Annotated in this window: 195 protein-coding genes and 12 pseudogenes (2 of these 207 running past the window's edge); 140 read left to right on the top strand and 67 right to left on the bottom strand. The window is 34.1% G+C overall.

All coding sequences use genetic code 11. The features are described 5' to 3' along the window. Positions 1–6, bottom strand: partial view of a serine-tRNA(Ala) deacylase AlaX gene (locus ACXKY9_RS17510; protein WP_000400381.1) — the beginning only. It extends 1,197 nt beyond the left edge of the window; 6 of the gene's 1,203 nt are visible here — the first part of the coding sequence; the start codon lies at positions 4–6; its stop codon lies off the left edge, out of view. 134 nt (positions 7–140) lie between these two features. Between ACXKY9_RS17510 and ACXKY9_RS17505 the strand changes: the two genes are divergently transcribed. Together ACXKY9_RS17505 and ACXKY9_RS17500 are read left to right on the top strand one after the other, a co-directional pair. Next, positions 141–548, top strand: coding sequence for a hypothetical protein (locus ACXKY9_RS17505; RefSeq protein ID WP_000965148.1), 408 nt, complete (start codon positions 141–143; stop codon positions 546–548). 68 nt (positions 549–616) lie between these two features. Continuing rightward, positions 617–1,855, top strand: coding sequence for an MDR family MFS transporter (locus ACXKY9_RS17500; protein ID WP_000676828.1), 1,239 nt, complete (start codon positions 617–619; stop codon positions 1,853–1,855). A gap of 48 nt (positions 1,856–1,903) precedes the next feature. On the opposite strand, the gene ACXKY9_RS17495 is transcribed toward ACXKY9_RS17500, so the two are convergent. Both ACXKY9_RS17495 and ACXKY9_RS17490 read right to left on the bottom strand, forming a co-directional pair. After that, positions 1,904–2,284 carry an Hsp20/alpha crystallin family protein gene (locus ACXKY9_RS17495; protein WP_000516731.1) on the bottom strand — a complete coding sequence of 127 codons (381 nt, stop codon included), beginning with the start codon at positions 2,282–2,284 and terminating at the stop codon, positions 1,904–1,906. 124 nt (positions 2,285–2,408) lie between these two features. After that, positions 2,409–2,531, bottom strand: a complete 123-nt coding sequence (locus ACXKY9_RS17490) for a small acid-soluble spore protein P (protein WP_000517649.1) — start codon at positions 2,529–2,531, stop codon at positions 2,409–2,411. A gap of 121 nt (positions 2,532–2,652) precedes the next feature. On the opposite strand from ACXKY9_RS17490, the gene ACXKY9_RS17485 reads away from it, so the two are divergent. Further along, the gene (locus ACXKY9_RS17485; RefSeq protein ID WP_001146295.1) at positions 2,653–2,916 is read left to right on the top strand and encodes a hypothetical protein; all 264 of its coding nucleotides are present in this window, start codon (positions 2,653–2,655) and stop codon (positions 2,914–2,916) included. A gap of 47 nt (positions 2,917–2,963) precedes the next feature. After that, positions 2,964–3,689 carry a polysaccharide deacetylase family sporulation protein PdaB gene (gene pdaB, locus ACXKY9_RS17480; RefSeq protein ID WP_003284976.1) on the top strand — a complete coding sequence of 242 codons (726 nt, stop codon included), beginning with the start codon at positions 2,964–2,966 and terminating at the stop codon, positions 3,687–3,689. A gap of 41 nt (positions 3,690–3,730) precedes the next feature. Here the strand turns inward: pdaB and sspO are convergent, their stop codons facing one another. Further along, positions 3,731–3,880 carry a small acid-soluble spore protein SspO gene (gene sspO, locus ACXKY9_RS17475; RefSeq protein ID WP_000518055.1) on the bottom strand — a complete coding sequence of 50 codons (150 nt, stop codon included), beginning with the start codon at positions 3,878–3,880 and terminating at the stop codon, positions 3,731–3,733. A gap of 292 nt (positions 3,881–4,172) precedes the next feature. Between sspO and acnA the strand changes: the two genes are divergently transcribed. After that, the gene (gene acnA / locus ACXKY9_RS17470) at positions 4,173–6,896 is read left to right on the top strand and encodes an aconitate hydratase AcnA (RefSeq protein WP_000238558.1); all 2,724 of its coding nucleotides are present in this window, start codon (positions 4,173–4,175) and stop codon (positions 6,894–6,896) included. A gap of 118 nt (positions 6,897–7,014) precedes the next feature. After that, on the top strand, positions 7,015–8,673 hold the full coding sequence (locus ACXKY9_RS17465; RefSeq protein WP_000666360.1) for an ABC transporter ATP-binding protein: 1,659 nt from the start codon (positions 7,015–7,017) through the stop codon (positions 8,671–8,673). A 77-nt stretch (positions 8,674–8,750) separates the two neighbouring features. On the opposite strand, the gene ACXKY9_RS17460 is transcribed toward ACXKY9_RS17465, so the two are convergent. Beyond that, positions 8,751–9,083: a YmzC family protein gene (locus ACXKY9_RS17460; protein WP_074595727.1), complete on the bottom strand. Its 333-nt coding sequence runs from the start codon at positions 9,081–9,083 to the stop codon at positions 8,751–8,753. 11 nt (positions 9,084–9,094) lie between these two features. Then, a pseudogene (locus tag ACXKY9_RS17455) lies at positions 9,095–9,309 on the bottom strand (hypothetical protein). 195 nt (positions 9,310–9,504) lie between these two features. On the opposite strand from ACXKY9_RS17455, the gene ACXKY9_RS17450 reads away from it, so the two are divergent. The 5 genes from ACXKY9_RS17450 (at position 9,505) to tlp (ending at position 11,901) form a co-directional block, all read left to right on the top strand. Further along, positions 9,505–10,080 carry a redoxin domain-containing protein gene (locus ACXKY9_RS17450; protein WP_000269087.1) on the top strand — a complete coding sequence of 192 codons (576 nt, stop codon included), beginning with the start codon at positions 9,505–9,507 and terminating at the stop codon, positions 10,078–10,080. A 115-nt stretch (positions 10,081–10,195) separates the two neighbouring features. Beyond that, positions 10,196–11,143: a 3'-5' exonuclease gene (locus tag ACXKY9_RS17445; RefSeq protein WP_000528753.1), complete on the top strand. Its 948-nt coding sequence runs from the start codon at positions 10,196–10,198 to the stop codon at positions 11,141–11,143. A gap of 139 nt (positions 11,144–11,282) precedes the next feature. Next, positions 11,283–11,426: an FbpB family small basic protein gene (locus tag ACXKY9_RS17440; protein WP_001254703.1), complete on the top strand. Its 144-nt coding sequence runs from the start codon at positions 11,283–11,285 to the stop codon at positions 11,424–11,426. A 43-nt stretch (positions 11,427–11,469) separates the two neighbouring features. Beyond that, on the top strand, positions 11,470–11,604 hold the full coding sequence (sspN, locus tag ACXKY9_RS17435) for an acid-soluble spore protein SspN (protein WP_000527987.1): 135 nt from the start codon (positions 11,470–11,472) through the stop codon (positions 11,602–11,604). Between the two features lie 99 nt (positions 11,605–11,703). Continuing rightward, positions 11,704–11,901, top strand: coding sequence for a small acid-soluble spore protein Tlp (gene tlp / locus ACXKY9_RS17430; protein ID WP_001133511.1), 198 nt, complete (start codon positions 11,704–11,706; stop codon positions 11,899–11,901). Positions 11,902–11,929: 28 nt separating this feature from the next. Here the strand turns inward: tlp and ACXKY9_RS17425 are convergent, their stop codons facing one another. Continuing rightward, positions 11,930–13,222 (bottom strand): glycoside hydrolase family 18 protein, encoded by a 1,293-nt coding sequence (locus ACXKY9_RS17425; protein WP_000614862.1) that lies wholly within the window; start codon positions 13,220–13,222, stop codon positions 11,930–11,932. A 318-nt stretch (positions 13,223–13,540) separates the two neighbouring features. On the opposite strand from ACXKY9_RS17425, the gene ACXKY9_RS17420 reads away from it, so the two are divergent. Both ACXKY9_RS17420 and ACXKY9_RS17415 read left to right on the top strand, forming a co-directional pair. Then, a complete protein-coding gene (locus tag ACXKY9_RS17420; protein WP_000978853.1) occupies positions 13,541–14,659 on the top strand; it encodes an RNA-guided endonuclease InsQ/TnpB family protein in 1,119 nt (372 codons plus the stop codon). 166 nt (positions 14,660–14,825) lie between these two features. After that, positions 14,826–15,245: an acyl-CoA thioesterase gene (locus tag ACXKY9_RS17415; RefSeq protein WP_000495812.1), complete on the top strand. Its 420-nt coding sequence runs from the start codon at positions 14,826–14,828 to the stop codon at positions 15,243–15,245. A 26-nt stretch (positions 15,246–15,271) separates the two neighbouring features. On the opposite strand, the gene ACXKY9_RS17410 is transcribed toward ACXKY9_RS17415, so the two are convergent. Together ACXKY9_RS17410 and plsY are read right to left on the bottom strand one after the other, a co-directional pair. Further along, positions 15,272–15,562 carry a HesB/YadR/YfhF family protein gene (locus ACXKY9_RS17410; RefSeq protein ID WP_001054454.1) on the bottom strand — a complete coding sequence of 97 codons (291 nt, stop codon included), beginning with the start codon at positions 15,560–15,562 and terminating at the stop codon, positions 15,272–15,274. 108 nt (positions 15,563–15,670) lie between these two features. Then, positions 15,671–16,267 carry a glycerol-3-phosphate 1-O-acyltransferase PlsY gene (gene plsY / locus ACXKY9_RS17405; RefSeq protein WP_000258974.1) on the bottom strand — a complete coding sequence of 199 codons (597 nt, stop codon included), beginning with the start codon at positions 16,265–16,267 and terminating at the stop codon, positions 15,671–15,673. 225 nt (positions 16,268–16,492) lie between these two features. On the opposite strand from plsY, the gene ACXKY9_RS17400 reads away from it, so the two are divergent. The 8 genes from ACXKY9_RS17400 (at position 16,493) to ACXKY9_RS17365 (ending at position 27,536) form a co-directional block, all read left to right on the top strand. After that, positions 16,493–18,352 carry an anaerobic ribonucleoside triphosphate reductase gene (locus ACXKY9_RS17400; RefSeq protein ID WP_000940073.1) on the top strand — a complete coding sequence of 620 codons (1,860 nt, stop codon included), beginning with the start codon at positions 16,493–16,495 and terminating at the stop codon, positions 18,350–18,352. After that, on the top strand, positions 18,349–18,801 hold the full coding sequence (gene nrdG / locus ACXKY9_RS17395; RefSeq protein ID WP_000867078.1) for an anaerobic ribonucleoside-triphosphate reductase activating protein: 453 nt from the start codon (positions 18,349–18,351) through the stop codon (positions 18,799–18,801). The genes ACXKY9_RS17400 and nrdG overlap by 4 nt, the downstream gene beginning before the upstream one ends. Before the next feature lie 18 nt (positions 18,802–18,819). Further along, positions 18,820–19,497 carry a response regulator transcription factor gene (locus ACXKY9_RS17390; protein WP_001044679.1) on the top strand — a complete coding sequence of 226 codons (678 nt, stop codon included), beginning with the start codon at positions 18,820–18,822 and terminating at the stop codon, positions 19,495–19,497. 203 nt (positions 19,498–19,700) lie between these two features. Next, positions 19,701–20,942 carry a S1C family serine protease gene (locus tag ACXKY9_RS17385; protein WP_000542647.1) on the top strand — a complete coding sequence of 414 codons (1,242 nt, stop codon included), beginning with the start codon at positions 19,701–19,703 and terminating at the stop codon, positions 20,940–20,942. Positions 20,943–21,055: 113 nt separating this feature from the next. Further along, positions 21,056–21,469, top strand: coding sequence for a CoA-binding protein (locus ACXKY9_RS17380; protein WP_000151387.1), 414 nt, complete (start codon positions 21,056–21,058; stop codon positions 21,467–21,469). Between the two features lie 375 nt (positions 21,470–21,844). Continuing rightward, positions 21,845–23,809, top strand: a complete 1,965-nt coding sequence (gene parE / locus ACXKY9_RS17375) for a DNA topoisomerase IV subunit B (RefSeq protein WP_001062202.1) — start codon at positions 21,845–21,847, stop codon at positions 23,807–23,809. Between the two features lies 1 nt (position 23,810). Beyond that, a complete protein-coding gene (gene parC, locus ACXKY9_RS17370; protein WP_001147463.1) occupies positions 23,811–26,234 on the top strand; it encodes a DNA topoisomerase IV subunit A in 2,424 nt (807 codons plus the stop codon). Positions 26,235–26,504: 270 nt separating this feature from the next. After that, complete coding sequence (locus ACXKY9_RS17365) at positions 26,505–27,536, top strand: oxidoreductase (protein ID WP_000719771.1); 1,032 nt, start codon at positions 26,505–26,507, stop codon at positions 27,534–27,536. 54 nt (positions 27,537–27,590) lie between these two features. On the opposite strand, the gene ACXKY9_RS17360 is transcribed toward ACXKY9_RS17365, so the two are convergent. Continuing rightward, the gene (locus ACXKY9_RS17360; protein WP_000171326.1) at positions 27,591–28,034 is read right to left on the bottom strand and encodes a VOC family protein; all 444 of its coding nucleotides are present in this window, start codon (positions 28,032–28,034) and stop codon (positions 27,591–27,593) included. A gap of 82 nt (positions 28,035–28,116) precedes the next feature. Between ACXKY9_RS17360 and ACXKY9_RS17355 the strand changes: the two genes are divergently transcribed. Then, positions 28,117–29,061, top strand: coding sequence for a helix-turn-helix transcriptional regulator (locus ACXKY9_RS17355; RefSeq protein WP_000750566.1), 945 nt, complete (start codon positions 28,117–28,119; stop codon positions 29,059–29,061). 92 nt (positions 29,062–29,153) lie between these two features. Here ACXKY9_RS17355 and ACXKY9_RS17350 read toward each other — a convergent pair whose 3' ends face one another. After that, entirely contained in the window at positions 29,154–29,756 is a 603-nt protein-coding gene (locus ACXKY9_RS17350; RefSeq protein WP_003285002.1) for a TetR/AcrR family transcriptional regulator, read from the bottom strand. Between the two features lie 155 nt (positions 29,757–29,911). On the opposite strand from ACXKY9_RS17350, the gene ACXKY9_RS17345 reads away from it, so the two are divergent. The 9 genes from ACXKY9_RS17345 to ACXKY9_RS17305 all read left to right on the top strand — a co-directional run bounded on the left by ACXKY9_RS17345 (position 29,912) and on the right by ACXKY9_RS17305 (position 41,396). After that, on the top strand, positions 29,912–30,805 hold the full coding sequence (locus ACXKY9_RS17345) for an ABC transporter ATP-binding protein (protein WP_000626568.1): 894 nt from the start codon (positions 29,912–29,914) through the stop codon (positions 30,803–30,805). Further along, positions 30,798–31,604, top strand: a complete 807-nt coding sequence (locus tag ACXKY9_RS17340) for an ABC transporter permease subunit (RefSeq protein WP_001041439.1) — start codon at positions 30,798–30,800, stop codon at positions 31,602–31,604. Before ACXKY9_RS17345 ends, ACXKY9_RS17340 begins: the two co-directional genes overlap by 8 nt. Before the next feature lie 200 nt (positions 31,605–31,804). Next, positions 31,805–32,338, top strand: a complete 534-nt coding sequence (locus tag ACXKY9_RS17335) for an RNA polymerase sigma factor (protein WP_000864758.1) — start codon at positions 31,805–31,807, stop codon at positions 32,336–32,338. 12 nt (positions 32,339–32,350) lie between these two features. Beyond that, positions 32,351–33,349 (top strand): hypothetical protein, encoded by a 999-nt coding sequence (locus ACXKY9_RS17330; RefSeq protein WP_000368243.1) that lies wholly within the window; start codon positions 32,351–32,353, stop codon positions 33,347–33,349. Between the two features lie 17 nt (positions 33,350–33,366). After that, positions 33,367–34,404 carry an LCP family protein gene (locus tag ACXKY9_RS17325; protein ID WP_000526729.1) on the top strand — a complete coding sequence of 346 codons (1,038 nt, stop codon included), beginning with the start codon at positions 33,367–33,369 and terminating at the stop codon, positions 34,402–34,404. Between the two features lie 348 nt (positions 34,405–34,752). Next, a complete protein-coding gene (locus tag ACXKY9_RS17320; RefSeq protein WP_000727532.1) occupies positions 34,753–36,450 on the top strand; it encodes a peptide ABC transporter substrate-binding protein in 1,698 nt (565 codons plus the stop codon). A 296-nt stretch (positions 36,451–36,746) separates the two neighbouring features. Beyond that, positions 36,747–38,462, top strand: coding sequence for a peptide ABC transporter substrate-binding protein (locus tag ACXKY9_RS17315; protein ID WP_000823473.1), 1,716 nt, complete (start codon positions 36,747–36,749; stop codon positions 38,460–38,462). Positions 38,463–38,899: 437 nt separating this feature from the next. Continuing rightward, on the top strand, positions 38,900–40,594 hold the full coding sequence (locus tag ACXKY9_RS17310) for a peptide ABC transporter substrate-binding protein (RefSeq protein ID WP_000823443.1): 1,695 nt from the start codon (positions 38,900–38,902) through the stop codon (positions 40,592–40,594). Positions 40,595–40,676: 82 nt separating this feature from the next. Next, a complete protein-coding gene (locus ACXKY9_RS17305; protein WP_000828247.1) occupies positions 40,677–41,396 on the top strand; it encodes a class I SAM-dependent methyltransferase in 720 nt (239 codons plus the stop codon). Positions 41,397–41,436: 40 nt separating this feature from the next. Here ACXKY9_RS17305 and ACXKY9_RS17300 read toward each other — a convergent pair whose 3' ends face one another. Continuing rightward, positions 41,437–41,832 carry a hypothetical protein gene (locus tag ACXKY9_RS17300; RefSeq protein ID WP_000554977.1) on the bottom strand — a complete coding sequence of 132 codons (396 nt, stop codon included), beginning with the start codon at positions 41,830–41,832 and terminating at the stop codon, positions 41,437–41,439. A 134-nt stretch (positions 41,833–41,966) separates the two neighbouring features. Here ACXKY9_RS17300 and ACXKY9_RS17295 point away from each other — a divergent pair, with 134 nt between their 5' ends. From ACXKY9_RS17295 to ACXKY9_RS17270, 6 genes are all read left to right on the top strand, one after another. Beyond that, entirely contained in the window at positions 41,967–42,302 is a 336-nt protein-coding gene (locus ACXKY9_RS17295) for a hypothetical protein (RefSeq protein WP_000842888.1), read from the top strand. Between the two features lie 71 nt (positions 42,303–42,373). Further along, positions 42,374–42,712, top strand: a complete 339-nt coding sequence (locus tag ACXKY9_RS17290; protein ID WP_000511523.1) for a VOC family protein — start codon at positions 42,374–42,376, stop codon at positions 42,710–42,712. A gap of 257 nt (positions 42,713–42,969) precedes the next feature. Further along, the gene (locus ACXKY9_RS17285) at positions 42,970–45,066 is read left to right on the top strand and encodes a vWA domain-containing protein (RefSeq protein WP_000702076.1); all 2,097 of its coding nucleotides are present in this window, start codon (positions 42,970–42,972) and stop codon (positions 45,064–45,066) included. A 79-nt stretch (positions 45,067–45,145) separates the two neighbouring features. Continuing rightward, the gene (locus ACXKY9_RS17280; protein WP_000175107.1) at positions 45,146–48,508 is read left to right on the top strand and encodes a tubulin-like doman-containing protein; all 3,363 of its coding nucleotides are present in this window, start codon (positions 45,146–45,148) and stop codon (positions 48,506–48,508) included. A 57-nt stretch (positions 48,509–48,565) separates the two neighbouring features. Then, positions 48,566–48,706 carry a hypothetical protein gene (locus ACXKY9_RS17275; protein ID WP_001116193.1) on the top strand — a complete coding sequence of 47 codons (141 nt, stop codon included), beginning with the start codon at positions 48,566–48,568 and terminating at the stop codon, positions 48,704–48,706. Positions 48,707–49,206: 500 nt separating this feature from the next. Beyond that, positions 49,207–50,589: an APC family permease gene (locus ACXKY9_RS17270; protein WP_000051665.1), complete on the top strand. Its 1,383-nt coding sequence runs from the start codon at positions 49,207–49,209 to the stop codon at positions 50,587–50,589. A gap of 74 nt (positions 50,590–50,663) precedes the next feature. Here the strand turns inward: ACXKY9_RS17270 and gerSC are convergent, their stop codons facing one another. The 3 genes and pseudogenes from gerSC to ACXKY9_RS17255 all read right to left on the bottom strand — a co-directional run bounded on the left by gerSC (position 50,664) and on the right by ACXKY9_RS17255 (position 54,414). Continuing rightward, positions 50,664–51,800: a spore germination protein GerSC gene (gene gerSC / locus ACXKY9_RS17265; RefSeq protein ID WP_001252212.1), complete on the bottom strand. Its 1,137-nt coding sequence runs from the start codon at positions 51,798–51,800 to the stop codon at positions 50,664–50,666. After that, positions 51,801–52,879 (bottom strand): annotated as a pseudogene (locus ACXKY9_RS17260) (endospore germination permease). Further along, entirely contained in the window at positions 52,876–54,414 is a 1,539-nt protein-coding gene (locus ACXKY9_RS17255; protein ID WP_000534520.1) for a spore germination protein, read from the bottom strand. Before ACXKY9_RS17255 ends, ACXKY9_RS17260 begins: the two are co-directional and overlap by 4 nt. 297 nt (positions 54,415–54,711) lie before the next feature. Between ACXKY9_RS17255 and fdhF the strand changes: the two genes are divergently transcribed. The 17 genes from fdhF to ACXKY9_RS17170 all read left to right on the top strand — a co-directional run bounded on the left by fdhF (position 54,712) and on the right by ACXKY9_RS17170 (position 70,203). Continuing rightward, entirely contained in the window at positions 54,712–57,651 is a 2,940-nt protein-coding gene (gene fdhF, locus ACXKY9_RS17250; RefSeq protein WP_000999400.1) for a formate dehydrogenase subunit alpha, read from the top strand. Positions 57,652–57,663: 12 nt separating this feature from the next. After that, entirely contained in the window at positions 57,664–58,146 is a 483-nt protein-coding gene (locus ACXKY9_RS17245; RefSeq protein WP_000729897.1) for a helical membrane plugin domain-containing protein, read from the top strand. Positions 58,147–58,261: 115 nt separating this feature from the next. Next, a complete protein-coding gene (locus ACXKY9_RS17240; protein ID WP_000039583.1) occupies positions 58,262–58,606 on the top strand; it encodes a Na-translocating system protein MpsC family protein in 345 nt (114 codons plus the stop codon). Between the two features lie 16 nt (positions 58,607–58,622). After that, positions 58,623–59,420 (top strand): formate dehydrogenase accessory sulfurtransferase FdhD, encoded by a 798-nt coding sequence (fdhD, locus tag ACXKY9_RS17235; protein ID WP_000802689.1) that lies wholly within the window; start codon positions 58,623–58,625, stop codon positions 59,418–59,420. Between the two features lie 16 nt (positions 59,421–59,436). Further along, a complete protein-coding gene (moaA, locus tag ACXKY9_RS17230) occupies positions 59,437–60,453 on the top strand; it encodes a GTP 3',8-cyclase MoaA (protein ID WP_000844124.1) in 1,017 nt (338 codons plus the stop codon). 191 nt (positions 60,454–60,644) lie between these two features. Next, positions 60,645–61,424 (top strand): formate channel, encoded by a 780-nt coding sequence (locus tag ACXKY9_RS17225; protein ID WP_000863998.1) that lies wholly within the window; start codon positions 60,645–60,647, stop codon positions 61,422–61,424. 24 nt (positions 61,425–61,448) lie between these two features. After that, positions 61,449–62,465 (top strand): molybdopterin-synthase adenylyltransferase MoeB, encoded by a 1,017-nt coding sequence (locus tag ACXKY9_RS17220; protein ID WP_000785269.1) that lies wholly within the window; start codon positions 61,449–61,451, stop codon positions 62,463–62,465. 17 nt (positions 62,466–62,482) lie between these two features. After that, positions 62,483–63,790, top strand: a complete 1,308-nt coding sequence (locus tag ACXKY9_RS17215; protein ID WP_000442196.1) for a molybdopterin molybdotransferase MoeA — start codon at positions 62,483–62,485, stop codon at positions 63,788–63,790. Further along, a complete protein-coding gene (moaE, locus tag ACXKY9_RS17210; RefSeq protein WP_000438664.1) occupies positions 63,771–64,235 on the top strand; it encodes a molybdopterin synthase catalytic subunit MoaE in 465 nt (154 codons plus the stop codon). The genes ACXKY9_RS17215 and moaE overlap by 20 nt, the downstream gene beginning before the upstream one ends. Before the next feature lie 4 nt (positions 64,236–64,239). Further along, positions 64,240–64,476 carry a molybdopterin converting factor subunit 1 gene (gene moaD / locus ACXKY9_RS17205; RefSeq protein WP_000583943.1) on the top strand — a complete coding sequence of 79 codons (237 nt, stop codon included), beginning with the start codon at positions 64,240–64,242 and terminating at the stop codon, positions 64,474–64,476. 72 nt (positions 64,477–64,548) lie between these two features. Continuing rightward, on the top strand, positions 64,549–65,598 hold the full coding sequence (locus tag ACXKY9_RS17200) for a P-loop NTPase (protein WP_000957517.1): 1,050 nt from the start codon (positions 64,549–64,551) through the stop codon (positions 65,596–65,598). A 15-nt stretch (positions 65,599–65,613) separates the two neighbouring features. Then, complete coding sequence (locus ACXKY9_RS17195) at positions 65,614–65,838, top strand: hypothetical protein (protein ID WP_000752383.1); 225 nt, start codon at positions 65,614–65,616, stop codon at positions 65,836–65,838. A gap of 42 nt (positions 65,839–65,880) precedes the next feature. After that, positions 65,881–66,279 (top strand): hypothetical protein, encoded by a 399-nt coding sequence (locus ACXKY9_RS17190; RefSeq protein ID WP_000367289.1) that lies wholly within the window; start codon positions 65,881–65,883, stop codon positions 66,277–66,279. Between the two features lie 183 nt (positions 66,280–66,462). Then, positions 66,463–66,711: a DUF1294 domain-containing protein gene (locus ACXKY9_RS17185; RefSeq protein WP_000871347.1), complete on the top strand. Its 249-nt coding sequence runs from the start codon at positions 66,463–66,465 to the stop codon at positions 66,709–66,711. A 92-nt stretch (positions 66,712–66,803) separates the two neighbouring features. Then, positions 66,804–67,745 carry an EamA family transporter RarD gene (gene rarD, locus ACXKY9_RS17180; protein ID WP_000535537.1) on the top strand — a complete coding sequence of 314 codons (942 nt, stop codon included), beginning with the start codon at positions 66,804–66,806 and terminating at the stop codon, positions 67,743–67,745. 79 nt (positions 67,746–67,824) lie between these two features. Beyond that, on the top strand, positions 67,825–68,250 hold the full coding sequence (locus ACXKY9_RS17175) for a divergent PAP2 family protein (RefSeq protein ID WP_000447820.1): 426 nt from the start codon (positions 67,825–67,827) through the stop codon (positions 68,248–68,250). A gap of 99 nt (positions 68,251–68,349) precedes the next feature. Continuing rightward, positions 68,350–70,203 carry a terpene cyclase/mutase family protein gene (locus ACXKY9_RS17170; protein ID WP_000928169.1) on the top strand — a complete coding sequence of 618 codons (1,854 nt, stop codon included), beginning with the start codon at positions 68,350–68,352 and terminating at the stop codon, positions 70,201–70,203. A gap of 73 nt (positions 70,204–70,276) precedes the next feature. On the opposite strand, the gene ACXKY9_RS17165 is transcribed toward ACXKY9_RS17170, so the two are convergent. After that, positions 70,277–70,426, bottom strand: coding sequence for a YfhD family protein (locus ACXKY9_RS17165; protein WP_001035818.1), 150 nt, complete (start codon positions 70,424–70,426; stop codon positions 70,277–70,279). Positions 70,427–70,701: 275 nt separating this feature from the next. Between ACXKY9_RS17165 and fabG the strand changes: the two genes are divergently transcribed. After that, a complete protein-coding gene (gene fabG / locus ACXKY9_RS17160) occupies positions 70,702–71,442 on the top strand; it encodes a 3-oxoacyl-ACP reductase FabG (protein WP_000395042.1) in 741 nt (246 codons plus the stop codon). Positions 71,443–71,491: 49 nt separating this feature from the next. Here fabG and dhaS read toward each other — a convergent pair whose 3' ends face one another. After that, the gene (gene dhaS, locus ACXKY9_RS17155) at positions 71,492–72,976 is read right to left on the bottom strand and encodes an aldehyde dehydrogenase DhaS (protein ID WP_000080279.1); all 1,485 of its coding nucleotides are present in this window, start codon (positions 72,974–72,976) and stop codon (positions 71,492–71,494) included. Positions 72,977–73,250: 274 nt separating this feature from the next. Here dhaS and ACXKY9_RS17150 point away from each other — a divergent pair, with 274 nt between their 5' ends. The 6 genes from ACXKY9_RS17150 to ACXKY9_RS17125 all read left to right on the top strand — a co-directional run bounded on the left by ACXKY9_RS17150 (position 73,251) and on the right by ACXKY9_RS17125 (position 79,760). After that, positions 73,251–73,529, top strand: coding sequence for a YhdT family protein (locus ACXKY9_RS17150; protein WP_000656239.1), 279 nt, complete (start codon positions 73,251–73,253; stop codon positions 73,527–73,529). 3 nt (positions 73,530–73,532) lie between these two features. Further along, positions 73,533–74,966, top strand: coding sequence for a sodium/pantothenate symporter (panF, locus tag ACXKY9_RS17145; protein WP_001104819.1), 1,434 nt, complete (start codon positions 73,533–73,535; stop codon positions 74,964–74,966). A 124-nt stretch (positions 74,967–75,090) separates the two neighbouring features. Continuing rightward, a complete protein-coding gene (locus ACXKY9_RS17140; protein ID WP_000756459.1) occupies positions 75,091–76,023 on the top strand; it encodes a nucleoside hydrolase in 933 nt (310 codons plus the stop codon). Positions 76,024–76,140: 117 nt separating this feature from the next. Next, positions 76,141–77,250, top strand: a complete 1,110-nt coding sequence (locus ACXKY9_RS17135; protein WP_000751366.1) for a serine hydrolase — start codon at positions 76,141–76,143, stop codon at positions 77,248–77,250. Between the two features lie 101 nt (positions 77,251–77,351). Beyond that, entirely contained in the window at positions 77,352–78,860 is a 1,509-nt protein-coding gene (argH, locus tag ACXKY9_RS17130; RefSeq protein ID WP_000813961.1) for an argininosuccinate lyase, read from the top strand. A gap of 66 nt (positions 78,861–78,926) precedes the next feature. Beyond that, positions 78,927–79,760 carry a GNAT family N-acetyltransferase gene (locus ACXKY9_RS17125; RefSeq protein WP_000615376.1) on the top strand — a complete coding sequence of 278 codons (834 nt, stop codon included), beginning with the start codon at positions 78,927–78,929 and terminating at the stop codon, positions 79,758–79,760. Between the two features lie 35 nt (positions 79,761–79,795). Here ACXKY9_RS17125 and ACXKY9_RS17120 read toward each other — a convergent pair whose 3' ends face one another. Next, positions 79,796–80,545 carry a (S)-benzoin forming benzil reductase gene (locus ACXKY9_RS17120; RefSeq protein ID WP_001271048.1) on the bottom strand — a complete coding sequence of 250 codons (750 nt, stop codon included), beginning with the start codon at positions 80,543–80,545 and terminating at the stop codon, positions 79,796–79,798. 116 nt (positions 80,546–80,661) lie between these two features. On the opposite strand from ACXKY9_RS17120, the gene ACXKY9_RS17115 reads away from it, so the two are divergent. Next, entirely contained in the window at positions 80,662–88,134 is a 7,473-nt protein-coding gene (locus ACXKY9_RS17115) for a DUF7507 domain-containing protein (RefSeq protein ID WP_001115915.1), read from the top strand. A gap of 45 nt (positions 88,135–88,179) precedes the next feature. On the opposite strand, the gene ACXKY9_RS17110 is transcribed toward ACXKY9_RS17115, so the two are convergent. After that, the gene (locus ACXKY9_RS17110) at positions 88,180–88,737 is read right to left on the bottom strand and encodes a CatB-related O-acetyltransferase (RefSeq protein ID WP_000966298.1); all 558 of its coding nucleotides are present in this window, start codon (positions 88,735–88,737) and stop codon (positions 88,180–88,182) included. Between the two features lie 110 nt (positions 88,738–88,847). Here ACXKY9_RS17110 and ACXKY9_RS17105 point away from each other — a divergent pair, with 110 nt between their 5' ends. From ACXKY9_RS17105 to ACXKY9_RS17095, 3 genes are all read left to right on the top strand, one after another. Beyond that, positions 88,848–89,189 (top strand): ASCH domain-containing protein, encoded by a 342-nt coding sequence (locus tag ACXKY9_RS17105; RefSeq protein WP_001268347.1) that lies wholly within the window; start codon positions 88,848–88,850, stop codon positions 89,187–89,189. Next, entirely contained in the window at positions 89,186–89,581 is a 396-nt protein-coding gene (locus ACXKY9_RS17100; protein WP_000620830.1) for an NUDIX hydrolase, read from the top strand. The genes ACXKY9_RS17105 and ACXKY9_RS17100 overlap by 4 nt, the downstream gene beginning before the upstream one ends. A gap of 85 nt (positions 89,582–89,666) precedes the next feature. Beyond that, positions 89,667–90,287: an acetate uptake transporter gene (locus tag ACXKY9_RS17095; protein ID WP_000070938.1), complete on the top strand. Its 621-nt coding sequence runs from the start codon at positions 89,667–89,669 to the stop codon at positions 90,285–90,287. A 39-nt stretch (positions 90,288–90,326) separates the two neighbouring features. Here ACXKY9_RS17095 and ACXKY9_RS17090 read toward each other — a convergent pair whose 3' ends face one another. Beyond that, entirely contained in the window at positions 90,327–91,424 is a 1,098-nt protein-coding gene (locus ACXKY9_RS17090) for a phosphodiester glycosidase family protein (protein WP_001233794.1), read from the bottom strand. Positions 91,425–91,703: 279 nt separating this feature from the next. On the opposite strand from ACXKY9_RS17090, the gene ACXKY9_RS17085 reads away from it, so the two are divergent. The 5 genes from ACXKY9_RS17085 (at position 91,704) to ACXKY9_RS17065 (ending at position 95,224) form a co-directional block, all read left to right on the top strand. Then, on the top strand, positions 91,704–92,147 hold the full coding sequence (locus ACXKY9_RS17085) for a flavodoxin (protein WP_001062753.1): 444 nt from the start codon (positions 91,704–91,706) through the stop codon (positions 92,145–92,147). Between the two features lie 16 nt (positions 92,148–92,163). Then, the gene (locus tag ACXKY9_RS17080; RefSeq protein ID WP_000449525.1) at positions 92,164–93,063 is read left to right on the top strand and encodes a WD40/YVTN/BNR-like repeat-containing protein; all 900 of its coding nucleotides are present in this window, start codon (positions 92,164–92,166) and stop codon (positions 93,061–93,063) included. Between the two features lie 214 nt (positions 93,064–93,277). Continuing rightward, positions 93,278–93,478, top strand: a complete 201-nt coding sequence (gene cspB / locus ACXKY9_RS17075; protein ID WP_001179150.1) for a cold shock-like protein CspB — start codon at positions 93,278–93,280, stop codon at positions 93,476–93,478. A 188-nt stretch (positions 93,479–93,666) separates the two neighbouring features. Continuing rightward, on the top strand, positions 93,667–94,512 hold the full coding sequence (locus ACXKY9_RS17070) for an exonuclease (RefSeq protein ID WP_000786416.1): 846 nt from the start codon (positions 93,667–93,669) through the stop codon (positions 94,510–94,512). 364 nt (positions 94,513–94,876) lie between these two features. Then, positions 94,877–95,224 (top strand): hypothetical protein, encoded by a 348-nt coding sequence (locus ACXKY9_RS17065; protein WP_000227983.1) that lies wholly within the window; start codon positions 94,877–94,879, stop codon positions 95,222–95,224. A 337-nt stretch (positions 95,225–95,561) separates the two neighbouring features. Here the strand turns inward: ACXKY9_RS17065 and ACXKY9_RS17060 are convergent, their stop codons facing one another. Then, positions 95,562–96,653 carry a DUF3900 domain-containing protein gene (locus ACXKY9_RS17060; protein WP_000345046.1) on the bottom strand — a complete coding sequence of 364 codons (1,092 nt, stop codon included), beginning with the start codon at positions 96,651–96,653 and terminating at the stop codon, positions 95,562–95,564. Between the two features lie 116 nt (positions 96,654–96,769). Further along, positions 96,770–97,099 carry a hypothetical protein gene (locus ACXKY9_RS17055; RefSeq protein WP_000283715.1) on the bottom strand — a complete coding sequence of 110 codons (330 nt, stop codon included), beginning with the start codon at positions 97,097–97,099 and terminating at the stop codon, positions 96,770–96,772. Between the two features lie 432 nt (positions 97,100–97,531). Between ACXKY9_RS17055 and ACXKY9_RS17050 the strand changes: the two genes are divergently transcribed. Further along, positions 97,532–98,443, top strand: coding sequence for a VanW family protein (locus ACXKY9_RS17050; RefSeq protein ID WP_000488968.1), 912 nt, complete (start codon positions 97,532–97,534; stop codon positions 98,441–98,443). 174 nt (positions 98,444–98,617) lie between these two features. Next, positions 98,618–99,526 carry a VOC family protein gene (locus ACXKY9_RS17045; protein ID WP_000249877.1) on the top strand — a complete coding sequence of 303 codons (909 nt, stop codon included), beginning with the start codon at positions 98,618–98,620 and terminating at the stop codon, positions 99,524–99,526. A gap of 47 nt (positions 99,527–99,573) precedes the next feature. Here the strand turns inward: ACXKY9_RS17045 and ACXKY9_RS17040 are convergent, their stop codons facing one another. Then, positions 99,574–100,092: a GNAT family N-acetyltransferase gene (locus tag ACXKY9_RS17040; protein WP_001103121.1), complete on the bottom strand. Its 519-nt coding sequence runs from the start codon at positions 100,090–100,092 to the stop codon at positions 99,574–99,576. 290 nt (positions 100,093–100,382) lie between these two features. Between ACXKY9_RS17040 and ACXKY9_RS17035 the strand changes: the two genes are divergently transcribed. Beyond that, positions 100,383–101,060 (top strand): MgtC/SapB family protein, encoded by a 678-nt coding sequence (locus ACXKY9_RS17035; RefSeq protein WP_000109717.1) that lies wholly within the window; start codon positions 100,383–100,385, stop codon positions 101,058–101,060. 202 nt (positions 101,061–101,262) lie between these two features. Then, the gene (colA, locus tag ACXKY9_RS17030) at positions 101,263–104,178 is read left to right on the top strand and encodes a collagenase ColA (RefSeq protein ID WP_000679527.1); all 2,916 of its coding nucleotides are present in this window, start codon (positions 101,263–101,265) and stop codon (positions 104,176–104,178) included. A 378-nt stretch (positions 104,179–104,556) separates the two neighbouring features. Here the strand turns inward: colA and ACXKY9_RS17025 are convergent, their stop codons facing one another. After that, the gene (locus ACXKY9_RS17025) at positions 104,557–105,810 is read right to left on the bottom strand and encodes a sensor histidine kinase (protein WP_000513017.1); all 1,254 of its coding nucleotides are present in this window, start codon (positions 105,808–105,810) and stop codon (positions 104,557–104,559) included. 633 nt (positions 105,811–106,443) lie between these two features. Between ACXKY9_RS17025 and ACXKY9_RS17020 the strand changes: the two genes are divergently transcribed. Further along, positions 106,444–106,884: a hypothetical protein gene (locus ACXKY9_RS17020; protein ID WP_000773523.1), complete on the top strand. Its 441-nt coding sequence runs from the start codon at positions 106,444–106,446 to the stop codon at positions 106,882–106,884. Between the two features lie 372 nt (positions 106,885–107,256). On the opposite strand, the gene ACXKY9_RS17015 is transcribed toward ACXKY9_RS17020, so the two are convergent. Beyond that, complete coding sequence (locus tag ACXKY9_RS17015) at positions 107,257–107,610, bottom strand: hypothetical protein (RefSeq protein WP_000473483.1); 354 nt, start codon at positions 107,608–107,610, stop codon at positions 107,257–107,259. A 571-nt stretch (positions 107,611–108,181) separates the two neighbouring features. Here ACXKY9_RS17015 and ACXKY9_RS17010 point away from each other — a divergent pair. Continuing rightward, positions 108,182–111,463: a VaFE repeat-containing surface-anchored protein gene (locus ACXKY9_RS17010; protein ID WP_000520166.1), complete on the top strand. Its 3,282-nt coding sequence runs from the start codon at positions 108,182–108,184 to the stop codon at positions 111,461–111,463. A gap of 104 nt (positions 111,464–111,567) precedes the next feature. Further along, positions 111,568–111,819 (top strand): annotated as a pseudogene (locus ACXKY9_RS17005) (TetR/AcrR family transcriptional regulator); the annotation flags it as partial. Between the two features lie 152 nt (positions 111,820–111,971). Here ACXKY9_RS17005 and ACXKY9_RS17000 read toward each other — a convergent pair. Beyond that, the gene (locus ACXKY9_RS17000) at positions 111,972–113,450 is read right to left on the bottom strand and encodes an Lsa family ABC-F type ribosomal protection protein (RefSeq protein ID WP_000061793.1); all 1,479 of its coding nucleotides are present in this window, start codon (positions 113,448–113,450) and stop codon (positions 111,972–111,974) included. A gap of 1,020 nt (positions 113,451–114,470) precedes the next feature. On the opposite strand from ACXKY9_RS17000, the pseudogene ACXKY9_RS16995 reads away from it, so the two are divergent. Beyond that, positions 114,471–115,229 (top strand): annotated as a pseudogene (locus ACXKY9_RS16995) (GGDEF domain-containing protein); the annotation flags it as partial. A 125-nt stretch (positions 115,230–115,354) separates the two neighbouring features. Here the strand turns inward: ACXKY9_RS16995 and ACXKY9_RS16990 are convergent. After that, the gene (locus ACXKY9_RS16990; RefSeq protein WP_001053969.1) at positions 115,355–116,791 is read right to left on the bottom strand and encodes an IS4-like element IS231C family transposase; all 1,437 of its coding nucleotides are present in this window, start codon (positions 116,789–116,791) and stop codon (positions 115,355–115,357) included. Positions 116,792–116,883: 92 nt separating this feature from the next. On the opposite strand from ACXKY9_RS16990, the pseudogene ACXKY9_RS16985 reads away from it, so the two are divergent. The 8 genes and pseudogenes from ACXKY9_RS16985 to ACXKY9_RS16950 form a co-directional block, all read left to right on the top strand. After that, positions 116,884–118,866 (top strand): annotated as a pseudogene (locus ACXKY9_RS16985) (putative bifunctional diguanylate cyclase/phosphodiesterase); the annotation flags it as partial. A 151-nt stretch (positions 118,867–119,017) separates the two neighbouring features. Further along, the gene (locus ACXKY9_RS16980; protein ID WP_002026151.1) at positions 119,018–119,491 is read left to right on the top strand and encodes a tetratricopeptide repeat protein; all 474 of its coding nucleotides are present in this window, start codon (positions 119,018–119,020) and stop codon (positions 119,489–119,491) included. Between the two features lie 512 nt (positions 119,492–120,003). Then, the gene (locus ACXKY9_RS16975; protein ID WP_002101176.1) at positions 120,004–121,272 is read left to right on the top strand and encodes a glycoside hydrolase family 5 protein; all 1,269 of its coding nucleotides are present in this window, start codon (positions 120,004–120,006) and stop codon (positions 121,270–121,272) included. A gap of 567 nt (positions 121,273–121,839) precedes the next feature. Then, positions 121,840–124,080 carry a M60 family metallopeptidase gene (locus tag ACXKY9_RS16970; protein ID WP_000527904.1) on the top strand — a complete coding sequence of 747 codons (2,241 nt, stop codon included), beginning with the start codon at positions 121,840–121,842 and terminating at the stop codon, positions 124,078–124,080. A 132-nt stretch (positions 124,081–124,212) separates the two neighbouring features. Next, positions 124,213–126,579 (top strand): putative mucin/carbohydrate-binding domain-containing protein, encoded by a 2,367-nt coding sequence (locus ACXKY9_RS16965; RefSeq protein WP_000625385.1) that lies wholly within the window; start codon positions 124,213–124,215, stop codon positions 126,577–126,579. 104 nt (positions 126,580–126,683) lie between these two features. Then, positions 126,684–129,005 carry a putative mucin/carbohydrate-binding domain-containing protein gene (locus tag ACXKY9_RS16960; protein ID WP_001019977.1) on the top strand — a complete coding sequence of 774 codons (2,322 nt, stop codon included), beginning with the start codon at positions 126,684–126,686 and terminating at the stop codon, positions 129,003–129,005. Between the two features lie 320 nt (positions 129,006–129,325). Further along, positions 129,326–129,874 (top strand): fascin domain-containing protein, encoded by a 549-nt coding sequence (locus ACXKY9_RS16955; protein ID WP_000819433.1) that lies wholly within the window; start codon positions 129,326–129,328, stop codon positions 129,872–129,874. A 1,536-nt stretch (positions 129,875–131,410) separates the two neighbouring features. After that, positions 131,411–131,746, top strand: a complete 336-nt coding sequence (locus tag ACXKY9_RS16950) for a hypothetical protein (RefSeq protein ID WP_000524433.1) — start codon at positions 131,411–131,413, stop codon at positions 131,744–131,746. A 260-nt stretch (positions 131,747–132,006) separates the two neighbouring features. On the opposite strand, the gene ACXKY9_RS16945 is transcribed toward ACXKY9_RS16950, so the two are convergent. After that, positions 132,007–132,381 (bottom strand): hypothetical protein, encoded by a 375-nt coding sequence (locus ACXKY9_RS16945; protein ID WP_000088957.1) that lies wholly within the window; start codon positions 132,379–132,381, stop codon positions 132,007–132,009. Positions 132,382–132,928: 547 nt separating this feature from the next. Here ACXKY9_RS16945 and ACXKY9_RS16940 point away from each other — a divergent pair. Together ACXKY9_RS16940 and ACXKY9_RS16935 are read left to right on the top strand one after the other, a co-directional pair. Next, a complete protein-coding gene (locus ACXKY9_RS16940; RefSeq protein WP_002062883.1) occupies positions 132,929–133,213 on the top strand; it encodes a hypothetical protein in 285 nt (94 codons plus the stop codon). An 808-nt stretch (positions 133,214–134,021) separates the two neighbouring features. After that, on the top strand, positions 134,022–136,004 hold the full coding sequence (locus tag ACXKY9_RS16935) for a methyl-accepting chemotaxis protein (protein ID WP_000481853.1): 1,983 nt from the start codon (positions 134,022–134,024) through the stop codon (positions 136,002–136,004). Between the two features lie 161 nt (positions 136,005–136,165). Here the strand turns inward: ACXKY9_RS16935 and ACXKY9_RS16930 are convergent, their stop codons facing one another. The 8 genes and pseudogenes from ACXKY9_RS16930 to ACXKY9_RS16895 form a co-directional block, all read right to left on the bottom strand. Beyond that, the gene (locus ACXKY9_RS16930; protein WP_000724116.1) at positions 136,166–136,327 is read right to left on the bottom strand and encodes a hypothetical protein; all 162 of its coding nucleotides are present in this window, start codon (positions 136,325–136,327) and stop codon (positions 136,166–136,168) included. Continuing rightward, complete coding sequence (locus tag ACXKY9_RS16925; RefSeq protein WP_000116962.1) at positions 136,327–137,442, bottom strand: Rap family tetratricopeptide repeat protein; 1,116 nt, start codon at positions 137,440–137,442, stop codon at positions 136,327–136,329. Before ACXKY9_RS16925 ends, ACXKY9_RS16930 begins: the two co-directional genes overlap by 1 nt. A gap of 1,121 nt (positions 137,443–138,563) precedes the next feature. Then, positions 138,564–139,652 (bottom strand): CDP-glucose 4,6-dehydratase, encoded by a 1,089-nt coding sequence (gene rfbG, locus ACXKY9_RS16920; RefSeq protein ID WP_000934341.1) that lies wholly within the window; start codon positions 139,650–139,652, stop codon positions 138,564–138,566. Between the two features lie 28 nt (positions 139,653–139,680). After that, positions 139,681–140,640, bottom strand: coding sequence for an NAD-dependent epimerase/dehydratase family protein (locus ACXKY9_RS16915; protein WP_000561953.1), 960 nt, complete (start codon positions 140,638–140,640; stop codon positions 139,681–139,683). An 82-nt stretch (positions 140,641–140,722) separates the two neighbouring features. Beyond that, complete coding sequence (locus tag ACXKY9_RS16910) at positions 140,723–142,792, bottom strand: hypothetical protein (protein ID WP_001087523.1); 2,070 nt, start codon at positions 142,790–142,792, stop codon at positions 140,723–140,725. A gap of 20 nt (positions 142,793–142,812) precedes the next feature. Continuing rightward, positions 142,813–143,562 (bottom strand): sugar phosphate nucleotidyltransferase, encoded by a 750-nt coding sequence (locus ACXKY9_RS16905; protein ID WP_000864432.1) that lies wholly within the window; start codon positions 143,560–143,562, stop codon positions 142,813–142,815. 140 nt (positions 143,563–143,702) lie between these two features. Beyond that, positions 143,703–144,455: an IS21-like element IS232 family helper ATPase IstB gene (gene istB, locus ACXKY9_RS16900; RefSeq protein ID WP_000798699.1), complete on the bottom strand. Its 753-nt coding sequence runs from the start codon at positions 144,453–144,455 to the stop codon at positions 143,703–143,705. Beyond that, a pseudogene (locus ACXKY9_RS16895) lies at positions 144,445–144,819 on the bottom strand (Mu transposase domain-containing protein); the annotation flags it as partial. The gene istB and the pseudogene ACXKY9_RS16895, both read right to left, overlap by 11 nt. A 92-nt stretch (positions 144,820–144,911) precedes the next feature. Between ACXKY9_RS16895 and ACXKY9_RS16890 the strand changes: the two are divergent. From ACXKY9_RS16890 to ACXKY9_RS16880, 3 genes and pseudogenes are all read left to right on the top strand, one after another. Continuing rightward, positions 144,912–145,961, top strand: a pseudogene (locus ACXKY9_RS16890) (IS4-like element IS231C family transposase); the annotation flags it as partial. A 513-nt stretch (positions 145,962–146,474) separates the two neighbouring features. Continuing rightward, positions 146,475–147,782, top strand: coding sequence for a group II intron reverse transcriptase/maturase (gene ltrA, locus ACXKY9_RS16885; protein ID WP_000169371.1), 1,308 nt, complete (start codon positions 146,475–146,477; stop codon positions 147,780–147,782). A 143-nt stretch (positions 147,783–147,925) separates the two neighbouring features. Beyond that, positions 147,926–148,318, top strand: a pseudogene (locus ACXKY9_RS16880) (IS4 family transposase); the annotation flags it as partial. Between the two features lie 128 nt (positions 148,319–148,446). Here the strand turns inward: ACXKY9_RS16880 and istA are convergent. The 6 genes and pseudogenes from istA to ACXKY9_RS16850 form a co-directional block, all read right to left on the bottom strand. Then, positions 148,447–149,376, bottom strand: a pseudogene (istA, locus tag ACXKY9_RS16875) (IS21-like element IS232 family transposase); the annotation flags it as partial. 680 nt (positions 149,377–150,056) lie between these two features. Further along, positions 150,057–150,731 carry a papain-like cysteine peptidase gene (locus ACXKY9_RS16870; protein ID WP_001047152.1) on the bottom strand — a complete coding sequence of 225 codons (675 nt, stop codon included), beginning with the start codon at positions 150,729–150,731 and terminating at the stop codon, positions 150,057–150,059. Positions 150,732–151,141: 410 nt separating this feature from the next. Continuing rightward, a complete protein-coding gene (locus tag ACXKY9_RS16865) occupies positions 151,142–152,269 on the bottom strand; it encodes a Ger(x)C family spore germination protein (protein ID WP_000619985.1) in 1,128 nt (375 codons plus the stop codon). Continuing rightward, a complete protein-coding gene (locus ACXKY9_RS16860) occupies positions 152,266–153,369 on the bottom strand; it encodes a GerAB/ArcD/ProY family transporter (RefSeq protein WP_000527362.1) in 1,104 nt (367 codons plus the stop codon). Before ACXKY9_RS16860 ends, ACXKY9_RS16865 begins: the two co-directional genes overlap by 4 nt. A gap of 1 nt (position 153,370) precedes the next feature. Further along, the gene (locus ACXKY9_RS16855) at positions 153,371–154,864 is read right to left on the bottom strand and encodes a spore germination protein (RefSeq protein ID WP_000055694.1); all 1,494 of its coding nucleotides are present in this window, start codon (positions 154,862–154,864) and stop codon (positions 153,371–153,373) included. A gap of 821 nt (positions 154,865–155,685) precedes the next feature. Beyond that, positions 155,686–156,729 (bottom strand): Fic family protein, encoded by a 1,044-nt coding sequence (locus ACXKY9_RS16850; protein WP_001204210.1) that lies wholly within the window; start codon positions 156,727–156,729, stop codon positions 155,686–155,688. A 1,291-nt stretch (positions 156,730–158,020) separates the two neighbouring features. Between ACXKY9_RS16850 and ACXKY9_RS16845 the strand changes: the two genes are divergently transcribed. Then, complete coding sequence (locus ACXKY9_RS16845) at positions 158,021–159,397, top strand: lytic polysaccharide monooxygenase (protein WP_000769026.1); 1,377 nt, start codon at positions 158,021–158,023, stop codon at positions 159,395–159,397. Between the two features lie 193 nt (positions 159,398–159,590). On the opposite strand, the gene ACXKY9_RS16840 is transcribed toward ACXKY9_RS16845, so the two are convergent. Together ACXKY9_RS16840 and ACXKY9_RS16835 are read right to left on the bottom strand one after the other, a co-directional pair. Further along, positions 159,591–161,006 carry a phosphatidylinositol-specific phospholipase C gene (locus ACXKY9_RS16840; protein ID WP_001033590.1) on the bottom strand — a complete coding sequence of 472 codons (1,416 nt, stop codon included), beginning with the start codon at positions 161,004–161,006 and terminating at the stop codon, positions 159,591–159,593. Between the two features lie 413 nt (positions 161,007–161,419). Next, positions 161,420–161,989, bottom strand: coding sequence for a hypothetical protein (locus ACXKY9_RS16835; RefSeq protein WP_000782792.1), 570 nt, complete (start codon positions 161,987–161,989; stop codon positions 161,420–161,422). Between the two features lie 709 nt (positions 161,990–162,698). Between ACXKY9_RS16835 and ACXKY9_RS16830 the strand changes: the two genes are divergently transcribed. Both ACXKY9_RS16830 and ACXKY9_RS16825 read left to right on the top strand, forming a co-directional pair. Continuing rightward, on the top strand, positions 162,699–163,898 hold the full coding sequence (locus ACXKY9_RS16830) for an FAD/NAD(P)-binding oxidoreductase (RefSeq protein ID WP_000857308.1): 1,200 nt from the start codon (positions 162,699–162,701) through the stop codon (positions 163,896–163,898). A 66-nt stretch (positions 163,899–163,964) separates the two neighbouring features. Further along, positions 163,965–165,401 (top strand): MBL fold metallo-hydrolase, encoded by a 1,437-nt coding sequence (locus ACXKY9_RS16825; protein WP_000925328.1) that lies wholly within the window; start codon positions 163,965–163,967, stop codon positions 165,399–165,401. Positions 165,402–166,018: 617 nt separating this feature from the next. Here the strand turns inward: ACXKY9_RS16825 and pssA are convergent. Then, positions 166,019–166,510, bottom strand: a complete 492-nt coding sequence (gene pssA, locus ACXKY9_RS16820; RefSeq protein ID WP_000483082.1) for a CDP-diacylglycerol--serine O-phosphatidyltransferase — start codon at positions 166,508–166,510, stop codon at positions 166,019–166,021. A 501-nt stretch (positions 166,511–167,011) separates the two neighbouring features. Between pssA and ACXKY9_RS16815 the strand changes: the two genes are divergently transcribed. Then, complete coding sequence (locus ACXKY9_RS16815) at positions 167,012–167,194, top strand: DUF5065 family protein (RefSeq protein WP_031303325.1); 183 nt, start codon at positions 167,012–167,014, stop codon at positions 167,192–167,194. A 204-nt stretch (positions 167,195–167,398) separates the two neighbouring features. On the opposite strand, the gene ACXKY9_RS16810 is transcribed toward ACXKY9_RS16815, so the two are convergent. Both ACXKY9_RS16810 and ACXKY9_RS16805 read right to left on the bottom strand, forming a co-directional pair. Then, positions 167,399–167,581 (bottom strand): hypothetical protein, encoded by a 183-nt coding sequence (locus tag ACXKY9_RS16810; RefSeq protein ID WP_000437514.1) that lies wholly within the window; start codon positions 167,579–167,581, stop codon positions 167,399–167,401. A gap of 201 nt (positions 167,582–167,782) precedes the next feature. Then, complete coding sequence (locus ACXKY9_RS16805; protein ID WP_000636208.1) at positions 167,783–168,286, bottom strand: GNAT family N-acetyltransferase; 504 nt, start codon at positions 168,284–168,286, stop codon at positions 167,783–167,785. A gap of 253 nt (positions 168,287–168,539) precedes the next feature. On the opposite strand from ACXKY9_RS16805, the gene ACXKY9_RS16800 reads away from it, so the two are divergent. From ACXKY9_RS16800 to ACXKY9_RS16775, 6 genes are all read left to right on the top strand, one after another. Next, the gene (locus tag ACXKY9_RS16800) at positions 168,540–168,938 is read left to right on the top strand and encodes a DUF2871 family protein (protein WP_000737896.1); all 399 of its coding nucleotides are present in this window, start codon (positions 168,540–168,542) and stop codon (positions 168,936–168,938) included. 126 nt (positions 168,939–169,064) lie between these two features. Next, positions 169,065–170,456, top strand: coding sequence for an FAD-binding oxidoreductase (locus ACXKY9_RS16795; RefSeq protein ID WP_000406572.1), 1,392 nt, complete (start codon positions 169,065–169,067; stop codon positions 170,454–170,456). A 4-nt stretch (positions 170,457–170,460) separates the two neighbouring features. Further along, on the top strand, positions 170,461–171,429 hold the full coding sequence (locus ACXKY9_RS16790; RefSeq protein WP_000865826.1) for a bile acid:sodium symporter family protein: 969 nt from the start codon (positions 170,461–170,463) through the stop codon (positions 171,427–171,429). A 12-nt stretch (positions 171,430–171,441) separates the two neighbouring features. Further along, positions 171,442–171,789, top strand: coding sequence for a DUF4260 domain-containing protein (locus ACXKY9_RS16785; RefSeq protein WP_001172063.1), 348 nt, complete (start codon positions 171,442–171,444; stop codon positions 171,787–171,789). 159 nt (positions 171,790–171,948) lie between these two features. Further along, positions 171,949–173,043 (top strand): response regulator aspartate phosphatase, encoded by a 1,095-nt coding sequence (locus tag ACXKY9_RS16780; protein ID WP_001025499.1) that lies wholly within the window; start codon positions 171,949–171,951, stop codon positions 173,041–173,043. 54 nt (positions 173,044–173,097) lie between these two features. Next, the gene (locus ACXKY9_RS16775) at positions 173,098–173,229 is read left to right on the top strand and encodes a hypothetical protein (RefSeq protein WP_000229164.1); all 132 of its coding nucleotides are present in this window, start codon (positions 173,098–173,100) and stop codon (positions 173,227–173,229) included. Positions 173,230–173,382: 153 nt separating this feature from the next. On the opposite strand, the gene ACXKY9_RS16770 is transcribed toward ACXKY9_RS16775, so the two are convergent. The 3 genes from ACXKY9_RS16770 to ACXKY9_RS16760 form a co-directional block, all read right to left on the bottom strand. After that, positions 173,383–174,849 (bottom strand): protein adenylyltransferase SelO, encoded by a 1,467-nt coding sequence (locus tag ACXKY9_RS16770; protein WP_000164926.1) that lies wholly within the window; start codon positions 174,847–174,849, stop codon positions 173,383–173,385. A 179-nt stretch (positions 174,850–175,028) separates the two neighbouring features. Continuing rightward, entirely contained in the window at positions 175,029–176,027 is a 999-nt protein-coding gene (locus ACXKY9_RS16765) for an NADP-dependent oxidoreductase (RefSeq protein ID WP_000646425.1), read from the bottom strand. A gap of 18 nt (positions 176,028–176,045) precedes the next feature. Further along, positions 176,046–176,390 carry an ArsR/SmtB family transcription factor gene (locus tag ACXKY9_RS16760; protein ID WP_000571880.1) on the bottom strand — a complete coding sequence of 115 codons (345 nt, stop codon included), beginning with the start codon at positions 176,388–176,390 and terminating at the stop codon, positions 176,046–176,048. A gap of 91 nt (positions 176,391–176,481) precedes the next feature. On the opposite strand from ACXKY9_RS16760, the gene ACXKY9_RS16755 reads away from it, so the two are divergent. The 3 genes from ACXKY9_RS16755 (at position 176,482) to ACXKY9_RS16745 (ending at position 179,856) form a co-directional block, all read left to right on the top strand. After that, entirely contained in the window at positions 176,482–176,613 is a 132-nt protein-coding gene (locus ACXKY9_RS16755) for a hypothetical protein (RefSeq protein WP_001227549.1), read from the top strand. Positions 176,614–176,900: 287 nt separating this feature from the next. Then, positions 176,901–178,520, top strand: a complete 1,620-nt coding sequence (locus tag ACXKY9_RS16750) for an FAD-dependent oxidoreductase (RefSeq protein ID WP_000839984.1) — start codon at positions 176,901–176,903, stop codon at positions 178,518–178,520. 391 nt (positions 178,521–178,911) lie between these two features. Continuing rightward, entirely contained in the window at positions 178,912–179,856 is a 945-nt protein-coding gene (locus ACXKY9_RS16745; protein ID WP_001226344.1) for a glycerophosphodiester phosphodiesterase, read from the top strand. A 38-nt stretch (positions 179,857–179,894) separates the two neighbouring features. On the opposite strand, the gene ACXKY9_RS16740 is transcribed toward ACXKY9_RS16745, so the two are convergent. Continuing rightward, entirely contained in the window at positions 179,895–180,404 is a 510-nt protein-coding gene (locus ACXKY9_RS16740) for a DUF3916 domain-containing protein (protein WP_016111438.1), read from the bottom strand. Next, complete coding sequence (locus ACXKY9_RS16735) at positions 180,397–181,248, bottom strand: LysR family transcriptional regulator (RefSeq protein WP_000351682.1); 852 nt, start codon at positions 181,246–181,248, stop codon at positions 180,397–180,399. Before ACXKY9_RS16735 ends, ACXKY9_RS16740 begins: the two co-directional genes overlap by 8 nt. Positions 181,249–181,334: 86 nt before the next feature. Between ACXKY9_RS16735 and ACXKY9_RS16730 the strand changes: the two genes are divergently transcribed. Next, positions 181,335–182,564 (top strand): MFS transporter, encoded by a 1,230-nt coding sequence (locus ACXKY9_RS16730; protein ID WP_002000388.1) that lies wholly within the window; start codon positions 181,335–181,337, stop codon positions 182,562–182,564. 110 nt (positions 182,565–182,674) lie between these two features. Here ACXKY9_RS16730 and ACXKY9_RS16725 read toward each other — a convergent pair whose 3' ends face one another. Further along, entirely contained in the window at positions 182,675–182,905 is a 231-nt protein-coding gene (locus ACXKY9_RS16725) for a hypothetical protein (RefSeq protein WP_000798790.1), read from the bottom strand. A 256-nt stretch (positions 182,906–183,161) separates the two neighbouring features. Between ACXKY9_RS16725 and ACXKY9_RS16720 the strand changes: the two genes are divergently transcribed. The 5 genes from ACXKY9_RS16720 to ACXKY9_RS16700 all read left to right on the top strand — a co-directional run bounded on the left by ACXKY9_RS16720 (position 183,162) and on the right by ACXKY9_RS16700 (position 189,481). After that, positions 183,162–184,289, top strand: coding sequence for a serine hydrolase domain-containing protein (locus ACXKY9_RS16720; protein ID WP_000915165.1), 1,128 nt, complete (start codon positions 183,162–183,164; stop codon positions 184,287–184,289). Positions 184,290–184,680: 391 nt separating this feature from the next. Further along, positions 184,681–185,838: an agmatine deiminase family protein gene (locus tag ACXKY9_RS16715; protein ID WP_000709191.1), complete on the top strand. Its 1,158-nt coding sequence runs from the start codon at positions 184,681–184,683 to the stop codon at positions 185,836–185,838. A 567-nt stretch (positions 185,839–186,405) separates the two neighbouring features. Then, positions 186,406–187,383, top strand: coding sequence for an agmatine deiminase family protein (locus ACXKY9_RS16710; protein ID WP_000435529.1), 978 nt, complete (start codon positions 186,406–186,408; stop codon positions 187,381–187,383). A gap of 42 nt (positions 187,384–187,425) precedes the next feature. Next, on the top strand, positions 187,426–188,247 hold the full coding sequence (locus ACXKY9_RS16705) for a MerR family transcriptional regulator (RefSeq protein ID WP_000287985.1): 822 nt from the start codon (positions 187,426–187,428) through the stop codon (positions 188,245–188,247). 187 nt (positions 188,248–188,434) lie between these two features. Next, positions 188,435–189,481, top strand: coding sequence for an agmatine deiminase family protein (locus ACXKY9_RS16700; protein ID WP_001244184.1), 1,047 nt, complete (start codon positions 188,435–188,437; stop codon positions 189,479–189,481). A gap of 46 nt (positions 189,482–189,527) precedes the next feature. On the opposite strand, the gene pepF is transcribed toward ACXKY9_RS16700, so the two are convergent. Both pepF and ACXKY9_RS16690 read right to left on the bottom strand, forming a co-directional pair. After that, the gene (pepF, locus tag ACXKY9_RS16695) at positions 189,528–191,315 is read right to left on the bottom strand and encodes an oligoendopeptidase F (RefSeq protein ID WP_000137545.1); all 1,788 of its coding nucleotides are present in this window, start codon (positions 191,313–191,315) and stop codon (positions 189,528–189,530) included. A gap of 117 nt (positions 191,316–191,432) precedes the next feature. Beyond that, on the bottom strand, positions 191,433–192,224 hold the full coding sequence (locus ACXKY9_RS16690; protein ID WP_000129194.1) for an arylamine N-acetyltransferase family protein: 792 nt from the start codon (positions 192,222–192,224) through the stop codon (positions 191,433–191,435). A gap of 203 nt (positions 192,225–192,427) precedes the next feature. Between ACXKY9_RS16690 and amyS the strand changes: the two genes are divergently transcribed. The 5 genes from amyS to ACXKY9_RS16665 all read left to right on the top strand — a co-directional run bounded on the left by amyS (position 192,428) and on the right by ACXKY9_RS16665 (position 198,860). Beyond that, positions 192,428–193,969, top strand: coding sequence for an alpha-amylase (gene amyS / locus ACXKY9_RS16685; RefSeq protein WP_000476401.1), 1,542 nt, complete (start codon positions 192,428–192,430; stop codon positions 193,967–193,969). Between the two features lie 525 nt (positions 193,970–194,494). Further along, positions 194,495–196,396 (top strand): endonuclease MutS2, encoded by a 1,902-nt coding sequence (locus ACXKY9_RS16680; RefSeq protein ID WP_001095188.1) that lies wholly within the window; start codon positions 194,495–194,497, stop codon positions 196,394–196,396. Positions 196,397–196,402: 6 nt separating this feature from the next. Continuing rightward, positions 196,403–196,927, top strand: a complete 525-nt coding sequence (locus ACXKY9_RS16675) for a GNAT family N-acetyltransferase (RefSeq protein WP_000256465.1) — start codon at positions 196,403–196,405, stop codon at positions 196,925–196,927. A gap of 160 nt (positions 196,928–197,087) precedes the next feature. Beyond that, positions 197,088–197,798 (top strand): histidine phosphatase family protein, encoded by a 711-nt coding sequence (locus ACXKY9_RS16670; protein WP_001042056.1) that lies wholly within the window; start codon positions 197,088–197,090, stop codon positions 197,796–197,798. A 279-nt stretch (positions 197,799–198,077) separates the two neighbouring features. Next, on the top strand, positions 198,078–198,860 hold the full coding sequence (locus ACXKY9_RS16665; RefSeq protein ID WP_002196763.1) for a putative protein N(5)-glutamine methyltransferase: 783 nt from the start codon (positions 198,078–198,080) through the stop codon (positions 198,858–198,860). Between the two features lie 263 nt (positions 198,861–199,123). Here the strand turns inward: ACXKY9_RS16665 and ACXKY9_RS16660 are convergent, their stop codons facing one another. Then, a complete protein-coding gene (locus tag ACXKY9_RS16660; protein WP_000645260.1) occupies positions 199,124–200,089 on the bottom strand; it encodes a quinone oxidoreductase family protein in 966 nt (321 codons plus the stop codon). 123 nt (positions 200,090–200,212) lie between these two features. Between ACXKY9_RS16660 and ACXKY9_RS16655 the strand changes: the two genes are divergently transcribed. The 3 genes from ACXKY9_RS16655 to ACXKY9_RS16645 all read left to right on the top strand — a co-directional run bounded on the left by ACXKY9_RS16655 (position 200,213) and on the right by ACXKY9_RS16645 (position 202,395). Beyond that, positions 200,213–201,106: a LysR family transcriptional regulator gene (locus ACXKY9_RS16655; RefSeq protein ID WP_000403876.1), complete on the top strand. Its 894-nt coding sequence runs from the start codon at positions 200,213–200,215 to the stop codon at positions 201,104–201,106. A gap of 300 nt (positions 201,107–201,406) precedes the next feature. Beyond that, positions 201,407–201,919, top strand: coding sequence for a DUF2690 domain-containing protein (locus tag ACXKY9_RS16650; RefSeq protein WP_000473748.1), 513 nt, complete (start codon positions 201,407–201,409; stop codon positions 201,917–201,919). Positions 201,920–201,936: 17 nt separating this feature from the next. After that, positions 201,937–202,395, top strand: a complete 459-nt coding sequence (locus ACXKY9_RS16645; RefSeq protein WP_000767005.1) for a DUF2690 domain-containing protein — start codon at positions 201,937–201,939, stop codon at positions 202,393–202,395. A gap of 112 nt (positions 202,396–202,507) precedes the next feature. Here ACXKY9_RS16645 and ACXKY9_RS16640 read toward each other — a convergent pair whose 3' ends face one another. Together ACXKY9_RS16640 and ACXKY9_RS16635 are read right to left on the bottom strand one after the other, a co-directional pair. Beyond that, complete coding sequence (locus tag ACXKY9_RS16640; RefSeq protein WP_001235428.1) at positions 202,508–203,044, bottom strand: GNAT family N-acetyltransferase; 537 nt, start codon at positions 203,042–203,044, stop codon at positions 202,508–202,510. Between the two features lie 228 nt (positions 203,045–203,272). Then, entirely contained in the window at positions 203,273–203,761 is a 489-nt protein-coding gene (locus ACXKY9_RS16635; RefSeq protein ID WP_000903461.1) for a DinB family protein, read from the bottom strand. Positions 203,762–203,945: 184 nt separating this feature from the next. Here ACXKY9_RS16635 and ACXKY9_RS16630 point away from each other — a divergent pair, with 184 nt between their 5' ends. Both ACXKY9_RS16630 and ACXKY9_RS16625 read left to right on the top strand, forming a co-directional pair. Continuing rightward, on the top strand, positions 203,946–204,422 hold the full coding sequence (locus tag ACXKY9_RS16630; protein ID WP_113623480.1) for a DinB family protein: 477 nt from the start codon (positions 203,946–203,948) through the stop codon (positions 204,420–204,422). Between the two features lie 192 nt (positions 204,423–204,614). Further along, positions 204,615–205,652, top strand: a complete 1,038-nt coding sequence (locus ACXKY9_RS16625; RefSeq protein WP_002101155.1) for a DUF4003 domain-containing protein — start codon at positions 204,615–204,617, stop codon at positions 205,650–205,652. 125 nt (positions 205,653–205,777) lie between these two features. On the opposite strand, the gene ACXKY9_RS16620 is transcribed toward ACXKY9_RS16625, so the two are convergent. Continuing rightward, positions 205,778–206,542, bottom strand: a complete 765-nt coding sequence (locus ACXKY9_RS16620; protein WP_000965755.1) for a DUF817 domain-containing protein — start codon at positions 206,540–206,542, stop codon at positions 205,778–205,780. A gap of 275 nt (positions 206,543–206,817) precedes the next feature. Here ACXKY9_RS16620 and ACXKY9_RS16615 point away from each other — a divergent pair, with 275 nt between their 5' ends. From ACXKY9_RS16615 to ACXKY9_RS16595, 5 genes are all read left to right on the top strand, one after another. After that, entirely contained in the window at positions 206,818–207,852 is a 1,035-nt protein-coding gene (locus ACXKY9_RS16615; RefSeq protein ID WP_000902703.1) for a FecCD family ABC transporter permease, read from the top strand. Beyond that, positions 207,853–208,869 carry a FecCD family ABC transporter permease gene (locus ACXKY9_RS16610; RefSeq protein ID WP_000722682.1) on the top strand — a complete coding sequence of 339 codons (1,017 nt, stop codon included), beginning with the start codon at positions 207,853–207,855 and terminating at the stop codon, positions 208,867–208,869. It begins immediately after the preceding gene. Between the two features lie 21 nt (positions 208,870–208,890). Continuing rightward, positions 208,891–209,799: an iron-hydroxamate ABC transporter substrate-binding protein gene (locus ACXKY9_RS16605; protein ID WP_000728198.1), complete on the top strand. Its 909-nt coding sequence runs from the start codon at positions 208,891–208,893 to the stop codon at positions 209,797–209,799. A 217-nt stretch (positions 209,800–210,016) separates the two neighbouring features. Continuing rightward, positions 210,017–210,568: a GNAT family N-acetyltransferase gene (locus tag ACXKY9_RS16600; protein WP_000178468.1), complete on the top strand. Its 552-nt coding sequence runs from the start codon at positions 210,017–210,019 to the stop codon at positions 210,566–210,568. A 99-nt stretch (positions 210,569–210,667) separates the two neighbouring features. After that, positions 210,668–210,895, top strand: coding sequence for a coiled-coil domain-containing protein (locus ACXKY9_RS16595; RefSeq protein WP_001047304.1), 228 nt, complete (start codon positions 210,668–210,670; stop codon positions 210,893–210,895). Between the two features lie 72 nt (positions 210,896–210,967). On the opposite strand, the gene ACXKY9_RS16590 is transcribed toward ACXKY9_RS16595, so the two are convergent. Continuing rightward, positions 210,968–212,293 carry an ArsB/NhaD family transporter gene (locus tag ACXKY9_RS16590; RefSeq protein WP_000437992.1) on the bottom strand — a complete coding sequence of 442 codons (1,326 nt, stop codon included), beginning with the start codon at positions 212,291–212,293 and terminating at the stop codon, positions 210,968–210,970. A gap of 253 nt (positions 212,294–212,546) precedes the next feature. Here ACXKY9_RS16590 and ACXKY9_RS16585 point away from each other — a divergent pair, with 253 nt between their 5' ends. Beyond that, on the top strand, positions 212,547–212,897 hold the full coding sequence (locus ACXKY9_RS16585; protein WP_000407045.1) for a YojF family protein: 351 nt from the start codon (positions 212,547–212,549) through the stop codon (positions 212,895–212,897). A gap of 15 nt (positions 212,898–212,912) precedes the next feature. Then, positions 212,913–213,575, top strand: coding sequence for a bacillithiol biosynthesis deacetylase BshB2 (bshB2, locus tag ACXKY9_RS16580; protein WP_000439483.1), 663 nt, complete (start codon positions 212,913–212,915; stop codon positions 213,573–213,575). 112 nt (positions 213,576–213,687) lie between these two features. On the opposite strand, the gene ACXKY9_RS16575 is transcribed toward bshB2, so the two are convergent. After that, a complete protein-coding gene (locus ACXKY9_RS16575) occupies positions 213,688–214,431 on the bottom strand; it encodes an SDR family NAD(P)-dependent oxidoreductase (RefSeq protein WP_000768017.1) in 744 nt (247 codons plus the stop codon). A gap of 931 nt (positions 214,432–215,362) precedes the next feature. On the opposite strand from ACXKY9_RS16575, the gene ACXKY9_RS16570 reads away from it, so the two are divergent. Next, the gene (locus tag ACXKY9_RS16570) at positions 215,363–215,641 is read left to right on the top strand and encodes a hypothetical protein (protein WP_000865018.1); all 279 of its coding nucleotides are present in this window, start codon (positions 215,363–215,365) and stop codon (positions 215,639–215,641) included. A gap of 318 nt (positions 215,642–215,959) precedes the next feature. Beyond that, complete coding sequence (locus ACXKY9_RS16565; protein ID WP_000390458.1) at positions 215,960–216,184, top strand: hemolysin XhlA family protein; 225 nt, start codon at positions 215,960–215,962, stop codon at positions 216,182–216,184. Positions 216,185–216,250: 66 nt separating this feature from the next. On the opposite strand, the gene ACXKY9_RS16560 is transcribed toward ACXKY9_RS16565, so the two are convergent. Next, positions 216,251–216,817 (bottom strand): DUF5823 family protein, encoded by a 567-nt coding sequence (locus ACXKY9_RS16560; protein WP_000570036.1) that lies wholly within the window; start codon positions 216,815–216,817, stop codon positions 216,251–216,253. A gap of 398 nt (positions 216,818–217,215) precedes the next feature. Here ACXKY9_RS16560 and ACXKY9_RS16555 point away from each other — a divergent pair, with 398 nt between their 5' ends. Together ACXKY9_RS16555 and ACXKY9_RS16550 are read left to right on the top strand one after the other, a co-directional pair. Continuing rightward, a complete protein-coding gene (locus ACXKY9_RS16555) occupies positions 217,216–218,415 on the top strand; it encodes a multidrug effflux MFS transporter (protein WP_000758001.1) in 1,200 nt (399 codons plus the stop codon). Between the two features lie 579 nt (positions 218,416–218,994). Next, positions 218,995–220,386, top strand: a complete 1,392-nt coding sequence (locus ACXKY9_RS16550; RefSeq protein ID WP_001284405.1) for an amino acid permease — start codon at positions 218,995–218,997, stop codon at positions 220,384–220,386. A gap of 155 nt (positions 220,387–220,541) precedes the next feature. Here the strand turns inward: ACXKY9_RS16550 and ACXKY9_RS16545 are convergent. Continuing rightward, a pseudogene (locus ACXKY9_RS16545) lies at positions 220,542–220,649 on the bottom strand (zinc-binding alcohol dehydrogenase family protein); the annotation flags it as partial. Positions 220,650–220,815: 166 nt separating this feature from the next. On the opposite strand from ACXKY9_RS16545, the gene aiiA reads away from it, so the two are divergent. Further along, positions 220,816–221,568, top strand: a complete 753-nt coding sequence (gene aiiA / locus ACXKY9_RS16540) for a quorum-quenching N-acyl homoserine lactonase AiiA (RefSeq protein ID WP_000216581.1) — start codon at positions 220,816–220,818, stop codon at positions 221,566–221,568. A 40-nt stretch (positions 221,569–221,608) separates the two neighbouring features. On the opposite strand, the gene ACXKY9_RS16535 is transcribed toward aiiA, so the two are convergent. The 3 genes from ACXKY9_RS16535 to ACXKY9_RS16525 form a co-directional block, all read right to left on the bottom strand. Further along, on the bottom strand, positions 221,609–222,103 hold the full coding sequence (locus tag ACXKY9_RS16535; RefSeq protein WP_000901695.1) for a YhfM domain-containing protein: 495 nt from the start codon (positions 222,101–222,103) through the stop codon (positions 221,609–221,611). An 89-nt stretch (positions 222,104–222,192) separates the two neighbouring features. Continuing rightward, positions 222,193–222,657 carry a DMT family transporter gene (locus ACXKY9_RS16530; protein WP_000965802.1) on the bottom strand — a complete coding sequence of 155 codons (465 nt, stop codon included), beginning with the start codon at positions 222,655–222,657 and terminating at the stop codon, positions 222,193–222,195. A 13-nt stretch (positions 222,658–222,670) separates the two neighbouring features. Then, on the bottom strand, positions 222,671–223,117 hold the full coding sequence (locus ACXKY9_RS16525) for a DMT family transporter (protein ID WP_002005482.1): 447 nt from the start codon (positions 223,115–223,117) through the stop codon (positions 222,671–222,673). A 108-nt stretch (positions 223,118–223,225) separates the two neighbouring features. On the opposite strand from ACXKY9_RS16525, the gene yeiL reads away from it, so the two are divergent. The 4 genes and pseudogenes from yeiL (at position 223,226) to ACXKY9_RS16505 (ending at position 225,432) form a co-directional block, all read left to right on the top strand. Then, complete coding sequence (gene yeiL, locus ACXKY9_RS16520) at positions 223,226–223,918, top strand: transcriptional regulator YeiL (protein WP_000754825.1); 693 nt, start codon at positions 223,226–223,228, stop codon at positions 223,916–223,918. 21 nt (positions 223,919–223,939) lie between these two features. Next, a complete protein-coding gene (locus ACXKY9_RS16515; protein WP_000684249.1) occupies positions 223,940–224,671 on the top strand; it encodes a metallophosphoesterase family protein in 732 nt (243 codons plus the stop codon). 22 nt (positions 224,672–224,693) lie between these two features. Beyond that, positions 224,694–224,903: pseudogene (locus ACXKY9_RS16510) on the top strand (oxidoreductase); the annotation flags it as partial. A gap of 280 nt (positions 224,904–225,183) precedes the next feature. Next, positions 225,184–225,432: a hypothetical protein gene (locus ACXKY9_RS16505; RefSeq protein ID WP_000666948.1), complete on the top strand. Its 249-nt coding sequence runs from the start codon at positions 225,184–225,186 to the stop codon at positions 225,430–225,432. Between the two features lie 27 nt (positions 225,433–225,459). On the opposite strand, the pseudogene ACXKY9_RS16500 reads toward ACXKY9_RS16505, so the two are convergent. Then, positions 225,460–225,780, bottom strand: a pseudogene (locus tag ACXKY9_RS16500) (penicillin-binding protein); the annotation flags it as partial. A 38-nt stretch (positions 225,781–225,818) separates the two neighbouring features. On the opposite strand from ACXKY9_RS16500, the gene ACXKY9_RS16495 reads away from it, so the two are divergent. The 4 genes from ACXKY9_RS16495 to ACXKY9_RS16480 form a co-directional block, all read left to right on the top strand. Continuing rightward, entirely contained in the window at positions 225,819–226,100 is a 282-nt protein-coding gene (locus ACXKY9_RS16495) for a hypothetical protein (RefSeq protein ID WP_000397718.1), read from the top strand. A gap of 155 nt (positions 226,101–226,255) precedes the next feature. Further along, on the top strand, positions 226,256–227,029 hold the full coding sequence (gene bla2, locus ACXKY9_RS16490) for a BcII family subclass B1 metallo-beta-lactamase (protein ID WP_000742473.1): 774 nt from the start codon (positions 226,256–226,258) through the stop codon (positions 227,027–227,029). A 738-nt stretch (positions 227,030–227,767) separates the two neighbouring features. Next, the gene (gene hcp / locus ACXKY9_RS16485; protein ID WP_002101147.1) at positions 227,768–229,054 is read left to right on the top strand and encodes a hydroxylamine reductase; all 1,287 of its coding nucleotides are present in this window, start codon (positions 227,768–227,770) and stop codon (positions 229,052–229,054) included. 873 nt (positions 229,055–229,927) lie between these two features. Further along, positions 229,928–230,686, top strand: the 5' portion of a protein-coding gene (locus ACXKY9_RS16480; RefSeq protein WP_000415484.1) for a condensation domain-containing protein. 558 nt of this gene lie beyond the right edge of the window; only the first 759 of its 1,317 coding nucleotides appear in the window; it begins with the start codon at positions 229,928–229,930; the stop codon falls past the right edge of the window.

The following is a 230,686-nucleotide window of genomic DNA, read 5'->3' as shown; positions in this document are numbered from 1 at the left end:
CTCCAATTTTCTTTCTCCTCTCGCATTAACTAGTTTCATTGTAAAGCAATTGAAATTAGTTTCCTAATATTTCAGAAGAAAGAAACTATTTTTAGAATTTTCTTGCTATAATAAGAAGAAAATGCGGGGGTGGAATAAATATGTTATATGAAAATGGCGTAGATAAACTGCTTAGTTTAAGCAAAAATATTTCTGAATTGTATCGAGAATTAAATGAAATGACCCGGATTTTAACGGAGTGTAATCGAGAAAGTGTGAAGTTTGATCGGTTATATGTAAAAGAGTTACTTTGGAAGAAAGAAGATGTAATAGAGAAATATGACCAGCTACTTGTACAACTTTGTATTAACGAATGCTTTGATCTAAAAAGTGTCATTACAGGCGAATATAAGTATACATATGAAGAAGTGGAGAACATCGTTTTACAATTTAATGAGAAGTATAATGTTGCAATATTAATTAAAGATGTTTGTAAAGAATTACAGTTTACATATGGCATAGATATGGATATAACGAGAACAGCGCGGGTATCAACAGCGCAAGTATAAAAAGGGAAAAGAAAGCAGATCCTTTGCTTTCTTTTTTTATGTAAGAACAGGGAGAGTAGGTTTTTAAGATGAAGGGGAAGTTGCAAAATATTCATCCGTTAGGAATGACAATTATAATAGGGACTTTATTTGCGAGGTTTGCCACGTCAATGAGTATTCCTTTTTTAGCAATTTATTTAACGACTGTGAAAGGTGTATCAGCTGGAATGACAGGTGCTATTATCGGAACGAGTGCACTTGTTGGAGTGTTTGCTAGTTTTATCGGAGGGAATTTATCAGATCGATTCGGTCGAAATATGATTATAATATGGTCCATGATCGTTTGGGTCTTTGTATTCATTGGTTTTTCACTTGCAGATCATGTTTTAAGTTTCTTTTTATTAAATGCTTTGAATGGATTATGTAGGTCATTTTTTGAGCCAACATCAAGAGCGTTATTATCAGATTTAACGAAACCTGAGTATCGTTTACTCGTATATAATTTGCGTTACGGTGCAATCAATGTTGGAGTAGCGATTGGCCCACTTGTCGGGTTACAGATTGGAAGCGCAAAATCAACAATTCCGTTTTTAGTAGCAGCTGGAGTATACATTTTATATACAGCTATATTAGCGTTCCAATTTAAGAAGTATCCGATTGAAAAAAAGAAAGTAAATACAGAAAAGCCTGTCACAATGTTAAAGGCAATTCGTATTTTGCGAAAGGATGTCGTATTTTTAGTTGCACTAGTTGGTATTATTTTGAGTAATTGTGGTTTTTCACATTTAACGACAACAGTATCTCAATATTTTGCAAATGCACATATATTTCAGGATGGAGTGAAATTATTTTCATATATGCTAGCTTTAAATGCGATTGTTGTAGTCGTAATTCAATACCCTGTTATTCAAATTTGTAAAAAGTATACACCGTTAACATCAATTATGGTGGGGGCTTTATTTGTGAGTGGGGGATTATTTGGCTTTGGAATAGTAGAATCCATGCTAGGTGCTGCCGTTTGTACAATTATTTTTACAATTGGAGAAGTCTTAATGTTTTCGATGACGGATGTATTTATTGATGATATTGCTGTTGCGCATCTAAAAGGAACATACTTCGGTGCGATGGGCTTTTCGGGAATTGGAGCAGTAATAGGTCCGTGGTTTGGAGGAGTACTTCTCGATTACTACGGGTACCAAAATGGGTTTGCAGTATTTTCAGCATTAGCTACATTCTCAACTGTGGCATTTCCTGTGCTTTTAGTTACAAAAGGTTTATTGAAAAAAAGGTATGATAGAAATTCTAATATAGAAATGCATGCGAAATAACATAAGCCCCAGTACCAACTGGGGCTTATGTTTGTATTATATTAACTCTTAATTTGAAAAAAGAACTTTCTTTTCATGTTTATCAGCAACTTCATTTTTGGAAATATGAATGGCCAAAAAACCATTCTCTAAGCAGGCTAGCATCTTCTTATAAATAACATTAGCGGGTAAAGGGATAGTTCGCTGCAAAGAAATGTTTTTATGAAGTATGCAAATGGTTAGGCCTGTCTCCATCTTTTTAATGACTACATTTTGTTCATTGGCATTTGGTACATCTGTTTCCAAAATGTATTCTTGTTCAGTTTCGCAAAGGTCAATATGAATTTGATTTGGGAAACTAAAGTTACTACAAGAGTCAGAACAAAACTGATCCATCCATTCTTCGAAACCATCAACATGAAAAAGACAATCCTTCTTTTTCTTGCCCATGTAAGACACCCTCCGTAAAATCTCAATTCATACTATGTTATGCATGAATGAATTAGGGGTGAAGAATAAATGGAAAAATATAAACATTGTATGTGGAAAAGATAGCTAGTGTGCACTTTTTGTTTTACATATCATGATGCGCATGATGTTTTTGGCGTGAATGGTTACGGTTTTTTACTTTATGAGATCCGCTTAATGGTTCAGGTTGTCCTTTTTTTTCTTTCGCTTCACGATTGTTTTTTCCCATTGTATGTGACACCTCCTCTTCCTTTTTAGAATGAGAGAAGTTTGCAAATTTATACGAGAATGTTTTTAGAAAAAAAGGTAAAGATAATTGGGACTAACTATTACAGAAAGGGGATTATATAATGCCATATCATAAAGATAAACAACAAGCGTTTCAAGCAGCGCAGCAAGGCGTTACACAAGCAGAAAATGCATTTAACAACATTGTGAAAAATGATCCAAACTACGGTCATGATTTAAAAGAATTACGCCAAGAGGTTCAGGAAGCATATGAACAAATTCAAAATGCACTAGAGGTAGCTTCAGAAACACAACGTCCACAACTTGAGCAATATGAAAATAATCTCCAAAATATAATGCGAAATGTAGATCAATTAGAAAAGTAAATTAGGTTGTTGTGTATTTGACAACCTAATTTACTTTAATGAACATTATGCGAAAACAGAAAATTTTTCTATTCGTTTTTTCTTTATTATGCGCAGTACATATATTTCAAGTTGAAAAAGTGGAAGCGAAAATGTTGCTCAGAAAAGAGCTAGAACCAACTGGCTATGTAACGTGGGAAGTACCTAATAATGAAAAAATTATTGCCATTACATTTGATGATGGACCAGATCCAACATATACACCACAAGTTTTACATTTATTACGTCAATATAAGGCTGAAGCGACATTTTTTATGATTGGATTTCGAGTTCAGCGCAATCCATATTTAGTGAAACAAGTGTTAAAAGAGGGACATGAGATTGGAAATCATACGATGAATCATTTATATGCAAATAGTTCATCAGATGAAAAATTAAAAAAAGATATTTTGGATGGAAAGAAATTTTTCGAAAAATGGGTGAAAGAACCGTTGCTATTCCGTCCTCCTGGTGGATATATTAACGATGCTGTATTTAAAACAGCAAAAGAAGCAGGTTATCAAACCGTTCTATGGTCGTGGCATCAAGACCCACGTGATTGGGCAAATCCAGGGGTGGAATCTATCGTAAATCATGTAGTGAAAAATGCTAAAAGTGGCGATATTGTATTGTTACATGATGGAGGAAATGATCGTAGTCAAACGGTAGCAGCACTAGCCAAAATTTTACCTGAGCTAAAAAAACAAGGCTATCGATTTGTAACGGTTTCAGAATTGTTACGTTATAAACATTAGAAAAAATCCCAAAAGGTGAATGTTCCTTTTGGGATTTTTCGTTACTGGTTCTTTTTGCGTTTCTTATTATTTTGTCTTTCTGCAGGAGTTAAGTTTTCATTTGCAAACTCTTCGTTATAACCAGTACCTTGTCCTTGTGCGGATGCTGCATTCATTCCTGAAATAGTATGATTTGCTTTTCTTTTACCCATTTTATTTCACCTCTATAACATTTTTTTGTATGTTGAATGATGAGCAGTTCATAGTGTGTATGAACTATAAGTAAAGCGCTAATAGAGCACTTTACTTTATGGTAATAGTATTCATAAGGAGCATGAACACTATTCAAATTTAGAAACATAAAGAAAACTTATGATAATCTATAAGTTTCTTATTATTTACTTATTTAGAAAGTTGTAATAAGATATTATCGTAAGGTATTGAAAAGTTTGTCTACATTTTATATTCAGACAACTTAGTCACGTTTAACAGGGGGGAAACATAATGGTCAAACATAATCCATTTCAATCACGTGCAACTTTTGAAGTAGATGGAAAAACGTATCATTATTATGATTTGAAAGCGCTTGAAAATGCAGGGGTTGGCAACGTATCTCAATTACCATATTCCGTGAAAGTTTTACTTGAATCAGTACTTCGTCAAGTAGACGGACGTGTAATTACAGAAGAGCATGTTACAAATTTAGCGAAATGGGGAACGAAAGATGTGCAAGATATCGATGTTCCATTTAAACCATCTCGTGTAATTTTACAAGATTTCACTGGTGTACCAGCTGTTGTTGATTTGGCTTCGCTTCGTAAAGCAATGGCAGACATGGGTGGAGATCCTGATAAAATCAATCCAGAAATTACTGTAGACCTTGTAATTGATCACTCTGTACAGGTTGATAGAGCGGGTACGGCAGACGCGCTTGCATTCAACATGGACTTAGAGTTTAAACGTAATGAAGAACGTTATAAATTTTTAAGCTGGGCACAAAAATCATTTGATAACTATCGTGCAGTTCCACCAGCTACAGGTATTGTACACCAAGTAAACCTTGAATATTTAGCACCAGTTGTTCATGCTGTGAAAAATGCTGAAGGTGACTTAGTTGCATACCCAGATTCATTAGTTGGAACAGACTCACATACAACAATGATTAATGGTATCGGCGTTCTTGGATGGGGTGTTGGTGGTATTGAAGCAGAAGCAGGAATGCTTGGACAGCCTTCATACTTCCCAGTACCTGAAGTAATCGGTGTGAAATTAACGGGTACACTTCCAAGTGGTACAACAGCAACTGACGTTGCCTTAAAAGTAACGCAAGTATTACGTCAAAAAGGTGTAGTTGGTAAATTCGTTGAGTTCTTCGGTAATGGACTAAAGAGCATGCCTTTAGCTGACCGTGCAACAATTTCAAATATGGCACCAGAATACGGCGCAACTTGTGGATTCTTCCCAATCGATGATATTTCATTAGAATACTTACGTTTAACAGGTAGAGATGAAGAACAAATTCGCGTTGTTGAAGAATACTGTAAAGCGAACGGTTTATTCTATACAGCAGACAGTAAAGATCCAATCTACACTGATCTTGTAGAAATTGATTTAAATACAATCGAATCTAACCTTTCTGGACCGAAACGCCCACAAGATTTAATTCCACTTTCAGATATGAAAGATGCGTTCCACAAAGCTGTTTTAGCACCAGTTGGAACACAAGGACTTGGATTTAATGAGCAAGAGTTCGATAAAGAAGTGAAGGTTACATTAGAAGATAAAGAAGTAACGATGAAAACAGGTGCAATTGCAATCGCTGCAATTACAAGCTGTACAAATACATCAAACCCATACGTATTAATTGGAGCAGGTCTAGTTGCGAAGAAAGCAATTGAAAAAGGACTTGTAGTACCTGAGTATGTAAAAACATCATTAGCACCAGGATCTAAAGTTGTTACTGAGTACTTAGATAAGTCTGGTTTAACAACATATTTAGATCAATTAGGTTTCCAAACAGTTGGTTACGGTTGTACGACTTGTATCGGTAACTCTGGTCCATTAGCGCCAGAATTAGAAGAAGCAATCGCAGCAAACGACTTATTAGTAACATCTGTTTTATCTGGTAACCGTAACTTTGAAGGGCGTATCCACCCACTTGTAAAAGCAAACTACTTAGCATCACCACCACTAGTTGTGGCATATGCACTTGCAGGTACTGTTGATATTGACCTGAAAAATGATGAAATCGGTAAAGATGCAAATGGCAATGCTGTTTACTTCAACGATATTTGGCCATCAGCTAAAGAAATTGAAGATGTAGTTCAAAGTGTTGTTACATCTGAACTGTTCAAGAAAGAATATGCACAAGTATTTAACAGCAATGAGCGTTGGAATGAAATCCAAACTTCAAACGAAGCTTTATATACTTGGGATAATGATTCAACATACATTCAAAACCCACCATTCTTTGAAGGTTTATCTAAAGAGCCAGGTGAAGTTGAAACATTATCAGGCCTACGCGTAGTTGGTAAATTTGGTGACTCTGTAACGACAGACCACATTTCACCAGCAGGTTCAATCGGTAAGCATACACCAGCTGGACGCTACTTATTAGAAAACGGCGTACAACCAGTTGACTTTAACTCTTACGGTTCTCGTCGTGGTAACCATGAAGTTATGATGCGTGGTACATTCGCGAACATCCGTATTAAAAACCAAATCGCACCAGGAACAGAAGGCGGATATACAACATATTGGCCAACTGGTGAAGTAACATCTATCTATGATGCTGCTATGAAATATAAAGAAGATGGCACAGGTCTTCTAGTTGTTGCTGGTAAAGATTACGGTATGGGAAGTTCTCGTGACTGGGCTGCGAAAGGAACAAACTTACTAGGTATTAAAGCAGTAATTGCAGAAAGCTTTGAGCGTATTCACCGCAGTAACTTAGTGTTAATGGGTGTACTACCACTTCAATTTAAAGATGGCGAAAGTGCTGAAACGTTAGGTCTTGTTGGTAACGAGTCATTTGAAATTCAAATCGACAAAACAGTTAGACCACGCGATCTTGTGAAAGTAGTTGCAACTGATGCAGATGGCAATGAAAAACAATTTGAAGTAGTAGCTCGTTTCGATAGTGAAGTAGAAATTGACTACTACCGTCACGGTGGTATTCTGCAAATGGTTCTTCGTGAGAAAATTGAAGAGTCTAAAGTGTCGAACTAAATAATTGAAATGAATAATAAGGAAGCTAACAATAGTTAGCTTCCTTATTTTATGGAAAGGGATGAAACCATATGGTTTCATCCCTTTCTTTTTTACTACGAAAAATGGAGGAAACGTCATGAAAGAATATAAAAGAATTTTGTTACCGTTACAGAAAGAAAAAATATTAGTAATAGCAGCTGTATGTAGTGGGATAATTGCTGCCATTTTAAATTTATCCCGCCCAATTTTCATGGGATTAATTGTAGACAATCTTATTCAAAGGGAGCTAAAAGGTGCGTATGTATATATAGCTTTGTTTGCGGGTAGTCACTTTTTAATGTGGGCGAACAATCTTTTATTTGATTATATAAGTTCAAAAGCGAGTCAACGTATATTACAAACGAAACGTATAGAATTATTGCGTCACTATTTCTCATTACCGTTTGAAGAGAGTGAGAAGATTAAGCAAGGAGAGTTAGAAACTTTGGTCGTGTCTGATATTCCGAACTGGGTCAGATTATATGGCTCTATATTAATAGAATATATACACGCTATTGCCCAATTTATTGGAGCTTTCATAGCACTACAACATATAGATATACAGTTTATATTGTGGGTAACTCCGTTTTTATTTTTAAGTACAATTGTTCCAATACTGATGGGAGAAAAGGTAAGAGATATTGCAAGCGTTTCTCAAAAAAATCACTCAAGTGTTGTAGAGATGGTGTCACAGTTTGTAAAGGGGATACAAGATTTGCGGAGTTTACAAAAAGAAAAATGGGCAATTCGCTTATTTAAAGAAGTAACGGCACAATCGTATAAATCAGAAGTAAAGAAGACGATGATGCAACATTGCATTGGAGTAGTTGGAACGGTGATTGAAACAGGAGCATATATTGTTGTTCTCATTATAGGTGCACAAAAAATAATGAGGGGAGAAATAGAAGTTGGTTCACTCATTGCAGTGTTAGCGACAATTGAGATGCTCTTTTTCCCTGTCCGTTATGTGGGCGATTTATTAATAATGACACAAGTTGCAGTCGCTTCGGCAAATAGAGCTTTTTGCTTTTTAAATAAACGAGCAGCAGATAGCAATGTAGAAAGAGCGATGGGGATCAGGATAACAAATGTTTCATTTCAGGAGAATGACGAAGAGAAATGCAGAATTCATAATATTGATTTGCAAATTCGTCCTGGTGAACTCGTTATGATTGTGGGAGAAAGCGGTGCAGGAAAAACAACGCTTTTAAAGTTAATAACGGGCTTGTATAAACCATCTAACGGTAGCATTGCTTATTATGGTAATGAAGCTCGTATGACTACAGTGTGGCAAGAACCACGTTTTTTCCGAACGACGGTAACAGAGAATATGTATTTCGGGGAAGAGGGTTTAGAAAATCAGTTAGAAAAAAATAGTGAACTTATAAATGCAACGCCGATTATTAGAGGGTTACCTGAAGGGAGTCAAACTGTGCTACATAAAAGCGGTGAAGAGTTTTCGGGAGGCGAAAGAAAACGTCTTGCATTATTGCGCGCGATTGTATCAAATCCAACTCTTATTATTTTAGATGAACCGACGGCTGGGTTAGATCCGGGCAATCAAGAACTGGTTTGGAATATGATTGAAGGGATAGGAAGAGATGTAACGAGAATTGTGGCAACACATGATGTAGAGAGAGCGATGATAGCAGATTGTGTTGTTGTCATAAAGAATGGGACTATTGTGGAATGTGGGAATCCTAGAGAATTATTAAATTGCAACTCATTGTACAAAGAGTTGCAAACAAAAAGATAAGAGATATGTAATGCTCTTATCTTTATTCCGCTATTTGCCGGGCAGCCCGATTGGTGAGGGCTGATTAAAGTTTCACTTTATTCGGTCTCATTAAGTTGATAAGTATAAGAATTCGAATCACTAGAATTAACTTCTTTGACGAGAGTAAGTTGATTTGTATCTGGATTATATTTGAAAATCTTAATTGTATGTTCGCTACTTAGTAATGGATTATATTCTTGAATAGCGAATGTATTTTCCGCGATTTGTGTCATATTACTGGTGGGAACATTTTCTATGGAATCATGATTTGTAGAAATTTCAACGACTTTTTCACTGTTGAAAAATAAAAGAACGATTACTAAAATAACTAAGCATATTCGTATATAGCGTAGCTCTTTGGTGATAGGGTGTTCTCCCAAAACAATCATCCTTTCTATAGCTATTCTATAGTAGTAATGGTAGTCATCGTGAAAAAAGTAATAATGCCGAGGCCTGCCAAAAGGATAAATGAGATTAATGCGATATAGAGACAAATATGTCCAACTGTTTTTTTTCAGGATCTTTACTAAATAGTGAGATAATCCATGTGATAATTCCGATTGGGGAAAATATAAAACTAAGAATATATAGAAGTATTTTTTTAAATAAATTCATGAGAGCTCCTTTCATTGTAAAATGTTCTATGTATTTCTAATTATATGATTAAAAGGTAAATATTTCATCTTAGTTATAAAAATTCTGATTATTTAGAATGTGAATATTTCCAAGCTTGTCCGTATAAGCTAAAATAAGGTATATAGTATTTTGATGAATGTGTTAAAAGAAGATAATACGTTAGGGTGATATAAAATGTGGCGGAAGCTTACGATTATTGTAGTGTTACTTTGTTTAGCGGGATATGCAGCTTATGAACAGTTTGGTTATAAAGAGCAGGCGGTAAAAGTGAAGCAAGAAAAAAGTGAAGCTGCGATGAAAGAGATTATCGCAAGGAATGGTATTGAGATAGGGAAGAGTGCACCGGACTTTACATTAACGAAGTTAGATGGGACAAATGTAAAGTTATCGGATTTAAAAGGAAAGAAAGTAATTTTAAACTTTTGGGCTACGTGGTGTGGACCATGTCAGCAAGAAATGCCTGATATGGAGGCTTTCTATAAAGAACATAAAGAGAACGTAGAAATTTTAGCGGTCAATTATACGCCTTCAGAAAAAGGTGGGGGGGAAGAGAAGGTAAGCAATTTTGCTAAAGAAAAAGGAATTACTTTTCCTATTTTATTGGACAAGAACATTGATGTGACAACAGCTTATAAAGTAATTACGATTCCAACTTCGTATTTTATAGATACAAAAGGTGTCATTCAAGATAAGTTTATTGGGCCGATGACACAAAAAGAGATGGAGAAAAGAGTTGCTAAATTAAAATAATGGTGAAAAGGTAGAGATGGAGAGTTCCCATTTCTGCCTTTTCTTTTTCAAGTAGTAATCACTTCATGATATGATGTAAGAAATATAACCGTTTAGAGATAAAGGAGTGTATGGAGTGGGGAATGTATCCTTACCGTTAGATTATGTTGTAATTGATTTTGAAACAACAGGATTTAACCCTTATAATGATAAAATTATTCAAGTTGCAGCAGTGAAATATCGTAATCATGAATTAGTAGATCAATTTGTTTCATACGTGAATCCAGAGCGGCCAATTCCGGACCGAATAACGAGTTTAACAGGTATTACTAATTATCGCGTTTCAGATGCACCGACGATTGAAGAAGTGTTACCTTTATTTTTAGCATTTTTACATACAAATGTTATTGTGGCCCATAATGCTTCTTTTGATATGCGCTTTTTGAAAAGTAATGTAAATATGCTTGGGTTGCCTGAACCTAAAAATAAAGTAATTGATACTGTATTTTTAGCAAAGAAATACATGAAGCATGCGCCTAATCATAAACTTGAAACGTTAAAACGAATGCTTGGAATTCGTTTAAGCTCTCATAATGCATTTGACGATTGCATTACGTGTGCTGCTGTTTATCAAAAGTGTGCAGCTATTGAAGAAGAAGGGAAACGAAAAGTAAATAAGGCTATGCTTGATGAAACTGCGGTATATGAAGCGGTGAAAGAAATACTTGCATGTAATAAACGTAATGTAGAATGGCTACGTTGTATGAACGTAGGAAGTTATTTAGATATAAAAGCTTTTTATCCAGTTATGAGATTAAAGGTAAAAGGGCGAAAGAAATATGTATTAACAGAGATATTAGAAGAAGATGTGAAAGAAATATGTACAAGTTTAAAATGTGAACCGGCGTTAAAAAGTGAAGCTGGTAATACGAGAATTATGCTTAATAGCTTAGAGGATGTTATGAAATTAGAAAGTTATATTTTAGAGCAGTATGATTTTGTATTACAGGCGCTTCATGATTATAAAGAAAATGAAATGAATGCAGATGAAAAGTTGAAAGAGTATTTAAATATTATGGTATAAAAAACTCCGTGTGCAATATATTGTACACGGAGTTTTTTTAGGAGTACTAAAACATAAAATTTTCTTGCAAATCTGATTAAAGAGTTTTTTGTTTGCTCATACTATGTAATAAGAAAGCGAAGGAGAGAGGGTGAACAACATGAGAAGAAGTCGCCGTAAATCGTTTGAAGAACTTGTAAATGAAAATAAACAACAATTATTAAGCGATCGTGAGGCAATTGATCGCATTGAAGAGCGCATTGAAAAACGTTATGAAATGAAACTTTTTAAGCAAGCTGAATAATTCTTAACACTAGTACGATACTAGTATTAAGGAGGCGATAGTAATGGGTAATCCGAAAAAAAATTCAAAAGATTTTGCACCGAATCATATTGGAACACAATCAAAAAAAGCTGGTGGAAATAAAGGAAAGCAAATGCAAGATCAAACAGGTAAACAACCGATTGTTGATAATGGTTAAAGAAAAGGAGAATATTACATTCTCCTTTTTTATGTATAAATTTGAGGAAAGATAGGTAATTTAAGATGGTGTGTATATACAATATTAGGAGGGAAGTACATGCCAAATCCAGATAATCGAAGTGACAACGCTGAAAAGTTACAAGAAATGGTGCAAAATACAGTTGATAACTTTAATGAAGCAAAAGAAACAGCGGAACTTTCTAATGAAAAAGATCGTGCTGCTATTGAAGCAAAAAATCAAAGACGTTTAGAAAGTATTGACTCATTAAAAAGTGAAATCAAAGATGAATCTTAACAAAATGTACAAAAAGGGCTGACTTTTGTCAGCCCTTTTTCGTAATCGTAAAGTTTTCAACAAGTAAACGCCAATTTTGTGGAAATGGCAAGCCAATCTTCCAATAACTAATACCGCCAATGCCCTGCTCTTTCATTAAATTGAATTTACTTTGAATAGACCTCGCATCTTCAAACCAAACTTCATGTTGTACGCCATTTTCGTCAAAGTAATTAAAATGTGGAGCTTGAGCTGTGAAATCATAGCGGATAGGAACATTATATTTACGAGCAAGTGCAACAGCTGCGACAGAGCTAACTGCTTTTGCTGGTGGATTCCCTTGTTTGAACGGAAGTTTCCAATCGAATCCGTATAAGTTTTGCCCCATCATAATTTTTTGGGGAGGCATTTGAGATTTTGCGTATTGAAGTACTTCTTTTACAGGACCGATAGGAGAGATTGCCATTGGTGGCCCGCCCTGCCAACCCCAGTCATATGTCATAATGACGACGAAATCAACAATTTGCCCTTGCGCTTTATAATCATGGGCTTCGAAAAATTTTCCCTTTTGATTTGAACTTGTTTTCGGTACGAGAGTTGTGCTTAATGTGTACCCGCTAGGTAAGCGTGTTTTTACATTTCGTAAAAAGCGATTATACGCCTCGCGGTCTTCGGGTGCTACACTCTCGAAATCGAAATGAATGTCTCGCATGCCATATTTTTCAGCTGTTTGCAAAATGTTAGTAATAAATTTGTTTTGAATCGTTGCGTCGCGTAAAATAACCGATGTTAGATCGGCACTGAAATTACCATTTTCAATATTTGTAATAACGAGCATAGGGATTGTTTGCCCTTGCGTTGCAATATTAGCAATTTTAGCTGTTTCAGTAGGTTCTTTTAATGTGCCATCTCTTTTTGCCTCAAAACTAAAATAAGCTAAATATGTTAAAAATGGATTGATGGCACGTGTAGCATTAACTAAACTCTCTTTAATCGGTATAGTGGAAGGTTGTAAATAAGCGATGGATTCTACAGCTCGTTTTGTGCCTTTTGGTACATATAATTGTTGTCCGACATGGAGAATAGATTTTAAAGATAAATTATTAACTTTAGCTAAACTAGCGAGGGGGACATTATATGTTTGAGAAATCCGATAGAGGCTGTCACCAGGCTGTACATAATAATTATTTCCTTTCGTATTAACGATAAGTGCCTGACCAACAACGAGCGTTTCAGCGGGATTTAGTCCATTGTCTTTTACTATTTCGTCAGGTGTTGATCCATATTTTGATGCCAAGCTATATACGCTATCACCGCTACGAACCGTTACAATTTGAATCATATGCTTGCTCCTTTCGGGAAAAGATTCACTATTTTTATTTTATTTTTGATGTCACTGTATTATGATTAAATGTATGCAAGGTAGCAGAAGTGAAAGAAGGGAAGAAACAGTTAGTGTATATCTACAAAAATATATAATTAGTGATAAAATATTTGTAGATGAAAAATTGTCGCCGGAGTAAAGTAGTTTCATGGGATGAAAAATATGAAAGTATATTCAATTGGTGATTTTGCAAAAAAAGGCAGGTAGGATAGAACAAACTAGTTGCCATCTTCAAGGGAAAATAAGCTAAGAAGATGGTTAAGGGGTTGCTGGAAAATGATGCTTGCGAAGAAAGTGAGAATCAAGCCGAATAAAGAACAAGAATTGCAACTTTGGAAATCTGTTGGTACGGCAAGATGGGCTTATAATTGGACACTGGCGAAGCAAGAAGAGAATTACAAGAATGGCGGAAAGTTCATATCAGACGTTTTTTTACGGAAAGAATTAACTGTATTAAAGCAGTCTGAAGAATATGCTTGGTTGTACGATGTTTCAAATAATATAGCCAAACAAGCGATTAAAGATGCTTGTGAAGCATATAAGCGATTTTTCAAGGGACTGGCTGATAAACCACGATTCAAAAGCAGAAGGAAAGCAAAACTCTCTTTTTACAATGATAATGTCAAGTTAAAAGTAAAAGAAAAACAAGTTTTGATTGAGAAAGTTGGTTGGGTAAAAACATCCGAAAAGTTACCTGTAGGGGTTAAGTACTCTAATCCACGCGTTAGCTTTGACGGTAAGTATTGGTATTTGTCTGTCGGTATTGAACAGGAGTTTACAAAAGAGAAATTAACGGCTGTTTCGTTAGGAATAGATATTGGAATCAAAGAATTAGCATATTGTTCTGATGGGCAGAGGAAGAACAATATCAACAAAACAAAAATGGTAAGACAGGTAGAGAAACGCCTTCGTAGGTTGCAACGTCAAGTTTCTCGTAAATATGAAATGAATAAGGAGGGAAACCGTTTTGTCAAAACAAGCAATATTATAAAAATCGAGAAAGAGATACGACAACTACATAGAAGGTTATCAAATATCAGAAAGAATCATCTTCATCAATCCACGAGCGAAATTGTGAAAACCAAGCCATTTCGCATTGTGATGGAGACGTTGCATATGAAAGGTCTGCTGAAGAATAGATACCTAGCTAAAGCGATTGCGAAGCAGTGTTTATATGAGTTCAAAAGACAAATTCAATACAAGTGTGAAAAATATGGTATTGAATTTGTAGAAGCTGATACATGGTATCCTTCTTCAAAAATGTGTTCCAGTTGTGGAAGCATTAACAAAGAACTAAAACTTTCTGACCGTGTATACAAATGCACTTGTGGTCACGAAATGGATAGGGATTTAAATGCGGCTATCAATTTGTCACGGTATGAATTAGCCAGTTAACATCTAAAAAAGTTACGGCTAATATGTAGGATTCGTTGTATCCGAATTTACGCCCTCGGAGTGTTACATCAAACGAAAGTAGCTTCTGTGAAATCGGACACGTAGAACAGGGAAATAAACAAAAATTATAGATTTTTATAAGTTTATGGCAACGGCGAATATACATATGTTTGTAGCAGAACATGAAGTTGAAATCCGTTATGCGGAAACAGATCAAATGGGTGTTGTTTACCATTCAAACTACTTAGTGTGGCTTGAGTTAGGTCGCACGAAACTTATACAAGATTTAGGTTTTTCATATGTTGAAATGGAGAAAGAAGGAATTATTTCTCCTGTGTTAGATTTACAAATTTCATACCGTAAAGCGATGCGTTACGGAGAAAAAGCAATCGTAAAAACATGGGTAGATACTGTGAGCCCACTTCGCGTTGTATATGGATATGAAATATATAATGGTGATGGTGAACTTTGTATTACTGCAAGTACGACGAATATTTGTGCGAAAAAAGAAGGGTTCCGCCCTGTATCATTTAAAAAGTTATATCCTGAGTGGTATGCGAAATATGAGGAAATTAAGAAAAAATAAAAAAGCGTGGCAGAAGCCACGTTTTTTTATTTTTCATAATTAAATTGTGGGAAGTCGTCACCTTCGTTAAGTGTAACAGATAAATTATGTCCATCGAAGAACCATTCATCATCGCCTTCAATAAAGAAGTTAATACCTTCTTCTTGAACTTGAACAGCAGGATGTGCAGGATCATCTTTACGAATCCCTAAAGAAAGTCCTTTTTGCACAGTACTGCAACCACCGTATTGTACGAAAAAGCGTAGTGTTTCATTTGATTGTAAGTTTAATTCATTTTTATACCATTGTGCTGCTTCTTTTGTTACGGAAAGATTCATGTATAGTTCCTCCAAATTATGTTGCTTTTTCTTTAGTATAAAAAATAACGCAAAAAGACGCTATTAATATGCTTCACGTTTTCTTTTTGCGTTATGTGGGTTACGATCTTATTTTTGCTTTTTTGAAAAGTTTGCTTTTGGTTCAGTTTTATTTATAATTCGTCCGATATTTGCACGGTGTTTATAAATAACCATACCTGCTAATAAACACATCGCAATAATGAAGATTTTATCCCCGCTAACAATGGATGCAATAACAGCAACAACTGCTGTTACCATAGAAGAAAGTGATACGTATCTTGTTGTAAATAAAAGGGTGAAAAATACAACAGCCAATATTGCAAAAACAACTGGTGAATAGCATAATAGCACCCCAGCAGAAGTTGCAACTGCTTTACCACCGCGGAATTTCGCGAAGATTGGATAGACATGTCCAAGAACAGCCGCTAACCCGAACCATAGTGGATGAATATCTAATCCGAAAATCATTGGTAGACTTGTTGCTAATGTCCCTTTTAAAATGTCAGCAATTGTAACGGTAAAACCTGCTTTTTTCCCTAATGTGCGGAATGTGTTTGTTCCGCCTAGATTACCGCTCCCGTGCTCACGAATATCGATTCCGTAGCCGATTTTTCCAACAACTAGTGCAAATGGAATCGAGCCAAGTAAGTAGGCAACGATAAATAAAAGATATGTAGTAACCATAAGTTCAGTCTCCTTTATTCAAATGTGTTGATAAAGGGTAAAAAGAGTTTTTCCCGTATATTGTACCATACATTTGTAAAGAGCACATTTCTTTTTTGTAAATGAAAAATTCATTATTTCGTGAAAAAAATTTCACAGTAATGTTACATTTCTCACAGAAACAGTAAGACTATATGTAGTAACATTTTAATCAAAAGATAACAACATATTGGTGGAGGGTTATAAATGTTACAAAATAATACACGTGGAGAAGAAGAATTAATGAAAGTGTTCGAGACAATAGTCCACGGCAATGAACAAGATTTAATGCAAGAAAATGCAAATGTAGACGGCCGCTCTCCAATGGGCGTAATGGGAACGTTCGCATCTGAGAGTGCAAAATATTATGCTGTTGAGAATTTATTGTCAGATCAAGTGAAAAAAGCGATAAATGAAAATATATTATATCCACATGATTTAGATTTTTATGCGACAGGAACGACGACTTGTTCACAAATTCCGTTAGCGCAAATGCTTGCTAACGGTTTTCATACTGGACATGGACATATGAGACAACCGCAAGACATTAAAAGTGCATTGGCTCTTTCGTCTATTATTTTTCAAGCGAATCAAAATATGCAGCATGGTGGTCAATCGTTTGCACTCTTTGATATTGATTTAGCACCTTATGTACGAAAAACAATTGAGAGACATAAAAAACGATTACAATCATATCCGCTTACGAAAGAACAAATAGAGGAATTTGCATGGAAAGAAACGGAAAATGATACGTATCAAGCGTGTGAGGCTTTCGTTCATAATTCGAATAGTATGCATAGTAGGGGCGGAGGACAAGTACCATTTATTTCTATTAATTATGGAACAGATACATCAAAAGAAGGAAGAATGTTAATTAAACAACTTTTAAAAGCGACACAAGCTGGACTTGGTAAAGGAGAGACACCGATTTTTCCGATTCAAATTTTCAAGATGAAAAAAGGTGTAAATTTTGAAGAAAGTGATCCGAACTACGATTTATTTGAATTAGCATTAGAGACAACGGCTGAACGATTGTTCCCTAACTTTTCATTTTTAGATGCTCCGTTTAATGCAGTACATTATGATGGAAGACCGGAAAGTGAAGTATGTTACATGGGATGTCGTACCCGTGTTATGTCTAATATACATGGAGAAGAAACAGCGATTGGTAGAGGGAATTTATCATTTACGTCTATTAATTTAGTGAAATTAGCGTTAATTAGTGGTTCAAAAGAAGCGTTTTTTGAAGCGCTAAACTATTATTTAGATTTAGGAATTAAGCAGCTATTAGAAAGATATGCGTATCAATGTACGAAACGAGCAAGAGATTTTCAGTTTTTATATTCACAAGGTGTATGGCGTGGTGGAGAAACGTTGCAGCCTGAAGACTCCGTAGCCTCGATTTTAAAACAAGGGACGTTAAGTATTGGTTTTATCGGTCTTGCGGAATGTTTAGTAGCTTTAACAGGAAAGCATCATGGGGAAGATGGAGAATCATGGAAACTTGGGTATGAAATTATTTCCTTTATGAGAGATAGAATGGATAAAGCGACAGAAGAACATCAACTGAATTTCTCAGTAATTGCAACTCCAGCAGAAGGATTATCAGGGAAGTTTGTGAAAAAAGATAGAGAAGAATTTGGTGAAATTAATGGTATAACGAACCATAATTACTATACGAATTCATTCCATATTCCAGTTTATTATAACATTCAAGCTATAAATAAAATCCGTTTAGAAGGCCCGTTCCACGCTCTCTGTAATGGAGGACACATTACTTATATTGAACTAGATGGAGCAGCAATGCATAACAAAAAGGCATTAAAACAAATTGTACAAGCCATGGCAGAACATGGCGTTGGATACGGTTCAATTAATCATCCTGTTGACCGTTGTAAGTGCTGTAGTTATCACGGGGTTATTGGGAATGAATGTCCAAGTTGCGGGAATAAAGATGAGGCTAATATAGAAAGAATTCGCCGTATAACAGGCTATCTTGTAGGAGATATGTCGAAGTGGAATAGTGCGAAACGTAGTGAAGAGATAGATCGGGTGAAACATAAATGAAAGTGATGAATATTATTCATGATAGTGTAGTAGATGGAGAAGGATTGCGGACAGTCGTGTTTTTTGCGGGCTGTCCGCATCGTTGCGTTGGTTGCCATAATCCGAAATCGTGGAATATTTGCAATGGAACGGAAATGACAGTAGAAGAAATTGTGAAAGAGATTGCAAGTAATCCATTAACTGATGTAACATTTTCAGGTGGAGATCCATTTTTTCAAGCTGCTGAAGTGAAAAAGGTAGCAAAAATCGTGAAAGATTTGAAAAAAAACCTATGGATGTATACAGGTTATACGTTAGAAGAGATACAGAGTTCTCAAAATAATGATATGATAGAGTTGTTACATTATGGGGATGTTTTAGTCGATGGAAGGTTTGAAATTGAGAAAAAAGATTTAACACTTCCATTTCGCGGAAGCTCCAATCAACGTATTATTCGATTGAAAGAGTAAAAAGGCGGGATAGATTATATGAATAAAACAGTATTGCTTGTTGAAGATGAAAGAAGATTACGTGAAATTGTTAGTGATTATTTTCGTAATGAAGGTTTTGAAGTAATCGAAGCAGAAGATGGAAAAAAAGCGTTAGAGTTATTTGCAGAGCATGAAATTGATTTAATTATGTTAGATATTATGTTACCGGAAATAGATGGATGGTCTGTTTGTAGAAGAATTAGAAAAGAATCAGCAGTACCAATTATTATGTTGACAGCACGTTCGGATGAGGATGATACATTGCTAGGTTTTGAATTAGGTGCAGATGAGTATGTAACGAAACCATTTAGCCCGAAAGTATTAGTAGCTCGTGCAAAGACGTTATTGAAACGTGCGGATGGTGCGGTAGGAGTAGCGGAAGAAAATGCTATGTCTTTAGCTGGAATAGAAGTGAATCGTCTATCTAGAACTGTTTTAGTAGATGGAGAAGAAATTATATTGACACATAAAGAATTTGAACTTCTCGTTTATTTAATGGAGAACAAAGGAATTGTGTTATCACGTCAACATTTATTAGACCAGTTATGGGGATATGACTATTACGGTGATGACAGAACGGTTGATACCCATATTAAAAAACTTCGAAATAAGCTAGGAGATAAAGCGAAGCATATCGGTACTGTTATTCGAGTTGGTTATAAATTTGAAGAATAATCTAGAACGATTTGTGTAATTTAGCCTAGGGAAATGGCGATTTTATACTCTCTTTTGAAGGTAGAATGTACAAAAAATACTTTTTTTGTCTACAATGTTAGATAGGAGTATTTTTTTAATTAGATTTCACGATGAGTTCACAAGAAGGACACAAAACGTGACTATACTGAAAATACGAATTCACCAGAGAGGGGAAATAAAACATGGGATATTACGACGGACCAAATTTAAATGAAGAGCATAGTGAGACGAGAGAAGTGAGAAAATCAGGTAGTAAAAAAGGCTATTTCTTCACAGGTTTAGTGGGGGCTGTAGTCGGAGCGGTTTCGATTAGTTTTGCAGCACCATATATGCCATGGGCTCAAAATAATGGAGCGCCAGTATCATCATTTAGTTCGGATTCAAAAGTAGAAGGTACTGTAGTTCCAGTTGTAAATAAAGCGAAAAATGAAACTGATTTACCTGGTATGATTGAAGGGGCGAAAGATGTTGTTGTAGGTGTTATTAATATGCAACAAAGTGTAGATCCATTTGCAATGCAACCGACAGGTCAAGAGCAAACAGCTGGTACAGGATCAGGTGTTATTTATAAAAAAGCAGGAAATAAAGCATATATTGTAACAAACAACCATGTAGTAGATGGTGCGAATAAACTTGCTGTTAAACTAAGCAATGAAAAGCAAGTTGATGCGAAATTAGTGGGGAAGGACCCTTGGTTAGACTTAGCTGTTGTAGAAATTGATGGGGCTAATGTGAATAAAGTTGCAAGTTTAGGCGACTCAAGTAAAATCCGTGCTGGTGAGAAAGCAATTGCCATCGGTAACCCGTTAGGATTTGATGGAAGTGTAACGGAAGGTATTATTAGTAGTAAAGAACGTGAAATTCCAGTTGATATTGATGGGGATAAACGACCAGATTGGCAAGCACAAGTTATTCAAACAGATGCAGCGATTAACCCAGGTAACAGTGGTGGTGCATTATTTAACCAAAACGGTGAGGTAATTGGTATCAATTCAAGTAAAATAGCTCAGCAATCAGTAGAGGGAATTGGTTTTGCAATCCCAATTAATATTGCGAAACCAGTCATTGAATCACTTGAAAAAGATGGTGTAGTGAAACGTCCAGCACTTGGCGTAGGTGTTGTTTCATTAGAAGATGTGCAAGCTTATGCAGTAAATCAATTGAAAGTACCGAAAGAGGTAACAAATGGCGTTGTATTAGGTAAAATTTACCCAATATCACCGGCTGAAAAAGCTGGTTTAGAGCAATATGATATTGTAGTAGCATTAGATGGCCAAAAAGTAGAAAATTCACTTCAATTCCGCAAATATTTATATGAAAAGAAAAAAGTAGGCGAGAAAGTAGAAGTTACATTCTATCGCAACGGCCAAAAAATGACGAAAACAGCTACATTAGCAGATAATTCAACTACTAAGAATCAATAAGTTTAAACCTTAATTAGTAAGGTTATCCGCAAATAGTGGATAAAAGAAAGTCTCTTTCATATTGAAAGAGACTTTCTTTATCGGCTATACTAAAGGAATAGGAGGGATTAATTATGACAATTGAAAACCCAACTCGTACGGAAATTGGTGAAGTGTTAAAGAAAAGCAAAACAATTGCGGTTGTTGGATTATCAGATAAGCCAGAACGTACATCGTATATGGTTTCAAAAGCAATGCAAGATGCTGGATACCGCATTATTCCAGTTAATCCAACAGTAGATGAGGTGCTTGGAGAAAAGGCAGTTTCTTCACTAAAGGATATTAAGGAACACGTTGACATTGTAAATGTATTTCGTCGCTCAGAGTTTTTAATGGATGTTGCAAAAGAATTTGTAGAGATTGATGCAGATGTTTTTTGGGCACAATTAGGAGTACAAGATGAGGATACATACAAATTTTTAAAAGAAAAAGACTATACTGTAATAATGGATCGTTGTATTAAAGTAGAACATGCGATGACAAAATAGTATAGATTTAAAGGTAGAAAGATTGATTCAGCCCTCATTATAGATAAGTAGGGCCGATGAACGAGGTGTTCATCATGAGATTTTTTAAAGGCTGTTTTTGGGGGTTGTTATTTGTAATCCCATTTTGGATCTTGATCATTTGGATCATAATAAAGGTTTGGAATGTGTAATCTTGGAATACATATCCATTTCTCGTTGACAAACGATTATTTTTCTGAAATAGTAGCCTAGAGGAATCCTTGTGAGAAAACAAGGATTTTTCTATTGAAAATGGTATATAAAAGAGATAAGATAACTTGCCAAAACTATAGTCGAGGCGTTATTCTATAATAGAAACATATGTTCTGATTTTGGATTAGGAAAGGGGCAAGGAGTTTGGCGAAGCATCAGTTCCAATATAATGAAGATGCGATTCAAGTGTTAGAAGGACTTGAAGCCGTTCGAAAACGCCCGGGTATGTATATCGGGAGCACGGACAGCCGTGGATTGCATCATTTAGTATATGAAATAGTAGATAACTCCGTTGACGAAGCGTTAGCGGGATTTGGCGACGAAATTTCAGTCGTAATACATAAAGATAATAGTATTAGCGTTATAGATAAAGGGCGAGGAATGCCTACGGGAATGCATAAACTTGGGAAACCTACACCTGAAGTTATTTTAACTGTACTTCATGCCGGTGGTAAGTTTGGTCAAGGTGGTTACAAAACGAGTGGTGGTTTGCACGGGGTTGGGGCATCGGTTGTAAATGCCTTATCAGAATGGTTAGTCGTAACGATTAAGCGTGACGGAAATATTTACGAACAACGCTTTGAAAATGGCGGTGTTCCTGTAACGACGCTTGAGAAAATCGGGAAGACGAAAGAGTCTGGTACTACGATGCATTTCAAACCAGATACAACGATTTTCAGCACAACAAATTATAATTATGAAACATTATGTGAGAGATTACGTGAATCTGCATTCTTATTAAAAGGAATGAAAATTTCAATAAAAGATGAACGAAATGATTTAGAGGATGTATTTCATTATGAAACGGGAATTGAAGCTTTCGTTTCATATTTAAACGAAGAAAAAGATTCCATTCATCCAGTTGTATATTTCACTGGTGAACAAAATGGAATTGAAGCAGAACTAGCATTTCAATTTAACGATGGCTACTCAGAAAACATTTTATCGTTTGTAAATAACGTACGTACAAAAGATGGTGGAACACACGAAGCTGGATTTAAAACAGCGATGACGCGTGTGTTTAACGAGTATGCTCGTAAAGTAGCACTATTAAAAGAAAAAGATAAAAACTTAGAAGGCACAGATATTCGTGAAGGTGTAGCGGCTATCGTTTCGGTACGTGTACCAGAAGAAGTGCTTCAGTTTGAAGGGCAAACGAAAGGGAAACTAGGTACAAGTGAAGCGCGTTCTTCAATTGATGCCATTGTATCTGAGCATTTAGCATACTTTTTAGAAGAAAATCCTGATGTAGCTACACTTCTTGTGAGAAAAGCAATTAAAGCAGCACAAGCCCGTGAAGCAGCCCGTAAAGCAAGAGAAGAAGCGCGTAGTGGTAAGAAAAAGAAAAAATCAGAAGGTACGTTAAGCGGGAAATTAACACCTGCACAATCACGTAACCCGCAAAAAAATGAACTGTACCTAGTAGAGGGTGACTCTGCCGGTGGTTCTGCGAAACAAGGACGAGACCGACGTTTCCAGGCCGTATTACCGTTACGTGGTAAAGTAATTAATACAGAAAAAGCAAAGCTTGCTGATATCTTTAAAAATGAAGAGATTAATACAATCATTTATGCGATTGGCGGCGGTGTAGGAAATGAATTTGATGTTGAAGATATTAACTACGATAAAGTTGTAATTATGACCGATGCCGATACGGATGGGGCTCATATTCAAGTATTGTTATTAACGTTCTTCTACAGATATATGAAGCCACTTATCGAAGCTGGTAAAGTGTTTATCGCACTTCCTCCTTTATACAAAGTAAGTAAAGGAAAAGGTAAGAGTGAGGTAATTGAATACGCTTGGTCAGATGAGGAATTAGACGGTGTAACGAAAAAAGTTGGAAAAGGCTATATGTTACAACGTTATAAAGGACTTGGTGAAATGAATGCGGATCAATTATGGGAAACAACAATGAATCCTGAAACGCGTACATTAATTCGCGTGAAAATTGATGATGCAGCAAGAGCAGAGCGTCGCGTTACAACATTAATGGGCGATAAAGTAGAACCGCGCCGTAAATGGATTGAACGTAATGTACAGTTTGGTATGCAAGAAGAAGGAAATATTTTAGAAAATGAAATGATTATGGAGACGGAGGTGGAATAACATGCAAGCAGAGAAGTTTCATGACCTCCCGCTTGAAGACGTGTTAGGTGATCGCTTTGCACGTTATAGTAAATATATTATTCAAGATCGTGCACTTCCAGATGCACGTGATGGCTTAAAGCCAGTACAAAGACGTATTTTATATTCTATGTATGTAGAAGGCAATGTACATGATAAAGCGTTTCGTAAATCAGCTAAAACAGTAGGTAATGTTATCGGTAATTATCATCCACATGGAGATTCCTCTGTATATGAAGCAATGGTACGCTTAAGCCAAACTTGGAAAGTACGTAATGTTTTAGTTGAAATGCATGGTAATAACGGTAGTGTTGATGGGGACCCAGCGGCAGCGATGCGTTATACGGAAGCTCGTTTATCACCAATCGCATCTGAATTATTACGTGATCTTGATAAAGAAACAGTTGAATTCGTGTCAAACTTTGATGATACGAGTGAAGAACCGGTTGTATTACCAGCAGCGTTCCCGAATTTATTAGTGAACGGATCTACAGGGATTTCCGCTGGTTATGCAACAGAAATTCCTCCGCATCATCTTGGAGAAGTTATTGATGCTACAATGATGCGTATTGATAAGCCAAATAGTACTGTTGATGATTTATTAACAGTTATGAAAGGACCAGATTTCCCAACAGGCGGTATTATTCAGGGGATTGATGGTATTAAAAAGGCGTATGAAACAGGTAAAGGTAAAATTATTATTCGCGGAAAAGCAGAAGTTGAAACAGTGCGCGGTGGGAAACAACAAATTGTAATCACTGAAATTCCTTACGAAGTGAATAAGGCAAATCTTGTAAAGAAAATGGATGAATTACGTCTAGATAAAAAGTTAGATGGTATTGCTGAAGTGCGTGATGAGACAGATCGTACTGGTTTACGAATTGTTGTTGAATTAAAGAAAGAAGCAAACGCCGAAGGTATTTTAAATTATTTATATAAAAATACAGATTTGCAAATTCCATATAACTTTAATATGGTAGCGATCAATAATCGTCGTCCAACACTTATGACATTACCGAAAATTTTAGATGCTTATATTGGACATCAAAAAGAGGTTATTACGAGACGTTCGCAATATGAATTAAGAAAAGCAGAAAATCGTCAACATATTGTAGAAGGTTTAAAGAAAGCATTATCGATTTTAGACCAAGTAATTGAAACAATTCGAGCTTCAAAAGATAAACGTAACGCGAAAGATAATTTAAGTGCAAAATTTGGCTTTACAGAAGCACAGGCAGAAGCAATTGTTTCCTTGCAATTATATCGCTTAACGAATACAGACATTACGGCGTTACAAGAAGAAGCAGATGAGCTTAATAAGAAAATTATTGAGCTACAGGCAATTTTACAAAGTGAAAAAAGATTACTTCAAGTAATTAAAACAGATTTAAAGAGAGTTAAGAAAACATATAGTGATGATCGACGCGCAATTATTGAAGATCAAATCGAGGAAATTAAAATCGATGTAGAAGTGATGATCCCACAAGAAGATGTCATCGTTACTGTAACGAAAGAAGGATATGTGAAACGTACTGGATGGCGCTCACATAATGCCTCAAATGGCAAAGACTTCGGTATGAAAGAGGGTGACATCTTACTTGAACGATTCGATACGAATACGACAGAGACAGTCCTCTTATTTACGAATAAAGGCAACTATATATATCTGCCAGTATACGAAATGCCAGATATTCGTTGGAAAGATTTAGGTCAGCACGTTGCTAATATCGTTTCACTCGACCGGGATGAAACAATCATTTGGGCAACGGTTGTACCGAACTTTGAGGAAGAAAAACGATTTATCGTATTTGTAACAAGAAATGGTATGATAAAGAAAACAGAATTAAATCAATATAAAGTTCAGCGTTATTCAAGGGCATTCGTTGCTGTAAACTTGAAAAAAGATGATGAAGTTGTCGATATATTTGCGACAGATGGAACGAGTGATATCGTTCTTGCTACACACGGTGCATATGCACTTATTTTCCATGAAGATGAAGTAAGTCCAGTCGGTGTAAGAGCTGCTGGCGTGAAAGCAATTAATTTAAAAGAAGATGACTATGTCGCTTCTGGTAAACCGTTAAATGGTGACAAAGATCAACTTATTCTCGTAACACAGCGCGGTGCTGTAAAACGTCTAAAAGCATCAGAAATTGAAAAATCAACGAGGGCGAAACGAGGTCTTGTTATTTTCAAAGAATTAAAACGTAATCCGTACCGCATTGTCGGTATTGAAATTGTTCGGGACGATGAATTAGTTTACATGAAGACAGAGAAAAACATTGTAGAAGAGATTGATCCGAAAGCGTATCGAAATAAAGACCGGTATAGTAATGGTAGCCTAGTGCTAGATGTTAATGATACTGGTGAAGTAGTAGAAACGTGGACGAAGAAAAGACCAGAATAAAGAGGGCATCTTGCTATGAATAATAGCAAGATGCTTTTTTCTAGGCAATTTATTATATAAATAATAATAATCTTGTTATAATAACTGAATGAAATCGTTCTCATAAAGTGAAACTTTAATCAATGGGGATTTTCTTTATCCACACTGATTATTAGTTAAACCAATCGGGCTTTAACGAGCAGTTGATTCCTCACCTAGTTCCTTAGTTTTCGCTGAATTTTGAGTTAGGAATCTTACTGCCTGTTAAAGCGGGACAAATGGAGGGGCAACATGAAAAAAATAGGTGTAGGGATTGTAGGATTTGGTTTTTCTAGTACGACATTTCATATCCCACTATTACAAACGATAGAAGAATATGATATTCGTGCTGTATTATCCTCAAAAGAAGAGGTAGTAAAAGAAACATTACCAAATGCTAATGTTGTTAGTACAATTGATGAATTGGTGAAGCGAGCTGATGTTGACTTAGTTGTTATTACATCACCTAATACAACTCATTTTCCATATGTAAAAGAAGCAATTTTAAACGGTAAGCATGTTGTTGTAGAAAAACCATTTGTTGTCTCAATTGAAGAAGGGGAAAAGCTTATTTCATTAGCAGAGCAGCATAATATAATGTTAAGCGTATATCATAATCGTCGTTTTGATAATGATTTCTTAACAATTAAGAAATTGTTAGGAGAAAACAGAGTAGGGAATGTATACGCATATGAATCGAATTTTGATCGTTTCCGTCCACATGTACGTGATCGATGGAGAGAAAAAAATCTACCAGGCTCCGGTATATTATACGATTTAGGATCGCATTTAATTGACCAAGCGTTATCAATATTCGGGAAACCCGATGCGATAAGTGCAGATGTAATAAAACAAAGACCAGGTGCAGAGGTGGATGATTATTTCCACATAGTACTTCATTACGGAGTTAAACGTGTCATTTTACGTAGTAGCAGTTATGTGAAAAAAGCTGGACCGCATTTTATAGTGCATGGAGAGAAAGGTTCTATCGTGAAGTACGGTATGGATTCGCAGGAAGAGCAATTAAAAAATGGAATGAAGCCAGGTGATAACGGTTATGGAGTAGACGATGAAGAGAATTTTGCTACTTTAGAAACAGAAGAAAGCTTAGAGCGTATTCCAACAGAAGTCGGTTGTTATGACAATTATTATAAAGGTGTACGAGATAGTATATTAAATGGTGAGAAACTACCTGTAACAGCAAAAGAAGGTTTAGATGTTATTAAACTGATTCAATTAGCGATTGAAAGCAGTGAAAAAGGTAGAGTCATTTCTATAAAATAAAAAGACACGAAATTCGTGTCTTTTTATTAGGAATATGTGAATATGATTAATTATTTAGTTTAGTCGTTTATCATACATTAATTGGATTTGTATGCCATAAGGATCTTCAATAATACCATATGCTTCACTAAATATATTTTTTTCTAGCGGAGAGATTATTTTCACATGCTTATCGGAAATTAAATTATTATAAAATCTTTGTATTTCTTCTAAATTAGCGCTTTGAATGCAAAGTGACATGTTATTTCCAACGTTATAACGTTCATTAGTATTCATTGTATCTTCTGCTATCATTAGCTTTGTATTCCCAATTTGTAAAACAGAGTGAGCGATATGTTCTTTATTTTCACTTGTAATTTTAAAAGAACGATCTCTTTTCGCCAGTTCTTCATACGTAACAACCATTAATTTTTTGGCTTCTAAATTACGTGTATAAAAGTTAATTGCCTCCTTTGCTTGCCCATTCAGTGAGAGAAAAATAGCTATTTCTAATGTCATAAATTTACAACTCCTTTATTAGTTAATAATTATAATATAGACTAAAAAGGTTTCAATACATGACACCTTTCGGGAGGTAAATATGAAAAAAACGGAACGAATAAATGATATGCTTATTTTCTTAAATAATAAAAGAAATTTTAATTTAAAAGATTTAATGGTTAGATATGATATTTCTAAAAGTACAGCTTTACGAGATATTCAATCATTGGAAGAAATAGGTGTACCCATATATTCTGAACTAGGTAGAAATGGAAGTTATAAAATTATAGAAAATAGTGTGTTATCGCCAATTTATTTTAGTGTGGATGAAATGTATGCGTTATACTTTTCGATTCTTACACTAAATGGATACAAGACAAAACCATTTAATATAGAAAGTATTGCGCTTGAAAATAAATTTAAACATGTACTACCTGATAATGTGAGTAAAAACATTTCGATTATGGAACGAACGCTTTCCTTTGAAGTAACAAATCATAGTAATTTTAGTCCGTTCTTAAAAGAAATTTTACAGGGGATTTTTGCTGAGCGAGTTTATTATTTAACATATTTAAAAAAAGATGAGGAGAAAGTATTGGTCGCCCAATTTATTCGAATCGAATCTAAATTTGGCCAGTGGTATGCTAAAATCTTTAATTTTGAGACAAATGGTGTTCAAATAATTAGATGTGATAAAATTCTTTCTATTGAGGAAACAAGCAACACGAATTCAAAAAATCTTGAAGAACTATTAAGTTATCTTACAAACTTTCACAGAAAACCTGATGCAATTGATTTTAGCGTCATTGTTAATCAAAAAGGAAAGGACATTTTTGATAAAGAGAATTATCCTTCCATGAGGATACAAAAAGAAAATGAAAATTATAGTATAACAGGCTATTTTAACAAGCAAGAAGTTGAGTTTATTTCAAGTTATTTTCTAAATTTTGGTGAAACGATTATTTCAATTCAGCCTGTGATGCTAAAAGAGTTAATCTATAATAAGGTGTTATCTATAAAGCAGCATTTAACTTCTTTAAGATAAAGTTAGTTTTAGTCATTTTTTGATATGAAAAAGCCCTTGCGATTTAAATATCCAAAGGGCTTTTTGATGATTTTATTTGTTCTTTAGAAAAATTACTTTTGTGGAACAGAAAGACCATAGAAGAACATCGTAACGATATCTTTTATATGTTTTTCCCAATCTCCTTCAAGAAGTTGTGCTCCAAATTCATCACCTAATTTTGTAAACATTTGAATGTAAAGTAACATCATTTCTTTAGTAAGGTGTGGATTAATTTCGTTTTTGCGCTGAGCTCGTTCTAATATTTCTAAATACCAGGGTAGGATTTTTTCATTTTGATAACTATAAATAAACTTACGGAGTTCTTCGTCCCTTTGCATCATTTGTAGTAACATATCAGGTTGAAATAATCCGCCAGTATTCATTTTTCTTACAATCATTTTTTGCATCATATCATGAAAAGGTAATTTTTCTTCTGCAAGCTCTTTATAATATTGAAATTCAGATATGATAAATTCTTGTATAAGCTCCCTAAATAACGCATCTTTACTTCCGAAATGATTATAAATTGTAACTTGAGAAACGTTTGCTTCTTTTGCGATATGTTCTATTTTCACTTCATTAAATCCACGTTCTGAAAATAATAAGAATGCTGCTTCTTTAATGGCACGCTTTTTCTTTTCTTTTACTCTTTCAAAGCCGTTCAATGCAATCACCTCACTTAAAATATACAAGAAAAAATAATGGAAAACAATAATTTTGAAATATAGACTGATAAATATTTCAAAAAGTTGTTGCGAATATGAAAGATGAGGAGTACAATAATTTTGAAATATCACATATTAAATATTTCAAAAAATGAGGTGGAATTATGATTTCAGTTCAAGATGTCACAAAACAGTTTTCGAATGGAAAAGGTTTGTTTCATATTACATTTGATGTAAAAGAGGGAGAAGTATTTGGTTATTTAGGACCGAATGGTGCCGGAAAATCAACGACGATTCGTAATTTAATGGGATTTATAAAACCGACAGCTGGTAAAGCGACAATTTTCGGATTAGATTGTTGGAATGAAGCAGCGAAAATTCAAAGGGAAGTTGGTTATCTACCGGGTGAAATTTCTTTTATTGAAGGAATGAACGGATTAGAGTTTTTAAAATTAATGCAAGGAATGCGTGGATTAAAGGATACGAAAAGACGAGATGAACTGATAGAGCGTCTGCAATTTGATGTGAAAACACCGATTCGCAAAATGTCTAAAGGAATGAAGCAAAAAGTAGGGATAGTCGCTGCATTTATGCACGATCCAGAGGTGTTAATTTTAGATGAACCAACATCTGGACTTGATCCACTTATGCAGCAAGTGTTTATAGATTTAATATTAGAGGAAAAGCAAAGAGGAAAAACAATTCTTATGTCTTCGCATATTTTCACTGAAATTGAGAGAACTTGTGACAGAGTAGCTATTATTAAAGATGGTCGACTCGTAACAGTTGAAAATATTCACGATTTACAAAGTATGAGAAGACAAGTGATAGATGTAACAGTATCATCACAAGAAGAGATTGAGTCTCTTACAAAGTGTAATTTGCAATTTGAAGCGGTAAAAGGCAGAGAGGCATCTATCATTGTACAAGGAAACTATCAAACTGTTTTACAAACACTTTCAAACTACAATGTAACGGCACTTCAAACGAGAGCGATGGATTTAGAACATTTATTTATGCATTATTACGATAAGAAAGAAGGGATAACGCATGAATAAGCAATTATTTTTAGCTAGTTTGAAAGAAACACAAAAAAGTATTTTGAGTTATGCGTCTGGTGCAGCTTTATATCTGTGGTTATTAATTTGGATATTCCCGTCAATGGTATCAGCGAAAGGGCTAAATGAATTAATAGGTGCCATGCCTGATAGTGTGAAAAAAATCGTTGGTATGGAAAGTCCGATTCAAAACGTAATGGATTTTCTAGCGGGCGAATACTATAGTTTATTGTTTATTATCATTTTAACAATTTTTTGCGTAACAGTTGCGACACATTTAATTGCTCGTCATGTAGATAAAGGAGCAATGGCATACATGCTAGCAACACCTGTATCTAGAGTGCAAATTGCGATTACACAAGCTGCTGTTCTCATATTGGGACTTCTGATTATTGTATCTGTTACGTATGTAGCTGGGTTAGTAGGTGCAGAATGGTTTTTACAAGATAATAACTTAAATAAAGAGTTATTTTTGAAGATAAATGTAGTCGGAGGGCTCATATTTTTAGTCGTTAGTGCGTATTCATTTTTCTTTTCTTGTATATGTAATGACGAAAGAAAAGCACTAAGTTATTCAGCGAGTTTAACTATCTTATTTTTCGTATTGGATATGGTAGGGAAGTTAAGTGATAAGTTAGAATGGATGAAAAACCTATCATTATTCACGCTGTTTCGTCCGAAAGAAATTGCTGAAGGATCATATAATATATGGCCGGTAAGCATAGGTTTAACTGCTGTAGCGCTTTGTATTTTTATCGTAGCGATTGTAGTATTTAGGAAGAGGGATTTACCGTTATAGAGTAGAAAGTCCACTGAGAAAGTGGGCTTTTTTTATTTGTAAATTTAAACTAGTATGTTTATTGCATCCTTATAAAGGATATTTATCTTTTTAATTACAAAAATATTCAAAAAAGTGAACCTTTTTCTAGGTTCATACGTCTAATACATGTAAAGTTAAATTGGAAGTGATGAAGTGAGGATGAAGCAGGAGGAGCGATTGTGAAAGTAATCCCTTTATATAAAATGGTTATAAAAGAAGAAACGGATGTTTCTTTAGCGAAAAAAGGTGATCATGAAGCCTTTATAGCGCTTATACATACAGAAAAAGTGAAGATGTATCGAATAGCAAAGGCGATGTTACGTGATGAGACAAATATAGAGGATGCGATACAGACAACAATTTTAAAAGCCTATGAAAATATAAAAAAATTAAAAAAAGAAGAATTTTTTCACACTTGGTTAATTCGAATACTAATAAATGAGTGTAACAATATTATTAGAGCGTATAAAAATGTAATTGTGACAGAAGAGAATGATTACAATATGAGTGCGTGTGATCAGTATGAAGATATAGATTTGTGTAATGCGATTCAATCGTTACATGAAGAATTAAGAGCTGTTACGGTGCTTTATTATTATGAAGATATGAATCAAGAGAGTATAGCAAAGCTGTTAGAAATACCGAAAGGAACAGTGAAATCAAGATTATCACGCGCGAGGGAACAACTACAAAAACGATTAAAGATGGAATAGGGGGTGTAAAGGATGGATAATGAAAAATTATTTGATGAGAAATTAAAAAAGAGAATCAAAGATGAAAATGTTATAGTACCTCCAGAGTTAAATGAAAAGATTAATGGTACGCTACATAATCTTAAGGTAAAAAAGAAGAGTTACAAAATTCATATGATGATAATTAGTGCAGCGGTTTGTATACTTTCAGTGGTATCTATGTCTGAGTTTTCTATACAAAGTTTTGCGCAAAATGGTGGAGTATTTGAATATGTAAAGAAAAAAGCGTTTTCTGATTATGAAAATGAAGAAGAAATAAAATCGAATGTACATTATCCAGATAAAGAAAAGATTCATCAAAAAATGCTAGATTCTATTGATTATTTTAAAAATATTTCAGGACAATTTGAGGAATATTCTAGCTCATCAAGAATTGCTACAACATATAAGTATGCGATTGATACGGAGAAACAAAGAGGTATCTCTTCGAAAGAAGATAAACTAGCCAAAAAACGAACAATTATATATAACGAGGGCAAGAAAAAAGAGTTTGATGATGAGAAGTATACCTATAAAGAGACAAAATGGAACCCGAAAGAAAGAAACAATGAACTATTAAAATTAAATCCTACGGAAAGGTTAGTGAGAAAATCAGATGAGAAAAAGAGATATGATGATGAATATGTAGGGCTAGCTAAATATAGTATTCAATCAGAATTCGCAGATTTATTAATTCGATATAAAGATTGGAATTATAAAGAAACGAAATATCTTGGATTAGATTGTTACAAAATTGAAGGAGTTATAAACATAGAGATGCCTGTTAGCACCTCTGAAGATTTAAGAGGGAAATTCGAAATGGTTGTGGAGAAAAATACAGGGATTATGTTGAAATTTCTTAGTTTTCAAGAAGGCTTGATTCAATATTCAGTTACGACTGAATGGATACAAATAGATAAGGGATTGAAAGAAAGTATGTTTCAAAAGGATAGCGCTAAATATGAAAAAATGAGAAACATATTGGATCAATAGAAACAGGAGGAGAGTAAATGGGGAATCATTCATCTTTAAGAGAAGAGAAAAATAAGCAAAAATATAAAAAGAAAAAGATAACAAGTTTACTACTGGCGGTATTACTATTTGGTGGAATTGGCTATGGAGCCTATGTATATATGAAAACTTCTAGTCTTGTACAAAAATCTAATTTGAATTTAGCACGAGGTGAAAAATCCAATTTACGTGAGAAATCTGTAAAGCCAATTGCAAATCATGTTTCACTTTTAATTATGGGAATTGATGAAAATCAAGAACGACAAAAGGAATATAATGGTGCATTTCATACAGATGCATTATTGTTAGCGACTTTTAATAAAGACGATAAAACAGTGAAATTAACAAGCATACCGCGTGATACATATACATATGTTCCAGTTGAAAAGAAAAAAGATAAAATAACCCATGCATATGGAAGTGGTTTCGTTAAAAATGGTAAAGATGGAGGACCGCAAGCTTCTGTGGAAGCGGTAGAAAAATTGTTACAGGTGCCTGTTGATTATTTTGTGAAATTTAATTTTGGTTCCTTTACTAAAATTGTTGATGGGTTAGATGGTATTGAAGTGGATGTCCCAGTTGAATTTACGGAGCAAAATAGTAAAGATGAACCTGATGCGATTCATTTGAAAAAAGGATTACAAAAATTAAATGGGGAAGAAGCACTTGCACTAGCAAGAACGCGCCATATTGATAGTGATGCAATGAGAGGACAGCGCCAACAACTTGTTATTGAAGCGATTTTAAGTAAATTAAAAAGTGTAGGATCGATTACGAAGCTAGAAAAAATAGTTGAGGCGGTTGATGGTGATTTTAAAACAAATTTAGTAATGGATGATATTTTATCTTTTTATAAATACGGTTTAAACGGTTCAGTTGAAAAAATACAATTAGCTGGTGATGATTTATACTTACCTAATGGCCCAAACGGGAAACGTGTATATTATTATAATCCTAATAAAAAAGATCTACAGAGTTTGAGTAATACTCTTAGAACACATCTAGGGTTAAGTGAAAAGCAAATTGAGGAGAATTAAAGCAGACGAAATGTCTGCTTTTTTATTTTTGTAGAAAAGATGTTTTTACATATATGCATTATTTATTAGCAATAATTAACCAGTATTCAAGCGGTAAATGAGATCGAAGTGATTAAAACAACGAATGTGTATGAATGCAAAATAAGGTTTGAACAACATATGGAATTTTTATGAATATTACTGTAAAAAAATAATTTTTTAAAAATTTTCAATAATAATACTTTACAAAAATTAAAAAATTAGTAGAATAAGAATTAGTAAGAATCGTCTGATAAATATATAGAGAAAAACAGAATTATCAGAAAATTCTTTAATAGCTATCGTTTAGAATTAGGGAGGGTACAGAAAATGAAAAAGAAAAAAATGAAAAAACTAACAGCAGTTGTAGTACCGGTTTTGGCAATGAGCATGGCACTAACAGCATGTTCTACATCAGGCGGAGATAAAAAGACAAGCACAAACTCAAGTGGAGATAGCAAGTCAGAGGGAAAATTAGCGGCAAAACAAGTGTTGAATCGAACAGTAAACCAAGAGATTCCAACGATGGATTCTTCTAAATCAACAGATACAGTATCTTCACAAATGCTAGGGAATACGATGGAAGGATTATATCGTCTTGATAAAGATAATAAACCTATTCCAGCTGCAGCAGAATCTAGCACGAAAAGTGAAGATGGTAAAAAATATACATTTAAACTACGTAAAGATGCAAAATGGTCAAATGGAGATCCAGTAACGGCGAAAGATTTCGTATATGCTTGGCAACGTCTATTAGATCCAAAAACAGCTGCTGAGTATGCATTTATCGCATTCCCGATTAAAAATGCAGAAGTAGTAAATAAAGGAGAAAAACCTGTAACTGAATTAGGAGTAAAAGCAGTAGATGATCTTACGCTTGAAGTTGAGTTAGAGCAAGCAGTACCGTACTTCTTAAACTTAGTAGCATTCCCATCATATTATCCATTAAACGAAAAGTTCGTTAAAGAAAAGGGCGAGAAGTTCGGTATAGAGTCTGATACAACAGTTTATAATGGACCGTTCGTTCTTAAAGATTGGAAGCATGAACAAGGATGGCAATTAAAGAAAAATGATCAATATTGGGATAAAAAGACTGTAAAACTTGAAGAAGTTAACTTCAGTGTTGTTAAAGAACCAGCAACTCTTATCAATTTATATGATAGCGGTCAAGTTGACTTTGCTTTATTAACTGGAGAGTTCGTAGATAAATACAGAAATAAGAAAGATGAATTCGGAACATATTCACAAGTGAGTACGTATTTCATTCGTATGAACCAAAAACGTGATGGACAAGATACACCATTAAAGAGTAAAAAGTTACGTGAAGCAATTGCACTATCAGTTGATAAAAAGAATTTAGCAAACGTAATTTTAAATGATGGATCAAAAGAAGCTGACTTCTTAGTACCAAAAGGTTTAGCAACTGGACCAGACGGTAAAGACTTCCAAGAAACGTTTAAAAATGGTTTAAAACCAAATGCTAAAAAAGCTGCTGCAGCTTGGGAAGAAGCGAAAAAAGAGCTAGGTAAAGACCAAGTTACAATTGAATTCTTAAACTACGATACTGGTAATGCGAAAAAAGTTGGCGAATATATTAAAGATCAGATTGAGAAAAACTTAAAAGGTGTAACAGTTAACATTAAACTTCAACCATTTAAGCAAAAACTAAAATTAGAAACTGAACAACAATATGATATTTCGTATGGCGGATGGAATCCGGATTATGCAGATCCAATGACGTTCTTAGATATGTTTGAGACTGGACATTCTCATAACCAAATGAGCTTCTCTGACCCTAAATATGACGGCATGGTGAAAAAAGCTGGAACGGAATTAATGAGCGATGCGAAAAAACGTTGGGAAGAGTTAGGAAAAGCTGAAAAAACATTACTTGAAGAAGATGTAGCGATTGTACCTTTATATCAACGAGGAGATTCTTATGTTTTACAACCAAATGTAAAGGGAGTAGTAAAACATAATATCAGTCCAGAATTTAGCTTTAAGTGGGCATATGTGACTGAAAAATAATAGAGTTGAAAAAGCATTTAAAAGTGGCTTAGCTACTTTTAAATGCTTTTTTTGTGAGCTTAAAATACTAATTTTTAGTGTGGTTAAATAGAGGAGAATAAGGTGTATAGTATGTACATATAGTAGATGGGGGATAAATCCTACTAAATTAAAAAAAACCAGGATATTTAAAAAACTATTTACAAATACGAAAAAAAGAGTAGAATAACATTAGTTATAATTTTCTGAAAAATAAATCTTTAGTAAGGGGTCTCTCAAGGGTTGGTAATGTACATATAATTAGGGAGGGTACAAAAATGAAGAGAAAAAAGATGAAAAAGTTAACGGCAGTTGTAGTACCAGTTTTAGCGATGAGTGTTGCATTGACAGCATGTTCTGGGTCAGGTGGGGAAAAGAAAACGACTACTACATCAAATAGTGGGGAAGAAAAAAAATCTGATATTAAATATGCAGCGAAACAAGTATTAAATCGTACGGAAAACCAAGAAATTCCGACGATGGATACTTCTAAATCTACTGATACATTAGGTTCGCAAATTTTAGGGAACACGATGGAAGGCCTATATCGCCTTGATAAAGATAATAAGCCAATTCCTGCTGCGGCAGAGTCTAGTACGAAAAGTGAAGATGGTAAAAAGTATACGTTTAAACTGCGAAAAGATGCAAAATGGTCAAATGGTGATCCTGTAACAGCGAAAGATTTCGTTTTTGCGTGGAAGCGCTTACTTGATAAGAATACTGCAGCAGAATATGCATTTATTGCTTACTATATTAAAAATGCAGAAGCGATTAATAAAGGAGAAAAACCTGTAACTGAATTAGGAGCGAAGGCGGTAGATGATTACACGCTAGAAGTAGAATTAGAAAAACCGGTACCGTATTTCTTAAATTTATTAGCATTCCCATCATACTATCCATTAAATGAAAAATTCGTAAAAGAAAAAGGTGATAAGTACGGTTTAGAAGCAGATACAACTGTGTATAATGGTCCATTCGTTATGTCTTCATGGAAACATGAACAAGGTTGGCAGCTGAAGAAAAATGATAAGTACTGGGATAAAAAGACTGTGAAATTAGAAGAAATTAACTATAGTGTAGTAAAAGAGGTTGCAACGAAAGTAAACTTATATGATACAGGATCAATTGATTTTACATTACTATCAGGAGAGTTTGTAGATAAATATAAATCGAACAAAGAAGAATATGGTGAGTATGCGGAATCAAGTACATTCTTCTTACGTTTAAATCAAAAACGTAACGGACAAGATACGCCTTTAAAGAGCAAAAAACTTCGTGAAGCAATTGCATTATCAGTTGATAAAAAAGGATTGGCAAATGTAATTTTAAATAATGGTTCAAAAGCAACAGATCAATTGGTTCCAAAAGGACTTGCGACAGGGCCAGATGGTAAAGATTATCAAGATACATTTAAAAATGGTCTGAAATATAATCCGAAAAAAGGAGCAGCAGCGTGGGAAGAAGCGAAAAAAGAACTTGGAAAAGATCAAGTTACAATTGAATTGCTAAGCTATGATGATGGAACTGCGAAAAAGATTGCTGACTATGTAAAAGATCAAATTGAGAAAAATTTAAAAGGTGTAACGATTAATACGAAAATTCAGCCGTTCAAACAAAAATTAAAATTAGAAACTGCGCAAGATTATGAAATTTCTTATGCAGGTTGGAGTCCAGACTATGCGGATCCAATGACATTTATTGATATGTTTGAATCGAAGAGCCCGTACAACCAAATGAGTTATTCAAATCCAAAATACGATGAAATGGTAGGAAAAGCAGGTAATGAATTAATGAGTGATGCGAAAAAACGCTGGGAAACGTTAGGGAAAGTTGAAAAATTATTCCTTGAAGAAGATGCAGGGTTAGTTCCTTTATATCAAACAGGAAGATCGTATGTAATGAAACCGAATGTAAAAGGAATTGTGAAACATAACATCAGTCCAGAATATAGCTTTAAGTGGGCGTATGTAACTGAGGATGGCGGAAAAAAATAAAGTGAAAGCATTTCAAAAGTGGCTGAGCTGCTTTTGAAATGCTTTTTAGTATGTATAAGGGAATAAATCTCGTTAGTCTATTGAGAATCGGGTAGGTAATTAGGAAGGTTCTATCGGAGGAATTTAGAGAGGTCAGTAAGTAGTAATACAGATGATAGTAAGAGACCTCATGCTAATAAGAAAAATATAGAACGTAGTAATAGAGTGGAATAAGGGGAGAGATGTTTACATATAGTAGACGGGGGATAATTCATATAGTAGTTAAAACAACAAGTTACTATAATAAAAAAATAAATATTTAGAAAATTTACAAAAATACTTTACAAAATTTAAAAAAACAGTAGAATATTAATTAATAAGAATTTTCTGATAACGAAAGTTAGTAGAGAATTTCTAAATGTTAATATCGTACATATAATTGGGGAGGGTACAAAAAAATGAAGAGAAAAAAGATGAAAAAATTGACAGCGGTCGTAGCACCAGTTTTAGTAATGAGTATGGCATTAACAGCTTGCTCTGGATCAGGAGATAAAGAGAAGGCAAGCACAACACCAAAAAGCGGTGAAAAAGAAGGCGGAAAGCTAGCGGCGAAGCAAGTGCTTAATTTAACAGAGTCTCAAGAGATTCCATCTATGGACTCTGCTAAAGCGACAGACCAAGTATCGTTTCTAGCTTTAAACAACGTAATGGAAGGTTTATATCGACTTGATAAAGATAATAAAGCAACACCAGGAGTTGCTGAATCATATAAAAAGAGTGATGATGGTAAAAAGTATACATTTACATTAAATAAAAATGCAAAATGGTCAAATGGAGACCCTGTAACAGCGAAGGATTTCGTGTTTGCTTGGAAACGTGCGGTAGATAAAAATACAGCAGCGGAATATGCATACATTATGTTTGATTTAAAGAACGCAAAAGCAATTAATGATGGGAAAGCACCACTTGATACGTTAGGTGTAAAAGCTGTAGATGATTACACATTAGAGGTAGAATTAGAAAATCCAGTTCCTTACTTTGTAGAATTAACTTCATTCGGAACATTCTATCCGTTAAATGAAAAATTCGTAAAAGAAAAAGGTGAAAAATTTGGTTTAGAAGCAGATACAACGTTATACAACGGACCATTTACATTAACAGACTGGAAACATGAAGAAGGATGGAAATTAAAGAAAAATGCACAATATTGGGATAATAAAACAGTTAAGTTAGATGAAATCAACTTTAACGTAGTAAAAGATAGCGGTACACGTGTAAACTTATATGAAAGCGGACAAATCGATCGTGCGGGACTTACATCTGAAATGGTTGACAAATATAAATCAAATCCAGACTTTTATACACAAAAAACACCATCAACGTTCTTCTTACGTTTAAACCAAAAACGTGGTGGGCAAGATACAGTATTAAAGAACAAAGATTTACGTTTAGCGATTGCAAAGGCATATGATAAAAAAGGCTTAACGAACGTTATTTTAAATGACGGATCTACACCAGCAGATTACTTAGTACCAAAAGAATTTGCTAAGAGTCCAGATGGAAAAGACTTCCGTAAAGAAAATGGAGATATTTTAAAAACAGATGTGAAAAAAGCAAAAGAGCATTGGGAAAAAGCGAAAAAAGAACTTGGAAAAGAGCAAGTAACGATTGAGCTATTAAACTACGATAGCGATAATGCGAAGAAAGTAGGAGAATTCTTAAAAGGAGAACTTGAGAAAAACTTACCAGGGTTAACAGTGAACTTGAAAAATCAACCGTTTAAACAAAAATTAAAATTAGAATCAGATTTAGATTATGATTTATCTTACGCTGGTTGGGGCCCTGACTACTTAGATCCAATGACATTCATTGATATGTTCGTTACAAATGGTCCTCATAACCAAACTGGATATTCAAATCCAAAATATGATGAAATTGTAGAAAAAGGTAAAGGCGAGCTATTAACGAAAACGAAAGAACGTTGGGATAGCTTACTAAAAGCTGAGAAAATATTACTTGATGATGCTGTAATTGCACCATTATATCAACGTGGTGATGCTATCGTTCAAAGACAGAAAGTAAAAGGTATTGTTCACCATCCGGTTGGTGGAGACTACAGCTATAAATGGGCATATATTACAGAGGATAAGTAAGATGAGGGGCGTACAATACGCCCTTTTTTCTATGCACTTTTCTTCCGTGCTCGAATATATAAAATAAAAAAGGGAGAATCCCATGAAACGAAACACATACATCGATTTCCTAGCTTATTACGGAATAGGAAGTGCTCATCCTGGTGGCTTTACGTTAACAAAACAATTGTTAGCACAACTGCCTTTTAAATATGGAGCGAATGTCCTTGAGATAGGTTGTGGTACGGGGAAAACAGCGGCGTATATGACAAGGGAATTTGGCTATAAAGTAACAACGGTTGAAAAGAATGAAATTATGATTCAAAAGGCAAAAGATAGATGGTTGTTTGAAGGGTTAGATATACAATTAATTGAAGGAAATGTAGAGCATTTACCGTGTTTGAATAACTCATTTGAGTTCGTACTTGGAGAATCAATCATCGCTTTTACAGACAAAGAAAGGGTTATCTCGGAGTGTTATCGTGTATTACAGCAGGACGGTAAGCTTGTTGTCATTGAAATGATTATTGATAGGCACATTGATAAGGGTGAGGAAGAAAAAATCGCCCAATTATATGGCATGAAAGAACTGTTAACTGAGAATGAGTGGGTACAATTATTTCAGAAAGCAAATTTTAAAAGAATTACAATTGCGGGTGGTGGCACGATTGCAGAAACAATCTCTGGCTATGTAGAAGAGCCAGAATGGAATGTATCCTCACATATTCCGAATGAGTTATATGAGGCGTGGGCACAGCATGAAAATGTACGGCTTATGTACCAACACATTTTAGGGCATCGTATTTTTATATGTGAAAAATAAAGAAAAAGAGTTGGCTAAAGGTAGCCAACTCTTTACTATGTTAAATGAAAAATAATGCAGCTAATGTAATTCCGAAGATGAAACCAAATCCGAGTTCAACACCCCAGCCACAACCGCCGCCTCCCCAGCCGCCGCAACCACAACTACTACAACCACGACCACCACATCCGCAGCTGCTGAATCCACCACCGCATCCGAATCCACAACTATCACACCTGCTAAGGCCTCCACAAAGGTCACAACCACCGTTTGCATAAGCGTCGTAGTATCCGAACCCTGAATCAAAAGATGAGCGCTGTTGCACCGGTTCGATCCATACAGAGTTTTGTGTCACATCGATTATTTTACCTAAATGTATACGGCCATCACGGTCTTCAATCCGAACAACTTTTCCGAAATAACGTTGGCATGTATCATAACATTTTTGTCTATGCATATTCTTTCCTCCTTCCGCATTACAGTAATACGATATGTAAGGGGGACAAGTGCGGCTTGTACGAATGCCCTATCTATCATAATTGTTATAGGAAAGGGGAAATATAAGAAGAGGATATATAAGGAGGAAAAGGCATGAAATCTACAGATCAGTTTCAGACATACGAAGTACCATGGGAAGATTTTATTGAAGCGTTACGAGAGGAAATGAAGAAGCAAGTAGGGACAGATATTATTGATACAGTAGTTTGCAATTTAGAAGATGGTTTTGAAGTGTATACATATGTGCAGGGGGATTTAGATTTTGAATATAAGGAAGCGCTTGAGAGAAAATACGGAAGTGATGCGAAGACACCTAATGTGTTAACGATAATGTTATTAGCTAGTATTTATAATACAAGTGAAGAGAATATACGCTTGCATGCGGATAATAAAGAGAATCCGATTGTTGAAGTGTATGTAAAGCAATGAAACACGCTGTGGAAGGCGTGTTTTTTATTTGTATGATAAAATGTTAGAAAATTGAGAAAGAAGGTGAAGGATTGGGAATTAAACATCTTAATTTAACAGTTACAGATGTAACAGCAGCTAGAGAGTTTTTAGAGAAGTATTTTGGTCTAACTTGTAGTGGAACAAGAGGGAATGCCTTTGCAGTTATGCGTGATAATGATGGATTTATACTAACTTTAATGAAAGGAAAAGAAGTTCAGTATCCAAGAACATTTCACGTAGGATTTCCACAAGAAAGTGAAGAACAAGTAGATAAGATAAATGAAAGATTGAAGGAAGATGGATTTTTGGTCGAGCCTCCTAAGCATGTCCATGCGTATACGTTTTACGTTGAAGCACCTGGTGGATTTACAATAGAAGTGATGTGTTAAGTCAAAAATCAAACTTTTTGTTATGTGTTTTTAAAATAAAAAGTAGGAAAAGTCTGTTTTAAGTGTGGAGCTTAAACAGGCTTTTTTACTTATAGTATCGGATAGAAAACGCTAGAAGGAATAATATTCAGTTCTTATAACTGTTTACATAATAAAATTATGCTGGGTTCGTTGTCCTAAAATACAAGTCATATATCTTGTTTCCTCTCATAAATTTAAACATAGGAATTTGTCTACAAAGGTGGCGAAGCCTCATCATGAAAATCCGAATTTGTGCCACGTTCATGTTGTTTCTATTTATATGTTTACCTTTATCAGCTTTTGCAAAAGGAGAGGAGGCAAAGGAAAGGGTCGTTTCACTTGTATATGACGATTCGGGCAGCATGAGAAATAACGATCGCTGGAAATATGCCAATTATGCTTTGCAAAGTTTAGTTGCGCTATTGGATGAAAAAGATAAATTTTCTTACGTTCCAATGAGTAAGCCGAATGAGCCATTAAACATTTCGTTAACGAAGGATAAAAGGCAAACAGAAATTGAGGGAATTGGAGCATGGAAAACGTATTTAAATACTCCATTTAGCGCGGTAGAAACGGCGATGCAATCTATAAAAAAGGAAGCAGATATAGATGGAAAACGTGAATTTTGGCTTATTGTATTAACTGACGGGGCATTTAATGATTTAGAGAAAGATAAGGTTGGCGGAAAAGAACAAATTTTGCAGAAATTAGCCCAGTTTAAGAAAGAAATGGATGCAAAAAAGATATCGTTACATCCAGTCTTAATTACGATGGAAGAAGATTTAGGACAACAAGAAAAAGAACAACTAAATACGTTCAAGGAAATATGGAAGAAAGAGATAAATGGTGTTACGATGCCGTCAAGCGGAGAAGATGGCATTGTAAAAAGTGTAAATCAAGTGGCAGCATTAGTTGCAAATCGTGATCCATTCTCCTCTGTTGAATCGATTGTAAAAACGAAAGTAGTGGGGAAAAGAGTAGAGATTACAACACCGTTTCCGTTAAAGCGTATGACGCTTGTACGACAATCGCCTTCTCTGCCCGATTATCAGGTCACACAAATTTCTAAACCATTACAATTACAATCTTCTTTTTCCATACATGCACCAGGAGAAGCAAAGTTGTTCGGAAATATAGTTCATATAAGTACGGAAAATGAGGAAGTTATTAAACCAGGAACTTATACGATAGAAGTGGACCGAGATATTGAGAAAGAAGGGTTACAAGTACTAGTCGAACCGGCACTTAATTATACTGTTTCTACTTATGATAAAGAGGATAAGGATAGAAAAAATGTTGAGGAAATGTATGAAGGTGTGACAGCTGTTATTGAAGCAAGGCCTACGGAGTTGCCAGTTCAGTCTTCTTACTTTCAGGCAGAAGTAGAAATAGACGGAAAACAATATGCAATGAAGTGGAACGATAAAAGGCATGTGTTTTATTACGAAACGAAGCTTGGTAAAGGGTTAGTACGCGGGAAAGTTCATATGAATATAAAGGGGTTTTATAGACAGACGAAAGAATTTAAAATTGAAACAGCTGAGAAACCGAAATTATCACTTCAAACTGTTACAAAAGATTATGAAGAAAAAGTGACAAATTTAGAGAATAGTAAACCGTTTATTATACAACCACAGTTAGATGGTAAGCCGATGACAGAAGAGGCTGTAAAGAAACTATTAAAATCTACTGGTGTCACATCTAAACAATCAATCAACTATGAAATAAAGCAACATGGAAATCAAATCTATGTTTATCCTCGTCCCTATTACTCCGACACATTTAATTTTACAGATACCGGCACCGTAGAAGCTACCATCGTAATGCAGGATTCAAAGTTACAAGAAGTAAAGAAAAACATAACATTCCATATTCAAGATGCTCCGTTTTATGAAAAATATGCGCTTATTTTTAAGTTTGTCATTCCTATCACTTTATTACTGTTAGTAGTAGGAATCATTGTTTTAGGATGGATTGTTCGGCCAAGATTTCACCGGAAAGCACTACTGTATTATGAATGGGATCAAGAGGTAGCGAAAGATTGGCTATATCAATCTGAACCAGAATTACTTCGAAATAAATGGTGGAACCATTATTTTGGGATCCCATTTAGAGCAGAAAGAAAAACTGTGCAATCCGTTACATTTATAGCGAAGAAAGGTTCGAAATCTGTCTTTGTAGCGAAAGAATCACAAGTAGTTGGAATGATTATTGATGGAATGTTTATAACAGAGGATGAAGTAGGAATGGAACATAAGACACTATATCCAAATGAACTTTTACTAATTGATAGAGGATATGGTAAGGAGATTTACAAGTACGAATGTGAATAGTAGGTAGGGATAAGAAGGGGATGGAGTATTCATTCTCTTTCCCTTTTTTCAAACAAGCAAGAATAGGAAGGTGGTTCACATGACATTACAAGTTCCAACAATATTAATTGGTTTAGGTGGAATCGGTAGTACTGTGACGCATCAAATATATGAAAAACTGCCTGAAGAGCGCCGAAAAAAGGTAGCAATGCACGTATTTGATACAGATGTGAATACATTAAGTAAATTTGATCATATTCGAAAGTTTAAGACACAAACAAGTTCTAGTAAAACGCCTAGGGAGTATATTGCAGGAGATCCAACGATCCCAGAGTGGTTTCCGATGGATCCGACTATACTTGATAAGCCATTAACAGAAGGAGCAGGACAGTTACGCGTTATTTCACGTTTAGCGTTACGTGCTGCGATGAAAGAAGATAAATTGACGTCTTTTTGGCAAGAAATCGAGAAAATTTTTCCGGTTACAAGTGATCAAACGGAATATGGTGTGCGTGTCATTATAGTAACATCACTAGCAGGCGGAACAGGTTCAGGGATGTTTCTGCAAATTGCATTATATTTACGTGAAATGCTTCGGAAGAAATTGCAGCATCATAACATTTTAATACGCGGTGCGTTTTTAATGCCGGATGTTTTAGTAAAGACGAGAACAGTTAGCGCGAAAGAATTTGAAACGGTGCAAGCAAATGGCTATGCATCGTTAAAAGAATTACATGCTATTACGCTCGGTTCTACTGGAGAATTATCAAAACGCGGCGGTGTAACAATTGAATTAGAGTATCGCCCTGATCAAGTAGATGAAGACGGAAGAACGAATCATACAATTAAACAACATCATTTACCGTACAATTATTGTTTCTTATACGATTATGAAAACCTACATGGACACCATTTACACAATTTATCAGATTATATGGAACAGATGGCAAATACAATTTATTTACAGTTATTTAGCCCGATGTCCACAAGTCATTTTGCACAAGAAGACAATCAAATTCAGCAATTAGCAGAATCAAGCGGAAAAGGACGATATTGCGGGGCAGGAACGGCAAAACTCATTTATCCGTATGAGCATGTGTTAAAATATTGTGCTTTAAAATGGGCTGTGCAAGGTTTAGATGAATCGTGGCTTCATTTAGATCAACTGTTTCAAGAGAAGAAGCAAAGATATGACCAAGATGTAAAACGTGGGATGCAGCGTGAAAAGCCGGAGAGAGGTAAAAGTTATTTAGAGGACTTGGAACATCTTGCTACCCGTCCAGAGCAAGCTCATATTTTCTATAGACAAATGTACAATGAAACACGTGAAGGAGCAGAGGGTGGTAAGCTCGGAGTTGCGAAATCAAAACTGTTTTTAGAAGCTGTAGAAAGTTATGTACAACGAACGGTGCAAAAAGATGAGGAATTAAATCGTCTGCAACATGAGTGTAAAATTTCAGCTGCGAAACTGAAAATGATGGAACAAATGAAAGGTGAAGTGGCAAGAGTGGATCATGCGGTTCGTTTATATGCGTATGCGATTCCGAGCCGTGTACATGAACATGTAACGACACTTTTATATGACATGATTGAATCAGACCGCTTTTCACCAAGTGGTTCTGAAGGGCAGTCCTATCAATTAAATACATGGTTTTTAAAGAAAACAGATCCAGTTCACCCAGTAGCAGCACGTTTTATGTTATATGAAATTCGAAAGCAGTTAGTGGAAAAAATGAATCGACTACATGAAAATAATGAACAAAAGCGAAATGTAATTCAAAACTACGATAAAAAATTTAATGTGGGTAATATCGATGGAACGGTAACGGCTGTACGCCGAGTAGAAATTGCTCAACAACAAGGCTGGTTTGGAAAAATGATTAATAATCAGCAACGTTTATTCAAAAGAGAATTTGAAGACATTATAACGCAATATGTACACAAATTAAATGAATATCGAAAAGAAATGCTATTAGAACTTGTATATCAATCGCTATATCAAGCAGTTAATAAAATGATTCAATATTGGGAAAGATTTTTTGATAATTTACATGAAACACGTGAAAATTTACTGTTTGAAATCCAAAAGCGCAGTAAGGAATTTGAAGGGAAAACAAACCCGACGAATGTATATGTATTAGCTGAAGAACAGCTGCAAGAAAAGATATGGCAAGATATGCAGCAACATTTAAATTTAGGTGTACTACCGAAAGATATATCAGCGGAAATTTATATGAGTTTGTACGGGGAATATTGTCGTGATGCGAAAACAGAAGAGATTCAGTCGAAAAAGGTAGAGGATTTCTACCGAGAACATATACTGAGCTATTGTTATGACGAACTGCAAGTACGCTATCGTGATAAATTAGAACTGAATATCATTGAAGCGTTGCGAAAAGAAGCAGATTATAAGAAACGTGATCGCGATGAATACGTTCGTGAAAAAATTGAAGACCTGTTCCATTTAGCGAGTCCATTCGTTCCGAAAGTTGCTCATCATAGGGAATTACAATATTGGGGTATACATCCTTCTTTAAAGAAAGAGCTGCAAGAGGAATTAATTCAAGAAATGTTTAAAGAAAAAGATACAGTACATGAAGCCTTTTCGCCATTTGAAGTAATCTGTTATCGAGCGCATTACGGCTTATCGCTGCAAGATTTTCCTAAATTATCATCAGGACATATTTCAAACGGATTTATGAATGATAAAGGTGACTATTTCCAATCGTATTATCGCCGTGTAAATAAATTAAATAGTAAAAAATCTAGTTTAACGCCGCATTTAGATAAGTATTGGCACTTACCAGCCTTTATGCCAGATTTAAACGCGACTCAAACAAAATTAGATTATGATAAATGTAATCGTGCATTACTATACGCATATATGTATCGCTGGATTAGTTTAGTTGCTGTTGATGGACAATTTGTGTATCAATATAACGGTGTAGGACGTAGCTTTTTAATTCAGTCGATGGGGAAAAATATTTCAAGCGAAAGTTATAAATTACACAGAGCATTGCTTCATAATCCGTTTATTTATGAAAACATCTTGTCACGATTTGAAGAAGAGCAAGAAAAGGCGATGATACAAGGTGGACATTTATATACACATCCGTTCGTATTAGGAGCCCAAGATGTAAGATGGCTTAGAAAAGAACATGTCCACAATCTTTTAGATATGATTTTAATGTATGACCGTGAAGCGAAGTATGATCCGACATTAGAAGAAACATCAGATGAATTATTAAGACTATTCCTCGATGAAATCGAGTTGTATTTCCAGAACTATTACGGTACAGGTGCCGATATGGTGGCAAAGAAAGAGAAAGAAATGTTTATTAAACAATTGTGGGATCGCTCGCATGCAAAAGGATATGTAGATCCAAATAGCGCTCCGTATAAAAAATGGCAAAATTTATTAAGTGTTCAAGATGAAGAAGAAACGCCAAAAACGAATGTATAATGAATGAAAAGGGAATCCTTAAAAGTGGCAATACAACTTTAGAAAAGAGGGATTCTGATGCCGTTTTTAGGAAGTGTATATCAAATATTTGGGTTATATCCGGAACTTTATTATGGGATGATTTCAGCAGAGTTGCAAGAGGAAGCTCAGAAGGAGCATCTTGAAAATAGTAGTGCAGAAGCTGAAGTGGAAGAATAAAAAAAAGTGCAGATGAAAATCTGCACTTTTTTGTTAGTATTAAAATGGTGACATAACCTCAAATGAATTATTATTTTTGAATAATAATTCATTTGAGGTTATTATGATTTTCATTACATTGTATGTAATGAAAATTGTATGAAAATCAATGTAATAAAATGCATATGAATATTAAGGTGGAAAACAACAATGTTTTTGAGAAAATAATTATGTATAAAAATAACATTTGATACATAATCAGCCGATTATTTTTGAGTGATTTATTATTGACAATATAATTAATTGTATGATAAATTCAATCAGCATTCTTAATGGTTTTTTGGTATGGTTAATATTTTGAAAATTCAATACGGTATAAAGAGATTGATTTTTCTGTTTTTATTGAGACGGGTTACTAAGTCTATAGGGGAAGTGAACTATGTATATTTTTATTTTTAAAATAGAACAGTAATAAAGAATGTAACAAGTAAGAGATAAACTTGAAAAAGAGGTTTCAAAGAATGAGTCTTTTCATAAAGAAAGCAATGGATGAAGAAAAGAAAAAAGTATTGAATCAAACTTTAGGAGCGATTGATTTAACTCTTTTAGGTATTGGAGCAATTATTGGTACAGGTATTTTCGTATTAACTGGTATTGTAGCAGCGAAACATGCTGGTCCGGCGATTGTATTATCTTTTGTATTAGCGGCAATTATATGTGCATGTGTAGCTTTCTGTTATGCTGAATTTGCATCTACAGTTCCAGTTTCGGGAAGTGTATATTCATATACATATATGACACTAGGTGAGATTTTTGCATTTATAGTTGGCTGGTGTGTTATGCTGGAGTATTTATTAGCGACTTCTGCGGTTGCAGCAGGCTGGTCAGCATATTTTCAGTCATTGCTACTAGGTTTTAATATTCACATTCCTACGGTTTTTGCTTCGGCACCAGGAATGGGGAAGGGTGGAATCATTGATTTACCAGCAGTTCTTATTATTTTAGTTGTTACATTTTTATTAAGCCGTGGTGCAAAAGAAAGTGCACGAATTAATAATATAATGGTTATTATTAAACTGGCTGTTATTGTAGGATTTATTGTTGTAGGGACACAATATGTAAGACCAGAGAATTGGCAACCATTTCTACCGTTTGGTTTTCACGGTGTGGTAGGGGGCGCTGCTACTGTATTTTTTGCTTTTTTAGGATTTGATGCAGTTGCAACAGCCGCAGAGGAAGTGAAGCGTCCACAACGTAACGTGCCAATTGGGCTACTTGTTTCCTTGTTCATTTGTACCGTTCTATATGTAGGTGTTTCATTCGTGCTAACTGGAATGGTTCCGTTTACGGAATTAAATGTTGCTGATCCGGTTGCATATGCGTTGCGCACTGTAGGAGAAGATAGAATTGCTGGGTTGTTATCGGTGGGAGCGATAGCAGGGCTAACAACAGTTCTGTTAGTAGCTATGTTTGCATTTGTTCGTGTATCTTACTCGATGAGTCGAGATGGACTGTTACCAAAAAGACTTTCAAGTGTCCATAAACGTTTACAAACTCCATTTTTTAATACGTGGGTTACAGGTATACTAGCAGCTTTATTAGCGGGATTAGTGGATTTGAATTTATTAGCTAATTTAGTGAATATGGGAACGATAACAGCATTTGTGTTTGTATCTATAGCTGTCATTGTATTAAGAAAGACACATCCTAATATGAAGAGGCCATTCCGTGCCCCTCTAGTACCTTTTTTACCTATCGTTTCAATAGTAAGTTGTATATATTTGGCATTGAACCTTTCTAAGCTTACTTTAATTAGTTTTGTGGCATGGATTATAATAGGGGTTTTCATATATTTTGTATATGCTAAAAAACATAGTAATGTTAGAAATAGAAATAAAGTATAGTCCATTGAAATAATACTTGTAATGGAAATGAAAACACGCTACTTATTCATATAAGAACAAGTAGCGTGTTTTTTCTATTTAATAATCCCATTTTCTAAAATTTTAATAGTTGGTGCCACTTTCACATTAGCTTTTGAAAAGGCACTCGGCCAATCAACTTCGACTTGTTTCCATTCTTTATATTGAAACGCTCTCGCATAATCACCAAATCCGAATGGATCAAGTTGCTGTTTTTGAATGTTGTGGATTAAATCGTTCAAATCTTTGTTTAGTTGTTTTGTAATAAGAGAAGTTAATTTCTTTCTATCTTTGTCTATATCCATATTGAATGTAAGTTCAGAGACAGCAATTTTCAAATCCATTTTAACATGAAATTTGAAGTGGTTATCGCTATAATCTGTATGGATATCACGATCCATGCTAAGAACATTTATTGTTACGAAATCGCCGCCATCGGTATCTTTTAAATCACTATTACTTTCAACTGAAGTAGAAGGGATTTTCAATGTAAGCGAAACCGGTGTATTCGCTTTCTTTTGTAACAAAAGAAGAAGGGCGCTTTCATAACGATTTAATGACATTTTATAAATTCCGCGAGAAGTTAATAGCGCGGAACCAGTAACGATAACATCCTTTTTACCTTTTTTTATTTCTGAAATAGCAGGTGTTATACCTTTATTAAACGTTTGCCTGTGAAATTCATGGAATGTCGTAAAAACGGTCCGATTGTACAGTTTGTTCGTATTAATTAAATCTGTTAAATACTCGGGAAGGGCAGGCTTATCTTTAAAGTTATTATATATAACTGAAGAAATTGGACCGTCTACTGCAACCATGCGCATGTTTCCAGTGTTTTTAGGATCACGATACCAAACATCAAGGTAAGGCATAGCCCCTTCTTGTTTTAAAAAATTTGTGCTAAATAAAATGAGCTGTAACTTTTCTGTAGATACTAAACCGCCACTTGAACTATTAAACGTTGCTTTTGCTTCTCGAGGTGTACGTACTTTCGCTTCATGTGTTTCGTACTTTTTTTCTACGTCTTCATTAAAAATAGGATTTACGTGGTACACAATTAATTTTCCTTTTGCTTTTGCATCAAAGCCGTAAATTAATGAAATCGATTGTTTTTCTAAGTCGAGTCGATCTCCACAGCCTGTTAAAAAGGTTATGAGAAAGTAAAGTATAGTGAAATGAATAAAGCGCCTCATTTAAACTCTGCTCCTTTTCCAATGCTGATAAAGTGTCATGTATAAGAGAAATACGACCGGGAATAGAAAAACGATAAAATAACTTGCAGTTCCCCAAAATTCTCGCAACGCACTTATTTGGTAAGAGGAAGGGATATAAAAGAATAAGATGAAGATACACCCGAATAATAAACCATAAATAGGTAATGAACTCCTTTTTTTGTTAAGTAATTGATTGATTCCATCTGAAGCAGTAAAAATATAAGGAATGCAAGAATCAAAAATAATAAAGAGATAAAATGACAAAAAGATAATTTCAAATCGCTCAAGAAATGAGAAGTGAAATGGTGTAACGAGAGAAAGGGTAGGCCATAAAAACTTAGTTATACCATCTGGGCTAAAATAAAGGAAAGAAACGAACGTCACTTGCAGGTAAACGAATAAAGTAATCAAATTCGCAAGAACAATCCCTTTTTTTGCAGATGATTTATTACTGAGGTAAGGATAAAGGACGAATGCAAACTCAAATCCGAGAAAGGCAATAATAGTTGATTTTACTGTGTTGAAAACTGGTATCCATCCCTCTTTAAGGAGAGGAAGAAGATAGATCCAATGCCCATCTTTAAGTGGGATAAATAATAGTAATGGCATCCAGAGTGTAAATAAGACAGTAAAAACAGCATAGCGGCTAATAATAAGAACACCTTTATATGCGAGCATTACCATTGGAATAGATAATAGCATCATGATTAAAAACATTGGAGATCTAGGCAAAATCCAAATGTGAATAACGTATAAGAGGGAAAAAATTAAAGAAACCGCTGCAAGAACAGCATATAAAATCCAAAAAATCATTCCTACTCTTCCTAACCATTTTCCAAGATAACGAGTTAGCACATCAAGTAAATGGTAACCAGGATGCTTCTCCATGATTTTTACAATACATAGACTGACCCTATAATAATAGACATCCAGCCATCTGTATTCGCCCCTTGGGCCACTTCACGTGGCAGTGTAAGTACACCGAATCCTACTTGAACACCACTAATCGTTAAAATGTATTGAAATAAACTAATCTCCCTCTTTACACGCTTTGTCACTTATCTTCCTCCTTTTCTTCTATATCCGGTTGTCGATTTTCTTGTTTTAAGTTAAGGGATAGTGGTCGTTTCTTCATTAGTTTCCATGGCAAACGCACAAGAACGTCTTTTAAATCCGTAGCAAATGATGGAGAAAAAGGACTACCGTAAGGAACACCAAGTGAGTCCATAGAAAGAATATGGATGATGATAACTGACATTCCAACCATAATTCCAATGACTCCGAATAAAGAAGCGATTATCATCATTGGAAAGCGAAGAATCCGAACTCCTGCTGACATTTCCAGATTGGGAATGATAAAAGAAGCGACTGCGGTAATAGATACGACGATAACCATAACATTACTTACGATTCCTGCTTGAACTGCAGCTTGTCCAATAACAATCCCTCCTACGACGCCAATTGTTTGTCCGACGGGACCGGGAAGTCGAACTGCAGCTTCGCGTAGCATTTCAAGTACTAATTCCATCAAAAGTGCTTCTAATATAGGCGGAAAAGGAATTTTGGCTCGAGATTCTCCAATTGTTAACAATAATTTAAGTGGAATTACTTCATAATGAAAGGAAATCATAGCAATATAAAGAGCAGGAGCAAATATTGCAATAAATAGTCCAGTGAAACGAAGGAGTCGTATAAAAGATGGAATCATAGGTCTGAAGCTGTAATCATCTATCGTCTGAAAAAAGGATGAAAAGGTCATAGGTCCTATTAATACGCCTGGTGAGCGATCTACAATAACGGCAATTCGCCCATCTAGAATATGATGTGTTGTTGTGTCAGGACGTTCAGTTATTGATAATTGCGGAAAGAGAGTAAAGGAATTATCTTCAACAAATCCCTCTAATTCACCAGTAGTAAGAATCGCATCAACTTTTACTGACTCGATACGGGATGCCATTTCTTTTACGACATTTTCGTTCGCAACATCTGCTAGATAAAGCAAAAAAACCTTTGAAGTAGCTCGTTCACCAACAGTGAATTCCTTCACTTTCAATTCGCGATTTGGAATATATCGACGAATAAGTGCAAGGCTGTCGCTCGCTACTTCATTAAATCCTTCGTGTGAGCTTTTTATGGAGCTCTCTGTTGTAGGTTCTTCAATGCTCCTTTTTGGTGCCGCTTGCGTATCAAGCTCTAAAGCGGATAGTTGCCCGTTTATAAATAAAATACTTTTGCCGTGTAAAAGAGATTGTTCAATGTCTGTCCACTGTTGAACTTTTTTAATATTTCCGATAGAAACAGAGGCTTCCCAAAAATCGTCTTCATTCCACTCTTTAAATAAGAGAGGACGAAGAATGTTTACGTTAATAACAGTTTTGTCTACAAGTCCTTCCATATATATAAGTGCAGCTTCCTGTCCGTTTTTTAATGGAAAAGTGCGTGTTATTAATTCTGGAATACCGCTAAACAGTTTGGACAAGTGCTTTAAATTAAGGGAAAGGGAAGAAGAGATAGATTTATTTAATGTGTGATTAGCTTGCTCTTGGGTAGAAAAAGATTTTTCACCACGAATCCATTTATTAAAAGACCCCATTTGTTCGCTTACTCCTTGTTATGTTTTATATGGATTATTATGGATAGTTACAAGCTGACATATGCGTAGTTTAAATTTTATATTGTATATTTTTAACTTTAACGCTATAATTATAGTGTTAAAGATGGAATCGTGATATGACCTGTTATGAATCTATCGTTTTATTTATGAATAAATGGATTGGTATTTTAGCAAGATGTGCTAATAAACTACTCCACCATGATGATAGCGTGCCAAAAATGTGGTGCGTATATTTTCGTGGTGGAGTTTTTTTATTCTCAAAAAGGGGGAAAGACCATGAATGACAACATGGTTCATATTACAATTGACGGAAAAAAGTATACAGCGGAGCCTGGTTCGACGATATTGGGTGTTATTAATGAGAACGGGATTGAACATCCGCAAATTTGTTACGTGCCAGAAGTAGATCCTATTCAAACATGTGACACTTGTATTGTAGAAGTTGACGGAAAGTTAATGCGTTCTTGTTCGACGATAGCAACGGAAGGTATGAACATTGAACGTGCTTCTGTTCGCGCAAAAGAAGCACAAACAGAGGCGATGGATCGGTTACTAGAAAATCATTTATTATACTGTACAGTATGTGACAACAACAATGGGAACTGTAAACTGCATAATACAGCAGAATTAATGGAAATCGAACATCAAAAATATCCGTATGAACCGAAAGTAGATGTAAGTGAAGTTGATATGACGCATCCGTTTTATCGCTATGATCCTAATCAATGTATTGCATGCGGTCAATGCGTTGAGGTGTGTCAAAACTTACAAGTAAATGAAACGTTATCGATAGACTGGGAAGCGGAACGCCCACGAGTTATTTGGGATAAAGGAGTAAATATTAATGATTCTTCATGCGTTAGCTGTGGTCAATGTGTAACGATTTGTCCTTGTAACGCTTTAATGGAGAAAACGATGCTCGGTGAAGCTGGATTTATGACGGGATTAAAACCAGATATTCTTGAACCGATGGTAGATTTAATTAAAGAAGTTGAGCCTGGGTATAGCGGTATTTTTGCGGTATCAGAAGTGGAAGCGGCCATGCGTGATACTCGTACGAAGAAAACGAAAACAGTATGTACATTTTGTGGTGTAGGTTGTTCGTTTGAAGTGTGGACGAAGGGGCGTAAAATCCTTAAAGTACAGCCATCTTCAGATGCACCAGTTAATGCAATTTCCACTTGTGTAAAAGGGAAATTTGGTTGGGATTTCGTAAATTCTAAAGAACGAATAACAAAACCTTTAATTCGTAAAAATGGAACGTTTGTTGAATCTACATGGGAAGAAGCACTGAATGTAGTTGCAAATAAATTAGGCGCTATTAAAGAAGAGTACGGTAAAGGTTCTATTGGATTTATTTCTTCCTCTAAAATTACAAATGAAGACAATTATGTAATTCAAAAATTAGCTCGACAAGTATTTGGAACGAATAATATTGATAACTGCTCACGTTATTGCCAATCACCAGCAACGGATGGTTTGTTCCGTACAATTGGTATCGGCGGTGATGCCGGAACGATTAAAGATATTGCGCAATCTGGTCTTGTTATTATTGTGGGATGTAATCCGACAGAAGGTCATCCTGTTCTAGCTACACGTATTAAACGTGCACATAAATTACACGGACAAAAGTTAATTGTAGCTGATCTTCGTAAAACCGAAATGGCAGAGCGATCAGATGTCTTTATTAGTCCAAAACAAGGAACAGATCAAGTATGGTTAATGGCTGTTACGAAATATATGATCGATCAAGGTTGGCATGATCAGGAATTTATTAATGAGAATGTAAACTTCTTTGAAGATTTCAAAGAGAGCCTAGAAGAATATACACTTGAATATGCAGAAGAAGTAACAGGTATTTCAAAAGAAACACTTATTCAAATGGCTGAAATGATTCGTGATGCAGATGGTACATGTATCCTTTGGGGTATGGGGGTAACGCAAAATACAGGTGGTTCTGATACTTCCGCTGCAATTTCAAACTTACTTCTTGCAACAGGGAACTATCGTCGTCCAGGAGCAGGTGCATACCCACTTCGAGGTCACAATAACGTACAAGGTGCTTGTGATATGGGTACTTTACCAGGATGGCTTCCAGGATATCAGCACGTTACTAACGAAATGGAACGTGCGAAATTTGAAACTGCTTACGGAGTGAAAATTGATAGTGAACCAGGTCTTAATAATATTGAAATGCTTCACGCAATTGACGAAGGAAAAATGAAAGCAATGTATCTTGTCGGAGAAGATATGGCTCTTGTAGATTCTAATGCAAATCATGTACATGAAGTGTTATCTAGCCTTGATTTCTTCGTTGTGCAAGATGTTTTCCTTTCTAAAACTGCTCAATATGCAGATGTTGTATTACCAGCAGCGCCATCTCTTGAGAAAGAAGGTACTTTCACAAATACAGAGCGCCGTGTCCAAAGATTATATCAAGTTCTTCCTACGCTAGGAGACGCGAAACCAGACTGGTGGATCGTCCAGGAAGTTGCGAATAAACTAGGTGCAAACTGGAATTATAGCCACCCAAGTGAAATCTTTGCTGAAATGGCAAGTTTATCACCATTGTTCTCGCAAGCGAACTATGAAGTGCTTGAAGGATGGAACAGTTTCCATTGGGGAAGTTTTGATGGAACAAATACACCACTTCTGTTCCAAGATGGATTTAACTTCCCAGATAAAAAAGCTCGTTTTGCGATTGCTGACTGGGTACGTCCAGCTGAATTTCCAGCTGAGTTCGACCTTCACATTAACAACGGTCGTATGCTTGAGCATTTCCATGAAGGGAATATGACAAATAAATCAACAGGTATTCAAACGAAAGTACCTGGTGTTTTCGTTGAAATCTCTCCAGACCTTGCAAAAGAACGTGGCGTAAAAACAGGTTCGTTAGTTCGTCTTGTCTCTCCTTTTGGAGCATTAAAATTACGTGCACTCGTTACAGATCGTGTAAAAGCGAATGAGTTATATTTACCGATGAACTCTACAGATAACGAAACGGCAATTAATTTCTTAACAGGTCCTGCTGTGGATGTACGTACGAATACACCTGCGTATAAACAAACGAAAGTGCGTATGGAAGTGTTAGAAGTTGATGGCGAAAATCCGATGCCAAAAGCGAACCCACGCAATAAAAAACGTCACCCTCAAGCTGGCATTGAGGTACATCGTAAGTGGGCACGTCCAGGGTATGTGCATTTAACGGATAAGTAGGAGGAGAAAACTATGGCTGCACCTATAAAAATGATTCAAAAACAAGAATTAACTGAGGAAGAAATAAAACAGCAAAAATTAGATGATTTAAAGGAGCTTTTAACTAATAATGAAGAAGCTCTAAATCAGATGTTTAATATAGTAGGGGAATTAAATGACATTGGAATGCTAGAAGCTGCAAATTCTATGCTGAAAGCGAAAGAACCAATTGCAAAGATCGTTCTAGGTCAAGTAACTCGTGAGCCTGTTACAAATTTAATTAATAATATGATGGGTGCTGCAGGGGCGTTAACTGAACTTGACCCAGAACTTACGAAAAAGCTTATAGGTAGTTTATTAGTCGGGCTAGAAGAAGGTAATGAACATCTAGAAAGTAATAAAAAAGTAGGGGTATTCGATCTTATGAAAGTATTGAAAGACCCAGATATTAACCGTGCTATCGGGTTTGGGCTTCATTTCTTAAAAGGTATGGGGAAAGGGTTAAAAGACGAATAAACTTCATGAAGTGAACCTTTCCGCCTAAATATTTGTACGAAATAGTTTGGGCGGAAGGCTCATTTTGGTAAAATATATAATAAAGTAAAATGAGGCTTTTGGGAGGTATGATTGTATGTCAAAAAAAGTACATGAATTTAATGATATGATACGAAAACTTCGAAAAGAACTTTTCGGAAAAGGACCAGAACGAATTCATACTGTTTTTGCAGAAAATATGGCTATAGCGACTCTTTATGGAAACTTAACACCTACTGAAAAATTTATTTCAAGTACGATGGACGGTGCGGAAATGGTTCATATGGCTAGAACGAAAATGATTCAAGAGGTGTATGCTGTGAATTCACGTGAACATTTGGAGGAACTTGTTGGAGCGAAATTAGTGAATTTGTTTTCAGATATGAAAGTAGAAGAAGATATTGCAGTTTCTGTATTTGTTTTTGATAAAAATATAACGTGAGAGAAGGATACTGATCGTGAAACCGATACAGGTAGAAAGAGAAATCTTTCGTTATGAACAAGGAGCATTTAAACATATAGAGGACAGCATTGTAACAGAGTTTCCTGTCACCATTAAAATGAACGGACAGGAGTTTGTTACAATGGTTAGTACTCCAGAATATATAGAAGATATGGTAATAGGCTTCTTAGCGTCTGAAGGAATCATTCGGAAGTATGAAGATATTGATAGTGTATGGGTGCAGGAGAAAGAAGGATTTGTGCATGTAACAACGACAAAAGTAAATCCGTATTATGAACAAATGCAAAATAAACGCTATATTACGTCTTGTTGTGGTATGAGTAGGCAAGGGTTTGTTTTTGCAAATGATGCACTAAGTGCAAAAAAAATGAAGGGTGTCCATGTACAGGTTGCTGCAGAGGATTGTTTTCGGTTAATGAAAGAAATGCAGCAATCTGCGGATACGTTTCATCATACTGGTGGGGTTCATAATGCAGCTTTATGTGATGTGAATGGTATTATTTTAAGTCGAATGGATATTGGTAGGCATAATGCATTAGACAAAATTTACGGTTATTGTTTAAGAAACGATATTTCTATAAAAGATAAAATCATTGTTTTTAGTGGTCGTATTTCTTCGGAAATATTATTGAAAGTTGCAAAAATCGGTTGTGAAATTATACTATCAAAATCAGCTCCAACTGAGTTAGCTTTGCAACTAGCGGAAGATTTAGGTATTACGACAATAGGATTTATTCGTAATCACTCCTTAAATGTATATACCCATCCAGAACGTGTTTTAAATATAAAATAAAAGTGAGGCAATGAAGATGAAATCAGTTACATTAGACAAGTTGCAACGTCCGTTAAAGGATTTACGCATTTCAGTTACTGATCGCTGTAATTTTCGCTGTCGATATTGTATGCCAGAAGAAATATTTGGTCCTGATTACTCGTTTTTGTCTAATGATAAAATTTTATCTTTTGATGAAATTGAAAGGATAACACGTATTTTCGTTTCTTTAGGTGTGAGAAAATTACGGATTACGGGCGGAGAACCGTTACTTCGAAGAGGGCTTCCAAAGCTTATTGAGCGCCTTAATAAAATTGATGGTGTAGAAGATATCGGTTTAACAACCAATGGATCGTTACTTAAAAAGTTTGCTCCTGATTTATATAAGGCGGGACTATCACGTGTAACAGTTAGCTTAGATTCCTTAGAAGAAGAGCGGTTTTTCTATTTAAATGGTAATAGGAGCAAAGTGCAAAGGGTTCTGGAAGGAATACAGGCTGCAGCTGAAGTTGGAATGAAAATTAAAATAAACATGGTCGTTCAAAAGGGAAAAAACGAACAGGACATTTTGCAGATGGCGCAATATTTTAAGGAAAATAAGCATATTCTTCGTTTTATTGAGTATATGGATGTTGGAAATTATAATGGTTGGGATTTAAAAGAGGTCGTCTCTAAACAAGAAATAGTAGATACGATTCATCAAGTTATGCCGTTAGAACGGATAGAAGCAAATTATTCTGGTGAAGTGGCTACTAGGTATCGTTATATAGGAAGCGATGAGGAAATAGGTATTATTTCATCAGTAACAGATTCTTTTTGCTCATCATGTACGAGAGCTCGTATTTCTGCAGAAGGAAAATTATATACTTGCTTATTTGCTTCTAAAGGAAATGATTTAAGAGAATTGCTTCGTTCTGAACATACAGATGAGGACATTACAGATGTAGTACGCGATATATGGAATAATAGGGAAGATCGTTATTCAGATGAACGCTTAAATCATACAAATAAGAAAACAATACCTAAAATTGAAATGTCACATATCGGTGGTTAATATATAAAGCTAGCTTCATAGTGAAAAATGGAAAATTTACAAGAGTTGTGGATTTTCTATTTTATAGTAAAAGTGATGATTGATATCTCTGTAAAAGATGTGCAGAGAAATTAAGCAGCATTCAAAAACCTTTATTTTGAGGAGGTTTTTTGAAGCTGCTTTTTTATTTGGAGAAAATGGAGGAATGGGTAATGGCATTTCATAAGCCGGAACAAATTGCTGAGCTTGTCATTGAGGCCGGTGTTCAAAAAGTAAGACAGACATTGCCAGCGATGCTTATTCTCGGTTTTTTAGGAGGAGCGTTTATTGCGATAGGTTTTTTACTTAACATTCGAGTTTTAGGGAATTTACCTGAGCGCTGGGGAAGTCTAGTGAATGTTTTAGGAGGAGCAGTATTTCCTGTTGGACTCATGCTCGTAGTATTAGCAGGAGGAGAATTAATTACGGGAAATATGATGTCACTGTCTATGGCGCTTTATGCAAAGAAAATTACATTGATAAGCGTACTGAATAACTGGGTTTGGATTACTCTCATGAATTTTATTGGGGCAATTTTCGTTGCGTATTGCTTTGGGCATCTTGGCGGATTAACAGAGGGAGAGTATTTAAATAAAACGGTAGCGATAGCGGAAGGGAAGTTACATGAATCATTTGGGAGAACTTTAATTTTAGCAATTGGTTGTAATTGGCTCGTTTGTCTTGCTCTTTGGCTCGCTTACGGGACGAGTGATTTTGTCGGAAAAATCATCGGAATTTGGATTCCAATTATGGCATTTGTAGTGATTGGATTTCAGCAAGTAGTAGCAAATATGTTTGTCATTTCCGCTGTTATTTTTGCTGGTCATCTAACGTGGATGGATTTGGCTAAAAATTTTGTTCCTGTTTTTATCGGAAATGTAATTGGAGGAGCTGGGTTTGTTGGTTTTGCTTACTTTGCTTGTTATCAGAAACAACATTCTAATATGAAATAGAGTTCTTGAGAGGAAGGGTATGTAATGGCTGATCGGTATTCACGACAACAGTTGTTCAAACCAATTGGGAGTAAAGGACAAGAAAAAATTCGAAATAAACATGTGTTAATTGTAGGGGCAGGCGCATTAGGAAGTGCAAGTGCCGAAAGTTTCGTACGTGCAGGTGTTGGCAAGTTGACGATTATTGATCGTGACTACGTTGAATGGAGTAATTTACAAAGGCAACAATTGTACTCTGAACAAAATGCGAGAGAGAAAATGCCGAAAGCAATTGCTGCAAAAAATCGGCTAGAACAAATTAATTCGGAAGTACAAATACATGCTTTCGTAATGGATGCAACTTCAGAAAATATGGAAGGTCTATTAAAAAATGTAGATGTAATCATTGATGCAACAGATAATTTTGATATTCGATTTGTAATAAATGATTTATCACAAAAACATAATATTCCGTGGGTATATGGTTCTTGCGTTGGATCGTATGGTATGAGTTATACAATTATTCCACAAGAGACACCGTGTTTACATTGTATGCTTAAAAATATTCCTGTTACAGGTGTGACATGTGATACCGCTGGAATTATTAGCCCTACTGTTCAAATCGTCGCAGCATATCAAGTGGCAGAAGCACTCAAAATTTTAGTGGAAGATTTCTCAGCAATTAGAAAAACATTTTTCATGTTTGATATATGGAGTAATCAAAATCATTTTATAAAATTAGGGAAAATAAAAACAGACGCTTGTCTCTCATGCGGTTCAAATCGAACTTATCCTTATTTATTATACGAAAATCAAACGAAAGCAGCTGTTTTATGCGGAAGAAATACAGTTCAAATTAGAACAGTAGACAATAGGAAATACAATTTTGATGATATAGAAAAAGTATTACAAAAACTGGGGAAAGTAGATCGGAATCCGTATTTACTATCTTGCCAATTCGATGATTACCGCGTGGTTGTTTTTCGAGATGGTCGTGTTTTTATTCATGGTACAAATGATATTTCGAAAGCGAAACAACTATATTATCGCGTATTCGGTTAATAGAGAGGGTGTCAACAATGGAAAGAAGAGTGCCAATTACGGTTGAAGAAGCTGTTCGTAAAGTGATGGGATTTGCTGATAAAGGCTTAAAGGAGCTATTACCAATTGAATTAGCTTATGGACGTATATTAGCAGAGGATTTAGTAGCTGACCATGATGTACCGTCATTTAATCGTTCGCCATATGACGGATTTGCTATTCGAGCAGAAGATACTAATTTAGCAAGTTATGAAACGCCAATTGTATTTGAAGTAGTGGGTGAAATTGGTGCAGGATCGCTATTCCATGAGAAAGTAGCTCCGTTTCAAGCAGTTCGAATTATGACGGGAGCACAAATTCCGAATGGGTGTGATGCGGTTGTTATGTTAGAGCTGACTCGTCAATATGAGAAGAATGGCAACAATTATATGGAAGTGAAGCGATCATTCAAAAAGGGCGACAATATTTCTTTTCAAGGTGAAGATGCTCGTAAAGGAACGGTTCTTGCAAAGAAAGGATCGTACATTAATCCAGGTATTTCAGCTCTTCTTGCTACATTCGGTTATAGTGAAGTACCAGTTGCGAGAAAGCCTGTAATTGGACTGTTAGCGACTGGGAGTGAATTACTGGATGTCAATGATTCATTACAGCCAGGGAAAATCCGAAACAGTAATACGTACATGATATTGTCTCAAATTCGAAGAGCGGGCGGAAGAGTAAAATATTTTGGGAAGTTTAGTGATGATTTTAATACGTGTTTTACAGCTGTGAAAGAAGCGCTTGGCCAAGTAGATATGTTAATTACAACGGGCGGTGTATCAGTAGGAGATTATGATTATTTACCAGCTATTTACGAAAAGTTAGGTGCATCTGTTCTTTTTAATAAAGTTGCAATGCGACCAGGAAGTGTTACGACTGTAGCACAATTAAATGGCAAGTTATTATTTGGTTTATCAGGAAATCCATCAGCTTGTTACGTAGGGTTTGAATTATTCGTAAGACCGTGTATTCGGACGTATATGTTTAGTGAAAAAGTACATTTAAAAAGAGAAAAAGCGTTATTAGGAGAAGATTTTCTAAAACCGAATCCATTTACAAGATTTGTACGAGCAAAATTGCAATATGATGAGGGGAAATTAATCGCTTATCCATCAGGGTTTGATAAATCTAGCTCAGTTTCTTCATTGGCAAAATCCAACGCGTTTATCGTATTGCCGGGCGGGACAAGAGGATATAAAAAAGATATGTTTGTCGATGTTCTTTTATTAGAAGATAACGAAGGTAGTGAATGGCCTTGGACATTTCATAAAGTGAGAGGTGGTTTTAATGGAACAAGTGCTATTTGAGATTGTAGATAATCCGATTTTAGTTGAAGAAGTAACGAATAAAGTCGCAAGAAGAGAAGCAGGTGCGATTACAACATTTATTGGTACGGTGAGAGAATTAACAAAAGGAAAACGAACGCTACATTTAGAGTATGAAGCATATAAACCGATGGCAGTAAAACAACTTATGAGAATTGGAGAAGAAATTTGTGAAAGATGGCCGGATACAAAAGTAGCAATTACGCACCGTGTAGGGCGGCTAGAAATAATGGATATTGCGGTAGTCATTGCAGTTTCATCACCGCATCGTAAAGTAGCTTATGAAGCGAATGAGTACGCGATTGAACGTATAAAACGAATTGTTCCAATTTGGAAAAAAGAATTTTGGGAAGATGGAACGATGTGGATTGGAGATCAACTTGAAAATACACCATATCCAGAAGGAAAACCAAAGAAGGAAGAATGAGAAAATGATTATAATTTTATTGTTTGCAAATTTGCGTGAGGAAGTTGGATCGGATCGATTAGTGATTTCAGAAAAGCAAGAAATGACAGTGCAACAATTAAAAGAATGGCTTAAAGCCAGCTATTGTTTACAATCGTTGGATAAAGTGATGGTCGCTGTTAACGAAGAGTTTGTAATGAATGAAGAGATGATAAAAGCTGGAGATATAGTCGCATTAATCCCGCCTGTTAGCGGTGGATGATAAGTTTTTTCACCAGATGAAGCGCCAAGAAAATGTTGTATATAAATTAGAATAAGAGAAGGGATGAGTTCTATGCTTACTCAAGAACAAATAATGAATGCATTAAAACATGTAGAGGATCCAGAGTTACACAAAAGTGTTGTAGAATTAAATATGGTTAGAAATATACAAATGAACGGAACAAAGGTTAAACTTGAAGTAGTACTAACAATCCAAGGTTGTCCGTTAAAAGCAAAAATTCAGCAAGATATTGAAGAATCACTTCACGCAATTGGTGCCTCTAAAGTGGAGGTAACATTTGGTTCTATGACACAAGAAGAACGTACAGCTTTAACAGAGAAATTAAAGAAAAATACTAGAACAGAAACTGGTATGCCGAGCATGCTTCGCCCGGATTCAGGAGTACGTTTTATTACTGTAACGAGTGGAAAAGGCGGAGTTGGAAAATCAACGGTGACAATTAATCTTGCAACTGCACTAGCGCGTATGGGCAAAAAAGTGGGGATACTAGATGCAGATATATATGGTTTTAGTATTCCAGCTATGATGGAAACGAATAAGAAACCAACGATGATTGATCAAACGGCAATTCCAGTCATTAGTCACGGTGTTAAAATCATGTCGATGGGATTTTTTACAGAAGGAAATAACCCAGTTATGTGGCGCGGACCGATGCTAAATAAATGGATTCAAAATTTTCTTGCGAATACGCACTGGGGAGAATTAGATTATTTATTACTTGATTTACCACCAGGTACAGGAGATGTTGCGATCGATGTTGCAGCGATGATTCCGCAAGCGAAAGAAATAATTGTTACAACTCCGCACAATGTAGCTTCATTCGTTGCTTCAAGAGTCGGTGTAATGGCAAAACATACGAAGCATGAGATTTTAGGTATTGTGGAAAATATGGCTTATTATGAAGAACAAGATGGATCGAAAAATTATCTCTTCGGAAAAGGCGGCGGCGAAATGCTTGCAGAACAATTGCAAACAGAAGTAATTGCTCAAATACCTTTTGCGAAACGTGAAGAAAATAATGGTTCATCTGTATATGATGAAGATTCTCTTGTTGGAGAAGTGTTTACATCGTTAGCTGAGGATATTATTTATAGAGGATAGAGGGGGAAGTTTAGTATGGCATGTAACATTGATCATTCTATTGAAGATGTGATGAATAAGCTTGAAAGTCAAAAGAGTTTTTTATCAGAAGAGATTTTTAAAGGGTTAAAAAATTTTTTACAAGGTAATCACTCACAAGAAATATTAAATGATGTATTTCATCTTTTAAAAAAGTATGACTTAGTAAGTGAAGAAGAAAGAGAGACGAGAAATAATCAATTATTGTTGATTATAAAATAAGTATACTTTGGCTTTTGTTTTGTAACAGGAGGGGTAAATGGAATGGATATGAAAAAGATGATTGAAATGATAGAAGCAACAAAAGTGACTAAAGAAGAATTATCAATTTCTACTTTACATCAAGAGCTTGTGAAGTTATATAGTCAAAAAAATGTTGCTCATTATACCGAGTTATTAAAGTATATTTTATCATTATCCGTGCAGCTCAACCTACATCTTGTATTGAAATATTTTGGCGTGCGACCGGTTGTTGCGACAGATGAGCGTATGCAATTTCAAGAGATATTTAAATGCTTAGCTAAGAAAGATGAGAATGGGGAATGGTTTCTAAATTTTGTTTCTTTATATGTAGGGCTAATTGTAGTTCTTCGTTTTGATGAGAAAGTGATTGAGAGCAATTTTTTTGATGATATGGTAGTGGATGAATGTAATGAAATATAGGATTCTGCTCATAACATTTTTCTATATTAAATGCTTTAACTGCGATTTTAGTTGGTTATGTAAATATGAAGGTAACTAATTAAGAAAAAGGAATGAAACTAGTTGGATAAAAAGAGTTCTTCAGTTGTTTCCGTCGTTTTTTCGTGTTACCATTAAGCGAATTTTTCATAAGGAGAGAAAGCGATGAAATGGATTTATTTTCTTATTATTAACATTATAGCTTTTAGCCTTATGGGGCTTGATAAACGAAAAGCGAAGAAGAAACAGTGGAGAACGCCAGAAAGTACGTTGTTTTTATCAGCGGCAGTTGGGGGAGCAGTTGGAACTTGGATTGGCATGTATATGTTTCATCATAAAACTCATAAAAAGAAATTTGTTTTCGGCATACCGTTACTTGTTGTAATAACGGTATGTTTATTATTCGTTGTATGAGAAATGTCGAAAGAAATGCAGATTGATTATTGGTAAAGTGAGCATGTGAGACCGTATAATGGAGAAAAAATGAGAAGAGGAGAAAAAGGAAGATGGGGAGTCAATCAGCAGAGCAAAAAAAAGGGATACTATATGCGGCTGGTGCTTACACGATGTGGGGAATCCTACCGATTTATTGGAAATGGGTTGAGGAAGTTCCAGCAGATGAAATATTAGCACACCGCATCGTTTGGGCGTTTGTTTTTATGTTACTCGTATTAGGTGTTACGAAGAGGTTTCGCCAGTTTATTGGGGAATTTGTGAATCTTTTTAAACGACCTAAATTATTAATGTCATTAACAATAGCTTCAGTCTTGATTAGTGGAAACTGGTTTGTTTACATATGGGCCGTTAATCATAATCATGTTATTGAAGCGAGTCTTGGCTATTATATTAATCCGCTTATTAGTATTTTACTTGGTACAGTCGTTTTAAAGGAAAAGTTAAACTTCTGGCAATATGTTGCAGTTGGTTTAGCTGGAGTGGGGGTTATCATTTTAACAGTACGTTTCGGGGCTATCCCGTGGGTTTCTTTATCACTTGCCCTTTCATTTGGATTATACGGATTAACGAAAAAATTGTTAAACTATGATGCGACAATTGGACTTACGATGGAAACGATGTTAGTAACGCCGTTTGCGATTATTTATCTAGTAATGACAGGAGTACATGGTTTCGGCTCATTTGGCTCTATCTCAATGTTATCGACATTACTATTAATAGGAGCGGGTATTGTTACAGCTCTACCACTTTTTTATTTTGCAAAAGGAGCCCAACTTATTCCGCTTTATATGGTAGGTTTTTTACAATATATTGCACCAACAATTAGCTTAATTTTAGGTGTATTCGTATTTGGTGAACATTTCACATCTACTCATATGATTGCATTTTTCTGTATATGGGTTGCATTATTTGTATTCTCGGTAGCGAAGACTAAGTTTTTAGTGCAGAAACAACCGAAATTTATAAAAAATAAATCAGCAAAAGTATCATAATGCGTAGTATTTTCTACGCATTTTTCTTTATACTGATACTATATAGGATTTCCATTATAGCTAGTAAGGAGCTGAGAACATGGAAACAATTTTACATAATGATCCGCTTATGGCAGCTGTAATTTCATGGTTTTTAGCACAATTAACGAAAGTAGTCTTTAAATTAGTTAAAACAGGTGAATTTGATTTTGCAAAGTTTTTTGCTTCAGGTGGGATGCCAAGTTCTCATGCTTCAACAGTTACAGCGCTTGCTACAGGAGTTGGAGTAGTGGAAGGTGTGGAAAGCTCGATGTTTGCGGTTGCTACTATTTTTGCCATTATTGTTATGTATGATGCTTCAGGAGTAAGGCTTGCAGTAAGTAAACAAGCAAAAATATTGAATGACTTTTTTCACGGTAGAGAAACAGAATATAAGAAGTTAAATGAACTTGTTGGGCATACACCGTATGAAGTAGTAGTCGGTGCTTTATTAGGAATTATTGTCGGAGTAGGGTATTGTTTATGAGCAGAACATTTTATATGTTCTGCTTTTCTTTGTTTTTATACATATTCAGCTACCTTTTTGAATATCGTTATACGGATTTCGAAAGGGTGGGTGAGTAACTTGTTATTATATGAAAAAGTGTATGAAGAAATAGCGAGAAGAACAACTGCACTTCAAACAATGCAACGGCAAGATGGTACGTGGCGGTTTTGTTTTGAGGGAGCGCCATTAACAGATTGTCATATGATTTTTTTATTAAAATTATTAGGTAGAGATAAAGAGATAGAACCGTTTGTAAAAAGATTAGCATCACTCCAAACAAATGAAGGAACATGGAAATTGTATGAAGATGAGGTGGGTGGTAATTTATCTGCTACAATTCAATCTTATGCTGCCTTACTTGCATCGGAAAAATATACAAAAGAAGATGCGAATATGAAGCGAGCGGAAATGTTTATAAATGAGCGCGGTGGGGTAGCGCGTGCTCATTTTATGACGAAGTTTTTATTAGCGATTCATGGAGAATATGAATATCCTTCTCTCTTTCATTTGCCAACACCAATTATGTTTCTGCAGAATGATTCCCCTCTCAGTATATTTGAACTGAGTAGCTCAGCACGTATTCATTTAATTCCGATGATGTTGTGTTTAAATAAAAGATTTCGAGTAGGGAAAAAGTTATTGCCAAATTTAAATCACATTGCAGGCGGGGGCGGAGAATGGTTTCGGGAGGATCGGTCTCCAGTTTTTCAAACGTTAGTAAGTGACGTGAAGAAAATTATAACGTATCCACTTTCTTTGCATCATAAAGGATATGAGGAAGTAGAACGTTTTATGAAAGGGCGTATTGATGAAAATGGAACATTATATAGCTACGCAACTGCCTCGTTTTATATGATTTATGCTTTACTTGCATTAGGACATTCTATTCAATCACCAATTATTGAGAAGGCTATAATGGGAATTACATCTTATATATGGAAGATGGAGAGAGGGAGCCATTTGCAAAACTCTCCGTCAACTATATGGGATACAGCTTTACTCAGTTATGCTTTGCAAGAAGCTCAAGTTCCGAAAGTAAGTAAAGTGATTCAAAATGCATCAGCGTATTTACTAAGAAAACAGCAAACGAAGAAAGTAGATTGGAGTGTACATGCACCGGATCTCTTCCCAGGTGGTTGGGGCTTTTCGGATGTGAATACGACGATTCCAGATATTGATGATACAACTGCTGTGTTAAGAGCGTTGGCGCGAAGTAGAGGGAACGAAAATGTAGATAATGCTTGGAAGCGAGCGGTTAATTGGGTTAAAGGATTGCAAAATAATGATGGTGGTTGGGGAGCTTTTGAAAAAGGGGTAACGAGCCGTATATTAGCAAATTTACCAATCGAGAATGCAAGTGATATGATTACAGATCCTTCTACACCAGATATTACAGGAAGAGTGCTAGAATTTTTTGGGACGTATACGCAAAATGAATTGCCCGAGAAACAAAAACAAAGTGCGATAAATTGGTTAATGAATGTACAGGAAGAAAATGGATCGTGGTATGGGAAATGGGGAATTTGTTATATATATGGTACGTGGGCAGTGTTGACTGGTTTACGGTCACTAGGAATACCATCTAGCGATTCATCATTGAAACGAGCCGTTTTATGGCTTGAACATATACAGCATGAAGATGGTGGCTGGGGAGAATCTTGCCAAAGTAGTGTGGAAAAAAGATTTGTTACTTTGCCATTTAGTACACCATCCCAAACAGCATGGGCGTTAGATGCCCTCATTTCTTACTATGATAAAGAAACGCCAGTTATTCGAAAAGGTATTTCATATTTGCTCTCCAACCCTTATATAAATGAAAAATATCCTACTGGAACAGGTTTACCAGGTGGGTTTTATATTCGTTATCATAGTTATGCTCATATATATCCGTTGCTTACTTTGGCTCATTATGCAAAAAAATATAGAAAATAAACCGAGAGATGTCTCTCGGTTTATTTTGTTGGGTAGTAGGTCCCTTTTGAAAAGAATAAGGTTGTGATGTACCTTATTTTTCGGTTGATTGGCGCTTTTGACGTGCATCAGCGGCATTTGCACGTGCGTTTGCTTCTAAGTCATTGTGGTCAGCGAGTTCGCGAGAGAACTCAACATCAATGCCATCAGTTGTTTTGCTTTGTTTGAAATTTTTTTTATTCATTCGACACAATCTCCTTGCAATTTATCCCGCATAACGGGTAGTAAAACTCCCACCTTAAAACTCAGATGGAACAAAGAAGCTAGGTGGGAGATTAAATGCCCGATTGGTGAGGGCTGATAATCAGTGGGGGATGAACAAACTTCCCACTAATTAAAGTTTCACTTTATGCGACGTTGCAAAGTTAGTTTGACACAAATAGACTTTTTTATACAAAGAGGAGTTGGAAAGTAAAAAGCCGAAATATACAGTATAAGTAATAGAAATGGGGGATAGGAATGGAGTTTTTAAATGGGAAAACAGCTGTTGTAACAGGAGCTGCACAGGGAATTGGAAAAGAGATTGCAAGGGTTTATGCAAAGCTAGGGGCGAAAGTATTAATTAGCGATGTAAATGAAGAGACGCTACAAAAAACGACACGTGAGTTATCAGATGAAGGATATGAAGTGTGCTCATATCGATGTGATGTGAGTAATCAAAATGAAGCAAAGTCGTTAATTGAATATGCGGTTCAAAAATTTGGTACATTACATATTTTGGTGAATAATGCTGGAATTACAAGAGACGCAATGTTACATAAAATGGAGAAATCTGCTTGGGAACAAGTATTACAAGTGAATTTAACTGGAGTTTTTTATTGTATGCAACCAGCGCTTCTTTATATGAGACAACAAGGATATGGAAGAATTATTAATATTTCTTCTATAAGTAGAGAGGGGAATATTGGACAGGCAAATTATGCTGCAACGAAAGCTGGAGTTGTAGGATTAACGAAAACAGCAGCGAAAGAAGTTGGAAGTTTCGGTATTACTTGTAATGCGATTTGTCCGGGGTTTATGGATACAGATATGACCAAAACGATACCAGATAAAGTGAAAGAAAAGATGGTTGGCGCTATTCCAGTTGGTAGAATTGGAACGCCAGAAGATATTGCGAACGCAGCAGCCTTTTTAGCATCAGAATACGCATCTTATATTACAGGTGAAGTATTAAATGTGAGCGGAGGACTGCAAATTTAAAGGAATACATAATGAAAAGAACCTGACCGGATAGGTCAGGTTCTTTTCATTAATTTAAGTTAAGCCAAACGCTCTTTACTTCTGTATAGTTATTTAATGCATAAGATCCCATTTCACGGCCAAGACCAGATTGTTTAAATCCTCCAAATGGAGATGCTGCATCAAAAACGTTATAACAGTTTACCCACACTGTACCTGCACGTACTTTGCTTGCAACATAGTGTGCTGTTTTAACATTTTCTGTCCATACACCAGCCGCTAAGCCGAATTGTGATTTATTTGCACGTTCAATTACTTCATCAATATCGTTAAATGGTATTGCAGAAATAACTGGACCGAAAATTTCTTCTTTTGCGATCGTCATTTCATCATTTACGTCAGCGAATACTGTAGGAGAAACGAAGTAGCCTTGATCGAATGGATTACTTCCTCCGCAAAGTACTTCAGCGCCTTCTTCAATCCCTTTTTCAATGTAGCCCATTACACGTTTTTGTTGTTCTTCAGAAACGAGAGGACCAATTGTTGTTTCAGGGTTAAGACCGACACCTTGATTTAGTTTTTTAGAATAGAGGACGAGATCAGCCATGACATTATCATACATTTTCTTCGGAACAAATAAGCGTGATCCAGCAGAGCATACTTGTCCTTGGTTAAACATAACACCAGAAAGTGCACCAGGAATCGCGCGAGATAAATCAGCATCCGGCAAGATGATATTTGGTGATTTACCGCCTAACTCAAGTGTAACGCGTTTTAATGATTCGGATGCTTGTCGCATAATTTGTTTACCGACAGGAGTAGAACCGGTAAATGCAATTTTATCAACGAGTGGATGATTAACGAGAGCTTGTCCAGCTGATTCACCGAATCCAGGTACGATATTAATAACACCTTTCGGGAATCCAGCTTCTTCAATTAATTCAGCTAAGTATAGAGCAGATAGTGGAGTTTGTTCTGCAGGTTTTAAAACGATTGTACATCCTGTAGCAAGCGCTGCTCCCATTTTCCACATTGCCATAAGAAGCGGGAAGTTCCAAGGAATAATTTGACCAACGACACCAACAGCTTCATGGCGTGTATAGTTAAAGTAATCACCGGAAACAGGAATTGTTTGACCAACGATTTTCGTAGCCCAGCCAGCGTAATAGCGCATATGCTCAATTGCAAGTGGGATGTCTGCTGCCATTGTTTCACGGATTGGCTTTCCGTTATCTAATGTTTCGAGCTGTGCGAGCTCTTCTTTATGTTCTTCCATTAAATCAGCTAACTTGTACATGAGACGGCTTCGCTCAGCAGTGCTCATACGAGACCAAGGACCTTCGTCAAAAGCCATACGAGCTGCGACTACAGCTTTATGAATATCTTCGCGACCAGCTTCAGAAACGACGGCAAGTGTTTCACCAGTTGCTGGGTTAGGTGTTTTAAATGTTTTACCGGAAGCGCTTTCAATGAAAGATCCATTCACATATAACTTTTTTGTACCTTGAAGAAACTTCTCTACCTTTTCATGAAGATTTACAGCTAGTTGACTCATTGTATAACCCCCTTGAAAATATAATGTAAACGCAGTACGAGACGGCGCTTATTCCGAAATCAAGGATGTGGAAACTAGATGGAAAGCCTCTAATTAAAATCATAATTAAGAAATACTGAAAATTCAAATTTCATTCGTGTTACAATTGTAAAAAATATGTAATGTAAGAGAATCTTCTATATGATTATAAAAAAATCCTGCTTGTTTTTGCTTTCTAGTAGGAAAAACTAGAAGAACAATGGTACAATAATACATCGTGAGAGGAGGGGTAAAAATGAAAGATTATCATGATGATCCACGCTTTCGAATAGCCCATAGAGAAGCGTTAATTGGTCTTGGACTTGCTATTATTAATTTTATAATTTGGTACGGATTTGCTTATGGGCTTGGTAGTAAAAATCCGAATGAATATACATATGTATTAGGTTTTCCCGCATGGTTTTTTTATAGCTGTATCGTTGGATTTATCGTTATGGTTATTTTACTTAGTTTAGTTGTTCGTTTTGTATTTCAAGATATTTCACTCGATGAGGAAGAAAAAAGTGAGGAATAATAGATGAATTGGTATGTAATCATTCCAATGATAATTTCGTTTATCGTTGTATTTTTAATTGGTGTATATGCTTCAAGACGCGTGCAAGCAACTGCTCATAATAAATTTTTGCAAGAATATTTTCTTGGTGGGCGTGAGCTAGGCGGTTTATTATTAGCGATGACAATGATTGCTACGTACGGTAGTGCAAGTAGCTTTATTGGTGGCCCTGGTATTGCTTACAATATGGGTCTTGGATGGGTACTGTTATCTGCGATTCAAGTTGTAACAGGGTATATCGTTTTAACGGTTATCGGTAAAAAGTTTGCAATTATCGCTAGGAAGATGGAAGCAATTACTCTTATCGATTATTTAAAAGGGAGATACAATAATAAAGCAGTTGTTATACTTTCTGCGTTATGTATTATTATCTTTTTATTTTCAGCGACAGTAGCCCAGTGGGTCGGTGGTGGACGATTAATCGAGTCACTAACGGGGCTATCGTATACAACAGCACTATTTTTATTTACTTTTTCTGTACTTGTGTACGTATTAATTGGTGGATTTCGTGCAGTTGCTCTATCAGATACATTATTAGGAATCATTATGTTAGTTGGAACAACAATCATTTTAATTGCTACTGTCATTGCTGGTGGTGGAATTGAAAAGATTATGCAGGAACTTGTTCAAATTAATCCAAAGTTAATTACACCATTCGGAGCAGATGGCAGTTTAACGAAATCATATGTTACATCATTTTGGATTTTAATTGGAATTGGCGTTGTCGGTTTACCGCAAATTAGCGTGCGTGCCATGTCTTATAAAAATTCAAAAGCGATGCACCAAGCTTTAATAATTGGAACCGTTGTCGTTGGCACAATTATGATCGGTATGCATTTAACAGGTGTATTTGCAAGAGTAGTACTTCCAGGTATAACGGTACCAGATAAAGTAATGCCGCTACTTGCGATGGAAGTGTTGCCACCTTGGTTAGCTGGAGTTTTCTTAGCTGCACCGATGGCAGCGATTATGTCTACAGTAAACTCTTTATTATTACTTGTAAGCTCGTCAATTATTAAAGATATATACGTAAATTACATAAATAAAGATGCAGCAGACAGTACGATAAAAAAAGGAAGTTTGTGGATTACGGGTATTGTAGGACTACTCGTTTATGCAGCGGCAATTAAACCACCAGATTTTTTAATATGGCTAAATTTATTTTCTTTCGGTGGATTAGAAGCAGCATTCATTTGGCCAATCGTATTAGGGTTATATTGGAGGAAAGGAAATGCTACAGGAGCGCTTGCGTCTATTTTAGTTGGGGTAGGCTCATATATGTGTATTCATCTTTTCTATCCAAATCCGTTCGGTATACATACAGTTGTCTTCCCGATTTGTTTTGCGTTTATCGCTTACATCATTGGAAGTATGAGTGCTGTAAAAAAAACAGTATAGGTTAGCTGAAGAAACGTAGTCCTTATAAGACTGCGTTTTTTTGTGTGAATTTGTTCATTTTTTATTCTGTATATCCACGGTTATTCATAAATTAATAACAACTGAGGGGATGGAGTTGAGGTCGATGAAAAAAGTATTATTTTTAGGAGACCCAGGCATTGATGACTCTTTAGCAATTATGTATGGATTGTTGCATCCTGATATTGATATTGTTGGTGTAGTAACGGGATATGGAAATGTAACACAAGAAAAGGCGACAAGTAATGCCGCATATTTATTGCAAATGGCAGGACGGGAAGATATACCTGTTATTAATGGTGCGAAAATTCCTTTATCCGGAGATATTACGACGTATTATCCAGAAATTCATGGGACAGACGGTTTAGGGCCAATTAAACCTCCAAAAACTTTTTCACCAAATATAAAGCCTTTTTGTACATTTTTTGATCTTCTTGAAAAATATAAAGGAGAATTAATAATAGTCGATGCTGGTAGATCAACAACATTAGCGACAGCATTTATTTTAGAAAAGCCGATGATGAAGTATGTGAAAGAATATTATATAATGGGCGGTGCTTTCTTAATGCCTGGCAATGTAACACCAGTCGCAGAGGCGAATTTTCATGGTGATCCCATTGCGTCACAATTAGTTATGCAAAATGCCAAAAATGTAACATTAGTGCCACTTAACGTTACATCTGAAGCAATTATTACACCGGAAATGGTAAAATATATTACGAAACACTCTAAAACGAGTTTTAATAAGTTAATCGAGCCGATATTTACGTACTATTATAAAGCTTATAGAAAGTTAAATCCGAAAATAAAAGGAAGTCCAGTACATGACGTCGTTACAATGATGGTTGCGGCAAATCCATCCCTTTTAGATTATGTATATCGTCGTGTCGATGTAGATACAGTTGGAATTGCAAAAGGAGAGAGTATTGCTGATTTTCGGCCTCAACCTGATGCAAAAGCATTAAAAAATTGGGTGCGAATTGGTTGGTCGTTACATTATAAAAAGTTTCTTGAGGATTTTGTGAAATTTATGACGTAGACATAATAGGAGCATACAAGTTAAAATAATGGAGATGGTTATTTAAATGACCATCTCCATTATTTTGTTTTTAAATGATAAATAGAGAAGAGTTACACAATAGGAGAGGAATTTTACTTGAAAAAAACTATAGTATGCGCAGTAATTGTGGGTATTTTTGTTTTGCTAATATCGGGTAACTTTTTAGTGAAAAAAGTGTGGAGTTCAAATAATGATGATGCACAGTATATTGCATCTTTTATTGAAGAACATAAAGATGAAAAAAATAGTGCGCTTCTAGTAAAGAGAAATGATAAAGTTGTTTATTCTGTAAACCCAAATGTTGTATTGCCAGTTGCTAGTACGATGAAATTAATTGTGGCGCTTGAATATACGAAACAAGTTACTGAAGGGAAAATTGATTCTTCTAGTTTCGTGTCGATTAATGATGTGAATCGTTATTATGTGCCGAATACAGATGGTGGTGCACAAGATAGATGGCAAAAGTATTTGGAGAAGACGGGCAAGATAACTGAAGGAGCGGTTTCTTTAGAAGAAGTGGCAAAAGGAATGGTTAAGTTTAGTTCGAATGCAAATGCTGAATACTTAATGGAATTGTTAGGATTAGATAACATCAATCGAAATTTACAAAGTTTATCACTTCCTGCACATCAACCACTATTTCCAATCGTTTCATCTTTGTATATCCCGGGATATTTGCATAAAGAATTACATGTTCCAAAATATAAAATAGAGAAAAAGTTAAAAGAAATGTCTCAAGAGCAATATCGTGAATATGCGATGATTATTCATGAACGCTTAAAGAAGAAGGGACCATTATTACAGAAGGAAATTCCGCTTTATTTAGAGGAACGTTACGACAAAATTTGGTCAGATAGATTACCAGCAGCTTCTGCAAATGATTATATGGTATTACTTCAAAAGGCAAACCATAAAGGTGGCTTGACAGAGGCTGAAGAAAAAGTGTGGGCAAATATCGTTGAAACAGACATGAGTGCCAAGAAATACCGTAAAACATTCAGACATGCGGGGCAAAAGAATGGTTACACACCATGGACGGTTACAAAAGCAGTTTATGCTATGGATAAACGTGGAAACTGTACAGAAATTGTGTTTTTGGCGAATAATTTAAATGAAGACGATAGTGCAGAAATACGGAAACATTTAGCAAACTTGCATTTCCAAGTGTTGCAAAGTGATAAGTATGATGCGACTTTTATTAAATAAACTCGGTGCAGAGAGCACCGAGTTTATTTTTATGTACAAGCACTTTTTTTCTATCTCTGGGTATGATGGGTAGTAATACTTAGGTGAGAGGGGAAAAGGTGATGAAACAAAGTAAAGAAGAGTTTATAAAGAGTGAAGGCGCTGATTTCCCTGGGAAAACATATGTGGATTGTGTATTACAACATGTATTTGATTTTCAACGAAATTACTTATTGAAAGATATGTTTCAAGTGCATAAAGCACATATTACGATGCTGACGGAAGAAAATTTAATGAAAAAGGAAGAAGCTAAAGTTATATTACACGCATTAAAAAAGGTAGAGGGAATTCCAGAAGAGCAATTGCTCTATACAGAGCAGCATGAAGATCTCTTTTTTTTAGTCGAACATTTAATTTCTCAAGAAGCGAAATGCGATTTTGTAAGTAATATGCATATTGGTAGAAGTAGAAATGATATGGGCGTAACGATGTATCGCATGAGTTTAAGGCGATATGTATTACGATTAATAGAACATCATTTGTTATTGCAAGAAAGTGTACTGCAACTTGCTGCTGATCATAAGGAAACGATCATGCCAGCTTATACACATACACAACCAGCACAGCCAACAACATTTGGTCATTATACGTTAGCAATTTATGATACGATGCAAAGAGATTTAGAACGAATGAAAAAAACGTACCAGCTTTTAAATCAGTCTCCAATGGGGGCGGCTGCACTCTCTACAACAAGTTTCCCGATTAAACGAGAACGAGTTGCTCATCTACTTGGATTTACAAATGTAATTGAGAACTCATATGATGCTGTTGCTGGAGCGGATTATTTATTAGAAGTTAGCTCGCTACTTATGGTAATGATGACGAATACGAGTAGATGGATTCATGACTTTTTGTTGTTAGCAACGAAAGAATATGACGGTATTACTGTTGCAAAGTCATATGTACAAATCAGTAGTATTATGCCGCAAAAACGAAACCCGGTTTCAATTGAACATGCTCGTGCAATTACGAGTAGTGCTTTAGGAGAAGCATTTACAGTATTTCAAATGATTCATAATACACCATTTGGTGATATTGTCGATACGGAAGATGACTTGCAGCCATATTTATATAAAGGGATTGAAAAGGCAATTCGTGTTTTTTGTATGATGAATGCAGTGATCCGAACGATGAAAGTAGAAGAAGAAACGTTAAAAAGTCGTTCCTATAAACATGCAATAACGATAACGGATTTCGCCGATGTTTTAACAAAAAACTATGAAATTCCATTTCGGCATGCTCATCATGCAGCAAGTGCTATTGCAAATATGTCATTGGAGCAGAAAAAAGAACTACATGAATTACACTTCAAAGAGGTAAATATGTACTTGCAAGAACATTTTAAAATAAATTTATTAGAAAAAGAGTGGAAAGAAATTATATCGCCAGAAGCTTTTATTCAAAAAAGAAATGTATACGGTGGACCGAGTAAAAAAGAGATGGAGCGCATGATCAAAAATCGAAAAGAGTCATTTCAAAAAGAAGAAGATGTATTTGAAAAGGAAAAACAGAGAATTTTACAAGCTGAAAATGCTTTGAATACATTAGCTTTGAATATTATTGAATCGTAAAAGAGGGATTTGATGAATTAATCGCCAATACTTAATTAAACTATGAATAGAGAGAAGAGATTGTCGATGATTCAATTACATGTATATGAAGAGATTTTTCATTTTAAAGAAGATGTTACACCATTTCTAGAAAAGAATGAGCAGGAAAACAATCTCATATTAGGTGTATTACAAATGGTCCAAGAACCGATATTTATGGGGATAGCGAAACAAGGAGAAGAAATTGCGGTTGTATTTCTGCAAACAGAAGAGAAGAAACAAATCATTGTTGCAACTTCTGAAATTGCGGGAGTAACTATTGAGGAACTTGCAAAAGAATTAACGAAAGTATATCCGGATATTCCTGGATTGATCGGTAATAAGAAAATTGTACAGAAATTAGCGGAAGAGATTGCCGTATTAGAAAATAAAAAAACGAATGTTGCAATGGAGCAAGGTGTGTATGAGCTGAACAGAGTAAAGAAGAAGTGTAATGCGAATGGACTTTTCCGAGCGGTAAATAATGATGAATTACCATTAATAGAACAGTGGATATATCAATTTTGTGAAGACGTAAAGCTTCCTACTACGAAAGAAGAAGCAAAACAAACTGCGTATACATTAATAACTACAAATCGACTGTTTGGTTTGGAAGTGGATGGGAAACTCGTTTCTGTAGCTGCAAAAACGAGACCAACTAAAAATAATATAACAGTCAATTTCGTATATACGCCGAAAGAAGCAAGGAAAAAAGGGTATGCATCTCATTGTGTAGCAGCACTTAGTCAACGTATGTTAGATGAAGGCTACCAGACGACTACGTTATATACTGATCTAGCGAATCCGACATCTAATAAAATTTATCAAGAAATTGGTTATGAACAAATTGCGGAATCTGTGCTCATATTTTTAGAGAAGTAAAACAAAAAGGCGTGCTATTTTAGCACGCCTTTTTGTTATTCATCAATTCTAATAACCTCGCCTTGAGGGAATTCCTCAGTTTCTAGTAAGTTACGAATAGCTTTCGCAACATATTCAGGTGATAATAGCTTTCCTTCTTCTTTTAATGCAATGAAGCGGTCTAAATTTGTGAAGTCTTCTTTAGCTGTTTCACGAATTTGTGCTTGCATATTTGTATCAACAACACCGGGGGCAAAAGCGACGATTTTTACTGGATATTCTTTTTCCCATTCTTCAGTTGCTACGCATTGTGTAAACATATTTACACCAGCTTTCGTCGTACAATAAGCGCCCCATCCGAAATAAGGATTTTTTCCTGCACCAGATGAAATATTTATAACGCGTTTATCTACTTTCCATTCTTTCGTATGTTTCATAAACGTAGATGTAAGAATCATAGGTGCAAGTAAATTAATGTGAACGTTCGTAATGAATTGTTCACTTTCTGCTTTTTCAATCGGCTTCATAGGTGCAACTGTACCTGCATTATTAATTAAATGAATAGAGGATACATTGTCTTCTTTAATGGATGAAATGATTTCTTTAAAGTTAGTTTCTAAGTTATGTACATCTTGAAGATCTAAGGAATGAAAAATGCAATTGCTGTTATATTGCTCTGCAAGTTTAGTAAGTTCTTTATTTTCTCTTCTAGAAATAGAGATGACAGTTGTACTTTCTTCTAACAACTGAGTGGCAATAGCCTCACCTAAACCTTGTGAAGTTCCTGTTATGATAACGTAGCGCATAGTTTTATAAACTCCTCTCGTATGTGCGGAATTTTGTTGGACAACGTACATTGCATAGTTTGTCTACATTTTATAGTATAGAGCACTTTTTACTATAAATGAAATGAGATGATTGTGTGCCTTTTATAAACCGTTTTACAACAACAGTACCTGGTGCCGTCACGTTCACTGGGAACACGTTAGGGCTTAGCCCTACATCACCTGCGCCAGGTAATATTTTTGGTACACTTGCTGTATTTACTACGGTAAATACAGCGCTGCAAGTACCAGGGTTCCCAGCAGGAACGACGGATGAATGGCAATTGAATTCTTCAAGTGCAATTTTAAATCTTCCGGCGGGGAGTAGTGTACTATATGCAGAGTTAGTTTGGGCTGGTACTTTTCGGACTGATACGGAAGATGTTTTACCATTTTTAAATGATGATATTACATTTACAACACCATCAGGGACGTTTGCTGTTACGCCAGATCCCGCTACCGCGCAGCAAGGTTCAGTAGGAAATCAGTTTTATTATGCTCGCTCTGCTAATGTAACCAATCTTGTTAGTGCAGGTGGGGCAGGCACATATACAACAGGTGCTGTGCCCGCTGCAAGAACTTCAGCTGATCCAACAATCAGTCGTTCAGCTGGCTGGACGCTTGAGGTTGTATATCAAAATGCAAGTTTACCTCTTCGGAATTTGTCAGTTTATGCAGGCCAAGAAATTATTGATGCTTCATCCCCGCCTGTTGATGCTACTATTTCAGGATTTGCTACTCCAGCTACAGGAGCTGTTACAGGAAGAGTACTCGTAACTGTTCAAGAGGGAGATTCCAACATTTCTGGAGATCAACTTCGCTTTGGACCAAACCCAAATGCTACAGTTGCATTATTCGGACCGAGAAATCCGGCAAATAATTTCTTTCAATCTCAAATTTGTAATGACTTTGGGGAATTAGATACAACCGGAACGTTTGGAGATTTGAATCAGCCATTAGGGATAGCTTTGGCTGTTCGAAGACAAGGATGGGATATTACAAACGTAGATGCTTCATCATCATTAGTAAATAATCAAACGTCAGCAACCGTTCGGTTCGTTACAAATGGTGATGGTTATGCAGCGGCTGGTTTTGGTGTTCAAATTGATGCGACGGGACCGATTATAAATCCTGTCAAATCTGTTGATAAAGCAGTTGCAGGTATAGGAGATATTCTCACTTATACGATTACAGTTCCGAATACAGGAACAGGAAGTGCGGACAACGTTTTATTACAAGATAGTATTCCGAACGGCACAGCATTTATAGCTGGTAGTGTAACGGTTGGTGGAGTAACACAACCAAGTGCGAATCCAGCTAGTGGAATTAATTTAGGAACGATACCAAATAATGCTCAAAGAATCGTTACATTCCAAGTAAGAATTACATCGTTTCCAAATCCAAACCCTATTTCAAATCGTGCAATGGTGTCTTACCAATTTCGTCCTTTCGTTGGTAGCCTTCCTATTGCAAGTACGTCTTCTTCAAATACAGTACAAACGACAGTGAATCAAGCAACTATAAGTATGCAAAAGTCTGTAGATCTACAGACGGCAACACTTAATGATGTATTAACGTACACGGTTAATGTAACGAATAATGGAAACATCACTGCAAACAATGTTATTTTTGTTGATAGTATCCCTGCTGGAACAACATTTGTCGCAAATAGCGTTACGGTAAACGGGGTAGCACGTCCAGGAGCGAATCCAGCAAGTAGTATTAATCTTGGAAGTATTAATGCATCGCAAACGACTGTAGTGCGCTTTCAAGTTCGAGTGACATCAAACCCTCTTGTCAATCCAATTCCAAACCGTGCGAGTGTAACATTTAACTTTACTCCAGTACCTGGTCAACCACCAGTTTCAGGGCAAGCGACAAGCAATACTGTAGTTACGACAATTAATATAGCTGATATAACAACGAGAAAAACAGTGGATAAAGCTTTTGCAACGGTTAACGACGTTCTTACGTACACGGTAACAATTCAAAATACAGGAAATGTACTTGCGACGAATGTTATTTTTCAAGATCCAATCCCAACTGGAACGACTTTTATCACAAATAGTGTAACTGTAGATGGAATTTCGCAACCTGGGGCAAATCCGGCAACTGGCTTTACAGTTGCTAACATATCTCCAGGTGGGACTAGGACAGTTACATTTCAAGTACGAGTAACTTCTACGCCATCAGGAGGTACGATTCCGAATCGCGGAAATGTGTCTGCTAATTTCGTCGTTATTCCGAATCAGCCGCCAATAACGATTAATAGACAAACGAATACAGTTGTGACACAAGTTAATACAGGCAGTTTAAATGTAATAAAAGAAGTGAATACAACACAAGCAGCAGTAGGAGATACTTTAACATATACGATTGCCGTTCAAAATACAGGAAACGTTCCGCTAACAAATGTGTTATTTCAAGACACTATTTCTTCCGCTGTTTCCTTCGTTGCAAATTCTGTAACAATTAATGGAGTACAGCAAAGTGGACTAAATCCGAATACAGGATTCTCTCTTCCAAATATTCCTGCGGCTCAAACGGTTGTAGTCACATTTGACGTAGTAATTGTACAGAATCCAGAAAATGAAGATATTTTAAATCAAGCAAATGTAACAGCAAGCTTTCAAGTGAATCCGAATGAACCACCAGTAACAATCAATGTACCGAGTAATGTTGTGAATACGACAGTACAATCAGGGAACTTTGAAGTTGTGAAAGCAGTGAATACGAATGTGGCAACGGTAGGAGATGTTTTAGTATATACAATCGAAGTTATAAATGCAGGTAGTGTACCAGCTACAAGTGTATTTTTCCAAGATTCAATTCCGCCAGGGACATTATTTATTGAAAATAGTGTATTGGTTAATGGTGTTTTACAAGAGGGGGCAGATCCAGGACTAGGATTCCCATTAAATGATTTACCTACTGGCGCGAGTGTAATTATTTCATTTGAAGTATTAATTGATGAAATTCCGCCAGGGAATAATGTTGTAAATAACGCGAATGTAACTGGAGATTTTCTTGTAAATCCAACAGAGCCACCAATTACTGTGACGGTTCCAAGTAATACTGTTATGACAGTTGTGAATTCCTCAGGACTAAATGTAATGAAGAGTGTAAGCGCTACTGAAGCAGGTGTAGGAGATACACTAACATATACAGTTGCTATACAAAATAGTGGAACGGTAGTAGCGACAAATGTATCATTCCTTGATCCGATTCCAGTTGGAACCACTTTTGTAGCGAATAGTGTAACAATAAACGGGACACCTCAACCAGGTTTAAACCCGACAACTGGATTTCCACTTGCTAATATTCCAGTAGGAGGTATAGTAACAGTTACTTTCCAAGTGGCAATCACGAGTGTACCACCAAATAGAGTTCTTCCGAATAATGCGAATGTAACTGCTGATTTCCAAGTAAGTCCTCTCCAGCCACCAATTACAATTGTAACGATTAGTAATATTGTTGTGACGCGGGTGAATGTAGGATCAATTAATGTAATAAAAAGTGTAAATACACCACAAGCAGGTGTAGGAGATACGTTAACGTATACGATTCTTATTCAAAATACAGGAACTGTCCCCGCAACGAATATTATTTTTCAAGATCCAATCCCATCTGGAGCTACATTTGTAGCGAATAGTGTAACGATTAATGGAGTCGTTCAGCAAGGTGCGAATCCTATAGTGGGTTTTCCTGTTACAAATATTCCAGTTGGGCAAACTGCTACAATTACGTTCCAAGTGACAGTGACAAGCGTTCCGAGTGGTGGAAATATAAGAAATCAATCGAATGTTACTGCAAGTTTCCTTATAAATCCGGCAGGACCTCCTATAACGACTACTACAAATAGTAATTTTGTAGTAACACAAGTAAATACAGCGAGACTAACTATACAAAAATCTTCATCTGTACAACAAGCAGCACTTGGAGAGACTTACACATATTCTGTTGTTATACGAAATACAGGTACAGTTGCAGCTACAAATATTTCTTTCATTGACACGATTGCTCCAGAAACAACATTTGTAGCAAATAGTGTAACGATAAATGGAACGCCTCAACCTGGATTTGATCCAAATATTGGTTTCCCGCTTCCTAATATTGCAGCTGGCACATCATTGACAGTAACATTCCAAGTGATAGTTGTTGCACCATCAACGCTTGGGGCAGTTCTAAACACAGCGTCTGCTACAGCTACTTTCTTATTGAATCCTTTACAACCACCTGTAACAACAACGAACTCAAGTAATACAACGGTAGTTACAATACCGTTACCTCCTCCTGGTGAAGTGACAGCAATAAAAACAGTAAATATTGCAACTGGGGCTGTTGGGGATGTATTAACGTATACAGTGCTAATAACGAATGTAGGAATTATCCCTGTTACAGATGTACTCTTCCAAGATGTCATTCCAGAAGGGACGACGTTTGTTGACAACAGTGTAACGATAGGTGGAGTGCAGCAACCTGGATTAAATCCAGAAATAGGCTTTACAGTTAGTCCGTTATTAAATGCTGGTGCGAGTATTTCTGTAACGTTCCAAGTGACCATTACGGAAATTCCTGATAATGAAGTCATATTAAATGATGCTGACGTTACATTTACTTCACAACCGAATCCGCAGGAGCCACCGATTACGCAAACGATATTAACGAATTTAGTCGTTACGACAATTAATATAGCTTCAATTTTTCCAGTAAAAATAGTAGATAAAGGGGCAGCGACGGTTGGGGAAATATTAACCTACGATGTACTAATTTTTAACTTTGGAACGGTACCGGCAACGAATGTCCAATTTCTTGATTCTAGTACGAGTGGTGTAGCGTTTGTTCCAGGAAGTGTGAGTATAAACGGAGTGCCAGAACCAGGATTAGATCCGTTCATAGGCTTTACAGTTCCAGATATACCTGTAGGTGATTTTGTACTTGTCACATACCAAGAGATGGTAACGAGCATACCTCAAGGTGGAACAGTTGTTAACTTTGTGGACGTTACGGCTACGTTTGCTGTAAGTGAAACAGAGCCTCCTATTACTGAAACGACGACAAGTAACACGACATTAACAGAAATAAATGAATCTGGTTGGAATGTTTTAAAATCAGTAAGTCAGCCGGTTGTTGCAGTAGGCGATACAATCACATATACAACAGTAGTTCAAAATACGGGAACAGTGATAGCGACGAATGTTCAATATAGTGATGTATTACCATCCTCTATAACATTCGTACCGAATAGTGTAACGATAAACGGTGTGTTACAGCCTGGATTAGATCCCAACACTGGCTTCTCACTTCCGGATATAACTCCAGGTGAAAGTGTAGAAGTCACATTCCAAGTAACAGTTGTTAGCGTTCCGTCAAACGGAACAATTGCCAATACGGCAAATGTTACCGGAAGCTTTATTTTAGTACCAGGAGAACCACCAGTTATAGTAAATCAGCCAAGTAATACAACACTCACAACTGTAAATAGAGGACGCTTTAATGTTATTAAACAAGTAAATAGAGCCGCTACTCTAGTTGGAGATGTATTGACGTATACAGTGCAAATAACGAATACAGGAACAGTAACAGCTAACAATGTTCAGTTTATTGATACGATTTCAACAGGTGCGTCATTTGTACCAAATAGTGTAACGATAAATGGAGCCCCGCAACCAAACTTAAATCCGATTACTGGATTTGGAGTTGGAGATATCCCAGTTGGTGAAACAGTTATAGTGACGTTTCAAGCGACAGTTACAAACATCCCGTCATCAGGAACAATTACGAACGTTGCAAATATAACAGGAAGCTTTACTTTAGTGCCAGGAGAGCCACCGGTTGTAGTAACAGAGCCGAGTAATACGACGATAACTAGAGTGAATAGAGGACGATTCAGCGTTATAAAATCTGTAAATAAAGAAGCGACACGATTAGGAGATACGTTAACGTATAGTGTGCAAGTTACAAATACGGGAACGGTAACAGCGACGAACGTTCAGTTTAGCGATGTTCCATCACCTAGTTTAGAATTCGTTCCTGGAAGTGTACAAATAAATGGGATTCCGCAAGTAGGTTTAGATCCATTTGTAGGCTTTGCATTGCCTAATCTTGCAGTAGGGGATAGCGTATTAATTACATTTGAAGTAAATGTAATCGCAGTTCCGCCTTCTAATAGCATTATGAATACAGCAAGAGTAACGGGTGATTTTGAATTAATTCCAGGAGAACCTCCGTTTACAATTACGAATTCAAGTAATACGACAGTCACACCAGTAAATAGAGGCAGTTTAGATATGCAAAAAGAAGTAGATCATTCAATTGTTGGAGTAGGAGAAACAGTAAAGTATACGGTTCGAATATTAAATACTGGTACTGCTGATGCGATGAATATTCAATTTATCGATGTCCTATCTCCGGAAGCTGTTTTTGTACCAAATAGTGTAACTGTAAATGGAGTAGCTCGTCCGGGAGTAAATCCGCAGGTTGGATTTACGATTGTAGACATTCCAGTCGGTGAGACGGCGATTGTAACATATGAAGCTACGATTACGAGCTTTCCAGATGGTGGTACAGTAGTGAACGTTGCTGGGGCGTTAGCAGAATATATTTTAGTACCAGGGGAGCCGCCAGTTACAGTGATGGATACGAGCAATACAGTTATAGTGACGGTAAATACTGCAATCTTATTTGTTGCAAAAGGAGCAAACTTTGAAGTAGCGATGGTAGGAGATGTTGTCACTTATGGAATTGCCGTTATAAATGACAGTACAGTTCCTGTGACGAATATTGTTTTAACAGATATCATTGATCCGAATACTTTATTTATAAATGGCACGGTAACGGTAAATGATGTACCTCTTCCATTTGCTAATCCGAATACCGGTATTCCGTTAGGTGATTTTCAGCCAAATGACGCAGCAATTATTAATTTCCAAGTTGTAATAACAGGAGGACAAATAAATAATTTAGTTACAAATACTGCTATAGCAAATGGGCTCGCAACTGTAAATCCGAATGAGCCGCCAGTAGTAGTTGAAGGTGATAGCAATACAGTTGTTATCCCGTTTATTCCTCAAAATGTCTCAACGACAGTCGTAAAAACGGCAAATTTACAGGCAGCAACAATTGGCGATGTTATTACGTTTACGACAGTTATTACAAATACGGGGGATACAGCAATACAAAATATTCGTTTTCAAGATATGTTAGATAGTAGTGTTCAATTTGTCCTTGGAACTGTAACGATTGATAATACGCCAGTGCCAAATGTAAACCCAGTATCAGGTTTTATTATAGGAAATTTAAATCCAGGTGAAGCACGGACAGTTTCGTTCCAAGTAGTAGTGCAGAGCGCGCCAAATGGTTCAGGAAATTATATAAATCAAGCGAGTATTCGTTTCGAACATCAAGTAGGCACAGTATTGCCACCTGTTACACAAATGGTAGAAAGTAACATAGTTGTCATTCCATTTGTTCCAACGATAGAACAAATTTGTGAAACAAATCTTAATTGCTTAGGGAAAATTCCTTTTCAATGTTCTCCGTGTAATCATTTGCAAATAAATAAAAAATAAATACAGAAAGAGCATCCGGAAAAAAGGATGCTCTTTCTGTATTTATCATGTAGATTCTTTTTCGGGTGAGGTGAAAAATTCGTCGATTTTGTCGGAGAGTAGTAATGGAATGGCTTCTTTTATAACAGAAATGTCCCAGTCCCACCATGCGAGATTCTCTAGTTTGTCAATCGTTTCTTGGGGGAAACGATATCGAACAAATTTTGCAGGATTACCAGCTACAATTGCATACGGGGGTACATCTTTTGTAACAATGCTCCTGGCGCCGATAATGGCCCCGTTACCAATTGTAACACCAGATAAAATGCAGGATTGATAACCAATCCATACATCATTGCCGACTACGATATCACCTTTTGAAGAAGGGTGACCAGTAATATGTGCTCCTTCATCAAAAAGTGCATTAAATGGATAAGTTGTTATCCAGTCTGCGCGATGTTCACCGCCAAGTATGAAAACGATTTCTTCTGCTAATGAACAAAACTTACCTATTTTTAATTTTGTTTCATCGTTCCAAGAAAAAATGGTTGGCCCTACTTTACTATAAGTATAATCACCAATATCATATTTATTATATTCAGGTTTTTGATTTAAATATAACATGCTTCTTCAGCCTCCTTTCTCAATTAAGTGATACGTATGGAATATTATATGCAAGATGTAGTAATGTGAACTGTATTAATAGGTGAAATGAACAAAAGGGAGTGGGATGTATGCGATACGAAATGGGTTTATATAATAAACCGTTTCAGTCAATTCAATCAGGAAAAAAAGTATATGAAGTACGCCTATACGATGAAAAACGTCAACTAATAAACAAAGGCGATGAAATCGTATTTACGAATCTTACGACAAAAGAAATGATGACGGTAAAAGTAACGGAAATAAAGCGATACGAGAGCTTTAAAGCCATGTATGAACAAATCGATAAAAAATTATTGGATTGTGAAAATGATAGTTTAGAGGAAATGTTAGAAAGTACATACAAAATATATACGAAAGAACAAGAAAAAGAGTGGGGAACAGTTGCGATTTGTATTGAGGTAATAAAATGATAAGAAATCGCGGAGCGGCTATCATTGTACAGGAAGGAAAAATCGCTCTTATAAAACGTATTCGAGAAGAGGAAACATATTATGTGTTTCCGGGCGGAGGGATTGAGGAAGGTGAAACGCCTGAAGAGGCAACGAAAAGAGAGGTATACGAAGAATTAGGGGTACATATAAAAGTGGAGCACCTTATTGCACAGGTAAAATATAAAGGGAATGAATATTATTATGCTGCCTATATTACAGGCGGAGTGTTCGGAAGTGGAACAGCTGAGGAATTTCAGTGGGAAGGTAGAGGAAGTTATATTCCGTTATGGCTACCGATAAATGAGTTGGAAAAAGTGAATATAAAACCTTATGAAGTGGTCGGAAATATATTTAATCATTATAAAATATAACGTCTGACAACATACAAAAAAACCATTGACATAGGCTTCTGATTTAAGTATTGTATTCGAGTATGTTTATAATCAGGAGGTTTATATGAGCAATCAAACTACTACACATCATGTGAAAATGACAACAGCAGATCCATCTGGAATTGGTCTATTTGGATTAGCGATGGTAACACTTGTAGCATCATCTCAAAAGTTAGGCTTAACAGATGGCGTTTCACTTGTATTACCGTGGGCAATCTTTTTAGGAGGATTTGCACAAATCTTTGCTTGCATTCATGATGCAAAGCATAACAATACATTCGGTACAACAGCATTCGGTGCGTACGGTCTATTTTGGCTAGGTGTTGGAATGACTTGGTTAATTCAACTTGGAGTATTTGGCGAAAAATTAGCACAAGCTGCAGATTCAAAACAGCTTGGTGTAGCCTTTATCGGATATTTGATTTTCACAATCTTTATGACAATTGGTGCAATGGAAACACATAAAGTATTATTTATGATTTTCGTCCTTATTGATTTCTTATTTATCGGTCTTTCATTAAGTACTTTAGGTGTTATGCCGCATGCAATGCATAATTTAGCAGCATATTCTGAACTTCTTATTTCATTATTATCTTTCTATGGTTCAGCAGCAGCAGTGTTAAACACACACTTCGGAAAAGTTGTTTTACCAGTTGGAAAGCCGTTTGGTATTTTTAAAAAGTAATAAAAAAGCACAGATGATTGTATAGTCATCTGTGCTTTTTTATTTATTGAAAGCTATAGCAGTCGTCCTTGTTAATTCAGAAATTTTTTGAGAGCTCGCAGAATTACCGTCTATTGTTACATGAACTTGTTGCTTAGGGTTCGCTGTAACTACCCATGCGTTTGGTAAATAGCGTGATTTATGAGATAAGGTGGAAGGGATATTTAAAATATCTCCCATTGCATATAATGTTGCTGATGATCCACCGTCCATTGCCATCGCATTGACAGCACCTTTTTCATAAAGAATATCTTGACAATCTCTCAAGGAAGCACCAATGCTATGAGGTTGTCTACCATCAATGACGAAAAACATAATCGATCCATCTTTTTTCTGAGCCATAATGCTTCGAGGGCCATATCCCCAACCACCATCATTTGTAATCATTTTTTCTCCATTTACAATTAGCTGAGGCATAAATCCAGCAGCGGAAACAACATTTTTATTTAACAATTGGTTAGCAGAAAACTCTCCAGAAACCATTTGTCCATATTTTGTAATACCACTAGTGAGGGTAGGGGTATTAATATCTTTCGGCGTGTTTATAACTTTACCGTTTTCAATAACAATACCGATTCCGGTTTTACCACCACCATGCCCGGTTTCATCCCAAAAACCACTGGCATTGACAGCGGCAACTGCATGGTTTCGCTTTGCCATTACGTATATTTTTTCTCCGACGTCTTTACCTTCTGAACCTTGCTGGGTAACAAGTTTTACGTTGAATGGATTACTAATTGTCATTAATTTCCCTTCGAAAAAATGATCATTATATTTTTTCTTTATTGTTTCAATAGAAACATCTAGTGGTAAATCTTTTCGTCTTTCTAACTCTTTTTTTGAAAGTTTAGAAGTTAAAAATTCACTATTTTTCCATTTTGGATTTGTGATGGATTGAGAAATATCATTTAATTCTTCATCAGACAATAACGTGAATTTTGCATATTGTGGATGCTGAGAAGTTAAAATACTCTCGGCTGCGATAACACGTAAATTATGACCGTATGAAGTACCGAATAAAATAATAGCAGCTCCTATTAGTAAGAATATTGTTAAAAGGGAGGTTGCTTTTAAAAATCTAATAAAATACTTTCTCATCATAAGGACTCCTCTTTCTGTAAAGTGAACAATTGATTAGAGATTGAGCATGATACAAAAACATTTTTTATTTGAAATAAGTAATGTGAAATGATGATAATACAATAATGTTTGAAGATAGATTTGGCAATAGTTGAATATGAATGTAGATATTTAAAATGAAATATAAATAGTCAGATGTGAAATGTAAATAAAAGTAGAAAAAAATCAATTGAAATTGATTCTCATTATTAATATAATGAGAATGAGAATCATTTATTGTTAGAGGGGGATGCCAAAGTGGCAAAAATTTTAATAGCTTATGCAAGTATGTCAGGAAATACAGAGAGTATTGCTGATTTAATTAAAGTTAGTTTAGATGCTTTTGATCATGAAGTAGTATTGCAAGAAATGGAAGGCATGGATGCTGAAGAATTATTAGCTTATGATGGAATCATTTTAGGATCTTATACGTGGGGCGATGGTGAATTACCATTTGAAGCGGAAGATTTTCATGATGACTTAGAAAATATAGATTTAGCTGGGAAAAAGGTAGCGGTGTTCGGATCGGGTGATACAGCGTATGAACTGTTTTGTGAAGCGGTAACGATATTTGAAGAACGTCTTGTAGAGCGCGGTGCAGAGCTTGTACAAGAAGGGCTAAAAATTGAATTAGCTCCAGAAGATGAAGAGGATGTTGAAAAATGCAGTAATTTTGCAATTGTATTTGCTGAGAAGTTCTAAGAATGGGAGTGTCAACGTGGAGACAATGTTAAGTGTAACTGCTATTACAAAGTTAAGAGATGGAAAACTGTTGTTAGCTACTACATATAATGGCTTATTTGTTGAACAAGACGGAGAATGGAAACGAATTTTAAATGGTTTTCAAAAACGAATTAGGGATTTACATAGCGAAGATAATGTAGTTTATGGTGTAGGTGACGAAGGGATTTTTATTCGTAGTATGAATGGTGGAGAGAACTGGACAATTCAGCGTTTTCCAACAAAAGCAACGAGTTGGAATGTATGTAGCAATGTACAAGGAAATGTTGTTGCTCATGGAGAAAAAACGCTGTATCTTTCTAATAATTTCGGTTCGACATGGGAAACTATTCATCCGTTTCTTGAGTATGGCAGTGCGGCACCGTCTATTCGATCGTTATTTTTATATAAACATTACTTATTTATTGGTACGAAAATACATGCTAAATATGGTGGTGTTTGGCTCTTTGATTTGAAGACACGTAAATTAAAGAGGATTAAAATTGCGATGAATCAAATGATCTCCGCGTTGACTTTACACAATTCTTATTTAGTAGCGGCAAGTGGATCGTGCAAGGGAGTTAGCGGGAATATTTCTTATTGTAAAATAGATGAAAGTATTGCAAGTGAAAAAATATATTGGCACACATGTCAAAGTGAGCAGAAAGCAAGTAGTTATTTAGACTTAAGTGTAGATCAACATGTTTTATATACAACTTCAACGCAAAATAAGGCGGGTATTAGTGGTGTGTGCCGTGTGCTTCTTGAAGAAGGTATTGTTACAGTATGTGATTCAGTTAAAGGGCACGGATGGCGCATTGTTAATCAAAAAGAGGGTTATGTAGTAGCCGGATCAGGTGAATTAAAAGCAATGCAGTGGGAACAAAAAATAATTTAAGAAAAAACTTTACTTTTATTATATTGATATGATATAGTATGTTTAAACCATTTTACTTTTAATAATATAGAGATTTAAATGAGCTGTAACTTCCGAGGAGGATAGCAATGTTAAATCTCCTCAGGGGTTGCAGTTTTTTAATATCTGGCTTATTATTGTAAGGTGGTTGAAAATGAATATGTACATATAGGTACATTGTAGGAGGATTTTTTTCATGCAAAACGGTAAAGTAAAATGGTTTAACTCAGAAAAAGGTTTCGGTTTCATCGAAGTTGAAGGCGGAGAAGACGTATTCGTTCATTTCTCAGCTATCCAAGGCGAAGGCTTCAAAACTTTAGAAGAAGGTCAAGAAGTTACTTTCGAAGTAGAACAAGGTAACCGTGGACCTCAAGCTACTAACGTAAACAAGAAGTAATTTTTGAAAAAAGAAGGGCTCGCCCTTCTTTTTTTTTGCACTTTTATAGATGTCCTCCTACTTACATATCATAACAAGACTGAATTTTCATTTATTTATTCGGAGTATTTTTGTATAAAGTACATGAATAAATAAATACTGAAAATAAAGTGTTTGTGTGAAAAGCAATTTAGAAAGAGGTAAATAAATTGAAAAACGCTACACATTTCATTGTGTTTGATATTGAAAGGAATTTCAGACCGTATAAATCAGAAGATCCATCAGAAATAGTTGATATCGGAGCTGTAAAAATAGAAATAGGTACAATGAAGATAATTGAAGAATTTTCGGAGTTAGTAAAACCAAGTGCACGATTAACTCGTCATACAACAAAATTAACCGGTATTACGAAAAAAGATTTAATGGGTGTAGAAAAATTCCCTCAAATTATAGAGAAATTTATTCAGTTCATCGGCGAAGGTTCTATATTTGTTTCATGGGGAAAAGAAGATTATCGCTTTCTATCTCATGATTGTACATTATATGGTGTTGAATGCCCAAGTATAGAAAAAGAAAATAGAATTGATTTGCAAAAATTTGTTTTCCAAGCATATGAGGAATTGTTTGAACATACGCCAAGTTTACAATTTGCGGTAGAACAGCTCGCTTTAACGTGGGAAGGAAAACAGCACCGTGCTTTAGCAGATGCTGAAAATACAGCAAATATACTTCTTAAAGTGTATAGCGAGAGAGATATTAATAAGCGATACAAAAGACATGGTGAACTTGAACTTGTAAAAAACGGAAAAATAACAGAAAAAGCGAAAAAAAAGATGCGAAAATGGGTGTTTAAAGAACTAAAGAAAAATACAGAACGCCCTTTTGAATGGAGTACATTTGAAAGTGGTGACACGTGGGAAAGTATAACGGAAAGATATTATATAAGTGAAAATACAGTAGAACTCCTGAAAAAACATTTTCGTACAGCAGTGAGAAAAGCGGAACGACAGATTAGGTATTTGGCTGAGATGGAGGAGAATACAGAGGTTAAATGAATTGCTCCTCCATCTCTAACTACATACATGTAATAACAGCGTATTGATATTAAATAGGCATCAACTTGTTGTTGTGATTGTACATTATAATTGCTTTGGGAGTGTTAAGACGTAATAAGAGTTTTAAACTGTATTAATAAAATAAAAATATATATAAAGAAAAGAGTGTAGTTTAATGGAAACAATCTTTAACATTTTAACTGTTTTAGTTTTTGGGATAATATTTACCACACAATTAGCATTAACTACACTTTCTTTCATAGTAAAGAAGAATTGGAAAAAACTTAATATCTCTTTAAGTTGTGGTGTATTAAAGTTTAAAATAGAAGAGTAAGATTGAGTTTTGTACAAGGGAGGTATGATAGTGGTAGACTTGGATATTAAAGATGTCACAGTAAAGATGGAATTAAACGGTGTCTTTTGGAATGAGGATCGGATTGCTGAAATGAAGGTGACTACAAAAGAAGAGCATTCCGTTATTCTTCGTCTAGTAGTTGATTTAGAAAGTAAAACTATTAGGGCGACGAGTGCGGAAATAGTGAATGGATTCTGCCCTCTGTGCAAACAGAAAAGGGACGAATGTAGTGAACTTAATGACTTGCAAAACAAAATGGAAATTTTAGAAGAAGCCTACGATTGGGTGAGAGAACATCCGGAATATCGTTTTCAATTATCTTTTTACGAGTACAATAAATTTGAGGTAGTAAAGTGAAATTTGCATTTTAACAACTTATAGAAGGACTTGGTCAACTAGAAATATTGAAGTAGATATTTCTAATGGAAATAAGCCTGTATAACAAGGAAGGGATATATTTGATTCTGCAACAAATGTCATCTTGCATCAAAAAAATTTAAAAATAAACATGTTTTATTATAAAGCAGAAAAATCGATTCTTAGTAGAATCGGTTTTTAATATAAATAAAAGAGCGCTTATTAAAAGCGCCCAGTAACAACAGTTATATGGAAGTATTTATCCCGTAAAAGCCCGATTGGTGAGGGCTAATAATTAGTGGGGGATGAACAAAACCCCACAGATTAAAGTTTCACTTTATTCAATACCGCTCGGATCAAACGAATACTGCTGCTTATTCTCAATCCGCTCAATCACATCTTGCAGCTCATCTGGCTTCAGAAACTCAATAGGAGAGAAGCCTTTTTCAAATGTAAGTGTGTCTGCTTCAATCATAAGTACATATCGATCATTTACCTTCGCAATATGTATTTGATCCCCAAAATCCGCAAGCAACGCCTTCACAGAGATATGATCGGCTTTTAGTTTTAATTCCACTTCAGGAGCATGCTCGACGATTTGAGCGGTTGCTTCCATTACTTCTTCAGTTGAAAATTGTTCCATAATTTCGCGTTTCGGACTGGCAGCCCATACTTCCATCGCTTGGTCGAATTGTTCGCGTTCTTCCGTACCTTCTTCAAATACATCTTCAATTTGGTCGTATACCATGTCCATTACTTGTGTTTTCATAATTTCAGGCATAGAGCGTTCATATTCGACGAATTTTAAGAAGTCTTCAAAGTAGCGGGCATGTGATGCTTGATGTATTTTTAGTTCGCCTACTTCAACCATTCCTTCTTCAGGCATGTACGGATATTGGATAGATTTCATATTCTTTGTTGTGATGGCCATTTCAACGTTACGAATCAGTGTTGATTCATCAGAAATAGAAGCAACCTTTGGTTCAAAGTCGCATTTCATTACGAATACGAATGGATCATCAAAGTATTTGCGTAGTTTTGCCTGAGCAATTAAAAATACACCACCACGTACAGCGCTTGTGTCAAGATATGTATAAACGAGAGGTTCGCTCATATCTTTAAAGTTTTCTTTTGTTTCTGCAAAGCGAATACGATTAAAAAGGTTGTAATGAGGGTTTGAATCAAGTTCGTGCCCTTCTTCTACAATAAAGCGACCAATTTTTGTTGGGGCTTGTTCTGTTTTTGCATGACGTTCTACTTTTCGCTTCGATATTTTTAATAACTCACCATTCAAAAATTCTTTTAAGGAACTATCTTCATATTCTTCAGCGTCTAAAGTTTGAAAATGTTTGTAGCGTTTATCAACTGCTTCACCTTTTCCTTCTACTTGTACAACATAAAAGGAAAGATAATTTATTTCAAAATCCATATTTATCACCTTGTTTCATTTCATTAACTCTTATCAGTATAGAGATGGAAAAAACTTTCGTCAATTTATATAAGGAAGGGGAAGCCCCTTCCTTTATATAATCTTTATTTTCTCGATTAAAATCCGTCTTCTAATGCTGCGAATGGAATGTTTAGTCTGTTTTCTACTGTGCGTAAACGTTGGTTTAAGCGGTTTAGTCTACGTGTATGGCGCTCAACTGTATTTTCTAGTTGACGAACTCTTTGTTCAAGCTCATTTACGCGTCTTTCTAATTGACGATTTCCAGTGCCAGGAAAAGAGATTGGAAGTTGGAATTGTCTATTTTGGTCATATGGATTCGTGTGCTCTGCTTGATCTATATAAGATTGATATTGTGTTTGTAAGTCATACTGTGGTTGTTGGTACGCATATTGATTATATGGATCATATGGATTGTAGGGATACATAATAACATCCTCCATTTCTTTAAAATAGGTTGAATTCACCATAATGTATGTGTAAAAGCGGAGCGGTGGCACGGCAAATACCTATTTATGTTGACGGGATTTCTCTTTATCCCGCTATTTGCTGGGCAATAAGACCCCCACTGGTTACAGTTTCACTTTATAAAAAATAGCTTGAGGGTTTTTGATTTGTATTTCTTTTGTGTAATGGTATATACTGGATAAAAGGGAGGGTTTACATAAAAGTTACAATTCTATCAAACTCAAACTTTTATGTAAATATGTATAGACATTTATAAAAGAAAAGAGTAATTTATATAGAGTGAAAAATAACTTGTAACATTTTATAAACATATTGTAAAATGATTGTAACAAAACATACATAAAAATGAAATAAATACATAATAGTGATGTTGGGGAAAGGGAGAGAGTATATTGTTCCGTAAAGTAAAGGGTATATTAGTTGGGGTGTTATGTGTAGCTATAATAAGTGGCTGTGGTGCAAAAGTAAGTGATGTTGCATTGGTAAGTGATATTGGTGGGCACACTGTAGAGGCTAAAGCAGAAGTACAGGATACTATTAGTTTAGTTGATGGTCGAACTGGTACTGAAGTGAAAAAATTAGATTTATCTAGTTTAGGCTATTTTGAAGATGAAGCGAAATTTAAAAAGTCTGTCACAAAGGTTGTTGGTGAGATTGGAAAAAGCGTCGACAAAAAAATGGTTCCTTCACGTATAGCACCTGATGGAAGTTGGCAAGAAGGAAAACCTTCTTATGAATTAATGGAAAAAGAATTAGTAGATAAATTGTTAAATGTTGGTATGTGGGATGCTACGTATCAGTTGCCGATCGTGGAGAAAAAACCAGTCGCAACATTAAGTGATGCGCAAGGAAATGGTGCGGTAATTGGTAGATATGAAACGAACTTAGGTGGTTCAACAGGTGGCCGTATTGAGAATATTCGTTTGTCAGCAGCGAGCATAAATGGAGTTGTGTTAGCAAAAGGAGACCGTTTCTCTTTTAATTCATTAATCGGTGATACAACACCAGATAAAGGATATCAATTAGGGAAAGAAATAGTTGATGGTAAATTAGTAGATGGATATGGCGGTGGTGTTTGTCAAACATCTTCAACTTTATACAATGCAGCAGATCAAGCTGGCCTGAAAATGGTGGAGAGAACTACACATTCTAAAACGGTAGGTTATGTTCCACAAGGAAGAGATGCTACAATTGCATATCCATATTTAGATTTAGTATTTGAAAATACGAATGATGCACCTGTGAAGCTTTATATGGGCATTCAGGGTGGAAAGCTAGTTGCTGAAGTACATAAAATGAGATAAGAGTTATAAAGCCACCTTTTCTGAAATTTAGAAAAGGTGGCTTTTTTATTATGAAAATAAAAATGTATATAAATTCTGACTTTTCTTATTTACATAGGATGATTTTAGTTGTATCCTTCATAGTAACGGTTATATGTAATGGAAAAATATAGGGATAAGGAGATGGAGTTATTCATGGTACAAATTCATCCGAAAACACGTATTGGTCATGTTGAATTTAAAGTGAAAGACTTAGAGCGTCAAATTGCTTTTTATGAGAATGTTGTAGGATTAGAGGTAATTAAGCAAGAGGGGAATAAAGCATATTTATCTGGAAAAGGTGGAAAGAACGCGTTACTTGTTCTTGAAAAGCTAGAGGACGGGGTACTGCAAGAACCGCGTACGACTGGTATATATCATGTAGCCTTTTTAGTTCCGACTCGTGAAGCTTTTGCTTCTGCGCTATTTGGGGTTCTTCGTAATAAGAATGTAATTGACAGCCCGGATGAGCAAGAAGGGCGTTATACATATTCAAATGAAATTTTACCAATTTCAAGGTTTAATAGTGCAAGTGATCATACATATAGCGAAGCTTTTTATTTGCAAGATTTAGAGGGGAATGGTATTGAAATTTATGCAGACCGTCCGCGTGATCAATGGGGAGAAGGGTCAGGAGGAAGTACACCACTTGATTTAAAAGAATTGGCGACACTCGTTGATTATGAGTTTGATGGTTTGCCTGCTAATACTGTCGTTGGGCACGTACATTTACGAATAGCTGATGTAGAGAAATCACATGAATTTTATGTGGAAACAGTAGGTTTTGAAGTACAACAGCGTGAAGAGGATTGCTTATTTATTTCAGCAGGGGGATATCATCACCATATTGGTGCAAATACGTGGAACGGAGTAAACAATCCACACCCACCAGTATATGCAACTGGACTAAAGGTATATGCTATTGTACTACCGCATAAAGAAGCGTTAGACGAAGTGAAAGAAAGATTAATAGAAAAACAACATGAAATAAATGAAACTACAAATGGGTTTGTGGTGGTAGATCCAAGTGGTATTACAGTGCAGTTTGAAATAGAAGCAGTGTAAAATAAGCGAGAAAGTGTATAATCACTTTCTCGCTTATTTGTAATTATTCATAGCTCAATCCAATATCTTCTTACTATATTCCCATCTTCCTCAGTGAAATCATCATCACGAATCCCGCCGTTATGCAAAATCGTTTTTTCAGAAGCGGTATTCACAGCGTCGCAAACGACAAGTACTTTCGTGATGTCTAACTCCTTCGTTTTTTCTAATGATAATGCTAGTAACTTCGTAGCATAACCTTTTCTTCTTTCAGAAGGGCGAATGCCATAACCAATGTGACCGCCAGCGTTAAATAAATGTTTGGTTAAACTATGACGTATATTAACAGCTCCCACAATTTTATTTTCATCTGTAACAAGCCAATATGTAGAGTCTGGTACCCAAGTTTCAGGGATATTTATTCCGTTATGCGCATCGAGAAGTTCTTGAACCATAGCTGGGAAGTTGGCAGGATTTTTTGAGATAACCCACGGGATCATTGTTTCACCGCTATCTTTCCATTCGTTATAGAAATCTAAGTATTCTTCTTGTAAATCAGTAGTAGGTGTGAGTAATGAGACGTTCATTGTTAGTAAGCTCCTTTATTTATATAGTTTTTATAAAAAATTACGATACAAAGTGAAAGCGTTTTCTATAATTTCTCAACCTAATTTCATGTAATCCATCTTTGTTTTTTTAGAAAATTAGTGGAGGTTTAAAATTAGAAGTTATTTATTTTATGTTAATATTTAAAATATTAACATAAAACGGTCGGAGTATTAAGTATATTTTAGCGGTATCCCTACATGTAAATAAAAGGATGTTTGTGATAATTTTTGTTTTATCTATCTATAATGAATGAAGGGGGGAAGTGCCCGTGAGTGTAGATTTTGATTTTATTATACGAATCGGTGTTGCTGGCTTGTTAGGAGCAATGATTGGTATTGAAAGAGAAATTCGATCGAAAGAAGCTGGATTAAAGACTCATTTCCTCGTAGCGGTAGGAAGTGCGTTAATAATGGTTGTTTCGAAATATGCCTTTTCAGATATTGTGTTTGAAGAGCATATATCTCTAGACCCAAGTCGTATTGCAGCACAAGTCGTTAGTGGAGTTGGTTTTTTAGGTGCAGGCACAATTATTATTCAAAAGCAGGCGGTGAAAGGATTAACGACTGCGGCTGGTTTATGGGCTACTGCCGGCATAGGATTAGCAATTGGAGCGGGAATGTATGTAGTAGGCATTGGAGCGACGATTCTCGTTTTAATTGGTTTAGAAATTGTAAGTCGTATTTTTAAGGTGCAATTTTTATTTCCACAAAATATAACAGTGCAAATGTTTGTAAATAAACATGAAGCGGTACAACAAATATTAGAAACACTACAAGTGAAAGGCATCCCAATACTCTCATATGAGGTGGAAGCTTCACAGCAAGGTACAGAAACTGTTTATAAGGTAGGGATGCAACTGAAAAATATATCGTCAGAAGAAAAGAATGAGTTTATTCAGCATATGCAAACATTACCGGAAGTTACATTTATAAAGTTAAAATCATAGTGTTGAAAACGAGGATAGATGTAGCAGGAATTTTGCTATTATCTATCTTTTTTTGATATAAAATGCACGGAAAGTCAAGCGTTAATTTTATATGGAATGGATACATGTGTGAACGTTACCTTATTTTTTCTCAATACAGGACAAAAAGTAAAAATAGTAAAATAATGGAGCGGGACACTAAAAATGTAAGGTAGGGGAGAGCATGAAAGGCTATTCAAAGAAAATGTTAGTAGGGGTAAGTTTTGCTAGTTTAATGTTAGGGAGTTTTCAAGGGGTAAGTTTGGCAGAAGATACTAAGGGAGAGCAAGTTTCTTATCGAAATGTGCTCAAAATGGAGCCAGTCGGTGTACAACTACCAGTACAAGAATTAGCTCATTCATCGAAAGTGCTCGAAAGCAAGTCTTTTGAGAAAAGGTTACAATTTGCCGATTTATCACAAAGACCACCTGAGGTGAAAAAAGAAAGTAAGCAATTAGCTGTAGCGAAAACTTATACAATTGCCGAATTAAATCAATTAAGCAATCAGCAGTTAGTAGATTTACTTGTAACAATTGATTGGGAGCAAATTACGGGGCTATTTCAGTTTAATACAGACAGTCTAGCATTCTATCAAAATGATAGTAGGATGCAGACGATTATTGATAAATTGAAGCAGCAAGGACAAGCCTATACGAAGGATGATTCAAAAGGGATTGAGACATTAGTAGAGGTATTACGTTCAGGATTTTATTTAGGATTTTATAATTCGGAACTTAGTAAATTAAATGAACGGAGTTATCATGATAAATGCTTACCTGCATTAAAAGCGATGGCTAACAATTCAAATTTTAAGCTGGGTACATTAGAGCAAAATAGAGTGGTATCATCATACGGAAAGTTAATAGGAAACGCTTCGAGCGATGTGGAAACGATAACATCGGCTGCAAAGATTTTTAAACAATATAATGATAATTTTTCTACATTAGTAGATAATCTTTCAGCTGGAAATGCTATTTACGATATTATGCAAGGTGTTGATTACGACATTCAATCGTATTTGTACGATACGAGGAAAGCACCGAAAGATACAGTATGGTATCAGAAAATAGATAGTTATATTAATGAATTAAGTCGTTTTGCATTAATGGGAACGATTACAGCAAAAAACGGTTGGCTTATTAATAATGGCATTTATTATACAGGTAGACTCGGTATGTTCCATAGTACAGGAACTAAAGGGTTACAAGTTGTAACAGATGCGATGAAAATGTATCCGTATTTAGGGGAGCAATATTTCGTAGCTGCTGAGCAAATTGCAACGAATTATGGCGGAAAAGATGCAAATGGTAAAGTGGTGAATTTAGATCAAATAAGAGAAGATGGAAAGAAAAAATATTTGCCAAAAACGTATACGTTTGATGATGGAGCAATTGTTTTAAAAGCTGGAGATAAAGTGACAGAAGAAAAAGTAAAACGTTTATATTGGGCGGCAAAAGAAGTAAAGGCACAATTCCATCGTACGGTTGAAAGTGATCAACCTTTAGAAAAAGGAAATCCTGATGATGTATTAACGATGGTTATTTATAATAGCCCAGCAGAATATCAATTTAATCGTCAATTGTACGGTTATGAAACGAATAACGGTGGTCTTTATATAGAAGGAACAGGTACGTTCTTTACTTATGAGCGTACGCCAGAAGAAAGTATTTATAGTTTAGAAGAATTATTCAGACACGAGTTCACGCATTATTTACAAGGTAGATATGAAGTACCAGGGTTATGGGGACAAGGGAAAATATATGAAAATGAAAGATTATCTTGGTTTGAAGAAGGAAATGCTGAATTTTTTGCAGGGGCAACGAGAACGGATAATGTTGTACCGAGAAAGAGTATTATAGGAGGATTATCTTCAAATCCAGCAGAGCGTTATACGGCAGAGCGAACGTTAAATGCAAAGTATGGAACGTGGGATTTCTATAATTATTCCTTTGCTTTACAATCGTATATGTACAATAAGAGATATGATATGTTCGATAAAATACATGATCTTATTAGGAAAAATGATGTAACAGCATATGATGCATATCGCTCTACATTAAGTAAAGATGCGAATTTAAATAAAGAATATCAGGACTATATGCAAATGCTAGTTGATAATCGTGAGAAATATAATGTGCCATTAGTATCAGACGATTATTTAGCGAATCATGCATCGAAGCCAGTTTCAGATATTGCAGCAGAAATAACAGCGGAAGCAAAATTGAAAAATGTATCAGTGAAGAAAAATAAATCACAGTTCTTTAATACATTCACACTACAAGGAACATATACAGGAACTGCAGCAAAAGGAGAATATGAAGATTGGAAAACAATTACACAAAACGTTAATGATACGTTAAAACGTTTAAGTGCAAAGGAATGGACAGGCTATAAAACAGTAACAGCATACTTTGTAAATTATCGCGTGAATACATCAGGACAATTTGAATATGATGTTGTGTTCCACGGTATTAATACAGAAGAAGGTGCAGAGAATAAAGCACCAGTTGCAGTTATAAACGGTCCGTATAGCGGAAATGTAAATGAAGCAATTTCATTTACAAGCGACGGATCAAAAGATGAAGACGGGAAAATTACTTCGTATAAATGGGAGTTTGGTGATGGAGCAGTAAGTAATGAGCAAAATCCAACTCACGTATATACAAAAGAAGGAACGTATACGACGAAATTAACGGTAACAGACGATAAAGGAGCAACTAATACTGCTACAGCGACTGTAACTGTTCAAAAGAAAGAAGATAACAGTGTAGAAAAAGAACCGAATAACTCATTCCAAACAGCAAACAAATTGCAGTTAAATCAAGTTTTACGTGCTAGTTTAGGAAATGGCGATACAAGTGATTTCTTTGAAATTAATGTGGAGACTGCTAAAAACCTTCAAATTAACGTAACGAATGAAAATAATATTGGAATGAACTGGGTACTTTATTCTGAAGCAGATTTAAATAATTATGTTACGTATGCTCAGCAACAAGGGAATAAACTAGTAGGTAGTTACTATACGTATCCAGGGAAGTATTATTTACATGTGTATCAGTATGGCGGGGGGACAGGGAATTATACGGTGGAAGTGAAGTAGTAAAAGGGGAGTTATCTTGTTCAATGAATGGAAAAAGGTCTGTACTTTAATGAAAAAACAACTGCAGGCAATGTCTCTAATGATAATAACAAATTAAGTGTCGCGAGATGTTATATTTATATTAAACCAATCTAATCAGTAAATAAGATAAAATAGATGAACTAGTATTTCATCACGATGTAAGAAAAGTTATAAATATTAAGTGTTTTTAATTGAATTAAACTAAAGGATCAGAGTGTATCTGTAACAATAGATAGGCTCTGATCCTTATTATATTTAATTAACGCATATGAATTTAAGATAATTAATAAGTAAGCTAGCTAGCGGGATTCTTAAAATTCATTTATGTAATTAACTAAACAGAAAATTGTTATCACATTAGCAAGGGATACTAATAGAAAAGCGTGTCCCTTTACCTAATTCACTCTCTATTTCTATATCACCGTTTAATTCTCTAATAATACTATAAGCAATCATAGTACCAAGCCCAGTTCCTTTTTCTGTTGTTGAATAGAATGGCAAAGCAATTCGTTTTATTTGTTGAGATGACATCCCAATTCCTGAATCAATAATATCAATTATGATATTTCCTTTTACTTTTTGTATATTTATTTGTAATAATCCACCATTTTTCATAGCCTCAATTCCGTTTTGGATGATGTTGTTTAGACAGAGTTTGAATTTTTCGGGGTCCCCATTTATATAAAAGGAATCTGTACTATTTTGTTTGATTTCAACTTTGTATGATAGAGCGAGTGGTGAAATAGTATCTTTCACCTGATTTAAAATGTGATTAATATCTATTTTTTCTTTTAGGGTATTCTGTGGTTTGGTTAAAGATAAATAGTTATTAATAGTAGATTGTATTTGCTGCATTTCAATTAACATGATTTCTAAGTATTGATCCTGAGATAGCTTAGAGGCATGTTTTTCATTTAATAATTGAGTGAATCCATGTACCGTGGTTAGTGGATTGTGGATTTCGTGTGCAATTGACGCTGCTAGTTCGCTAGCTATATAAAATTTTTCAGCTCGTTGCAGTTTTTCTTTCATTTTATATTTCTCAATCATTTCCTCTATAAAATAAACTGATAATAATACTGTGAAAATATTAATGACTATATAATTTAATAAAAATTCTATGAGAGTAGAGTCTATTTTACCTCCTGTATTTATTTGAGTTACAATACCGCAAATAGAAAGGGAAGCTGTACATACTAAAATAAGAAGTAAGCTTAATAATATCTTTTTTTCTTTAAAATACATAGGTAATAAGTAACGAAAGAGCATTGTTATAACAGAAATGATAGTAAAGATAATAAATGATGGAAGAACGCCATTTCCGCCTAAGTAAAACCGGTAAGAAAGATATAAAATTCCTATAAAAACAATGTTTTTTGTATTTCCATATAGAAAAACTAATATTATAGGAATAAAACGTAAATCATAAATAAATCCCACATGTAAATGAAAAGGAAAAGTCATACAAAAAATAATAGCAATGGAGGAAAGGATAGAAAATAACATATTATTACATGTTATTTTTTCTTTAAACTCTAGCCAAAATACGTGATAGCTAAGGATACAAATTATTATAATAAAGGTATTTAATAAAAGAGTAGAAATTCCCATAGTTTTGCATCTCCGATAGTTTGTAAGTAGAATTATGTATGAGTTGGACATAGATGTTTAGTATTAGTAGACTTTTTATCTAAAAAAGGAAGGGTACTTGAAAAGTGCTGTTATATTACTCGTATTAAAATTGATAAGGAAAATAGAAAAAAATAATAGATAAAAAATCTATTTAAATTTATGTACATATGAAATCATAAACTAACTTTTGTATAGGTGAAATTTGGATTGAGTTACTGATAAAATAAGTCTTTTTAAGTATGAATATTCTGTGAAAAAGATATGCGTGGTGACTCCTGTTTTGTAGCCTTCGTTATATTAACATGGAATATATCAAATTACAAAGTGAAATTTTAGAAAAATTTTATTAGTACATTTTATCTGAAATAGAAATGCTATTTATTTGAGTATTTTGGTACTTACTCGTATAAAACTTTGTTAGAAAAAGACTTTAAAATTTACATGTTTTTTATGAAGTGTAATATTGTAGCTTTATCTATGGGGCTTTCTCAATAACTATTAAGGCGAAAAGTTAAAATATATAGGTTTATAGATATGAATTATTACATAAAAACGCACTTAAAAAAGGATGTATGATGGTAATAGAATACAAACATCAAGGGGGAACTTAAAATGAAGTTAAATAAACTAGTGCTTAGTTGTGGAGTAGTTTCAGCATTAACACTTGGTGTGTTAGGGAATAATACTTATGCTGAAGAAGTACACAAAACGAATGATCCAATTCATGTAGTTGAACATGTTTCTGCAGACTTATTATTAACCCAAACAATGAATTATAGTGGCGAGGCTGAAACTTCTTTCGTATATGATGGGAGTACTGACTTAAGCTTCTCTATGAAAAATAATGGTCAAAATACAATGGGATATAGTGTAAAAGGTCCAAATACAGAGCTAATTGTTGGTGGTTATATAAAACCTGGAGAACAACAAATTAATGTTACAAATGTACGGAATGCTTTATCTCCATTACCGAATGGAACATATAAAATTTACGTTTCAAATGATGATGGTTCTAAGGGGCAATTCCAAGTTTCAGTAAGATCTGTGAATTAAATTTAAAACGCTTTGTTTTTAAGTTAATTTAATCTTTGCTTATTGGAAAGAAGCTAAAATGAATTGAGAATTACCGATAAAAATGAAAACGAGCACCTTATCTAATTGTGAGAGGGTGTTCGTTTTTTGCTATTAAACAGAAAATAATTATAAATATATTTTGATATCCCCATTGCTAACCTACTAGATTGTGTCAACGAGAGAATGTCTACTATAAAAGATATTAAAATAAAGATGATGTAACATTCCGCTAAATTATATGGGGAAATAGAAAAACCACCCTTATATGAGTGGTTTTTAGTAATTATTTTTAGGTTATACATTTAAAATTAGGCTAAGTTATAGAAATAATAAACATTTAATCTGTTGTTATTATTTTGGTTCTGGATAATGATTGTAGTATGAGATTCTAATAAATTCTTGGTAGACATTTGTTAATTTGGCATCTCTAAGAGCATCGTTGAATTTTTGCATACGTACACTCCCTTGAGCGTAGCCTCCACCTGGAGTATAAGGGTTTCTAGCTTCAAAGTCATCCAAAAATACTTTTAATTTTTTATAGTCTTGAGATTGATAGAAAGCCACAGCCTCTTCAGGAGTGACATCAAAGTAAGAGGATGACGTTGAGTTATAAGAAGCTGCTTGAGCAGTAGGTGCCTCTAGCATAGTTGCAGCTCCACCGAACATAGTAAGCGCCATAGAAGATACAATAATTTTTTTAAACATAATAAAACCTCCATGTAGAATATTAGATTAATAGTAATCCTGTAATCATTATAGTTACAATGAAAATGATTATCAAATGCAATATTGCATAATATATCTCGTTATTTTTGGGCAGTAAGACTCCCGCACAAAAATTCAATGAAAGTAAAGAAGTTAGGTGGGAATCGGGCGGATTAAAGTTTCACTTTATTATTTGAACGAGAAGTCACCTTTATATTTAAATGAAGGAGTGTAATAGATTAAAAGAGGTGTATAAATTACTCAGGTTAACAAGAAAATGAAAAGGCTATTTTTAATAGGGGAAAGCTTAATAACTGGAGTAAAGGAATTGCTATTTATATATTTAACATACATATTTGTCTTTTAAATTGTAGGCGTGTTTTAGAATTTGTATATAGTAAATTCGTTAAAAAACTTGATAAATAATAAAATGTGTAAATTTTTTGACTATTTTATTAAAATTATTTAATATTTGTAATTTATTGTTTTATAATGATAATTGGGTCGATCGTGAATGTTTTAGATATTGCGATATATACTCGGATTAATTTATTTTAGGGAGGTTACAAAATTGGGTAAGAGAGTCATTATAAGAGTTTTTACATTATTATCAGTACTGGCATTATTCCTTAATGTATTTTTACCTAGGGCTAGTGCAGAGGTTATGACGCATGAGAAATATTCAATGGACTGGAGTTATAGTAATAGTCTAGGTAAGTACATTCGCACTGAAATGATTAAAAATTCAAGTGGTCAAATTGCTTATTGCTTAACCCTTGGATTAAAATCACCAAATGGTGAAGATCTTCCTGAAATGGGGAAAACAGATAATGTAGTATATAGAGTCTTATTAAATGGTTTCCCGCAAAAAAGTGCTGAACAGCTGGGAGTAGCTAATAAAAATGAAGCGCATTATGCAACGCAACTTGCGGTTTGGAATGCATTAGGTCAACTCGATGTAAATGAATTAAAACATGAGAATAAAAATGTTGAAAAAGCAGCTAAGGCTATTATTAGTAATGCTAACAATAGTGAAGAGACTCAAGATGTTTTTATGAATGTGATTCCTGCTGAAAAGCAAAAAGCAGAATTAAAGGGTGAATTCTTCGAAACAAATCTATATTCAGTACAAACAAATGCTAAGAGTGGTTCTTATAAGGTAGTAGCGAAAAATGCACCTAATGGAGTTAGAATTGTTAGTGAAAATGGAGAAGTGAAAGATCAGCTTTCAGTTGGAGAAAAATTTCGTATCCAAATTCCTAAGAATACAAAAACGGGTGAATTTAATTTAAGTGTTGCTGCTAATTTAACTCAAGTTCAAGCAATTGCTTATCGTGGTACGGATACTGTTCAGAATGCTACAGTACTATTAGAGAGAAATGAAGAAAAGCTTAGTAGTGATCTTGCAGTAAATTGGGAAGCAGCTGGTTCTTTAAAAATTAAAAAGGTTGGAGAAAATGGAGAAGTTTTAGCTGGTGCAGTATTTGAGGTCTTTAATGCAAATAATGAATCAGTCGGAAAAATCACGACTGGTGCTGATGGTATGGCAGAATTAAACAACTTACCAATTGGTACTTACACATTAAAAGAAATTAAAGCACCAACAGGCTATGTTTCAGATGATAAACCACAAACTATTGAAGTTAAGACAGGGGAAACAGGAGCTGTCCAAATAGTAAATAACAAAGTAAAAGGTAACATCGAAATTAAAAAGCTTAGTGATTCAGGAAAGATTTTACCAAATGTTGAATTCACAGTCTTCACTGAAGATGGAAAAGAAGTGAAAAAAGTAGTAACAAAAGAAAATGGAATTGCAAACGTTGAAGATCTTACGTATGGTAAATATTATTTCTTAGAGACAAAAACACCTAATGGATATATTGGAAATAAAACAAAGTATCCTTTTGAAATTAAAGAGCACAATAAAACACTTACTTTTACAGTGGAAAATACCGAAGTGAAAGGTAGTGTAAAATTACTAAAAGTAGATAATGAAGATATTAGTAAAAAATTAGAAGGTGCAGCATTCGAGCTAAAAGATGCAAGTGGAAAAGTAGTTGGGGAATATAAGACAGATAAAAATGGTGAGATTAACGTCAAAGATTTAGCGTATGGTAAATATTCATTTGTAGAAAAGGCTTCTCCAAATGGTTACGTTCTTGTTAAAGAACCGATTATGTTCGAAATAAAGGAACATGGAAAGGTTATTGAGTTATTGGCAGTTAATCATCTTATCAAAGGTGATCTAGAAATTACAAAGGTAGATGTAGCTGATGGAAATAACAAGCTTCCAAATGCAGAATTTACGATTTATAACGAAGCAGGAAAAGAAGTAGTAAAAGGAAAAACAGACGATAAAGGAATCGCTAAATTTGAAAAGTTACCATTTGGAAAATACACATATAAAGAAACTGTTGCACCAAACGGTTATGTATTAAATGAAGAAACGTTCTCTTTTGAAATTAAAGAGAATGATCAAATCATTAAACACATTGTCAAGGATGAAAAGATTCCTTCAATAAAAACAACAGCTACTGATAAAACAGATGGTACAAAAGAAATGCACACGTCTAAGTCTGTAACAATCCAAGATAAAGTGGAATACAAAGACCTACAAGTAGGTAAAGAGTACACTTTAAAAGGTAAATTAATGAATAAAGAGACTAATAAACCATTCGTTGTAAATGGTAAAGAAGTAACTGTTGAAACGAAGTTTACACCAAAAGAAGCAAATGGTTCTATTACACTAGATTTCACTTTTGATGCAACTGGTTTAGAAGAAAAAGAAGTAGTAGTATTCGAAGAGTTACTGAAAGACGGAAAAGTTGTTACGACACATGCTGATATCAATGATAAAGGTCAAACAGTTAAGTTCGTTAAGCCATCAGTAAAAACGACAGCAACAAACAAAGCTGATGGTGGAAAAGAGATTCATTCAAAGGATTCTATCACAATCCAGGATAAAGTGGAGTACACTAACTTAGTTGTTGGTAAAGAGTACACTGTAAAAGGAAAATTAATGAACAAAGCTATTAACAAACCATTACTAATTGATGGTAAAGAAGTAACAGCTGAGACTAAATTTACTGCAAAAGAAAAGAACGGTTTTGTAACATTAGACTTTACTTTTGTTGGTGCTGAACAGCAAGGAAGAGAAGTAGTTGTGTTCGAAGACTTATTACATGAAGGGCAAGTAATTGCAACTCACGCTGATATTAACGATGTAGGTCAAACAGTTCGATTTGTAGAGCCTTCTATTAAAACGACAGCTACAAATAAAGCTGATGGTTCTAAAGAGTTAGACGCTTCTAAAACTGTAACAATCCAAGATAAAGTGGAATACAAAGACTTAATCGTGGGTAAAGAGTACGTAGTAAAAGGTAAACTAGTGGATAAAGCAACAAACAAGCCATTATTAGTTGATGGTAAAGAAGTAACAGTAGAATCTAAGTTTACTGCTAAAGAGAAGAATGGTTCTATCACATTAGACTTCACTTTCAATGCTTCTGCATTACAAGGTAAAGAAGTAGTAGTATTTGAAGAACTGTATCAAGATAATATATTAGTAGCTATTCACGCTGAAATTGAAGATAAGGGACAAACAGTGAAATTTAAAGAGGGAAAATCGGAACAACCAAAACCAGAACACCCAAATTCAGGTAAAAATACGCCAACACCAGAGCAACCTAACGAGCAAGTAAAAGAACAACCACAACTTAAGAAAGAAATTCAATCTAAAATTGGATGGTTACCGCAAACAGGTACTAATCTTACAAGTTGGATCTCTATGGCTGCAGGAGCATTACTGTTAATTGTTGGTGGAGTGATTTTCTTAAAACGTAAAAATGCATAGAAATTAAAAAATAAGCACATCTGTTTTTATAACAAGATGTGCTTATTTTTATCATTTTAGCCAAGAAGACTCCTATATTTAAGCGTGAATGGCATTTAAAATAGCAACCATATTTTATAGGTAATTTTGAACAGTTAAAAGAAATATTACAGGAGGGTGAAAAGCAAGGAGTTTTTCATTTCTTCTCCATAAATCATACAATACATTGGATCACTTCTATTGTTTTATTTCCAAAGTTTAAAAAGTTTATTGATTTTTTAGGACCAAATGAAACGAATGATACAAATCATGAATGGATGCCAGAAAACTTAGTGGACAGGATTGTTACTGCATTAACAGATAAACCTAATGTGTAAATTATTCAGTGTTTATGAATTCTATTATTACTATTTAAAGCCTAATTTCTCAATGTATTGTAGAGAAATTAGGCTTTTTTTATCAATTCATTAAAGTTTTTATAATTCAAGGACTCAAGTTAATGATTATATTTTCAAGTATTCGTTTTGAGCTACATAGATATAGTTTTCGTTGCAACTGTTTGTTGAAATATTTTATCATGCTCAACAATAACCATTGTGGGATTAAATTGTTGAATAAGTTCTTCAATCTGCATGCGGGAATAGATATCTATAAAATTTAGTGGTTCGTCCCATATATATATATGAGCTTTTTCACATAAACTTTTAGCGATAAGCAGTTTTTTCTTTTGTCCACCAGAATAATGAGATATATCTTTTTCAAATTGAATTCGGTCAAAGTCCATCTTACTTAGGATGGACTTAAATAAGGTTTCATCAATCTTGTGCTCTTCAATAAAGCCTGATAGTGATCCCTTCAAATGAGAAGTATCTTGTTGGACATAGGAAATGATGAGTCCTGTACCTAAAGTAACTAAGCCTGTATGCTGTATCGGATGTCCTAGAATTAGTTTTAGGATACTACTTTTTCCGCTCCCATTCGTTCCATCAAGTACAATTCGGTCACCTTGTTCAACTATGAAGCTAATCGGCTCATTCACAATTTGATCATTGTACTTAACGGACACGTCAACTAAAGTAACCAATTCATTTGATTTAAATTGCAATTGTTCCAATTTTAATGACTCAGTTTTTTCCGCATTTTTTAGTAATTTTGATTTTTCCTCAATAGCTTTTTGTTGCCTTGATTCAAGGTTTTTTGCTCTTTTCATCATCTTGGCTGCTTTATGTCCTACAAACCCCTTATCCAACTTAGAGCCTGAATTCCTCGTTCCATTTTTTGAAGCTTCTACGTCATTAGACCAACTTGCTGAACGTTTGGAAGACTGTTTTAATCGCCCTATGTCTTTTTGTAGACGCTCATTTGTAGCCTTCTCGTGTTCTTGCTGTCTATCAAAATTTAACTTCCAAGAAGAATAGTTACCACTTTGAACTTCAATATTTGCTCTATTAATAGATAGGATATGGTCAATGCACCCATCTAAAAAGATTCTGTCATGTGAAATTAAAATAAATCCTTTTTTCTTCCTTAGATAATCGGAGACTATCTTTCGTGCATCTGTATCTAAGTGATTTGTTGGTTCATCAATTAATAGAAATTGACCCGCATTTAAAAACAGTGCAGCAAGCAACACTTTTGTTTGTTCCCCATTTGATAATGTTTTAAATGGTCTGTACATGACCTCAGCATCAACATTTAAATAGGATATCTCACGTAGAAGTTCCCAATCTGCGGCTTGGGGACAAATTTCTTCAAGGATTTCATGAGTGAATTTGTTCTTATCTGAAACAGAGTAGGGGAAGTAATTGAATTCTACTGAAGCAAGGATTTTCCCGCTATACTCATAATTCCCTAACAATAAATTAAAGAATGTCGTTTTACCTCGTCCGTTTCTACCAATAAATCCTAGCTTCCAATCCGTATCTATTTGGAAGTTTACACTTTCAAAAATATTATCAAAGCTACCTGGGTATGAAAAAGTTAAGTCTTGGACCTTTATCATTGACATAATAATTCCTCCTTTATATATCGAAACGTTTCATATAAAGTCGGAACATCCATCCATTTTTTAATTCCTCTATATAAGTTTGATGGATATTAACGACTTATATAGAGCATTACATGTGTAACAATAGTATCTGAAGTACTCATTTTTCTCGCTCCTTTATTTGTGAAGTACATTTAACAATTAGTAAGTTTCAACTAAGACAAACGGGAATAAAAAAATCCCCCAATTTGTAATCGGAAGGATTAGTCTTTCGTCTATACTTAATAAGTACTTATTAATCATTTGAATCATGACAAATAAAGTATGAACTGAATTTTAAAAATGGATAGACTAACCCTATATTTTGTAGTTTGAAGTTATAAAATTCAACTTAAAATATAAATTAGTTAATCATTATTCATCCATCATTCCTTTCATAATTCTATTTTTAGAGTAACATTCTTTTTAGGGAGATGCAATATTAGCTTCAATTTCATCTAATTCTAAATCATTTATAATTCTTTGAGTAAGGAGATAAAACTTTACCGCCCTTTTTATAAACATCACATTTTTGTTCAATAGGTCATGTCTTTTGTCCGTTAAAAAGGGAGGATATGAAATTGACATCAACTTTTTATGTAACTATAATAGTTACAGTTGGTTTCGTAAACTAATTTGAATTTCTATTTTAATGATAGTATATTTTCATTCCTTTTTAAGTGTGACAGATAGCAACTATAATCCAATAGAGGAGTAGATTCTATCTCATATGTAAAGAGTAGATAAGTTGTACCCGCCAAATTTACGATGCGCAAATACTTAAAAAACTACATTTTTCAGCTTATCCTTTTTAGAATCCTCAGTATTAATAATTGTAAACATCTACAAAAAGTTAACAAGACTGTTGTATGTAGAAAGAAATCTTTTAAAAAGGTCATAATATGGATAATAGGTAGCACACATTTAAATTTAGTAGGAGTTGTGCCACTATCAAGACATTTTTTAATAAAAGTATAGAAAAAACTCAAGAAGGTGAGTCCATTGCGTAAGCATGCATATGTGCAATTTTATGTATTGATATTGGCTTTAATAGCTTATATAAGCTTTTGCTTTATATTTTTATTTGTTTTTCCGAATCATTATTTCGTATCAGATTTTAATATCCGACTATCATCTTTAGTCGTTGAAACTACTGTATTTATCTCATTACTGTATTCTATATTATCCCAAAAAATTAAGTTAGGAGTATTCTGGGTTTGCATTACTATTGCAATAGGGTGTTTTTTGATAGGAAATTTCATATCCGCTTTTCAAGTACTTAATGTAGAATTACCAATACAAAATTTTAATATTTCTGATGTATTTCTACTGTTTTTCTTATTCTTCTTTCTTTTTGCGTTCTTTTATAAAATTATGATGGAATGTAATAAATGGGAGAAAGCATATTTACTTTGTGATTTATGCATTGTTGTTACTGCTATTTTTACATTAGAGTGGTACCTATTTAATAAACCATCTGCAAATATTTTATTCTTATCAATTGGAGATGTTTTTCTCTCATTTATTTTTCCGATTATAGATTTATTGCTTCTATTACTTGGAGTTACACTGATCTTTCGACCTGCTATTTTCAATGCAAAAAGTAAATTGTTTATTTTTATCCTAGTATTAACTGGATTGGCTATTACGGACTATTTGTATTTTTACTTACAAGGTGATTTGTCAGAGCGTTCAGTTATATTTTTAAGGTGTTTGTATAGAGTTTTCCTATTATTTATCGCTATTGCTGCTACAATCCCATGCCCATCAACTTAAGGATAGAAACTCTACGGTTTTCCATTAATTGAAATGAACAAACTTTTAAACAGTATAATCCTCTTAAAAATGAGCATACGAAATAAACCCTAACGGGTTTCATTTTTTTCTTATGCAGCTTTCTTTTGTTTTCTCAATCCATTATACTCATAGACAACACCCATAATATCAAAGATAGTTTTCTTCTCATATCGATGGGATTTCCGGCCATTTTTCTTTAGTAGGGTAAACAGGCGGATTAAAACCTTTGTTATTATACGGGTGTTTCTCTGTATCGCTTGATATAACAGGGATAGATGATCTTGAATCATCCCAATTGCTTTATATTCGCTTAGTTCTCTTTTGTGCTTTTGCAACAGAAGTTGGCGCATCTTAAACATCGTGGAAGAACATATAAAAATGGCAATGAGTTTTCCATACACATGGCATTCTAATCGCTCTTGTTTGATAGTTTGCCAATGATGAATTTGAAATAGAGATTTCCACGTTTTAAATATGATTTCGATCTGCCAGCGGAGGGAGTAAAAATCATGGATTTGTTCCATCGGAACCACTTCCCAAGGCGTATTCGTAACATATATGTTGATACCCGTTAATCGTTTACTCTTTTCTGAAAATGTAATCCCCTTTTTACTTTCGGTATAGCTTTGTTTTTTTCTACGTTCCAGTATTTGTTCCTCTGTTAATCGGTAGATAATTACTCTTGTAAATAATCTTTGATTCTTGCCAATATACGACTCTTTTATTTCATACGTTTGTCCTGGTTTTAACGTGTGCATAATGTTCTCTAAATCAACTTGGATATACTGTGACTGTTTTTTGATTGTCCCATTTCGAAAGTATTCTGGAAATGGATTTTTCGTATAGACGGTATGGTTTAACTTAAGTCTTGATATATAGCACACGCCACGTTGATCCATTTGATCTAAGTCTTCCAATGAAAAATATCCTAAATCACGAATACACAGATCACCCGGCCGTAAGGTATCTAAGCAATCTGTTCCAAATGTTTTATCATTATTTTTTCCAGGACCTACCTGGAAGTTTAAAAACTGTCCGCTGTGTAAGTCATATTCTAATTGAATCTTGATACCTGCAGTTTGTGCACAACCACCTGACCCAGGATATACATGTGCTAAATGTTTCGGTACTTGGAAAATCGTCGCATCTAAAATACGGATTCGTTGAAAATACGTGAGTGCTGCACTTGAAATGGCTGATGTTTTACAAAGTTTACTTTTCCATAATGCAGAAAAAATATATTTCAAAAATTCAACCGCTTTTTTATCAAAGCGTTTATTGAGTCCTTCTGGACTCATAAGAGTGCCTGTGGCGGCGTGTAATTGACTGCATAGTCGAACGAGAGAATCACTCGCTGTACGTTGACTGACCCAGATACATATGGTAGCTAATTCATTTCCTGAAAACTTTCGTTTTCTTTTTACAAAACCTAATTCTTTAGCGAGTTCTTCCAAAAGAGAAGGGGTTAAATGACGATACAGCTCTTCAGAAAATAGTTGTAATTCATCTTGAATTGAAAGATTCATAAAAAATGTCATCCTTTCTAGCTAGCTTTTTAGAAAGAATAACGTTTTTTGACACTTGGGGGTAGTGCAAATTCTTAAGTTGATGGGCATGTGCTACAATCCCAAAGAATACTTCTTTTAAAAGAAATTATTTTATTATTAATCCGACATTTGGAGAGAAACTTCTTGGTATATTCCCTTATCTTGCAGTTGCAGTCTTAATTGGCTTTACTTTGAAAGAGCAAACTTCTTCAGCTACATTAATTACGGGAAATTGTATTGCTTTTGTATTTGTACTGATTCGTCATACAATCGTACGAATGCAAAACAAAGAGTTAACTAAAACATTAAAAGTGTTTAATAATCAATTAGAACAAACAGTATCTCAAAGAACAAGGGATTTAATAAATAAATCTAATGATTTAGTAAAAAATCAAGAGAGATTTAAGTCATTATATGAGTATCATCCGGATCCTATTTTAACGATTGATTCAAACGGTATCGTATTAAATATAAACCAGGCTGGAAGTATGTTATTAGGAAAAGAAAGTGCTGTATTGATAGGGAAAGAGTGCTTCTCTATTTTTTTAGATGAAGATAAATCTGAATTGGAAGCAGCTATAAAGAAAGGGAAACGATGTAGTTCATCTTCACTACAGTTACGTGTGAAAAATAACAATGAGAAAGATATACTCTTTTGGTATGTCACTATAGTTCCTATTATGATAGAAGGACAAACCTTTGGGAGCTATGTAATGGTAAAAGACATAACAAGGATGAAACAACAACAGGAAGAGATAAATTACCTTGCATTCCATGATACGGTGACGGAGATTGGAAATCGTATATTCTTCCAACAAGAATTAGATAGATCTATTAAGCGTGCACAAAAAACACAGGATAAGTTTGGGCTCCTGTATATTGATTTAAATCGCTTTAAGACTATTAATGATACATTGGGTCATTCGATTGGTGACAAGGTTTTAAAAGAAGTTGCCAAACGTTTTAGGACATGTCTGTCACCGACTATTCCTCTAGCAAGAATAGGTGGTGATGAGTTTGCGATCATTGTCCATAACCAAACAGAGCAACAGCTATTGGATTTGTGTAAAACTCTATTTCGTATAACTGAAGAACCATTTGTAGTAAATCAGCATAGTTTTTACTTATCTCTTAGTATAGGAATAGCAGTGTATCCATTTGGAGGAATAAATACTACTACACTTTTACAACACGCTGATATCGCTATGTATAGCGCAAAGGAAAAAGGTAACAATGCTGTTTGTATGTATGACGAGACATTATCTCAAAAAGTAACTCGTCGATTACGATTAGAACAGGATTTACCAAATGCAATTGAAAATAATGAGTTGTTTTTATTGTATCAACCACAAATTGATAGTAAGGCAGGTAAGGTTATTGGTGCAGAGGCTTTAATACGTTGGCAACATCCAGAGCTTGGACTGATTTCTCCTTTTGAGTTTATACCTATCGCAGAAGAAACGGCGCAGATTATTTCAATTGGGAAGTGGACGTTACAGAAAGCGTGTCAACAACTGAAAGAATGGCATTCTGCGGGCTTTTCAAATCTAAAGATGGGGATAAATTTATCAGCTATAGAGTTTGAACAGAAAGATTTTGTTCAAACCATTATATCTACCATAGAAGAGATAGGAGTACCTGCTAATTCGATTGATTTGGAATTAACAGAGCGAATAGCAATGGTAGATGAAAAGGAAACCTTATCGAAGTTAAAAGCATTAAAATCATATGGTGTACATTTATCAATTGACGATTTTGGTACAGGTTATTCTTCATTAGCGTATCTGCCTCTTTATCCAATTGATACTTTGAAAATTCCAAGAGAATTTGTTAATAGGATTGGAACTTCTACTGATGGAGATGAAATTATACAAACCATTATTTCACTTGCTCATACTTTAAACATGAAAGTGATAGCAGAAGGGGTAGAAACGAAGGAACAATTAACAGTGTTACAACGTAATGCATGTTATCTAATTCAGGGCTATTACTACAGTAAACCTGTAAATGAAGATGAATTTATTGGTTTTTTAAGTACAATACAAAATGAATAAGTGAAAAATCAGTATATGTATGAAATAAAGTGAAAAGACGATCTATCCATATGGATTTGAACGTCTTTTCACTTTATTTTCAGTAGTTATGCAGCAAGGTTTCAGCCTTTGAAAGTAAAATAAGTATCTATATTCCTTGTATTTAGGGCTAATGGGATATGAGGTGAAAGTTGCTTCTTGTGAAACCGCATTAGGGACAGCTCGTATATTCTTAAAGCAATTTGAAAAAGCGGAAGAACATTTCAATCGTTCCATTGACCTTTTGCAAAAACATAATGAAGAAAAATTGATTTTAATAGTAAGGCATAATCTAGGACTATTATATGCAACTCAAAATTTATCTAAATTAGCAATTCGTCATTTATCAGAAGTCACAGAGAAGAATATTGCCCATTTTAAAGCAGTGTTCTTACAAGCGCGTGAACACTATAAGCTAAGAAAAACAAATATTGTAAAAGAACTTATTGAAAAAGGATTAGCAGTTTGTATGGAATTAGGAAATGAAGAGTATGTATATCATTTCAATATTTTACGTTCTCTTAATGAAGATGAAGCAATTAAACTCTTAGAAGAAGTGAAAAAAGTATTTCTTACTTCGAAAAGCAAGGTTTATGGGATTTCGTAGAAGAATATGCAGATCTAAAAAAGGAAGAAATTATACAATAATCACATGCTATCATTTTTAATAGCTAATTAACAAAAGGACTCCAATTATGGAGTCCCTTTGTTAATGGGATAATGCTTTAGTTTATCTAATTATAACAATATTTGTAAAAAGTGTAAAGGGGTCCTAGTTTGGAGGGGGAATTATTTAATCTTTTTTATTTAATAAAGGGATGATATTTAGTTATCTGCGCTTCTTAATTATGTTTTTTATCACAATTTGAAGTAAATTTCAGTTAATCTTATTTATTTTATAGGAATTATAAGTTATACTAAAAGTAGGTGCAAAATGTACCATTTGAAAAAGAGTGCATTGCAAAAAGGAATCCGTAAAGGATTCCTTTTTTGTTTCTTTTAAAATGAAGCAACGTTCTAATTATCTCTTTCTTTTTTTATGAATGAACTACCAATGTATAAATTTAAAAGGTATTTTTGGAAAATTGCCATATTCCTGTAACAAAACAAAGGTATGTTATGTGTGTTAAATATAAAGAGAAAGAAGGAAAAGTTGTGAAAAAAGTTTTGCCAATTGTTGCGTTATTAGGCATGATGAGTTTTGGAGTACAGGAAATGAATGTAAGAGCTGATACATACCACAAGGGCGATTCAAAAATTAGTTTTTGGGATTCGAAAAGAAAGGGTACTAATTTCATGAATAGTACGTCATTACCTGAAAACTATAAAAGTGCAAAAGAAGCTAATATTGAATATGTACGTTTAGCACCTGATAAATGGGTAAAAGATAAAGATTTTCTATTTGAGGATAAACCAGATACTTCTGGAAAGGATTTTCTGATAGGTAATGCAGATAACTATCGGGGATTAGTAAAGGAAGATCTAGAAAAATTAAAGGCGGATTTAGATGCCGCACAATCACAAGGAATGAAAGTCGTTCTTACAATGTTATCCTTACCTGGTGATCGATGGCGCCAATTTAATAATAATAAGAATGACGACAGAATATGGGAAGAAGAGAAGTATCAAGAACAAGCAAGTCAATTTTGGAAGGACCTCGCTCTGGAACTAAAAGATCACCCCGCGGTGGTTGGTTATAATATTATAAATGAACCACATCCAGAAACAGCTAAAAATAATAGATATAATGATTTTTGGACGGAAGATTACGAGAAATGGTATGCAAAAGTGGAGGGAACGACAGCGGATTTAAACAGATTTTATGAAAAGGTGATTAACTCCATTCGTGAAGTAGACCAAGAAACACCGGTTATTTTAGATTCAGGTTTATATGCTACTCCATGGGCCTTTAAATACTTAAAGCCAGTAAAGGATAAAAAAACGCTTTACGCATTTCATATGTATGAACCATATGAATTAACGAGTCAAGGTGAAAAGAAAAATAAAGAATATCAATATCCAGGATTAGTAAAAGTAGGAGACTTAGAGAAACCTGTAATGTGGAATAAGCAGGGATTAGAGAAATTTTTGAAGCCAATTCAACAATGGTCTAAGAAAAATCATGTACCATCTAATCGAATTATTGCAGAGGAGTTTGGAATTAACCGTACTGTTCCAGGTGCTACCCAATACATGCAAGATCTTATTTCTATCTTTAACCAAAAAGGATGGCATAAATCATTCTATGCATTCCGTGAAGACACATGGACAGGGATGAATTATGAATTGGGAACAGAAAAAATAAAATGGGATGAAGAGGGTAAACCGATGCGTCAAGATAATTCACTCTGGGATGTAATAAAAAAAGATTTACAAACGCGTAAATAGTTTAGAATATTAGGCTTAAGGACTAAATGTAAGCATCTAATTCAAATAGAATTAGATGCTTTTTATTTCGAAAAAAGATGGAGTTGAATTAAAGATTCCATCTTTTCTTTTGCATAAAGAGTACCAATCAGGTTTATTTACAACGAAAAATAAGATTTTTAGAGAATAGCTTAGAAAAAAATTGTGGAGGTTCAAACAAATGTGGTCACAATTGTTTAAACCTTTAAAGTAAAAAAAATTTATGAATTTTTCGTGAGATCCCAACCTTTAAATGTTGTAATTTATTTACTTATTTCTCCAATTGGATATATTTCTCTAATTGGATGGAAGTTTAGAATACAGAATCAAAACATAATAGGCTGTTATCGATGAGTTTATCGTAAAGTTGTTATTTAATGTGTCATCAAATAACATTTATATACAATAATACATAAAGAAAAGGAGATATTTATGAAAAAATATAGAGTAATAGACACAATTTAAATAGTATGAATAGTTTAGATTGTAAAAACATGGAGAAGAAAACAAAAAAACTTAAGAGTACTAAGGAAAAATGAGGGAGATAATATGGGGAATAATTCAAAACATAAAACTAGAAAAATACTTGCGGCCACTGCTACAGTAACTATGCTTGCGACTGGAATGATTTTTTCATCGGATGTCTTTGCGGAGCAAAAGGAGCAGCAAAAAAATTTATCGACATCATTGCAAAAAGAAAAGTCAGTTAAATCAGAAAATAGAACATTTACAGTCCCAGGAAAAGGGGATGTTGAGGTACTGAAACAACAGGAAAGAAAAAGTATGGCATTTAGTCCATATGAACCAACTGGTTTATATGCAAAGCCAAATGAACAAATAACGATTAATGTAGAAGGTAATCAAGATATTCAGGTATATATTGGAACTTATTCGTATGATGCTTCTTGGAGAGAAGATTCTAAGATAAAATCATTTACATTAAAACCTGGTATAAACACAATCCAATCTCCAAGTGGGGGGATGATTTATTTTTATAATAAACAACAAGGGGGTACCATTCGAACAACAATCACAACAGGTGGAACGACTACGCCTTTCTTTGAACTAGGAAAGCATACGAAACAAGATTTAATAAACATGCTGGACCAATATCCTAATGCACATGCAGTGGAGTTAAAAGGAGAACGTGTATTAATTACGGCCAGCCTTGCACGTGTTAAGAAATATTTGTTGGGTTCTAATACAGATCCTGTACAACTCTTAAAAAAGATGGATGAAGCTACTCGAATTCAAGACAAAGTAGCTGGATTATCCGAAGAACAAGTAGATAAACATTATGTTCATTACGTAGAAGAAAATCATTCTCCCGATTATTATATGTATGCAACTTCTTATCGAACAGCATATGTAGGAGATGCAATCCAATACGTGTTAGATATTAATAAATTTATAACAGATGGTTGGGGCCCTTGGCATGAGGCAGGACATTTGAGACAACAATCGCCCTGGAAGTTTTATAATATGACAGAAGTACAAAATAATATATACAGCCTTTCTGTAGAAAAAGCATTTAATCAACCATCCAACTTAGAGAAAAGTGGAATTTATCCAAAAGCATTTCAATATCTAGAACAAGTGAATAAAAATTATGATGAAATTAGCGATGTTTTTGTAAAGCTTGTTATGCTTTGGCAACTACAGTTAGCGTATGGAGAGGATTTCTATCCTAAATTGCATCAATTGTATAGAGACATGCCTTCAGGTGAACTTCCACAAACTGATGATAATAAAAAACAATTATTTATGATTTCAGCATCAAAAGTAGCCAAACAAAATTTGATTCCTTTCTTTGAGAAGTGGGGATTACGTCCAAATAACGATACCATTCAAAAAGTAGCTGCATTAGGATATCCAATTTTAACAGCAGAGATTTGGAAGAGTACGGATTCTAATCCAATTAAACCAGATATGCCTAATGTAAATAATATTTTAGAAGGAAACCAGTTTGCATGGTCGCTGAAAGGGATTAGTGATTTCGAGTTTGCTAAAATTAATTTCAATAAATCGACAGAAGAAATGCAAGTAGACTTAAAAGCAGGCGTACCGCATCATTATTTTAATGAAACATATGCGAGTATTAAAGTACAAAATGCATCAGGGAAAGTAGTATACAATAAAGACATTTATGGAAATAAACAACAAAATGCTGAATCGCAAAAAGTTTCAGTCAAAGTAGGAGATTATATTGAGTTAACACATCTAGAAGGTGTGCATAGAGCTACTCTCACAAATGTAGATAATAGTAAACAAGAGAGCTTTGGAAAAAAAGCCATGTACGAAGTTACAAAGGAAGGTCTGAAGAAAGTAAATCAAATTGTTAATCCGAAACCAGATACAGAAGCTCCCACACAGCCACAAGGATTATATGCAAGCAACCTTACTTCTAACAGTGTAGAGCTAAAATGGAATCCTTCTACAGATAATGTAGGTGTAAAAGAATATCAGGTATTACGCGATGGACAATTGATTCAAACGGTACAAGGAACGACGTTTACTGATCAAAACTTAACAGTTAATAAGGAATATAAATATGCAGTGAAGGCTGTAGATGCAGCTGGAAATACATCAATCCAAAGTGAAATTCTTCTTGTAAAAACCAAAGATCAAAATGTATCTTATGAAAAATGGGATCCAAAGAAGGCATATACAAAGGGGGATAAAGTAGAACATCAAGGGACAGTGTATGAAGCTGTTCAAAATCATCAAGGAAATGGTGACCCGAATTGGATATTTGCACTATCGTTATGGAAAGCAATTACAATCAATTAATATGTAAGAATCAGATGTAAAGATAGAACAACATCCAGTATTTTAAAGAATTACTGGATGTTGTTTGAATTTTGATAGATTTCTCTACTACGTTAGTATTCAATAATAAAAATTAGAAAAGGATGTAGATTAGTGATTAGTCAGAAAACAAAGCAAAGATTTAATAAAGTTATTATAATTACCGCAGCATGTAGCATGTTTTCTATGTTTGGAACGTCTATTTTGCACACTAAAGCTGCAACACATTCAGCTGCTCCAGCAGTTTATGTGAGTCCCCAAAATATACCTGCCTCAGATATTATTAGTATAGACTGGTCACCAGTTCAGACACCACCTTATACGTACTGGGCTGTACACAACTGGAATGCAGGTGGTGAAGCTGGAGGATATGCTGGTTTTCAACAACAAAGTGGGTTTGATGAAAATGGAAAACGTACTTTACATTTTGCCTTATGGGATCCAATTTCCTCTAAAGAAGCAATAAAGGCCGAATACTTATCTCCGAATTCGCAAGCTGGACCCTTTGGAGGAGAAGGAACAGGAATGAAGGTTCAAACAACTTATGGTTGGAAAGACTACAATTGGTACACAATGACAATGCGTTCATGGCAAGAAAATGGTCATACTAAATTTGGACAATGGATGAAAGATGTAACAAAGAATAAATGGCATCAAATTGCAATTATGGACTTTCCGGTTGCTAATGTTGCATTTAATCATGGTTTAGGAATGTTTCAAGAAGACTGGGCTGATAGTGGACAGAATGTTCGAGAAGCGCGCTTGAAAAATGGTTATAGCCGAAAATTAGTTGATAAACAATGGAGTTCTTGGAATAATCAAAGTATTTCTGGAACGCATGATAATACTTATCAATATGATGGAGGATCTACTTCAGAATATGTATGGGTCAAAGCAGGAGGTAATACGCAGTCTACTATTGGGGCAGGAAAAATATTCACGCTAAATCAACCTACTCAACCTGAAATAGGAAAATTAGATTTTGATATCCAATCTATATATTATGAAAATGAAAAATTAAATGTATCTTGGAAACTAAAAGAAAATAGTACACCGCAATTTAAGGGGAAAATTGAAATTTATAACAATGAAAATATGACGGGCCAACCTATTAACGTAATTAATGATATTAAATCTTATCAAAATGGAATCAGTCAATCTATATCATTACCAACAAATGCTTATGCAAAAATTGTATTAACGGATATATTTGATCAAACTGTTGAGAAAAAGGTACAAATCAAAAATGAATCTCCAAACATTTTTGAAGGTAATGAATTTGCATGGTCGCTGAAAGGGATTGGAGATTTTGAATTTGCGAAAGTAAATTTAAATAAATCAACAGAAGAAATGCAAATTGATCTAAAAGCAGGTGTACCACATGACTACTTTGATAGTACATATGCAAGTATTAAAGTGCAAAACACATCAGGTAAAGTGGTCTATAACAAAGAGATTTATGGAAACAAACAGCAAAATGCTGAATCGCAGAAAGTTCCAGTCAAAGTAGGCGATTATATAGAGTTAACACATCTAGAAGGTGTACATAGAGCTACTCTTACAAATGTAGATAATAGTAAACAAGAGAGCTTTGGAAAAAAAGCCCTATACGAAGTTACAAAGGAAGGCCTGAAGAAAATAGAAAAAATGCCAGAAGCAACAATTTTAGAAGGAAACAAGTTTGCATGGTCATTAAAAGGATATAGTGATAGAGAAATTGCAAAAGTAGATTATGATAAAACGGTAGAAGAGATGAAGGTAAAACTAGAAGCAGGTGTACCACATTCCTATTTTGCTAGTACGTATGCTAGTATTAAGGTCCAGAATTCTTCTGGTAACGTTCTGTACAATAAGGAAATCGTGGGAAATAAACAACAAAATGCTGAAAGCCAAACTGTGCCCGTCAAGGTAGGGGATTACATTGAATTTACCCATATAGAAGGAGAAGCAACAAAGGAAAAAACGCGAGCAACTTTAATTAACCTTGAAAATAACAAAAATGAAACCATTGGAAAAACAGCAAGATATCAAGTTACAAAAGAAGGCTTGAAGAAAGTAGAAAAAATGCCAGAAACAACGGTTTTAGATGGAAATCATTTTAGGTGGTCTTTAAAGGGATATAATAATCGAGAAATCGCGAAAATAGAATATAACAAAGCAACAGAAAAAATGCAGCTTAAATTAGAAGCGGGTATACCCCATCCTTATTTTACTAATACGTATGCAAGCATTAAAGTCCAGAATTTATCCGGTAATATTTTGTACAATAAAGAAATTATAGGAAATAGACAACAAGATGCTGAGAGCCAAACCGTTTCAGTCAAAGTAGGAGATTGTATTGAGTTTACTCATATAGAGGGAGAAGCACAAACGGAAAAGACACGCGCCACACTTACTAATCTTGAGAATAGTAAACAGGAGTATATGGGAAAGAAAAGAATATATCAGGTTACCTCTATGGGATTATTAATAAAGTCATAGATTTCACTACAAAAGTTAAATTATAGATATATATATTATATAAAAATCTTAACCATTATACGCATTAAAAAATTCTCAAGAGAATATAGATTGGCGGGTATAGTATGAACATATTCAAAGGGTTTCTAATTTCATCAATTGCAATGACCACATTTGTAGGAACAGATTTAATCCTACAAAATGATAGTATTCATAATAAAGTTTACGCTGAATCTAATAATGTCACATACAAAGAAAGAGATTCACAGGAAGAAAGATTAATTGTAAAGTTTAAAAATCAAATTGACTTACCTTATGAAGATGGTATTGAGAAACGAATAAAAAATGGGGATTATGATAACAATTTAAAGCAGTTATTTTCCGAAAATACAAAACTTACTTTGAATCGTCTGTTCTCATCTGTAAATCCGATAGAGATTGAAAAGTTATCAGTACAATCTAAATCAGTTGCTAATGAATCAGCTAATAATTTATTAAATTATTATATTGTACAAGCTCCTAATAACATAGAAATAGAATTATTACTGAAAAAATTTGAAACATCTCCTCTCGTAGAGGAGGCTTATATACAAGAAAAACAAATTTTGACCCCTCCTGAAATACAGTTACCAAATTTATCTGTTAATCCGTACGATGACCCTAGATTTAAAAATCAAGGATATCTTGAAGCGGCACCAAAGGGAATTAATGCCTCGCATGCTTGGAGCATTAAAGGTGGTGATGGGAAGGATACAACTTTTGTGGATATGGAATATGGATGGTTATTGAACCATGAGGATTTAGTCAATAAAAATATTAAGCTTATGTCGGGACAAAATATAAGCCAGCATAGAGCTCATGGTACTTCTGTATTAGGAATTGTTTCATCTGAAGATAATCAAATTGGAAATATTGGAATTGCACCAAAAGCAAATGTAAAAGTAATATCCCAGATTAGGGATAATGGAATTTATAATACAGCGGATGCTATTTTAAGTGCTGTACATAATTTACAAGCGGGAGATATTCTTTTATTAGAGGCACAAGCTTCGTATGATGGGTATGGGGATAAATATTTACCTGTAGAAGTACATCCAGATATTTTTGATGCAATTCGTGTTGGTACAGATAAAGGGATTATTATTATAGAAGCTGGCGCAAATGGTTCAAACGACTTAGATAATTTTAAAGATCGTAATGGAAAAAAGATTTTAAATCGAAATAGTCCAGACTTCAAGGATTCAGGTGCTATTATGGTTGGGGCGGGATCATCAACTGTTCCACATCAACGTTTATGGTTTTCAAATTATGGAAGTCGATTAGATGTATATGGATGGGGAGAAAATGTTGATACAACATCAGCAAATCCAAGTCAAAATACTACAAATTTATATACATCAACATTTAGTGGAACATCAAGTGCTTCACCAATTATTGCTGGAGCAGCAACTTCGATTCAAGGTATTGCTAAAGAACATCGAGGTTCTCCTTATACACCAGCCGAATTAAGAAATATCTTAAGTAATCCGAATACAGGAACAAAATCTCAAGATCCGTGGAATGATAGAATAGGTGTTTTACCTGATCTAAAATCTATATTAGATAACTTAGGTTTTAATTCAGATATCCCGAACTCTTCTAGTATTTTAGAAGGAAACCAGTTTGCATGGTCACTAAAAGGAATTAGTGATTTCGAGTTTGCAAAAATTAATTTCAATAAGTCGACAGAAGAAATGCAAATCGACTTAAAAGCAGGCGTACCGCATCATTATTTTAATCAGACATATGCGAGTATTAAAGTACAAAATGCAACAGGGAAAGTAGTATACAATAAAGACATTTATGGAAACAAACAACAAAATGCTGAATCGCAAAAAGTTCCAGTTAAAGTAGGAGATTATATTGAGTTGACACACCTAGAAGGTGTGCATAGAGCTACTTTAATAAATGTAGACAGCAGTAAACAAGAAAGTTTTGGAAAAAAAGTCATGTACGAAGTTACAAAAGAAGGCTTGAAGAAAGTAGAAAAAATGCCAGAAACAACGGTTTTAGATGGAAATCATTTTAGGTGGTCTTTAAAAGGATATAGTGATAGAGAAATCGCAAAAGTTGATTATAATAGGACAACAGAGAAAATGCAGGTGAATTTAGAAGCAGGCGTACCACATTCTTACTTTAATCAGACATATGCAAGTATTACAGTAAAGAATTCAACCGGTAATGTTGTGTATAATAAGGAAATAGTGGGAAACAGACAACAAACTGCTGAAATCCAAACGGTGTCCTTAAAAGCGGGGGATTACATTGAGTTTACCCATATAGAAGGGGAAGCAGTAAAGGAAAAGACACGTGCTACACTTCTTAACCTTGAGAATAATAAACAAGAATATATAGGCAAAAAAAGAACCTATCAAGTTACTTCAACGGGATTAAACAAAATAGATTAACATGAAGAACCTTCTAATTATTCGTTAGATGCAAATAGTCGTTCATTATGAACGGCTATTTGGTTTTTATTTAAAGAAAAGTGAAATGAAAATACTCTCTCTTTTGTATATACTCTCCTTGCTATCAACTGCTATATTTGTTTATCAGGGGGGATTTTAAAAATGTGCTTGAGAATTGATAAATGTTTAAGTGCTATAGATTTGAGAAAAAAGAAACAGAATAGTAAGGTATTTATTGATAAAACCCCTCTTCCGTTACAATATTTTACATATTTGGTATGATGTATATGAGTTCTATGCATATTAAGGGAGGAATGGGAATGAAGAGGTTCATAACACGTGCAAGTGGTAATACAATCTCAAAAAAGTTAGTTTTAATGATGTTGCCGATGGTTTTAATGATATTGATGATTACACCATCGAATGATGTATCGGCAGCAAATCTATCAAGAGCAGGTTCACTAAAAGGCGTGAATTTATTTAATGGAAGTTGGACAGTTGCTATACAGGCAGCAAATTTACAATATGTTTCTGCTGAGCCATCGGGTAATGTAGTAGCAAATCGTAATGCAGTTAATGAATGGGAGAAATTTGAATTAATTCCGACTGGGGAATTATATACGTTTGCTTTAAAAGCAAAAAGTAATGGAAAGTACGTTTCGTTTGAGCCAAACGGTAGAGTAGTAGCAGATCGTACATCAATTGGGGCATGGGAAAAATTTATCTTATATAATGGTGGAGACAATAGGATATATGTATTACAAGCACTAAGTAATGGTAGGTTTATATCAGCAAATGGTGGTAGAGAATTAACTGCTAATAGTTATGTAGCTGGAAGTTGGGAAAGATTTGTTATTGTATACTTCTAAACTTTGAAGTGTTATATATCTAAATAATAATGGCATGTTTAGTTTGTATAAACGCCTAATACAAGAAAGTATTAAGTATTTAATACAAGTGTATATTAACATGTAAAAGGGCTGCAAGTAATTAGCAGTCCTTTTGCATGTTAAATAAGGACTTACTGAGGTTATAATGAAAAGAAAAAGAACCCTATAGGGTTCTTTTTCAAGGCATATTAACAGTAAGGAGAATCATGAAATGCTACTTCAAATCTTTATTAGGGGAAAGATTTTGAATAAGCTTAACATACATCTATTTTTACATAAATGTAAGATATAGTAAATTGATAATGTTTATACTTATTATTGCTAATATTCAATTAAGATAGTTAATACTATTTATATAGTGTTAACTGGTGTATAGTACAGTATAGATTTAGAAATTTAATATTAGATTACATTTGTTAAAAAAGTTAATAGATATATTTTTTCAAATTCTAACTAACATTTAAACGGTTTTAATTGAAATTGGTTGTGTATTAACCTTTATAAGCCAATAAAATAAACAAAGACCCTGTAATAAATACAGGGCCGGATACAGGGTTAAGGGAACGCATAGTTTCTTAATATCATAGTAGCATATATTCTTTGTATAGCTACATGAGGATTTTGACAGAATTAAGAACAAGACAGAAATTCTGTAAGAAAGCAAATATAGTGCTGGAAATGTGATTGGAAATTAAGTTATAAGTATATTGAAATAGATGAAAATTCTTGAGTGTATGATTAAATTACCTTTAAATATGAGGCTTAGGTTAGAGGGCTAATTGGATCTTACTAAATAGGAGAAATGTTTTTTAGATTAAAAGAAGAAAAGACACCTTTTGGGTGTCTTTTCTTTAGATAAACAGTTCACATATTGCTGAATTAGATACGAAACCATAATTCGACTAAGAAGTAAATCTTAACATAATCTGAACAGAAAAAATATGTAATATTACATTTTTAGTTTTTAATTATTTTACTCAATATAGAGAAGCAACGTAAATAAAAGGGCATGCAGTCGTATCTGCAGCCCTTTTTAGGAGGAATTCAAGACACCATTAGGACACGTATCGGTAAACAGGTTCAAAAATAGTATGTGTGAAAAGAAAAAGTCCTATACCAAAAGTAGACAGGATCTTATCTTTTTTACATTTTAAAAAATGAAATGCTGTCCTTTTGAAATCAGTACAGCACACATTTGGTTTGTAATGAAATTAGAAAAAGTATACATGAAAATGGCAGACAACTATTTTGTTGCCTGCCGGTGCCAGTGGATTGAATGAGTTAGTCAATTCAATAAATTGTGCTATCTCATTACCAGAAGAGTGAAGCCGCTAGTTCAAACGGCTTAGACATAGTTTGTTTAATAAAGAAAAAATTATGGGTAGAAATTTTGTTTGCTCTATATGAAAAGATAAATAGATATTCATCAGACAAGGATAATTTAGCATATCTTGAATAGGGTGTAGGAACGAATTAAAGAAAGGGATATTTGTTTAGGAAGGGACTGACTCAGGAGTGGGACTTTCGGACAGGGTTTGGGGAGCGGTGATTGCCTTTGGCATTGCGACTAATATCGTTGCTTGTATAATGGCAGTATACATTCAAAAATATGAGCTAATGATAAATCATCTTACAAATATTTTATTTTTAATAATTATCTCTTTAACGTTTATAAAGATGAAAATTAACAGATGGGTGGCTTTAGGATTTACATTAGTTGTAATAGAGAAAGGTATTAAAGCGGGCTATGACTTCTACACACATAATTATTATAGTGTCAGTTGGAGTTTAGCTATCATTGTCTATTGCATATACGAGATGGAAAAGTATTATATTGAAATAAACGAATAGGCGCAACAAAAAGGTGTTAGTAGGTGGAATTCTTTTTAAAATACTATAAAAAAGACACTACAAGAGTGTCTTTTTTTTGAAAATACTCTATAATTAACTTTGGGGAAGGTAATGTTAGAGTATTCGTTTAGCATTATCTTTATATTTGATAAACCATGAAATCGAAAGATTTTGTGGTTTATTTTATGAACAATAGATATTACAGTATTGGCAGTGAGTTATTAACCATTTTAAGCATTAGGGGAGAATGGATTAAAAGTCTAACATCGAATAACGGTTCCGGAATATAGTGTTGCGAAATGATCTCCCATATCCCAAACGGTACTTGCCTGTATATAGCCCTTAAAGCCTTCTGAAGAATAATAAATCTCTTTTGGTATACTTTCTTTAGTTTGGAAATGTGCTTTAGAGTACTTTACATAATGGTTTTTAACAACTTTTGCTTCTGGAACAATAGTGTTTTTTTGTTCCAATTTTGGCCTAGCACTAGAAGGTGGTATGAATTTTATATTGTCTTGGTAATTAGGATCTAAGGTGTCAGCTTGTACACTGTGTGACGAAACAAAGGTGCTTAGACTACTTCCCGCGATTAAAGTTGCAAATACTAACTTTGAGAATTTTGTTAATCTACTCATTCTATAATCTCCTTTTTATTATTTTGTAAGGTATCTCCTTACACCTCACAGTCTATATCCACTACAAAAGGGTGTACATACATATTGATAGACAAAATTCTACAAAATACCGCATGTTTTTGGGATTTATGTATAATAATCCAATGTCTAATAATCTATCAAAAGTAAAAAGGTAGGTCTTATATAAAAGAAAATGAATAATTTATGCAGGTAATGTATATGGAATTATTGTTTAAATATTCTAAAATGAGTTGATAAAGATGTTGGTAGGTTTTTTGGAAAACAAATAATTCCCTAGGTGAAATTTGGAAGGAAGATTCTCTGTTAGAGTTTTTATAAGGGAATTCATTTTCGTAGATTCAAAATGTAAAAATAACTAAAAGAGCAAGTGTTTCAATGGGTAAAAAGCTATGTTGAGTCTTTTTTCTCTGTCGGTGGTCGTCTAATCAATGAAATGACGGATGCTTATGATAGTTTGTGTCTAGCAACATTCGTGTATAAACGAATGAATTAAGAAAAGGGTGAAATATTGGATAACTCGAAATGGATGCCTTTAAGTAATGTTGATGATGATGAGGAAATTTGGGTAGGAGCAAGAGTTAGGGTGTACAATGTTGGTATGAATAGAGAAGATAAAGAAAATAATTTCTATGAATATATTATTTCTTATATCTACGACAACACTAACTACTTACAACTAACTAATTTAACAACAGGAAAAGCAGGTTATATTATTTGTGTCATTGAAAAAGAATTACCAAATAATTATGCTTTGGGCAGAACATTAAAGCAAAGAATAGGTTTAGAAAATACCTATTTTAGATTTGAATAATCAACAAATAAGGGAAGCACCAACTCTAAGGTGTCTTCCCTTATTTAATACTTTTTATCAATAATCAATATTAACAGAGCCTAAATAAAAAAGTGAGAAAAATGATAAACACTCTTCTCACTTTCATCAATTAGGGTGGCATATACATAAATATGCGTTTGGGTGGATTTTGGATGAAAAATCCACATGCATAGTATAACAAAAAAATTATGGCTTTTCGCATGTAATATTGCATATGAAAAATAGTAAAGTTTTAAATTTTAATATTAACAACTTATATATATGTGTTACAATGTAATTCTCTAATTTATTTTATTCTCCTATTTAGAATTTATAGTTTAGTGATTCAATAATACAAAAGTGGTTGTAATAAATAGATAAAACGATGAAATAATACAGTTAGAATGGTTAAAAGGCAGTTAAATATAAGTATTAAAAGAAATAAATTTACTTATTTATGTTTAGTGAATGTATTATGGTAAGAATTTCATCCGATTGGATTAGCGCTAAACTAGATTTTTATCCAAACAAATCCAATAATTATTTTTTAAATGAAGTATATGTTGCATCAAGTTTATTTGGAATAATTCGTAGTCTAATAATTGCTGAATCTAGAAAAATAACATATTCGAAAGGAGGGCAGATAAAACTCTGTCTGTGAAAATTAAATCTCTAAATTATAAAGTACGGATAATAGGATGTAATTGTGGTTTCATTTCGAATGGTACCATAAATGAATGTGGAAAAGTAAAGGAGAAAAATTTAAATAAACTATATAAGTAGTAAAAATGAAAAGGAGAAGTAGCTAGTGTTTAATATAAAAGAAAGATTGGGGAAAATAAAGCTTAAAACGAAGTTGTCTATGGCATTTATAGCAATATTAATTATACCAAGCCTTATCGTAGGAGTATCATCTTATAATAAAGCAAAAACAGATCTTAATGAAACAATTCTACAATCAGCAAAAGATAATATAAGTATTTTAGATAAGATTGTTGATGATGAATTAGAAAATAAGCATACAGATATCACTCATTTTGCAAAGGTACTCACACAAGGGGATTATAATCCTGAACAATCGCAAAATGTACAGAATAAATTTGATCAATATATACAGTTACATCCAGAGATAGAAACGATTTATACGGCATCCAGTAACAATCAATTTATTCATGCACCTGTTGGAAAAATACCAGAAGGGTTTAATCCGCTAGAAAGCAGTTGGTATAAGGATGCAGTAAAAGCAGATGGAGAGATTATTGTTTCATCTCCATATAAATCAAAGTCTACAGGAAATATGGTAATTGCAATTGCAAAGCAGAATGCAGATAAAAGTGGTGTCATTGGCGTAGATTTGAATATTAAAGATATCGTAAAAACATCCAAAATGATAAAAATTGGGAAGCAAGGATTTGTATCTATAGTTAGTCAAGATAAAACTATAGTTGTTCATCCATCACTAAAACCTGGAGAGAAATTAGATAAAACTTTAGTGGATGAATTGTACAAGACAGAAGATGGAGTAATTACTTATAGCCTCAATGGTGAAGATCGAAACATAAGCTTTAAGACAAATAAAAAAACAGGTTGGAAAATAGCTGGCGTAATGCCTACGAAAGAAATTGAAGAAGCTACCAATCCTATTTTTTATAAAACGCTCACTATAATAGGTGCTTCATTATTGTTAGGTGGAATTGTAATTCTATTCATACTCAAATCTATAATTACTCCACTAAGACAATTAGTCATTTCAGCTCAAAGAATTAGTCAAGGAGATTTAACCGAGAAAATAGATATTCGTTCAAAGGATGAACTTGGTCAATTAGGTGGTAGTTTCAATACAATGGCAGAGTCGTTACGTAATATTATTTCTCAAATTAACACATCTGCAGGACATGTAGCTGCGTCTTCTGAGGAACTAACTGCTAGTGTAGAGCAAGCAAGTGTTGCGACAGAACAAATTACAAAAGAGATGGAAGAAATCTCGAACAGTGCAGAGGTTCAAAATAATGAAGTTGAGTCTGGAGCTGAATTAATTGGTGAGGTAACACGAAATATTCAATACGTAGCTGAGAATGCTTCTGAAGTATCGGCTTCATCCATATACACTAAACAAAAAGCCAATGAAGGTGAACAATTAGTAGAACAAACTGTAACACAAATGCAGTCTATCCATCACTCTGTTTCTCAATCCGATAATGTCATAAAATTATTAGATAAGAAATCACAGCAAATTGGCAGTATATTAGAAGCGATTCAAAATATTGCGGAACAAACAAATTTATTAGCATTAAATGCAGCGATTGAAGCAGCTAGAGCTGGGGAACAGGGGAGAGGATTTGCAATTGTTGCCGATGAAGTTAGAAAGTTGGCGGAGCAATCATCCGAATCTTCAATGGAAATTGGAAGTTTAATTAAGGAAATACAAGCAGACGTATATGAGACTGTAAAAGCTATGAATGAAGTAGGCGTAGAAGTACAGTCGGGAATTAAAGTTGCTAACGATACAAAACAAAGTTTTTATGAGATTTCAAAATCTGCAAATGATATTGTGTCAAAAGTGCATGGTATGGTGGAACTATCTAATACAATGACTACTGATGCAATGAAAGTCGATACATCGATTGATCAAATAGCTATGGCTGTAAAAGAAAATTCTTCAAGTATGCAAACGATAGCTGGTTCATCTGAGGAACAACATGCTTCTATGGAAGAGATAAATTCTTCAGCAATACAATTAGCACAGATGGCGGAAGAACTTCAAGAGTTAATTGGTGGATTTAAGATTTAAGTTGAGATTCTAGGAGAGAATGCTAGAATCTTGTTACAGAGTGGAAATGAAAAATCTTATAACATAGTAAATAAGTATAATATGTACTCTCTATGCGTATTGAACAGGCAGATAAGCCATTTAAAAACCCTCCATTTGGAGGGTTTTTAAATACATTTACATTAAATTTGTGGTGGTGCACCACCATAATCGCCAACACTATATGAAGGAGCAGGATAATGCCCATGAGTAGCAAGCTGATCTGTTTTAGAAAACTGAAAAATTCCCACCGTTAATACCCCAATAAAAGCAATGCTTGATAATAATAAGCTAATTTTTTTCATTATTTTAACACTCCTTTTGCGATTGATTTTTGTCTTGCTTGATAACAAATATGGAAATAGTCACTTACTTTTTGGTGGTTCTCTAATTGTCTACATTTTGTGGCAAATAATTCGGCGTATTCGACAACATATTCCCATAATTCTTCTTCCTCAAAGTATAAGATTCCTTCTTGAATGATTTTTTCTAATTCTTCCAATGGAATATTTTCGTTTAATTTTTTTAAAATAGAGAAGTGGTGTGTATATTCTTCGTTATGAATCTCTCTGCAAATCTGTAGTCCCTTATCAATGAGTTGGCTGGCCGTTGATTGTTCTCCTAACTTATAATGTTCCTTAGCTTGTAGGAAGATGGCCTTGAAGTGTGTAGGGATTTTCTCTGTTACTTCTGAAAGGTGACGAATAGCTAAAGTAGACATACTTTGATCAGAATACAGCCACCCCATAGTATTTTTTACGTATAACAAGGAATCTTCTTCCCTATTTTTTTGTAGTAAATCAATTGCACAATGTAGATATTCTTCTGCTTGTTCGTACTGTTTTAAATAGATGCAGCAACCACCTAGCAAACTATTACAAAAGGCTGTTTTTACTTCATAACCTTCGTACTTTGAAAAGATTGCTCTCGATTTATTTGCGTATTCGATAGAAGCGAGATTGTTATAGGTATGGTGATAGAAAGTAGCAATTCTATAGTAAAATTCGGCGTGTTCAATTTCATCTGGTATAGCTACCAATATTTTTTCTGCTAGTTTATAATGTTCCTCTGCCTCAGTATAATTTGATATAAAAGTGGAATGAATGGATTTGAAAAAATGATAATAGAATTGTAGAAATTGATCTGTAGGCATATCATAATCGCTAATAGTATCAAAACTATTTTGTTGAATACCAAGGCTATCTGTTAAGACCTTGTAACGAAATTCGAGTAGTGAATAGTATAGTAACAAATTTTGATCCTGATGCTCTTGATTCGGTTCAATGCTTAACTTATTAATTTTTTCATCAATTTTCTTTTTTAGATTAGTAGCTTTTATAACTTGCTGAGATAGCATAGATCGATACCAGTCGTTCAATAGAGAGGTTAATTGCTCATTTCCTTTTACTGAGACACTCATAATATACGCCCCCATTTTCTAAAAAAATCCTAATCCAATTTAATTATAAACATCATAACAAAATAGAAGAAAAAATGGAGTGATATTACAATATTTTTCAAGAAAATTCATAAAAAACAATCAATTTGTGTCGAATATACGTAGAATAAAACATCCAAAAATAATCAAAAGATGATATGAGTCTTTATACGTTCTATTAGGTGAACTAAGAACTGTGATTGAAGATTTATGAAATTTCTTTTTCTTAAAACGATCAATTATGTATTAATTTTTAGATTATTTTATCGGATAAATATAGTATGTATCACCACCAAATGTATAAATCTTGCGTATGTAAATAAGAAGAGAATAAAGGAAATAAAAAAGAACTTGTAAGAATTCCTACAAGTTCTTTTTTAGATAATGTAAAAGGTGAAACAGACTATGTCATTATTTGTAATAGTAAAATTATCTTACGTATGGTTTTATTTTATAGAAGATGTACTATATTGAAGATTTGTTCTTATTGTTGATTAAAGGGAAATTTAAGACTGGTAAGGGGAAAGTGCATAAAAGAGAAAGTCTCCTTTATTTATTCTGAAAAGATAATTCAAAAAGCTATTTGTGTATAGAATAAGCTATGCATAAATTCATCAACATTGGTGATAATAAATAAGAGAATCAATATATAAGCATAAACTTGTTAAAGCTCAGTGTAATTCTATAAATAGTAGATATAATTATCTGAAAAATAACATTATTTACTTTTCGAGTAGGATAAGTAAAAAAAAAAAGGAAGTTTTTCTTTGAAGAAAGCTCTTTTGACAGGAATAGATTTTTTCATAACTAGAACAAATAAATTAATAATCACATATACTGTATTGTCGTTAAAGCAAGACATTATTTTCTCAGAACAAGGGAATCACTAGAAAAATACGTGATTCCTTTATTCTTCAATATAATGTCAATAGTTGATTTGAAATAACCGAAGAAATAAAATTTTTGTTAATGGACAATCACATAATTTTAGGTATAGTAGGTTTATAATTTAGACTATAAAAATTAATGTATCTTTTATTATTTTAACCAAGAAGACTCCCTCCATAAGGAACTCACAGCAAGTATGGGTAAGTGGGAGTAGTTCAAAGCATGCAATATTGTTTGATTTGGCTAATACATAGATTTCTCATCTCAGAACTGGTGTAAGAATTATAATGTTTATACCATTCTATTGTATTTTCTAAAGTCTGTTGTAGGGACCATTTTGGCTGCCAATTAAGATTGAATTTTGCTTTGCTAATGTCAAGGTTTAGTAAATTTGCTTCATGAAAATTTATTGGACCTATATTTTCTGCTGTCCAATCCCCGCAGCCCCAAATATCTAGTAAACTTGTCACTAATTTTTCTACTGAAACAATATTGCTTAGGGATGGCCCGAAGTTCCATGCTCCTGAAAAAAGGATACCATTATTTATAATTTTTTCTGTAAGGAGTAAATAACCGCTTAAAGGTTCTAGTACATGTTGCCAGGGTCTAATAGCAGTAGGATTTCTAATAATAATCTTTTTGTTTGATTCTAATGCTCGTATACAATCGGGAATAATTCTATCTATTGACCAATCACCACCACCAATTACATTACCAGCTCGAACACTTGCAATTATTTTCTTATGTTGAGAAAATTTTTCTTCTGAAAAGTAAGAATTACGATAGGAAGAAATTAAAAGTTCGCAGCATCCTTTGCTTGAGCTATATATGTCATGGCCGCCCATAGGGTCAATTTCACGATAACCCCAAGGCCATTCTTTATTTTCATAGCACTTGTCACTTGTCACCATAATTCCTATTTTAGCTGATTCATGTAATCGAATTGCCTCTAGTACATTCATAGTTCCTACAACGTTTACCTCGTATGTTTCTCTAGGATATTCATATGAATACTTAACTAGAGGTTGGGCAGCTAAATGGAATACAATTTCAGGTTTATAATCTGTAAAAACGTTATTTAATTTATTAAAATCTCTAATGTCTCCACGAATATCAATTATATTATTTTGAAGGTTAGTAATGTTAAAGTTATCATTTTTATTTTTAGAATCTAATGAATATCCGATTACAGTAGCACCTAATTCATTCAACCATAGGGATAACCAAGAACCTTTAAAACCAGTATGTCCAGTAATTAAAATTCTTTTTCCGTAAAAAGCATTATTAAAGTTTTGGTTTAACAATTAGTCCACCTCCTTTAGTACCCTATTTTTAGGGGGTTAGGTATAAATGTTTATTATTTTTATACCAATTAACAGTTTTTATAATTCCTTCTTCAATATTAATTCTAGGTTCCCAGAAAAGAGAGTTTTTTATTTTTTGCACATCCGCTTCAGGAACCCATCTTTCATTTGTTCTAGAGGAAATTGCACCGTAATTTGGTCTGGAATTGGTTTTCAAATGTTTGAATAATAATTCTACATAATGTTTCAAGGGGTGAATAGTGCCGCTCCCAATATTAAAGATTTCATTTTGTACAGTAGTATTTTCTACGGCTAGGATACAGGCATCTATTACATTTTCTATATAACAATAATCTCTTAATTGATTACATAAAGTTAAATTTACATCTTTGTTTTGTAATACTCGCAAGATTATATAGCTAAAAATTTTATGCGGCTCTTCGCCTTCTCCGAATATGCCAAAAGGTCTTAATGTTATAAGATTAATATTGTTTTCGCTAGCAATTTGATGGGCGAGTATAGTAGCAGCAGCTTTGGTACTTCCATAGATGTCCACAGGAGTTAGTAACATATTTTCATGAATAGGTTCCATCTTGTTACCGTATTCAGAACTACTCCCAAAATTGATGATTTTTTTACAATTCACCAATTTTGCTGCTTGAATAATGTTACAAGTCCCTATAACATTTGTTTCTATAGCATGGATGTAATCTGTATGGGCAGAATTTACACCATAGGCTGCCAGATGAAAGATATAATCGGGATTAATTTTCTTTATTGCATCTTGTACTTGTTTTTTATCTCGTATATCTACTTCATAGGTTTCAATATATTTTAGAATATCCTTTAGTCTCCAAGAGTTTGATGGTGTTCTTATGAAAAGAACAATTTTTGCTTGTAAATTTAAAAGTCTTCGTGCCAAGTGAGAACCAATAAAACCGTATCCACCAGTAATAAGGAAAGTTTTATTTTTAAATGAAGCAATCATAGTGATAATCTATCCTTTATTAAGATGTATTTTTAGTTGCTGAAATAAATAGATTTATTTTTAAATAAGGAAAGTATCAGTCTTAATTGTGATGAGTGGAGGGGTATTTAAAATAATTTTTTATTGTTGTTGTATCAATTTGGTCAGCAAATAAAGAGGAGGGAGATTTTTGAAAAGTATTATGAAGGGTATGACATGTCTTGTTCAATTGTTCAATATAAGGAATGTATATATAATCTAAAACTGCTGGAGGTAATTCTAAAGTTTCTTGTTTCCATAAATCGAACTCATTTGGATTAATAATTTGCATACTTCCAAAATGAAAAGCTATTAATTCATCTTGATCAATAAAAACTTTATTATCTGTTTTGGATATAGAACTGCTATTTAAAATGACATTCCAAGGTGCTGCATCAATACCTTTATGAGTCATGATTTTTATATTAGAAAAGATGTTAGGAATGTGATTTAAATATTTTTGGTCACCCCATCTATTCATTTCAACATCATATTGATTATTGCAATATTCTAGGCATTTATCTTTCCACCATGTTAAAATTTCTTTACTATTTTGATCGTTCTTGAAGCCTACTAAACCAGCTTGGTATATACCGTGTATGCTTTCAATTTCAGTAGAGCTTCTTTGAGGGCAAAGGAATACAGAGTACTTCCACCATTCATCAAGAATGATATTAGGTGCTGTAAAGAAATACATATCAGCATCACAATATATAATGTGATCAACTTCCGGATAAAGACTAAGGACATGTAGACATAGGGGCGCTTTTAATGTCCAACAATACTCTTGTAAACTTCTATCATTTTTTATACTGAGGAGTTCATGATTTTCAATTTCTTGTACCGGAATTAGTATGGCGTGCTTTAATTTTAATTTTTCTAATATTTGATAAGTTAAATCATCCATACAACAGATCCATACAGTAAATTTAGCGTTGAAATTTTCTAAGGAATAATAAGAGGTCAATCCTTGAATTAATCGTTCTTTACTTATAATCATGGAAAAGTTCATAAAATGATTGGATTGATTCATTTTTCTTCTTAATTGTGAATCTTTATATAAAGTTTGAGCTTTATTTATATCTTTTTTACTTAAAAATTGTTTAGTATCTTTATTGAATTTATCCTTTAATTGCTTTAAAACAAATTGAATTCTCTCTAAATACGGAGTGTAAATATGGTTTAATATATTATTGGGTATTGAAATTTCTCCCAAAGACCAAAGATCAAAATCATTTTCAGTAAAGATAGTAATACATGCAAAATGGTAAACAACTAGTTTGTCGTTTTCAATAAATATATCGTTTTTAGTCTTGTCAATTTTATAATCGTTATTATATATACAGTTCCAAGGTGCAGCATTTATACCTAAGTTATTTGAAATTTTTACTTTTGGAAAATATATAGGGATATAATCTAAATACTTTTGGTCTCCAAATTTCCCCTCCTCAGCCTCGGCACTGCACCAATCTATACATTTATTTTTCCACCATCTTACACTTTTTAGTCCATAGAGATCATTCTTAAATCCAATTAGACCAGCCTGATATTTTCCATACATTTTTTCTACCCAATCACGATCTCTTTGGGGGGTTAGGAAAATAGAATGGTCACCCCATTCCTCAAAAATAATATTAGGGTCAGAGAAAAAGCATAAATCACCATCACAATATAGAATAGATGGTAAATCATAATTGACCAATAAATATTCTATCAAGACAGATTTTAAAGTCCAACAATATTCATTTACTTTTCTTTTTCTCTTAATTGCTTTTAGTTCACGATCTTCCAATTCTTCAACTTGTAAAAGGTTTACATTAATTAAACTCATTTCTTTTAATAGTGAATATGCAAAAGGATCTATACAACAAATCCACAATGTGAATTTTTCTGAGTACTGCATTAATGATTGCTGTAAAGCAATAATTTTCAAGACATACTCACTACCTACAATGACGCAGAAATGATTATTTAGATCATGTTGTTGATTATAGAATTGGGGATCAATTCTTTTTTGAGTATTTTTTTTGGAGAGATTTGAAGCTTTAATTCCTGTTGAAAGTGGGTTAACTATTTTCTCATTAGAGGGGATATACAATCGAGGTAAACTTATTTTTTTATCATTAGAGTTCAATGCTTATTCAGTCCTCTCCACTAAAATTTATTTGGATTCCAACTTTCATTTACAGTTTTTAAATCTTTAGGTGTATCGACACTAGCCCAAAAGTCATTGTGTTCATAGACTGCGAGCTCATTGTCTTTTATTAAATTTCGAAGAGGATCTTCTTCTAGAACACAATCATCATTATTACTTAAATAATCGAATATTTCTTTGTTAAATACAAAAAAACCGCCATTAATTACTTCATCAAGTAATGGTTTTTCTTTAAAATCAATAGCAATTCCATCTTCGACCGCCAATAGGCCGTATTGACTATTTTTTTTAATTCCAGTTAATGTAGCAATTTTTCCTTTTTCTTTATGGAATGCTATTAGTTGATCAATATCTATATTGGCTAATCCGTCACCATAAGTTAATAAAAAGGTTTCACCCTGTACAAAGGATTCAAGTTTTTTTAGTCTTGCCCCGGTCATTGTATCAATTCCTGTATCTATAAAGTGTATATTCCAATTTTCTAATTTCTGAAGTAGCGTATATTGACTGGTTTTAAAATTCAAACTAAAGTCATTCTCTTTCCAGCTAAAGTCCATAAAATATTCCTTAATTTTCTCACCTTTATATCCTAAGGGCAAAATGAAATCAGAATGTCCATATTTTCTATACCAATTCATTATATGCAAGAGGAGAGGCTTTCCTTGAACTCGAACTAATGGTTTGGGAATGTCCTCTAAAATTCCTTGCATCCGAAGCCCTTTTCCGCCACACAAAATTATGACTTTCATAGATTTATTTCCTTCCTCTCAATATATTTTACTAATTTAAACTATGTAGTTTGTTTGGTAAATGTATACACGGTTGTACCATAATGATGTAAATGTCAAGATAAACATGTACATTTTCGCTTGTTTAAGCATGTACAAAATCAATCATTTTCTTTGCTAAAATGATCTTTAATTCGATAGGATTGTCCTACAATACTGACCACCGTGGCATGATGTAAGACACGATCTAGTATGGCATTGGCGAGTTTAGGGTCCTGGAATACTTCGTCCCAAGACTTGAAGTTGATATTGGTCGTTAGGATGGTACTACGCTTTTCATAACGCATATCGATTAATTGAAAGAATAATTTTGCATCCTCCGGATCAATAGGCAAGTACCCAATTTCATCAATAATAAGTAATTTGTATTTTGTATAGTGCTTTAAACGAGATTCTAGGCGATTCTCAATCTTGGCACGTTTTAAATTTTGAAGTAAATCATGACATTTAATAAAATAAGTACTTGTTCGCTTTTTAGCTGCTGCTATACCAATAGACGTGGCCAAATGGGTCTTACCAACACCACTAGGTCCTAAAAATACTATGTTTTCTTGTTGCTCTAAGAAACGTAGAGAAATAAAATCTAAGATTTGTTGTTTATTAATACTCGGCTGGAATTCGAAATCAAACTCATCAACCTCCTTTCTATGAGGAAATGCGCCCATTTTCACCATAGAATGAATCATATTTTGTTCTCGTACATCAATCTCATAGTTTGTCAGTTTAACAAGTGTCTCTACGAAGGATAATTCATTATTAATGCTAAAATCGACTACGTCACCTAAATGTTGTGCCATTTGTTTTAATTTTAAATACTCTAGGTTTGTTGTTAATTGTTGATAGCTATTCTTCATTTCTATATACCTCACCAATTACTGATAAATTTTGTTTCGCCAAATTGTCAATGTTCGGATATTTAGGTAGTGACTTAGCCAATGCTTTTTTATAATGTTCTTCTTTATAATTGAGCTTAGATTGGCTGATTTTATGTTGTACAATTAACTTCATGTTATGATAAACATATATTTGATTATCATATACTTGTAAACCGACGGTTTTACCTTGATATTCAGCTGGAACTGAGTATTGATTCGATTTGTAAGATATCATGCCTGATGTATTAACTTTTACAAGTTTATGCTTAATCATATAGGAATCTCTTATCGCGCTCTTCGGGAGTGGTTGTAGGAGATTCTTTTCCTGTTTTAGGGCAAACACTCATGCCCATCAACTTAAGAATTTGCACTACCCCCAAGTGTCAAAAAACGTTATTCTTTCTAAAAAGCTAGCTAGAAAGGATGACATTTTTTATGAATCTTTCAATTCAAGATGAATTACAACTATTTTCTGAAGAGCTGTATCGTCATTTAACCCCTTCTCTTTTGGAAGAACTCGCTAAAGAATTAGGTTTTGTAAAAAGAAAACGAAAGTTTTCAGGAAATGAATTAGCTACCATATGTATCTGGGTCAGTCAACGTACAGCGAGTGATTCTCTCGTTCGACTATGCAGTCAATTACACGCCGCCACAGGCACTCTTATGAGTCCAGAAGGACTCAATAAACGCTTTGATAAAAAAGCGGTTGAATTTTTGAAATATATTTTTTCTGCATTATGGAAAAGTAAACTTTGTAAAACATCAGCCATTTCAAGTGCAGCACTCACGTATTTTCAACGAATCCGTATTTTAGATGCGACGATTTTCCAAGTACCGAAACATTTAGCACATGTATATCCTGGGTCAGGTGGTTGTGCACAAACTGCAGGTATCAAGATTCAATTAGAATATGACTTACACAGCGGACAGTTTTTAAACTTCCAGGTAGGTCCTGGAAAAAATAATGATAAAACATTTGGAACAGATTGCTTAGATACCTTACGGCCGGGTGATCTGTGTATTCGTGATTTAGGATATTTTTCATTGGAAGACTTAGATCAAATGGATCAACGTGGCGTGTGCTATATATCAAGACTTAAGTTAAACCATACCGTCTATACGAAAAATCCATTTCCAGAATACTTTCGAAATGGGACAATCAAAAAACAGTCACAGTATATCCAAGTTGATTTAGAGAACATTATGCACACGTTAAAACCAGGACAAACGTATGAAATAAAAGAGTCGTATATTGGCAAGAATCAAAGATTATTTACAAGAGTAATTATCTACCGATTAACAGAGGAACAAATACTGGAACGTAGAAAAAAACAAAGCTATACCGAAAGTAAAAAGGGGATTACATTTTCAGAAAAGAGTAAACGATTAACGGGTATCAACATATATGTTACGAATACGCCTTGGGAAGTGGTTCCGATGGAACAAATCCATGATTTTTACTCCCTCCGCTGGCAGATCGGCGTGTCCAGATAAGGACACATTATCTAGTTGGTGAAAGTCCAATCGGGAGAATAGACTCCACTCCCGTAGCCTGAGAGGCGCCATGAAGTGAAAGCGACATGGCGAAGCCCTCTGACATCACATGCAAAAGGCATGTGGGCAAATCTCCAGGTTGTAACGTACAGTGAACGTAGATGTAGCCTCGTTACACGCAATTCCGGTGGCTGAGACGGTCGATAACGTGCGAAAGCAACAAGAACTGACCGAAACGAGTCTGGAACGGCAGTTCTCACCGGCGGGGTATCAGCGGCGACATGGAGAGAAAGATAATGTGGAAACTGGAGAAGCCCTCGACACCCGATGAAGAAATCTCATCGAGGAGACCGTCTCTATAACCGCGATCGGGAAGTGAGAACGGTAGGTGTCAGGGTGGCGGAACGGATCGTAGTACCAGAGATCTGCGTGCAGCAAAACACGCGGGGAGGAAAGGATCCGAACCTGTAAACATTTCGTATGACTAAAGGAGGCAAGGGTGCTATGACAAAAACACCCATCACTTTGCAGGAACTAAGGCAACGAATCTATCGAAAGGCGAAGTCTGAACCTACGCACCGGTTTTGGGGGATATTTACCCACATTACCAAAATTACAACCCTTCACGAAGCATATCAACAGGCGAGGAAAAACAATGGTGCCCCAGGCATTGATGGAAAAAGTTTTGCTGATATAGAACTAGAAGGAGTTATCCCATTCTTAACGGGTATTCAAGAAGAATTACAAGCTGGAATATACCAACCACAAGCCAATCGAAAAGTAGAAATCCCAAAGACAAACGGCAAAATGCGAACTCTGCAAATTCCGTGTATACGAGATCGTGTAGTACAAGGAGCGCTAAAACTCATATTAGAAGCAATTTTTGAAGCTGATTTCTGTCCAAACTCGTATGGGTTTCGGCCGAAACGCTCTCCACATCAGGCATTGGCAGAAGTACGACGCAGTATATTGCGCCGTATGACCATAATAATTGATGTTGATTTGTCACGCTACTTTGATACAATCCGACACAACATATTATTGGAGAAAATCGCGAAACGTGTCCAAGACCCACAGGTTATGCATCTTGTAAAACAGGTAATTAAGGCAACAGGAAAGATCGGTGTCCCGCAAGGGGGACCATTTTCTCCACTAGCCGCGAACATTTACCTCAATGAAGTGGATTGGACATTTGATACCATTCGACGTAAAACAGCTGATGGCAATTACGAAGCTGTAAACTATCACCGTTTTGCCGACGATATAGTTATCGCTGTAAGCGGACACTCCAGTAAAAGTGGATGGGCTGAACTGGCATTACGACGACTGTGGGAACAGTTAAAGCCTTTGGGAGTTGAACTGAATCTGGAGAAGACTCAGATGGTCAATGTCCTAAAAGGAGAATCCTTCGGATTTTTAGGATTTGACCTGAGACGAATACCGAACCGAAATAAGAATGGATTCTTCGTTTTCATGATCCCGAAGAAGAAAGCTCGCACGACAGTGAAAGCAAAAATTCGCGAACTCATTCAAAACGCAGGAGCGAAGCCAGCACAAGACTTAATAAAACAAATCAATGCCGTACTGACTGGATGGGTGAACTACTTCCGGGTTGGGAACTCTAGTCAAGCTTTCAGTGAAGTACGTGATTATACGGAGATGAAAATTCGCACACTGTTAACGAGAAGGAAACGACGACGAAAGCGTAGCATCGGATGGCAGAGATGGAGTAACGAATATCTCTATGGTGTACTGGGGCTTTACTGGGACTGGAAAGTCCTTCCCCTGAAAAGTGCAGAGAGTTTCCGATGAAAGTGTCTGCCATTTGATAGGTCTCATAACCCTTTTGATGAAGTTTATGGGGTGAGCTGCTTGAGGGAAAACCTCACGAGCAGTTCTTATGGGGAGAGGCTGGAAACGGATCACAACTGATACCGCGCCAGTCTTTTACCCGACAAATCATATTTAAAACGTGGAAATCTCTATTTCAAATTCATCATTGGCAAACTATCAAACAAGAGCGATTAGAATGCCATGTGTATGGAAAACTCATTGCCATTTTTATATGTTCTTCCACGATGTTTAAGATGCGCCAACTTCTGTTGCAAAAGCACAAAAGAGAACTAAGCGAATATAAAGCAATTGGGATGATTCAAGATCATCTATCCCTGTTATATCAAGCGATACAGAGAAACACCCGTATAATAACAAAGGTTTTAATCCGCCTGTTTACCCTACTAAAGAAAAATGGCCGGAAATCCCATCGATATGAGAAGAAAACTATCTTTGATATTATGGGTGTTGTCTATGAGTATAATGGATTGAGAAAACAAAAGAAAGCTGCATAAGAAAAAAATGAAACCCGTTAGGGTTTATTTCGTATGCTCATTTTTAAGAGGATTATACTGTTTAAAAGTTTGTTCATTTCAATTAATGGAAAACCGTAGAGTTTCTATCCTTAAGTTGATGGGCATGGGGCAAACACTGGAATCTTACCAGTCCCTTGATGAAATGTTTGATTAATTCTTGCACATAATTTTTGCACAAATTCATGTAATTCTTCAAAAGTGAATCTTCCTTGATAAGCATGAATTTCGTCTAGAAGTTTCATTGGCGCTTCTACTTTCCCTTTGGTATTTGGTCGCCCTGCGATACAAGGTTGTACCTTAAATCCAAAATCTTGAGCGAATTGGGCAAACTTATTGTTAATCGTTCCTGTAAAGTGTTCTGTTCGAGCTTCATCCATTACCGTCTTCATATTATCCGTGACAATTACCTTCGGTACACCACCAAACATTTCAAATGCCTCTGTCATAAATGACATTAAAACACTTTGTGATTTTGAAATATTCAAATGAAAAACTTTAAATCTCGAGTAGGACAATAAAAGTACAGCTACATTCACATATACGATTTCGCCACTTTTGGTTTCAAATCGTATGCTTTCTTTCCAATCTAATTGAGCTTGTTCTCCTGGAGGTGTCTCATAACGGACACCCACTGAATGACCTGATAAAATACGCTTCCCCTCATCAAAATATGTTCTAAATTCAGGCTTTCTATTAATATAAGCACGAAATGCAGACTGTGAACATTTTAAACCGTGATTGTCTGTTAGATACTGCCATAACACTCGTTTGTAGTAGAAGATTTGTTTAGAATCACTAGATAAAAGAGCTGCAATCACTTCATAATATGTATCGATTTTCGATGTTTTATTTTTTGTCCCTTTTGGTGTAAAACCATTCAAATACTTATCTATGGTACGCCGATCCACATTCAATTCTCTGGCTAATTGACTTTTATTTATCTTCATTTTTAAGTTCCCCATTAGTTTTTTAAAATTTGGTAAGTCTGAAAGACTTTTAACCTCAAATTCTGTTTGAATATCTAGCTTAATATACATACTAACCACCTCAGAGTCAGTATGGAGAATCCAATTGAAAATGTACATATTTATTCAAGCGTTAATGTACATATTTAAGTTAGCATTTATACATAATGACAATCAACTAAAAAAAATATGTTAGATTTATAATTCAGATGTTGATTAAACGTGGAGAATACACATTGTAGTTTATCATTAATTATATGTAAATTAGGTTCTTTTAAAATCTATGCTTTAGTTTATTTAATATTGATGAAAGAAATTGCTTGTTCTTAAGATAAAAGAAGGGGAAGGAAATCAAGGGAATTGAAGAAGCTTATAATGAAATATCCAAGAAGACAAAATATAAGATAAAGTATGGAAGTAAGTAGTCGTGAATGCACTACATAAGCAGAATATGCTGATCGCATAAATGATTATACAGAAATCAACAGAAGAATAACAAAGGGAATTAGCCATTTGAAGGAAAATGGAACAACTATTTTTACATTTTATAAATTCAAAAAAGAGCACCGCATAAAGGTGCTCTAGTGATGGAACTAATTTTGTAAAGAACTATTTATTCAATAAAGAAGGACTTACGAATTATTATATGAACGTTTTGTTAATTAAGTGTGTATCAATTAGACAGGAATTTTATTTCTCTACACCTATTTGATTTTACGGGCCAAATCATGTTAAAAGTAAGAAGAAAATTATTAAGTTAATGTTATTTTGTTTAAAATAACATCCCAATCGGAATCATCACCTTCCCATCTATCCTGATAACGTGGGAGTTCAATTGAACAAACCCTCGATATTCCCCAATTTTGTTCAACAATATTAGATATACCCTCCTTGAAATTAACAATAAGGATATTAAAATCCTTATTTGTAATTTTAGATAATACGTTTTGTAATTCAACCGCTTCATCTCGATTTCCCCAAATTCTAATGAATAAAATGGATTCACTACTATTTATTTTTTCAAAGAATCGATTAATTCTAGTGTCTAATTTAGCTTTAAAAGAAGGATAGGTTGATTTCAAATCCTTTTCTGAATTAATAGGAAAATCATGCATTGAAAAACAATTATAATAAGTGTCCTTTATACAGTAGGTAATTCGTTCTGCCCATTTAATTTGATTATCAAATTCTGATTCAATAAGACCGTAACTTTCTGAACCTTCTATAACCATATTTTCCAACTTCATAAATTTTTTAAATCGATTTTGAAGTAATCTGTTTACATCTGAAAGTGATGGATAATAAAACCAATCTAAAGGTCCAGAAAATGTTCTTAAATTGTGTCTTTTGATTTGGTTGGTGACTTGACACAATCCTCCTAAACTTACAATTACGCCATAGGATTTTTGTATATCTTCTAAGTTCATCCTCATCATCCTTTATAAAAGTAATTTAAATTATCTGTTCAGTATATGATGCAATAACATATTGATGTGGACCTATATATCACAGTACATAGAGCTAAGACATTTGTATAAATTTAAAAAGTCAAATACCTAAGTTAAGGGATTTCATCTTTGACGTTATATCATGGAGTTATTATTGGAATGAAAGCTGGTAGGGATATTGCACCAGAGTTATATATTCTCCAGTAACTTAATTTAGAAACCTGTGCTTGTTTACTATAGGAAAATTGTAATCCTAAAAAAATACTTAGATAAAAAGAAAGATCTAGTAGTTAGCATTTAACCATTAGATCTTTCTTTGAATTAGTATCTTTTACATAATAATTATTGAAGAGGGAAAATTCTATTAAGAAATGCTATTAAATATTAGACTAATTTCTAATGGTCCCAGTATCTTTTATTTTGACGTGTGTCTTTACATTTATTTTAGCCTCTGCTAACGCTTGCGACCAATCTCCTTTTACTTTTTTCCACTCTTTATATTGAAATGCTTTAGCATATAGGGATAATCCGATTGGATCAATTTTATTCTGCTGTATTTCATACAACATATTTTGTAAATTATTATTAATTTCTTTTTGAATAGCACTTTTTAAATTATTTATATTTTTTTTATTATCATAGTACCCCTTAATTAAATTAGGATTGGTTTTTTCTATTAAAGCTACATTAGCATATATATCGAGATTAAATACAAACTTTCCGTTTTGAAAAGTAACATCTACCTTCCTTGTCGCGTTCTGTACGAAGATAGAAGTATTTGTTTTTTTGTTGGAATTTTTAGGAGGAAGTGCAAGGTGTAGTATCATTCGCCCGTTACTTTTTGGCTTATTTATAAGATTGAAAAATTTAACATCTTTTTTAGGGATATAAGTCAAATATTTCCCTTTTCGATTTAAAAATGCAATTCCTACTGTGTCGATTTCATTCTTTGTTTTTTTGATAATTGGAACAGTTTGCGTCATTCCATCTTCATTTTGTTCTCTCATTAATTGCTGAATTGTAGAAGAGACGGATTGGTTATTTTGAATTGAGGATTCGATTACACCATTTATATAAGATGATAGTGATGGTTTACTAGGCTTATAAATTTTAAAAATTTCTTCTGCAGGCCCATCTACAAGTACTACTTTAGCATTAATGGTAGCGTAAGGATCACGGTAAGAAGAATCAAGCTCCTGCAACCAATTTGCTTCTTGCGCTAATTTTTTCCCAATTAAAATGATTTCAGCTTTGGAAGCTGTCAGATATCCCGTTAACTTCGTATCTATCTTACTGAATCCATTATATACAGTTGATGCTTGTGTCCAATGCTCTATAGTACTTTTTTGCTGCTTATGATGAAAGAGTGGTATGCTTGTTCCAACTTTTATGTTTCCATTAGAGGTTCTATCCAAGCCAATTAAAAGGATTAATGAAACCTTCTCAAGAGGAATTCTCTGACTACAACCAATTATATACACACAACAAATTACAATCCATATCCATTTTCGAATCAAAGTTGTTTCCTCCTAGTAATCCAAGTAAAAAGAATACTGTAAGCGAAAAATAAGATTGGTAATAGAATAAAGAAAATGACATTTAAGATATCCATAAGAGAATATATAAACAAATATTCATCCACATCGGGATTTAGGAAAATAAATAGCCCAACTATAAATAACATAAAAGCAAGCAGCGCCCAATTTCGGGCGTTTTTTTGAAGTGATATGGTCATAGATTCAAAACTGAAAAATAAATACGGATATAAAGTAGTGGAGAATACAATTAAATAGTAAGCGATATAAATAATTTCTAATCGTTCCATGAAAGAAAAACGAACCCCTTGTAACAAATGAAATACGGGCCAAATTACGTCTTTTATCCCCTCTGGACTAAAGTATATATAAGAAAGAATAGTAACATATAGATAGAAAAACATGGTTCCAGTATTCGCTATTAGTAGTCCTTTTATGGCCTTTTGTTTTTTTTGTAAGAACGGATATATATAATATGCAATTTCTAAGCCAGCATAAGGAGTAATAGTTTCTTTTGTTGCCTTTAAAATAGGGTATAATCCCTCTTTAAAAATAGGTAGTAGGTGTAAAGGATTGTAGTTACTCTTTAGTGAAAAAAGAAGAAATAGTGGCATCCAAGTAGTGAAGAAGAAAACAAGCATAGAATAACTAGTAAGAGCCCTTAACCCACTCAAGGCTAAAATAATAAAAGGTAATAGTAATAATATGGTGATTTGATAAGCAGGAGTGGAAGGGAATATCCACACTTTTACAATATCAGTTGCCTTTAATAAAGTATTAAATCCAGCAAAAAATAGATAAAAGGCATATGTAAGAAAAAGAATTGTCCCTATCCATTTACCAAAGTATGTTTTTAAGATTTGTGAGAAATTTTTGTTAGGATTTTTTTGTAACATTAATATAATAAATACACCGATTATAGAAGTAACCATCCATCCAAGAATGATTGAAATCCAGCCATCTGTGCCAGCAGTAGTTGCAAGTGGGCTTGGCATAATTAACATACCAGATGCAAGTTGCAGCGAATGGATGAAAATAATAAATTCGAATAAAGTTATATTTTTAAATTTAAGATTCCCCATGTTAACCACCTTCTTTTTTCTTTCTTTGTTTCGGCTGCCCTGTACTCGAACGGCTGGTAAGCATAGAAATAGGAAATCTTACAAAAGAATCTTTTAACTCTTGGAGACGAAATGGCGCGATTGGCAATCCATATGGTGAACCATATGAAGTTAGTGAAACAAAATGAGCAAATAAGAGCATTAATCCACTAACAATACCTACAATGCCATAAAAGTAAGCCAATAACATCATTGGAAAACGAATAAGGCGTATAGAACTTGATAAATCATAATTAGAAACAATAAATGAAGCAATGGCTGTAATAGATACGATGATAACCATAACGTTACTAACAAGACCAGCTTGAACAGCCGCTTGTCCAATTACAATTCCTCCAACTATTCCAATGGTTTGTCCAATTGGTTGTGGTAAGCGAATACCCGCTTCACGTAGCATTTCTAGTGTGATTTCCATTATAAAAGCTTCCAATAAGGGAGAGAAAGGGACTTTGACTCTTGACGTTGCAATAGAAGTGTATAAATCTATAGGAATGATTTCAAAGTGAAAAGAGACTATAGCTATATAAAATGCTGGTAAAAAAATAGCTATAATAAATCCTGCAAATCGTAATAAGCGAAAAAATGATGCAACGAGCCAATGAATATTATAATCATCTGGAGTTTGAAAGAATCCAATTAAATTCATTGGAACAATCATTGCGCCAGGGGATCTATCCATTAACACCGCTACTTTTCCATCAAGTATATGATTTGAAATAGCATCTGGGCGTTCGCTTAAATAAGCCTGTGGAAAAGGAGACCAATTTTGATCCTTTGTAAAATTAGATAGTTCACCAATGCTCAATATTGCATCTGTTTTAATTTTACAGATTCTGGTTTCTACTTCTTGGACTACATCTGCGTTTGCTACATCACCTAAGTAAATTAAGTATACGAAAGAAGTGGCCCGTTCTCCAATCGTCAACTTTTTGATTTTTAACTCTGCAGAAGGAAGATATCGACGAATTAAGCCTATATTTTTTGTGGCATTTTCAATGAAACCATCATGTGATCCTTTAATAGTAACTTCTGAAATTGGCTCTTGAATTGCTCTCTCTGCCCAGCCTTTTGTATTTATTAGAAGTGACCGATTTTCTCCTTCCATAAATAGTACACATTGCCCCTCAAGTAATCCTTCTTTAATTTCATTCCATGTATATACTATTTTGGTATGAGTAGCAATAATATTAGAATTAAATATTTGACTGTCTTCATTCACTTTTTGTAATAATGGTGTAACAACATTGCTTTTTAATGCGACACTATCTGTAAGTCCTTCAAAATAATATAGTAAAATATTTGTGCTTGTTTTTAATTGCAAAGGATGTTCAATTAAATCTGCACTAATATCAAAGATATTATCTAGTGTATTTTTAAGTTGTTTTAAGTTATTTGTTTGGATCTTTTCAATGTTTTTATCTGTTTTAGTTTCTAAAATCTCTTCATTTAAAGACAAAATTGACACCTCTTTAATATATAACGATTAGTTGTATTTATTATTTTTATAAGATGGAATTTTATTCACAAATTCAATTAAATTGGGAACGGAAATTAATAATTGAGAGCAAAAAAAGTAGAGGTGATTTGTGGGGGAATCTAAGTATCAAGATAGAATTGAAATTTGAATGATCATAACAAAAAAGAACCCTTGATAGGCTCTTTTTCATAGTTGATAAATATATTGTCAACAATAGATGGCGTTTAAGGTAGTAATTTAGATATCTTTAAGTTCATCAGCTGAATTTTGTAGGAAGAACTCTTTTTTCATATCTTAATGCTCAATTAAAAAGACAGTACATTTATTTGGGTGTTCTAGTGTAATTAAAGTTTGCGCGCTAACAAATTTTGTTTAGGGACAAAATGTTTTTTCTGAATTAACAGAAAAAACGCGCAAAATTCCTATTAATTATTTTGGTAGGTATCAAATATTTCTTTGGCCTTATTTTCTTGATATTACCGTACGTTTATATGTTTCTAAGGGAAAGAAATACTTTCATGTTACCATCTATTGTTTGATTAAGATGGTAACATGAAAGTGAAACGTTTACAACCAGAAAATAAAGAAAAAATATTAAAATACGACTTTTTTCGACAATTATTCTATGTCTATATTTAATTTTATTATAGGAAAAGGCGGAGGGAAGCGGACCTTTTCCTATAAACTGTTTTGTTGGAATTAGAAATAACTAAAAAAGTAATAATAGCTTAAAATTAAAATGAAATTCAATGATAAAGTTATTATTGAATTTTTGAAGCTCAGATATCTTGAAAGTATGGTCAAATTTTAATCCACTTTGCGTTTCTTCCTTTTGTAACTAGCTTAATATGGCCAAACAGTTGCAAGGAATTTAAAGCCTTACTGATTGTACTCTCTGCAATGTCTGGATAAGTGTTACGAATACTTTCCTTAGTAAAGGGTTGTTTTTGTTTAAGTATAAAATCCTGAATTCTCTCAACTTTAGTATGTTTACATATAGAATCTAGAACTGTGTTATGAAGATCTTTGTAAGCCTCTAATATAATGGTTAAAAACGTTTTTAACCAAAAGCTATTATTATGTTCCTCGCAGTACCAATTCACCGAAGATTTATAAAGCGAATTGTAATAATCAGATTCATGTTTCTTAATATATTTATCCAAACATACATATTTTACAAATGTATGTCCACTCTTAATTAACAGCAATTGCATTAACATAAATGCCAGCCTGTTATTACCTTGATTGAAAGGGACTATGCAATAAAAATTTAATATAAAACGAGCTATTAATAAAAGTGAATGTAGCCCCTTACTAGTATTTAATGAGTTGTATTGATCACATAATTGCTCCATAAACTGTGGAATAAGTTCATGCGGAAGAATGCGGTAACTATTCAAGTGCATTCCATGTTCTGGAATTCCTGGAATGATAAAAGGTTTTTCACGCCATTTGGCACTGTCAGAGGTAATGTAATGTATTAGTTGAAAATGTAATTCCTGTATAGTTGCTGGATTGATTAATAAAGTACAGGAGTTTTTATGTACAAAAGAAAGTGTTTGATAATAGCAAAAAATAGCATCTTCCGAAATATTTTGAGGTACGATATCATCTAAAATAAGTTCTTTTAATCTTTTATTAGGAACTTTTATATCCTCATAAATAGTTGTGAAATTTTTTATGTAATGTAGTGGTATAGTTTTTTCTAAGCTATTAAATATGTCTGGGTTTTGTTCCTGATAAGCAGCTAATTTTCCTTTGAATTCGCTAATTTCACTTATTAAATTTATTAACCTCCTTTTTAATTCAATATTTTTATACTTATCATCAAAAAAGTCTCTCATTTTTGTTCCCCCTGTAAGCCCTTAACACGTTGTTGCATATATCTTTCCATTCTAAAGGTATTCCACGAAATCATTGTAAAATAACGACATTTTCGTTCTGATTTTAAATATATATCAGAATCTATATTTTTATTTAACAATTAAAACATGGAAATTATAAAGAAGAATCGTTAGGATTCAATTTTAATAGGCATAATCCTAACATCAAATGTACAAATGTACAATAAAAAAATAAAAAATATAAAACTAGCGACTCTTTTGAAAGATTATTTAAAAGGGTTTTAAGAAATTGTAAGTATAGAGTGCTTTAGTTTATCGATAAATATTGAAGTGGTAATAAAATTTTCATAGGTAATCATAAAGTAGATAAACTATTAATTTGTGACAATTATGTGTCTAATCTATTATATACTTTTATGAGAATTCTAAAATAAAATCCTAAAGAGCCGAATTTTCTATATTTATCATAAAGATTAGAAGAGGCGTGTTGATGAAATGTATCATTTTATATAAAAATATGTAACGTTTAATACTCGTATTGTAAAATATTTTGACATCCGTTAATTTAAATATTAGGTACAGGAACATTTAATAAAAACCCAGTACTAAAATACCCTTTAAACGTTTCACCCTAAGAACCTTTTCTAAAGCACACTGAAGTTCATCTTTTGTTTCTGTGCCTTATTAGATAAAAATAACACAATAAATTATTAAAATTTGATAGTTAAAACTAGATTTTTAAATACTTTCTCTTTTCTTAAACGTTAACAATTTCTTGATAATCTGTTTAAAGTAAGGAAATACAGAATAGAAAATAGCTATTAATAAAGAAAATACAGTTAAGCTAGATACCTTAAGTTATTTTATAAGTAATTAAGCGTTAGTTTGAATTAGTAGGGGTATTATATGTGTTTTAACCTCAAGTGTATATGTTTAAGGTTAAAGGATTTGTGAGTGGTATAAAAGTAGCGGAAGTCTGGAAGAAACGGATATAATCGGTTTTTTCCAGACTTTTTTTCTTTTTGTAATATAAAAAATTTATTTTTCCTACATGAGGATTTTTTTGTTTTAATATTTGAATTTTTTGTGAAATTAAATGGGGTTTTTATTCTTCTTTTAATACATAATGTTACAAAATTCCTTAATTGTATTTACTTTATTTTTATAGGAGATTAAAAATAATAATAAATGTACCAATTTATGAGAGATATTAATATATTAATTGACGATTTGTTCGTTTATCCCTATATTGCTATTATATTAGCGAAAGCAATATATTGGGGGGACAAAAATGAAATTGAAATTAACATCTAAATTGGAAAGATTAAGAACAAGTAAAAAGGGGATTGGTGCTTGTGTTTTGGCTGCAGGCATGACGGCAATCACAATGACTCCTCAAAGTGCGTATGCACATGGGTTTGTTGAAAAGCCGAGTAGTCGTGCTGCTTTATGTAGTCAGAATTATGGGGCATTAAATTTAAATTGTGGAAATGTAATGTATGAACCTCAAAGTCTAGAAGCACCTAAAGGATTTCCAGATAGTGGACCGATTGATGGGGAAATTGCTTCGGCAGGAGGATTGTTTGGAGGTATTCTTGACCAACAAACATCAAATCGTTGGTTCAAAAACACAATTAAAGGTGGAGTAAATACATTTACATGGAAATATACAGCGCCACATTCTACAAGTAAATGGCATTATTACATTACCAAAAAAGGATGGGATCCTAACAAACCATTAACACGTGCTGAATTAGAACCAATCGGAACTGTGAAACATGACGGTTCGGCCGCATCAAATAATTTAACACATACAATTAATGTACCAACTGATCGTAATGGTTATCATGTTATTTTAGCTGTATGGGATGTAGCAGATACGTCAAACGCTTTTTATAATGTAGTTGATGTAAATTTAGTAAATAATGAAACTCCTGATACAGTAGCTCCAAGTCAACCAACTGAATTAAATGCCTCTAAAGTTTCTGCCAATAGTGTTGAAATAACATGGAAGGCCTCCACTGATAATATAGGTGTAAAAGAATATCAAGTGTTACGTAATGGAGAAGTAATTGATACGGTATCAGGTACAACTTTTATTGATAAAAAATTAAAAGCAGATACGGAATATACTTATACAATAAAGGCATTAGACTCTGCTGGAAACATATCAAAAGAAAGTGAAAAACTGAAGGTTAAGACAACACATACAATCCCAGATATAGAGGCTCCAACTCAGCCAAAAGGATTACATAGTATGGGTACAACAGCGACAACTGTTAATTTAATGTGGAGTCCGTCAGAAGATAATGTAGGTGTTGACCATTATATTGTATATAGAGAAAGCGCTGGGGTTATGAATAAAATTGGGACGGCGGCTAATACATCTTTTATGGATAAAGATTTGAAGGCTAATACATCGTATAAATATGTAGTGACGGCGGTTGATTTAGCTGGAAATGAATCTAGTAGAAGTGATGTTTTGAATGTAACAACAAAGTTAGAGGATCCCGCATATGAAAAATGGGATGCAAGAAAAGCATATACTAAAGGTGATAGAGTAGTACATGAGGGGAAAGTGTACGAAGCGGTTCAAAATCATCAAGGGAATGGCGACTCAAATTGGATTTTTGCTTTATCGCTTTGGAAGCCAGTTTTGAATAAGTGATAAGCTGAAAAAGGTAGTTAACAATTTTGGATTGCTCTTTAAAAAGTAAGGGTCGTTCCAAGCATGAATTATCTAATGGTTTAAATGGTATATTAATAAATTTAATCATCATCCTAATGTTAACGAATTAAAATCAAAAAAGAATCCGAATGGTATTCCATCAAAAAGGAATTCCATTTGGATTCTTTATTTTCTAATTTGTAATAGCATATATTTTCACTGTGAATTTGCTAGTGGCACCAATTGGACTTGCAATATAATATTTAGTATTTGTGTAAGCTTCAGTCCTAGATTCATGTAAAATATTTTTCCAACGAGTAGAATCTATTCCTAGGGAAACATCAATCATTACATTGAAAGAAATAGTAGAAGGATAATCTTTTTCTGAAGGCTCAATAACCCATTTTAATTCTTTGGTACCTACAGGTAAACTATCAATTTTAAAGTTTTGGCTGGATCGATTTTGTTGCCCTGATAAAGGACTAGATTCAGATGATATTTGTGAAATTAATATTTCTTTTTCATTTGAATGTATACCATTTAATTTAATGATACTATCAATTAAACCTGGACCGGGAAAATCAGCTGCGATGATACCAGAATGTTTAATTGCGCCTTGTTGTAAGAGTTCGGTCCCAAGTGTATTCATCCCCCCATAGTATACTTGTCCGTTTCTATCGCGAGGAAAATCACTCCACGCATTAGTGGAATTCGTTTGAATCAATTTAGGACTACTGTCAGTATTTCTGCTCTCTTTTCCGCTTGCAACAAACCAAGGATATACATTATTTAAAAATGCGGCTGCGCCTCCCGTACCACTAAAATGGTTGAGATAAATTTTTTCATTATTAAAATTAGTATTTGTATTTTGTAGATGGTTTTTTATCGCAATCCATTTTGTATATATTTCGTCTGGTCCGCTTCCAATTTCAAATTTATCTTGTATATTCAAACCTTCGTAATCAATCCCGTACAATTGAGCGGATGTAAAGTTTTGTAAGATTACAATTTTCCCGCGGGTATCTCCTAAAGTAGGGTTATTTCTATCTGAAGTTGGTACGGAATTAGGATCCCAAAAATATGAAGCATTAACGTTTTTATATTTTAAAAATATCTCCTCAAATGATAGAGATCCACTTTCAGGAGTAGTTTCTTCTTTTAAGCGCATTAATATTGTTTCTGTTGGATGATCTTTTAAAAATTGAATGGTCTCTTTTAACACATCTTCAAACACAGCTTTTTGATTTACAACGCCATGATACATTGCAAAAGAATCTTTTACACGTTTAACACGCATATCTACATATCGAATTCCGGAATTTAATTGTTGGGATAAACTCATAGTTTGATTTCTTGTCAAATTTTCATCAAGAAAACTCGCTCCATGTAAAGCCATCGTACCGTGAGTCCCTGGAATAGATATTTCACTTATTTTTGTTGAATCTTCTATTTTCGACATCCACGATGGATTTTGATACCCTATATTGGATTCATAGGAGTAACCTGGATGACTATCAGCTAAAATAGTAGATGGTCTATTTAAACTTGCTAGTGTAATACAAGTAAGGATGCTAATTTTAAAGAAATTTCTCATTTTTATTTTGTTCATTTTTTCTCTCCTGACCTTTAAACAATTGTTAGATGATTTTTTACTATATTTATTGTTTTTCATTCTTAAGATAATAAATTTTTGTATTTAAAAATAATTAACAATAGGGGGGAGTAAGTTATTTGAGACTTTAATAATTTTTTATTATAAATTGTCCCTAATAGTCAAACGGATTCTTGAAAACTCGAAGTATAGCCTCCAAAAAACAACTGTTTATCGTATTGAATACAAACAAAACAGAAGTCCTAAAAAAGACTTCTATTTTGTGACATATAATGAATGATAAGGTGGTAAACAAATCAAGATAATGTGATTGAGTGGTAAAAATTTATTAATAGCTGTTTTAGAATCTCTTATAACAAGGCTGATTACAAAAAGCGGATCTCTACACTGCTAATAAAAATTGAAAAATTCTACTCATTAAAACTTAGACTAACTACAGTTGCAATTGATTGAGCTGCATGTTCCCAGCTTCCATCTATAACTTTACCAATCTGCTGACCAAGTGCATTTAAATCATTTGGATTAACTGGAATTCCATTATACGCAGCAAGAATTGATAAAAGTGGAGCAGCAAATGGTGTCCAACCACCTCTATCAATATTAAATACAGGTTTATCTAGTACCTTTCCATCTTGTACTGTAAACTCATAATAAAATTGATCATCTGGACGAAAACTTAAATGGTGAGAGATTTGCCCCTTAACATATTTTTTTCCTGCACCTAGATTTACTACTTCTATTTCTTTTACATTAAATTCATGTTCAAATACTTTGATTTTTTTGACTTCTGGACCATTTAAGGCAGCTTGAACGGCTGTTTCCAAATTGTTTTGTGCAAAAGGTTGAATACTTAATTGTGCCTCTTTTGGTTGAATAGGAGCCTCCTTTTCTGCAGCAAACACCGAGGTAGTAGGTAGTGCACCTGTAGCTAACGTAGCTGCAAGTGCTGTTGTCATAATGATTTTTCGTTTCATCTTCATAGTTTTCCTTCCTCTCTTAAAGTTATGATATATAATTTTTTAAGATTGACACGGTACAATTTTTTTCATAATGCACGCAAAAAACTAGTTTAAGAACTATGTGAAAAAACGTGTCGGAAAATTAAAATTAATTATATATGTATTTTAAATGATATCTATCTACACATATTTTTTCAATTTTTCGATAAATTAAACGATAATTACTGCATAAGAGTCAATTTAGCACTTTATTTATCTATAAATTTCCTATAAACCATTTAGTTCATAGTGAAAGTAATATATTTGATATTAAATGTCTTGCATAATGCGATAAAATTTCACAATTTTTTATCAATATATACAGAAGAAAAGGTAACGAAACTTAAGTGATATTTAATACTTTTCATATTTGTGAAGTATGTGAATTTGTTTATTGTAACATCTAAGATGTTAGATGTTGTTTTTTAACATTACTTATCCGGATTCATGAAAAGTATTTTAATATATTATTTTTATTTTATATAAAAATATAAAGTTTTAATATTAAAACTAAAATATGGAAGTAACATAAGGGATTTACGCATATAGTAATGTTGATGGTAAAATTAACAAAATTTTCATTTAAATCAGATAAAACTATGGTGTTTTTAACTTATAATAATGTTACTACGATGAAAAAATGGCTACTAATTAGTTAATTTAAAAATCAATTTTAGATAGGAAGAGGATAATGAAGACCAGAGATAGTTATAAAATTATTGTAATTGGTGCTGGGACAGCAGGACTATCTTCTACTGCACATTTATTACGAAATGTACCCCTATTTAAAGAAAGTATAGCAATTATTGATCCATCAAAAAAACATTACCTTCAGCCACTATGGAGTTTAGTGGGGGGAGGAATTGTTTCAAAGGAAAGTACGATGCGTAATCAGGAATCGCTTATTCCAAAAGGGGCAACGTGGATCCCTAAAAGTGTTGTTAAGTTATTTCCATCTGAAAATAAGATACTTTTAGATGACGGACTGTTACTTGAATATGAAATTCTTATTGTAGCAGCTGGTATACAAATAAATTGGGACAGTATTAAAGGTTTAAAAGAGTCTATTGGCACTAATGGGGTATGTAGCAATTATTCTTATACATATGTTGATTCTACTTGGAGAGAAATCGAAAAATTCAAAGGAGGAAATGCGCTTTTTACCCACCCTAATACTCCTATTAAATGCGGTGGTGCTCCACAAAAAATTATGTACTTAGCAGAGGAGTATTTTTGTAATAGTGGTGTAAGAAACAGAAGTGAAGTAATGTTTTATTCTGCAAACAATAACATATTTCAGGTTCCACGATATGCAAATACTTTAGAACAAGTACTAGAAAGAAAGCAAATTATAACGAATTATAATAAAAATTTAGTGGAAATTATCGCCGAAAAGAGAGAGGCAATTTTTGAAGATACGCAAACACTAAAAAGAGAAACCGTACCATATAGTATGATACATGTTGTTCCACCAATGGGGCCACCTAATTTTATTAAAGAGAGTGAGATAAGTGATCATCAGGGATGGGTAGATATAAGCCCTTATACTTTGCAGCATGTGCAATATAAAAATATTTTTGGACTTGGAGATTGTACCAATTTACCTACCTCTAAAACTGGAGCAGCAATTCGAAAACAAATACCCGTCTTAAAACAAAATATTATGGACGTACTTAGCGGAAGAGATTTACAGGCTAAATATGATGGATATACATCATGTCCGATTGTTACAGGATATAAAAGTCTTATACTCGCTGAATTTAACTATGAACATGAGCCACAAGAAACGTTTCCATTTAATCAAGCGAAAGAAAGGTATAGTATGTTTTTACTTAAAAGATATATGTTGCCATATATGTATTGGAATTTAATGTTGAAAGGGATTCTATAGGAGAAGATAAAAAATGGTTACAAAAATTGAAAATCAATTTGAAATAACTAATTGGAGGGAATAGATATGCTTTTAAAATATTTTTATGATGAAAAATTAGCACATGCTTCCTATTTAGTCGGTTGTCAGAAAGAAGGCGTAGCAATCGTTATTGATCCTAGTCGCTATATAGAACAATATATAGAATTTGCTAAGAAAGAGGGGATGGAAGTAATTGCTGCGGCTGAGACACATATTCATGCTGATTTTCTTTCTGGGTCTAGAGAACTTTCTACTCTTTACCATGCAAATTTATATGTATCTGATGAAGGGGATTGTGATTGGAAATATCAATATCTTAACGAAGGTCGATACAAATTGGTTAGAGAGGGCACGGAGTTTAAAGTAGGTCATATAAAATTTAATGTAATTCACACCCCAGGGCATACGCCTGAAAGTATTTCTTTTTTAATAACTGATACAAGTCAAAATAATTATACGAATGATAAGCCGATAGGGATATTCACAGGTGATTTTATATTTGTAGGAGATATAGGAAGGCCGGATTTATTAGAAACTGCAGTCGGTATTAAGGATACTGCAAAAATAGGAGCGAAACAATTATTTAATTCTATACAAAAAATAAAAATACTTCCTGATTATTTGCAAATATGGCCATCACATGGTGCGGGAAGCGCATGTGGAAAAGCATTAGGAGCAATTCCAACTTCTACATTAGGTTATGAAAAGATGTTCAATTGGGCATTTCAGTGTAATGAAGAAAGTGATTTTATATCGACTTTATTGACGGGACAGCCAGAGCCTCCAAAGTATTTTTCATTAATGAAGAATTTAAATAAGTATGGTCCGCCAATTCGTAAGAAGAGAAAAAGTACTGCTATTAATACAGTAGAAGAACTTCAAGAAATTTTGAAGAGCGTTCATCAAATAGTTGATATAAGGGATGTAGAGAGTTTTGCTGCAGGTCATATCGAGAAGTCAATTAACATACCTTATAACAATTCTTTCACAACTTGGTGTGGATGGTTATTAGATTATAAAAAAGAAACTTTAATAATTCTAGATGAGGAAAAGGTTAAAGTAGAGGCAGTTATTAGAGAATTTGAATCTATTGGGTTAGATAATATTATTGCTTTTGCACCCTTAAAAGTAATACAAAGACTTGATAGATTTGAAAGTTACAAAGAAAAAACATCGATTGAATTATATCCGCATATAAAAGGTGGAAGCGTTAAGGTTATCGATGTGCGTAGTAAAAAAGAGTGGGAGGAAGGACACCTTCATGATGCAATACATATCACTTTAGGTAATCTATTTGAACAACTAGATTATATACCGAAAGATTTTCCAATAGTTTTGCAATGTCGAACCGGATTACGTTCCGCTATAGCAGCTAGTATTTTACAAAGAGCTGGTATAAAGGAAGTAGTGAATTTAAAGGGAGGATTTCTTGCATGGAAAAAAGAAAAGCTTCCTTATACAACAAGCAATCTCAATGTGTAGAAAAATATTATATGCTAGGTAAGAATAATTAAAAGAAGTTATAGATGACGTGTTAGAAAAGGGAATCATAATTGTTGCAGCTTCAGGAAATACATTAGGATTATTAATTGATTATCCAGTTAAATATGAAAATGTAATATTTGTTTTAGCATTAAATAATTTAACATTGGATCCATCTTTTATGAAATGGCAGTGTTGGAAGTACTTAGGTAGTATCAATAAGAACCCAATTTAAAATTCTCTTGGATGCAAGAGAATTTTTTTATTGGGAATAGTAAGGGGGAGGGGAGGTGCATTACATATGGGAAAAGGTAGAAGTAATAATGCTGGTAAAAAGCAACCGAATTTTGATGATTCATCTAATTTTGCTAAACAAAGCCAACCGACAGAAAAGAAGAAGAAATAAGAACAGGAGCTCTCTTGATAAAGGGAGCTCCTGTTAAAAGTGGATTGACGTTTCAGAATAACATATCGATGGATTAACCCAATAGCCATAAATACAAGGTTTTAATTTTTCGAAGGGCACCTAATTTAATATTATTGTCCCGCTTTTTTATACTTATTGACGCGTTAAATCCATTTAAAATGCTCCTTAATGGCGTTGGGCGTGACCTTCATTAAAATTTTTTAAACCTAATGGGACTTACCATTAAGAGGGCGAGGATTAAAGTAATCCATGCATTACTATATGAAAACAATGCCATACCAGCCAATGATAATCCTGCAGCTGGAATAGGTAATCCCTTAAAATATCCAATAGTTGGTTTAATACTAAATTTAGCTAATCTTAAAGCACCCATTGTTGGGAATAGGATAAATGCCAAAGAAGTTAAAATAGAAGGTGTTGCTATCGTATGAAATAAAAGCGCAGGAGCGACGCCGAAACTAACAATATCAGCTAAGGAATCCAATTCTACGCCAAACTCACTGTTCACTTTTAATTTTCTTGTAATTCTTCCATCAAGAAAATCTAAAACAGCTGAAAAGAAAATGAGAATGGAGGCTGCTCCTAAATATTCACTCATATTCAAGGTGATTGAGAAAACACCGCACAATAAATTTCCAATCGTAAATAAATTCGGTATAACTTTTACAAGCTGATTAAACAAGTTTGTTCCTCCTAAATTAATTAAACTTCACATTTCTGTAGCAATTTCTATATATTCTTCCGTTATTCTTAAAAATATATGACCACTGTATTACTGTAAGCTAATTAAATTTCGATAAGAGAAAAATTGATTTCTTAAATGTTCCACTGGTTTATAAAAATGTTTAATCATTTTCAGTACGCGTTATTGAATATTAGCACTTGATAGTTGATATTTCGTGTAGTCAGGGATTTTCCGGTTCTGGTGCAAAAAATTCAAGGTAATTAAAAATAATCTCTAAAAAGGAGACATAATGATACTATTATTTTAAAAAGGTTCGTGGTTGGTATCGAATATAAAAAAATAGAATTTTTATACAAAAATCACCCGAAAGGGTGCCTTTTGTACCTCTTAAAATGACTGAAGATGTGTTTACTGGAGTTCATTAGGTAGTTAGAGGTTGATAGACTATCTTTAACGAAAATGTTGAGTAATTCATCTTCATTATATATCAATTTAATAATGATTGGGGATTTAGAAAGTTCCATGGAAAGTACATATCAACCTGATTGGAAGATTGGAAATTTAATAACTAGTGATACATTTTACTTAACTCAACATTTTGGTGCGCAAATGAAAATTTTTAAAGTCCACACAAATGGTACCCTAGAACGATTCCAAACAATAGAACCAGAATTCAAATAAAATTTTTGCAGGATCAATTAAATTCATTCCTTGTTATGCAAACACATTTTTAGCGGAACTAACTTCTTCACTATTTTGCGCTGGAAAGACTTTATAAAAAATGGTTACGTTTTCTGATCTTGAAATAACCCTCTCAAATTGCAATCCTGCTTTTTCTAAAAGCTTTACTGCATCAACAATAGAAGTAATTGCTACAAAAGTTTTTCAAATAAAATTTATAAAAGCTTGATAGGCAATACCAAGGGAAAATACCGTAGCTACCATATGTGCAGTCCATTTAGGCATATTTAAATTTAATACGGTATTGTATAACATTCCATATACGATACAAATGATTAATATGAATGCAATGAATTGAAGAACTAATAAAAATAGCGGTTGTTCCATTTATTCTCATTTCCTTTGTTTAATATATTAATATAATTTACTCGGGTGTGAAAGTTTCACTTCTATGAATTTCCAAAAATGTGATATGAAAGGAATAGTGATAATCATAAGAATTACTGCAAAACTATAATGGAACTAAAAGTATTATGACAAGATTAGTAAAATAGTAAAGAAGGTCGCCATTCACGGCGACCTTCTTTACTATGCGTTATACCCAAATAATTTTAAATCTTCTCCTGAATCTGAAATGATTTTCTCAAATCGTAATCCTACTTTTTCTAAAAGCTTTCCTGAGGCGATGTTATCTACAGAAGTAATTGCTACAATTCGTTTCATGCCGAGCTTTTGTACACCGTATTCGATTATCGCAGAAGCTGACTCGTAGCCATATCCTTTTGAACGGAATGTCTCTAAAAAGGCAAACCCGATATCAACGTCTTCTAATGAATCTCTTTTAATAAGGCCACACATACCAAGTGGAGTGAGATCTTTTTTTCGTTCTACTAAGTAAAGGCCGAATCCAAGTTTGTTATACATATCGATGGGACCGTTTACAATATAATTTTTTGCATCTTCTAAGTTACTAACTCCTTTGTCACCGATAAACTGAATCCATGCAGGATCGTTTACTAACTCAAGAATAAAAGGAGCGTCTTTTATATCAAACCAGCGAAGATTAAGACGTTCAGTTTCAAGAACTATCAATAATTACACCACCTTTAAAAAGTTATAACAATTAGTATGGATTGTGTAAAACAAAAGTGCAACATATTTTAATGGGGGTGTTTGTTCACATAAAGTTCGTTTGTTTTGTATAGAGAGATATCTTATAATTAGGATTGATTGTAAAGAGTGAGATGCTTATACAATGACTCCTAGGTGATTAGGAGTTTTTACTATATAACTATCATTATTACTAAATATGACACACTATACATTCTACTCAAGGAGGTACATAATGAAGAAATTATATAATGCATCGTTTACGTATTTGATTATCGGTTTATTATCAGGGATTTTCGCTAGGGAGTATGGTAAGTATAAAGGGATTTTAGGGTCTACTTTGTTAAATCTTTTGCATACGCATACACTTGTACTTGGCTTTTTCTTCTTTTTAATTGCTTTAGGATTAGCAAAAGTATTCGCGTTTCATGAAGTGCAAGGGTTTAATAAGTGGTTTGTTTTACATAATATTGCATTAACATTAATGTTAGGTTCGCTAGCAGCGAGAGGGCTTCTTCAGTTAAATGGAGCTGACTTTAAAGGGTTAACTTATATTGTAGGATTTTCTCATTCGTTGATGGCAGTTACTTTAATTTGGTTTATGTTGTTAATAAAGAAATCGTTTAAAATGTAGTGAAAAAGAACTTGTAGCGTGTGCTGCAGGTTCTTTTTTGTATGTTCAGGTTTAATAATCTTATTTTTCTAATTATTTTGTATAAAGATGGTATACTTGTTTTAAAATTAAAAAGGAGAGTTGATTATGGAAATAACAATTGAACATGTAGTAAATGAATTAAAAGGCATACTTCCTGAAGATCGAGTAGTAATAAATATGACAGTACGAGAGTTACATAGTAAAGATGAATCTTACCATAGTAGTAGTTTACCTGATGTAGTTGTTTTTCCAAAAACGACCGAAGAAGTTAGCGCGATAATGAAAATAGCGATTCAGCACGGAACAGCTGTCGTTCCATTTGGAGTAGGGTCCAGTTTAGAGGGACATGTAATTCCTTACGAAAAAGGAATTACAATGGACTTTTCTCTTATGAACAAAATACTTGAAATAAGAGAAAAGGATTTTCTTGTGAGAGTACAGCCAGGGGTGACGCGCTCTCAGCTTAATAAAGAATTGAAAAAGTATGGATTATTTTTTAGTGTAGACCCAGGAGCTGATGCAACGTTAGGAGGAATGGCTGCTACAAATGCGAGCGGAACGACAGCGGTAAAGTATGGGGTAATGCGTGATCAAGTTCGAGATTTAGAAGTCGTTCTTGCTGATGGAGGAGTAATACATACCGGGAATTTAGCGGCGAAGTCATCATCAGGTTATCATTTAAATGGTATTTTCGTAGGCTCAGAAGGAACACTTGGATGTTTCACGGAGTTAACTTTAAAAGTATACGGTATACCAGAACATGTTATGGCTGCGAGGGCATCGTTTCCAACTATAAATGATGCAGTAGAAGCTGTAATTAACATATTACAAGCAGGTATTCCAATCGCGAGAATTGAACTCGTTGATGAATTATCTATGAAACAAGTAAATTATTACAATGAAACAAGTTACAGAGAAGAACCGACACTGTTTTTAGAGTTTCACGGCAATGAAGCAGGGTTAAAGCAAGATATTGAATTTACGAAAGAAATCGTTCTTGATCATAAATGTATAGAAATTGCGTTTGAGACGGAAACAGCAGCGAGAAATAAGCTGTGGGATGCAAGACATAACTTAGCGTACTCTTACGTGCATAGTTATCCTGGTAAAAAGCTAATGAGTACAGACGTATGTGTACCAATTTCGGAATTAGCTGGAGCGATTCAACATGCGAAAGAGGTATTACATAAAGTAGGGCTTATTGGCGGTATTCTCGGTCATGTTGGGGATGGGAATTTCCATGTACTCTTAATGATTGACACAAATGATAAGGAGGAAGTGAAGAAGGCAGACGAAATAAATGAAAGTATCGTTCAGTATGCTCTTAAACGAGGAGGAACGTGTACAGGAGAACATGGCGTTGGAATCGGGAAACGAAAGTATCAAGAAGAAGAACATGGGGCGGCATTATTTGTAATGGAGAAAATAAAGAAAGTTCTTGATCCGCAAAATATTTTGAATCCGAAAAAGGTGTTTCAATTAAAAAATAGGGGCTGAGTGGATGAAAGTACTAGAAGCGATAAGTAATATAGCTGGAAAGTATTTTGCATTTTGGGTTATTTGTATTGCAGCTATTGCATATTTCATTCCCGCGCCATTTCTCGGATTAACTAGTTACATAACGATTTTACTTGGGGTTGTCATGTTTGGGATGGGATTAACATTGAAGGCTGTTGATTTCAAAATCATAGCTACAAAACCATTACCAGTTATTATCGGTGTATGTGCTCAGTTTATTATTATGCCACTTGTCGCATACGTACTAGCCTACGTTATGAATCTGCCAGCGGAATTAGCAGCTGGGTTAGTGTTGCTCGGTTCAGTACCGGGTGGCACTGCATCAAATGTTATGGTTTATTTAGCAAAAGGGAACTTAGCGTTGTCTATTGCAATGACTTCAGTATCAACGTTACTAGCACCAATTGCTACACCGCTCATTCTACTATTACTTGCAGGGCAATGGATGCCAGTAAATGCTATGTCCATGTTTCTTTCTATCGTACAAGTCATTATTGTGCCTATTATTTTAGGACTAGTAGTGAAAAAGTTTTTCCCTCATATCGTTAATAAAGGAATGACTGTTATTCCTTTAATATCAGTTGTAGCAATTATCATAATTGTTTCTGCAGTTGTTTCAGCAAATGTAAGTAGCATTACTTCTTCAGGACTTCTTATCTTTATTGCGGTGATGCTCCATAATGCTTTCGGTTTTTTGCTCGGATATATAACTGCGTTCGTACTTGGACTAGACGAAGGGACAAGAAGGGCTATTTCAATAGAAGTAGGAATGCAAAATTCAGGTTTAGGTGTTGCGCTGGCGACAGCACATTTTGGACCGGTTGCTGCACTCCCAAGTGTATTAGCGGCAGTATGGCATAACATTGCAGGGCCAATATTAGCAACCATCTGGTCAAAAAATACAAAGAATACTTTCAGCGATGAAAATGTATCAATAAATATAGAAAAATAGGAATGATAAATAATGCAAAAACGTATTGTACATTTTGAAGGAATGGTTGTATTTTTAGCCACGATTTATATGTATTCGATATATGAGTTTAGTTGGATTATATTTTTTGTATTCCTTTTAGCGCCGGATCTATCAATGTTAGCATATGGGATTAATAATCACGTTGGTGCGAAAATATATAATGTATGTCACACATATATCATATCCATATTAATTGTTCTAATAGGTGTCTATTTTAAGATAGATACCGTTATAATGATTGGCTTAATATGGACAGCACATATTGGAATGGATCGAATGTTTGGATATGGATTGAAATATGAGACGGATTTTAAGGATACTCATATTCAGAGGTTATAAGAAAAAGTATTCATATTTACAGCGGGTCTATTAAAATATTGAACAAAATTCAGTGAATGAATTTCGTTCAATTGTTGAGAAATATATATATAGATAGATAGATATAAATAATCGAATTATGTTATTTTTATGATAATTAAAAGAAGGAGAGTGGATTTGATGAATATACAAATCACTGGCAATGAATTAATTAATAAGATGCTGAATGATTGGTATCGAGATATTAGAGCTCAACGTATAAGTGAGGCAAAAAAATTAAAAGAAGAGATCGATAAAAAGCTTTATATTATCGAATCAGATATAAAGGTTTCATTTCACTATTATCTGTTAGAATTTCGATATAAAGTGCTAATAGATGGTTTAGGTAATTTGAAAAAAGCTTTTGATAAAATAGATGCATTGCCTAAACCAAATGATGAATATTCTAATTATTATTATTATTTATTCAAAGCCATTCATTATACAATTCTTACTAATTATAGTGAAGCTAGCAACTATTTTGAAAAAGCTGAAGGGTTATTAGAGCATATTTCAGATGAAATTGAATATGCAGAGTTTAATTATAGAGTTGCTATATTAAAATACCACTTGCATTACGCATATTCAGCTATTGAATACGCTTCAAAGGCAAGAGATATCTTTGTTAAACAAGCAGGGTATGAAGTGAACATAGCGCTGTGCGAAAATATATTAGGATTATCTTTTTCGGAATTAAAGCAGCATGATAAAGGTGAGGAATATATTGCGTCAGCAATAAACATTTTACAAAAAAATGATGCAGAAATGTTAGTATTAAGAATCAGACATAATTTAGGTTTATTGTATGCGAGTCAAAATCTTTCAGTTTTAGCAATTAGACACTTATCTGAGGTTTCTAAAAAAATGCCTACTCATTATAAGGCAATCTTTTTAGAGGCAAGAGAATATTATAAATTAGGTGAAATAGAAAAAGCGAAGGAATTAATTGAAAGTGGATTGAAGGTTTGTGAGGAATTAAAAAATGATGAATATAGATATCACTTTTTAATTCTAAAGGGATTTTGTCAGCATTTAGAGGTAGAAAAAATAGAAAAAATTATTCTTGAAGGTTTTTCTTACTTTGAAAGAAAAAATTTATCGGAGTATATTCACGAATATACTGAAAGTCTGGCATTAGAGTTTCATAAAGTAGGTAATATAGAAAAAGCAGAAAAGTATTTTTTTATGAGTTATGAAATAAAAAAGAGAATATTTGAAAAAGAAGCATTAAAATAAAGAAAAAACTTGGATTATCTATAATGGGAATAGCAGCTGGAGTTATGGGGTTTTATGGTAGAAGGTCTTTGCAATAAATTAGCTCACAGTGGATATGGTGGAACGTTTATAATTATAAAACCTAATGAAAATCCATATGCTGTCTCTGAAGATACAACGATGCCTGCAAAACAAACCTTCTATTGAACGTGGGTAATTAAACAAGTCACAAATTATAATTTGTGACTTGTTTAAGGGTGGATACTAAATGTGTTGCTTTCAATATTGAAAGCAACTTTTAAGTTTGTGATTAATAGTTAACTTAATAAATTTTGGGTTAAAATAAAAACAAATTTTTAATCAAGTCCCACAAAAAGTACGATAAGGGCGATTCGTCGGTGCAGGCGGAATGCAGTATTCTTCTTGATCTGTAGAATACGCATAAGGATTTGATAAAGCTTCAAGAAGTTTCTCCATTACGCTATAGTCGTCATTTGTAACAGCTGCTTCTAGTGCTTCTTCTACACGGTGGTTCCTCGGGATGATTGATGGGTTATTATTTTTCATCATCTCGTAGGCGTTTTCTTTCGATTCTTCTTGTTTTTCTAATCGAGATTGCCACAGTTTGTACCATTCTTTAAATTCAGGACTATCGAATAGAGGGATATTTTCTAACGTATCAAGAGTTAATGAACGGAATGTATTAGTGTAATCTGCTTTATATTTCTCCATCATTTTTAAAAGTTGCTCAATAAGTGATTGATCTTGTTCTTCGTTGCTAAATAGTCCTAATTTCTTTTTCATTCCAAGGAACCAATTGTTTTCATACTGTACGCTAAATTTCGAAATTTCGTCTTGAGCGATTTTTAGTGCTTCTTCATCATCTTCGTGCAGAATCGGTATTAAAGATTCTGCTAGTCGTGCGAGATCCCATGCGGCCATATATGGTTGATTTCCATATGCATAACGACCTTGTGTGTCAATAGAGCTAAATACGGTTCCTTGGTCGTAATTGTCCATAAATGCACAAGGACCGTAATCAATTGTTTCGCCACTGATCGTTATATTGTCAGTGTTCATTACACCGTGAATAAATCCAACAAGTTGCCATTTTGCGATAAGACTAGCTTGTCTTTTAATGATTGCTTGTAGTAATGCAGTATATCGGTTTTCATGGGATTCAATTTCTGGGTAATGCCTTTTTATCGTATAGTCAGCTAGTGATTTCAGGTCCTCTATTGAACCACGAGCTGCAGCATATTGAAATGTACCGACGCGTATATGGCTACTAGCTACTCTAGTTAAAATTGCTCCAGGTAACTTTGTTTCACGATATGTTGGTTCACCGGTTGTGACAACTGCTAAACTGCGGGTAGTTGGAATATCGAGTGCATACATTGCTTCGCTAATAATATATTCACGTAGCATCGGACCGAGTGCAGCACGACCATCTCCTCGGCGTGAATAGGGAGTAGGGCCAGAACCTTTCAGTTGAATATCGAAACGCTTACCTGAAGGAGTAATTTGTTCGCCAATTAAAAGAGCACGACCGTCGCCTAACATATTAAAATGTCCGAATTGATGGCCAGCATATGCTTGAGCTAATGGATGAGCTCCTTCTGGGAGTGCATTACCAGCGAAAATAGCAATTTCAGCTTCCTTTTTCAGTTCTTCAGGGGTCAAGCCAAGAGATATCGCTAATGAATGGTTTAGTTTAACTAACTCCGGTGAACTTACGGGAGTAGGGGGGATTTCTGTATAAAATGATTGTGGTAAAGTCGTATAACTATTATCTAAATTCCAACCTGTTTCATTATTTTTAGTCATTGTATCTCCTCCTTTTTGTATTTTAAGTTATGTATTTGTACGTATGTATTCTTTGTAAAGTTAACTAAAAGTATAATATAATATTTCCCCTTGCAATCTATTGTAAGGACTTCATTGCACTATGTCTATTTAACAGCAAATTTAAAACCTCCATTTTAAGAAAATGGAGGTTTTTATTATTATTTAATTTTTGCAATTATTTTTCCTTTTGCTCTTCCAGACTCTGAATATTCCATTGCTTTTTGAGCATCTTCAAAAGGGAAAACTCGATCGATTACCGGTTTGATTTTTCCGGCTTCAATATAGTTTGCAATAGTACGTAATTGATCCCCGCTTGGCTTCATAAATAAAAATGAATATTGAGCATTATGCTTTTTTTCAAGTGCAGTAAGTTTTTTGCTGGCTAATGAAAATAAGAGAGTTTTAAAGAAGCCTGAACCAAATTCTTTACCGAAGCGAGCATTCGGCATACCTGAAACGGAAACAATGTTTCCTCCGCTTTTTATAATATTGAATGATTTTTCAAGTGTTGTTCCGCCGATTGTATCAAATACTGCATCATAATTTTTGAGTATTTCTTCAAATTTTTCTGTTTTGTAATTAATAATTTGATCTGCGCCAAGAGACTTTACTAAATCAGAACCAGCTTCACTAGCAGTTGTTGTAACGGTAGCGCCCATTATTTTTGCTAACTGAATTGCGAAAGTACCAACACCACCAGACCCAGCGTGAATTAATATTTTTTGTCCTTTTTGTAAATGCATAATATCATGTAGTGCTTGATAGGATGTTAAGCCAACGAGTGGAATCGACGCCGCTTCCTCAAAACTTAAATTTTTTGGTTTTAAAGCTATATCATCCTCATGAATGGCTATATATTCCGCGAAAGTACCGATCTTATTTTTTCTTGGACGTGCATATATTGCATCGCCGACTTTAAAACGAGTTACTTGCGATCCAACCTTCACGATGACACCGGAAAAGTCATTACCAAGGATTAGAGGCATTTCATATTTCAGTAACATCTTTACTTTTCCATCACGTATTTTAAAGTCAATTGGGTTAATACTAGCTGCATGAATTTCTGCGAGCACTTCATGTTGATTTATTTCAGGAGTAGGTACCTCTGCCATGCGCATTGGAACTTTTCCGTACTTATCAATTATCATTGCTTTCATTTCTTATACCTCCAAATTTTAATAAAAGTTGTGCAATAGTTTCTCAATATCTAACACAAGATTTTTTAATACACCTAATTTTGTACGTATATCAATATAATAAAAGTTTTTTGTACCTTCTTTTCGCATTAAAATAATACCGGCTTCTCGTAAAATCCTTAGGTGATGTGATACCGCTGGCCGAGAAAGGTGTGTTTGTTTCGTAATTTCTCCTACACGTAATCCGGTTTGACATTCCGTTTCCATGAGAACTAACAAAATAGCTTGACGTGTTTCATCGCCAATTGCCAATAATACTTTTTGAGAATCAATAAAATCTTTTTTTATAACATTTAATTGTTCTTGTTTATTCATTTCAATCACTTTACCTCCAAAAAATTAGTCGAAAGGTTTAAGATGATGAACCATTACTTCGATACGGTAATGCTACATGATTGTTGCATGAGGTGCAATATTGAGAAAGAAAATCGAGACGAATGAATTTTTTATTGTTGAAAATTATAGGGAGATAGAAAAGGGATTGGAAGGATTACATAACACAATAGATGAAGTTTTAAAAACAAAAAATGATGTAACAATAAAATAAGCGGTCGTAACCTTGTATAATCCATAAGGTTACGGCCGCTTATAATGTTTGTATTATTTTTGATTTTTACGATAGAACATGGTTCAACGTAAATTACATTCTTTTGTTTTACACTTTCATACAGACACAATTCAGGTGGATTATAGATGTATGAAAAGGTAAAAGGAATTTTGGGGCGTAATCTATCTATATGATAATTCAAAATGAAATATAAGTCTATATTTTAATGTTTTTTTTGATTATATTTATGTCACTGAGCTCAGAACAATGATGTGGAGGGTAAATATATGAAATCGAATGATGTACCAGTTTTAATTGTTGGAGGGGGATTATCTGGGTTAGCGTCTGCGTTATTTCTTGCAAAACATAATATTGAGTACTTACTTATTGAAAGGCATCCGTCTACTGCCATTCATCCGAAAGCAGGCGGTCTTACTTTACGTACAATGGAGTTATTTCGAGAATTAGGCTTGGAACAAAGAATTAAATTGGCAGGTAAAGCATTAGAGAACTGCAGAGGAAGAATAGCGGTTCATACAATAGCTGAGGCGAATAAAGAAGAATTGGAACAAATGAGAGCGACGCAATACGGAAACGATGAAGAGTTACTTCAAAAAATAGAAAAGATTAGTCCATCAAAACAAACTGCGTGTTATCAAATTATTTTAGAAGAGATGATGTTACAAGAAGCGAAAATATTAGGCGAGCAACTATCTTTTTATCATGAATTAGTTTCATTTGAACAAAATGAAAACGGGGTAAAAGCAACGATTCGAAATCGTGAAACAGAAAAAGAAAGTGTCATACATTGTGACTATGTAATTGCAGCGGATGGAGCGAAAAGTAAAATACGTGAGCAGTTAGGGATTAAAACTGAGGGTCGTGGAACCATTGGTGGCTATTATATGAATATTTATTTTGAAGCTGATTTAAGTGAGTTTATACAAGGAGATGCATTCGGTTTTTCGATGGTACTTCATCCGGAGGTTCTTGGTGCACTTATCCCGGTTGATAACGTAAAAAAATGGATTTATCATGTAGCCTACGATCCATTAAAAGGAGAGGGGCTAGAGGACTTCACTATAGAACGTTGTAAACAAATTATTCAAATAGCAATTGGAAGTACAAATGTTGAATCAAAAATATTAAGTGTTTTACCGTGGGAAGCAGCCGAAAGTACAGCGGTGAAATTTCAAGGAAATCGAACCTTTTTAGTTGGCGATTCTGCACATATTATGCCGCCAACAGGAGGATTTGGTTCAAATACAGGAATACAAGATGCGCACAATCTAGCTTGGAAATTAGCGGCTGTTATAAAAGGGAAGGCAAAACCAAAATTGTTAGAAACATATCATGAGGAGAGACACTCTGTTGCAAAATTAACGACAGCTTATGCAAGTAGTTTACTGTTTCGTGCTGCGAATAGAGAGGAAGGCAGTTTGAATAATATGGATGGTTTAGCTGTTACAGTTGGATATCAGTATTGTTCAGAGGCGATTATAGATGATTCAGTCACTCCGCATAGAATGGATAGCATAGAGTTGAACGGAAGACCTGGAACGCGAGCGCCACATTTATGGGGAACGTATGAGGGGAAGAAAGTTTCTACATTAGACTTATTCGGTAACAGTTTTGTATTACTTACAGGAGTAGAAAATAGTTCTTGGGCTGAGGCAGCACATGCTGTTTCAGCTAAATTAGGAATACATCTAAAAGGGTATCGTGTTGGCTTAAGTGGAGACTTTATTGTTCCAGAAGATATTTTTAGCAAATTATATGGTATAGAGAATGGAGGTGCTGTATTAATTAGACCAGATGGCTTTATCGGATGGCGTTCGGAAAAAACGGTAGTAAATCCAGATATAGTATTGGAAGAGGTAATGAGAAATTTATTATGTGATTTTTAAGTAACTACAGAAATATTGTTTTATGTACTTCACTGTACTGAAAAAAATATTCACAAATTTCAATAGGTTTGATATGATTAAATTCGACAAGTTAATAGAGGCCGGAGATATTTGAGAAAAGCCATAAATTTATTTAGGGATACAGGAGTGTATTCTAAATAATTTATGGCTTTTTTTATTGAATGAACCGTACAAAATAGGGAGTTACATGTGAAAAGGAGGGCTATAGAAATTAAATAGGATAATACTAGTTTTCTATATTAATAATATAGAAAACATTTGTAAGATTGGAATTTTAATATAGGTTTATAAAAATAATGAAAGTGTGTCTTCTATTTCGTGTAAATCTCATTAGCTTGTTGAAATTTGCAACGTAGGAAGGGTTTGAAGGATGAGAAAGATTATTAGCGTTTTAGTTATTTTCTTTATGACAGGAAGCATCTTTGCTGGGGGAGCTGTTCATGCGAAAGCAGAAGGAAAGCATGAATGGAATACGAATAAGTTTTTAAATATTGCACATCGCGGAGCAAGTGGACATGCACCTGAGCATACTTTTGCTTCTTATGATCTAGTGAAAAAAATGAAAGCGGATTATTTAGAGTTAGATATTCAATTAACAAAGGATGGCCAATTAATTGCAATGCATGATACAGCAGTTGATCGCACTACAAATGGAACAGGCGAAGTACGAGATAAAACGTTAAGCGAAATAAAGAGTTTAGATGCTGGATCATGGTTTAATAAAGCGTATCCAGAAAAGGCTAAGCAAGAGTATGTTGGGCAAAAGGTTCCAACTCTTGAAGAAATCTTCCAAAAGTATGGAAGAAGTATGAAGTATTATATTGAAACAAAATCACCAGATGTGTATCCAGGAATGGAAGAGAATTTGTTGGCGTTGTTACAAAAATATAATTTAGTAGGCCAAAACATGTCTTCTAGCCGTGTTATGATTCAATCATTTAGTAAAGATAGTTTGAAAAAGATTCATAGTATGAATGAAAATATTCCGTTAGTTCAATTGCTTTGGTATTATCCAAATGAAAACAATGAAATTGTTGAATGGTCTGGTATTACACATGAACCGAAAAGTGTAACAAATGATGATTTTCAAGAAATTAAAAAGTATGCAGCTGGTATTGGACCAAACTTACGTAATGATAACGGAGAACTAATTATTGATGAGTCATATATGAAAATGGCTAGGAAAAATGGACTGTTAATTCACCCTTATACAATTAATGAGAAACCCGATATGAGACTGTTAATCAAATGGGGTGCTACAGGAATGTTTACAAATTATCCGGATCGATTACATAGTGTATTAAAGGAAAAATAAGTGAAAAAGGGTATACCAGTGTTTTAGGTATACCCTTTTTAATTTAACTCCCCGATAAACGTAATCTCTTTTTCATAGCATTCATCTGCATCATAAATAATTTCTTGAAAGTGAAGCGTTTTGAAGGAATGACAAACTGAAATTTCCCATGTCTCCCAAAAATCAATTTCATTTGAAAGAAGAATCCATTTTTGAAATTCACTATCTCTATTAAAGAAATTATGAAAGTAGTCCTCATTTTTAAATATAATGATTTGCGAATCCCATAAATTATTTATAGAAATCAAAACAACAACTCGATATGTATGTGTATCCCTAGGTTTTATATTTATTAAATGATTTGCTTGATTTAATAAGGTTTGAATACATAATCGTTTTACTTTTCTAGGCGTTTTACAAGAATCGATAAAAGCTTGAGAAACTGGTAAAGGCATATTCCAGTATTCATCGTTATAGAAAGTAGAAGGGAACATTTTTGTATGTTCCTCAATTCGCTTTATCATAGTGTTTGTTTTTCGTTTCATACCACGTATTTTCTTTTCACGGATTGTGAGTCATCTCCATAAATTTTTGTAATGCAGCAGAGTGATATATATCTTTTCTAGTAATAAAAGTAGTAGGAACTTTTTGGAAGCTATTTGGTAAAGGATTGAATAATATGTCATGTTTATGACCATTTAAAATAGACTTCATCATAATTGCTATGCCCATACCTGATTTTACACATGCGAGTATCGCTTCAATTGTTCCAAACTCAAATACTCGCTTAGGTGAAATTCCTTCTTCTTGAAGCCAATCTTCTAATAAATTTCTATAATAGCACCCGTGACTAAATGCAAGTAAATTCATGTCTCCTATGTCTTTAAAGGAAGATAAAGGCTTTTTGCTAATGAGAACTAATTCTTCTTCACGAAATATATTTGTATGAAGTTCGGCATGCTGAGTAGAGCCAGCTATAAACGCTCCGTCCAGTTTTCGTTCTAGTACAAGCCTAATTAATTGTTCCGTCGTATTTGATTCTAAAATTAATTCGACTTTTGGGTATTTCTCATAATAGGCCATTAATATAGATGGAAGTCTTACAGCGGTTGTAGATTCTGTACATCCAATTTTTAAAGTGCCTCTTGGTTCGATCCCATTACTTTGAACTGCTTTAACAGATTGATCCATTAAGTGGATAATTTGTTTGGCGTATGTTAATAAAATCTCACCGTTGGAAGTTAAAGTTACACCTTTTCCGTTTCGATAAAATAAAGGCACACCTAATTCGTTTTCTAGTTGTTTCATACGCATTGTTACGCCAGACTGTACATAGTTTAAATTTTTAGCTGCATGAGATATGTTTTTTTCTTTCGCAACTTCGTAAAATACAGTTAAATCTTTTATATCCAAGTATCATCCCTCCAGAAAAGGCATCATTTTTTTTGATGGATTACATGATAAATCTTTATTTTATATGATATCAGAACTTTCATACAATGGAAGGGGATGGAGGGATTATTGTGTTAATGGAAGAAAGGGTGAATAGTACTTATAAGTGGGTTATGTTAATTTTTGCGACGGTTGCTCAAACAACAGCGACACTTATAACGTATGGTGTTGGAGCGTTTGCTTTATTTTGGAAAGAAGAATATGCACTTACGAATACGGAGATTGGATTGTTAGTAAGTGTTGTAAATATAGGACCGCTATTTTGTATGCTTTTTGTCGGGCGGCTACTTGATCAATACAATGAAAAGTTGTTAATTTCGATAAGTTCATTTTTACTAGGAAGTTCGTTTTTACTGACTAATATGGTCAATGGATTTAATGGGTTACTCTTTGTACTTTTATTAGTAGGAACGTTTTATAGTGTTTCGCAGCCAGGAGGAAGTAAGGTGATAATGAAGTGGTTCTCAAAAGAAAATCGCGGGTTAGCGATGGGGATTAGACAAGCCGGTATACCGATTGGTGGTACATTAGCGGGAGTATTGATCCCGTTTCTTACAATAAAATATAATATGGCCTATGCGGTAAATAGCATTGCATGTATTTGTATAATTGGAGGGTTTTTATTTTTTATATTTTATAAGGAACCATATATTCAAGAGAAAGTTAAACAAGAACGTAGTAAACTTTCTTTTTGGATGCAGTTAAAAGAAGTGATGTGTAAAAAAGAATTGTATGCAATTTATATAACTGGCATTTGTATGATTTCATTGCAAATGGTGTTAGTTGCACACTTTATAAAATTTTTAGTATTGGAACAATCAATCACGCCAATTTTAGCTGGAAAAGTATTTTCCGTTATGTTCTTTTCTGGAATGGTTGGTAGGGTTATATTAGCAGCTACTAGTGATTTGTTTTATAAGGGAAATCGGCGTACCCTCTTATTTATAACTGTTTGTATTTCTATTTTCTTCATTCTAATATTAGTAATGAGCATACATACAATAACGAATGTATTGTATGGTGTAAGTGCATTGTTAGGGTTCTTTTCAATTGGATGGTTTAGTCTTTTTATAACTGAAGTTGCGGAATCAGCAAGTGAAGAATCGGTAGGGATGACAGTGAGTTTTGCACTTACATTAAATCAAATTGCCATTATTGCTGCGCCTGCTTTATTTGGTTATATTGTAGATAAGAAGGGATATACGTATGCGTGGTTATGTATAGTTGTATTACTAACTATTTCAGCGGTTAGCTTATATAGGAAGTATAGAAAATGAAGGAATGTTAGCAATGTAAATTTTTTATGAAGAAAGTCTAAAGAAATGTTGAATGAGCGACATTTCTTTTTTTATTTGTTGTATAATCAAAATGTAAATGAGATTCGTTTTCAATTTCGTTCATTACCTCTTTTGAAATTACCTGTAATTTTAGCCATAATTAGCTGTTTTTCTTTATCGTTATTTGCATGATTTATTTTATTTAAAAATTTTTCAGCATCATTTCCTTTTAATGCCATAATCTGTTTTCCGTAATATTCAATTAATAACATGTTATTTTTTGTTATCCGATAATGAAACATCTTATCATCTAAACGATTGCGTTTATCGGTGTTTTTCATATACATCTCCATTCTTTTTAGTATGTAACAAATGTTACAAAAGAATTTGAAATTATATTGTAATGCATCCGATTGTATGTTGGAAATTTTGCAAGAAAGAAATACAATAGAGAGTAGTCAAAATTGAAAGTGAGAAAAAGGAATCTAGTTTTAACAGAGTGAATATTAAATAATATTATAATATACTTGATAATTAAAAGATATAAAATAGAATGGATGTACGTTAAGTGAAACTAGATAAAAGAGGGCTCCTAGTATGTTAAAGAAATGGTTAATCATTTTCTTTATTTTTGCTGTTTTTTGTGGAAGTGTTGTTACACTAATACATGCAAATAAAGGAAAAAAATATGATGCAAAGGCATTTTCTAATGTAAATAGTAAGCAAAAAGATGTTAAGCAGGAAATTGATGCGAATGAGAAAAAGCGTTATGAAATTGCAGCTGGAAAACTAGATCAGTACTTAAAAGATAAAGGATTTAATGGGAGTGTTCTTGTAGCAAGTAAAGGTCATGTCATTTTACGAAAAGGCTACGGTTATGCGAATGTGAAAGATCAAGTACTAACAACGCCAAGAACGAAATATCGCATTGGCTCTATTACGAAAACAGTTGTTGCAATATCTATTATGCAACTAAAAGAAAAAGGGAAGTTGAACATTGAAGACAATGTAAATAAATATATCCCATCGTTTCCAGCAGATAAAAACATTACGTTACGAAACTTGTTAACACATACGTCTGGATTACCAGAACAGGGACAAGGTAGTGTTGACGCAGCATCACGGTTAAAATTAGTAACGTGGATTGGGGCACAAACGTTACAATTTCCAGCAGGGACAGGATGGAAATATACAGATTATAATTATATGGTGCTTGCATATATTGTAGAAAAAATATCAAATAAACCACTTGCTGAATATGTGAAAGAAAATATTTTGAATCCTGTTGAAATGCATGAATCTGGAATGGGCGCAACACTCCCAGAAGATATTTTCTTAGCAGAAGGGTATACGAAAAAAGATAATAAGTTAATAGCCACACCTCGCTTAAAAATGAACTGGCTGTATGGTTGTGGTGAAATGTATACGACTGTTGAAGATATGAAAAAGTTAGATGAAGCTATTATGGATGGTAAACTACTTTCTAAACAAAGTGTATCAGATATGTTTTCTGCATCACCTGCAAGAAAATATGGATTTAGTTTCTATATTTACCCAGATTATTATCATAACCACGGTGTATTAGCTGGCTGGAACACTTTTAATAATTTTAACTGGGATAAACGAACGTTTGTCATATTATTTTCTAACGTCCAAAATGGTATGAATGATGCATTTAATCAAGAATTTAGGAAAATGGCGAATGATTTAATAGAAGGAAAATAATTATAAAAAATCGGTATTGATATGGAATTATCAATACCGATTTTTTTATTTTGTAAAGTTTTACTTACTGAATAAAGTGAAACTTTAATCAGTGGAGAGGCTTTGTTCATCCACCACTGAGTAGAAGCCCTCATCAATCGGGCTTTTACGGGCAACAGGGCCCCACTTAAATTATTTGCTTCCGCTGAATTTTGAGGTGGGGGTCTTACTGCCCATAAATAGCGGGATAAATAGGTAAGAAAGGCGATTGGCATTTGAATAAATCTAAATAGGTAGTTAAATGTTAAGTAATGCAAAGAACAATTGGTAATTTTTACATTGATAAAAAAGCTTGAGCTTCACACTATGTGAAGCTTTACATTATTGGAGACAAGAACAGGAGGTTGAAAAAATGAAAAAAGCAATAAAGTTTTGTTTAATAGCTACATTATCTACAACGATTATTAGTGGATGCTCTTTTGAGGGGAACAATGAAAATGTTAAAGGGAAAGAAGGGAAAAAAGTAGAGGTACAGAAAAATGCTGGGAAATATACGATGCCAGATGAAAAAGATAAACATGAAGGTACATGGCTGCAATGGCCACATGAATACACATATGGTGAAGAGTATAAGAAGGAAGTTGAACCTATTTGGGTTAAGATGGCAAGTGCTTTAACTGAGGGTGAGAAAGTCCACATTGTTGCATATGACCAGGAAGAAAAAGAAAGAATCAATAACCTTTTAACAGATGAAGGGTTAAATATGGAGAAGATTGATTTCTTTATCGCGCCTACTGATGATGTATGGGCAAGGGACAGTGGACCAATTTTTATTTATGACAGCAATAAAAATCTCAAAATATTAGATCCAGCATTTAATGGTTGGGGGAAGAAAACACCGTATAAAAATGATGCTCAAATACGTAAAAATGTTAGTAAACAATCAGGAATTGAAAGAGTTGATTGGGGAAAATTTGTCCTTGAAGGCGGCGCAATTGAATTAGACAGCAATGGGACTGCTTTATTAACTCGAAGTGCGGTGACGAATAAAAATAGAAATCCTGATTTATCAGAAAAGGAAATTGAAAAATATATAAGTGACCTTGGGGTATCAAACTTTATTTGGTTAGACGGAGTACCTAATTTAGATATTACGGACTTTCATATTGATGGATTTGCTAAATTCCATAATAAATCTACCATTGTAACGATGAAAGAAGATGACCTAGCCGAATGGGGTTTATCTAATAAAGATATGGATACATTGTTAGATGCAAAAAATGCTTCAGGACAGAAATATAAGTATGAATACTTGCCGCTTAGTAAAGAAAAGGTTGCTTTAGAAAATGGAAAAACTCTCGATTATAAAGGGTCATATATCAATTATTATATCGGAAATACAGTTGTATTAGTGCCTAATTATAATGATCCGAATGATAAAATCGCAAACGATACGATTCAGAAGTTATACCCAGGTCATAAAGTAGTCGGTATTGATGTGAGAGAGTTGTATAAAAACGGCGGTATGATTCATTGTGTGACACAACAACAACCCATTGCATTGAAGTAATTGATTGTAATTTCGTTGTTCTGCTATATAGACAAAATAGGTGGAATCTTATTACCTATTTTGTCGTTCCTTATTATTTATAATGATAAAATTTTAATGTAATGATAAATAAATTATAGTGTATATTCGCTTTTCGTTTTATATGGTAAAGGAGAAAAATGTTTGTGTTAAAGAATTTTAAAATAGTTTTTTCGTATTTCCCTATCGTTTTACAGTACATTTTAAATGTAGCTTTAATTTGCTTAGGGGTTGTTCTAAGTGTGTTTCTTATGAAAGAAGTCATTCAGTTTATACAAGAACTGAAATTGGATGGTAATGAATCGAGTTATCATTTAATCATTTATTGTTGTTTTAAAATATGGTATTTAAAAAACTTGTCAAGAGTCAATTTAAGGCTTAACGTCAGCCTTATATTTTTTATATAAATATATAATATTTCTCCATGCTATAATCCATTCATAAAATGTACATGTTGCATGAGTTATAACGACAAAAGACATAAAATTAGGAATAGTTGACTTTGTAAAATCAGTTATGTAACTACTATTAAAAAGCGAGGTAAATAATATGGAACAAAAACATAATGGCATTATTTTTACTGCAATAACAGACGAATCAAATGAATATTATCAACCATTTTATGAAGACTTGATTTACTTTAATGAATGTTTAAATGAAAAGAAATCAATTGCGGATCAACTTATATCTTTATCTGTTGAAGAACAAGACTTTCATACGAGCTGTTTTGAGTATGATGATATTTGGCTAAGAGATGTTGCACCGGTTGTCACAAATCATCTAGTTAAATTTAAATATCGACCAAATTATTTGCCAAATGATCAAGGGCGATATTTAGATCAACAATTTAATAAATGGTTGAAAAAGAATGACTTTGAATATGTAAAATCCCCATTAATATTAGATGGTGGTAATCTTATTTGGAATAAAAAAGATACTGTAATATTAACAGAACGCATATTTGATGATAACGATGATTGGACAGAAGAGGAAATTATTGAGCAGTTAGAATGGGATTTAGATGTGAGCCGAGTTATTATTATTCCTGCTGAGGAAGGGGATGTACTAGCACACGCAGACGGAATGGTTAAATTTATTGATGAACATACAATGTTTATTAGTGATTTTTTAGGGGATCATGAATTTAGATATAGTGTTCAAGAGATTATTAAAGAACAAATGCCAAAAGCTGAATTTATAGTTGTTCCTTCATCATATACAGAGAAAGGACAATATGATCAAGAGATAGCATCGGCAAAAGGGTTGTATATAAATATGTTAGAATCATGTGATGCTCTTTATGTTCCTAAGTTTGGACTAGCTAAAGATGAGGAAGTTTTACGATATATTCAACAGTATACGGAGAAACAAGTTATTCAAATTCATGTAGGAGAAATATCAACAATGGGAGGCGCGATGAATTGTTTAACGTGGTATTGTCCAAGTCATTTGTTACCTTCGAAAATGAGAAGATTGAAAAATCAGAATGAAAATTTTTCAATGAAGAAGATTTTTGATTGGTTTTAATAAATAAGTAATGAAAAGAAAATATATTCAAGGAGTATTGATATGTATACCATCGCTGAGTTTTCTCGGATTTGTAAAATGAGTACGCGGATGTTAAGACATTATGACAAAGAGGAGATATTAAAACCGGCATATGTGAATCCGGTTAATGGGTATAGGTATTATGAACAAGAGCAGCTGGAAGTAGCATTGAAAATAAAAAAGCTAAGGGAGTATAAATTTCCTCTTCCAAAAATTAAAATTGTTTTGCAGTCATCGGATCAAGATTCGTTTGTTCAACATATACAATCACAAATTATCGAGTTGTCTCAGGAAGTGAAGCAAAATTTACAGGTTATTTCAGAAATGAATGAAATGGTAATGGTGAATAGTAGTCTAAATATTGCACGCCATAGAAGTTACGATATATTAATGGGAATGAGTAACGAAGTAACGTTAATTACTCAAAGAGTAAAAATAGATATAGATGATATGGATGATTATTTTTATGACTTATATGAAGAGGTACAAAAAAATAACTTTCAAATAGTCGGTTCTCCATCTGCAGTCTTTTATGATGAAGAATATATTCCGAGTAACAGTGATATTGAGTTAAGAATTCCGGTTATGCAGGGGAATGATGATGACGTAGCGCAAGAGTATGAAATGAAACAACTAAGTCCACATCATATCGTTACTACTATGCATTATGGAAGTTACGACTATATAGGTTACGCTTATATAGCGTTAGAAGAATGGATTGAAAGAAATGGGTATGTGATAATTAATTCGCCATATGAGGTTTATATAAAGGGACCTGAATGTGATTGTTTAGCAGAAGAGTATGTGACACAAATTTGTTTTTTAGTTATGAAAATAGAATGAGAATAAGGATTGATATTAACATTATGTCAATCCTTATTCTATGTATGAAAGCAATTTATCATAATAAAAAGGAGAAATAAAGAATCACCTTATAAAGTTGCTACAAGTAAATGAAGATATTCCTGTTGACCTTAACACGATGTCAAAGTATAGACTGTACGTACATTCATATAAGGGGTGAACACGTATGAGAAATATAGAAAATAGTTTGTTTTATATGCCTGCGGAATGGGAGAAACATGAAGGTACATGGCTCCAATGGCCACATGATAAAGCACATAGAGGTGAAGGTTACAGAGCTAAGTTAGATGATATTTGGATATCGATGGCAAAGGAGCTTCACTATGGAGAAAATGTCCATATTGTTGTATGTGATGAAGAAGAGAAAATACATGTCCAATCGAAGTTAATTGTAGCTAACGTGAATATGGATAAAATTGATTTCTTAATTCAAGAAACTGATGATATTTGGATACGAGATAACGGACCAATTTTTGTAACGGATAAGGAAGGGAATCGCTGCCTAACGCACTGGATATTTAATGGTTGGGGAAATAAATATCCGTACGAAAAAGACGCTAATATTCCGAATAAAATAAGTGAAATGTATCGTATTCCAAAAGTTGAATCTAGTGTCTGTCTAGAGGGTGGGGGAATTGAGATAAACGGAAACGGGACCTTAATGGCGGCGAAAACGTCTATTATAAATGAAAATAGAAATCCCACACTAAGTCAGAAAGAAATTGAAATGGAGTTAACGAAATATTTAGGAGTAACAAATTTTATATGGATAACTGGTATACGCGGAGAAGATAATTATGATGAAGATACGGATTATCATATTGATGGCGCGGCACGGTTTGTAAATGAAAATACGATACTGTATGAATATGATCCTTTCGATGAAGGAGAGCCATACCTTTTGGAGGCGTACGAAAAGCATTATCAAGAATTGCGGCAAGCGAAAAATATAGATGGAAAGCCATTTCAGCTCATTCCAGTACCAGTAACAAGAAAAGTGGTAAAAGAAGCAGATTGTAAAGGATCGTACTTAAATTTTTACATTGGTAATGAAGTTGTATTGGTACCTATATACGGTGATGAACATGATAAATTAGGGCTTCAAATCATTGAAGGTCAATTTCCAGGGAGAAGAATTGTCGGTATATATGTTAACGAATTGTATGCATACGGTGGTATGATTCATTGTGTGACGCAGCAGCATATAGAATAGAGTAATTCAAATAAAAAGCATGCAGAGCATATACTCTGCATGCTTTTTATAATGTTGAAAACTCCTCAACAAGTTGAGTGAATTGTTTTAATGCACTTTCAATCGGTTCTGGCGTTGTTAAATCGACGCCAGCTTTTTTCAATAAGTTTAATGGGTAGTCTGAACTTCCGCCTTTAAGGAATTCAATATAATTTTTCTGAGCATCCGGATCACGGCTTAATAGTTTATCAGCGATTTGAATGGCAGATGCGAATCCAGTTGCATATTTGTATACGTAAAACGGGCGATAGAAATGAGGGATTCTAGCCCATCCGTATTTTACTTCTTCATCAAATACAAGTGAATCACCGTTATATTCTTTAAATAGCTTTTCATAAATTTCACTGAAGACTTGTGCATGTAATGGTTTACCTTGTTCAGCCATTTCATGTGTGATTTTTTCAAATTCTGCAAACATAATTTGTGTAAAGAAAGTACCTTTAAATTTCTCAATAAAATGGTTAACTAAATGGTTACGCACGTTCGTATCTTTTGCTTCTTTTAATAAATAGTGAATTAATAACACTTCATTTACTGTAGAAGCGACTTCTGCGACAAAGATAGAATAATGTGCAGAAATTCTTGGTTGGTATCCATGTGAATAGTGCGTATGCATACCGTGACCGCATTCATGAGTAAGAGTGAACAGGCTGTTTAAATCATCGTGATGATTTAAAAGAATGAAAGGATGAACGCCGTATACACCAAAGTTATAAGCACCAGAACGTTTCCCTGGTGTTTCTCTTACGTCTATATATCTTTTATCTTTAAAACTTTTTAATGTCTCAATATATTCTTCTCCTAAAGGAGCTAGTGATGCAATCATAATGTCAAATGCTTCACTATATGGGATGTCTTGTTTTGCACCTTCTACTAAATCGACGCCTAAGTCGTATTGTCTTAGTTCATCTACGTTTAATTTTTCTTTTCGAATTTCATTGTATGTATGTAATGTTTGAATGTTTTTTTTCGTTGTATCAATTAGGTTTTCATATACTTCTTTCGGAACCATATCGCCAAATAATGATTTCTCTAGCGCTGATGGATAGTTTCTTAATTTCGAAACAGTAACATTATTTTTAATAGCAGCGGATAAAGTAGATGCGATGGAATTCTTTAACTGAACATATGGTTTGTAATATGCTTTATAAGCTTCTTTACGCTTTTCACGATTCGTATCTTCTATTAACTTTGCATACATTCCGCGTGTTAAGTTCACTTTTTCTCCATCGTCAGTCGTCACTTCACCAAATAATATATCTGCATTATTTAACATACCAAATGTGTGCTGTGGAGAAGAAAGAGCTTCACCCATTTGTGATAAAATTTCTTCTTGGTCCTTATTTAATACGTGTTTTTTATAACGGTATAATTCAAATAAGTCTTCTTTATAATATTGTAAGCCTTCTGTTTCTTCTATGTAAGAATGTAATGTGTTTTCGTCTATGCTAAGTAAGAAGGGGGAAAAGAAAGATTTCGCTGCACTTACTTTCACGTGTAATTGTGATACTTTATCGACAAGAGATTGCGCGTCAGTATCGCGTGTATCAAGGTCAGATTGTAATCGTGCATAAGCGAACATTAAAGATATTATGCTAGAAACTTCTTCACTCTTCGTTAAATAAGCTAATAAACTATTGCCATCGTGAATATTTCCATTAAACTCGTGTAATTCCTTCGTTAATACTTCAATTTTATGAAAATCACTTTCCCAATCTTCAATTGTATGGTAAATGTCTGTTAAATCCCATTTTTCTATATCAGCTACTTGTAATCGATCTTTAAGTTCTGTCATAATCATTTCCTTTCTAAACATGTAGTTATATTTCTATATAACTATGAAATACAACAAATTGCAAAAAATCCCTGCTGAAAATTGAAAAGCCCTGCTGAAATAACAAGGCTTACTTACTTATAGTGTAATTTCGAATTTTGAATGTAAAAGGTTTGTATATTGCATGTCTGTAACGGTTTCTTTCGTTTTTTTACCATTTTTTGCTACTGTAAGGCTATCTTTCGTTAAAGAGGCATGCCCATCTTCAGTTAGTTTTACAATAAGAGGTACTTTATTAAAGGGTGATCCTTCATGTTCAACGATAATTTTTTGTGCTGTATTTGCTTTTTCTTCATCCACTTCTTCTATATAAAATGCATAGCCTAACGTCCAATCATCAGCAGAAGATTGATCCAAGAACTCATTGTTTTTCCGCATCTCTAAAATGTAGTTTCCCTTTTCGGTCATTTCTTTACGAATACGATAATCTCCTGTAATAGAGTGAATGACTTCACCTGAGAAAGGGACAGGGGCAAGAGGTAAGTATGATCCGAATCCTACTTCAATTAAATAAAGTTCATTATGATGTGTTAAAACGGTTGCGATATGGCCAGAATCAACAGCCCATATGGAGTTTGCAGCGTTATAAACTGTTCCTGAAACGAGATGAACATCGAATCCAGAATCTTTCAGGAAGTAATACATAGTAGGGTTGAGTTCATAACAAAGACCGCCACGGTTATTTACTAAAATTTTCTCTTTCAAATTTTCTTTTGATATTTCTTTAAAATTCTTTTCGAGAATATTTAAGTTTTCAAAAGGGACAGTTTGTGCCATTGCGTACATAATGTTAGATAAATCTTCAAATGAAACTGTGTCTTTTTCTTCTATATGTAATCGTGCGAAAAATTGTTTTTGAAAGTCTGTCATCGAAATCCCTCCGTTATGCTTTTATAGGTAAATTGTAAACAATCTTGAATAGGATGTGAAATTAAAACTACGTTGAATATTTGAAATTAGATTAAAAATAATATGAGAGAGTGAGAGATTGCTACTTTACTAACGGTGGGACGAATATTATAATAATTCTGATAAACTATGCAAACGCTTTCTTGGAAGGGGATGGTGTACAGATGTTTAAAAGAATAACAATAGTCGGATTGTCAGTTGTTATGTTTTTACCTAGTATATATGACGGGAGTAAAGCATATGCAGACACAGTTAACAATGGAACGTTAATGCAGTATTTTGAGTGGTATGCTCCGAATGATGGGAATCATTGGAATCGTTTGCGTACTGATGCTGAAAATTTAGCGAAAAAAGGAATTACATCTGTTTGGATACCACCTGCATATAAAGGAACTACGCAAAATGACGTAGGATATGGAGCATATGATTTATATGATCTGGGGGAATTCAATCAAAAGGGAACAGTGCGGACGAAGTATGGGACGAAAGCACAATTGAAATCTGCAATTGACGCTTTACATAAGAAAAACATCGATGTATACGGTGATGTAGTTATGAATCATAAAGGTGGGGCTGATTATACAGAAACTGTCACAGCAGTTGAGGTAGACCCGAGCAATCGGAATATTGAAGTATCAGGTGATTATGAAATTAGTGCGTGGACGGGATTTAACTTTCCAGGGCGTGGAGATTCTTATTCTAATTTCAAATGGAAATGGTATCATTTTGACGGAACGGATTGGGATGAAGGAAGGAAATTAAACCGAATTTATAAATTTAGGGGCATAGGTAAAGCATGGGACTGGGAAGTGTCTAGCGAGAATGGGAATTATGATTATTTGATGTATGCGGATCTTGATTTTGATCATCCAGATGTTGCGAATGAAATGAAAAAATGGGGAACGTGGTATGCGAATGAATTAAATTTAGATGGTTTTCGTTTAGATGCTGTTAAACATATTGATCATGAATATTTGCGCGATTGGGTAAATCACGTTAGACAGCAAACAGGGAAAGAAATGTTTACAGTAGCTGAATATTGGCAAAATGATATCCAGACTTTAAATAATTATTTAGCGAAGGTTAATTATAATCAATCTGTGTTCGATGCACCACTTCATTATAATTTTCATTATGCTTCAACAGGAAATGGAAATTATGATATGAGAAATATTTTAAAAGGAACGGTAGTTGCGAATCATCCTACACTTGCGGTTACTCTAGTTGAAAATCATGATTCACAGCCTGGTCAGTCATTGGAATCTGTAGTGAGCCCTTGGTTCAAGCCGCTGGCATATGCATTTATTTTAACGCGTGCAGAGGGGTATCCTTCTGTTTTCTATGGTGATTACTATGGTACAAAAGGAAATAGTAACTATGAAATTCCAGCGTTAAAGGACAAAATTGATCCGATTTTGACGGCACGAAAAAACTTTGCATATGGTACGCAGCGTGATTATTTTGATCATCCAGATGTGATTGGCTGGACAAGAGAAGGTGATAGTGTACATGCTAATTCTGGTTTAGCAACATTAATCTCTGATGGACCAGGAGGGGCAAAGTGGATGGATGTTGGAAAGAATAACGCAGGGGAAGTATGGTACGATATTACGGGTAATCAAACGAATACTGTAACAATTAATAAGGACGGATGGGGGCAGTTTCAAGTAAGTGGAGGATCAGTTTCCATATATGTTCAGCAGTAATTTGGTGATGAAAAAGAAGAGGTAGACTGAAATATAAGTTTTCCTATTCCTTTTTACATTCTGTATAGTTATAAAAGTATGACACCTTTACTTCTCACGTAACATATAGTATGATGATTTCAATAAATTAGATTTCAATGACTATAATATAAATTAATGAGAGGTGCTTTTTGTGAGTGCGGTAGGTATTAAATAGGAAAAATTTAATGAAATAAATCGGATAAGACCAGGGTATTTTTATGTACATCATACCCCTAATTTTGTCATGCATTTATTTCAAAACCTATGAAGATACCTACAATACTTTATAAAGCGTGTAATAAGGGACTGCCATCTATTTTTTATGGCATATTTCCTCATATGTTATTACAAATGCCTTGTAAATGTAAAAGCTGCGGTATCCCCGCAGCTTTTTTGTATATATTTTTATTGTATAATTATGGAATTTTATATATGACTCATTGGAATCTAATGAGTAGGTATCTTCATTTATGATAAAAATCAATCATAGTGAGGAGAAATAAAATGAATACGATGACTTTTGAAAAGCTACAATATAACGAATTAAAGGATATAGTGAAATCTTATTGTGTAAGTGGATTAGGTAAGGAATTATTAAACAAATTAGAGCCGAGTACGAGTATAAAAGTAGTGAGAAATCGGTTGAATGAAACGACAGAAGCACGAGCTATATTAGATGCAGAAGGGCATGTTCCTTTCTTCGGCATTTCTAATATTGCTAGTACAATTCAAAAATTAGAAAAAGGGATGATTTTAGATCCAGAAGAATTAGTCAGTGTTTCAGACTTTTTACGCGGATGTAGAAAGATTAAAAAGTTTATGTTAGATAAAGAATTTTTTGCACCAGTATTAGCTTCTTATGCAAATTCAATGACTGAATATAAAAGTATTGAAGAGGAAATTAACTTTTCAATTAAAGGAAATAGTATTGATGCAGCTGCAAGTAAAGAGTTAAAACGAATTCGAAATAATATCGATTCTGTAGATGGGAAAATAAAAGAACGTTTAACGAAGTTTTTAAATAGTAGTGCAAATAAGAAATTCATTCAGGAATTCTTTATTAGTAAAAAGGATGACCGTTACACGATTCCAATTAAATCTTCCTATAAAAACCAAGTTGCTGGAAGTATTATTGAAGCCTCGGCAAAAGGTTCTACTGTATTTATAGAACCGCATACGGTTACGAAATTGAATGCGGAACTAGCGGGTTTGAAAGCAGAAGAAGCGGTTGAAGAATATCAAATTTTAGCGACTTTATCAGGAATGGTGTTAGAAAACATTTATAGTATAAAGATTAATATGGAGCTAATTAGTCAGTATGATATGGTATTTGCAAAAGCGAAGTTTAGTAAATCGATTGATGGAATAGAACCGAAGTTAAATGATCATGGCTACATTCATTTAGTGAATTGTAAGCATCCGCTTTTAACAGGGCAAGTTGTACCCTTAAATTTTAAAATTGGTCAAGAGTATCGTAGTTTAATTATTACAGGGCCGAATGCGGGCGGAAAGACAATTGTGTTAAAAACGATTGGATTGTTAACATTAGCTACAATGTCAGGTCTTCATATTGCAGGAGATAAAGGTACAGAAATTGCTATTTTCGAAAATGTATTCGTAGATATTGGTGATAATCAAAGTATTGAAAATGCACTAAGTACATTTTCGTCTCATATGAAAAATCTTTCTGAGATTATGAGGATGTCAAATAATAATACGTTGCTATTATTTGATGAAATAGGGAGCGGGACAGAACCAAATGAAGGTGCAGCACTTGCAATATCTATTTTAGAAGAGTTGTACCTTACGGGATGTATTACCGTTGCGAGTACGCATTACGGAGAAATTAAACGATTCTCAGAAATGCACGATGACTTTATGAATGCAGCGATGCAGTTTAATAGTGAAACGCTAGAGCCGCTTTATAAATTAGTTATCGGAAAATCAGGAGAAAGTAATGCACTTTGGATTGCGAATAAAATGAGCGTAAAAGAACATGTGCTGAAAAGAGCGAAAGAGTACATGGGAAATAAAGAGTACGCTTTAGAAAAAGTGAATGAAAGTAAAATTAGAAAACCGAAATTTGTACAAGAAAAAAGAGAATTTCATTATGAGTACAAAATCGGCGATCGTGTGAATTTATTAGATTATGATGATTTTGGTATCATCTATAAGGAAAAAGATAATTTTTATAACGTCGTTGTATATTATAACGGTGAATTCGTTGAAGTAAATGTAAAACGTATTACTTTAGAGGTAGCAGCGAAGGAGTTATATCCAGAGGGATACGATTTAAATACACTATTTGTCGATTATAAAGAGAGAAAAATGCAACACGATATTGAGCGCGGATCGAAAAAAGCACTTCGTAAAATTCAAAAAGAAATAAGAAAGAATAGAGGATAAGTTAAAATGGTAACGATTAGACAAGAACAAAAAAATGATTATAGAAAAACAGAAGAAGTTGTAAAAGAAGCATTTTTACATGAAGAGTTTAGTGATAAAAAGGAACATGAACTTGTAAAACGTATTAGAGAGTGTGACGCATTTATTTCAGAGTTATCAATCGTTGCAGTAGATGAGGAAATAGTCGGTCACATTATGTTATCTAAAATTGCGATAGAACAAGATGGAACTTCTGTAGAATCGTTAGCACTTGCACCAGTTTCAGTTGCTAGGGGCCATCAGAAGAAAGGAATTGGTGGAAAACTGATTACGGCTGCTTTAGAAAAAGCGAAACAACTTGGATACGGATCAGTTGTAGTATTAGGACATCCAGAGTACTACCCGAAATTTGGTTTTAAGAAAGCAAGTGAGTGGAATGTAAAAGCACCGTTTGAAGTGCCTGAAGAGGTATTTATGATAATGGAATTAACAGAAAATTCTCTTCGAGGTGTAGAAGGAATTGTACAATATTCGAGTGCTTTTGCTGAATAGGAGTACCGGTTAAGAAATGTAATCATAAAAGATGCTATCTTTTTGTATGGATATACAGAAAGATAGCTTTTTTTATTAAGCGGATCTACTGACGTATATTTTGCTCAATGAATAATTGAGGTGGTAAAATTGATATAGAAACGTAAAGGGAGAGAATGAAATGAATAAGCGAGAAACACATAGCAATGAGAATGTAGTGACGTTATATGTTACAAGACACGGTAAAACAATATTAAATACGAATCATCGCGCGCAAGGTTGGGCAGATTCTCCTTTAGTAGAAAGAGGTGTTGAAGTTGCCACAAATTTAGGAACAGGATTAAAAGATATTCATTTTATGAATGCGTATAGTAGTGATAGCGGCCGCGCAATTGAAACTGCTAATTTAGTATTAAAATATAGTGAGCAATCAAAATTAAAACTTGAGCAAAGAAAAGATTTGCGAGAATTAAATTTCGGTATTTTTGAAGGTGAAAAACTTGAGAATATGTGGGATGTGGTTGGAAAAGCTGCAGGCGTTGCATCACCAGAAGAACTCTTGAAGCTTTCTATTCAAGAAGTGATTAATCTTATTAGAGTAGCAGATCCGACAAAACAGGCGGAAGATTGGGAATTGTTTTCTACTCGTATAAAAACAGAGATAGATAAAATTAGTGAAGAAGCTGCTGAAAATGGTGGCGGTAACGTCTTAGTTGTCGTTCATGGGCTTTTGATTACTACCTTAATAGAAATGTTAGACAGTAGCAAAACAAAACTTGGAGTGGAAAATGCTAGCGTGACGAAGATTGTATATCAAGATGGAACATACACAGTGGAGTCGGTTGGAGATATGAGTTATGTTGCAAAAGGGAAAGAAAGTGTGGAAATATAATACTATCTTAAATAGATATAAGAAAAGGAAGTTAGTAAAATCTAGCTTCCTTTTTATTTTTTAGTGCATCATTTATAAGGTTATATTGGGATATTATAATGAAACTTTCTATTGTGTAGAACGTTTCTTTGTTCAACAATCGGGTCATTTAATTGAATAAGGGCGTATTTTTTTGAATAGGACCACTTTGTTAAAAAGGATACATCCAATTTTTAGCGAATACAGGGTTATAAATAAGAAAAAGTGGTGAGATAAATAGGAAAAGAATGTAATTCCTTTTTGGACAATAAAACGGAAAAATGTATAATTAACAGACTTCAGAGCGCGGGTTGTGTTTTCGCAGAAGAAGAGACCCGGTTACTTATTTCAGCAGCCCGAACTCCAGAGGAGCTCAAGAGAATGGTGGAAATGCGAGCCAATGGTTTGCCACTTGAATATGTTGTTGGATACGCAGAATTTTGTGGGTTGCGGATAGAAGTGGACCGAGGTGTTTTCGTACCTCGTCAACGTACCGAGTTTCTTGTTCGCCAAGCAGAAGCTCTGTTATGCTTTGGTGATATCGTCGTTGATCTATGTTGCGGTTCAGGTGCTGTGGGTGTAGCTCTGGCGGCAGCTTTAGGACGAATTGAATTGTATTCTGTTGACATTGATCCTGTCGCAGTACGATGTGCTAGCCGCAACGTAACAAATTTCGGTGGCCATGTTTTTGAAGGTGACTTGTATAAAGCTTTGCCTCACGCACTTAAAGGCCATGTGAATACCCTAGTTGCAAACGTACCTTATGTTCCTACCGAGACAATAAAGCTGCTTCCACAGGAGGCCCGTCTACATGAACCGAAAATGGCGCTAGACGGAGGAGAGGATGGACTCGACATTCAGCGAAGAGTAGCAAAAGAAGCATTTCTCTGGCTCGCATCGGGAGGGCATCTTTTAATAGAGACGAGTGAAATGCAGGCAACTCAGACTTTTGAAATCTTTGCTGGTGCTGGGCTTACCACGAAAGTGACTAGAGATGAGGAATTAGATGCCACTGTTGTTATAGGATCAAAATCTAGTTTTTAGCTTAAATCGGTACGTAGCCTTATTCATAAATAAAAATGATAATTTTCTAGCAATATACAAATAAAAGAACATATGCAATTAAAGGGAGTTTTAATTGAGAAAAGAGCTCAAAAATTATTCGAGTGATACATGGGATCGTTATTTGAAGAAGTAAGGACATAACATATTAGTTATATAAAATATGTTATGTCCTTTCATTTATCAATTTTTTTCACTATAGGTCTTCACAAAATTTTAATCTAGCTTTCTTTTCATTTTATGAATTATGGGATCAATAAAATCTTCCCAGTACTTTTTCTGCTCTCTAATAATTCATGTGCACGGGCACCGTCTTGTAAAGAGAATGTAGTAGGACTTGCAATGTTCAATTTTCCAGTAGCGATCCAATCAAATAATTGAGTAGAGCGCTGCTTACGTTCTTCAAAAGTAGTAAGTACGTTCCAAAGGTCTCCGCCAGTTAAAGTTTTCGAAGTATCCATAAGCATACGTGGATCAATGGGCGCAGGATTACCACCGGCCATTCCGTAAAATACGACAGTACCACCGATTTTAGTAGCGTTAAAACTTTTCTCTAGTGTAGAGCCTACTGATTCATATACAACATTTACTCCAGTACCATTTGTTATTTCAAGTACTTTTGAATGCCATTTTTCAGTATATAAAAATACGTGATCAGCCCCAACTAACGTGGCTACTTTGGTTTTTTCGGTTGATGACGTAAGACCGATTACTTTTCCGCCTAGTAGTTTAATCATTTGAATAAGAAGTTGACCAACGCCACCAGCCGCAGCATGGACTAAAGCTGTATCACCTTGTTTTATTTGATAGCTATCTTTCGTTAAATAATGTGCCGTTAGACCTTGCAATAAGATAGAAGCGGCTGTTTCAAAAGAAATTGAATCTGGAAGCGGGATTGCTTTTTCTGCTGGAACGGCAACTAATTCTGCATTTGCGAATGGAACGTCAGCAAATGCAATACGGTCTCCAGGATTGATAGTAGTAACGTTAGCACCTACTTCTTCAACGATACCAGCGCCTTCATAACCTAATATATAAGGAGGGTTACCAGCGAGGTGATAATCACCACGGCGTCTATAAATATCTGCGAAATTTAGACCGATTGCTTTCGTGAGGATAAGAATTTCATTTGGATTAATGATTGGATCAGGGATTTCTTTATATTGAAGTACATCAGCATCTCCGAATGTTTCGAAACAAAGTGCTTTCATATGGAATACCTCCATTTTATTGTTTGTCGATGCTCTTTATCATACAATATAAATATCAATAGACAAAGAGGATTATTTCGATGAAATCAATCGGAAATATCGATTGAAAAAGAGGGATGATAAATGGAGATAAAACAATTAATTACATTTAAAGTAGCAGCAGATACTTTGAACTTTACACAAACTGCGAAGAAATTAAACTTTGCTCAATCGAGCGTTACAGCACAAATTAAAACGTTAGAGGCTGAGCTCGGTACACCACTATTTGAGAGATTAGGGAAACGTCTTTTCTTAACTGAAGCAGGAAGAAAGTTTCAACTATATGCAGACAAGATAATCGCACTTAGTAACGAAGCAAAGACGGCCGTGAAAGATGATGAGGAAATAGCAGGTACGTTAATAATTGGTGCACAAGAAAGTCAATGTACATACAGATTGCCTTCTATATTAAAGAGGTTTAAAATACAATTCCCCAAAATAAAGCTTATATTTAAACCAGCACATTCCAATAAAGATGCGAAGGAACAATTGATGGAGGGAAAAGTAGATCTTGCATTTATTTTGGACGAATGTAAAACAGAAGATGTTTTACATGTGGAACCACTTATGAAAGAAGAATTAAAAGTAGTAGCTGCTCCAGGGCATATTTTACTTGAACAGACTACTGTTTCTATAAAAGATTTAGAGAGTGAAACACTTTTATTAACAGAATTAGGCTGCTCATATAGAACTTTATTTGAAGAGCTATTTCGCGGGGAAGATCTATATCCAGCAAATAAAATTGAGTTTGTTAGTGTGGAAGCAATTAAACAATGTGTTATTGCAGATTTAGGTATAGCCGTTTTACCAGCGATAGTAGTAGAAAAAGATATACGGGAAGGGACGTTAAAGGAGTTAATGTTAAACGAAACAATACCTCCAATTTATACACAAATTGCTTGGCATAAAGATAAATGGATGACAGCACCACTGCAGCAATTTATTGATGTAACGAGGGAGTTTTTTACAACAAATTAAGTGGAGAAATATTTATTTTATATAAAAGAAAAAATGGCAATTTTGTATAAAGAACTGATGCTTGAATATAACAAGTATCGGTTCTTTTATGTTTTAAATAAAGGATGCTATAAAATGTGTATTTCTCAACTTTTTTTCTTACAAGGATAAGTAAAGTTCTTCGTATATTCCAATAATCATAAGGGAATTTACAACGTTAATTCGTTTTTGTAAGATGCCTCTAGGAAGCATGGAAGGAGGGCTGACACAGCAGTATAGGTTGTGTTTAGTATACATAATCATTTTGAGGGGGAATTAAAAATGTTTAAAAAGTTAATGAAAGTATGTGTGTTAAGTGTAGCGAGTGTAGGGGTATTATTTAGTTTTCAAGAAAGTACATTTGCAGCTACTGATCTGAGTAGCTATTATGACGGAAAAAATCCAGCAACAACGAAAGTATACGGGGGAAGTACAACATGTGATGCAGATGGATTTAATGCAAAGTCTACAGCAGTTTATGAAGGTAGTAAAAAAGTAGGAACAGTGTATTTACGTTACAGTAATACATGTCATGCGGCATGGTCTAAGCTTGTTTTAGATCAACCAGCACCTTCTGTTTCTGGAGGAGTATATGCTTACGCTGTTATTAATAAATATAAAAATGGTGTATTCCAAAAATCAGTAGATTCTAATAGTGGTAATGGAGCAATTAAAACGGGGCAAACGAGCACTTATACAGGAATGGTGTTTGATTTGACTGCTGATTTTGGTTATACAGCTGATGCCGAAGCAGTGACGATTAATAATGGTTACGGGAAAACTGGACGTTATTAATAAAGGAGTGGAATCCTGTGAAACTTATTAAAAAGGTAAGCGCATGTCTTTGTCTGGCATTGCTCGTCGTAACTAGTGTGTTTAGTACGACCAATAATGATAAAGCATTTGCAGAAGACCATTCGTATGATGGGAAAAGTCCGTATTACAATAGTTGTGATCAATCAGCAGTAACGAAAGAAAAGAAGTGGATTGATTCAAATTCTTATGTGGAATTAAAATTTAGCACGACGTGTAAAACAGCGTGGGCAAAAGTTACTTATAATAATGAAGCTGATGCAAGGATTGTTAGAAAAACAGATGGAAAGGCATACACTTGCGGAAGTGCTGGAGGAAATGGTGTTGTAAATAAAGGGCAAACATCATGCTATACGCCAATGGTATATGATTTAGATCCAAGAAAAGCACAAGCGCAGGGGAAACATGCAATTCCGAATAGTGATGCATATAATTATGCGGAGACTATTTGGTATTGATACGATTATACATGTTTTAAGAGCTGTTATTTGATATAAAAATGAAAGAGCCTTACTGCATTTTATTGTGGTAAGGTTCTTTAAAATTGTTTAATAGATTAAGTACATTCATTTACAAAGGTCTCTCTATATAATCACTTTTAAGTATGGCCATAATAATTTCATCTGAGTATGTATCGTTATAAAATAAAGATTGACGTAAGGTTCCTTCTTTTGCAAAACCAACTTTTTCATAAGCTTTAATTCCGCGTAAATTATGGCTAAATACTTCTAACTGTAAACGATTTAATGATAGTTGTTCAAAAACAAATCTTAAAACGATTTTAATAGCTTCAGTTCCATAACCTTGTCCTGTTAATGCTATGGAAAGCATTGATATTCTGAATCCTGCTCTTTCGTTCTCCTCATCGATATCTAAAAGCGACAACTCTCCAATCATCTCGTCAGTACTTTGTAAACAAATAGCGAAATCATAGCGACTTGAATCATTATTTATATGATCTATATGTTTCGTAATTTGCTCCAATGAAAAAGTGGACTTAGTTCCAGTCATATATCTTATTTCATCATCCATTGTACTTTCTAATATAATAGGAGCATCTAGCTGGCAAAGAGGCCTTAAATAAATTCTTTCGCTCTCTAATCTCATTATAATTTTCTCCTTTAGTTAGTAATTGAATGTATAAATACTTAAACTTTCTTCAATGAGTTACATAAAAAATATGAACCTTAATTCGATGTTACATGAATTTTATAATGGTATGGTATACCTAAAACAAATAATAAAAGTTTTATACACAACAAAATGTATCAACGAGTTTTTTGATCATACTATTATTCTTGCTGCCCATTCCGCTTTGAAATGAACATGAATGTATTAACTAAGGTCTGTATCAGGAGGAGTATATCCAAGGTGCCTGGCCATTGATACAATTTGTCCTTTATGATGAAACTCATGGGTTTCCGTATGAGTTAAAAGCCATAGCGGAGTTGTACTCCAAGGCCCTTTTTGCCACTTTACTTCATTTGCAATATTTTCGAGCCAACGGTCATTGTATTCATCTAAAAAACGTTGTACAGTCTCATCTACTAACTTAAATCTAGCGCGAACTTTTTTCACATCTGCATGCTCAATTTCGTAATCGCTAGCAAATGAAAAGTCTACTCGCTTTTGTTTAAATGCGAATGATCCAAGCCAGTATCGGTAGCAATCGGCTACATGAATATGAGTCTTTATAATGCTACCGCTCCCGAAATTAGGAACTGTGCTATGTAATTTTTCTACTGGGATTTCTTCCAAAAACGAAAATAGAGTTTCTCTTGTAGAGCTAATAAGATTATATTGCTGTTTTAAAACATGTAACATGAAATTAACACTCCTCTTTTATTTACTAAACTATTTGTGTAATAAGTAATTCTATATGTACGAGAGGTGAACCTTTTTATTATTTTTACTAAGCATATTAGATGTATTTCTTCATTGTTTCTGATAGATTAAACAAAGTGAAACTTTAATGAATTGAACATTCTTAGTTCATAATAAAATGTACATGAAGAAGGAGAACGATAAAATGAATAGAATAATTGGTCTAAAACAATTTGAAATAACGCGCGGGGCATTACTTAAATTTATGGAGACGCTAGATGATAAAACTGTGGATACGCAGCCAGAGGGTTTTAACAATACAATTCGTTGGCATATCGGTCATGTATTAACGGCAGCAGAAGTTTTCATGTTTGGAAAAGAATTCAAACAATTACCAACTGAATATCCAGGTATGTTTGGATATGGATCAAGACCATCTAAATGGACAACAGAAGGACCATCATTAGAAGTGTTAACGGTCCAATTAAAAGAACAAGCAAAACGTATTAAAGAAATTCCAGCAGAAGCATTTGAAAATAAACTGCCAGAGCCATTTCTAGGATTGGAAACAGTTGGTGAGCTTTACGGTATGATGCTTTATCATGAAGCTGATCATATTGGACAAATGAAGGCGATGGAACGTATTATTAAAGCTCTTTAGTCTTAATTGCATATAACAAGCAATACAGGTGTAATGTTAAATGATATAAACAAAAAAGGTAGATAAATTATTATCTACCTTTTTTGTTTAACTTCTTGAAGGATTAGGGAGTATCATCGTGATGCTGATGAAGAAGGATAAGAGGATTTTATAATTTTTATGGTGTGATTATTAATTGTAGTATTCCTAAATATGGAATATAAGTATAATGATAGAGAAGAACTAGAAATAGGGGTGAATACTATGATTACATTAGAGCAAAAGTTGGAGCAATATAAACATACATATGTACAGTTAAAGGGAGAACTAAAATGGAAAACGAGCGATTCTCGAACAGGAATGATGATTGCTGCTATGTATGCAGGTAGTGATAAACTGTTTGATCGCGGACGTTTTTTAGAAATTAGTAGTTATATTAAGAATCAGGTAGGGATGTTTTCATACTTAAAGTCTTATCATCGTTTTGTAGTGGCAGCAACATTAGATATTCACTTTACAGATTACCAGAAAGCTTTTCGGGAGTTTTTAGATTTATATGAACAATTGGTCACTGGTGGGTTTAGCCGCAGTATATTTACTTATCTCGCAGCAGCTGTACTTTTAACAGAAGAAAATGAACAGCATGGCGCGCACATTCAACGCTCAATGCAAGTATATAAACGCATGAAAAAGGATCACCTCTTTCTTACAAGTACAAATGATTATCCGCTCGCGGTTTTATTAGCAGGACAATCAGAGAATGTAGACACACTTATGGACCGAGTGGAACGCCTTTATCAGAAACTAGCGACAGCTGGTTTGCATAAAGGGAATGATCTTCAATTTTTGAGTCATATTCTTTCACTAAAGAAGGATGTCAGGGAAGAACTGTTAGTCGCAAAATGCACAAATATATGGAATTTGTTAAAGCAAGAAAAGGTAAAAGTAAAACAGATGCATTACCCAGCTATCGGGTTACTAGCGTTACTCGAGGATGGAGAAAAAGAGATTCATTCTATTAGAGCATTTATTGAAAAATTGCAGGGGGATAAATTGTTCCGTTGGCATACAGATACAAATATTCTTATTGCTATTCAACTGTTCGTAAGTCAGAAAGGTGAGGAAAGTAAAACTACCAACACAGGTTTACAAACAATGATAGAAGTCCTCATACAAGCACAACAGGCTGCTATGATGGCAACGATTGCCGCTTCATCTGCAGCAACATCTTCTGCTAGTAGTAGTTCATAATGTGCAACTGCTTATACTCTTGTAAATTATAACTCCTTTGATAAGGTTGGTTTAAAAAATATTACTAAAAAAAAGCCCATCACTCTCTAATGATTGATGGGCTAACTGTTTTTACATAATTAGCATTATCTTTTTGATTGCTTCAAATGTTTGAGCTGCGTGACAATCATAATGCTAATAACAACGAGTAAAAACCATGAGCTGATTTTACTTAAGTGAACGAGATTCCAAGCTTCCCGTTGGTTTGGATATTGCCATGCACCGAAAAATGTTGCGATGTTTTCTGCAATCCAAATAAAGAATCCGATAAGAAAAAAGGAGAGAACGAGCGGCATTTTATATGTAACGCCTCGTAATGAAAATTCCACAAATGTTCGAAAGAAAACGATGAATAGAAGTAACGTTAAGAACCATCTAAAATCGTATAGAAAATGATGTGTGAAAAAATTGAAGTAAATCAGTGCTCCTAGAGGTATTACAAAAATAGCTTTCGGCCAATGATGCATTTGTAAATGCAATCTTCTCCACGCTTGGCATATGTAACTGGCAACACTTGCATACATAAAGCCGCTGTAAAGTGGAACTCCAAAAACCTTTGAATATGCCTCTTCCGGATAACTCCATGAACCGAAATGAACTTTATATATTTCTAGTAAAAGGCCGATGAGGTGGAAGACAGTAATTACTTTTAATTCGTCTTTCGTCTCAAGGCCAGTCTTGTACATAACCCACTGCATAAGAAGGCATACGATGAGTATGAAATCGTAGCGGTATAACCCTGGGATCGAAACGATTTTTGAAAGGGCTAGTGTTAAGAAAATAACGACTGGGAATAAGCAGGATAATGCTTGTTCATAAGTAAAATAGAGTAGTTGTTTTATATATAACATTGCATCACCTTGGATGTTTTTATTTGAAAACTCAAAATAATGATTAAGTATACTACACTTTTAAAAATAAGCTAGTATTCTATTTTGCGTGTATTTGTAAGTTTTGGAAGGGAATTGTAATAAGTATTTTAATATTTAACGAAGTAAAAAAATAGTTTGCTATTTAAAAAAAGTGAGGATATAATATCTAAATGAAAATGATAATTATTATCAGTAATGATTATAAATTAAAAATAATTATAAAAAACAACTGCATATAAAGGATGAAATGAAACATGTTACATAAGTCTACTATACATGCTGGCAATAACCGCTGGATACATATTAAGTTCATATGTTTTATGAGCTTAACAATTATATGTTTAATTGGATCTATATTTTTGGCCGTCGCATTTGGTGCAAAGGATATTCATTTGCAAACGGTGTGGACAGCGGTTTTTGATTACAATCCGAAATTAACGCAGCATCAAATCATTTACGAATTAAGGCTCCCAAGGGTAATTGGCGCAGCAGTTGTAGGAGCGGCTTTTGCGGTCGCTGGGGCTGTTATGCAAGGAGTAACACGAAATCCTTTAGCTGATGCAGGTGTACTTGGCATAAATGCAGGTGCGATGTTTGTAGTAGCACTTAGTTTTGCCTTTTTTCCGCATATGCCGTATTCCTATTTAATGATTGTCTCCTTTATTGGAGCGGTCTTAAGTACAGTACTCATTTTTATTATCGGATCGGCCACATCAGGCGGATTAACACCGATGAGATTAACGATCGCTGGGGCAGTTATGGCTGCGCTTTTACATTCGTTAAGTTCAGGTGTCGCGATTTATTATGACTTAAGTCAAGATTTAGCTTTTTGGTACGCTGGTGGTGTTGCAGGGGTTAAGTGGGAACACTTGAAATTTTTAGTTCCTATTATTCTCATAACAATTGTTTTTGCGACAATTTTAGGGCGGTCTATTTCACTCATATCAATGGGGGATGATGTCGCTACGAATTTAGGAGTAAAAACGAACCGAACGAGAATACTAGGGATGATTATAGTAGTCATTCTTGCAGGTGTATCTGTTTCAGCTGTTGGCTCTATTGGATTTGTAGGACTAGTTATCCCGCATATTGCTAGAAAATTAGTTGGTGTGAATTATCGACTCATTATTCCTATGTCAGCATTATTAGGTGCTATGTTATTAGTTTTAGCTGACCTAGGGGCAAGAACAGTAAACCCTCCTAAAGAACTGGCGATAGGAATTATGGTGGCTCTTGTTGGAGTTCCGTTCTTCCTCTATATAGCACGTAAAGTTGGGAGGGAGTTGTAAGTGAAGAAGATTTTAAACACAGATAAAACGAGAGCCGTTACTGTAACTACAATATTTGGTTGTATTAGTATCGCTGTCATTTTGCTTAGCTTAAATACGGGGACACTTAGCATTGCACCGCTCAAAGTAATTCAAACGCTTTTCGGTCATGGTGATTTTGAGAGTGCAACCGTGCTGTACGATTATCGTATGCCAAGAATTATAATCACAATGTTAGCTGGTATTGGCCTTGGGATTTCCGGTGCGATTTTGCAAGGGTTATCAAGGAATGCGTTGGCCGATCCTGGTATTCTTGGACTGCATTCAGGTGCATCTTTCGGGCTAATTATATTCGTTACTTTCTTTCATTCTATTAATGAGAATGCATCGATATTAATACCGTTATTTACATTTGGCGGAGGAGTATTAGCTGCATTTCTTATTATTTTACTTGCGAGTGATCGATCAAAAGGTTTACTTCCCATTAGACTTATTCTCGTTGGTATTGCGGTTTCAGCTGGCTTTAGTGCAATTTCGTTATTTTTCTCTCTCAAGTTAAATGATGAGACATATACATTCGCTTCTAGATGGTTAGTTGGTAACGTGTGGGGAAGGGATTGGATTCATGTCCTTGCATTATTACCTTGGATTTTCATACTAACTCCGTATGCATGGCTAAAATCTGAAACGTTAAATGCATTGTCACTCGGTGATAGTGTGGCAGCGGGACTTGGTGTTTCTGTTCAAAAAGAACGGTTACTCCTTTTAGCTACAGCGGTTGGATTATCTTGCGCGAGTGTATCGATGGCAGGAGGGATTGGTTTTATTGGTTTAGTTGCTCCGCATATTGCAAGAAAGTTAGTAGGTACTACGTATCAACATTTCCTTCCACTAGCTGGCATTATCGGAATGATTATTTTAGTGCTAGCAGATACGATAGGTCGTTCTATATTTGAGCCAAACTCTATTCCAGCTGGTGTAGTAGTGGCAGCTTTAGGAGCGCCGTATTTTCTTTATTTACTTACAAAAACAAAATAAATACTTCAAAGAGGAGAACATATGAAAAAGAAACTTACTATTTTATTTAGCATCATGTGTATTTTAGTACTAGCAGCATGTGGTCAAACGAAATCTAATGAAGAGGCAACGAAAAAAACGAAAAAAAGTAATGACCCAAAAATCGCCTCTATGTCTATTCATTTAACGAATGATTTACTTGCATTAGGAATTACACCAGTAGGTTCTGTTATTGGTGGAGATTTAAAAGATTTCTTACCGCACGCTAAAGAGAAGTTGAAAGATACGAAGAAGCTTGGTGTTGTAACAGATCCGAATATGGAAGCGTTACTTCAATTAAAGCCAACTGACATTTATGTTGATGAAAAATATGCTGGTAAAGATGTAGCGAAATACGAAAAAATTGCAAAAACGCATACTTTCAATTTAGATGAAGGTACATGGAGAGACCATTTAAAACAAGTTGGTAAACTTGTAAACCGTGAGAAAGAAGCGGATCAATATATTCAAGATTACGAAGAGCAATCAAAACGAGTAAAAGGTTTAATAGATAAAGAGCTAGGTAATAACGAAAAAGTAATGGCAATTCGCGTTACTGCAAAAGAATTACGTGTATTTAGTACGAAAAGACCGATGGGACCAATTTTATTCCAAGACTTAGGATTACAACCTGCAAATGGTGTAGAGAAAATCAATGGAAAACGTCCTTTCGAAGTCATTTCACAAGAAGTATTACCTGACTTTGATGCAGATGCGATTTTCGTTGTTGTAAATAGAGATGATAAAGCAAAAGCTGCATTTAAACAACTTCAAGAAACACCAATTTGGAAAGACTTAAAAGCTGTTAAAGGCAAGCATGTATATATTATCAATGACCAACCATGGCTTGACTATTCTGCTTTAGGTAACAAAATGGCAATGGATGAAGCAGAGAAAATGTTTACGAAATAATATAGTTTTGCTATTAGGAAAGGCCCTCTAAATTTGGAGGGCTTTTTATTATTGTTAGAATAAACGAAAAATTATACAATGAAGTTAATTTCGTGTAGAGGAGATGTGCCAATGTCAGCGCTTATTGTAAGTATCCCGTTTATAAAGCAGTTTATGGAACAAGGGGATAAATAGGCTAAAATAAGTATCCCCGTTATTAAAAAAGGGGGAGTTTGAAATGACGATGAATCTTTTTCAAAATAAAATTGTAAAATTATCCGCTATTAGAGAATCAGATGCTGTAGTAATGGTTATGTGGCAAGAGGATAGTGAGTATTTAAGAAATGTCGATACAGATGTAGCGTTTCCGCAATCGTTACAAGAAATAGCAAGTGATGAGTTATTAAAAGGACGGAGATCGAATAGTGTTTCTTTCATGGTAAGGACAGTTCAAGAAGATCGCTTAATTGGTTTTGTGGCGATTCATGGTATAGAGTGGAATAACAAAACAGGTTTATTAGCCATTGGTATAGGAGATGCGAATGATAGAGGAAGAGGATATGGGAAAGAAGCAATACATCTTATTCTAAAGTATGCTTTCTATGAATTGAATTTACACCGCATCGGTCTCGATGTTATTTCGTATAATAAACCTGCCATTGCATTGTATAAAAAGATGGGTTTTCAAATGGAAGGCTGTATGAGAGAAGCGGTTCAAAGAGATGGGAAGTGTTTTGACCGTATGATTATGGGGATATTGCGGGATGAATGGATAGAGCTGCAAGGTTAGAAAGTACATTCGAAATTATATATGTAGTATGCAGGAGATATAATGGTAATTGGCGAAAATTTACAGTGTGTTGATTGAATTTATAAGGAGTCATGTAAAATGAATTTAGAAAAGGCAAAACCAGTAAATGAAGAGGTCGCCGAATTAAAAGAACTTATTAAAGAGTTACACGGAAGTGTGCACCAACTTCAAAGTGAAGTGCAGCAACTAAGGCACGAAAGACCAGTTGTTGAAGTGAGAAAAGGTGTTCAATTATCACCAACAATTGTCGGACAAATTGGTGGTATGATTTTAGGTGGTTTAGCAATTATCGGTATATTTTGGTGATGAAAAAAGGTTTGCAGCACGGATGCTGCAAACCTTTTGTATTTGACGATATAATTTCATGCAATACAACTTTTACATTAAATAACGTAAATATATATAAGCATGTGATAACAAGAGTGCAACAATAGTTAATGGTAAACCAATTTTTAAGAAGTCCATATAAGAGAAGCCATGTCCTTCACGTTTTGCAATACCAGCAACGACTACGTTTGCAGATGCACCGATTAGTGTTCCATTTCCTCCTAAGCAAGCTCCAAGAGATAACGCCCACCATAGTACTTCGATTTGCGGAGAATCGACAGATAGTCCGAGTCCTGTAGCTAAGTCTTGAATAAGAGGAATCATCGTTGCGACAAATGGGATGTTGTCGATTGTCGCAGATGCGATGCCAGATACCCATAAAATAAGTATAGCTGCGAATCCGATGTCACCGTTTGTTACGTCGATTACTTCTCTTGCAAGTGAAGAGATAAGTCCGATATCAATTAACCCGCCAACGAGAACAAATAATCCGGCGAAGAAGAAAATGGTTACCCATTCAACATGGGCAAATACATCTTCAATATCATGTTCTTTCACGCCGATTAACATAAGAAGTGTAGCGCCTGTCATCGCGATAACAGCAGCGTCTACATGAATAATCGAATGAAGTACGAAGCCTAAAATAGTTAGTCCTAAAATCGAAATAGATTTTAAAAGGAGGCTTTGATCTTTAATGTAATCTTTTTCGTTTAATGCCATTAGTTTTTCGATTTGTTCAGGTGTTGTTTTTAGTTTGTTACGATACATGAAGTAAATAATGCCAAGTGTCACGATAGAAATAATAATTACGATTGGAGCTAAGTTAAGTAAAAAGGCGTTAAAGTCTAAATGCTTGTTTGCTGATCCAATCATAATATTAGGTGGATCACCGATTAATGTTGCTGTTCCGCCTATATTTGAAAACAGCACTTCTGAAATCAAATAAGGCACAGGATTTACTTTTAAAATACGTGTAATGGATAATGTAACAGGAACGATTAATAAAACAGTCGTTACATTGTCCAAAAATGCTGATCCGACAGCAGTTAATAGGGATAGTAATAATAAAATGCGAATCGGTTTTCCACCAGCTGCTTTTGCCGCTTTAATGGCCACAAATTCAAAGACGCCTGATTGACTCGTAATATGTACGAGAATCATCATCCCAATTAAAAGGGTAATCGTTTCCCATTGAATATGTGATGTGAAAGCAGTATGTAAATCTACAACTCCAAAAATAATCATAATAGCAGCACCGAATAGTGCGATTACAGCACGATTCAATTTCTCAGAAATAATAAATCCGTACGTGATTAAAAATACGGCAATTGCAAAATAATATTGCCAATTTGCTACTTCATGTGCTGACTGTTCCAATCATGTCACCTTCTTTAAATTATGTATTCAATTGTCGAAATGTATCTCGCTGCAATAATACGGGATAAAATATATTGTAGCAAATTCAAAAAAGAAAGAAAACTATTTAACAAAGTGAAGGAAAAAATGTATTTTTTACATATCATATAAAAAACACAGTGCAAATTATTAGGAAAAGTGAGCGTTGTCCTCTAATATAGAGATAGCAATTTACATTATTTTTGCGTAAAATGGTTTAAAGAGGTGAATTCCGATGGAAATAGTAAAAGATAGTTCTCTTATTCAAAATGAAATTGAACGTTTTGTAAATAAAGATGTATATATTCATTTAGAAACGACAAACGGAGCGTATGCATCACACATAAATGAAAAGATGATGACAGTTGGTGCTTTCATTCGAAATGCGATTATCCGTTTTGAACGCGGGAAGATAACTGGAACAAATCCATACCGAGTTGGTTTGAAAATGGATCACGGTTGGGTATATGCTGAAGGTATTACGCACTGGGAAGTAGACGATCAAGAGCGTTTATTATTAGCTGGACATGATAATTTAGGTCGTCTAGCAGTTGCACTTGAGTTAAGCTTAACACCATTTAAGTAAGAAGGAGGGAAACTTATGGAGAGACATGTACTTGTTGTATTTCCGCATCCAGATGATGAAGCATATGCTGCGGGAGGAACAATTCGCTTATTAACAGATCAAGGAGTACCTGTAACGTATGCATGTGGTACTCTAGGACAAATGGGACGTAACATGGGTAAGAACGTATTCGCTAACCGTGAAACGATTCCACATATCCGTAAGAAAGAATTGAAAGATGCTTGTGAAGCGATGGGTATTAAAGATTTAAGAATGCTTGGCTTCCATGATAAAACGTTAGAATTTGAAGATGTTGATTTCGTTGCTGACAAAATTGAAGCAATTATTCAAGAAGTAAATCCATCTCGAATTATTACATTTTATCCAGAGCACGGTGTACATCCAGATCATAATGCATTTGGCCGCGCTGTCGTTCGCGCTGTATCACGTATGCCAAAAGAAGAGCGCCCAGTTATCCATGCTGTTGCGATTACGAAAAATCGTGAAGCAGTATTAGGAGAACCGGATGTTGTAAATAACATTAGTGAAGTATTTGATCATAAATTAACTGCATTAGGTGCGCACCGTTCACAAACAGAAGCAATGCTTGAAGACACGCATGCAAAAATAAAAAACAAAGATGCAGCAACATTAAAATGGCTGCAACTTGAACAGTTTTGGACTTATAAATGGGAGTAGGCTAGAAGGATACCTTCTAGTTGCTCTTACATAGAAAAAGCGCCGTCACTTGTGATGGCGCTTTTTCTTGTTGAAGACTATATATTTCTTAGGGTGCTTCAAAATTTTTAAATTAACGTGCAGTATAGCCTCCATCAACAAGAAGTGTTGTACCGTTAACAAAACTAGCATCATCACTTGCTAAAAATAAGACAGCTTTAGCGACTTCTTCTGGTGTTCCAAGTCTGCCTTGTGGATGAAGTGAAGCTAAATATTCTTTCTGTTCAGGATTAACACTACCAAGTAAAGGGGTGTCAATATAACCGGGGCACACCGCATTAATACGTATTCCATATTTAGCGTAGGCAGTACATAAATTTTGAGTTAATAGTTTCACACCACCTTTTGCAGAGGAGTATGCTGTTGGGGTAGGTAATGAAACAAAACTATGAATCGAACCAGCGTTAACGATGACACCACCTGTACCTTGTTTAAGGAATTGTTCAATCGAATATTTATCAGAAAGGAATACCCCAGACAAATTAATATCAATAGTTCTTTTCCACTTTTCATAGGATAATTCGTTTGCTGGTGCATCATCAGCAACGCCGGCATTGGCATACATAATATCTAATTTACCGTATGTACTTACTGTCTCATGAATTAGCTGTTTAATATCTGCCTCTTTTGTTACATCAGTTTTAATAAATAACGTATTATATCCATGTGCATTCAATTCATCTGATAGTTCTTTTCCACGTTCAGAAAAGTCAGCAATAACTACTTTTGCACCTTCTTCGATAAAAAGACGAACAGTAGATTCGCCAATTCCACTTGCACCACCAGTTATGATTGCTACTTTGTCTTTCAATTTCATATAAACCTCTCCATTCATCAATGAATTTAAGTCGAATTTTTAAATCTGGTTATATCACTATTAACCTTAAATAGTAAGTAGATAGAAGAAAAAGCTCGCGTTTACTTAATTGTGAGAGTGCTATTTTTTCTTTAGTGTACTTTTTGATACAGTTATGGACGAAAATATTAATTTGGTCAATCTTATCATTAGATTGAATATTTGGTAAAGAGCTCTCGAACAGAGCGAGTACGGATGCTGAAAAATTAAAATAAATATGAAGTATTATTTGTAGGGTAAGGAACAAGGGGGAGAGAAGCATAACGAAAACTACTACTCTATTTAAATAGGAAAAAACCTTGCAGGGGGGCAAGGCTTTAAACAGGGTATTAAAAATGATTGATTTATTAAGAAGAACTTCTTTTTGTGAATAAACTAATTTTAGCATGATAACTCATATATATGTGTTACGAATTTGTGAATAAAAACTCAATGATAAAAGTATGAGTGAAAGGAAATAATGTATTTGAAATATGTATTATTACACAAAGTTTAGTTGAAATAGTGAGGAAAATAAAAAAGCGCAATGAGCAAAATAATTAAGAGACGAATTATATGAAAGATTAGTTGAACGCCTAATATTTAATTTGTTTTACTATATTATTAATTCCGATGATACAAAATTCAAGAAATGACTTATCAATATAAAAACAAAAAGTCCTTAGAATCTACGGCTTTAATATGAAAAGATTTTAATCATTGGGCATAAGGGAATTCTATATTGATTGGTTGAAAGAGGGGATTTGTATATGTAATTTCTTTTTTCATTTAATTCTTTAGAACCTATTTTTAATAATGTATATAAGAAGCGTATATTTTGAATTATTTAATAGAATAATATATATTTATATTGATTTAGTGATTTTAGTTTGTTAAAAATGGGGAAATCGATATGAAGGTTAAATTTGCCGTAATAAAAGATGAGAGCTTTGATTGTAGTTTATTGGAAACAAAATTATTGAAAACTTTTAAAGAAGTAGATTGTGAAGCAGATATTGTAAAGGTTGAGGATGAAATTTTTGAAAACAATGATGTACAAACGCATTTATCAGAAATAACCATTCATGTTACTGGAAAAAATATTGGATATAGATCCGTTTCAGCCAGTATATTTATTGTTCTAGAGAGTTTATCAATACAGCTATTTCGTATTCATATTAGTATACTTTAAGCAGTTCAAAAATTGGCTTCTTCAGAAAATCATACTGATTATATGGAGTTGTAAATATGAAAACAATAGAAATTATCGTAGGTGCTCCCGAATGGTGGATTGCACCTTGTTTGTTGTTAAATAAACAAGGGATTCCTTTTCTAATTTTAATGTATCTCAACGCTAATTTATAAATAGAAGAATGGAAACGTGTGAGTAATTCAATTAGATTGTACAAAAAATTTGGTACGCGGATATACGCAACGTATTCACAGATAAGAGGGTTGTCTCATAATATATATAGATTTTTCTATTAAGATGAACAGAGGGTGTGAATATATGGAAGATGTTTACGCTAAAATTGACAATCTCAAGGCGGAGCAAAAAGAAATTATGAGAGACATTCGAAATTTAGAAACGCGTACCACTATTAATGAGAAAGATATAGCAACAATCAATAAGCAATTAGAAAAAATAAGTACAAACACTACTTGGATTTTGCGAATTATTATTAGCGCGATAATAATGTCAGTTTTAGGATTAATATTAAAAGGAATGATTTAGTCTTGTGAAATAGAACGATAGAAAAGAAAGAGGGGAGCTCCCTCTTTCTTTTATGTAAATGAGAAACTATAAATTTTCCGTTTCCTTTTCGTCTGCATACTTATCCTCTAAGGAAATTAATAGAGGGATTGATATAGTTACTAGAATGATTAAAGTAGTTATAAAAGATTTAGAAAGAGAAAAAGAACCTTCAATTAAAGGTGATAAAAACTTGAATGAAAGTATACTTGTTATGAAGGAAATTACTAAAAAGCTCAAAAGAGATATATTTTTATTCTTTATAGATGCCTCTATAAAGTCTTTAACACAGGTTATTACAACAAATATAGTTAATATGATAAGAGAAACAAAATAATGTGTTAAATTCGTCATACTAATAGTAGAATCGTCTATTATGTAAGCAAGTAACTTAGATACTAATATTCCTCCAAACAATAAAATAATAAAAGCAAGTAATCCTTCCGATATATAAGTGCTGAAATTGTTTTTCTTGTTAAAAAGCTTATAGTTCAGAGTAGATTGGATTATTTGAATTAGGAATAGGGTAATAATCCATACATAATACACAAAGGGTAATTCTCCTGAGAATAGAGAAATTAGGAAGTTTACTACTGTCCTTAAAATTTCAATCATTACGAAAGTCCTCCTACTTGTTCAACTTTATGACATTAGGAATATATGAGTCTATCATTTTATAATCAGGTTTATTAATTCAAACTATTTCTAATTATTCCATAATAAGGCGTTCATATCAAGTTGTTATCTTTTATGGCGTTTATTATTTGTTCACTAATATAAAAAGAGCATTCGAAATGATAATACTAGAAAAATAAAATTAATATGTAATATAATTGAAAAAGTATATTTAAAAATCGATGTTAATATTACCCTCCTATAAGTATTAACATACGTAATTGAGGTGTTTTCTTTGTTGTTTTATGACCGGATTTCTATAATGGCCCCTCCTGTTCCGTAGCTAAGGAAAGTCTTTTTATTTCTGAGATTTTCAAAGTTATAGGAGGGTATGAAAAATGAAAAAAGTCTCAGTACCATCACTTTTGTTAATGATTATTCTTGTCGCATTTCCGCAAATTAGTGAAACGATTTACACACCGTCTTTACCGGACATTTCAAAGGCGTTACATGTAAGTAATAATGAGGTGCAGTTAACGCTTAGTGTGTATTTTGCTGGATTTGCTTTAGGTGTATTTTTTATTGGATGGCTATCAGATATAATTGGCCGTCGCTGGGCAATGTTATTTGGAATTGTTGTATACGGCGCTGGGAGTTTCTTGTGCTTTATTGCAAATTCCATTGAAGTTTTATTGGTAAGTCGTTTTATTCAAGCGTTTGGAGCAAGTGCAGGATCAGTTGTGACGCAAACGATTCTTCGTGAAAGTGTAGAAGGGCATAAGAGGCATGTTATGTTTGCTCAAATCTCGGCAGTCATTGCTTTTACACCAGCGATAGGACCGTTAATTGGTGGCTTTCTTGATCAAATGTTTGGATTTAAAATAGTATTTTTAAGTTTAGTAGTTATGAGTATCGGTATTTTTCTGTATACGTTTGTTTCTCTTCCTGAAACAAAAACGGGCTCAGTAACGAATAAAATAAATGTATTTTCAGTCTTGAAGAGGTTAATTACAAATCCGAAAGTGGTAACATATGGGTTGTTAATTGGAGGAGCAAATGGTGTTTTATTTAGCTATTACGCAGAAGCGCCGTTTATCTTTATTGAATATTTTCAATTATCGCCTAGTATGTATGGATTTCTAGGAATTGTTGTAGCGTCTGCTTCTATTGTTGGAGCGAAAATTTCAAAACGTTTACTTGCTACTTATAAACCAGAGAAAATTATATATATCGGTTGTCTCGTAATGACAGGAGGAGCTATCTTTTTATCTGTTATTACGTTTGTGGGATCAAATCCGAATGTAATATATATGGTTGTATTTTTAATAGCGATGTTTATATTGCTATTAGGAATTGGAGTAGCGTTACCTAATTGTTTAAGTTTAGCGTTAGTAGATTTTCAAGATGTCATTGGTACAGCTGGAGCGTTGTTTAGCTTAGGATACTATGTAATTGTAACGATGACAATTTGGGGAATGAGTCAATTGCATACGGGCTCGTTACTGGTGATGCCACTTTATTTTCTAGTTATTGTAGTTATAATGGCAGTGTTTACTAGGGTATTTATCTTTGGTAAGCAAACTTCGAAATCGATTTAAATATGAAATTGTAAAAGAGTCTCATTTTTTAATGAGACTCTTTTATATTTTATCCCGTTGTTTTGAGGCAGAAAGGTTTCTGCCTCAAAATTTGGCTGGGGTAAAGAAGTTAGTAGTTTATTAATATATTAAATTTCTTATTGGTATATGAATCGAATGTGTGGGAAATTACGTTATCAACTATAAAGGTTGAAGTATTTGAGATATGAAACCGAGGAAGATAGCATCTCCTCGGTTATTTATATTGTAATAATATACATGCCGGAATCATATTGAATAGATGTATTTTATTGTTAATTTAGTTAAAAATTAATCAGACTTATGTATAATAATTTATTGAAAAAATAATTGAATTTTTCAGATTAATGAATTAATATAAGATAAGTAATTTTAAGATTTATAGAATATTGGAAGATGAAAGGTTTTGAGAATTTTATTAGGAGCACAAAACGATTTTAGGATAGCTTTAAAGCTAGTGTAAAATGACGTTTGCTTCATCATTTTCAGGGCCGAAAGGAGTTAGGGGAAAGCATCTTGTGTTAAAATGCGGCTATGAATCATCTAAGAGGGGGAAGTGAAGTGGCAAACAAAGAATTGAAAAGAGGTTTAGAAGCACGTCATATTCAAATGATTGCTTTAGGCGGAACGATTGGTGTTGGTTTGTTTATGGGATCAGCCAGCACAATTAAATGGACAGGTCCGTCAGTAATGCTTGCTTATGCAATTGCAGGTATTTTCATCTTCTTCATCATGCGTGCCATGGGAGAAATGTTGTATATGGAGCCAAGTACAGGCTCATTTGCGACATTCGGTCATAAGTATATTCATCCACTAGCTGGTTATATGACAGCGTGGAGTAACTGGTTCCAGTGGGTTATCGTTGGGATGTCAGAAATTATCGCGGTTGGAGCGTATATGCAATATTGGTTCCCGGATTTACCAGCTTGGATACCAGGTATAATTGCAATGGTTATTCTTGGTGCAGCTAACTTAATTTCTGTTAAGTCATTTGGTGAATTTGAATTTTGGTTTGCGATGATTAAAATCGTTACGATTCTATTAATGATTATTGCAGGATTTGGCCTTATTTTCTTCGGAATTGGTAACGGCGGAGAAGCGATTGGCATATCTAATCTTTGGTCAAATGGCGGTTTCTTTACAGGTGGTTTTTCAGGATTCTTCTTTGCATTATCACTTGTAGTTGGAGCGTATCAAGGTGTGGAATTAATCGGTATTACTGCTGGTGAAGCGAAGGATCCAAAGAAGACACTTACAAGAGCGATTCAAAGTACAATTTGGCGTATTTTAATTTTCTACATCGGTGCTATTTTCGTTATTGTAACTGTGTATCCGTGGGATCAATTAAGTACAATTGGTAGCCCGTTCGTAGCAACTTTTGCGAAGGTTGGTATTACGGCAGCAGCTGGCCTTATTAACTTCGTTGTTATTACAGCAGCAATGTCTGGTTGTAATAGTGGTATTTATAGTGCTGGACGTATGCTGTATACGTTAGGTGTAAATGGACAAGCACCGAAATATTTCACGAAACTTTCTGGAAATGGTGTGCCTTTATTTGGTACAGTTGGCGTAATTATCGGTCTGGCGGTTGGTGTTGTTTTAAGTTACATCGCACCGAAAAACTTATTCGTATATGTATATAGTGCGAGTGTACTTCCTGGTATGGTACCATGGTTCGTCATTTTAATTAGTCAAATTCGTTTTAGGAAAGAAAAGGGAGCAGAGATGAAAGATCATCCGTTCAAAATGCCATTTGCTCCTGTAACAAACTATTTAACAATTGCCTTTTTAATTATGGTATTAATCGGAATGTGGTTTAACGATGATACACGCATTTCATTAGTTGTAGGTATTATTTTCTTAGCTATCGTTACAATTAGTTTCTATGCTTTCGGAATAGGAAAGCGAGCTCCGTTAGACGTTCAAAATAATAAAGAGATTTCAAGTAAATAAAGAAGAGGCTGTTCATCTGGAACAGCCTTTTCTTATTGTTGTTATTTGTCGATAAATCGATATAACTTGTCGAATCGTTGATATAATTTGATTTGTGATAGATATATTCGAAAAATCGTTAATATAATTTCACATACTACCTATCACTATCATGATTAAAATTTCTCTAATACGATTTTCCCAATGGTGTGCCCGCTTTCAAGTAGTGCATGTGCTTTTTTTAAGTTTTCAGCGTTAATCGGTGTTAATGTTTCATTTAAAGTAAGAATTCTTTACTTCTATATTATAGATGGTGAAATACTGCTATGTAAAAAAATACCCTTTTTTTTATGCAAGCTGTACTGATAGTCTAGAAGGAGTTTATTTCTAAAAAGAAGAATTTTTTACTGTATTACTTTATCCAAAACTAAATGTAAAGGTGGATACATAATGACAGTAAAGAAACTTTATTTCATCCCAGCAGGTCGTTGCATGTTGGATCATTCGTCTGTTAACAGTGCGTTAACACCGGGGAAACTATTAAACTTGCCGGTGTGGTGTTATCTTTTGGAGACGGAAGAAGGTCCTATTTTAGTAGACACAGGTATGCCAGAAAGTGCAGTTAATAATGAAGGGCTTTTTAACGGTACATTTGTTGAAGGACAGATCTTACCGAAAATGACTGAAGAAGATAGAATCGTGAATATATTAAAGCGTGTAGGGTATGAGCCGGACGACCTTTTATATATTATTAGTTCTCACTTACATTTTGATCATGCAGGAGGAAACGGTGCTTTTACAAATACACCAATTATTGTGCAGCGAACGGAATATGAGGCAGCACTTCATAGAGAAGAATATATGAAAGAATGTATATTACCGCATTTGAACTACAAAATTATTGAAGGGGATTATGAAGTGGTACCAGGTGTTCAATTATTGTATACGCCAGGTCATTCTCCAGGCCATCAGTCGCTATTCATTGAGACGGAGCAATCCGGTTCAGTTTTATTAACGATTGATGCATCGTACACGAAAGAGAATTTTGAAGATGAAGTGCCGTTCGCAGGATTTGATCCAGAATTAGCTTTATCTTCAATTAAACGTTTAAAAGAAGTTGTGAAAAAAGAGAAACCAATTATTTTCTTTGGTCATGATATAGAGCAGGAAAAGAGTTGTAGAGTGTTCCCGGAATATATATAGTGCAAAAAGTCATGAGTTCGCGTGCTCATGACTTTTTCGTTTAAATAATTTTTTTAAATAAATTATAAACTTTTTTTGAACTATCTTCGTTTAACTGATAGTACGTAAGGTTTACATCATCAGGAGTATCTTGCTGAGCAATCATCACTTCGCTGCTGTGATGATCAACTACCCATATGAAATATTTTTTATAAGTTCCATCCTCGAAAGTAATCCACATATCACAATCTATTAAATCTGATCCTTCTTCATCCAATGTTAATTTGCCTTTTTTTGCGGTATTCATACTGTTAATAAATGTTTTTAATTCATCTGTTTTTGTGAGAAAGATATCCTTTTTTGTTTTAATTGATTCTACATGTATATCTTTTATTTCCTGCTTTCCTAAAAAAGCAGGGGGCTCATTTGGATCTCGCGAGCTTGAAATAATAGTAGCTTTCTTTTTCGGTTTGTTTGCAGTATAGAGATCTTGAATAGATTTTCCCGAGTTTACAAACCATACAATTCCACAAATAATTAATACGCTACCTAGCAATAAAATAATTTTTTTAATAGGGTTTTCTCCTCTCTATTATTTCGTGTGAAGAGCTTTTCTATTAATATATGATAGGTAAGCGTAAAGTATTATAGTTGAACTTGGTTATGCTTCACAGTTTTTATCGGGCGATCTATGAGTAAATTGTAAGTGAGCCCAATTAATACGAAAATGCCACCGATAACTTTACCGATTGAGAGTTCATTTGTCAGGAAGAAATCAATAATAGTCCCCGCAAATAATTGTCCGATAAAGATGAGTAATGTTAAATAAAAGGCTGATATTTTAGGAGTAATATAGTTGGATAATGAAATAACGATAACGCCTACTAATCCGCCTAAGTACACAGCAATAGGAATAGATTGTAACGTCTGCATTGGAATATACAATGAATCTGAACTGAAAATTAAAAATAACATAGAGAAAAATAATCCAGTAATATAATTAAAAAACGTGCCTTCCCAATTTCCGATTTTTGCTGCTAAATTCGCGTTAATAATTCTAGCAACAACGATAGAAACACCAGCTAAAATAGCGATCGTAATATATAACATTTTCTTGCCCCCATTAATAAATTGTCATGATTATAATTCCAGAAGAGATGAAACATAATCCAATTAGTTTTTTCTTTTCAAACTTTGCAACTTTCATTCCTAATAAGCCGAAATGATCGATAATGATGGAAGCAATAGATTGACCGAGTAAACTTAATGCGATCGTAATAGAAGCACCAAGGACGGAGAAACTTATATTGTTAAAAAGAACAGTGAATACTCCAATCGCTCCAGCGCTATATAAAAAAAGTGGAATACTTTTATCGAAACGAATTTTATTTTTGTTTATGATTAAAATGAAGATAACTGCAATTAAACCGACAAGGTGAATGACAACGCTTGCTGTATACTTCCCAATTAACTCGGATAAAATTCCATTCAATGGAAGCATAACGGCGATGAGCACACCAATAAAGACAGAAAGAAAGTTATACAATGTAATATCCCCTTTATATTTCATATTTGTAATGACTGTATCATGCTGAAATTGTGTATTGTTATGACATATGTCATAGTGGAAGAAGAAAATTTTGATTACAATGGGGATGAGTTGTAAAGGTGGGGAACTATGAAGAAAGTATGTAATTCTATTAAATTAGCGGAGTATATAAAGCAAAATAATATTGATTCATTTTTTAGTCATGATATGAAGCCATATATGGAACTTATATTTTTTAAAAAGAATGAGTTTATTTGTAGAGAAAATGAAGAGATAGATTATTTATATTTCTTTGTTGAAGGAAAAGCGAAAGCGTTTAACACATTAAGTAATGGGAAATCCGTATTACTGTGTTTTTATGATAGTTTGCAGTTACTTGGAGATGTGGAGTTAATTCATTCTCAAAGAATCACTTCAAACGTACAAGTGATGGCAGATTCGTATTGTGTGGGTTTACCTTTAGGAAAGGTGAGAAATAAGCTATTTCATGATGCGAAATTTTTAAGATGTATTTGCGGATCATTGGCACATAAATTAAACCGACTTTCCAAAAACAGTACAATTAATTTATTGTATCCGCTTGAAAATAGACTTGCGAGTTACATGTTAGCAGCAGGAGAACGAGCAGTTCAGCATGAAAATAGAATTGTGTTTAGTGGGAATTTAACGGAAATAGCGGAGTTGTTAGGAACGAGTTATCGGCATTTATTACGTACTTTGAATCTCTTTTGTGATAAAAATATAATTAACAAAAACAATGGTTGTTTTGAAGTAGTGAATGTAGAAGTTTTGCGGGAATTGGCTGCGGATGTTTATAAATAATATATTAAAGTAGGGATTAAGATGAAAATAGCTATAATTTCAGATATCCACGGAAATAGTCACGCTTTAAAATCGGTATTAAAAGATATTACACGTCGCAAGGTCGAAATGATAATAAATTTAGGAGATAGTGTGTATGGGCCGTTAGATCCTTTAGAGACAATCGATATATTAATGAGTAGCGAGATGATACATATTAAAGGTAATTGTGATCGCATGCTTTGGGAGACAATACAAGAGCAGTCTGCTACACTAACTTTTGTCCAAAATCAATTAACAAAAGATCATATAGATTGGTTAAAACAACATCCTTCACAATTTATTGTAGACGATATGTTATGTTGTCACGGTACGCCAACTTCAGATGAAGTGTATTTGTTAGAAGAGATAAATGAGAATGGTGCAATATTAAAGAATGAAAAAAATATAATGGATCAACTCCAAAATATAGAACAAAAAATAATAGTATGTGGTCATACACATATTCCTAGAGTTGTTTATTTAGCGAACGGAAAGATCATTATAAATCCAGGAAGTGTAGGACTTCCAGCATACAAAGATGAGTTACCTGTTATGCATAAAATGGAATCAGGAACTCCGCATGCAAAATATGTAGTGATAGAAAAGGTTTTGGGAGAATGGACAATTGAACAAATTTCAGTTCCTTATAATTGGGAAGAAGCTGCTGGATTGGCTGTTCAACAAGAAAGATATGACTGGGCACAGGCGCTAAAGACTGGGAAGATAGAATGAAGGAGCGTTTACTTTATGGTAAACTGGTTTTGTACAAAATTATAATTGGATTGAAATTGAACAGGCAGTGAATGAGAAAGGATTTCCTAATCATATAAAGGGAATCAGTCCAGTAAAAGGATTGTATTATATCGGTTTACCATGGCAATCTCAAAGGGGTTCCGCACTTATTTGTGGTGTAGGAAAGGATGCAGCGTATGTACTTTCTGAAATCAAAAAAATAGATCAGTAGCGATAACTACTGATCATCCATATGTACATGAATTAGGAGAGGTCAAACATTTATTAACTTTATTATAATAGATTTTTACGGAATTAAAAACTGAAAATTCAAATTTAATGTTGAGAAAGTTTTTTGTATCGAAATATATGAAAGAATAGGGATTTTTATTGAAACAGAAAAAGATATTTCTATTTTAGTAAATTATGATATAGTCTAAATAAGCGTGTTTTTCCATAAATGTAATTATTTTCATTGTAGTTTTGTTTATATGAGGGAAGGAGAAGTAATTATGAAGTTTGATGATCAACGCTTATTAGGAGTCCGATTAGGTTCTGTACTTGTGACAGAGGAAAATCAATATTTAGTAATTAAGAAAAAAGATCATTATGCACTGTTAAATATACATAATTTAGAATGCACACATGTTGAAGTGCAGTTAGAACATTTGGAAGAAATGTTGCGGGAAGATTTCCAAGAAAGTATAACGGAAATTATCGCACCAGAACATATAAAAATTGTTGCGAAAAATGTTATATAGATAAAGAAGCTGGAAGGAACAGCTTCTTTATCTATATAAGGATAACGTTTTTACAACCTCACCAATGATCCCTTCCATTTGATGAACACCTAAATCGGAATTGGTCATAATAACAGCACCATTCCCGCAGTATGGATAACAAACCATCATACATTGAAATCCGACGCCCCATCCGAGTGAATAAATCTGTAATTCTTCATTAGAATCATCTAGAAAAACACCTAATCCAGTCCATTTTGAGCAACCTTGAGGAGAAATCATGTCTAGTACAAATTTTTGAGAAAGTTTTAGTTTGCCCTTTCCTTGTAAGGAATGAATGATTTCAATAACTAAAGCTGATAAGTTAGTGAAATAAAACAAATGAAAGTTAGTAAGGGGGAACATTCATGGAATTCTGGATGGTTATACTAATATTAGCCTTTGGTTTCATTTATATCGCTGAAAAATTAGCTACAATTGAAAAGAAAAATGATGCGCGTTTAAAGAGAATTGAAGATAGATTACAATTAATTACGAAAGAAATGGGAATTGTAGAAAGAGAACCTGAAATTAATAAAGAACTACGCCAGCTTGTAGAAGAAGGCAAAAAAGTTACAGCAGTTAAGAGAGTAAGAGAAGTTTTTGTTTTTTCCTTACTAGAAGCGAAGCAATATGTTGATAAATTATAAAAAAGATCATCCATTTGGGTGATCTTTTTTACTGCACCATGCGTGTATTTACATAAGCCGCGATTATAAAGTGTTCAATTATATGGAACAAACACTGAAGATAAATTGTCTAATATAGGTAATAACTATTTGGCTTGAAGGAAAGGGTTGATGACATGAAAAAGAATACGTTGTTAAAAGTAGGATTATGTGTAGGTTTACTAGGAACAATTCAATTTGTTAGCACAATTTCTTCTGTACAAGCATCACAAAAGGTAGAGAAAACAGTAATAAAAAATGAGACGGGAACCATTTCAATATCTCAGTTAAACAAGAATGTATGGGTTCATACGGAGTTAGGTTCTTTTAATGGAGAAGCAGTTCCTTCGAACGGTCTAGTTCTTAATACTTCTAAAGGGTTAGTACTTGTTGATTCTTCTTGGGATGACAAATTAACGAAGGAACTAATAGAAATGGTAGAAAAGAAGTTTCAGAAGCGTGTAACGGATGTCATTATTACACATGCGCACGCTGATCGAATTGGCGGAATAAAAACGTTGAAAGAAAGAGGAATTAAAGCGCATAGTACAGCATTAACCGCAGAACTAGCAAAGAAAAGTGGATATGAAGAGCCACTTGGAGATTTACAAACCGTTACAAATTTGAAGTTTGGAAATATGAAAGTAGAAACATTTTATCCAGGGAAAGGGCATACAGAAGATAATATTGTCGTATGGTTACCGCAATACAATATTTTAGTTGGAGGCTGTTTAGTGAAATCTACGTCCGCGAAAGATTTAGGAAACGTTGCGGATGCTTATGTAAATGAATGGTCTACATCGATTGAGAATGTGCTGAAGCGATATAGAAATATAAATGTAGTAGTGCCTGGTCATGGAGAAGTAGGGAACAAAGGATTACTTTTATATACATTGGATTTATTAAAATAAGAAATTGTAGAAATACAAAAGAGAGGAGAAATAATTTTCTCCTCTCTTTCTTCTAACTATATTTAAATGCTGAATCTGTTGATTACGTCAGCATATATTACTGAGATTTTAATTCCAAGTATACAAATACTAGTACTGTCATAATTGCTATAACAACATAAGTAGCATCAAGCATTATAAGTGTTTTTAAAGTTTCAGTCATCGTAATTCACCCCTGTTATAAAAATATAACATGATCTTTTTATTGATTAGATAAGAGATCATAAAGATAAAATGTATATGAAATTTCTTAAGTAGCTTCTATATAAATATATCATATAAATAATGTAAGTAATGTTAAGATAATGTAAATGTATTGTAAATAAAAAGGTTTACAATAAAGACTTTAATAAAAAATGATAGTTCCTTAAAATGACAAATGCGCTCTTCTTTCTATTGAATGATAGAAAGAAGAGCGTATTTTTATATCTATTTCATATGTGATGAATTGCAACTATTTGTACATGGGATTCAAAAATTTTTTTCGTTGTATATATTTCTCCAAATTAATTAGCTATTTAAAAGTATCGAAAGATGTGTGTACACTAATGCATATTTTTTAGTGTCAATAAAAATATTATGTCAACAATATGAACTGTCACAAATCTTTATATATTATTGTGATTGATATCACATCACTTTTTTTCAATGGGTATTATGCTTAAGGTGTAATGAATGATTGAGAGAGGGTGGGATGATATGTTTTGTTATCAATGTGAACAAACGCCAGCAGGCGGATGTAAAGTAATGGGTGTGTGCGGCAAGAATGAAACGATTGCGAGTTTACAAGATACGATTGTGTTTGGGCTAAAAGGAATTGCAGCTTATCGCACACATGCTGCTCAGCTAGGATATACGGATGCATTTGTAGATGCTACAACACAAGAAGCTTTATATATGACATTAACAAATTCTAACTTTAACGAACAAGAGCATATTGATATGGCTATGAAAGTGGGGAAATCAGCTTTACGGGTGATGGAATTATTAGATGAGGCACATACGAATCATTTTGGTGTGCCAGAGCCTGTACAAATTACACAAAATCGTGTAGAAGGTAAAGCAATTGTAGTTACAGGTCATAATTTATTTGCACTAGAAGAACTATTAAAGCAAACAGAAGGAAAAGACATTAATATTTATACACATTCTGAAATGCTACCAGCACACGGATACCCGCAGCTGAAAAAATATAAACATTTAAAAGGAAACATCGGTAAGGCATGGTATGATCAAAGACGCCTTTTTGAAAAATTTACTGGTGCCATATTAGCTACAACGAACTGTGTTATGCCAATTAAAGGATCGTACTCTGATCGATTCTTTTCATATGACATTGCAGGTTTAGAAGGTGTACAAAAAATTGAAAATGATGATTTTACACCATTAATTCAAAAAGCACTAGAACTTCCAGAAGTACATATGGAGTCGGATGAACAGTTAGTGACAGGGTTTCATCATAATACAGTATTATCATTAGCTCCAGAAATTATTGATGCAGTAAAAGAGGGGAAAATAAAGCGTTTCTTTGTTATCGCCGGTTGTGATGCACCGGGAAAAGGCGGAGAATATTATCGTGAATTAGCAACGTCACTTCCGCCAGAAACGGTTATTTTAACAACTTCTTGCGGGAAATTCCGCTTTAATGATGTGGATTACGGTGTTGTACCTGGTACGGAAATTCCGCGTTACATTGATTTAGGACAGTGCAATAATTCAATTTCTACAGTGAAAATAGCGGCTGCTTTAGCTGATGCTTTCCAATGTGAAGTGAATGAATTGCCAGTAAGTATTGTGCTATCATGGTTTGAACAAAAAGCGGTTGCCATTTTACTCGGGCTATTTAGTCTTGGGATTCAAGATATTCGCATCGGTCCAAAGGCTCCTGAATTTATTTCACCTGGCGTGCTTGATGTATTACAAGAAACATTTGGTTTAAAACTAATTACAAATGTAGCAGAAGACATGGCTATGATGTTATCGTAACGGAAAAGATGTTTTCACTTAATTGTAGCTTTATAAATCATTTGTATGTATGTGAGTAAACGTACATACAAATGATTATTAATAAAGAAAATCTGCTATATCTATAAATTTTATAATTTTATAAAGCTTTTAAAGTGTAACACCACATGCCCATCACCTTAAGATTTTAAGTATCCCCAAAACGAAATTTCTACATGAATATCTATAATTTTACCTCTTTTTCATTTGATTTGAAAATAAGCTTTCTATTTTTAAAAACCAACGATACCACCTCAAATTATATGAATAAAATCCATTCATTTATTAGGAAAATGGATTGAAAATAATAAGGTAGACTAAAAAGTAAAATATTATTTATGATAATCATTTTTTTATAAAATTTAAATTGGAAATAGCCCTACTCATTTTGATTGCGCATTTTCAAAATGGAGGGGCTTTTCTTACTGTAAAATCAATAACTGCAGCTTATTTTGTTGAAAAAATTCTCATTCTTATTTTGAAAGTGATATGGGTACATTTACATGCACATCAATCTTTTATGATGAAGTGGCCCTTGAATATATTATTTTTTATTGACAGACATAAAAATGATTTATTTGCTATATTGATAATTTATAGACGTTATAATAAAATGTTTACGTATATGTAAACTTAATTTATTATTGTTTGGTTTTATTGTGAGGTTAGGCAGTGTTAATAACAATAAAATAATGAATATATCACCTGCAAAAAGAATGCAACCAATACGGAGAAGATGATTTCGTTAAAAATTCGAAAAATAAGCGTTATTAGCTCTTGAAGAAAAATGACTAGAAAAATTATAAGCATATGGAAAATAGGGTTATACAAAAAGTCCTAAAGGGGGACGGAATTATGGAGAAAAGAAAGTATTCAGTAACACCACAAGATCGAATGAATTATGTATTAGGTCTTTATTCTGCAGATCAACAAATTAATGCAGTTCTTTATTTTCCTGTAGGTATATCCAAGGAAATACTTGAAGAATCAGTAAGGATAACGTTGCAATTGCAACCAGTTTTGAACAGCCGGTTTGTAGAAAATGATATTCCTTACTGGGAGGAACATTCATCTGACACTAATTCATCTATTTGCTTTTTTGCAGAAGGAAATAATCAAGAACTTGAAATAATGGCAATAGATTTTATTAAGGAACCTGGTGATCGTATTCAGGGGCCTATGGTTCAAACGAAATTATTACGGGGCACTACAACAGATATGTTAGTTGTGAAATTGTCTCATCTATGTTCAGATGGTGCAGGAGTCAAGGAATATATTAAATTGCTTGGAACGATATATACTCACCTTTCATTGGGACGGTCTAAGAAGCAAATTATAAAGGAATTTGATGAGGGAAATGAGAGTTGTCGAGATCAATTACATGTATTCAAATACGCTGGAATATCGGACATAAAAAGTGCGTATCGTCCTAACCAAGAACAACAGGCATCGTTATGGTCTTTTCCATCTCAACCTAACAAAAATAAATTTCCCCAAATGTCCGTACGGCGATTGAGCCATGAGCAAACTCTACGTTTAACCCAATGGACAAAAGCTCAACAGGCTACCTTGAATGATGTAATCATGACTGCATACTTCCGAGCTTTATCACAT

It is taken from the genome of Bacillus sp. 2175, assembly GCF_057812155.1.
Note: the sequence above shows the minus strand (reverse complement) of the source record. Positions and strands in the feature narration are given on the sequence as shown.

Bases quoted from the DNA above. Each gene is read 5' to 3' on its own strand.
- ACXKY9_RS17505 (WP_000965148.1), top strand. From the start codon at position 141: ATGTTATATGAAAATGGCGTAGATAAACTGCTTAGTTTAAGCAAAAAT.
- ACXKY9_RS17500 (WP_000676828.1), top strand. From the start codon at position 617: ATGAAGGGGAAGTTGCAAAATATTCATCCGTTAGGAATGACAATTATA.
- ACXKY9_RS17495 (WP_000516731.1), bottom strand. From the start codon at position 2,284: ATGGGCAAGAAAAAGAAGGATTGTCTTTTTCATGTTGATGGTTTCGAA.
- ACXKY9_RS17490 (WP_000517649.1), bottom strand. From the start codon at position 2,531: ATGGGAAAAAACAATCGTGAAGCGAAAGAAAAAAAAGGACAACCTGAA.
- ACXKY9_RS17485 (WP_001146295.1), top strand. From the start codon at position 2,653: ATGCCATATCATAAAGATAAACAACAAGCGTTTCAAGCAGCGCAGCAA.
- pdaB (WP_003284976.1), top strand. From the start codon at position 2,964: ATGCGAAAACAGAAAATTTTTCTATTCGTTTTTTCTTTATTATGCGCA.
- sspO (WP_000518055.1), bottom strand. From the start codon at position 3,880: ATGGGTAAAAGAAAAGCAAATCATACTATTTCAGGAATGAATGCAGCA.
- acnA (WP_000238558.1), top strand. From the start codon at position 4,173: ATGGTCAAACATAATCCATTTCAATCACGTGCAACTTTTGAAGTAGAT.
- ACXKY9_RS17465 (WP_000666360.1), top strand. From the start codon at position 7,015: ATGAAAGAATATAAAAGAATTTTGTTACCGTTACAGAAAGAAAAAATA.
- ACXKY9_RS17460 (WP_074595727.1), bottom strand. From the start codon at position 9,083: ATGATTGTTTTGGGAGAACACCCTATCACCAAAGAGCTACGCTATATA.
- ACXKY9_RS17450 (WP_000269087.1), top strand. From the start codon at position 9,505: ATGTGGCGGAAGCTTACGATTATTGTAGTGTTACTTTGTTTAGCGGGA.
- ACXKY9_RS17440 (WP_001254703.1), top strand. From the start codon at position 11,283: ATGAGAAGAAGTCGCCGTAAATCGTTTGAAGAACTTGTAAATGAAAAT.
- sspN (WP_000527987.1), top strand. From the start codon at position 11,470: ATGGGTAATCCGAAAAAAAATTCAAAAGATTTTGCACCGAATCATATT.
- tlp (WP_001133511.1), top strand. From the start codon at position 11,704: ATGCCAAATCCAGATAATCGAAGTGACAACGCTGAAAAGTTACAAGAA.
- ACXKY9_RS17425 (WP_000614862.1), bottom strand. From the start codon at position 13,222: ATGATTCAAATTGTAACGGTTCGTAGCGGTGATAGCGTATATAGCTTG.
- ACXKY9_RS17420 (WP_000978853.1), top strand. From the start codon at position 13,541: ATGATGCTTGCGAAGAAAGTGAGAATCAAGCCGAATAAAGAACAAGAA.
- ACXKY9_RS17415 (WP_000495812.1), top strand. From the start codon at position 14,826: ATGTTTGTAGCAGAACATGAAGTTGAAATCCGTTATGCGGAAACAGAT.
- ACXKY9_RS17410 (WP_001054454.1), bottom strand. From the start codon at position 15,562: ATGAATCTTTCCGTAACAAAAGAAGCAGCACAATGGTATAAAAATGAA.
- plsY (WP_000258974.1), bottom strand. From the start codon at position 16,267: ATGGTTACTACATATCTTTTATTTATCGTTGCCTACTTACTTGGCTCG.
- ACXKY9_RS17400 (WP_000940073.1), top strand. From the start codon at position 16,493: ATGTTACAAAATAATACACGTGGAGAAGAAGAATTAATGAAAGTGTTC.
- nrdG (WP_000867078.1), top strand. From the start codon at position 18,349: ATGAAAGTGATGAATATTATTCATGATAGTGTAGTAGATGGAGAAGGA.
- ACXKY9_RS17390 (WP_001044679.1), top strand. From the start codon at position 18,820: ATGAATAAAACAGTATTGCTTGTTGAAGATGAAAGAAGATTACGTGAA.
- ACXKY9_RS17385 (WP_000542647.1), top strand. From the start codon at position 19,701: ATGGGATATTACGACGGACCAAATTTAAATGAAGAGCATAGTGAGACG.
- ACXKY9_RS17380 (WP_000151387.1), top strand. From the start codon at position 21,056: ATGACAATTGAAAACCCAACTCGTACGGAAATTGGTGAAGTGTTAAAG.
- parC (WP_001147463.1), top strand. From the start codon at position 23,811: ATGCAAGCAGAGAAGTTTCATGACCTCCCGCTTGAAGACGTGTTAGGT.
- ACXKY9_RS17365 (WP_000719771.1), top strand. From the start codon at position 26,505: ATGAAAAAAATAGGTGTAGGGATTGTAGGATTTGGTTTTTCTAGTACG.
- ACXKY9_RS17360 (WP_000171326.1), bottom strand. From the start codon at position 28,034: ATGACATTAGAAATAGCTATTTTTCTCTCACTGAATGGGCAAGCAAAG.
- ACXKY9_RS17355 (WP_000750566.1), top strand. From the start codon at position 28,117: ATGAAAAAAACGGAACGAATAAATGATATGCTTATTTTCTTAAATAAT.
- ACXKY9_RS17345 (WP_000626568.1), top strand. From the start codon at position 29,912: ATGATTTCAGTTCAAGATGTCACAAAACAGTTTTCGAATGGAAAAGGT.
- ACXKY9_RS17340 (WP_001041439.1), top strand. From the start codon at position 30,798: ATGAATAAGCAATTATTTTTAGCTAGTTTGAAAGAAACACAAAAAAGT.
- ACXKY9_RS17330 (WP_000368243.1), top strand. From the start codon at position 32,351: ATGGATAATGAAAAATTATTTGATGAGAAATTAAAAAAGAGAATCAAA.
- ACXKY9_RS17325 (WP_000526729.1), top strand. From the start codon at position 33,367: ATGGGGAATCATTCATCTTTAAGAGAAGAGAAAAATAAGCAAAAATAT.
- ACXKY9_RS17320 (WP_000727532.1), top strand. From the start codon at position 34,753: ATGAAAAAGAAAAAAATGAAAAAACTAACAGCAGTTGTAGTACCGGTT.
- ACXKY9_RS17315 (WP_000823473.1), top strand. From the start codon at position 36,747: ATGAAGAGAAAAAAGATGAAAAAGTTAACGGCAGTTGTAGTACCAGTT.
- ACXKY9_RS17310 (WP_000823443.1), top strand. From the start codon at position 38,900: ATGAAGAGAAAAAAGATGAAAAAATTGACAGCGGTCGTAGCACCAGTT.
- ACXKY9_RS17305 (WP_000828247.1), top strand. From the start codon at position 40,677: ATGAAACGAAACACATACATCGATTTCCTAGCTTATTACGGAATAGGA.
- ACXKY9_RS17300 (WP_000554977.1), bottom strand. From the start codon at position 41,832: ATGCATAGACAAAAATGTTATGATACATGCCAACGTTATTTCGGAAAA.
- ACXKY9_RS17295 (WP_000842888.1), top strand. From the start codon at position 41,967: ATGAAATCTACAGATCAGTTTCAGACATACGAAGTACCATGGGAAGAT.
- ACXKY9_RS17285 (WP_000702076.1), top strand. From the start codon at position 42,970: ATGAAAATCCGAATTTGTGCCACGTTCATGTTGTTTCTATTTATATGT.
- ACXKY9_RS17280 (WP_000175107.1), top strand. From the start codon at position 45,146: ATGACATTACAAGTTCCAACAATATTAATTGGTTTAGGTGGAATCGGT.
- ACXKY9_RS17275 (WP_001116193.1), top strand. From the start codon at position 48,566: ATGCCGTTTTTAGGAAGTGTATATCAAATATTTGGGTTATATCCGGAA.
- ACXKY9_RS17270 (WP_000051665.1), top strand. From the start codon at position 49,207: ATGAGTCTTTTCATAAAGAAAGCAATGGATGAAGAAAAGAAAAAAGTA.
- gerSC (WP_001252212.1), bottom strand. From the start codon at position 51,800: ATGAGGCGCTTTATTCATTTCACTATACTTTACTTTCTCATAACCTTT.
- ACXKY9_RS17255 (WP_000534520.1), bottom strand. From the start codon at position 54,414: ATGGGGTCTTTTAATAAATGGATTCGTGGTGAAAAATCTTTTTCTACC.
- fdhF (WP_000999400.1), top strand. From the start codon at position 54,712: ATGAATGACAACATGGTTCATATTACAATTGACGGAAAAAAGTATACA.
- ACXKY9_RS17245 (WP_000729897.1), top strand. From the start codon at position 57,664: ATGGCTGCACCTATAAAAATGATTCAAAAACAAGAATTAACTGAGGAA.
- ACXKY9_RS17240 (WP_000039583.1), top strand. From the start codon at position 58,262: ATGTCAAAAAAAGTACATGAATTTAATGATATGATACGAAAACTTCGA.
- moaA (WP_000844124.1), top strand. From the start codon at position 59,437: ATGAAATCAGTTACATTAGACAAGTTGCAACGTCCGTTAAAGGATTTA.
- ACXKY9_RS17225 (WP_000863998.1), top strand. From the start codon at position 60,645: ATGGCATTTCATAAGCCGGAACAAATTGCTGAGCTTGTCATTGAGGCC.
- ACXKY9_RS17220 (WP_000785269.1), top strand. From the start codon at position 61,449: ATGGCTGATCGGTATTCACGACAACAGTTGTTCAAACCAATTGGGAGT.
- ACXKY9_RS17215 (WP_000442196.1), top strand. From the start codon at position 62,483: ATGGAAAGAAGAGTGCCAATTACGGTTGAAGAAGCTGTTCGTAAAGTG.
- moaE (WP_000438664.1), top strand. From the start codon at position 63,771: ATGGAACAAGTGCTATTTGAGATTGTAGATAATCCGATTTTAGTTGAA.
- moaD (WP_000583943.1), top strand. From the start codon at position 64,240: ATGATTATAATTTTATTGTTTGCAAATTTGCGTGAGGAAGTTGGATCG.
- ACXKY9_RS17200 (WP_000957517.1), top strand. From the start codon at position 64,549: ATGCTTACTCAAGAACAAATAATGAATGCATTAAAACATGTAGAGGAT.
- ACXKY9_RS17195 (WP_000752383.1), top strand. From the start codon at position 65,614: ATGGCATGTAACATTGATCATTCTATTGAAGATGTGATGAATAAGCTT.
- ACXKY9_RS17190 (WP_000367289.1), top strand. From the start codon at position 65,881: ATGGATATGAAAAAGATGATTGAAATGATAGAAGCAACAAAAGTGACT.
- ACXKY9_RS17185 (WP_000871347.1), top strand. From the start codon at position 66,463: ATGAAATGGATTTATTTTCTTATTATTAACATTATAGCTTTTAGCCTT.
- rarD (WP_000535537.1), top strand. From the start codon at position 66,804: ATGGGGAGTCAATCAGCAGAGCAAAAAAAAGGGATACTATATGCGGCT.
- ACXKY9_RS17175 (WP_000447820.1), top strand. From the start codon at position 67,825: ATGGAAACAATTTTACATAATGATCCGCTTATGGCAGCTGTAATTTCA.
- ACXKY9_RS17165 (WP_001035818.1), bottom strand. From the start codon at position 70,426: ATGAATAAAAAAAATTTCAAACAAAGCAAAACAACTGATGGCATTGAT.
- fabG (WP_000395042.1), top strand. From the start codon at position 70,702: ATGGAGTTTTTAAATGGGAAAACAGCTGTTGTAACAGGAGCTGCACAG.
- dhaS (WP_000080279.1), bottom strand. From the start codon at position 72,976: ATGAGTCAACTAGCTGTAAATCTTCATGAAAAGGTAGAGAAGTTTCTT.
- ACXKY9_RS17150 (WP_000656239.1), top strand. From the start codon at position 73,251: ATGAAAGATTATCATGATGATCCACGCTTTCGAATAGCCCATAGAGAA.
- panF (WP_001104819.1), top strand. From the start codon at position 73,533: ATGAATTGGTATGTAATCATTCCAATGATAATTTCGTTTATCGTTGTA.
- ACXKY9_RS17140 (WP_000756459.1), top strand. From the start codon at position 75,091: ATGAAAAAAGTATTATTTTTAGGAGACCCAGGCATTGATGACTCTTTA.
- argH (WP_000813961.1), top strand. From the start codon at position 77,352: ATGAAACAAAGTAAAGAAGAGTTTATAAAGAGTGAAGGCGCTGATTTC.
- ACXKY9_RS17125 (WP_000615376.1), top strand. From the start codon at position 78,927: ATGATTCAATTACATGTATATGAAGAGATTTTTCATTTTAAAGAAGAT.
- ACXKY9_RS17120 (WP_001271048.1), bottom strand. From the start codon at position 80,545: ATGCGCTACGTTATCATAACAGGAACTTCACAAGGTTTAGGTGAGGCT.
- ACXKY9_RS17110 (WP_000966298.1), bottom strand. From the start codon at position 88,737: ATGTTATATTTAAATCAAAAACCTGAATATAATAAATATGATATTGGT.
- ACXKY9_RS17105 (WP_001268347.1), top strand. From the start codon at position 88,848: ATGCGATACGAAATGGGTTTATATAATAAACCGTTTCAGTCAATTCAA.
- ACXKY9_RS17100 (WP_000620830.1), top strand. From the start codon at position 89,186: ATGATAAGAAATCGCGGAGCGGCTATCATTGTACAGGAAGGAAAAATC.
- ACXKY9_RS17095 (WP_000070938.1), top strand. From the start codon at position 89,667: ATGAGCAATCAAACTACTACACATCATGTGAAAATGACAACAGCAGAT.
- ACXKY9_RS17090 (WP_001233794.1), bottom strand. From the start codon at position 91,424: ATGAGAAAGTATTTTATTAGATTTTTAAAAGCAACCTCCCTTTTAACA.
- cspB (WP_001179150.1), top strand. From the start codon at position 93,278: ATGCAAAACGGTAAAGTAAAATGGTTTAACTCAGAAAAAGGTTTCGGT.
- ACXKY9_RS17060 (WP_000345046.1), bottom strand. From the start codon at position 96,653: ATGGATTTTGAAATAAATTATCTTTCCTTTTATGTTGTACAAGTAGAA.
- ACXKY9_RS17055 (WP_000283715.1), bottom strand. From the start codon at position 97,099: ATGTATCCCTACAATCCATATGATCCATATAATCAATATGCGTACCAA.
- ACXKY9_RS17045 (WP_000249877.1), top strand. From the start codon at position 98,618: ATGGTACAAATTCATCCGAAAACACGTATTGGTCATGTTGAATTTAAA.
- ACXKY9_RS17040 (WP_001103121.1), bottom strand. From the start codon at position 100,092: ATGAACGTCTCATTACTCACACCTACTACTGATTTACAAGAAGAATAC.
- colA (WP_000679527.1), top strand. From the start codon at position 101,263: ATGAAAGGCTATTCAAAGAAAATGTTAGTAGGGGTAAGTTTTGCTAGT.
- ACXKY9_RS17025 (WP_000513017.1), bottom strand. From the start codon at position 105,810: ATGGGAATTTCTACTCTTTTATTAAATACCTTTATTATAATAATTTGT.
- ACXKY9_RS17020 (WP_000773523.1), top strand. From the start codon at position 106,444: ATGAAGTTAAATAAACTAGTGCTTAGTTGTGGAGTAGTTTCAGCATTA.
- ACXKY9_RS17015 (WP_000473483.1), bottom strand. From the start codon at position 107,610: ATGTTTAAAAAAATTATTGTATCTTCTATGGCGCTTACTATGTTCGGT.
- ACXKY9_RS17000 (WP_000061793.1), bottom strand. From the start codon at position 113,450: ATGTCAATGATAAAGGTCCAAGACTTAACTTTTTCATACCCAGGTAGC.
- ACXKY9_RS16990 (WP_001053969.1), bottom strand. From the start codon at position 116,791: ATGAATCTTTCAATTCAAGATGAATTACAACTATTTTCTGAAGAGCTG.
- ACXKY9_RS16980 (WP_002026151.1), top strand. From the start codon at position 119,018: ATGGGATATGAGGTGAAAGTTGCTTCTTGTGAAACCGCATTAGGGACA.
- ACXKY9_RS16975 (WP_002101176.1), top strand. From the start codon at position 120,004: ATGTGTGTTAAATATAAAGAGAAAGAAGGAAAAGTTGTGAAAAAAGTT.
- ACXKY9_RS16970 (WP_000527904.1), top strand. From the start codon at position 121,840: ATGGGGAATAATTCAAAACATAAAACTAGAAAAATACTTGCGGCCACT.
- ACXKY9_RS16960 (WP_001019977.1), top strand. From the start codon at position 126,684: ATGAACATATTCAAAGGGTTTCTAATTTCATCAATTGCAATGACCACA.
- ACXKY9_RS16955 (WP_000819433.1), top strand. From the start codon at position 129,326: ATGAAGAGGTTCATAACACGTGCAAGTGGTAATACAATCTCAAAAAAG.
- ACXKY9_RS16945 (WP_000088957.1), bottom strand. From the start codon at position 132,381: ATGAGTAGATTAACAAAATTCTCAAAGTTAGTATTTGCAACTTTAATC.
- ACXKY9_RS16940 (WP_002062883.1), top strand. From the start codon at position 132,929: ATGCCTTTAAGTAATGTTGATGATGATGAGGAAATTTGGGTAGGAGCA.
- ACXKY9_RS16930 (WP_000724116.1), bottom strand. From the start codon at position 136,327: ATGAAAAAAATTAGCTTATTATTATCAAGCATTGCTTTTATTGGGGTA.
- ACXKY9_RS16925 (WP_000116962.1), bottom strand. From the start codon at position 137,442: ATGAGTGTCTCAGTAAAAGGAAATGAGCAATTAACCTCTCTATTGAAC.
- ACXKY9_RS16915 (WP_000561953.1), bottom strand. From the start codon at position 140,640: ATGATTGCTTCATTTAAAAATAAAACTTTCCTTATTACTGGTGGATAC.
- ACXKY9_RS16905 (WP_000864432.1), bottom strand. From the start codon at position 143,562: ATGAAAGTCATAATTTTGTGTGGCGGAAAAGGGCTTCGGATGCAAGGA.
- istB (WP_000798699.1), bottom strand. From the start codon at position 144,455: ATGAAGAATAGCTATCAACAATTAACAACAAACCTAGAGTATTTAAAA.
- ltrA (WP_000169371.1), top strand. From the start codon at position 146,475: ATGACAAAAACACCCATCACTTTGCAGGAACTAAGGCAACGAATCTAT.
- ACXKY9_RS16870 (WP_001047152.1), bottom strand. From the start codon at position 150,731: ATGAACTTAGAAGATATACAAAAATCCTATGGCGTAATTGTAAGTTTA.
- ACXKY9_RS16860 (WP_000527362.1), bottom strand. From the start codon at position 153,369: ATGGGGAATCTTAAATTTAAAAATATAACTTTATTCGAATTTATTATT.
- ACXKY9_RS16850 (WP_001204210.1), bottom strand. From the start codon at position 156,729: ATGAGAGACTTTTTTGATGATAAGTATAAAAATATTGAATTAAAAAGG.
- ACXKY9_RS16845 (WP_000769026.1), top strand. From the start codon at position 158,021: ATGAAATTGAAATTAACATCTAAATTGGAAAGATTAAGAACAAGTAAA.
- ACXKY9_RS16840 (WP_001033590.1), bottom strand. From the start codon at position 161,006: ATGAACAAAATAAAAATGAGAAATTTCTTTAAAATTAGCATCCTTACT.
- ACXKY9_RS16835 (WP_000782792.1), bottom strand. From the start codon at position 161,989: ATGAAGATGAAACGAAAAATCATTATGACAACAGCACTTGCAGCTACG.
- ACXKY9_RS16830 (WP_000857308.1), top strand. From the start codon at position 162,699: ATGAAGACCAGAGATAGTTATAAAATTATTGTAATTGGTGCTGGGACA.
- ACXKY9_RS16825 (WP_000925328.1), top strand. From the start codon at position 163,965: ATGCTTTTAAAATATTTTTATGATGAAAAATTAGCACATGCTTCCTAT.
- ACXKY9_RS16815 (WP_031303325.1), top strand. From the start codon at position 167,012: ATGATTGGGGATTTAGAAAGTTCCATGGAAAGTACATATCAACCTGAT.
- ACXKY9_RS16810 (WP_000437514.1), bottom strand. From the start codon at position 167,581: ATGGAACAACCGCTATTTTTATTAGTTCTTCAATTCATTGCATTCATA.
- ACXKY9_RS16800 (WP_000737896.1), top strand. From the start codon at position 168,540: ATGAAGAAATTATATAATGCATCGTTTACGTATTTGATTATCGGTTTA.
- ACXKY9_RS16795 (WP_000406572.1), top strand. From the start codon at position 169,065: ATGGAAATAACAATTGAACATGTAGTAAATGAATTAAAAGGCATACTT.
- ACXKY9_RS16790 (WP_000865826.1), top strand. From the start codon at position 170,461: ATGAAAGTACTAGAAGCGATAAGTAATATAGCTGGAAAGTATTTTGCA.
- ACXKY9_RS16785 (WP_001172063.1), top strand. From the start codon at position 171,442: ATGCAAAAACGTATTGTACATTTTGAAGGAATGGTTGTATTTTTAGCC.
- ACXKY9_RS16780 (WP_001025499.1), top strand. From the start codon at position 171,949: ATGAATATACAAATCACTGGCAATGAATTAATTAATAAGATGCTGAAT.
- ACXKY9_RS16775 (WP_000229164.1), top strand. From the start codon at position 173,098: ATGGTAGAAGGTCTTTGCAATAAATTAGCTCACAGTGGATATGGTGGA.
- ACXKY9_RS16770 (WP_000164926.1), bottom strand. From the start codon at position 174,849: ATGACTAAAAATAATGAAACAGGTTGGAATTTAGATAATAGTTATACG.
- ACXKY9_RS16765 (WP_000646425.1), bottom strand. From the start codon at position 176,027: ATGAAAGCAATGATAATTGATAAGTACGGAAAAGTTCCAATGCGCATG.
- ACXKY9_RS16750 (WP_000839984.1), top strand. From the start codon at position 176,901: ATGAAATCGAATGATGTACCAGTTTTAATTGTTGGAGGGGGATTATCT.
- ACXKY9_RS16745 (WP_001226344.1), top strand. From the start codon at position 178,912: ATGAGAAAGATTATTAGCGTTTTAGTTATTTTCTTTATGACAGGAAGC.
- ACXKY9_RS16730 (WP_002000388.1), top strand. From the start codon at position 181,335: ATGGAAGGGGATGGAGGGATTATTGTGTTAATGGAAGAAAGGGTGAAT.
- ACXKY9_RS16725 (WP_000798790.1), bottom strand. From the start codon at position 182,905: ATGAAAAACACCGATAAACGCAATCGTTTAGATGATAAGATGTTTCAT.
- ACXKY9_RS16720 (WP_000915165.1), top strand. From the start codon at position 183,162: ATGTTAAAGAAATGGTTAATCATTTTCTTTATTTTTGCTGTTTTTTGT.
- ACXKY9_RS16715 (WP_000709191.1), top strand. From the start codon at position 184,681: ATGAAAAAAGCAATAAAGTTTTGTTTAATAGCTACATTATCTACAACG.
- ACXKY9_RS16710 (WP_000435529.1), top strand. From the start codon at position 186,406: ATGGAACAAAAACATAATGGCATTATTTTTACTGCAATAACAGACGAA.
- ACXKY9_RS16705 (WP_000287985.1), top strand. From the start codon at position 187,426: ATGTATACCATCGCTGAGTTTTCTCGGATTTGTAAAATGAGTACGCGG.
- ACXKY9_RS16700 (WP_001244184.1), top strand. From the start codon at position 188,435: ATGAGAAATATAGAAAATAGTTTGTTTTATATGCCTGCGGAATGGGAG.
- pepF (WP_000137545.1), bottom strand. From the start codon at position 191,315: ATGACAGAACTTAAAGATCGATTACAAGTAGCTGATATAGAAAAATGG.
- ACXKY9_RS16690 (WP_000129194.1), bottom strand. From the start codon at position 192,224: ATGACAGACTTTCAAAAACAATTTTTCGCACGATTACATATAGAAGAA.
- amyS (WP_000476401.1), top strand. From the start codon at position 192,428: ATGTTTAAAAGAATAACAATAGTCGGATTGTCAGTTGTTATGTTTTTA.
- ACXKY9_RS16680 (WP_001095188.1), top strand. From the start codon at position 194,495: ATGAATACGATGACTTTTGAAAAGCTACAATATAACGAATTAAAGGAT.
- ACXKY9_RS16675 (WP_000256465.1), top strand. From the start codon at position 196,403: ATGGTAACGATTAGACAAGAACAAAAAAATGATTATAGAAAAACAGAA.
- ACXKY9_RS16670 (WP_001042056.1), top strand. From the start codon at position 197,088: ATGAATAAGCGAGAAACACATAGCAATGAGAATGTAGTGACGTTATAT.
- ACXKY9_RS16660 (WP_000645260.1), bottom strand. From the start codon at position 200,089: ATGAAAGCACTTTGTTTCGAAACATTCGGAGATGCTGATGTACTTCAA.
- ACXKY9_RS16655 (WP_000403876.1), top strand. From the start codon at position 200,213: ATGGAGATAAAACAATTAATTACATTTAAAGTAGCAGCAGATACTTTG.
- ACXKY9_RS16650 (WP_000473748.1), top strand. From the start codon at position 201,407: ATGTTTAAAAAGTTAATGAAAGTATGTGTGTTAAGTGTAGCGAGTGTA.
- ACXKY9_RS16640 (WP_001235428.1), bottom strand. From the start codon at position 203,044: ATGAGATTAGAGAGCGAAAGAATTTATTTAAGGCCTCTTTGCCAGCTA.
- ACXKY9_RS16635 (WP_000903461.1), bottom strand. From the start codon at position 203,761: ATGTTACATGTTTTAAAACAGCAATATAATCTTATTAGCTCTACAAGA.
- ACXKY9_RS16630 (WP_113623480.1), top strand. From the start codon at position 203,946: ATGAAGAAGGAGAACGATAAAATGAATAGAATAATTGGTCTAAAACAA.
- ACXKY9_RS16625 (WP_002101155.1), top strand. From the start codon at position 204,615: ATGGAATATAAGTATAATGATAGAGAAGAACTAGAAATAGGGGTGAAT.
- ACXKY9_RS16620 (WP_000965755.1), bottom strand. From the start codon at position 206,542: ATGTTATATATAAAACAACTACTCTATTTTACTTATGAACAAGCATTA.
- ACXKY9_RS16615 (WP_000902703.1), top strand. From the start codon at position 206,818: ATGTTACATAAGTCTACTATACATGCTGGCAATAACCGCTGGATACAT.
- ACXKY9_RS16605 (WP_000728198.1), top strand. From the start codon at position 208,891: ATGAAAAAGAAACTTACTATTTTATTTAGCATCATGTGTATTTTAGTA.
- ACXKY9_RS16600 (WP_000178468.1), top strand. From the start codon at position 210,017: ATGACGATGAATCTTTTTCAAAATAAAATTGTAAAATTATCCGCTATT.
- ACXKY9_RS16595 (WP_001047304.1), top strand. From the start codon at position 210,668: ATGAATTTAGAAAAGGCAAAACCAGTAAATGAAGAGGTCGCCGAATTA.
- ACXKY9_RS16585 (WP_000407045.1), top strand. From the start codon at position 212,547: ATGGAAATAGTAAAAGATAGTTCTCTTATTCAAAATGAAATTGAACGT.
- bshB2 (WP_000439483.1), top strand. From the start codon at position 212,913: ATGGAGAGACATGTACTTGTTGTATTTCCGCATCCAGATGATGAAGCA.
- ACXKY9_RS16575 (WP_000768017.1), bottom strand. From the start codon at position 214,431: ATGAAATTGAAAGACAAAGTAGCAATCATAACTGGTGGTGCAAGTGGA.
- ACXKY9_RS16570 (WP_000865018.1), top strand. From the start codon at position 215,363: ATGAAGGTTAAATTTGCCGTAATAAAAGATGAGAGCTTTGATTGTAGT.
- ACXKY9_RS16565 (WP_000390458.1), top strand. From the start codon at position 215,960: ATGGAAGATGTTTACGCTAAAATTGACAATCTCAAGGCGGAGCAAAAA.
- ACXKY9_RS16560 (WP_000570036.1), bottom strand. From the start codon at position 216,817: ATGATTGAAATTTTAAGGACAGTAGTAAACTTCCTAATTTCTCTATTC.
- ACXKY9_RS16555 (WP_000758001.1), top strand. From the start codon at position 217,216: ATGAAAAAAGTCTCAGTACCATCACTTTTGTTAATGATTATTCTTGTC.
- aiiA (WP_000216581.1), top strand. From the start codon at position 220,816: ATGACAGTAAAGAAACTTTATTTCATCCCAGCAGGTCGTTGCATGTTG.
- ACXKY9_RS16530 (WP_000965802.1), bottom strand. From the start codon at position 222,657: ATGTTATATATTACGATCGCTATTTTAGCTGGTGTTTCTATCGTTGTT.
- ACXKY9_RS16525 (WP_002005482.1), bottom strand. From the start codon at position 223,117: ATGAAATATAAAGGGGATATTACATTGTATAACTTTCTTTCTGTCTTT.
- yeiL (WP_000754825.1), top strand. From the start codon at position 223,226: ATGAAGAAAGTATGTAATTCTATTAAATTAGCGGAGTATATAAAGCAA.
- ACXKY9_RS16515 (WP_000684249.1), top strand. From the start codon at position 223,940: ATGAAAATAGCTATAATTTCAGATATCCACGGAAATAGTCACGCTTTA.
- ACXKY9_RS16505 (WP_000666948.1), top strand. From the start codon at position 225,184: ATGAAGTTTGATGATCAACGCTTATTAGGAGTCCGATTAGGTTCTGTA.
- ACXKY9_RS16495 (WP_000397718.1), top strand. From the start codon at position 225,819: ATGGAATTCTGGATGGTTATACTAATATTAGCCTTTGGTTTCATTTAT.
- bla2 (WP_000742473.1), top strand. From the start codon at position 226,256: ATGAAAAAGAATACGTTGTTAAAAGTAGGATTATGTGTAGGTTTACTA.
- hcp (WP_002101147.1), top strand. From the start codon at position 227,768: ATGTTTTGTTATCAATGTGAACAAACGCCAGCAGGCGGATGTAAAGTA.